A 230,686-nucleotide genomic window follows, 5' to 3' on the forward strand; every position below is an offset into this window, starting at 1 on the left:
GATTGTGACTATTCGTAACCCGAGTATTTTAGGCATGATTGAAACGATGGGGGCACCAATGATTGCCGCTATTCTGTTTATTCTACCTGTCGTGTCGATGAATATTGTTCCTGCGATGAAGAAGTTCAGCACGTCAAAGCCTGCTCAAATCTTCACCTTTATTTGTGGGCTGGCCTCTATTACTTCAGTTATTTATGGTGCATTTTCATAAAAACAAATAAAACTTTATAAGCAGAAAAGCCATGGCCTGTAAGGGTTGTGGCTTTTTTTATATCAATATGAAATAGGTTATAAGGATAGACATTAATGTAACTAATTTTTAATCTGAATAGCGTGATAATCACCCTCACCACATCTATCAATGTGAAATAATTTCAAGTACAAGTAGTTGCTCGATGTAGCGGCTTAGGTAATATCTAAGGTTATCACAGCATCATAATAACGTAATCACTACCTCTGGCTGTATCTATTCCAGTGTGTCGTAACAAGGATAACGAATGAAATTAGAAACATTATCGATTCACGCCGGTTGCTCTCCTGACCCTACCACTAAGTCCGTTGCCGTGCCAATCTACCAAACCACCTCTTATGCTTTTGATGACACTCAGCACGGTGCCGACCTCTTCGATTTAAAAGTTGCGGGTAATATTTACACGCGAATTATGAACCCAACGAATGATGTTCTAGAGCAACGAGTAGCTGCGCTTGAAGGTGGTGTCGCTGGCTTGGCCGTTGCTTCTGGTATGGCAGCAATTACTTATGCGATCCAAACCATCGCACAAGCAGGGGACAACATTGTTTCTGTTGCTAAATTGTATGGTGGAACTTATAACTTATTAGCTCATGCTCTACCGCGCTTAGGCATTGAAACACGTTTTGCGGAGCATGATGACTTAGCAGCACTTGAAGCGCTGATTGATAACAAGACTCGAGCCATATTCTGCGAGTCAATTTCAAACCCGGCTGGCTTTATTGTTGACATTGCGGCACTGGCTGAAGTTGCGCACCGCCATGGCGTGCCTTTGATTGTCGATAATACCGTGGCAACCCCTTATTTATGCCGTCCATTTGAACATGGGGCGGATATTGTGGTTCATTCATTGACCAAATATATCGGTGGGCATGGAACATCACTTGGCGGAATGGTTATTGATTCAGGTAAGTTCCCATGGACAGATTACCCAGACCGTTTTTCATTATTGATAGAACCAGATGTGGCTTATCATGGCGTAAGTTATACCGAACATTTTGGCGCAGCGGCCTTTATTGCGCGTTGCCGAGTTGCACCATTGCGCGGAACGGGGGCTGCATTATCACCGTTTAACGCATTCTTGATTTTACAAGGTTTAGAAACCCTCGCGCTCAGAATGGATAGACATACCGAAAATGCGCTAAAAGTGGCGAACTACCTCGAAAATCATCCACAAGTAGAGTGGGTGAAATATGCAGGTCTACCGAGTAACCCTGAACATGGTCTGGCGCAAAAGTATATGAATGGCAAGCCAGCAAGTATTATGTCGTTTGGTATTAAAGGTGGCCAAGAAGCTGGGGCGCGCTTTATTGATGCTTTGAAACTGATTGTGCGGTTGGTGAATATTGGTGATGCTAAATCACTTGCCTGCCACCCTGCATCAACGACACATCGTCAGCTTAATGATGCAGAGTTAGCGCAGGCAGGAGTTTCTCGGGATATGATCCGCTTATCAATTGGCATAGAACATATTGATGATATTCTAGCAGACCTTGAACAGGCGTTAGCTGCTGCCAAATAGTTTTACTTTGTATGAATAATAACCGGTTATGGTGAATGCCCTGACCGGTTTTTGTTTATAAGCTGCCGTACACTTTTTTGTATTAATGATTAATATTAAGAACGAATTAAATTTTCACCTTATTTTTAAAGACTGAACTATTTTTTATATATTCAGTCTTAATCTGCAATCCTTATCTTTTTTATCGATAAAATGGAGTTTCTATTTATTAATTGTTTATATACAGCGATATTTATACCAATCAACTTTTGACTTGTTTAAATGGGGTTTAATTGGCATAACGATAATAGCTACATAAAAGAGTGTGTTTGTTCAAACGAAATAAAATTATTAAATATCAATAAAAAGAATGGTTGAGATGAGATGATTATGGCAAACAATAGAATTGCCTACCTAAAATGGTGTCTGTTATTTGGTTTTGTTCTAGTAACCTATTTTTTACCGTTAAACGGTAGGTTATTGTGGCAACCGGATGAACTACGGTATGCAGAAATTAGTCGGGAATTGATTATTAGTTATAATTGGAGCGTTCCTGAGCTTTTAGATATCCGTTATTTTGAGAAACCTATTTTTGGTTATTGGGTCGGGGCTATTTTCCAAATGTTATTTGGTGAAAATAACATTTCGGTTCGCCTTGGCGTAGTATTTAGCACATTAGTCAGTGGGCTATTTGTTTATCTCAGTGCCAAAATGGCTTGGAAAAACTCACGGCTCGCTTTCAATGCCGTGTTTATTTACCTTTCCATGTTGATGGTTTTTACTATCGGCACCTACAATATTCTTGACCCCATCGTGACAGCCTTTATCACTATGGTGATTTTCTTTTTCCAATGGGGGTTAACGACAAAATACTTCTCTCATAAATTACTCGCTTTCATCATGATGGGAGTCGCCTGTGGGTTAGGGGTATTAACAAAAGGTTTTCTCGTTTTAGTGCTGCCAGTACTTGTTTGTTCCGTTGCCGCTATTTACTTTAAGCAATTCAAAGAAGTATTTGTTTTCTCGTTTGTTTCACTGTTCACTGCTTTTGTTGTGTGCTTACCTTGGGCTTTCGTTATTGCCAGTCGTGAACCTGATTTCTGGAATTATTTCTTCTGGGTTGAGCATATTCAACGTTTTATGGCAAATAATGCGCAAAATAAATCCCCATTTTGGTTTTATATTCCTATTTTGCTCGCCGCGGTATTACCTTGGCTAGGTTACCTTTTTGGTGCGCTGCGCCATGCATGGCAACAAAAAGGGTTACATATTTATTTTCTATTGTGGTTTATTGTGCCATTTGTTTTCTTCAGTATTACCAAAGGTAAATTACTGACCTATATTTTGCCTTGTATTGCACCTATTGCAGTTCTTATGGCTGCCTACATTGAAAAAATACTTGCTGAGAAAAAAACACGGCCTATCTGTTTGAATGCATTGATTAACACACTGATAGGTGGCGTTATTGCTGGGGGAATTATTGCTTCTGCTTATTACCCTAAACTGAGCGTGTTTCAGGCCGATGAAAGTGGAAAGTTATGGTTAGCCGCTGGCGCATTTATTTTTTGGTTATTGGTTGCGTTGCTTTCTTTCAAACAACGGTTTTGGTATTTAGCCGCAGTGTGTACGGTGGCAATTAGCTTAACGGTGGGGCATGTGATCCCATCGCGTATTGCCAGTAATAATACGCCACAAGAGGTGATTGCGAAGTATCATCACCAGTTAGCTGATAAATCTGTATTGTTAACCAATAATGTCGGGCTAGGCACCACATTGGCATGGGTACTTAAACGCAGTGATATTACGATGCTTCACCAAACTGGGGAATTAGGCTACGGGCTAAAATACCCAGATGCCGCTAATCGGTTTTATAGCTTAAAGCAGTTACCTGATTTATTAAAAAATTATCATTATAAAGATGTGGCGGTGGTCGTAGAAAATTCTCAGCGTGAATTGTTGGATGCATTACCGGGCAACCCAATTATTATTCGGGAAGGTAATCTTGTTTTAGCCTTTTATGAAGGCCAATAGGGACAGTACGTTAGGATATTCTTTGATAATAGCCGCCAAACCTAAAATGGTTTGGCGGCTATTCACATTAGCGCGTAGGCTTATTTAAAGTGCTCGAGTTCGACGCTGAATAGGATTTTTCCAGAGTTGCGGGGAGACCATGATAAATTAATAGCATGGCCATGCTATTGCTCATCGCATTCACTTCTACTTCGTTGACTGTACGGCTGTTACGTTGATGACGGCTAGTTAACGTATTTCTCATTGGGACGTCTCCTCAGTTTCTTTGATTAGGCGATTCGCTTCGGCAAGCTCATAGCGCCTTGGTGTTAGTGCGGTTGCACTGTGATTACGGGCTAGCAAGGTATAAATGGTTGGTAAAACAAACAGGGTAAATAATGTGCCAACTAACATACCAGTGACTATCACTAAGCCTAAGCCAAAGCGGCTATTTGCTCCTGCTCCAGTGGCGAATAGCAGAGGAACTAAGCCAATCACCATTGCTGCGGTTGTCATTAGTATTGGGCGTAAACGAATTTGTGCTGCTTTGAGAATGGCATGTCGTCTATCTAACCCTTCATTGGCTTGTAATTCATTGGCAAACTCAACCATCAATATTCCGTGTTTACTGATTAAGCCAATCAATGTGACTAAGCCGATTTGGGTGTAAATATTTAATGTTGCATAACCAAGTGCCAATGGAATTAACGCACCACAAATTGAAAGTGGGACAGTAATCAAGATAATCAATGGGTCGACTAAACTTTCATATTGTGCCGCTAAGACTAAGTAAATAATGATGAGCGCCGCCATAAAGGCAAAGGCGAGGGTGTTTCCTTCTTGTTTATATTGGCGCGAATCGGATTGCCAGTCATGGCTAAAACCTGCTGGTAGCTCATTGGCAATATTATCTAAATAAGCAACAGCTTGGCCTAATGTGACACCAGGAGCAGGTATTGCTTGGAAAATTGCCGCATTTTGCTGATTAAATTGCGTGAGTTTATTCGGTTCAACTTGGGTATTGATATCAACCACCGTTGACAGTGGGATCATAGTTCCCGCTTCCGATTTCACATAATGGCGTGAAAGGGCTTCCGGTGTTAAGCGTTGGCTACGAATACTTTGAGGGATCACATCATAAGAACGGCCATCCATCCCAAAGCGGTTAATATAGTTTTCCCCCACTAATAAGGTCAGTGATTCCCCGATATCTTGCATACGAATACCTAAGCTATTCGCTTTTGAACGGTTTATGCGGACTTCTACCACTGGGTTGTTGTAGTCGAGATCACTATCTACCACCATAAACAGACCGCTTTCACGTGCTTGTTGCTTGATCTCTTCCATGGTTTTATAGAGTACCGAATAATCTTGCGGACTTCTGAGAACCATTTGGATTGGCAAGCCACCCGTTGAACCTGGCAAGGCGGGTAACTGGAAAACGAAAATACTGTTCCCTTCGACATCACCGACGCGCCCTTGTAAGTCACCTTGGATCTCAGATGCGGCGCGGTCACGCTGCTCCCATGATGTCAAGTTAGTTCCCCCAAAGCTGGCGGAGGGGCCATCGGTTCCGTTAATAATCCAAGTACTTTCTGTTTCTGGCAACTCCATGAAAACATCATGTAATTTACGCGAAAAACGTTCTACATACTCGAGGTTAGCGTGTTGCGGAGATTTGATCGCCGTTAATACACTAGACTGGTCTTCCACAGGGGCTAATTCACGAGGAGCTGATTGATAAAGCAGTGGTAAGCTAATGAATACACCAACGGCAATAACACCTGTTAACCAACGGTTTTTCAAAGAGAAATTCAATACAATGGTATAGTAATGGGCTAAGGTAGAAAAGAAGGTTTCTGCCATACGTGCCATACGCCCTTCATTCTGTTTTGAGTTCAACATAAACGAGCTCATTACAGGGGAAAGGGTTAATGCCACAATACCCGAAACAATCACCGCCCCGGCTAACGTGAGTGCGAATTCTTTAAACAAAGCTCCCGTTAAACCTGACATCAGCCCTATTGGAGCATATACCGCTGCCAAGGTGATCGTCATCGCGATAACTGGGCCTGCCACTTCACGAGCACCAATTAAAGCCGCTAAAACTGGTGATTTCCCTTCTTCAATATGGCGATGGACGTTTTCGACCACAACGATAGCATCATCGACGACGAGACCAATTGCTAATACCATGGCCAGTAGCGTCAGTAAGTTAATACTAAACCCAAATGCCATCATGAGTGCGGCTGCACCTAACATAGATAGCGGAATAGCTAAAATTGGGATGATGACGCTGCGAATTGACCCTAAACACAGGTAAATAACCGCAATAACAATCAGTAGCGCCTCAACTAATGTGCTAATCACTTGGTCAATAGACGCTTTAATAAAGCGCGAAGTTTCAAATGCCATTTCCACCTTAACACCGGGTGGTAAGGTTTTGGTGATGTCAGGCATTAATTGATTCATGCCGTCAACGATTACCAAAGGGTTACCCGTTGGTGTGGCAAATAAACCAAGGTAAATAGCAGGCTCACCATTCATTAAACCACTGGTTTCTGTGGAAGCGGCTCCTAATTCAATGGTTCCCACATCTTTTAACCGTACTAATCCATTGCCGTCGTTGCGGATCACTAGATCACGAAACTCATCGACATTAGTGAGGTCGGTATTAACATAGACATTAGAAATCACGAACTCGCCTTTGACTTTACCGGGTGCCGCTTGGTAATTGTTTTGGCGAACTGCTTGTGCAACATCCGCAGCGGTTAGCCCTCGGCCAGCTAATTTATCGGCATCCAGCCATAAACGCATTGCTAATTGTTGGCCTCCGAAGACTTGAACTTTAGCGACACCATCAATTGAGGAATACATTGGTTCAATGACGCGAGAAATATAGTCTGTCAGGGCAGGAATGGATAAATTGGTGCTGGAAAAACCGATATAAGCAACCGCAGTAGATTCCCCAGAGGAAAGTTCAATCACAGGGTCATAAGCTTCTTTCGGTAATTTATAACGAACTTGGTTCACCTTCGCCATTACTTGTGCAAGGGCTTGAGTGGAGTCTCGGTTAAGTTCCATTCGTACGGTGACAAGGCTACTTCCTTGCACAGAGGAAGAAGACAGATAATCGACGCCTTCCACTGAGGAAACCGCTTGTGCGATGGGTTGTGTCACAAACCCTTGCATCAATTTAGCTGATGCGCCAGGGTATTGCGTAGTAATGGTGATCGTCGAGCTTTCAAGTTGTGGATATTGGCGAATAGGCAGTTTACTCAGCGCAAATAAACCAATTAATACAATCAGCGCACTGACCACGAGAGCCAGAACAGGTCGGCGAACAAAAATATCAGTAAATTTCATTACGCCTTCCTTATGAACCTTGAGCCGTATTAGTGACAGGTTCAGACAATGTATCTTGGGCAACAGGGGTGACAGCAGAGCCGTCGTTTAAGCGTAATTGCCCAGAAGTGACGACTTTATCGTTAGCACTTAAGCCGTGTTCTATTTCAATTTTGCCATCCCAACGTTGCCCCGTTTTTACGGACACCCGCTTGACGGTCATCGCATCCCCTTCACCTTGCGTAATAAATACGGTATCGCCATAGGCGGTATACGTAACAGCGGTTTCTGGGATTGTAATGACTTCATTACTGGCTTGGCGTACCACATTCACATTGGCGTACATCCCAGCTTTTAATGTGCCATCGCTATTTTCTAATGTGGCTTGCAGGGCGATAGTACGTGATTTACCAATGAGTGGGTCAATGGCCGTAATACGGGCTGGAAAAGTTTTATTGGGATAAGCATCAACTGTAATATCAACAATTTGGCCTTGATGCAGTTCCGGTGAGGCCTGTTCATCTAAGGAAAAGTTGAGCTTTAAGGTTTTGGTATCCACCAGGCTGGCAATGGCTTCCCCTGGGTTTAAATACTGTCCTTCATGGACTTGGCGAATACCTATCGTACCGTCGAATGGCGCTCGGATTGTCTTTTGCGCAATCAATGCTTGGGTTTGGCGGATCAGGCCATGGGCAATATCACGTTCAGCACGTGTACTGTCCACTTGAGCCTCTGCCACTAAATGTTGCGCAGATAATGAACGTGTTCTTTCATATAAGCGAGCCGCATTGCGCAACTGTGCTTGGTAACGTGATAAATCAGCTTGTTCAACGGCATCATTGAGTTGTACTAATAATTGGCCTTTTTTGACTTGCTGGCCAGATTCAAATGCAATTTTTGTTATACGGCCATTGGTTTCTGCCGCGACTAAGACTTGGCTGCCAGCTTCTAACTCACCTACACCGTAAAAAGTACGAGGCGCGGTATCTAAGCTAACAGGTGCCAATGCCACTTTCACGGGTGGATATTGGTATGCTGCTTGTTCGTCTTCTTCATTTTGCGCATAGGTCGAATAAATCGCGCTACCCGCCCCAACAGCGATCAAAACGGAACAAAGTGTCATTATTGTTTTTTTATTCATTAAATTTTCCTTCTATTTCTGCGTCTTTAACGCGAAATAAAGACCTCGAAAATGCCCTGCAATGGCGATAGCGATTAAGCCCCCAATAACAGCGATATGTTCAATTGTCCAAAACATGGCGATTTGAGCTTGTTCTCCCGTGTAGCTCCAAAAGGTGTGGACAACCACAATAGTGAGGAACAAAAACACGGCTAACGCGCCAGTTCCAAGCCATAAAAGACGGTTAAATAGCACAAGAACAGAGCCAATTAACATGACAGCAGCAGAAGCAATATTGAAAAACCAATCTGGGTGAAGACCTGCGGCACGCATTTCAGCCAGACTATTTTCATAATCAAAAACTTTGGCTAAACCAGATGAAATAAATAAAACCAAGACTAGTAAGCGAGCAATAACCCATAAGCTATTGCTTTCTAACATTTTGGTAATCACCGATGGCATAAACCTATCCCCTTTTAAAAAATAACCTCAATTGACAAACTAGCAGGGTGGCACTATAAAACCTTAAGTTAAGTTGAGGTCAAGCAAAGGTGAGCTAAAATGGCGGACAAAGACACAAAAACGATAAAACCTCAGAAGAACGAGGGGAAAAAAATTGATTTTACTCGGGCATTAACGGTGGGCGAAGTGGCAAAACGCTCGGGAGTGCCTGTTTCTACAGTCCATTTTTATGAATCAAAGGGGCTAATTCAAAGTACACGAACTCAAGGGAATCAGCGACGATTTCACTCTGTTGTACTTCGTTACATCGCCATTATTAAGGTTGCACAAAGTACGGGGATCCCACTACATGAAATTCAAGAGGCATTGGGGCGTTTTCCTGCAAATAGCGCGCTAACTTCGGAGCAATGGAAGGAGATGTCGACGCAATGGCGTAAATCTTTAGATAAGCGTATTCGGCAACTGACACGTTTACGTAATGAGTTGGATAACTGTATTGGTTGTGGTTGCTTATCACTCAGTGACTGTCCGCTGCGTAATCCTGATGATGTACTTGGTAGGAAAGGCCCTGGTGCCCGTATTTTAGAACGTCCATAATCTATTTTATTTATTTTTGCGATTAATCATACTTTTCATTATTTGGATAGCCACTGCCGAGAGTGGCTATTTGTCTAGTTATATCATCATCTTATTATTTAAATTACCGCACATAATGGATATTTCTTGCGCCCATCGGCTACCCCTTTTCAGCATATTTGCGTAACTATTCGTTATGTTAATTTTTTGTGAGCTCATTGTAACTAGATGAGAGAAAAAGAGGGTGACAAAGATGAAAGGCTTGAATAATAAGATTGCCATTGTGACTGGCGGAGCGACCAAAATTGGTGCAACCGTCGCGAAAGTATTGAGTGATTACGGTGTAAAAGTCACGATTTTTGATATTGATGCCGTGAATGGTGAAAAAGTCGCTCAAAGTGAGCCCAATATTGACTTTATTCCTGTTGATATCACAGATGACCAACAGCTTAAACAAGGTATTGACCGTGTTGCGCAGAAATATGGCCAACTCGATTTTTTAGTTAATCTGGCAGCCACTTATCTTGATGAAGGCCAGTTATCGACAAGGCAGGATTGGCTCACTGCGTTGAATATTAATGTAGTGAGTGCGGTGATGGCAGCGCAGTTTGCCAAAGCGCATTTCGTCAAGTCGGGTAAAGGTGCCATCGTCAACTTTACCAGCATTTCTTCTTCTGTCGCCCAAACAGGTCGTTGGCTCTACCCTGCATCTAAAGCCACCATGTTAGAGGTAACTCGCAGCCAAGCAATGGATTATGCGGCTGAAGGAATTCGTGTAAATTCCGTTTCCCCCGGGTGGACTTGGTCCCGAGTTATGGATGAAATCACAGGGGGAGACCGCCAAAAAACAGACCGTGTTGCTGCTGATTACCACTTATTAAAGCGCGTTGGTGACCCAGAAGAAGTCGCTCAAGTTGTCGCGTTCCTACTTTCTGATTTGGCCAGCTTTGTTACAGGTGCGGATTACGCTGTCGATGGCGGTTACTCCGCTATGGGGCCTGAACAGGCTAAACCGGCAATTCCCCGTCTTGCTGAATAAGACACCATTTTAACTATTTTGTAGAGGAAAATACTATGCGCCGTATTGCTATCGTCGGTGGTGGTCAAGCGGGTATGCCATTAGCTTTGGGTCTACTCAATAAAGGTTATGAAGTCACTGTTGCAACAAACCGCACTCCAGATGACGTTAAAAATGGCCGAGTGATGTCGAGCCAGTGCATGTTCGATATTTCACTGCAATTTGAACGCGATTTAGGTATTAATTTTTGGGAAGAACAGTGTCCGCCGGTTGAAGGAATTGGTTTTACGGTTCCTCATCCCGAAAAAGCGGGGGAAAAAGTCATTTCTTGGCGTTCACGTCTCGATAATTATGCCCAAGCTGTCGACCAACGTATCAAAATGCCTTACTGGATGGAGTTATTTGCAGCGCGTGGCGGTAATTTACGCATTGAAGATGTTGGTATTGCAGAACTGGAACGCTTAGCGCAAACACACGATTTAGTCGTATTAGCGGGTGGAAAAGGGGAAATTGTTAAACTGCTTGAGCGCGATGCCTCCCGCTCACCTTATGACAAACCACAACGGGCCTTGGCACTGACTTATGTGCATGGCATGTTACCAACGCCAGAGTATTCACAAGTTTCTTTCAACTTAATACCCGGTGTTGGTGAGTATTTTGTGTTCCCATCACTGACGAATAGTGGTGATTGCCATATTATGGTGTTTGAAGGGATCCCCGGTGGGCCTATGGATCAGTGGAATGAAGCGCGTACTCCACAGGAACATTTGGCTTACAGTAAAAAAATTCTCAATACCTATTTACCTTGGGAAGCAGAGCGTTGCCATCACGTTGAGTTAACTGATGAGAATGGCATTCTAGCCGGAAGATTTGCACCAACAGTGAGAAAACCGGTGTTAACTCTACCATCAGGCAACATTGTATTTGGTCTTGGCGATGCGTTAGTCACCAATGACCCACTAACGGGGCAAGGTTCAAATAATGCCACCAAGGCTTGTAAAGTCTATTATGACGCTATTTTAGCCCATGGTGACAAGCCTTACACTGCCGAGTGGATGAATGACACATTTGAGCAGTTCTGGAAGTATGGCCGCCATGTTGTGGAATGGACCAATTCCTTACTCGCCCCTCCTGAGCCCCATATTTTACACTTATTGGATGCAGCCCAGCAGTTGCCATCCTTAGCACATACCATCGCAAATGCCTTTAATTACCCGCCCGTATTATTCCCTTGGTGGAAAGATGAGGCTGCTTGTGAGGCGTATATTCAATCGCAAATGATGGAAGAAGCTCGAGCTTAATGGGAGATATCAGTATGTCTATGATTGCAGAGGATACACTCATGTGTGATAGGGAATGGGGCGATACCGAATTTGAATCAAAGATATTGCGTAATCTGTTGGGATGTTACCCAACAGGCGTGGCTATTGTTACCACCCGAACTGCAGATGGCCGTGATGTTGGGTTGACTATCAACTCGTTTGCATCGCTATCACTTGACCCACCGCTAGTGCTATGGAGCTTAGTGAACCATTCACCAAACTTATCCGTATTTCGTGATTGTGCTCATTTCACTATCAATATATTAGGTCACGGGCACCAAGAACTTGCAATGCGTTTTGCGAACCCGCGTATCGAAAATAAATTTGAAGATGTAGCAATTCACCTTACACCAGAAGGGATCCCTGCATTGCATGGTGCTATTGCCACATTGGTGTGCGAAAACCATAAGCAAGACACGATTGGTGACCACTTATTAATGGTGGGGCATGTTCGCCGTATCGGTAGTGAAGCGGGTAAACCGTTAGTGTTCCATGGCGGTAGTTTTACTGCATTACATGAAGCGCCTTAAGGAGGGAGTGACTATGAACCAGCAAATTTTAATGACATTCGCGACACAATTGCAGCAAGGGAACATCCAAGTTATCGACCTGACACAAACCTTATCGCCTTCATTTCCGGCACTGCAATTACCTGAACAATTTGGGCAAGTTTGGTCATTTAGCATGGAACAAATTTCTCGCTACGACGATAACGGCCCTGCATGGTATTGGAATAATTTTAGTTGCGGAGAACATACCGGCACGCATTTTGATGCACCAATTCACTGGATCAGTGGCAAAGACCAAATCAACAACACCGTTGATACTATTCCAGTGGAAAACTTTGTAGCGCCAGCCGTTGTGGTAGATGCCAGTGCGGAAGTGGCTCAAAACCCTGATTGGGTGTTAACTGTAGAGTTTTTGCAAAAATGGGAAGAAAAGCACGGCACAATTCCTAAAGCAGCTTGGGTACTTTTCAGAACGGATTGGTCGAAAAAGGCGAATGACCCGGTTGCCTATGTAAGTATGCGTGAAGATGGTGCACACACGCCCGGACCATCGCAAGAAGCGGTGGAATGGCTTATTCATCAGCGTGATGTCAAAGGGTTTGGTGTTGAAACCATCAATACAGATGCAGGGCAATCATACAGTTGGCCAGTACCTTACCCTTGCCATACTTTAATGCATGGTCACAATAAATATGGCCTGCAATGTTTAATGAACCTCGACAAACTGCCTGCGACAGGTGTCGTGATTGTTGCTGCGCCACTTAAAATTGAAGGTGGTTCTGGCAGCCCATTACGTGTACTCGCACTTGTGGGGTGAGGTATGACAGCAAGCTCAACTCCTCAAGTGATAGTCGTGGGCAGTGGAATGAATTCCTTGATGTGTGCAGCCTTGTTGGCAGTACGTGGAAAATCAGTCCTCGTTCTTGAGCGAAATGACCGCTTAGGGGGCTGTATCCGCACTGAGAATTTGTTTGAGGGCTATACCCATGATTTACTTTCTTGCTGGTACTCCTTATTTGTTGGTAGCCCTGGGTACCAAGAGCTCGAACCCTATTTAAAGCAGTATGGATTAGAATTTGCTCAATGTGATTATTCAACGGGGTTAGTGCAACCGGATGGTCAATCGATTGCGTTAAAACGGGATATTTCTGAAGCGGCTAAGCAACTCGACCAGTTGGCTCCGGGGGATGGCCTTGCATTTCGTAAGATGGCGGAACAGCTATTTACGCAAGATGCAGCGCTTACATTTGGCCTATTAGGGCAAAACCCATATAGCGCCAATATGCTGAAATTATTATTTTCAGAATGGCGAAAACGTGGAGTCGATGGCTTGCTTGATTTTGCAAAAGCAGGAATAGAAAGCTTTCGCCGTTGGTCAGAACGTGAATTACAGCACGACTTTAGCCGAGCTTTGATGGCGCCATGGGTATTACATACCGGACTTGGGCCGGATGAAGCCAGTTCTGCATTAATTGGGAAATTAACCTTTGCGGCGGTGGTGGCTGGCGGTATGCCAGTGGTGAAAGGCGGCAGTGCTCGTATCGTGGAGGCTTTTGCGAAGGTTATTGAAGCGCATGGTGGCCAGCTAAAAACGGGTATGAATGTTGAAAAAATCATCACTACAGGTGAGGGGAGAAATCAACGAGCAACAGGAGTGATGGCGAATGGGCAAATCATTGCTGCGTCTGAAAGCGTAGTTTGTAACGTTACCCCAACGCAGCTGTATGGGTCATTACTCGAAAATACTTCACTGCAAGTGAGGGAAAAAGCGAGAGGTTACCGTTATGGGCGTGCGGGTATGCAAATTCATTTTGCTTTAAGCGCCCCTCCCCCTTGGTGTAATCCTGAACTGTTAAATGTACCACTGGTTCATTTCACTGAAAGCATGGAGCAAGTGTGTTTATCGGTGACACAGGCAAATAATGGTTATTTACCAGATAAACCGACATTTGGTATTGGCCAACCTACCGCGCTCGATCCCAGTCGAGCCCCAGAAGGAGGGTGGATCTTATGGATCCAAATGCAAGAGTTGCCTCGAGTGTTAAAGGGGGATTCTGCTGGTGAAATTTCAGTACCGGATGACGGGGGTTGGGATGAGCAAGTGCGAGAGGCTGTTGCAGATCGAATTCAACAGCGTTTAGAGCTGGTAATGCCAGGCTTTTCTAATTTGATAGTGGGACGCAAGGCAATTTCTCCCGCCGACCTAGAAAATTATAACTGTAACCTTGTTGGTGGTGACCCTTATTCAGGAACTTGTTCACCTGATCAGTTCTTCTGGTTGCGGCCTTTTGCTGCGACTGGCCAGACGAAAACGCATCAAACCGCAGTCAAAAACCTTTTTCATATTGGCGCCTCAACCCACCCCGGTCCGGGTTTAGGTGGTGGTTCAGGTTACCTTGTTGCACAAAAATTAGCAGTCAAACGCAGGACATAATAAATCAGCAAAGGATTTGTGACTTAACAGGTAAAGCACACACAGTAAGCAACCCACTATGGCAGGAAACATGATGAAAAAAACAACAATCGGTAAGCTTGTAGCAGGTTCGTGTCTCAGCATACTTTCGTTTGGTGCGATTGCCACCGAAGGTGGCGGTTTAGGGGTATACCCCGATGGGCTAGAAAACTTTATGTCAGGTGCATTGCCACGGCAAGGGGTACATGTACTGGTGTATGGTGGAAATGCACATTATGACAGTATTCGCGATAACAAAGGCGATAAGATCCCTGTTCCGGGGTTTAGCGTCAATGTGAACGTACTCGCTCCTCGACTTATTTGGGTAACTGACCAAAAAGTCTTTGGTGGTGATCTGGCTTTTCATACGATTGTGCCACTATTGGATGTGACTGCAAAAGCGGCGGGGCAAAAAGATACCAGCCGCGGCCTCGGTGATATTACATTTGGCCCCGCATTAGGGTTTCATCCATCAGCCGATTTGCATTATGTGGTTGGGCTAGATGCGTATGCTCCAACAGGTAAATACAGCAAAACAGACCCATCAAGTTTAGGTAAGAATTATTGGGCGCTGCAACCAGTTTGGGCAATCAGTTATATTCCACCTGTTGGTGTAAATGCGGATTTGAAGATGATGTATGACTTTAACTTCCGCAATAACGATACGAAAACACGTTCAGGGCAAGCATTTCACGCTGATTATGCACTAGGTTGGGGGTTCGGCAATGGTTGGGTGGCAGGTATTGGGGGCTATGCATTTTGGCAAACGACAGATGATAGCGGATCAAATTCAGCTCAAGGAAAAGCTCGAGCCTATTCTATTGGGCCTTCAATTCGCTATGCTAACCCGCAAGGGTGGCTATTTACTGCTAAATGGGAAAAGGATTTTGAAGTCAGAAACCGTCCAGAAGGTTCCCAAATTTATTTGAAGGCATCGATACCTTTTTAAACACGTTTGTATATCAAAACCCCATATTGGTATTACATAACAATATGGGGGGGGGTATTTCTAAGAAAGTGATGATTGGGAATTTAGGCTTTTTTCATACTCTGACTTGGAGTTTCACCATAGCGTTGTTTGTAATCTGCACTAAAGCGACCCATATGGGCAAATCCCCAACGTAAAGCTACCCCAGTGACGCTAGTTGCTTCCCCTGAAAGGAGCTCTGCTCGAACACGTTCCATCCGTAAATCACGTAGATACTGCATTGGGCTGATATCTAAGAACTCTTTAAAACCAGCATATAAACTGCGTAAGCTGACGCCTGCAATATGAGCTAGCTGCTCAACAGTGATAGGTTCATGGGCGTGTGCTTCTAAATATTCTTGCACTCTGCGTACGTGACGAGGACGAATTGTTGACCTTCGCATGCCTGAGTCTTCGATATAATTATGGCCTTGGGTAGAAAGTAAAGTGACAGAAACCAATTGTTCAACTTGAGTCGTGATCAATTTATGTTGTAAGAGATCGGGCGCGCGAGTTGCGCATTCAATCAGGTAATTCATTAAAGTGCGCCATGCAATGCAAGATTGCCAAGCAAAACCCAACTCAAAAACTAACGGTTTATCTAAAGTATGCCCTAGTTGGCCTACTAAGGATCTTTCGAGTAAAGAACGGGAAATACGTAACATAAATTGATCGTTATCGCTATTCCAACGCATTATTGTTGATTCTTCAGGGCTAAGAAGTGAGGCCATCTGAGGAGTTGATTCAATACATTTTCCACCACTTTCGATGACTGCTGTACCTGATAGAGGCATTTGAACCAAAAAAAAGTCCTGTAGTTGCCCTGGAATAATGGAGACATCGGCACCATAGCGTAAGCGGCTTAGAGAAATATCCCCCATAGGAATATAGTGCATACGAGCATCAAGGCGTTGATGTGGATTAAGTAAGTTAAATTGATGTGGCTTCATGACTCGACCAACCATCGATTTAATCTCTTCAGGGTCAGCTGAGGTAAATAATAAACGCTCTGAAGAACAGAGCTGATTTTCAATCTGAGATGCAGATGAATGGGACCACGAGTTGCTCAACATCGGAGGTTCCTCCAAAATGATTTGCCAGCCCTGCTTTATAGAATAACCAAAATAGGGCCCGACTAATATTGCTTGTTATGTGTTTTTCTCAGTAAATTCAATTTATTATAATATTTTGCAATGACTTATTATATTAGGGAGGAATGCTTTCCATTTAAGTCAAATGAAGCCTTCCTTTTCGTTAACATTTTATTGACTATTTTTTAACTAGTCATGAGTTGAACATAACATAAACAAATTTTCTTACCTAGATAAAAACATGCAGAAACTATCCTGAAACTGCAAAAAAATAGAAACTATGCGGTTGTTGTGATAGCGATAACAATATAAAAAATAAAGTTATTTTTATTTCAATAACAGTAAAATATATATGATTTTTCATATTAAATTTTATGTTTACCTATCTTTTTCTTATTTAATTAATGTAATGCTCTAATTAATTATTTTATGGCGATGTTTTTTTCTGATTTGTTTGGTTTTGTGAGGCCTATTTTCTATTTAAACATGCTATTCAGTATTTTTTATTTATTTTATTGATCTTTTTTTTCTACGCTATTTGGCGGAAAAACTAATTTTCTAGTTGTTTTAACTCACTATTTGTCCCTTATCTGCAAGCCTTATCCACTCTCTGCATAAATCTAATTTACATGATTAATCATGGATTGACCTATTATTAACAAAAGATATACAAATAATAAACACAAAAAAGATAAAAACGTTCTGATGTTGATTGGTGAGGTTAAAATGGCTGAGCGATCGTTTGTACAAGAAGTTCAAAAATTACGGCAAGGGCAAGGTGAAACCTTCAGTGGTGAAGGGATCCTTGCTGTTACAAAAGCGCTATTAGAGTCGGGTGTATCTTATGTTGCGGGATATCAAGGTGCTCCTATCTCCCATTTGATGGATGTCCTTGCTGATGCACAAGATATTTTATCTGAATATGGTATTCGCTTTGAAAATAGCGCAAGTGAAGCAACTGCAGCGGCAACCTTAGCAGCCTCAGTTAATTATCCACTACGAGGAGCTGTGACTTTTAAAGCAACAGTGGGGACGAATGTCGCATCTGATGCTTTAGCTAACTTAGCTTCGGGTGGTGTGTTAGGTGGTGCTTTAATTATTGTTGGTGAAGACTATGGTGAGGGCTCTTCTATTATGCAAGAGCGTAGCCATGCTTTTGCGATGAAATCGCAGATGTGGTTGCTTGACCCTCGGCCCAATTTACCGTCTATCGTTCAAGCCGTGAAAGATGGTTTTGAGCTCTCTGAAGCCAGTAATACACCCGTTATGTTACAAATGCGTATTCGTTCTTGTCACGTTCACGGGCAATTTGTTTGCGCAGATAATCAGCGCCCTAAATTTACCGTCAAAGATGCGCTTGAGAACCCAACTCGAGACGTCAGTCGCATAGTATTACCCCCTGCTAGTTTCTTACATGAAAAAGAAAAAATTGAAGCTCGCTGGCCCGCTGCAATTAAATTTATTCAACAACATGAGTTAAATGAATTTTTTTCAGAAGACTCGGATGATGTTGGAATTGCGCTACAAGGCGGTTGTTACAACACGCTGATCCGCGCATTAAATCAGCTAGGGCTAGCGGATGTTTTTGGTAATAGCCAAATTCCTTTATATGTGATGAATGTGGCTTATCCATTGATTGACGATGAATTTGAACGCTTTTGTCGTCATAAAAAAGCCATTCTAGTTTTGGAAGAAGGCCAGCCAAATTTTGTTGAGCAAAATGTGGCGAATATTTTGCGTCAACGCAAGATTGATATTGCCCTACATGGTAAGGATATGCTGCCAATGGCGGGGGAATATAATACTGCAACAGTGCTTGCGGGTTTACGTTCGTTTTTTGAATGCTATGGAAAGATAGCTCCACAAGTCAAAGCGGCTGCAAAACAGATTCGTATTCCAACGATTAATATTGCCACTCAAAAATCTGAAGAATCTTTACCTGAATACGTGAATGCAGCAGAGCCAACATTAGATGAATCTGTCCATGCGCGCCCACCAGGGTTTTGCACAGGTTGCCCCGAAAGGCCTATTTTTACTGCGATGAAGTTGGTGGAGCGTGAATTAGGCGAACATCATGTGAGTGCGGATATCGGCTGTCATTTATTTTCTATTCTACCGCCCTTTAATTTGGGGAATACCACCATGGGCTATGGGCTAGGAGGCGCAGGGGCTGCAGCTTTGAATGCAAAGGCTGGGAAACGTGCGATTTCAGTGATGGGAGATGGTGGTTTCTGGCATAACGGTTTAACCAGTGGCATTGCCAATAGTGTTTTTAATCGCAGTGATAACTTAACTATTGTGGTTGATAACAGCTATACCTCTGCGACAGGTGGGCAAGATATTCTCTCGTCGACAGCGTTGAATCCAACCCGTAGTACTGGTCATGAAATTGAAAAAGCGGTGAAAGGGGTGGGTGTTAATTGGGTGAAAACCATTAAACACACTTATGACTTAAAAACCATGACAAATACGTTACGTGAAGCTTTAACAACCGATGAGCAAGGGCCCAAGGTTCTGATTGCACAAAGCGAATGCATGTTGAACAAACAACGCCGCGAAAAGAAAAAGGTGCGTAGTGATGTTGCCGCAGGCAAACGAGTGGTACGTGAGCGTTTTGGTGTTGACCCTGACACCTGTACGGGCGATCACTCTTGTATTCGTTTATCTGGTTGCCCGTCTTTATCAATTAAACCTAGCCAAGACCCACTAAGAACAGACCCGGTTGCAACAGTGATGGATAGCTGTGTCGGTTGTGGGCTATGTGGTGAAGTCTCTCACGCTGCTGTCTTGTGCCCTTCTTTTTTTAAAGCTCAAATTATTACTAACCCTAATGGCTGGGACAAATTGCGCCATCGTGTACGCGGTTGGTTTATTGGCTATTTACAGCGTCGTGACGCACGTCGTCGTGAACAATTTAGTTTCTAAGGGGGATGCATGAATTCTTTATCAACTGCATTACCATCAACAAAAGTCGCATTACAGCCGATTAAAATTGCCATTTTAGCCATGGGCGGCGAAGGCGGTGGAGTACTTGCCGACTGGGTTGTCAACCTAAGTGAAGAAAACGGTTATTTTGCTCAAACGACTTCAGTGCCTGGCGTGGCACAGCGCACGGGGGCAACAATTTATTATGTGGAATTATTCCCAGGTGCTGATAACCCACAAACGCCTTCTCCTGTATTAGCGCTTATGCCGATGCCCGGTGATGTTGATGTTGTTTTGGCCTCTGAATTAATGGAAGCAGGCAGAGCAGTACAGCGCGGCTTTGTTACCCCAGAGCGCACAACATTGATCAGTTCAACACACCGTGTTTACTCTATCGCGGAAAAATCAGCCATGGGTGATGGGCGAGTCGATAGCCAAGCATTAATTCGCCACACTGCGGCATCTGCGCGTCAGTTTATTCACTTTGATATGGCACAAGCAGCACAAGAAAGTGGCAGTGTGATTAGTGCTGTTTTATTTGGTGCGCTGTTTGGTTCCGGTGTTTTACCATTTAGCCGCGCACAATTTGAAGAAACGATTGTACGTGGGGGCGTTGGCGTAAAACCAAGTTTGCGAGCTTTTACATTAGGGGCAGAAAAAGCGACTAAACCCGAAGATGCATATCGGCCGGAGTCCACAAAGAACACCGTATATTCACCAAAAAATAAGCAGGTATCGCAACTATTAGCTCGTATCCAACATGAATTCTCTCCTCATGTGCAGTATCTCGTGACTGAAGGGACTCGCCGACTTATAGACTACCAAGACCCTGCCTATGCCACTTTATATTTGGATCGCCTCAATAACCTCTTTGCGCAAGATGGCGGGCAAGATGAGCGTTTGCAACGTGCGCTTGCGCGCCACTTAGCCCTTTGGATGTCCTATGAAGACACCATCCGAGTGGCTGACCTTAAAATTCGTGATAGCCGCTTTTCTCGCGTTCGCAATGAAGTACAGGCAAAAGATAATCAATTATTGGAGATCAATGAATTTATGCATCCAAGAATTGAAGAAATTTGCGAAACGCTTCCCAAAAATTTAGGTCGTTGGTTAATGCGTCCACATTGGTTACACAAAGCGCTTCGCAAAATGACCGAAAAGGGGCGCACGATCACTACCAGTTCTTTATTAGGTTTTTTACAGTTGTATCTATTAGCCGCATGGCGAAAAGGCCGACGTTCGACGTTACGTTATCAACTAGAAACGCAGCGCATTGAAAAGTGGTTAGCTGCTGTAATTAAAGCAGCGAAAGCTAACCCTGCACTTGCAACCGAAATTACCGAATGTCAACGCGTGGTTAAGGGGTATAGCGACACTCATGCGAGAGGGTTGCGTAATTTTAAAATCTTAATGGACATCGTTGCGCAGCAAGGGAACAAACTCGCCCCCATTAATTTACGTGAACTACGTGAAGCCGCATTGGCTGATGAACATGGGAAAGAATTGGAAAAATGCCGTCAACGTTTAGCGATGAATTAAGGATAACATCATGAGTTTACTGATATTTACTAAGCCACATAAAATTCATTTTTCGGAGTGTGACCCTGCAGGGATTGTGTTTTACCCCCAGTATTTCGTGATGTTTAACAATTTACTTGAACGTTGGGTTGATGAATTAGTCCCTCAAGGCTTTGCGGGTTACATCATGGAACAACGCTTTGGCTTGCCGACAGTACACCTAGAAGCGGAGTTCAAGGCCATTAGCAAAATGGGGGATAACGTGATGTTAGAGCTACATGTACAGCGTATTGGTCGCAAGTCTCTGACGTTACATCAACGCTGTGTCGGTGTTGATGGAGTACTGCGCATGCAAGTGACGCAAACTTATGTCACGACGTCATTAGAAACGCATCAAGCCATCCCCATTCCAGACGCCTTGTATCAGGCATTAACCGCTCAGCAACCAGTGTAAGTAAAGGAGAAGCTCCATGAATATTGTGTGTATTGGCGGTGGTCCCGCAGGGCTTTATTTCGGGTTGCTGATGAAACTACAGAACCCAAAGAACCGTGTAGTGGTGGTGGAACGTAATCGTCCTTATGACACTTTTGGCTGGGGAGTGGTATTTTCTGATGCCACGCTCAGTAATTTGCGCCAAGCGGACCCAGTTTCTGCCAAAACGATTTCTGCAGAATTTAGTCACTGGGATGATATCGATGTGCACTTTAAAGGTGTATGTAACCGCAGCGGTGGTCATGGGTTTATCGGCATTGGGCGTAAAAAATTACTCAATATATTACAAGACCGTTGTGTGGAATTGGGGGTGGAGCTGGTATTCGAAACCCAAGTAACGGATGACCAAGCGATTGCTCGTGAGTACCAAGCTGATTTGCTTATCGCTTCTGATGGCATTAATAGTACGGTGCGTACGCGTTATGAAAACGTATTTAAACCAGATATTGACCCACGTCGTTGCCGTTTTGTTTGGCTAGGTACAAAGAAGATTTTTGACGCCTTTACCTTCTTATTCGCCAAAAATGAGCATGGATGGTTTCAAGTTCATGCCTACCAATTTCAAGAAGGGTTATCGACCTTTATTGTGGAGACGACGGAAGAAACTTGGCTTAAAGCCGGTATTGACCAAATGTCTCAAGAGGATGGCATCGCTTATTGTGAAAAACTATTTGCGCCATGGCTTGATGGTGAAAAACTGATTGCTAACGCAGCGCATTTACGTGGTGCCGCAATTTGGATCCGCTTCCCTCGGGTCATTTGTGGAAATTGGGTGCATTGGACGCAGCCCACACAAGGTAAAGACGTTCCCGTAGTATTGATGGGAGATGCCGCTCATACCGCCCATTTCTCTATTGGCTCTGGAACTAAATTAGCACTAGAAGATGCTATCGAGCTGTGTGAAAGCTTGAAAACTTCAGGGGGTGATTTACGTAAAGGGCTTGAGCATTACCAGAAGGTTCGCAGTGTCGAAGTTCTGAAAATTCAGAATGCGGCACGCAATTCGACAGAATGGTTTGAAAATGTCTGTCGTTATGAAAATTTAGCTCCAGAGCAATTTGCCTACTCTCTCTTAACGCGTTCACAGCGTATATCTCATGAAAATTTGCGAGTGCGTGATGCTGTATGGTTGGAAAACTATGAGCAGTGGTTTGCGGAACAAACAGGTGTGACTTCAAAGGCAAAAGTGCCCCCTATGCTGACACCTTATCATGTACGAGGTATCACTCTTAATAACCGCGTGGTCGCGTCACCAACATTGTTGTATTGCGCTAATCAGGGTATACCCGATGATTTTCATTTGGTACACCTGGGAAGCCGCGCATTAGGCGGTGTGGGTCTAGTGATGACTGAAATGACGGCGATAGCTCCCGATGCCCGTGTGACAAAAGGCTGTGTCGGTATTTGGAATGACGAGCAAGTTACTGCTTGGCAACGTGTGACTGATTTTATTCATCAAAAAACGGATGCCAAAATTGGCATTCAATTAGGCCATGCAGGGCGTCGTGGTTCAACTCAGCGAGGGTGGGAGAAAGAAAATCACCCAATGGATGCAGATAACTGGCCGTTAGTTTCTGCTTCAGCGTTGCCTTATTTACCGAATATCTCACAAACTCCGGTAGAGCTATCCGAGGCACAAATGACTACGGTGATTGACCAATTTGTTGCTGCAGCAAAACGAGCAGAAACGGCTGGTTTTGACTGGCTTGAACTGCAAGCCGGGCACGGTTATCTACTGTCGAGCTTTATTTCTCCATTAACTAATCAGCGTACAGATAACTACGGTGGAACGTTAGAAAATCGCTTACGTTTTCCGTTAGCCATCATTAGTGCTGTGCGTCAGGTGTGGTCAAAACCTTTGAGTGTACGTATTTCATCGACGGATTGGGTGGATGGCGGGACTACGGTTGATGACGCGGTGGAAATTGGCCGTGCAATGAAGCAAGCGGGCGCAGATATGATTGACTGCTCTTCAGGTGAAGTGTCACCGCAACAGCAACCGGTCTATGGTCGGATGTACCAAACACCAATGGCAGACCGTATTCGTAATGAAGCTGGAATACCGGTTATTGCCGTAGGTGCTATTACTGATGCTGACCAAGTCAACAGCATTATTGCCGCTGGGCGGGCGGATTTATGTGCTTTATCTCGGCCATTACTTTCTGACCCTGCATGGGTCTTACATGAATGTGCGCGTTATGGGTGGGAAACTCGTTGGCCGGCACCGTATGAATATGGGCGTCAGCAACTCGTTCAATCCTTGAAGTCGCGTTAAAGGCTTTGGCAAACAAAGAGGAAAATAGCATGAGTACACACTCCCATGACCAATACCGAGAAAATGTGGCAGGGCGTGCCGATGTGGCAGATACCCCTGAGCTAGTGGCGTATTACCAAGAACTAGATGCGTTGAAGACAGGTGCATTATGGACGGTCGCAAACAAGATTGAACCGTGGCAACCCAAATCAAGCTCAGTTCCTGTGTTGTGGCGCTACCGTGATTTACGCGAACATGTGTTGCGCTCAGTTGAACTGGTGACCCCAGAAAAAGCGGGGCGTCGCGTGATCTATCTGAATAATCCCGGCCGCCAAGAAGTGGCTGCTGCAGTAGGTTGGCTATACTCAGGTTTACAAGTCATGCATCCGGGAGAAGCCGCTTCGGCTCATGCCCACTCATCCTCAGCATTGCGTTTTATTATGGAAGGGCGTGGGGCATATACCATTGTCGAAGGGCAAAAAATGATGCTAGAAGCCAACGACTTTGTACTGACGCCGAATGGGACATGGCATGAACACGGCGTTGCGGAAGATGGTTTACCTTGTATCTGGCAAGATGGATTGGATATCCCGTTAGTCAATGCCATGGAAGCTGGATTTTACAAAGTGCATCCTGACTTACATCAAGCACAAACACGACCTATCGATTACCCCGTTGGTATGTGGGGAGGAACCGCATTACGTCCTCACGATATCGGCTGGGATAAACCTTATTCACCATTATTTAAATACCAATGGGGGCCAACCTACGAGGCGTTGTGCCGTGCAGCGAAGGCAGCGGATGGCTCAGTATTTGATGATGTTTTGATGCACTACACTAACCCGCTCACAGGAGGACCTGTGATGCCAACCATTGGAGCGAGTATGCAATTACTGCGTCCGGGCTTTGTTGGTAAAGCTCATCGCCATACGGGAAGTTTTATTTATCAAGTAGCGAAAGGGCAAGGGTACTCCGTGATCAATGGGCAACGCTTTGATTGGCAAGAGCGTGATATTTTCTGTGTGCCATCGTGGATGTTCCATGAACATGTGAATACCTCACAAACCGAAGATGCTTGTTTGTTTTGCTTTAATGATTTACCCGTAATGCACTCTTTGGGGCTCTATTATGAAGAGGCTCTAGTAGAAAATGACGGTCACCAGAAAGTCGTTACCTAGGTGAGTATTATATTTCTTATTGATTAATATAAATAATTTTATTATTCCAATTTACGTGAAGAAGTGAGTGAGGCAATCACCTCATTCAAGGAGAAAGAAAATGCGCTTAATAACTTATCGTTCTGATGTGACCGCGGCAGCCCGTTTAGGAGCAGTTGTTAATCAACAAGTAGTGGATTTAGCCCTTCTGGCACAAGAGCAAGGGCTGTACTTGCCTGATAATATGTTGGACTTTATCGATTTAGGCCCACAAGGTGTGCGTGTTGGTACAGAACTTCTGAATACATATCAAGGGCAATTCCCAGCAGGGACTGCGTGGCCTGTACAAAATGTGAAAATTTTGGCGCCGATACCTCGCCCACGTAAAAATATTTTTGGTATTGGCTTAAACTATGTTGAACACGTGGCGGAATCCAGCCGTACATTAGACACCTCAAAAGATCTTCCAAAACAACCCGTTATCTTTTCTAAGCCCCCAACCACAGTGATTGGGCCGGGAGATGCCATTGAACATAACGCCAAAATTACCCAACAATTAGACTGGGAAGTGGAGTTGGCGGTGATTATTGGCACTCGTGCGAAAAGTGTCGCGGCAAAAGATGCTCTTAATTATGTGTTTGGCTACAGCTTGATGATTGATATGAGTGCGCGTGATTGCCGCCGTGCTGGGCAATGGATTTATTCTAAAGGGCAAGATACCTATGCACCATTTGGGCCATGCATTGTCACTGCTGATGAGATTCCAGATCCCCATACCTTAGATTTAAGCTTGAAGGTGAATGGTGTAACCAAACAATCCTCAAATACACGCCACATGCTATTTAATGTGAATACATTGATTGAAGATATTAGCCAAGGGATCACATTAGAACCAGGTGACATTATTGCAACAGGCACTCCTGAAGGGGTAGGGGCGGGAAGAACACCTCAAGAATGGGTCTGGCCGGGGGATGTGATTGAAGCATATGTTGAGAATATTGGTGAATTGCGCCATCCAGTTGTCGCCGTTTAAGGGGGAAGTATGCTTAATTTGCAGACGTTTAAAGCCGCTGCGGTACAAGCCGCTCCGGTGTTTCTCGATACCAATGCTACGGTAGATAAAGTTTGTCGTTTAATTGAAGAGGCGGCGGATAACGGAGCGAAATTGGTTGCATTTCCAGAGGTTTTTATTTCTGGTTACCCTTATTGGAGTTGGGTGATGAACCCGATAGATGGCAGTACATGGTTTGAAAAACTGTGCAAATCTGCCATTGAAGTCCCAGGGCCTGAAATACAAAAAATTGCTCAAGCTGCCGCACGCCACCACATCAATGTTGTAATTGGTGTGAATGAGCGGAACCCTAATGGAATCGCTACGTTATATAATACATTAGTGACGATTTCTGATGAAGGAAGAATTCTGGGACGCCATCGTAAATTAGTCCCAACATGGGCAGAAAAACTGACGTGGGCAAATGGAGATGCCTCTTCACTAAAAGTTCATCAAACCAGTATTGGGCCTCTTGGGGCATTGGCCTGTGGGGAAAACACCAATACATTGGCGCGTTTTGCTCTATTGGCGCAAGGCGAGTTAGTCCATATTGCGAGCTATATCGCCTTACCCGTTGCACCAAAAGACTATGACATGGCCGAAGCGATTCGTTTACGCGCATCTGCCCACTGTTTCGAAGGCAAAGTTTTTACGATTGTTTCCTGTTCGACAGTGTCAGAAGAGATTATGGATGCAATGTCTGCAACTCACCCAGAAGCACGTGAGATACTGGCTCGGCCAAATAGCGCTTTCTCAGGAATTATCGGGCCTGATGGACGAGTTATAGGCGAACCATTGGTTGACAAAGAAGGAATTGTTTACGGTGAAATTGATTTAAATCGCTGTATTCAACCACGACAAATGCATGATATTACAGGGCATTATAACCGTTTTGATATCTTTGATTTGCAGGTGAACCGCCGGCCATTAGCGGCAGCACGTTTTCACGGTAATGGGCAAGAAGATGAAGCTTTAAACGTATTTCCAGAATCAGGTGAGTCATTTGGGGAGAGAGAGATATGAGTTTAGCACGTACATATCGTATTGGGCAGATTGTCCCGTCATCAAATACCACAATGGAAACAGAAATTCCGGCTATATTACGGGCAAGAGAAGCTCTGTTTGCGGAGCGCTTTACCTTTCATTCAAGCCGTATGCGTATGCAAAAAGTTACCAAAGAGGAGCTGGCAAAAATGGACTCCGATAGTGACCGCTGCGCTATTGAATTGTCAGATGCTGCGGTTGATGTGCTGGGATATGCCTGTTTAGTTGCGATTATGAGCATGGGGAAAGGTTATCATCGCATTTCAGAAAAACGTTTGTTTCAACGTACGGTAGATAACGGCCATCCAGCACCTGTAGTGACTAGCGCTGGGGCATTAGTTGACGGCTTACATGTAATGGGCGCTAAAAAAGTGTCTATTTTAACGCCTTATATGAAGCCGTTGACGCAGTTAGTGATTGATTATATCGAAAGTGAAGGCATTGAAGTGGTAGATAGTATTTCATTGGAAATTCCAGATAATTTAGATGTGGGCCGGCAAAACCCATTAGCACCAGTGGAAATTACGAAAAAACTCAATACCCAAGTAGATGCAATTGTGGCTTCTGCATGTGTGCAAATGCCTTCGCTACCCTCAATACAATTAATTGAAGACCGAGTTGGTTTACCTGTACTGTCTTCTTCGGTGGCGACGACCTATATGATGTTAAAAAAGTTGGGTTTAGAAACTCATGTTGATGGGGTTGGTTCATTGCTAAGTGGAAAGTTTTAGCTGAATTATCGCCGACTTCTGCTACTCTTGAGGGGTTGTAATCAAATGCAATAATTCAAGATGTTATCAAGGGGAGCGAATGGCAAACTCAAAGGTTTTTGTTGATAATTATTTGCCTGCCCTATTGGGGCAGGCTTGGATGTTGGTTTCATCTGAGTTTCATGCCATTGTTGAAGAAAAAGGTTTGTCAATATTAGAGTGGAGAGTGTTATCCACACTAGCAGGTAATGGCTCAATGGGGATTACAGAGCTCTCACAAAAAACAGTCAGTAAACAACCGACAATTACTCGCGTACTACAACGGCTAGAACAGCAAGGGCACGTGGTTCGCCACAGTAACCATAATGGTAGTGATAAGCGCATAACACTTGTCAGTGTGACATCAAGTGGAATGTCACTAGTTGATGGTTTACTTATTGCAGCTCAGCAACACGAAGAAGTTGTTTTAGCTCCCTTGGGGCTACGTAAAAGTAAGATTCTTAAGAAAGTGCTACAAGAATTAATTGAGCGGCATAGTATAGAAAACACCAATACTGCAGATAAAAGCACTTCCGATAAAAATAATAAAAAAAAGCTAAAAAGAAAAAAATCAGGTAGCCTAAATTTATCTAAAGAAACAACAAAATAGTCGATTAATGATGGTTTAGTTCTATTTTTGATGGCAATACATAACTTATTATTGATATTGCGTTTAAATATTTATTTATCAAATAGATAAATAAGTTTCTTATGGGACATTTAAGTCAGTAGTAATTTTTGCAACCTGATGATAGATAGGCTATTTCTTAATTTTATTATTTTTGTATCGATTGATTAATTGCCACTTTACATTGATTCATTTTATCTATTTACTTCATAACTGATAATTAATGATTAGCTAAACATGGAGCAATCAATGTCAGTAGTGACACTTGTACTCGTTTTTTTATTAGCCGTTGTTGTGAGCGTTTTTGTTTCACGACTGCTCAAAGATATTATTCCATTACCCCTGATCCAGATAGCACTAGGGGCTGGCTTGTCTTTATACGGTTTTACAGTTGAATTTGAACCTCATCTATTTCTATTTTTATTTATTCCTCCTTTATTATTCCTTGATGGATGGCGTATTCCTAAAGAAGCCTTATTTCAAGAAATTAAACCGATCATGTCGCTAGCCATAGGTTTAGTGGTTGTAACAGTGATTGGTATGGGCTTCTTTATACATTGGTTAATCCCAGCCATTTCTTTAGCTGTTGCCTTTGCGTTAGCAGCCATTTTATCGCCAACGGATCCCGTTTCCGTGTCTGCCATGACCGTCAATTCCCCATTGCCATCTCGAATGGCGCATATTTTGGAAGGGGAGTCATTGTTGAATGATGCAACGGGTCTGGTGTGCTTTAGTTTTGCAGTGGTCGCTGCGTTAACAGGTACATTTTCCCTTGCTTCAGCGGCTGGGCAATTTGTATTAGTGGCATTTGGCGGAATTTTAATTGGTTTGCTGGTGGCTTGGGCAATTGGCTGGTTAAACCAACTGCTCGTTAAGCGTACTGGGGAAGAACCTGCAATTCAAATTATGATCAGCTTACTGATGCCATTTACGGCTTATTTATTAGCTGAACATTTGCATGTTTCCGGTATTTTAGCGGCAGTAGTTGCCGGTATTGCGATGCACTATGAAAAAATTGCAGGTCGCATGCAAGCGGCTACACGTATGCAAAGTAAAGCGGTGTGGGATACGGTACAAACTGCGTTGAATGGGATGATTTTCATCTTGTTAGGCGAACAGTTGCCGGGTATGTGGACAAATATGCCTGCTGTAGCAGAGGCCGCGGGTGCGAGCCATCCTTGGATGCTGTTTGTTTATGTGGCAATTATTACTGTGGCATTGGCAGTTTTACGGTTTAGCTGGGTGTGGATCTCGATGACTTTAACCGTCTTCCATAAACGCCGTCGCGGTAAAGAAGCAGATGTTATGCATATTCGTATGATGGCAGTAATGGCGACAGCGGGTGTGCGCGGAGCGATTACGTTAGCGGGTATTTTAACGTTACCTTTATTGATGCCAGATGGTTCATTATTCCCGAATCGTGACGTGGCTATTTTCTTAGCGATGGGGGTGATTTTATGCTCACTATTAATTGCCAGTATCGCACTGCCTATTTTAACGAAAGGGTTAGTACAAGATTTACCTTATGATAATGACGAAATTCGAGCGCGTTTAGCTTTAAATGAAGCCGCGATGGCACATTTACGTGAATTAATGAACCACCCATCGGATGATGTGGATGAAATTGCTATGCGTACTGAAGTTGGGGCGCAACTATTAGAAATTTATGGCAGACGACTCGATAATTCGGATGAAACTGAGTCAGATGTCTATGATTTACATAAGATGATTAATATGGAACGCGAAATGTCTAAGTCGGCGTTAAAAGCGAAACGCGACGCGTTATATCAAATGCGTAAAAGTAAAAATATCAATGAAAGGGTGTATCACCGTTTACGTGATGAACTTGATTTAAAAGAAGAGACACTGAATCACCATAAAAATGGTAAACATTAATTAGCGAAAACAAAAGACCTGAATTTATTCAGGTCTTTTGTTATTGTAATTCAACTGAATTTGACGGCTTGTATTGAGTTCTGATAGGTTGGTTACAATTCAATTTAGGAAATTTATATGTCACAGGTTGTAGCAAGCTTAAGCATTATTATTACCATCACATAGTGGTGGGGATAAGCTACATCCTAAACCCGCCAGATAAGGCGGGTTTTTTGTCCTTATCTGGTTAATTCTTCAGTAAGGAACTATTTATGAATTTAACAGAAGCATCTCCATTATTAAAAAAACAACCTCGTTTGTATTTTCTTTGTGGGAAAATCGCTTCTGGGAAATCGACATTAGCGAAACAACTGGCTAACCCCCCTCGTACTATTTTGCTCTGTGAAGATGAATGGCTTGCCGCCCTTTATCCTAATGAAATTAATGAATTGGCTCACTATGTCGAAAAAAGTGCTTTAGTAAAACAGGTATTGGAAGACCATATTAGGCAATTAATACAGGCTGGGAATAATATCGTGATGGATTTTCCTGCCAACACACCAATACAGCGTCAATGGTTAATGTCTTTGGCGCAATCATCTGATGTATCTTATGTATTTCATGTATTGCAGGTAAGTAATGATGAGTGTAAGGCAAGGCTTACTGCTCGTAATTTAGCAGGGGAAAACCCATTTCAAACATCTGAAACGCAGTTTGATTTAATTACGGCACATTTTTCTTATCCAACAAGTAGTGAACGGTTAATCTGTAAATTTTATCCATAAAGGTAACATATCTGAGTAATAAACTTATGGAGGAGACTTATTACTCAGATTTATGGTCACTTAGGTCGATACATTTTGAGGTTTTGCTGCTGTTCAATCCAATAGTAATCAGCAGGCCCACCAGCACGCAATAGTGGTTTCTGGCCAGCACAATCATATAAGCCATTATTCAAGGCTGATTCATCAATATGCACCATGACGACTTCTCCCATCACCATCCAAGTATCCAATAGTTGCCCATCCGCCCGTTTAAGTTGCTGATATTGTGTGACAACACATTCCATTGAAACGGGTGTTTGAGCGATACGAGGCGGTGAAACGAGTGTTGAAGGGAGGGGGGATAGCCCCGTTAATGCAAATTCGCTTTCACCATGTGCGAGTGTGGCACTACTCATATTTACGTGTTCACCGAGTGAAAGCGTGGCAAGGTTATAAACAAACTCCCCTGTTTCGATGGCATTAGTTACTGAATCTTTTTTACCAACACTCGAAAAGGCCAATATAGGTGGTGAATAATTGAAAATATTGAAAAAACTATAAGGAGCTAGATTGGTTCTACCTTTACTATCACAGGTTGATATCCAACCAATAGGTCTAGGACCAATGAGTGATGGGATAGGGTCATGGGGTAGCCCGTGACCCTGTTGTGGTTGGTAACTATAAAACTTTGCTATCATTTTGGAGTCCTTTTTAACATTACTTTAACGGATATTTGAACAAGGTGTTAGGTATTTAAATAATAAATGCTATTAATGCATAAAGAATGCAGTAAGTGGATATTTTATTTTTAATTTTTCTTATATTAACGTTTGAGGATATAACTTAATATAATAATATTAAATTAAATAGTAATTGATGATTATCTTTATTTTATTTATGAGTTTTAGTATTGACTTTATTGCTTAACTCTATTTTTGCGTAAATCCAGTGGATTGATTTATTTTAATTATAAGCTTTAATTTATTCTTTTAATTTCGTTATTTTCTGCATGTTAATATTTTTATATTTAATTAATTCGCCTTGCTATTATCTTGATTTATTTGTTTTTAACCTTTTGATTTTTAATATTTATTGTGTGTTCATCTAAGTTATATTACATGGGTTATATAATTTAATAGGAAATAGCTATCAAATTATATAAGTTCGATCGATACAAACGTATTTACAGAATTAATTAATAAACCTATATTTAAATTAAATTATTCTCTATTTTTATTAGATGTAAAAACAAACTGATTCTTAAGTTCGTAACGAGTCATTTAAAATTTCAAATGGAAGTTTTATTCATTGGAATTAATATGATAAAAATAAATGCGTTATTACGTCGGGATGTTGGGTTATTTTTAAGACAAGCCAGAATTGATAAATCATTAACAGGGTACCAACTAGCTAAAATACTAAAAATAAGTCAACAACAGGTTTCTCGTTATGAGAGAGGGGAAACCGGTATTAATGTTGAAGTATTAAATACTCTTTTGGGCGTATTAGAAAGAAATTGGTTAGAATTTTTTTTCAAAGTCCTAGTGAATCATTCGAATGAAATTGCAGATATAAGAATACAAAATGAATTTTTTAATCTCATCGAAAGATCACTTTTCTACTATTATGGAGAATCAAAAAAAAGATAATTTTCAATTGGGTATGTGGTTGGAGTAAAAAATCACTCACATGGCGATGCTTAGTTTTATGTCCTCTTTAATTGAATTAAATATCGAAATTAGATTTACGCTATTGAATATTTAATGGCGTATTTATTGTAGTTTAATTTTTTAATTGAAAGGAAAAATATATGCAATTTACCAAATTAAATATTGCACCCTATTTATCAAAATCATCTCGGTTATTTATTTTTACTGCATTAATAGCTGGTATTTTTTCAACAAATTCTGCTGCCGACAACACAGGTACAGTTGATTTCGAAGGTGTCGTTGTTAGTACTCCTTGTAATATAGCGCAATCCTCACTAAAGCAAGTTATTGATTTTGGACAGTTATCTCGTCGAGCATTGGAAAATGGTCGTGTGGCTGAGGTGAAATTTAATATTGAATTTACTGGGTGTGATTTCACTGACTTTGATATTGATACAGCTGGAAAACCTATTGCTGTTAAATCAATGGAATTAGTGTTTACAGGACAAAGCTATGCGGATGCAGCAAATACTTTACTTTCTACTTCTGCGGGTAATACCAACAATGTAGGAATTGGTATTGATGGATTTGAGTTTGGAAAAGCTAAAGATGTGCTTTCACGTATCATCAATAAAAAAGGAGATAACGTATTATCTTTCAAAGCGTTAGCAAAAGCTGTTGATACAACGAAAAGTGTATCGGAAGGTAAGTTCAGCGCAGTAACAAACTTTCGTATTACCTATCAATAACTAAATGGTTTAACCGCCAGAATTGACTGGTGGTTAAATATTGATTCGCTAGAGGGGGGGGCATGGTTAGTTATCAAAGGGTTATGAATATAATAGTCTTGTCGATAATGCTTATTTTTAGTATTCACTCATATGCAGACCCCAAAATTATTAAGCCCTACAACGTCAATGCAAGAACATTACTTAAAGGCAGTGTTATCGATGCGCCGTGTTCAATAACGTTGAAAAATCGCTATCAAACTATTGATTTTTCTTCTTTGGCTCTCGCTTTTTTGTCAAATAGCTTGCAAAGAGAAATGCATGATCAGCCTTTTATTATCGAGCTACAAGATTGTGGTAGTGCTTATTCAACCATTGACCTAAAAACATGGAAAATACGCTTTGTCGGCCAAAGCGCGCAATATATTGATGCTTTTACGCTACAAGGTGCTTCCGAAGGGCTAGGCGTATCGGTATTAGACAATTCAAAAATACGATTACAGCCTAATAAGGTTTATTCATTATCTGACAATGTGTTGTATCAAGATAAATCAGGATACAGCCTTTTCCTTCGCTATTTCTTACGTTTGGAATTAACCGGACAGCCGATTCAAGCGGGCCGTTATTACGGGCTGATCCGCTTTTTCATCGATTACCAATAACACGCACGAAGAATATGTTTTTATGAGCTTCATTTTGAAGATGAACTCTTATTGCATTTAATCTGGTATAGCTAGGATGGTATAGAGCATGGTGTTCAAAACTAACGAAAAATTGAAGCTAGCTTGGCTCATTGCTTTTCTGTTACCGAGTTTTATAGGATGGAAAGCATTTGCAACTGAATTTAATACAGATGTTTTAGATGCAGATGATATGCAAAATATTGATATGAGCCAGTTTTCGGTAGCAGGGTATACGCTACCGGGGGATTATGTTTTTACTCTTTTTGTTAATGGGCAACGTTTAGGGGCACCCCGTAATATCTCCGTTTATGAAAATAAGCCAATTGCAGGTGAATCAACCCAAGCGACACAAACTATTTGTATTCCTCCTGATATCCTTGAGTTAATTGGGTTAAAGCGTTCTGCGATGGAGAAAGTGACACTTTCTCATAGTGGAAAATGCCTCGATTTTTCTGCGCTATCAGGCGTTCAAACAGCCATAGAGCTCAGCACCTTATCGCTGAAAATGACTATTCCGCAAATATGGATGGAATATCGCGACCCTTACTGGGTTCCTGCTAATTTATGGGAAGAAGGAATAGGTGGCGCATTTATTGATTACAATGCGAATATTTCTGCAACCAAGGAAACGAATAGTAATCGGCAAATCTATTTATCAAGTAATGGAATCACAGGGGTAAATTGGGGGGCTTGGCGCCTACGTGGTGATTACAGTACATCTTATCAGAAGCAACGGGGGGATTATCCTCAAGAAAAACATAACTTTGATTTTACTCGTCTTTATGCATTTACTTCATTGAAAGATAGTGCCTCAATCTTTACGTTGGGAGAAAATTATTTTTATTCGGATATCTTTGAATCTTGGCAATATACTGGTTTTTCTTTAGAAAGTGATGACCGCATGCTACCGCCTAAATTAGTGGGGTATGCACCTGAAATTATTGGTGTTGCAAATACTAATGCGATTGTAATTGTTCGCAGCCAAGAACGCATTATTTCTGAAACGGCAGTGCCTCCTGGACCATTTCGTATTCAAACACTTGATAGTGGGATCCGTGGTGTATTAGATGTGACTGTACGTGAAGAAAATGGGGAGGAGAGCAAGTTTAGTCTTAGTACAGCCTCGTTACCTTATTTAACACGTCCCGGACGCGTTATTTATAAAGTCGCAATGGGAAAGACGCGTTATGACAATCGGCATTTGACAGGTGAGCCTGTTGTAAGTGGTGAATTATCATATGGTGTTTCAAATGCATGGTCATTATATGGAGGAACTCAACTTAATGGTTATTACCAAAGTGCAGCATTAGGGATCGGACGGGATCTTTTTTCAATAGGCGCGGTTTCTTTTGATATCACACAATCTTTTGCCGATTTTTCAGATAAAAGACGCCAAGGCCGCTCTTATCGCGTTAATTACGCAAAATCTTTCGATGAGCTACGCACAGATATTACCTTTGCAGGCTACCGTTTTGCCGACAAAGAATACCGAACACTAACGCAATTTATGGATGAAGAGAGAATAGGTTATGGTACTCAGGCAGCAAAAGAAAATTATCAATTATATTTAAATAAATATTTTGATGATTTTAATATTTCTCTTAATTATCAATATAGTACTTATTGGCAGCACGACTCACAAACGCAATACGGTTTATACATTAATGCGCCTTTAAATTTTCCTCTTCTGTCCCAGAATGCCGCAAATTTATCATTATCAGCAACTCGTACTGAACGGGACAATGGCAATGAAGAAGATGCAATTAATCTCTATCTCACAGTACCACTATTCCGCGGTCATAGCATCACATTTTCTGAACTCTACTCACGGTCAGCGGGTAATAATCAATTTAATCATCAGGTTGGCTATAGTGGTTATGGGGAACAAGATAATTACAATATCAATGTTGGTTATAACCACGGCCAACATATTGATAATCAAGTGAGTTTGAGTGGCTTTTATTCACGAGATATCTCTCAAGCAAGTACATCTATAAATGCGAGCTATGTGCCTGATCAATACCACAGCATTGGCGGGTCAATCAATGGCGGGCTTACATTAACCTCGAAAGGGGCGGCATTGCACCGATCAGCGCACGGTGATACACGACTTATGGTTGAAACCCCCGACGTGAGCGGTATTCCTCTCGATAATGGGGTGATTAAAACCAATGCATTTGGGTTGGCTGTTATTCCCAATGTGAATAGTTATCGAAAATCAACAGCTTCAATTAATACCAGCCAGTTACCCGATGATATCGAAAGCCTCGATCCCTCGACAGATATTACGTTAACCAAAGGTGCCATAGGCTATCGCAGCTTATCGGTGATGAAGGGGCATAAATTATTTGTTGTTTTTGCTTTGTCAGATGGAAAGCACCCACCTTTTGGCGCCAGTGTACGTAATAAAAATAACCAAGAAGTAGGGCTAGTGGGTGAAGGCGGTGTGACGTGGCTAGTGGGGGTATCACCTCAAGAAAAGTTGTCGTTGTATTGGAATAACCAGCCACAGTGCGAGTTATCTCTACCTGAAAAATTAAATGAGCTTACGGATTTGTTGTTGCTGCCATGCTCTTCAGCCAAAGCGGTCCGTTCAGTTTATTCATCATCAAGTAAATGATTGTGAGGCTAATTATGTGGAAGTTAGATATTTGTTATCAATGGATTGTGAGAGTACTGCTTGTCATACCTATATTATCATTTAATACCTACGCAGCAGTGACCCTGGATCGAACTCGGATTATTTTTCCTGGGGATGTGAAATCGATTAATATCAAGATAACTAATGATAACCCAGAAGAGGCGTATCTCGCACAAAGCTGGATTGAAGACCAACAAGGTAAGAAGCTAACAAAAGGAGCGTTATTGGCTACGCCGCCACTACAACGCGTAGAGCCGAATAGCCAAAGCTTAGTTCGCTTGAGTCTGACGCCTTTATTTAGTCAGTTACCGCAAGATAGGGAATCCGTATTTTATTTTAATTTGCGAGAAGTCCCGCCTAAATCTCATGATGCGAATACCTTACAAATTGCTTTGCAATCGCGAGTGAAGCTTTTTTATCGACCTCCGTCCATTTTAGCCAAGTCAGAAACAAACTGGGCACATAAGGTCACATTAATGAAAACGAATAAAGGGTATCAGCTCAATAATTCAACGCCTTTCAATTTGACGGTTATTGGCTTGGGTAATAACCAAAAACAGTCGGAACAAAGCCAATTTGAAGTGGTGATGGTGCCGCCTAAATCGACTCAAGAGTTTATTTCCCAGCCACTAACAAGACCTCATTTAACCTATATCAATGATTATGGCGGAAAACCGACTTTGGCTTTTCATTGCCAACAAGACGTTTGCACAGTGGTGGATGAACATTAGTTAGCTGAGGGGGATATACGCCTAGCATCAATAATAGAAGGAGTAATGCATTGATAAAGCATATGCTTATTGGTCTATTTTTCATCAGTGGCATGATAGGAGTGATGGCTTCAGCGAACGGACTTTTAAATCATACTGCGGTGAATGAATCACATTATGAAGATTTAAATAGTGGATGGTTAGAAGTGAGCGCTCGATTATTCAATTCGCCTTGCCACTTAAAAATATCAACCTCAGCGGTGATGTTGACTCAATGTGGTACAGGTGGTGCATTTTCTGCGGATAAAACGCAAACAACGCCCGCACAAATACGCTTCTATGATGTGCAGAATGGAAATGTTACGGCCATAGAGAAAATGAATTTATTAAACGGTAATAATTTTATTCACCCACCTGTTTCAATGCATAAATCGAATTTATTACGGTTGGAGGTGGTTTATGAGTAAGGCAATTTTACTTTTAAGTCTTGTACTTCCTATCTTTGGTTGGAGTAAGGAAAGCCTAGATGTGGAATTTAGTGGTATTTTAGTCAATAAAACCTGTCAGTTAGCGGCTGATTCCATCAATAAGCGGGTAAAAATTGAAAATATACGTTTGAAGTCGATTAATGACAATATTCCTAGTGATATCACACCATTTTTTATCACGATTGAAAAATGCAGCCAAGCCGACCTTAATAAGATGATTAAGATTACCTGGAAAAGCCCAAAACAAGTCACTGTAGAGGGAGGGAATTACCTTGGAACGGATGGAAGTAGTGGTGTACTGCTTGGTGTAGTTGATAAGCAAGGCGAGTTTGTTACTTGGGATAAATCGATTGAGGTAACACCTGTTACGGTTACAGGTGGAAGTCAGCAATTGGAATTTGGTGTATTTGTGCGTAAAAATCCGTTGAATGAAGCAAAAAAAGGGGTTTTCTCAAGCTCAGCGACTTTTTCATTGGAGTATGAGTAATGAATACAATCAATTGGTTATCTAAATTTGTTTTGTGTTTTTTATTCCTCCCATTTATGTCTAAGTCGGATGTTTTAATCGATGTGAGCGCGACGTTAGTCGACCCAGCCTGCCACCTGCGTAGCGAAGATAACAGTACACCGTTAAAAATCAATTTTGGGGTGATTAATATACCGCATAACTCTGATGATATTTCCCAATCCCATACATTTCCATTGTATTTAACTGGCTGTAATTGGAATAAATCACTCGGTATTATGATTAACCCCAAAAATAGTAACACTATGGTTTATCAAGGAAAAAGTATTTTATCCACTAGTACTGATGGCCTTGGCATTAATATCAATAATATAACTGGTGGTGTGGCTCATCCACTTGAAGTTAATCAAATTCAACAAATATTTCCAGAACAAATAGATGCCACTTTACAGCGAATTATTTTACAAGCTGAGCTCGTCAATACCCTACCAGCGAGCCAACTCCGTGCTGGAAAATTTAGTGCTATTGCCATGATTTCGGTCACTTACTATTAAGGCGGTAATATCGGTTATGTCTAATTTTCAAATCCTGTTTCAGGCGGTTTCTAGCTCTATGGTGAAAATACCATTTCCCTTATTTTTTAAGGGAGAGTTTTTTAAACAACCATCTAGCTTATCAATGTATTTTCTGGTGGCCATTCTTAGTTTGTATGGAATGAATGCTCATGCAGATTATGCATCTCGAATACAAAATTCCAATTCAGGTTATTCAATTCGGATCGATAGTAATAGTGTTATTGAACCCGTTGCACGAGTTGGTTCTGATGGCAAAAATTATTATCGTGTAGGAAACCCTATTGTTATTGATGGTAATAGTACTCAAGTGAGTGTGTCTGGCTTGGTTGATTGTGTTGGGAGACGATGGGGGAGCAGCAATACAAGAATTCATTCATCACAGGCATTTCATCGTTTGTTTATGTATGTAGCTTCTGCGGGAGTCACGATTGATGGAAAAACAGCCTACCGGATCAATAACAATTTAGTGATGACGGTGGAAACTCCGATAATGAATTGGATAAATATTGATGCAGGAATGTGCTCATATGCTTATGTGGGGCTTGTTAGGGCTGCCCAAGAGTTTACCAGTCAATTTCCAGTTACTATTACATTTTTTATTAATGAGCAAATTATTGATGGAAAACTGGTTATTCCTGCAATGGATTTAGCGGGCTATGTTCGCGCTTTTACTGAGCCTAAAGCAGTGCCACCCTTTGATAGCTGGCCTTTATCTGACTCAACCGTGCCAATGCGTCTTGCCGCTTCTCAGTTAAATGTGAAAGCAATGTGCTCCACGCAAACGAGCTCTGGGCAGGCTAGTACCGTCAATTTGCGACACGGTCAATTAAGTAGTATTCATTACGATAGCTTGGTGACGGAAAGTATCAGATACACGTGCAAATTTGCTGCCTTAACGAAGGTAAGGTTACGGTTAGACTATGTGACAGATGGCGACCCACAAAAGCGCTTGCCAATGAAAGATGCTTCAAATAGAACGATTTACAGTAAGTTAGACATTGTGGATGAACAAACCGGCGCGACAGGTACAGATATTCGTGTGGGAATTCATTCAAATCGCACTATTTATATTCGTAGTCGTATTCAAGGAAATAATGCAGACGCAGGAAGTTATCAAGGGTCTGCATGGTTAATTGCCACATTTGACTAAATTGAATTTTTGAATGGTTAGGTGTTATCCACTAATTCTCTGAATAAAACTGGATGGACTTTGCCCTAACCATTTTTTAAACATGGTCGAAAAAGACCCAACGCTGCTGTAGCCTAAATCAAATGCGACCTCAGTAATGGATTTACCTGCAGAAATATGGGTAATCGCACTTAATAAGCAAGCTTGCTGCCGCCAGTCAGAGAAAGATAACCCCGTTTGAGCACCAAAAAAACGGCTAAATGAGCGCTCACTTTTATGTAGTTTTGCCGCCCACTCCTGTGGTAATGAGGTGATTTGTGGCGCTTTTAGGAATTCCCGGCACAATTGGGCTAAATGTTCATCCCGTGGGATTGGGGCATAGAAAGGTAGGGGCTCTGCCTGCGCAATTTCATGCAAAATCAATTGGTACATCACACCATCACGGCCATTTAAATCATATTCAATTGGGGTATCAACTGCTTCAAGCAATAGCTGACGAAGTAAGGGGGAAACCCTGAGTACTTCACATTTGTTTCCCCTACGTGGAGCGGCTTTGGGCTCAATGTATAAGCTACGCGTACTGACATTCAACATGCGCGTTTCATGGGGCGTATTACAGGGGATCCAAACACCACTATCAGGCGGTATGACCCACTCGCCATCCGCGGTACTCACTTCAATCAAGCCTGTCGCACCATATAGAAACTGGGCACGGCGGTGAACGTGAGAATCAAGCAGCACATTTGGTAGGTAATCAGTGCCGATCGCTAAAACATCACGCGGAGTTGCATCGACAGTTTTCAGAGGAATATTTCGCATAGGAATTTTTCTTGGCTGAGATTCAAAAGTTATCATCTATTTTCTGAATATAGGCAATTTTTATTGATATAACCACATGTTTTCCGTGGTTGGCTGAAATTCCAATGTGTTTGGCAGGTTTTCGAAAGTTGATAAACAGGGAAATGTTTACCTTATCGCGGCAACCTAATGTATGCCAGAGGTAGAGTTATCATGGAAAATTATTACGATCAGGCGGGTAGTGAGAGTCTGATTGAACCCCTAACCCGTCGTCGGTTTATTCAAGGCAGCTCTGCGCTCATGGCTGTCCCATTTATTTCGACAAATACTGTTGCATCGACAGCAGAAAACCCGAATATCATTTCAACCACAACGCTGCAAAATGAAGGCGAGCGAGTGGTCTCCACCTGCAGTAGTTTTGACTGTGGTGGCAAATGTGATATTCGAGCACACGTTAAAGAAGGTGTGGTGACACGAATTAGTACCCGTCCAGATGCCGATTTAGACGAAGAGATGCCAATCATGCGTGCTTGCGTGCGTGGCCGCAGTTACCGGAAGTTCGTTTATCACCCAAATCGCCTGAAATACCCAATGAAAAGAGTGGGCAAACGAGGGGAAGGGCGCTTTGAGCGAATTAGCTGGGAAGAGGCGACAACCTTGATTGCAGACAACATGCAGCGAGTCAACGCCCAATATGGCCCTGCATCGCGCTTTGTTAGCCTCAGTACTGGGGTAACAGGGGGAATTTTCTCCGGTGCCAATATGTTGCGTCGGTTGTTTAATATCACGGGTGGTTTTTTAGAAAATTACCACTCAGTGAGCAATGGCAATACCATGGCGGTTACGCCTTATACCTATGGCACGTCAGCAAGTGGTAGCACGCTAGACACATTAGAAAATACGCCATTGGTGATCTTGTGGGGACATAACCCGAACGAAACCATTTTTGGTCACACGAATCATTATTTCCAAAAAATGAAAAAAAATGGCACCAAATTTATTGTTGTCGACCCACGTTACTCGGATACCGCGTCCTCATTAGCGGATCAGTGGATCCCCATTTTGCCGACAACAGATAATGCGATGATGGATGCCATGATGTATGTGATCATCAGCGAAGGGCTGCATGATCAATCCTTTATCGACAAATTCACTATTGGTTTTGATGAGCACCAGATGCCCGAAGGCATCCCTGAAAATGAGTCATTAGTGGCTTATTTAATGGGGAAAAAAGACGGTGTGGTGAAAACCCCAGAATGGGCAGAACCTATCACCAAAGTTCCCGCTGAAACCATTCGTCAACTGGCTCGCGAATATGCTAATACAAAACCGGCGGCCTTAATACAAGGTTGGGGGCCTCAACGTCACATCTGTGGTGAACGCTCCGCCAGAGGCGCCACGCTATTAGCCACAATTACCGGAAATGTAGGCGTAAAAGGGGGCTGGGCTGCGGGCTATGGCATGGCAGTAACCCCTGATTTACGTAAAACGTTAGCGGGCCCGAGCCTATTTGAAAACCCAGTTAAAGCGAAAATCAATATCACCAATTGGGTGCAAGCTTGTGAAAATAAAGACCTTGTGACGCCAAATAATGGTTTAAAAAATGCGGAAAAACTCGATACGGAAATCAAAATGATTTTTTCGTTGGCGGGTAACTATATGACTAACCAGAACCCCGATATTTTGCATGCTGCTAAAGTTCTGGAAGATGAAAGTAAAGTTGAGTTTATCGTTTACAGTGACTTATACATGACACCCAGCGCCAAGTATGCCGATATTTTATTGCCTGAAACCAGCTTCTTAGAACGCTGGAATGTGGGGGGAACATGGGGAACGGGCAACTACATTATTTTATCGGAAAAAGTCGTTGAACCTGAATTTGAGCGGCGTAGTGACTATGAGTGGTTGCGAGAGGTCGCTGAAAAACTCGGCGTTGGCGAGAAATTCAGTGAAGGTCGTACAGAAAAACAGTGGATCGAGCATTTAGTCAATGATGCCCATCAGAAACGCCCAGAAGATGGCATTCCAACTTTTGATGAGCTACTGGTTAAGCGCCGCCATTTGTTAAAACACAAACCGCATGTGGGCCATGTCGCCTTCGAAAAAAATATTAACGATATCGAGAATAACCCGTTTGAAACACCATCTGGAAAAATTGAGATTTTCTCTCAGCGTCTTTATGAACGCAATGATGTGGATATCCCTGCGTTATCCCATTATGTGCCTGCCATTGAAGGACCAGAAGATGAACTAGCTTCCCGCTATCCATTGCAATTAATCACTTGGAAAGGTCGTAATCGTGCCAATTCAACGCAATTTGCTAACCCGTGGCTACAAGAAGTGCAGCGCCAAGAGTTGTGGATCAACCCAATTGATGCCAAACGGCGAAATATCACGGATGGAGAGCGCGTCAAAGTGAATAACGACCGCGGTATCACCATGGTGCCCGTCAAAATCACCCAGCGGATTATGCCCGGTGTGGTGGCTTTACAAGCAGGAGCATGGTGGCAACCTGATGAAAATGGCGTTGACCAAGGTGGTTGCGCTAACGTTTTAACATCAGCCCGTAGCACAGCAATGGCACATGGAAATGCCCATCAAACCTTATTGGTGGAGGTAAGCAAAGCATGAGTAAATTTCACGTTTATCCCGCTGTAAGCAGCAAACAGCTTGGTTTTTATATTGATTCTGCACGTTGCTCAGGTTGTAAAGCCTGCCAAGTGGCGTGCAAAGATAAAAATAATCTCGATGTCGGGCGCAAATATCGTCGCGTATACGAAGTCGCTGGCGGTGAGTTTATTGAAAATGGTACGGGAGGACTGGTGAATAACGTCTTTGCTTATACGTTATCCATCTCATGTAACCACTGCGCCGACCCAATGTGTGTGAAAAACTGCCCGACAACGGCGATGCACAAGCGTGAAGGGGATGGCATCGTGATGGTCAATACAGACAAATGCGTAGGTTGTGGAACTTGCGCTTGGTCTTGCCCATATGGCGCACCGCAAATGAACCCTGAAACCAAACAAATGTCGAAATGTGATTTTTGCATCGACCTGCAACTAAAAGGGGAGCAACCCGTCTGCGTCGCCACATGCCCATTAGGGGCCATTCAGTTTGGCCCAATAGATGAACTCAGACAACGTTATGGCGAGCTGGCGGATGTCCGTGGGTTGCCAGACTCATCGATTACCCATCCCAATTTAGTGATCCACCCACATCTTGGGGCTGGTCGCACTCAAAACTCACAAGGAGAAGCCAAATGAATGAATGGCCATTATTGTTATTCACATTTTTAATGCAAACATCCATCGGGTTGAGTGTGATGTTAGCGCTTTTCGCAAAAAAATTATCAGCGGCTTTACCTCATAAAACGAATACACAATTTTTGCAGCAATACGTGTTTGTTGCCTGTGTATTTGCGGGGGTAGGTTTATTGTCTTCAATCACCCACTTAGGGGTTCCTTTGAATGCACCTAATTCTTTGTTGAATATCTTTTCATCGTGGCTAAGCCGTGAAGTGGTTTTCACTGCGACCTATTTTGCTTTTCTTGGGCTGACTTTTTTGTGGCTATGGTTCAAAAAGGAATTGTCATTTCTGCTGCTTGGTTTGGCTATCATTGCTGGGTTATGTGATGTGTATGCCATGGCTTCAATTTATCGTTATACATCAATGTTAACGTGGATGAATGATAATACTTATTTGATGTTCTACGGCACGATGTTAACTGCGGGAGCTGCTGGGTATTATTTATTAATCAATTTGTTATTGCGTTTTCATGCAGGATCGTCAGCGGCTCAAGTCTCAACGTGTGGGTTATGGGTGCTATGGGCGGTTATTGGCACTAGCTTATTAATCCGTTTAGTTTATCAGCCGATCTATGAAAATTACTTAGTTAGCACGAGTTATCATAATGAATCGATTACATTTCCTATCGACTCTATTCATGCCTACCAAAGGATTTGGTCGCTGCGTATCACTAGCTGGGTAGTTGGAATACTGGCGGTGATTTTATTGGGATATGGATTATTTCGTCATATGCGACAAACCGCGAGTGGGGTTATGACTTCGAGCAGCAAAGGGTATTTAGTGGTGGGTTTTGCGGCTGCTATAATTGCTGAATTTATGCTGCGTTACTGTTTCTATACTATTCATCTGTAAATAAATAACAGTTTATCGCTTAGGAAATTACCTTTTTTATGATCCATTTTTCACACTATGCAGCAGCGTTTAATATCTTAGGCACTTGCTATTTATTTTCTCCAAATGATGATGCAAGCCATTATGCGATAAGTTTCTTCAAGCTAAATGACTTTGCATCTCAGTGGCCTTGTAAAATCAGTACTCAGCTTAGCGAACGCATCTCGGCATCGCTAAGCATCGAAATAGCGACGCTGCATACTCAGTGGACAAATTTATTTATTGGGCCTGAAGCATTACCTGCTCCGCCATGGGGCTCGGTATACCTCGACCCTGAAGGCGTATTACAGGGCTCTTCGACACTGGCGCTGAGCGAGTTTTTACAACGAGAGCGTTTAAAAATTCAGACGCGTTATCCAGAGCCTTCTGACCATGTTGGTTTAATGTTATTTCAAGCGGCAGTTTTGGCTTCACAAGTCAGGGAGGCAGCATTAAAAGAATTGCTAAATGACCATTTGGGGAGTTGGTTACCCCAGTTTTCTCAGCAATTAAATCGAACAACATGTAGCCCGTTTTATAACGCATTAACGGAATTGTCACTGGTTACTGTAAGGTCATGTATATAATATTATTCAGTATATTTGACTGTTTAATAGTTAATTAAACGTAATATTTGAATGGATGAAAAGTTAACAAAATTTAATTAAATGAAAATTGATTTAGTTATAAGAAATGCAAATTAAAATGATTCTTACTTTACCTTTCTAAGCCATAATGCATTTTTAAGTCATACTACTTAATGATGTTTTTGGATATCCATAGGGGGTATAAAGTGGTCAATTTATTAAATCGTTTGTTGTCCCATGAAGATGCTGGCAGGTTGTTATTGCGTCTTTCCGTCGGTGGGCTCATGTTATTTCATGGTATGAGTAAATTAATGACAGGGGCGAGTGGTATTAAAGCGCTGCTAGCTTCTTATGGCTTACCTGAATTTATCGCTTATGGAACAATTTTAGGTGAAGTTGTTGCGCCTATTTTCATTATTTTAGGGATTTTAACTCGCCCATCTGCATTATTAGTTGCCTTCACTATGGTGATTGCATGGCTGATGATTGGGCTAGATAAAACATTCGTGCTTGATAAAACAGGTGCATGGGCGATTGAAAGTATTGTGTATTTCTTCTTGAGTGGTATCGCATTGGCATTTTTAGGTGCGGGTAAATATTCCATTATCAAAAACCCGAACTGGCGATAAATCCGTTTTTCTTTCGTGTTTGACATTGCCTTTGAAAAAAGACCATCAAAAATGTTCTGATGGTCTATTTTTTTGTCTAAAAAATGGTCGTTTTAAGATGAACGATATTTTTGAAATATTGGTAGTTTAAGCCATTTTAGCTATAATGGATATTCAAGCTACTTTATATTGTAGGTGATGTATGGAAACTATCTCAGCACAAGTTGCTAAAAATCAATTTGGTGATTTATTGATGAAAGTTCAACGTGCACCTGTTGAAATAAGCAAGCACGGTAAACGTGTTGCTGTTGTTATCTCTCCGGACGAATATGACCAGCTTATGCAATTAAAATTACAGAGCCTAAAAACGGTTTTGGCGGAGTCTATTGCACAAGCAGAACGCGGTGAATTTCATAGCATTGATGATGTATTTGCCCCGCTAACCATGGACGAACTTGAAAATAAGGCTTAAGGATGAGCGTTAGGTTTACTCATAAAGCAAGAGAGCATATCCGCTCAATCAAGCTTTATTCTATGCGTCGTTGGGGAGTTAATGTTGCCGAAGCTTATGCCAACTCATTACGAGTAACAATGACAGACATACTTGCCCGACAGCCATCCCTTGGTCGTGATCGTAGTGAAGATTTGTATTTGGGCGTCTTTAGCTTCCCTGTTGAAAGCCATATTATTTATTATCGAAAAGCGCTTGAAGGCATTGAAGTGCTGGCGGTATTACATCATACACAGGATCCAAACTCTCATTTATAAAAATCTAGGTGGCAATAAGCTTTATTGTTAATTATTTAATATTATTAAAGAAAAAGACCATCAAAAATGTTCTGATGGTCTTTTTCTTGAAAAAATTAGTTTACTCAATATATTTGCGAAGCGCTTTGCAGTGATCAAGTTCTCGTATTGAAAATTTGAAACATAGATTTAATATCACTATGGGGCATTGGTGTAAGGTTGCACGCCTATTTTTTAGGAGGTCCATGGTTCGAATCCTGGATGCCAAAACTGTTTAATATATTAAAACTGTTTTGGCATCAGGATTTTATATAGTCTATAGGGGAGGGAACATTGACTGAAATAAGACGCAGGGTAGACTCCCTTTATGTCTGTGACCCATCCTCGTATATAGGTAAAATAAGGGAATATCACCGACAAAACTTCGAGCAGGTTGGCAATGGATTGCGTCATGTAGAAGGGCAGTTAAGAAAAGCCATAGCGTCTTCAGCGTATCAGAATATACAAGACGATGTTTTAACATTCACTCGTTTGTATTCAATGCTATTATCCGTATGGTGTGAAGCTAGATTGCATGTGCTTATTTATGAAGAAAGTGTCTTTACAGAACATGAACGTAGCATTATATACAACCAAAATAGTTTGGAACAAAGATGGTTAACTGCTCTTGCAATAGCGGTTAAAAAGAATGCAAATATTCAGTTTGAAGAAGATGCTAATGAAGATAGCTTAGGAATTATCCTTTTTACGATATATGAGCGAATAAAAACATGGATTAGTGGGCATTTAGCGCCTGTGATTAGAAATCGAAATAAAGTTGCTCATGGTCAATGGTTAAAACCTTTTCAGAATACTCAAGATGAGTGGGTAAATTCAACGTCATTTACTATCTGTCCCCAATCAATTCAAGATTTTAAAAAAGATAGTATTCTTTTTACTAATGAAAAAATGAAATTGCTTAACATCATTTGTGGCGCAATTAATAGCATAGCTATTGGTAGTGAGCATAAAAAATTTAATGTCCAAAACTTTGATGATATTAATCGCCTAGTGAATAAGCAAATAGATAAAATAGAACATATTGATTATTTGGCGTTTGTAAAAAGAACTCAAAAATCTTACAAAGAACAATTTGATAAAGCTATTTCTCATTCCACTGGTTAACTTATAAGATATAGGCCTTATCATGTAAGATATAGCCTATATTCTAATACTTGAGCTTACCCTTTCACACACACGACTTGGCGTAGGGTATGAACAATTTCTACCAGTGATGATTGCGCAGCCATTACAGCATCGATGTCTTTGTACGCCATCGGTATTTCGTCAATCACATCACTATCTTTTCGGCACTCAACATGGGCGGTCGCCATTTTTTGGTCGCTGACTGAGAAACGTTTTTTGGCCTCTGTTCGGCTCATTACACGGCCTGCACCGTGGCTACAGGAGCAAAAACTTTCTTCGTCACCTAAACCGCGCACGATAAAACTTTTGGCTCCCATAGACCCTGGAATGATCCCCATTTGGCCCTTTCGAGCCGACACGGCACCTTTTCGGGTTACCAGTACCTCTTCACCAAAGTGCTGCTCTTTTTGCACATAGTTATGATGGCAATTTACGGCTTCTTGCTCTGTGATAAACGGTTTTGGAATTTCGCGTGATAGTGCTTCCAGAACGCGGTGCATCATCACTTCACGGTTATGGCGAGCAAAGTCCTGCGCCCAACCTACCGCTTCCATATAGTCATTAAAATGCACGCTTCCTTCTTCGAAATACGCGAGGTCTCTATCCGGCAAATTGGCGATATGCTGTTGCATATCTTTTTGCGCTAATGTGATAAACAGATTACCAATCGCGTTTCCTACACCACGTGACCCGCTATGTAGCATTACCCACACGCGGTCTTGTTCATCCAAACACAGTTCAATAAAGTGGTTTCCCGTTCCCAATGTTCCTAAGTGGTTGTAATGATTGGTTCCACGCAGTTTTGGGTACTTATCACAGATACGTTTGAACTCTTCATCCAAGTGTGCCCAGTGGGTATCGACAATATCTGGTGTACGATGCCATGCCCCTTTATCACGTCCATGTCGATGTGTAGTTCGACCGTGCGGAACCGCCGACTCAATAGCAAAACGGATGTTTTGTAAGCTATCCGGCAAATCCGATGCGGTTAAGGACGTTCGCACGGCAATCATTCCACAACCAATATCCACGCCGACTGCCGCAGGAATAATGGCCCCTTTGGTTGGTATCACACTTCCAATCGTCGAACCTTTCCCAACGTGTACATCAGGCATTACCGCAAGGTGCTTAAAAATAAACGGCATTTTAGCGGTGTTTTGTAGTTGTGTTACCGCTTTCGGGTCTACAGGCACGCCGTTGGTCCACATTTTTACAGGCACACCATTTTCTTGAATTAATTGATTAAAGTTATTGTTATTCATTGTTATTCCTTAATTTTTACCAATCCGTTTAATACTTGATCTAATCCACCGTAAACGGAAATTTGGTCGATTCGATGTGCGATACTTTCTAAGGTCTCAAGTTCTTTTAAACGCAATGCAACCGGGTTGTTTTCCATTACTTTTGCGGTATTTAACAGTGAACGAGTCGCGGCAGTTTCTTCGCGGCGGCGGATCACGTTAGCTTGTGCCGATTTTTCGGCTTCAACGACTTGGGATAAAATAGTGCGCATATCTCCCGGCAAAATGATGTCTTTTACACCGATACTGTCAATTTCTAGGCCAAATTCAACCACGCATTGCGCGACTTGAGCTAACATCAGCTCATCGACTAATTGTTTGTTTTCTAATAGTTCATCTAAGGTTCGAGTCCCCACAATTTCTCGTATTGAAAACTGCAATTCACGATATAAATGCTCTACAGGCTGACTCAATTTTGAGAACGCCAGTAAAATATCGTGATAGCGCCAGTTGGCGCACAGGTTGATGCGTAATGTGACTTTGTCTTTGGTTAAAATCTCTTGTCCGCTAATTTCTAATGATTGTAAACGGGTGTCTATTATCTCAACTTCCGGTTTGTGGTTGATTTTCCAATAACCGTAAGTTCCCGGTTGTAATAAATCTTGTATCTCACCATCAATTTTTAACATACCGACATGCCATGCAGGTACTTGGCTAATCAAGACCAACTCATTGCCTTTAATGCGTTTTTTACCCATCAGACGTGCAACGAATGCAGAGTCAATAACGCTATTTTCTAGCGACTGCGGCTCCACTTTTAAATTATTGCCATTTTTCCAATACAACCGACGGGTCGCTGGTGGCAATATTTCTGTCAAACTATTGTGCAAGTAAATAAAACCAATCTCGTCATCAGTCAAAGCGATGTCAATACAGTGGTCATCAACCCAATCAGGGTGAAATTGGCGTAAGTGGTCTGCCAGTTTTTCATCAATAGGTTCGTTATCAAGTGTGAACAATGACACAGTCAATCGATTGAACCAATCGTTTAAATGGTGCTCACCCGCAGTCAGTAATTGTTTAAAATCCCCATTTTTTGAGGTTAGTGCGATTTGTCCTTGAGCGATATTTATTTTTTTCATTATTTTTCCTTTTTCAATATTTATCCGGCACTGAAGAAAAAAGCGAAGTGGTGAGGGGAAAAGTAGAGTGCCAAAATTGGCTGTCTAAATTTCTGCTCATCACTCGGCAAAGCTCTCGAGTGGCGGTTTTAAGCTTAACTTCTGCTTAGTTTTATACAGTTGGATTTGTATTTTTTTCAGGAGTCGAACCTGATAGCTAGGCTATTACCAAGGTATCTTCCTGACGGCGGCATACAGACCATGTAGTGGCTAAGCCACCATGTCTGCACCGGTTGAACTTGCAGTTCATACAATTTCCGGCAGTGGATGAATATAGTATTGCCAGAAGCGTGCCAACTTTTTTAAAAATGAAATAAATATTTTTACTGCATTGAAAAATAAGTAAAAAATAATATTAAGAGAAAAGTGGGTAACATTGGCATGGTAAATGGATTATGCTATTTATTATCTTTTTATATCGTAACTTATAAATTTATATAAATATTATGAGCAAGAAACGTAAGGTTGTGATTGGTGTATTGGGCACAGTACTTGATAGAAGAGGCAAAAAAGCCAATCGCTGGACAAAATGGCGCCCAACGGTTGGTCTTTGCCAACAGCCTGATTTGGATATTGGTCGTTTTGAATTACTGCATCAGGTGAATGACTATGGCATGGCGCACCGGGTGAAAGAGGATATTGAACAAGCTTCTCCCAATACGGAAGTGGTACTGCATGAGGTGGATATTGCTGACCCGTGGGATTTTGAAGAGGTTTATACCTCATTACTGGATTTTTCTTCGCATTATCAATTTGATACTGATAATGAAGAGTATCTTGTACATATCACTACGGGTACCCATGTGGTGCAAATCTGTTGGTTTTTATTAACGGAAGCTCATTATTTACCAGCCAAATTAATTCAAACTTCACCGAGCCAAAAAGGGCGAGAAAAAGACCCTATCGGCATTCATACCGTGATTGACCTTGATTTAAGCCGTTATACCCATATCACCAGCCGTTTCCAAACAGAGCAGCAACAGCAGGTTTCGTTTTTAAAATCGGGTATTGCCACCCGCAACGCGGCATTTAATACCATGATTGAGCAAATCGAACGCGTCGCACTACGCTCTAAAGCCCCAATTTTACTCAATGGGCCAACGGGGGCGGGGAAGTCTTTCTTAGCTCGGCGAATTTATCAACTACGTGAAAGTCGCCACCAAGTTAAAGGGCGCTTTGTGGAAGTAAACTGCGCTACCTTGCGTGGTGATAACGCTATGTCAACGCTGTTTGGCCATGTAAAAGGGGCATTCACAGGGGCAATCAACCCAAGGCGTGGGTTACTGAAAGAAGCGGATGGCGGTATTTTATTTCTCGATGAAATTGCGGAACTTGGGCTAGATGAGCAAGCAATGCTATTGAAAGCCATCGAAGAAAAAAGCTTTTTCCCTTATGGTTCAGATGAAGAAATTCACAGTGATTTTCAATTAATTGCAGGGACTCACCGTAATTTGGCGCAGCAAGTGGAGGAGGGCAAATTTCGTGAAGACCTATTTGCCCGTATCAATATGTGGACGTTTGCGTTACCGGGCTTGCGTGACCGCCGTGAAGACATCGAACCGAATATTGATTATGAATTAGCCAAATTTTGCCAAGAGCAACAAAGCCAAATTCGTTTTGATAGCGAAGCTCGCAATGTGTATGTGAAGTTTGCCTGTTCCTCTCTGGCCCTGTGGCGTGGCAATTTTCGTGAGTTGGGTGCATCCATTAGCCGGATGGCAACGTTTGCCGAACGCGGGCGTATTACTAAAGCGGTGGCCGAAGAAGAAATTGGCCGTTTGCAAGCCCAATGGCAGTCAAAATCAACCAATACATTACCAAAGCAAATTGGTGAAATTGATTTATTCGACCAGCAACAGCTGGCAACAGTGCTGGAAGTTTGTCGCCGTTCATCTACCCTTTCCGAAGCGGGGCGTGAGCTGTTTGCCGTTTCGCGGCAACATAAAAAACAGCCCAATGATGCAGATAGGCTGCGAAAGTATCTCGCTAAATTTGGGTTGGATTGGGATGGAGTGAAGGCGGATTTAATATCATGAATCTTTGTAATAAAAAGCCCCCGTGAGGGGGCTGATAGGATAAAAATAACAAGAAGTTAAACCTAATGACAATTAATACACTTTAACACACAGAACCCCAAAGTTACCGGCAGTATGTCCGCTTCCTGAGTACTTATGTGTTGGTATATGGTAGATGGTCATGTACTTGGTTATTGTCCAAATCCAGCCGTTTTCTGCTATTTGGTCTAGTTTTATGTTGTCGTTAATGGTTTTCTCTGGCCACTGGGTGAATAGCGAGATTTTACTATATTTTATATCTTCTGGACTGGCTATCTTTTGAGAATTAGTACAATACCCCATTGCATCATTCAAGTTCAATTTCGCCCCTGTGCTAAACCACTTATTCATGTTAAAGGTATATACCATATTCTTGCTATTCATACGCTTAGGTTTTCCAGTGATAGTGACTTTTGCACTGCGGGGGCTTTCCGGCTGTGTCTTCATAGTCACAACACCTTTTTCATTAATAGTTAGCCAATTTTGGTTAACCTCCCACTTATAGTCAGAAGCAAAACCTAGTGAAGGTTCAATGGCAAATTGCGCTCCAGTAAACCCAGTAGAAGGGAATCGATCATCAACTTGATAGGTTTCTTCAACACCTAATCGTGTAATTGACATTTTGCCGTAATTGACAATTTGAGTATATTTATCGCTCCCCTTATAATTAATTGAATCGCTGAATAATTTAATTTGAGCAATTTCTGCATCAGGAGCATTCATGTGCTCAGCTGTATATGTTCCTGCCGATATTTCTGTCATATCCTTCGATACTCGTCTATGGGTTGTGCTTGATATGACTTCTAATTTTGGTTTTTTCCCTGTAATCAAATGACCATTATCATCTTTAAGTACTAACTTTATCTCAGTGTTTTTGATAGCAGTTGTACTTGTTTCATCGTTACTTACAGTGAATGTGCTTTTCCCTGAGGCAAATACAGGTGCACCAGCTTCAATAGTAATCCTTTCAGAATTACTATTAGCCTTACCTACAATCGCTGAGATTATGTACTCTCCAGGTTTTGTAAAATGGAATGTTCCTTTATACTGGCGAGTGAAAGTGTCTTTTGTGATATCCCACTTCTCTTTAATTTCTGATGATTTTTGAGATTTATTATGTATTGCAATATCGTTTTCATTAACAAACACGTCATTACCATACTTATCCTTGGCTTTTAGCTCAAATTTAACATTTTCACCGATGTTGATATTAGTTTTAGCAAGGTTCAATTCAACGGATGCAACGTAATCAGGGTGACTGAATGGGGTAACTGATATCTGTGTGGTATCAGAAACGGCATTCACTTTTGCTGTCAGAGCATGTTGTGCTGTTTGAGTCAGTGATACAGTGGCACTATATTCCCCTTTCTTCTGTGTGTTTTCTTGCCATGCCGTTATTAGCACTGAACTTGGTTTTTGAGTATTAGTTAAGTTGATATCTGTTTCTTTTAATCCAGTGACGCCATTGTAATATTGGTCAGTTAATGTGAATGTTAACTTGAACTCTTGCCCTGGCTGAGTAGTTAATTTCCCTGAACTATCAGCGGTTATTGAAGATGTCATACTGATCTTAGCCACATGTTTAACACCTTTCGGGCTGTCAACCGTGATAGTGGTATCTGAAGAGTGTCCATTAACCTTGGCGGTTAGTGGATGTGCTTTGGCCTTAGTTAGCGCTAAGCTGGATGTGTACTTACCCTCATTGCCTTCAACCCAAGCTATTGGTATTAATGTATTTAAATGTTCCAGTGTGATATCAGAAATATTAACCGCAACAACGCCATTACCGAATTTATCTTTTAAGCTGAGTTGAAGCTCGGCGTCAGCATTAATTGCCACTGTTTTTGGTGCATTTAACTCTACTTTCGCGACATTTTTGGCACCTTCTTGCGGTTTTACATCAATTTCGATATTTTTTACCTGTTTATTTATCTCAACCGATAATGTGTGCTTTTTAACTTTCTCTAGCGTGACCTGAGCCGTATAGACATTATCGTTTGATGGTGTTTTTACCCACGATGCGTTAGTGGTAATTGTGCTGTCGGTATTTTTGAACATAATGTCTTTTGTCATGATACCGGTCACTTCATTACCGTAGCTATCGAGCATGGTTAGGTTTAATGTGGTATTTTCACCTGCTTTAATTGAGGTGTTATTTACGGTTAATTTGATCTCCTTAACATTGTTACCCCCTTTTAATGCTGTCACCGTGATAGCTGGCGTGGACTTTGAGATACTATTCACTGTCGCTGTTAATGTATGTTTACCGACTTTGGTTAATGGCAAGGTAGCCTTATACACACCTACCGATGCCATATGCCAAGCAATATTGCCGCTATCGATAATTTCTGCGGTATGGCTATCTTTTAATGCAATATCAGCCCCATTGACGCCAGTAACTAAATTGCCATATTGGTCTTTCAGTTCTAACGTTAATTCAACTTTTTTACCTGCATCAAATGTATTTGTATTTGTGGTCATTTTTGCGGATTTCACCACATCTTTCCCACTTGGATAGGTTGCTTCTACGGTTTGTATACGGCTTGGTTGGTGATTTACAGTGGCTTTAAACCGGTACTCACCGATTGTGTCTAACCGCTGTTTGGTGGTATATACGCCATCTTGTGGATTCACCCATGTAACGTTGGTTAGTTTTCCATTATTTGTTAACTGAATATCTTTAGTATTGATATCAACAACACCATTATTAACGCTATCCGTTAAGGTTAATGTTAATTGCACTTCTTTACCCGCCTCAATAGTACCTTCATGGGTTTCAAGAGTGGTTTTATGGACATTATTTGCACCTTTAGCAGGGGTAACGGTTAACTCAAGCTTATCGCTTAGTAGTTTATCTACCACCACTTGAATAGATTGCTTACGTAGCTTGTTCATGGTGAGTTCTTGGGTATATAGCCCACCGCTTAGCTCTTTCCATGCAGAGGTTGAATGTAAATCAGTTAATAATTTCAATGAACTCGTCGCACCGGTTAGTTTGTTATCAAACTTATCTTTTAGCCCGACAGTTAGAGTGACTTTATCACCTGAGTTTACCATGTGATTTTTCGCGCTGTGGGTAATAGAAATTGTCTCTAATGAGCCTCGTAAGCCATCTTTATCATAAGAAATGATTGGGATTGCGATAGGAGGGTTGACAACCCACTCGGCAGTTTCTGTTTGTCCGTTGATTTCTACTTTGATTTTGTAACGGCCTGCTTTGGCGGCAGGGAGCTGAGCGGTATATTTATGTAATCCATTCTTTTCCATAAATATTATGTTTTGTTTTTGCCCATTAATTGTCACAGAGATATCGCTATTGCTGACATTTTTAACTGGGTTTTTATATTGGTCAGTTAAGCCAATAGATAGTGATGATGGTTGCCCTGCATCACTGTTGGCTATTGGTGAAATGGTAATTGTCTTCACGGCATTGTTACCTGATGGTGAATTGACAGTGACATTGGTTGTATCTGTAAATTGACCAATACTAGCTACCAGACGGTGTGTTCTAACGTCATGGAGCATGATGTTAGTGCTGTAGATACCTAAGCCATGGTTATCTTCATCCCAGACAGCGGATATTTTATTATTACTGTCAGTGAGTGTGATCGTATTATTATTGAGGTGAATAACAGGGTTGTTATCCCTATCAGTGACTTTTAACGATAACATGACGTTACCGCCTGCGGTAATGGTGCTTAAGTTTGTTGTTAGCTGAACCTTATTGATCTGGCTTTGGTTAGTCGATGGGTGGGCGTTAATCAATACATTTTTACTTTGTATTAGGTTAACCGTTGCTTTTAGGGAGTGAACTCCTGCAATTGCGACCGTTGTTGACGCAGTATAGGTTCCATTCCCTTTCGATAGCCAATTTAAACCTGTGAGGTTTTTCTTAATATGCGCATCATTTATGGTGATATCTTTAGCCGTGACCCCTTCAACGCCATTACCCCATTGGTCTGCTAATATTAGTGTCAGCTCTGTTTTACTGCCTACAGTCAGTTGATTTGTGCTGGCTTTGAGCTCAACAGTTTTCACTTGTGTTGGGTCAGTTAGTGCGCCGACATGAATCACGATTGGGGCGTTGGCTTGGTGATTAACTTGGCTAACAAAGGTGTTTTTCCCTTGTTGATGTAATGGGAGCGTGGTGGTGTAAATACCTGCCCCTTTCTCTAACCAGGCCAGCTTAGGAACAAGCACATGATTATGCTCTAATTGAATGTCGTTGGTTTGTACCTTTTCAACACCATTGCCATGACTATCAGTTAATGTTAATTGCAATTCGGCAGTTTCACCTACCCTAAACGTTTTGTTGGTCGCCTTTAATACCACATTGTTGACAGCAGATTTACCCTGCGGTGCCTTCACATCGATAACCTGTGATTGGCTAATGCCATTGGCTGTGACTTTTAAGGTGTCAGTGCCTAGCTTGCTTAATAATAAGTCAGCGGTATAAGTACCATCCGCATTGTCTTTCCATATGACAGAACCTGATTGTTGGTGAATGATAGCGAGACTGTTGCTGGAGACTTCTTTTAACCCATTACCAAAGGCATCTTTCAACATGATGGTGAGTGTGACTTTATTGCCAGCTTTGAGGTTAGCGGTTGGCGCAACGATAAACTGCACCTCATTGACGACTTTGTGTTGGCCTTTTTTCCCACCACCATCGCTAGCCGCAGCCGCAATTGGTGCAGGATTGCTAACATCAAATGGTTTTTTGTTTGATACAGCATTCGTTGTAGGGATAGACACCACAATATTGTGTTGACCGCTTTGTTGACCGGGTAATGTTCCAACGTAATTACCGCTAGGGGCTTGGCCCACTGACATGGAAAATGGCTTTTGCTGATCGATGATAACGGACAAACTGGTGATATTGGATACTGGGTGTCCATTTTTGTCAGTCAAAGAGACGATGACTGTACTATCAGCTCCTGCAGCTACCGGTAAAATGTGGATAACGTCCACGTTTTTGACCTCATTGGCCCCTTTACTGTTTATCACCTCAATATCGACAGTTTGGCTGCTAATGTTGTTTACAGTCGCTGTTAACGTATCTTTCCCAATTGTTTTTAAAGCCAAATCCGCGGTATAGGTGCCATTTTTGTTATCAACCCAAGTCACCTGACCTGTTTGGTTATGTGTTAATGTGATGTTTTTAACCTCAATACTGCTAAGAGAGTTATCAAACGCATCTTTCAAGGTTAGTGTCAGTTTCGTGGTATCACCTGATTTAAAGCTTGATTGGGTTGTCGCCAGTTCAACAGTACTAACCACACCCGCTTGGCCTTGGACACCGGAACCATCAGCTTTTGTTGCTTGAATCGCTTTGGCGGCAGTCACCTGCCAAGTTTGTTGCGCTTTTTGCTTATTGGCAGCCACTTTAACCAGATAGTTTCCTGTTTTTGCGCAGGTAAAGTGGCGATATAAGTGCCTTTATCTGTTTGAGAGCCAACAAATGTTAAGTTGAGTGGTTTATCATTAAGGGTGACTTTAATGTCATCTGCAATGTGTGTTACACCATGGCCATTGCCATCAACGGCTTGTACGCTCATGGCTCGCTCTGAACCGGCTGCCGATGGGGGGATAGCGGCCATGACCAGTTGATTAACTTGCTTGATATCGGTGGGATTTGTCACGGTGATATTTGCCGCTGAACTATTTATGCCATTAACGATGGCGGTGAATGCATCATTTCCCAATACTTTTAATGGTAAGGTCGTTGTGTATTGACCATTGTTATGATCGACCCAAGTCACATGACCAGTTTGTTTGTGCATTAGAGTGATGTGGTTACTAGAGACACCTTTTAGTGGGTTATTAAAACGGTCTTTTAAGGTAACTGTGAGTGGTAAATTGTCGCCTGATACGGCGCTTGTTGTCGCCGTTGTCAGTTCAACTTGGCTAACGACACCGCGCTGGCCTTTTTGCCCACTCCCATTTGGGCTTGCAGTGACCGTATCAGGTTTTGTCACTGTGAGTGTTTTTGCCGTGGATGGTTTATTATTGGCAGTGATAACGACACTATAAACCCCACTTTGTTGTCCCGGTAATTTCCCTGTGTAAATGCCATCCGTTTGTTGAGTAACGGCAATATTTAGTGGTTGTTGTTTCGCAATATTCACAGTGACCTCAGTGATCCCCATGACTGTGAGGCTGTTTATATCGGTCAATGATACTGCAAAGTGGCTTTCGGCACCGGCTTGCGGGCTGGCGATATTAACAATATCAACTTGATGGATACGGCCATTGCCAATCGCTTTTTCAACATTAATACCAACTGGCGCACTTTTTATCTGGTTAACTGTCGCTGCTAAATAATCTTTACCCAATGTCGTTAATAGTAAATCAGCGGCATAAGTGCCATTTTTGTTATCAACCCAAGTCACTTTACCGGTTTGGTTATGCGCTAATGTGATGTTTTTAACATCAATGTCGCTAAGAGGGTTATCAAACGCATCTTTCAAGGTTAGTGTCAGTTTCGTGGTATCACCTGATTTAAAGCTTGATTGGGTTGTCGCCAGTTCAACAGTACTAACCACACCCGCTTGGCCTTGGATACCTGAACCATCAGCTTTTGTTGCTTGAATCGCTTTGGCGGCAGTAACTTGCCAAGTTTGTTGCGTTTTTTGCTTGTTGGCCGTCACTTTAACCAGATAATTTCCTGTTTTTTGCGCAGGTAAAGTGGCGGTATAAGCCCCCTTATCCGTTTTCGATTCAACAAATATTAAGTTGAGTGGCTTGCCATTGAGGGTAACTTTGATGTCATCCGCAATGTGTGTCACACCATGGCCATTGGCATTAATAGCTTGTACGCTCACGGTTTGTTCTGAACCGGCTGCCGATGGGGCGATAGTGGCCATAACCAGTTGATTAACTTGCTTGATATCGGTGGGATTTGTCACGGAGATATTTGCCGATGAACTATTGATGCCATTAACGGTGGCGATGAATGCATCATTTCCCAATATCTTTAATGGTAAAGTAGCGGTGTATTGGCCATTGTTATGATCAGTCCAAGTCACATGACCGATTTGTTTGTGCATTAGAGTGATGTGGTTACTGGAGACGCCTTTTAGTGGGTTATTAAAACGGTCTTTTAAGGTCACCGTGAGTGGTAAATTGTCGCCTGATACGGCGCTTGTTGTTGCCATTTTCAGTTCAATCTGGCTAACGACACCGCACTGGCCTTTTTTCCCACCCCCATTTGGGCTTGCAGTGACCGTATCAGGTTTTGCCACGACGAAGGTTTTCTTGGCTGAATTTTGCTTATTGACGCTAGCAATCAGGTCGTAAGGACCACTTTGTTGCCCCGGTAATTTCCCCGTGTAGTGGCCATCTGCTTGTTGAGTGATGGCAATATTTAATGGTTGTTGTTTACCAATGGTGACCTCAAGGTTTTGGATACCGTCGATCGTGTTACCTTGAGCATCAGTTAATACAGCCGTGAAGGCACTTTCGGCTCCTGCGGTTGGATTGGTGATATCACTGATATCAATTTTATGGATAGCGTTATTGCCTAACTGCGGTTTGACATCAATAACCATGGTTGGGCTTTGTATATTATCTGCTGTGATAAATAAGTGATCTTGCCCCAATTGTGTTAAGACTAAGTTGGCGGTATAGGTTCCATCTTTTTGTGCTATCCAAGTGACGTTACCTGCTTGCTTATGGGTCAGTGATTGTGCGAGATCTACGCCCGTTAATGGGTTACCAAAGGCATCTTCCAATGTTACCGTGAGCGTTAACGTATCGCCAGATTTTAAGTTTTTGTTTGGTAAAACGGTAAGTTTTGCACGACTAACAATACCGCGGGTATTTGATTTACCCCCTGGATTACTGGCAATTGGAGAAGGAGCACTAACAGTTAAAGTTGATTCTGTGGATTTTATGCCACCAACAGTGACGATGACTTTATGGTCTCCTGATTTTTGGCCAGAAAGAGTACTGGTATAAGTCCCTTTGTTGACGGTTTCAGTGATCTTAAGCAACGCTTCAGCACCATCGATAGAGACGACAGCGTTATTATCAATTCCTGTAATAGGTTGGTCATTGGCATCAGTGATTAATAGTGTGATGGAACTCGTTTCACCCGCAGCGGGTTTAGCGATGTCTTTGATTTTAACTTGCTTGATTTGCGAGGTTCCAATAGCACTTCCCACGTTAATATTCAGTGGGGAAGTGGTTATTTTGTTCACTTTCACGGTTAAAGTGTCTCGCCCAATTTTGGTGAGAGGCAAAAGAGCCGTATAGTTGCCGTTGCGGAGGTCTATCCAAGTCACAGAGCGACTGCTAGGTTGTCGATGATTTAACTGAATACTCGCGCCACTGACGCCTTCAAGAGCGTTACCAAACCCATCTTTAAGGGTTACGGTTAATTGTAATAATTGGCCTGATTTCAGGTCATTAGCTGATGATGAGGCTAAAGCCACGGTATTAACGACACCACGTTGATTTTTTGTACCACTCCCATCTTTTTCTTTTACAGCGATGATCGCGGCAGTTTTAACTGTCCAAAGCTTTGATACGGTTTTATTGTTAGCTGTTGCTTTAACCGTATATTTACCCATGTTTTTTGCGGGTAATGTTCCTGTGTAAATACCGGCTTGGGTGAGTGATTCTGTTAAAATAATGGATGTTGACTGGCCGTCGATATTTGCTGTTATCATACTGCTAATCATGGTGACGGGGTGCTGATATCTATCGGTGACTTTCACTGTGATAGTTTGGTTTTCACCTGCTTCACTCGGGGAGATTGGCTCCAGCTCGATATTTGCAACTTTATTGATATCAGCTGTATTACTTACTGTAATGGAAATTAATTGTGACTTATAACCGTTAATAGATGCTAATAAATCATTAGAACCTGTTTGGGTTAATAGCAACGGAGTGGTGTAAGTGCCATTCCCATTATCTAACCACTTCAGCGAACTCGTTGTATATCCATCTAGAATGATATTACTGGTGTCGATGGCCGTTAACGGATTATTAAATGCATCAACGATGGTTACGGTAATAGCCAATTTGTCACCTGATTGCAGACGAGTAGTATCCCCTGTTGTCATGGTAATGTTATTGATAACGCCTCGTTCACCTCGATTACCCATTCCACTTGAGTTGTTCGAACGAATTGGGGCTGGTTTTTTCACCTCTAAAGTGTTTTTAGCGGAGCTTTGGCCGTTTACCGTGGCAGTAATTTTATGATCACCCGCTTGCAGCGCTGGCAGCGTGATTTCATAAATACCTGATTTCCCTTCTTTTACGGGCAGGGTGTGCTGGAAGCCATCAATCTCAATAACCATTTCGTGTTCACCGACCACCGGGTTGCCGTGGTTATCGGTTAATTGAACGGTCAATGTACTGGTTGAACCTGCGGTGGGTTTTTCTGTTTGAATGATGCCAATTTTACTGACTTTGTTTTTCCCTTTGGCTGGGTTAACTTGAATCGATTTGACGGCAGTTTTATGGACGTTAATTGATGTGGTTAAGTCTTTCGACCCCATTTCAGTTAATGTGAGAGTCGCGGTATAAGAACCATCGCCATTATCCGTCCAAACTGGCTTGCCGTTATATCCGTCAAGGGTAATGTTATTGGTATTCAGCTCGGTCAAGCCGTTACCAAAGGCATCGGTGATGTACACAGTGAGCTCAAGCTGGTCGCCAGATTGTAAGCTGTGGGTATCGCCTGTTGTCATGGCAATATTATCGACAACGCCTTTTTCTCCTTTGGTTCCTGTTCCGTCTGGTTTTTTCGACTTAATGGGTGTTGGAGTGTTAACGACTAAAGTTGTGTCAGTCGAGTTTTTACCATTCACATTTACGCTAATGCTGTGATTACCTGCTTGCAGTGCTGGCAATGTGACTTCATAACCACCTGATTTTCCTTCTTTTGCTGGAAGCTTATGAGGTTGTCCATCAATATTGACGGTAATTTCAATTTCACCGACCACTGGGTTACCATGTTTATCAGTGAATTCAATAGTTACAAGGCTATTTGCGCCGGCTGCTGGCTTTTCTGTTTTGGTGATTTTTACCTTATCAACGTGGGCTGTCCCTGAGGCGTTATTAACCTGAACTTCTGTGTGTGGGCTACGAGTACCATTGATGGAGGTAGTTAAATCATTGCTACCAACGTCGGTTAAGGTCAAGGTAGTGGTATAAGAGCCATCGCCATTATCTACCCAGTTTAAGGTATTTCCTTTGTGTTTACCGATATCGATGTTATCGGTATTTAAGCCAGCTAAGCCGTTACCAAAGGCATCAGTTACCGCTACCGTGATTTCAAGAGGATTACCCGACTCAAAACGGTGAGTGTGATCAAGTGTGATTGCTACTTTATCAATAACGCCTTTCTCACCTTGTTGACCCATACCGTTCGAACTGTTAGGAAAAATCGGTTTTGGCTGCTCAACCAGTAGGCTTTCTTTGATTGATGCAATGCCATTTACACTTGCATGAATATCATGTTTACCTGCTTGCAGCGCAGGCAGTGTGACTTCATATATACCCGGTTTTCCTTCTTTTGCGGGGAGAGTGTGTGGTTTGTTATCAATATTAACGATAAGCTCAGTTTCACCGACGACCGAGTTATCGTTTTTATCCATTAGTTGAACGGTCAGGATGCTACTTGAACCTGCGGCAGGTTTTTCTGTTTTGATGATCTTAACTTTGCTGACCTTATCTTTCCCTTTTGCATTGCTAACTTGGACTTGTTTTTGTGGGCTCTTAGAGCCATTAATGGAAACGGTGAGGTCATTATTGCCGACGTCGGTTAGTGGTATGATAGTGGTGTAAGAGCCATCACCGTTGTCAACCCATACCAAGGTATCGCCTTTGTGTTTACCAATATTGATATTATTGGTGTCTAGGCCTGATAAGCCGTTGTCAAAGGCATCAGTAATGGATACGACGACCTCAAGTTTATCGTCAGATTGCAGATGGCTAGCATCGCCTGTCGTGATAACGATATTATCGATAACACCTAATTCTCCTTTTGGCCCCGCACCACTTGGGCCTTTAGGTTTAACAGGTCGTGGTTTATCAACAATAAGCGGCTCTTTTGGTGATTCTTCCCCGTTAACGATAACAGAAACTATATGGTTGCCTGCAAGTTGGCCTGGAATAATGACGTCATATATACCTGGGGATGTTTCTGTTATCGGTAAAGTGTGTGGCTGACCATTTATATTGGCAATAGCTTCAGTTTCACCAACAACGTGATTGCCATGTTTGTCGGTTAACTCTATCGTCACAATACTATCTGTGCCTGCCGCTGGTTTTTCTGTTTTGGTGATTTTCACTTTATCAACGTGAATAGTTCCGCTGGCATTATTGACGAGAACGTCAATTTTCGGGCTAGTCGTGCCATTGATGGAAGCCGTTAAATCAGTGTTGCCGACTTTACTTAATGGCAAGGTAGTGGTGTAAGAACCATCGCCATTATCCGTCCATGCCAGCGTGTCACCTTTGTGCTTGCCGATATCAATATTATCGGTATTTAAGCCTGATAACCCATTACCAAAGGCATCGGTGATAGTCACTATAACATCAAGGGTATCCCCTGATTGTAAACCATGGGTTTTGCTTGGAGTGATGATAATGCTATCAATAACGCCTTTTTCCCCTTTTTGGCCTGTCCCGTTCGTATTGTTTGGTGAAATCGGTTTTGGCTGCTCAACAATCAATGTTTCCGGTGAGGATGTTTGCCCATCAACCGTGACGGTGATACTTGGCGAGCCCGTATGTTGCCCAGGTAATTTTCCGTTGTAGATCCCACTACCGGGACGGTTTTCAGTGATGGTAATTGGAGTTGGTTTTCCATCGATATTGACCGTCACCGTACCATCAGCTCCAGATACGGCATTGCCGTGCATATCGGTTAATGAAATGGTGATGTTGCTGCTTGTGCCCGCAGCGGCTTGTTCAAGGTCTATAATCGTGACATGGGCTAATTGGCCGAATACAAAATGGGTTTCTACCGTGACACTTTGCTCATTCAGTGCTGCTGTTATTTTGACCGGCCCTGCAACTTGGCTTTTTACCTCGACATCAGTATTGCCTTGTTCATCGGTTGGGCTCAACTGTTTGGCTGTTGCATTTTTTGCCTCAAGTTGCAGCACTGCTCCTTTAATGGGATGTGCATTATTATCAGTAACATGGAATTGAATTTTATTTTTAGATTTACCATCGGCAATCGCATTATCACTAAGAACATTGAAATGATTAATATGTGCTTGGTGCGTATCGGCAATAAAGAAAAAAGCGATATCAATAGGAGCGCCGCCATTTGGCACTGCTTGAACTCGGTGTTCCCCCGTGACCAGTGACGTGAATTGAATGGACGCTTCGCCTTTTATATTGGTGGTAACTTGATATTTCTGTTTATCAGTTGATTTTGCCGCCTGCATTTTTTTGAATAAATTGCTAAATGCCATTCTTGAAGAAGTGGCTTTTGGCGTGATGAGCTTTAGTTCTGCTGGGAGAATAAATGTCACTGTTGAGTCTGGCGCGATATTATTTAAACTATCTCTGGCCGTAATCGTTAATGTATTAATATCTTGGCCGTTAGCAACAGCATTTCCTTGCTTGATAACCTCATTTGGGTTAATTGATAATACGCCGGAGTTTGTAACTTCAACCAAAGTTGTGGCCTGTGGTGAAATATTTCCTTTGCTGTCAGAGGCTGTTACCGTGAATCGGTAAAGGTTGATTTTCTTCCTTTCTTGTTCGGTCATTGCCACTTTATAAGACGGCAATTTGACTCTTGTAGACGCACCGTCGAGGATTATTTCGCCCCCAGCGGCTAAAAATTCAGGTGCTTGTACGGCTAATTGATCTAACGGATATTTGGTATTGAGGGTATTAATTAAAGGTAATAATTCCCCTGTTTTCCCTTGGATTATTGAGGGTAATGATAGGGTTATCAGGGTGTTCTTTTGGTATTCTAGTACGATATTGTTATTACGATTCACAAAATCATAGCGACCGCCCATTAAACGACGAGCATCACCCACTTTACTTGGGTCAAGCTGTTCTGCGAGGCTCTTACCCATCGCCCAAGTGAACTGGACTTTGGCATTAGTTTCACTTAATCCACCACTGATTTTTTGTTCTGCGCTTAAAGTTACCAGTGAGAATGGAGTCCAGTTTATGCCAACCGTTGTGGCAAGAGGGTCTTTCTGGCGCTTATCTTTGCCAAATAGGGCGACATCGTCGCCAAAATACTGCTCAAATTTAAGGTTTCCGCCAATATTTGGGTAAGAAGGCAACCAGCCCTCAGCGTGTAAATCCCATCCATTAGCCGGGCGGGCATTGTAGTCATTCTTTAATTCAGGAGCGCTACGCCATGCTGATGTACGTAAATAAGTATTGGCACTCAGTTTTAAAAAATCTTGAGCGTACTCTGCCCCGAAACCTAGGCGAGAGTGGTAGCGAGATAAGTCGTGATCAAAAAAGGCATTGACGCCCATCATGCTCTCTGAGGTAAAGCGACGAACCCCAATACCATTATTGGTTTGTAATCGGCCATCAGTACGGTGAATGTTATGTTGGGTAAACAATAATAAATCTGTACTGTCATACCAAGGAATTAACCAATCTAATTGGGTATTTTTAATGGTTAATTTTTTATCTACGTCAACACTGAATTTGGCATTACCGGTTTTGGATAACCAACGATTTATCTCATCTGTTGCCGTATTTGTGGCTTTACTGCGAGCGAAGTCTTGTGCCATATCAGCAAGATCTGCCGCTTTTTTCTTACCAGAGATAAAACGCGCAGCACTTTGGCTATATTCAGCAACCAGTTTCTCTGTTTTATCATCATCGGTTAGTACGGGGTCACTTCCCAGAGTAGGTAGGTCATCAGGTGTGAGCGTTTTTGCATAGCTTGGCATAACCGGCATGACGGCTGATGACCATATTGCAGTAAAGAGGACAAAGCCATTTGAGATTTGATGTCTCAATGTTGGTTTTGTGGTTGACGTAGCGGGGTTCATTCAATTCATTCCTAGTTTCAATATTAACTTGGCTATTGTTGAATGCTTATAGTGGTAAGAGCTTGTGAATTAGTTTGACTTAAAAAGAAGCGGAATTTACAAGGTGGAAAAACGCGGAATGGGCGGCTTCTATTGATAGCCCTACAAAACAATTCTCTCGCTAATATGAAAACGTTTTTCTCGGTTGGGAATAGATCTTACTTGAATAAAAACAATTTATTAGATTAAAAAATTCGGTGTTTGATTGGTATAATAGTCAACCTAGTCACAATGCAATTAAGCCATAAACTAGGCTGGCGGAATGAAAAATACCCCTGTTAAGGGGCTAATTTTGACGCTGAAAGAATCGCTAAATTAAGTTTGTTTTATTATGGGCAATATTAGCTTATTTTTTGAAATAGTTGCCTTAGCAAACTTAACGGCGTGCGTGTAGGCCTATTTTGCTTATTTACTGGAGATCTGAAAAGAGTCCCAGTACTTGGGTGAATATTTATCGCAGATCCATCCCTTAGAAAGTTAACTTGTATTGTTCGACTATCGCCATTCAGGGTGGCAATGATATTTATAGAACCTTCGACTAAGCTGCTGATTTCTAATTCTGTATTTCCATATTCATCAGTCAACTTAATTGGTGAGATAATGGCATTTGCTGCTTCAAAGTGAACGTGTGCTCCTGCGATGCTTTGTCGGCTATTATTCACAATATGCAGTTTAATTTTGTTTTTACTGATCCCATCTGCCAATGCATTGTTTTGAATGATATCGACGCTACCAATAAATGACTGGCTAATATCGGATTTAAAGTTATATATTTCATTAATTTCTGTACCATGCTCAATATTTGCTTTTATTGCATAACTTCCTGATACCAAACTAGTAAATTGAATGGAAGCTTCACCTTTACTGTTAGCGATGATGCTATGGGATTGTTCAGAAACTGATTTTTCTGCCTGAGCCTTCCACATAAAATGATTAAGTAATGAATAATATCCCGTATTTTTTTGATTAATAGAATTAAGATTTGCAGGCAATGTGAAATTGACTTTCGCATTGGGTACTGGGTGGCCAAGAGTATCTTTAATTACTACAGTGAATATATTTGTATTTTTACCATCAGCGACAGCATTATTTCTTTTTGCGGTATTCTTATGGGTGATAGTGAGAGCGCCTGTGTTGGTAACTTCAATTAACGTTTCTGCTTGTGGGGAAACATTTCCGTTAATGTCATAAGCCGTCACGGTTAAGCGATAAAGATTGAGTTGTGAGTTTTTAAATGAATGATTGGCAATTTTATAAGACGGTAGTTTTACTGAACTTTCTCTGCCATTAAGGTGTATTTCCCCCCCAGCGGCTATCAATTCAGGGGCTTCTATCACTATTTTTTCTAGCGGGTATTTCGTGGTTAAATTGCGGATAATAGAAAGTTCTTCTCCTGTCATACCCTGAATAACTTTCGGTAATGATAATGAAATTAAGCTTTTCTTTTGGTATTCCAACACAATATTGTTATTACGGTTAATAAAATCATAGCGATTGGTGGAAATATGGCGAGTGGCCGCTACCGCCGAAGTATCAAGATGTTGCGCTAAGCTCCTTCCTAGCAACCAATTAAACGCCACTTTTGCATTTGTCTCATTTGTTCCACTATTGCCTATTTTATGTTCTGCATTTATTGCGAGCAGGGGAAATGGAGACCAATTGACGCCGACGGTAGCCGCCATTGGGTCTTTCTGGCGCTCATTTTTGCCAAATAAAGCGACGTCATCTCCGTAATATTGTTCCAGTTTTAGGTTTGCGCCTAAATTCGCATACGTGGGTAGCCAACCTTCAAGTTGAATATCCCAGCCGTTGGCGGGGCGTGCGTTATAATCATCGGCTAATTCGGATGCACTGCGCCAAGTCGATAGTCCCAAATAGCTATTCGCACTCATTCGAACGTAATCTTGAGCATATTCCACACCAAACCCTAAGCGCGAATGGTAATGGGATAAATCATGATCAAAGAAAGCATTTACCCCTATCATGCTATTTTGTTGGAAATGACGTAAACCAATACCGTTATTGGTCTGTAGCCGGCCATCAGTGCGGTGAATACTGTGCTGAGAAAATAACAACAAATCTTGTTGTTCATACCAAGGTATTAACCAATCTAATTGAGATGTCTTAATTGACAATTTTTTATCGAGATTAATATTTAGCCTGGCATTACCGGCTTTGGATAACCAATGTGTTATTTCATCCGTCGCCATATTTGCGGCTTTATGGCGAGCGTAATCTTGTGCCATATCTGCCAGATTTTTGGTGTTTTTTTCTTCAGAAGCAAAGTTTGCGGCATTTTGTCCATATTCCGCTAAAAAACGTTCAGTACTATCTTCAGGTTGGGTTCCTTCAAATTGAATGGCCTGACCACCGAGTGTCGGCAAATCGTCCAAATGAGGGATTTGGGCATAACTTGGTGCGACAGGCACAATAGCTATTGAGCACATAGCCGTAGAGAGTACCAAACGGTTCGGTAGCTTGGGTTTCAATTTTGACGAAGGGGCATTCATCGGACATATTCCTGATATCAATATTAACGTTACAATTGTCAGGGCTGATAGCAAGATGTGCTTGTGAATTTATTGGACTTAAAAGGAAGCGAAATTTTTACAGTGGACATTTTTGGAATGGTAGGTTTATTGCTTGATGAATCCTATTTTTTTAGACTCCCTCCGAGCCGGAGGGAGTACGCTAAAGGACGTGTTTAAGGCGTGACTAAAATAGTTATTGTCTGGCTTGGATGCCCATTGATTGAAGCTATAATGTCAAGGTTACCAGTGGCCGGTAATGTTAAGTAGGTAGAATAATCTCCATCACTGTCTTCATACCAGCCAAGGATATTAGTGTTATAGCGACCAAGATCGATATTTTTAGGGTTTATCCCCTCAAGTGTGTTACCAAAGGCATCGCTGAGTGTGACTGTGATAAGTACGTCATCGCCTATTTTCACGTTATTCGTGGTACTTGTTGTGATTTCGACTTTATCAATAACGCCAAGTTGGCCATGAGGGCCGCTGCCATCAGAGTTAATCGCATTAATTGTCAGTGGTGGATTCACCGTGAACGTATGCTGAGGTGACGTTTTTCCATGTAAAGAAGCGCTAATGGTGTAATCCCCGGACATTTGGCCTGCAAGTAACCCGCTATACTCACCTAAATTAACCGAACTCTCTTCAATCTCGACAGGAACTTGTTTATTGCCAATATTGACCATGATGATCCCATCAGCGCCAGAAACTGGATTGTTATTTTCATCGATTAGCTTGAGTACAATAGCTGTCTCTTTACCTGCATAGGTCGATTGAGTATTTAAGATCTCAATTTTTTTCAAGCTTCCACTAATAAAATAGACAGCAACGGTTTCACTGTGGCCATTTACGGTAGCGGTAATCTCACTGATACCACTTGTCATACTGGTGAGTGGCATCTCAATAATTCCTTTTTGATTTGTCACCCCTTGAGCGCTAATTTTTCCACGAGTCGCACTAAAATTGACTGTTTCTCCTGATATGGGGTTACCCTTTGAGTCAGTGATATAGGCTGAAACCATATTGGCTGTTTTACCATCAGCCAATGCTGCTGTTTGAACGACTCTCAAACTTTGTATTTGTGCTTGGCTAGTCGTTGCAGTATTCGTGCTGGTCACATCAATCAGTGTTTCACTTGTCGGTGATGCATTACCGTGAATATCATAGGCAATACCACTTAAGCGATAACGATTCAATTTCTCACGTTCTGAAGGTGTTGATGCCGTTTTATAAGTGGGTAATTTTACGGTAGCATTTTGACCCGATGAGCTAATAACACCACCGGCAGCGAGTAATTCAGGTGCATTCCAGACAATTTTTTTCAGTGGGTGTTGGGTTATCATCGATTGTACGAGCGGTAGCTCTTGTCCAGCTTTACCTTGAATTTTTGCCACGAGCTTCAATTGAATTTCAGTTTTCTTTTGATAATCAAGAACAATATTGTTATTGCGATTGACGAAATCAAGGCGGTTACCCGAAACACGTCGTGATTCACCGACTTTAGCAGGGTCAATTTGCTCAATAAAATTCTTATCAAATACCCAGTTAAATTGCACTTTGGCACTGGTATCTTGTAATCCGCTACTTATTTTGTGATCGGCGCTAAAGGTGACAAGAGTGAAAGGGGTCCAATTCATACCGATAGTCGCGGCAGCAGGGTCTTCTTGAAGTTTATTTTTCCCCATTAAAGCCACATTATGGCCGACATACTGTTCAAACTTAAGGCTACCTCCCAGTTGCGGGTAATCCGGTAGCCATCCTTGTGCTTGTACATCCCACCCACGAGCAGGACGCGCATCATAAGCGCGAGTTAGCTCAGATGAGCTGCGCCATGACGAAACGGGAAAATAGGTATTCGCGCTGAGTTTTAAGTAATCTTGCCAGTATTCAGCCCCAACGCCTAACCGGGAATGATAATGTGAAAGGTCATGATCAAAGAATGCATTGACACCCACGGTGCTCTGCTCGTTGAAATGACGCAAACCAATCCCATTATTGCTTTGCAACCGGCCATCTGTATTGTGGATACTGTGCTGGGTAAATAACAACATATTAGCTTGTTGATACCAAGGGATGAGCCAATCAAAATGACTGTTTTTAAGCGATAGTTGCTTATCAAAATTCAGGCTGACTTTCACATTACCCGCTTTTGAGAGCCAATGAGTAATTTCCTCTATTGCGGCGTTAGCTGCTTGATTACTGAGATAACTTTGTGCCATTTGTGAGATTTCATGGCTATTTTTTTGTTCTACAAGCCATGTTGCGGCTGTTTTACTGTATTGCGCTAAGTTACGTTCACCATCGTTACTTTCTAGTTTTGGGATAGGACTCCCTAAAAGCGGGAGTTCATCCGGTGTTAGCATTTTTGCATCGCTGGGCAATGTTGACATAATAGCTAATGAGCCGGTCGCCACCAATAAGGCCAAAGGTGCCGGAAATTTCTTTTTAGAGCAAAGCATTAAATATATTCCTAGATTAGATATTCACTTTTAGTATTGTGGAATATGCGGTGTAAAAAACACTTGGGAATTAATTGGACTAATACAGAAAAGGGATTTGTATATTGGAAGAAATTAGGAATAGCCGATTTTTATTTATAATTGGAACATATTGAATAATAGACGAATAAAATAAAGAAATTTTCAATTGGAAAAAATCTTACCATAATAAAAACAAAAGATTAGATGAGGTATTATGGAATTAACATTTCTAGGAACTAGTGCTGGCGTGCCGACAAAAGAGCGTAATGTCACCAGTATGATATTAAATTTAGTCGGTATCCGTAAAAGCTATTGGTTATTTGATTGTGGAGAAGGGACACAACATCGCATTTTAAATAGCCCATTTAAAACGCCAAAAATTGAGAAAATATTTATTACCCATTTACATGGCGACCATATTTTTGGTCTCCCCGGTTTGTTATGTAGCCGCTCAATGGGTGGGGCAACAGACCTACTGACTGTTTATGGTCCAAAAGGGTTAAAAAACTATATTGAAACGGTATTAGCCGTGAGTGTGTCTTATATGACATACCCGTTGGAAATCGTTGAAATTGAAGCTGGGCAGTTATTTGATGATGGGGAGTTAATTGTGACGGCTTATGCTCTTGACCACCGTGTTGAGTGCTACGGCTATCGTATTGAAGTACATCCAAAAAGTGGTGCATTAGACGCAGTCAAATTAGCCAATGACAATATTCCTCGCGGCCCTTGGATGCAAGCACTCAAAGCGGGTGAAACCATTGTTCTTGATGATGGGCGAGTCGTGAATGGGGCTGATTACCTTGGTGAGCCTATTCCCGGTAAAGTCGTTGCGATTTTTGGTGATACTCAACCGACAGAACAAGCACTGGAGCTTGCGAGAAATGCCGATGTGATGATCCATGAAACCACCTTAGAGGCTGAATTTGCTCAAAAAGCCAATGAGCGTGGCCACTCGACTACGGTACAAGCGGCTGAGCTAGCACGCGCGGCAGGGGTTAAGCGTTTTATCGCTACCCATATTAGTGGTCGCTACGTGAGCGAGGATATACCAAGATTGCTTGCAGAGTGCCAATCGGTGTTCCCTGCAACAGAAATCGCAGAAGACTATTTAACCGTGAAGATTTAATGTTAGCGGGCAAGATATTGTCCGCTAAACCTATTGGCGATTTTAATAAATCACTTTCACAAAGCCATTACGGCAATATGTTTCATATTCATCAGAAAGCTGCCTATTTGTGACTATCACATCAAATTGTGATAATTCCCCCATATTTGCGGTAGCGACTTCATCAAACAGGTTATAGGGAGCTAATAAAATCTTACGGATAGATTTTTCCATCGCTTTTTTCTTCATGGGTAAATCATCAAGATTATAGCAAGTTACGCCAAAATTCCCATGTACACCGGCCGCTGAAATAAAGGCTTTTTTCGGGTTGATTGAATCCAGTAATGAAGGGAGTGAAGGGTTGTAAAAAGAGTCACTTTTAGGGCGATACTCCCCGCCACACAGTAGCGCGGTCGCATTTTTTTTCTGGCTAAGGGCGAGAAAAACGTTATGAGAGTAACAAATACCAGTGAAATTAATCTCTTCGGGGATGAGTGAAATCAAGGTGGCCATTTCAATGCCATTATCAAAGAAGATCACATCATCTTCAGTTACCATGCTTGCTGCAAGATTAGGAATATATAATTCTTCAGTTTGATCTGGCGTAAAAACATCCGCATGCGGCTCTTGGGTAACTAAATTGGCAGGTTGGGTAACAGAAACAATATAGCCGCCAAGGAGCGACATTGGGATGGGGCCTTCGGTGTCAGCGCTTAGGTCTCGTCGAATAGTCATTTCTGAGACTTCGAGTATTCTAGCTGCTTCTTTTAAATGAATGCGTCCTGAGCGTTTTAAACATTCACTTAAACGGCGAAGGCGTTCTTTTTGTTTAGTTTCTATCACCCTACAATCCTTTTATGAGATACAAAATTGGCGCGGTTAGACCGCGCCCATTGACTTAATAGTCACTTGGTTTGGTGTTATTGCCTGTGACAATGGCAACACTCGCACTTGCACCTACACGGTTTGCACCCGCTTCAATCATTTTAATTGCTGTTTCGCGGTCACGTACACCACCGGAGGCTTTTACACCGACTTCATCGCCAACGACTTTACGCATCAGGGCGACATGGTGTTCAGTTGCACCCATTGTACTGAAACCTGTTGAAGTTTTCACAAAACCGACTTTAATTGTGCGGCAAATTTCACAAACTTGTGTAATTTCTTCATCAGTTAATAGGCAGTTTTCTAAAATAACTTTTAATGTTGCTTTACCGCAGGCTGCAAATACCGCTTCGATATCACGACGGACAAAGTCTAAGTCGCCACTTTTTAGCATGCCAATGTTGATAACCATATCGACTTCATCAGCGCCACGGCGGACAGCTTCTGCGGCTTCAAATGCTTTGGCTTCAGTTAAGCATGCCCCTAGTGGAAAGCCTACCACACAGCAAACTTTAACGTCGCTGTTTTTTAAAAGTTCGCTGGCTAAAGGAACATAACCTGTGTTCACACAGACAGATGCAAAATGGTGCTCTGCAGCTTCTGTACACAGTTTAATAATATCGCTGACAGTCGCATTCGCAGCAAGTAAAGTGTGATCAATATATTTTGCTAAGTCTTGCATTTTCAACTTTCCTATATAAATGTGGGATAGACAACAAAGAATGAGGAAATGTGGTAGATATAACACTTGATCATTCGTTATTCGAGATCCTAATCACAAATGATATTTTTGCAACATGATAATGTTACTATCATATCATTATGTGATTTATTTAACACGAGGGACATTATGGATATAGCAGTTATTGGTTCAAACATGGTTGATTTGATCACTTATATCGATCAAATGCCAAAAGAAGGCGAAACGTTAGAAGCGCCAGCTTTCAAAATTGGTTGCGGTGGTAAAGGTGCGAACCAAGCGGTTGCTGCTGCTAAGTTAAATTCAAAAGTGATCATGCTAACCAAAGTCGGTGATGATATTTTTGCAGATAATACGATCCGCAATCTAGAGTCTTATGGCATTAACACCCGTTATGTGGAAAAAGTACCTTGTACCTCAAGTGGTGTTGCGCCAATTTTTGTTAATCAAAATTCATCAAATAGTATTTTGATCGTCAAAGGGGCGAATAAGTTTTTATCCCCTGAAGATATCGATCGCGCAGCGGAAGATCTGAAAAAATGTAAATTGATCGTCCTGCAATTAGAAGTCCAGCTTGAGACGGTTTATCACGCAATTTCATTCGGTAATAAACATGGGATCCCTGTGTTACTTAATCCAGCGCCTGCACAGCGTACTCTCGATCTGGATTTTGCCTGCCGATGTGATTTTTTTGTCCCAAATGAAACTGAACTCGAAATTTTAACCAATATGCCAGTCGACACGATGGATAACATTCGTCGTGCTGCGCAGTCTTTACTGGATAAAGGGTTAAAAAACGTCATCGTGACATTAGGGGAAAAAGGGGCGTTATGGATGACCCGCGACAGCGAGTTACACATACCCGCAATTAAAGTGAATGCGATTGACACCAGTGGTGCAGGGGATGCCTTTATCGGCTGTTTCTCTCATTACTATGTCCATACGGGGAATATTGAAGAAGCACTGAAAAAAGCTGTGATGTTTTCGGCTTTCAGTGTAACAGGGAAAGGCACTCAATCTTCTTATCCAAGTGTTGAGCAATTTAATGAATTTGTGCAAATCAACACAGCTAATGAATAGCTAAATAATAATAGTCCAACGTAGCTATATACCCTTTGAATAATTAAGTGGTCATCAGAGCCGCATAGCCACTCATCGGGTATAAATTATAAAAATATAAGGGTTACTATGAACATTAAGAACATCACTCAGTTACCGGATGGCTACCTGAGTAAGACTCCTCTATTCCAATTTATCCTATTATCGTGTCTGTTCCCATTATGGGGATGTGCTGCAGCATTAAATGATATTTTAATCACACAGTTTAAAAGTGTCTTTGAACTCAGTAACTTCGCCTCTGCTTTAGTGCAAAGTGCATTCTATGGTGGTTATTTCTTAATCGCTATTCCAGCGTCGTTAGTGATCAAAAAAACCAGTTATAAATATGTCATTATGGTGGGGCTGATCCTATACATCGCGGGTTGCAGTATGTTCTTCCCTGCGTCTCATATGGCGACTTACACCATGTTCTTGGCTGCTATTTTCGCCATTGCGATTGGTTTAAGCTTCCTTGAAACCGCAGCGAATACTTACAGCTCAATGATAGGCCCTAAACAGTACGCCACATTGCGTTTAAATATTAGCCAAACTTTCTACCCAATTGGCGCAGCTGGTGGGATCTTACTGGGTAAATATCTGGTATTTTCCGAAGGAGAGAGTTTACAAAACCAAATGGCGGGAATGAATGCGGAACAAATCCATGAATTCCGTTTAGCCATGTTGGAAAATACCCTCGAACCTTACCGTTACATGATTATGGTATTGGTGGTGGTAATGATTTTATTCCTTATTACCAAGTTTCCTAAATGTAAAGTGGCAGAAACGCAAGATCATAAGCGTCCTACGGCGTTAGAAACTTTAAAATATTTAGCGAAAAATAGCCGGTTTAGAAAAGGAATTATCGCCCAATTTTTATATGTCGGTATGCAAGTGGCTGTGTGGTCATTTACCATTCGTCTCGCATTAGAGATGGGGGATATTAACGAACGCGATGCCTCAAACTTTATGGTGTATAGCTTTGCCTGTTTCTTTATTGGGAAGTTTATCGCCAATATTCTAATGACTCGCTTTAATGCAGAAAAAGTCCTAATTATCTACTCGGTGATTGGGGCGTTGTTCCTGATTTATGTTGCGTTTATTCCGAGTTTCACTGCGGTGTATGCAGCGGTCATGGTGAGTATTTTGTTTGGACCTTGCTGGGCAACCATTTATGCAGGTACTTTGGATACCGTTGATAATGAGCATACCGAAATGGCTGGGGCGGTCATTGTGATGGCGATTGTCGGTGCTGCGGTTGTTCCTGCCGTTCAAGGCTATGTCGCAGATATGCTGCACTCATTACAACTTTCATTCCTCGTTTCCATGCTGTGCTTCGTGTATGTCGGTATTTACTTCGTTGGTGAACGCCGCTTTAAAGCCAAACAAGCTGCAAAATAGTGCTCAAATTGGGTAGTGTGAGCTACCCAATTCCATTTATCTTATTAAACCGTGAGTATGAAAATGAATACATTGATACCTCTTCACAAAAGCTTATTTACGGAAAACCCGACGCTTATTTTAAAAAATAACCAATTTACTGCCACTGCATTTCGTTACCAAACTGGCGTGGAAGGGCTACGAATTGAAAATCAGCAAGGGTATTTAACGATTTTACCTTTTTTAGGACAAATGATTTGGGATGCACAATTTTGTGGCCAAAATCTGAAAATGGAAAATATGTTTTCAGCGCCAAAACTGGTTCCAACGGTAGTTGAAACCTACGGTTGCTTTGCATTCCATTCAGGTTTAATCAGTAATGGTTGCCCTTCTCCAGAAGATTCACATCCATTACATGGGGAAATGCCTTGTGCATCAATGGATAGCGCTTGGCTGGAACTGACAGGCGAAAGTTTGAAAGTTGTCGGCGAATATGAGTATGTGATGGGTTTTGGTCATCATTATCGTGCGACACCGTCAGTGCAATTAAACTCAGATAGTGCATTATTTGATATTCATATGTCAGTCACCAATTTAGCATCGGTGCCTATGCCTCTCCAATATATGTGCCATATGAATTATGCTTACGTGGAGAATGCAACATTGACACAAAATATCCCCGAAAATGCGATTAAATTGCGTGAATCAATACCAGGGCATGTTCAGCCAACTGAAAAATGGCTCGAATTTAATGAAGCGCTGAAATCTGGCAAAGTCACATTAAATCAGCTTAATCAGCCACAAATGTGTGACCCTGAAATTGTGTTTTTTATGGATGATCTTAGCCAATATACCGCAACGCCTGAGTTTAGAATGGTTTCACCCGCAGGAGATACGTTTGTAACGCGTTTTAAATCTAATGAGCTAAATTATGCAACTCGTTGGATTTTGTATAATGGTGACCAAAAAGTTGGCGCATTTGTACTCCCTGCAACTTGTCGTCCAGAAGGTTTCCTTGCGGCGAAAAATAACCAAACACTGATTTGGTTAGAGGCAGGGCAAACTCGTGAATTTACTGTCACTACTGGTGTTGAAAAGTAGTTTTTTACTTTAAAAAGGCAGCACATTGCTGCCTTTTACTCATATTGCTGACATTCTTCTTCTAAATCGCGTAGAAGCGCCGCGGCATCATAAACTAATGTTTTTTCCCCATCAGACTGCATCATCAATGCAACCTTAATATTTGCTTCATGCATATCAGGCAGAATTTCTGTCATCAGGTGTTTAAGGGTAAATAGCATTGGCGTAAAATTTGCCCATTCACCCGTTAAACACAACTCAACAAATGCTTTGGCAGGCCATAGGGGGAGAAAAAGACATTTTTCATCATTCCATGCGGTAACGAGATTTTTCCCATCACCGAGGCTCCATACCTGTTCCCAGTCAGCGATTTTACCGACAAAATAGTTATACTGTTGGTATGGTCTAAGCGCATGGACATTTTTTATTTCTTTATCATTTGGGGAAAATAGGTTGTTATTCATTATTGGATAATCTAAAAAGTACCTGATAATTATTGGGAAAATTATCTTTATAATTGTTATCTTAATAACAAGATAACGAAAAACAATACACAGTAAAACAAATAAAAATAAGATCTATCAGGTAAATTTTAGGGCGGTTAGAAATGATAGAAGCATTACTTGAAAAATATGCGATTGGTATGACCTTAATTGCGACTTTTCTCGCAACCTATTTAGCTTTTGAGATTGTACATAAACGCCGTAAGCATAAACATAAGCGCAAAAGTATTTTGATCAATGTGATTCAAACTGTTGTGCTGTGTGGCGTGGTTATTGTTATTGCTCAATATGTAGACATGGCCGCAAAAGATTTTGATTTAACCTTTATTTCCACTTCTCTGGTTAATTTTATTACCATCTCATTGATTGCATTGATTTTAATGCGAAAACTGTTCCAACTAGCGAACCGACTAGAAAAAGCACAGATTAAAAAAGGCAGTGACCCCACTTCGGCGCGTATTGTTGCCCGCGTGTTTAAAACAGCGATATTTGTCATTATGGTACTGCTGTTTGGCGAGCATTTTGGGATGAGCCTTTCTGGTTTGATGGCGTTTGGCGGGATTGGCGGTATTGCTATCGGTATGGCCGGTAAAGATATCCTGAGTAATTTTTTCTCTGGGTTAATGCTCTACTTTGACCGGCCCTTCAATATTGGCGATTGGGTCAGTTCACCGGATAGAAACATCGAAGGCACGGTAGTTGAAATCGGCTGGCGGATCACTAAAATTATTACGTTTGACCACCGTCCGCTATACATTCCCAACTCGGTTTTTTCTTCTATTAGTATGGAAAACCCGGGGCGCATGACTAACCGACGTATCAAAACTGAAATTGGTTTGCGTTACGAAGATTCAGACAAAATTGGAGCTATTGTCGATGATATCCGCACGATGTTACAACAAGATGTGAATATCGATACCAGCCAAACCTTATTAGTTTATTTCGATGCTTTTGCCGACTCTTCGTTAAATATTATGGTGTATTGCTTTACCAAAACAACGGTTTGGGCTGAATGGCTAGCCGCACAGCAAGCGGTGTATTTGAAGATCATTGAGATAGTTAAACGCCACGATGCTGACTTTGCATTCCCATCACAGACTTTGTATGTGGAAAAAAACAACTAACGTCCCATTACGGATAAATTGACCGATTAATTTGTGGTGTTCACAGGGTTAATTGGTTAATTTATCTTTTTATTATCTTTATGACGGCCTGAAGTATGGGGGAGTGGGGTGTGATGAGATAGAATTTTTATGCTATTAACCAGTGGCTTATAAAATATATTCGACTTTCCAAATCTTGCCCTCTTTTCTTACCATGCTAGTCATTTCAATTCCCTGATCTATCAAGTATATTGTCCGCCTCTTTTCCTCAGCTAACTAAGAGCCAGACTGCTATGAACAAAATCAATGTGGCATGTAGCCAGGGGGTCGCAATCTATTTCACTAATGAATTTCAGTGGGTAGATATTCGCGATGCACAGTTAAACAATATTGCCGCTGTCGTGCTATCTGAACAAGATGCCAACCAAGGGCTGTGGGAAAGAGTTGTTGAGAGTCAGCTGAGTATTCCGCTGTTTATCATTAGTGATAAACAGCTGCCAACCGATGAAAATTTACCGCCTTATTTGACGGCGCTATTAGCACCCGCCCCCGCTGCTCGTGAAGAAAATAGTCGTCAATTACTCGATGCTGCGAATCAATATCTTGAGCAGTTATTACCGCCATTTTTTGCTCGAATGATGGATTATGCTGCGGGTCATAATGTCACTTTTGCCTGCCCAGGGCACCAAGGCGGCCAATTTTTCCGTCGCCACCCAACAGGGGAGCAGTTTTATCAATTTTATGGTGAAAACCTGTTTCGTACCGATTTATGCAATGCCGATGTGGCAATGGGCGATTTATTGATCCACGAGGGCGCAGCGAAAGAGGCACAAAAATTTGCCGCGAAAGTTTTCAATGCGGACAAAACTTATTTTGTCTTAAATGGCACCTCATCATCCAACAAAGTCGTGCTAAATGCGCTATTAACACCGGGTGATTTAGTTTTGTTCGATCGTAATAATCATAAATCAAACCACCATGGGGCGCTGATACAGGCGGGGGCAACACCGGTCTACCTAGAAACGGCACGTAATCCTTTTGGCTTTATTGGCGGTATTGATGCGCACTGCTTCGATGAAAGTTATTTACGTGGGCTTATCCAAGAAGTGATGCCTGAAAAAGCACAAGCCCAACGGCCATTTCGCTTAGCGGTGATCCAACTTGGAACTTATGACGGTACTGTGTATAACGCAAGGCAAGTGGTTGATAAAATTGGACATTTGTGTGATTACATTTTATTTGATTCTGCGTGGGTGGGGTATGAACAATTTATTCCAATGATGCGCCAGTGCTCGCCATTGCTACTTGAATTAAATGAAAATGACCCCGGTATTATGGTGACTCAGTCAGTTCATAAACAACTGGCTGGTTTCTCACAAGCGTCACAAATCCATAAAAAAGATAACCACATCAAGGGGCAAGAGCGCTTTGTTTCACACAAAAAACTCAACAATGCTTTTATGATGCACGCTTCGACGAGCCCATTTTATCCCTTGTTTGCCTCTTTAGATGTCAATGCACGTATTCACCAAGGTGATGCAGGCAAAATGATGTGGATGGACTGCGTGAAAGTGGGGATTGAGGTAAGAAAATCGATACTTCAGCACTGCCGTTATTTTAAGCCTTTTGTCCCTGAAATCGTTGATGGCAAGTTATGGCACGAATACCCAACAGAGCAAATCGCTGCTGAACAACGCTTCTTTAACTTCATACCGCAAGAACGTTGGCATGCGTTTGATGGCTATGCACAGGACCAATACTTCGTTGACCCCTGCAAATTGATGCTAACGACGCCAGGTATTGATGTCGAAAGTGGAGAATATGACGCTTTTGGCGTGCCTGCGACGATTTTGGCGCATTTTTTACGTGAACACGGCGTGATCCCTGAAAAATGTGACTTAAATTCAATTTTATTTTTGTTAACACCCGCAGAAACCCGTGAAAAACTGGAACTGCTAGTATCCCATTTAGTCCGTTTCGAACAGTTACTGGATGAAGATGCGTTATTAGAAGATGTATTGCCTTCGGTTTATCAGCGTTATCAAGACCATTATCAGGGCTATACATTACGCCGTTTATGCCAAGAGATGCACCAACTCAGCGTTAATGACAATATTAAACAGCTGCAAAAAGAGATGTTCCGTAAAGCTCACTTTCCGGAAGTGAAAATGGCACCTCAACAAGCACATTTAGAGTTTATTCGTGGTAACTGTGAATTATTGCCATTAGATGAATTGGAAGGGCGTATTGCCGTTGAAGGGGCATTACCGTATCCACCGGGCGTATTATGTGTCGTACCTGGGGAAGTATGGTCGGGGCCAGTACTGCGTTATTTCAAAGCACTAGAAACGGGTATTAATGCATTACCGGGCTTTGCTCCTGAGTTACAAGGTGTGTATATTTCGAAAAATGAAGGTGAGAAAAAACGTGTCTATGCGCATGTTTTAAAATAAATTTCTAAGTATTCAGATATTAAGCATAGATTTTACCTTGCTAGCTGGTTAAATTGGGGTCAGTGCCATTTCTGACTCCAATTTTAATAAGGTAAGGTATGAGCAAAAAAATAATCCTCGATTGTGACCCCGGCCATGACGATGCTATCGCGTTATTACTGGCTTATGGTAACCCTGACATTGAATTATTGGCGGTAACAACCGTTGCTGGTAATCAAACCCTCGAAAAAGTCACTCATAATGCACTGGCTATCGCTGAAATGGCGAAGATTAGCGGTATTCCATTTGCTGCGGGCTCGGTACGCCCTTTAGTTCGGGAAATTGAAGTTGCGCCTGATATTCATGGGGAATCAGGGCTTGATGGGCCTGTATTACCGACACCAACATTGAAGCTTGATGAAAGACATGCAGTTTCACTGATTATCGAAACCATTATGTCTCACCCGCCTAAAACGGTGACTTTAGTTCCTACTGGCGCATTAACGAATATTGCGCTTGCTGCTCGTCTTGAGCCTCGCATTGTCGAACGAGTTAAAGAAGTGGTGCTGATGGGAGGGGGCTATCATGTTGGGAATTGGAGTGCGGTAGCTGAATTTAACATCAAAATTGACCCAGAAGCGGCTCATATTGTTTTCAATGAAAAATGGCCGTTAACCATGGTGGGCTTAGACCTTACCCATCAAGCGCTAGCAACTCCTGATGTAGTGAAACAAATTGCTGCGATTGGCAGTGATTGTTCACAATTTGTCATCGAACTACTGGATTTTTTTGGGAAAATGTACAAGCAAGCTCAAGGCTTTGATGCTCCGCCAGTACACGACCCTTGTGCGGTTGCTTATGTTATTGACCCTAACGTAATGACCACACAAAAAGTGCCTGTAAATATTGAACTGACTGGGACGCACACGTTAGGCATGACGGTGGCTGACTTCCGCCATCCTGCGCCTGAAAATTGCCATACTCAAGTTGCTGTTAAATTAGACCATCATAAATTTTGGCAGTTGATTATCAACGCATTAAAAAATATTGGGTAATAAATGGATAATGAAATAGAACAAATGCCTTATGAGGCATTAATTGAACGTAGCATGAATGCGTTACAGGCCAAAAACCAATTTCATTGTGATACATGGAAATTAGATGAAGCCGATTGGTCAGTGAACCAAGACGAAGGAACCATTATTTTTCATGCGCCTGACAATATAATGGTAACAGCGCCCGTTCAAATTGTTGGTACTTATGACCAAAGCCAAGGCAGTTGGATGTGGAGCTGGGCAAACAGTTCTATCGACAGCGCTTTAACACAAGATGCAATCGCGGTGAAAGCTTATGGCGAGCGGAAAGACAACGCATTATTAACCGCCCGCATTAGTCAAATCGAGGAGTATGAGGCATGGCAATTAACGGCATTGGCTTGCGAACTCAATAATCAGCAAGGGGTGTACCGTGGAATTGCGGGGCATACTTTGGTATTTATGACATTTGGTGAAGTTTCTCTTAAACAAATTTAGGTTGTATTGGTGCTTTATCTCTGGTTGATAAGGCATTTTAGCGCCTTTATTCCATAGCCTATCCGTTATACTCATTTTCTTTTTCAATGAGGAGCTTGGTCATGTTAGATATTGCACTCGAAGCTGCTAAATTAGTCAAAACCATGACAGTAGACGCTTTTGAAGGGGCGGGAAAGTTTGATTATAAACCCGATCGTTCCGTAGTTACGGAAACGGATACCCGAGTTGAAGAAGAAATTAGGGCATTCTTTGCACAAAAAACACCGAATATCGCTGTTTTAGGTGAGGAGTTTGGCTTTGTCGGTGAGCAGCAATTCAGCTCTGGTTGGGTAATTGACCCGATTGATGGTACGCGTGCATTTATTTATGGAGTGCCGTTATTTAGTACGTTAATTGCTTATGTGGAAAATGGGGAACCATTACTTAGTGTGATTAGTTTTCCCGCGATATCCACACTCTACTTTGCCTCACAAGGGGAAGGGTGCTGGGTGCAAACAGCTAGTCAGGCTCCAAGACAGCTTAAACTCGAAAGCCAATCGCCTAAATCATTATCAGAAGCAGTGGTAAGCGCATCAGGCATTCATAATAGTAATTATAATTCCCGAGAAGGGTCGCAAATTTATCATTTGGATGCGGTTGTGGGTCAAGCAAGGGATTTCATTTTTGCTAATGACGCTTATCAGCATGCCATGGTTGCCAGCGGTCGCATTCATGGTGCGATTGATACCATTATGAAACCTTGGGATAGTGCGGCACTTATTCCGTGTATCCGAGAGGCGGGCGGGGAAGTTTGTGCATTAAATGGGCAGCGTAAGCAAGCCATGTTTGCGGGAAGCTTGCTATCAGCCGCAACGCCAGAATTAGCGGAGCAAATTATTGAACTGATGAATAGTTGAAGATGAGAGCGTGAAGATAAGCCTCTTCACGCGATTTAGTTGATATAAATTAGCTAAAATCAAAATGCAAACGTAGTTTTTTGCAATGTAAACAACGGAATAAATAACCTTGAGCAGAGCTATCTTGATGGAGAATATTCGCGAGCTCTGAAATTGAAAAACCATAATCAGCGATATCATTTTCAAGGGAAACAAATTCATCGAGTCTATCTTTGATGTCATCCCAGTAAACATAGCCTATGAATTCACAAGGCTCTTGGCAGTGTGCGAGCCAAATTTCTTGTTGCCACCCTTGATAGCCCGGTGTTCGTTTAATTAGTTCATCAAACATTTCAGTAGGGTAGGGGTTTAGAGTATGTGAAAACTCGCCGTCCTCGTCATATTCGCAATCAATACCTTCAACACTGGCAGGGTCTTGAAACTCACCATCAAATTTTGCACTAGCAGAACCATCAGCAATACACCAAGGACACAAAGCATCAATATCCTCAGTAGAATAAAACGGGCTTTCATAATAAATATCAGTAGGTTGCTTACAACAATCACAGGTCACTGTTTTATCCGTCAGAAAAGCTTCTGTTTCAATAGGGTTCGGGTGGTACCTAAATGTAGGGAGTGTTCGGTTATTGAGTGGCATATACAGTTCCTATTAAAGGTTGCGCGAGAAGTAAACCAACTTTGGGAAAGCATACCATAAGGCTGCTTGATTATATCTTTCGGTTTTATTCCATGGTGAGTTTCAGATAATGCACTTCATTCAGTTAATTTGAATGAATTGAGCTATATTATTAGCTTTAACCTAAATAACATTGTCGATATGATGCCTTCATCGCAGACAACAAGGGTTGTCTCATCGAATAAAAAATGAAGGAATTAGACTATGAACATGTTAAAAACTTTGATGGCAGCTTCTGTATTATCTTTCGTCGCATTTGGCGCATCAGCAGCAACAATCACCGCAACAGGTGATACGCTAGCTTCAACAGAAGCGAAAATTGCAGCTAAAGCTAAAGCAGCGGGCGCAGATAGCTATACAATTACCAGTGCTCGTATGGGGAATTTTGTCACAATGAGCGCAGAAACTAAATAACGAATTGTATGAATTCATCTTGTTGAAATATTTTTGATGAAAAGTGGTGTTTTAGGCGCGATAAGCAGATTAAATACCACTTTTGTTTTATCTGAACCCACATAGAGTACTTTTCTAATCATTGAGGAGTCGTTGATATGAGTTTCAAATATAACCGCCTAGATAAAGATAATGCAGCTGTATTACTTGTTGACCATCAAACGGGTTTGTTATCGCTAGTTCGTGACCAAGACCCAGATAAATTCAAGAACAGCGTGTTAGCTCTGGCCGATTTGGCAAAGTATTTTAACTTACCAACTATTTTGACTACATCTTTTGAAGATGGTCCTAATGGCCCGTTAGTTCCTGAATTAAAAGAAACATTTCCTGATGCCCCTTTCATTGCTCGCCCTGGTCAAATCAACGCGTGGGATAACGAAGAGTTCGTTAAAGCTGTCAAAGCCACAGGTAAAAAACAGCTGATTATTGCCGGTGTTGTGACTGAAGTATGCGTGGCATTTCCTGCACTGTCTGCACTGGAAGAAGGCTATGAAGTTTTTGTGATCACTGATGCCTCAGGTACATTTAACCCGATTACACGTGATGCCGCGTGGGATAGAATGTCAAAAGCAGGTGCTCAATTGATGAGCTGGTTTGGTGCCGCTTGTGAATTACACCGTGATTGGCGTAATGATGTGGAAGGGTTAGGCACTTTGTTTTCAAACCATATCCCTGATTACCGTAACTTAATGACCAGCTATGCACTGCTTTCTGCGAAAAAATAGTGCGTAACTGGGTATTAAAATGACATAATTGGTTTAAAAATCCTCGATACGACATTGCTCATATCGGGGGTTATTTCGTTAAATTAACTGAGTTCCGCCGCTCATTTTCGTCATCATCGCACTTAATTCGCTCTATGTTATAATAGCCTGCTGTTTTTGCTTGGCTCCTTACTTTTGGGGGCTATCCATTTGATTTCAATACACAAGACCACCATGCATCAAAATACCTCAAAACAAGGCTACACCAACCTAAACCGATTTTCCGTTGCGCCGATGCTCGATTGGACAGATCGCCATTGCCGTTATTTTCATCGCTTATTAAGCAAAAACACCTTGCTGTATACCGAAATGGTCACAACAGGGGCGATTATTTACGGAAAAGGGGACTATCTTGCTTTTAGTGAGGAAGAGCATCCTGTTGCGTTACAGCTTGGTGGTAGCGATCCTGCCGCATTAGCGCAATGTGCCAAATTGGCACAAGAGCGTGGTTATGATGAAATTAACCTAAATGTAGGTTGCCCATCAGATCGCGTACAAAATGGGCGTTTTGGTGCTTGTTTAATGGGAGATGCACAGCTTGTTGCTGATTGTGTGAAAGCCATGCAAGACGTGGTTTCTATTCCTGTAACCGTAAAAACTCGTATTGGTATTGATGAGCAAGACAGCTACGCGTTTTTATGTGATTTTATTGAAACCGTTTCTGATAAAGGCGGTTGTGAAATGTTTATTATCCATGCACGTAAAGCATGGTTGTCCGGCCTTAGCCCAAAAGAAAATCGCGAAATCCCACCACTTGATTACCCGCGAGTTTATCAATTAAAACGTGATTTTCCTCATTTGACCATGGCGATTAATGGTGGAGTCAAAACGCTGGAAGAAGCAAAAGAGCATCTTCAACACCTAGATGGCGTCATGGTGGGGCGCGAAGCCTATCAAAACCCGTCTATTTTAACGGCGGTTGATAACCAATTGTTTGGTGAGTACTTTCCTGTCACTAATGGTGTTGACGCTGTTAGAGCGATGTACCCTTACATTGAAAAAGAGTTATCGAAAGGCGCTTATTTAGGCCATATGACCCGCCATATGTTAGGGATTTTCCAAGGTATCCCCGGCGCACGTCAGTGGCGTCGTCATTTAAGTGAAAATGCGCATAAAAAAGGGGCTGACTTAGTCGTTGTTGAGCAAGCTCTCGAGTTTGTGACGCGTGGCGAATAGCTATCATGTGGGGGAAAAAAGCGCCATTTGGCGCTTTTTGCATATTGAGTCGCTTATTATGGAACCAATAAACTCGAACCTTGGGTTTTTCTTGATTCGATAGTGAGGTGAGCTTTTTGTGCATCTTTTAAAGCAAAAATTTGTGATTGCGGCACATCTACATTCACTTTTCCGCTTAAAATCATATCAAATAAGGCATTACTAGCTTGGTCTAGCTCAGCACGGTTAGTCACATAGACACCAAGTGATGGGCGAGTGACGTATAATCCGCCTTTTTGGTTTAAAATTCCTAAGTTTACACCGGTAACAGGACCAGAAGCGTTACCAAAACTCACCATTAAGCCGCGACGCTTGAGCGAGTCTAAAGAAGCAAGCCATGTAGATTGACCCACAGAGTCATAAACAACATTCACTTTTTCGCCATGAGTGATTTCTTTAACGCGAGCTGCGATATCTTCGGTCTGGTAGTTGATGACTTCCCATGCTCCTGCCTCTTTTGCTCTTAATGCTTTATCTGCAGAACCCACAGTACCTATCATCTTAGCGCCCAGGGCGTTTGCCCATTGGCAAGCAATTAAGCCAACGCCACCGGCTGCCGCATGGAATAGAAAGACTTCATCGCGTTTTAATTGATAGGTTTGATGGAATAAGTAATAAACCGTCATACCTTTTAATGAGCTAGCAGCAGCTTGTTCAAAGGTGATGCCATCAGGAAGGTGTGCCACGGCACTTTCAGGGACATTATGGACTTCGCTATAAGCACCTAGAGGGCCTTGCGCATAAACGACACGGTCACCGGGCTTGAAACCTGTGACATGGGCACCAGTTTTCACAACAACACCTGCCGCCTCTGTACCAAGGCCACTTGGTAGCTTAGCAACAGGGTATAAACCGCTGCGAACATAGGTGTCGATAAAGTTAATCCCGATAGCACGGTTTTCTATTTGAATTTCATTATCTGCTGGGTTTGCTGGGGAATAATCTACTAAGTTAAGTACATCAGCGCCGCCATGTTGCGCGAATTCAATACGTTTTGCCATGACAATCTCCAATAAGGACTATTCATTTTAATTACAATAACAATCGTTTTATCATAACGCCATGTTTCAATCAGAAGAATTACAGGTTTGTGCTTTCAGTGATGTATTTATCCTGTGATTACTTTGCGTAAAGACGCAAAGAAAACCACAAAAAAATAAGATTGGCGTATACTAAGCGCAGATCGTTAATTATAGACTTGGATATTAATGTATGGCTAAAAAACCCTCATCAAATTTCAAAACGGATGCCCCACGAGACCACCAAATGGAAGGGTTAAAACTTCCACCACATTCTCTCGAAGCGGAGCAGTCTGTTTTAGGGGGGTTAATGTTAGATAACGAGCGCTGGGATACCGTTTCTGAACGTGTGACTCACGCTGATTTCTTTAGCCGACCCCATCGCACCATTTTCTCACAAATGCAATTTTTGCTTGAGCAAGGCAAACCCATTGACCTTATAACGTTATCGGAATCACTAGAACAACAGGGTGAATTGGATAGCGTGGGTGGCTTTGCTTATTTGGCTGAGCTATCTAAAAATACGCCAAGTGCAGCGAATATTAATGCTTATGCTGACATCGTCCGCGAACGTGCGATTGTTCGCGATATGATATCTGTCGCCAATGAAATTGCGGATGCAGGTTATGACCCACAAGGGCGTAGCAGTGAAGATCTCCTCGATTTAGCCGAAACCAAAGTATTCCAAATCGCCGAGTCAAGAGCGAATAAAGACGAAGGGCCAAAAGGTATTGAAGCCATTTTGTCTGAAACTGTTGAAAAAATTGAGCAACTTTACCAACAACCGCACGACGGCGTTACTGGGGTTTCAACAGGTTACCAAGACCTCGATAAAAAAACCGCAGGTTTACAAGGCTCTGATTTAATTATTGTTGCTGCACGTCCGTCAATGGGGAAAACCACCTTTGCGATGAACTTGTGCGAAAATGCGGCGATGACAGAAGAAAAACCGGTACTTATCTTCAGCTTAGAGATGCCCGGCAACCAAATTATGATGCGTATGTTGGCGTCACTATCTCGTGTCGACCAAACTCGCATTCGTACTGGGCAACTTGATGATGAGGATTGGGCGCGAATTTCAAGTACGATGGGCATTTTGATGGAAAAACGCAACATGTACATCGATGATTCGTCAGGTTTGACTCCCACAGAGGTACGTTCACGTGCGAGGCGTATTTATCGTGAACATGGTGGTTTAAGTTTGATCATGATTGACTACCTCCAATTGATGCGAGTTCCTGCTCTTTCTGACAACCGTACGTTAGAAATTGCCGAAATTTCACGTTCACTTAAGGCGCTAGCGAAAGAATTAAATGTACCTGTGGTGGCTCTGTCGCAGTTAAACCGTAGTCTTGAGCAACGTGCCGATAAGCGCCCTGTTAACTCGGATTTACGTGAATCAGGGTCTATCGAGCAGGATGCGGACTTAATCATGTTTATCTACCGTGATGAGGTTTATCACGATAATAGTGAGCTCAAAGGGGTTGCGGAAATCATTCTCGGTAAACAACGTAATGGGCCGATTGGTACGGTGCGGTTGACGTTTAATGGGCAGTGGTCGCGTTTCGATAATTATGCAGGGCCAGCTTATAATGATGAGGACTAAATCCTCATCATAAATACTCGTCATATTTTGCGCTGTCACGGTGTTGGCTGCACTCGGCTACGCGAGTCATATACTTATGTATGCTTCTTGGATTAGCTCAATCGCCGCCTAGCGACAATGCAAACTATTTAGAGTATTAAAGTTAAACTAGTTTGAATAATTTTTTCTTTATACAGAAACAAGATCGAATGGAAATTGATATTTTTTAGCGTATAACAAATAGAGAATATATTGGGCTGCCAAAGGGCAGCTTAATTTTTAGCGGGTTTAGAGAAAAAGAACGAGGAAACAATGAAAGCGGCAACCGCATTGATAAACCGCCGCGCTCTGCGACACAACTTGCAACGGGTGAAAGAAATTGCACCAAATAGCCAGATGATTGCAGTTGTCAAAGCAAACGCTTATGGTCATGGGTTAGTAGGGGTTGGTCAGGCAGTAGAAGAGCTGGTGGATGGCTTTGGTGTGGCAAGACTCAATGAGGCGCTACTATTACGGCAGCACGGTGTGATAAAACCGATTGTTTTACTTGAAGGTTTTTTTGAACAATCTGACTTGTTGTTAATGGCAGAACACCAGATTGACACCGTGATCCACTGTATAGAACAGCTTGAAATGCTAGAAGCTACCAAATTACCCTATCCTCTTAAAGTTTGGATGAAACTGGATACAGGTATGCACCGCCTTGGCATACTTCCTAAAGATGCCGAAGGCTTTTATCAACGTTTACAACGCTGCCAGCAAGTTCAGCTCCCTATCAATATTGTTAGTCATTTTTGCCAAGCGGATGCCCCCCATTTACCGACAACTGAAAAACAAATTGCCTGCTTTAAACAGTTTATTGACGGTAAAGAGGGTGAGAAATCCATTGCCGCCTCCGCAGGAATTTTACTTTGGCCAGAAGCTCACTATGACTGGGTTCGTCCAGGGATCATGATGTATGGCGCTTCGCCACAAGAAGGGAAAAGTGCAGAAGACTTCGGTTTGCTTCCTGTGATGACACTAAAATCAACATTAATTGCGGTTAGGGAACATGCGGCAGGACAATGTGTAGGTTATGGTGAAACATGGTGTAGTGGCAAAGACACACTGCTTGGTGTTGTTGCAATCGGCTATGGTGATGGTTATCCACGTAACGTACCTTCAGGCACGCCGGTGTTAATTAATGGGCGAAAAGTGCCTATTGTTGGGCGAATTTCCATGGATATGACAGTGGTGGATTTGGGACTAAATGCCGATGATAAAGTGGGGGATGACGTTATTTTGTGGGGAAATCAACTACCGGTTGAAGAAATTGCCACACAAACAGGCATTATCAACTATGAGTTACTGACGAAGTTAACCTCTAGAGTTGCAATGGAATATGTAGACGAATAGCCAGCAAAGGGTTATTTTCAGATAACAACGTAAAAATGGCGCTAAATATGGCAAATCATCGCTTGGTTTATTTAGCGTAAAATAATGATTAGGAGATGTCCTGTGTTCGAACATGTTGATGCTTATCCGGGCGACCCAATTCTGTCGTTAATGGATGAATTTAATAAAGACTCTCGTGAAAATAAAATTAATTTGAGTATCGGTCTTTACTATGATGGTGACGGGAAAACCCCTGAACTGGCGACAGTCGGTACGGCAAAAGCGGCGTTAAGTAAACTGCCAGCAAGCGCATCACTGTATTTGCCTATGGAAGGTTTGAAAGATTACCGTACTGAATTACAAAAATTAGTATTTGGTGAGGATTGCCCGCTAATTGCACAGGAACGTATCGCTACCGTCCAAACGATTGGTGGTTCTGGTGCGTTAAAAATTGGTGCTGATTTTTTACATCAATATTATCCCGATTCCGAAGTGTGGTGCAGTGACCCAACTTGGGAAAACCATGCCTCTATTTTTTCAGGTGCGGGAACAAAAGTGCATTACTACCCGTACTTTGATGAAAAAACCAAAGGTGTTAAATTTGATGAGATGCTAGCGACATTCAAACAATTGCCTGCTAATAGCATCATCCTAATGCACCCGTGCTGTCATAACCCAACAGGCTCCGACCTGACTCCTGCACAATGGGATGAAGTCACTAAGGTAGCATTAGAACGCAAATTGATCCCATTTTTAGATATTGCTTATCAAGGTTTTGCAGAAGGCATTAATGAAGATGCTTATGCTATCCGAGCGATGGTTAAAGCTGGCTTACCCGTGTTTGTCAGTAACTCATTTTCTAAAATCTTTGGTATCTACGGTGAACGTGCAGGTGGGCTTTCTGTGATCTGTGAAAACCAAGATGAACGTGACCGTGTGTTAGGCCAGTTAAAAGCGGGTGTTCGCCGTTTATATTCTAGCCCGCCATCTAATGGTGCAAAAATTGTTGCTACGGTATTAACCAACAGCGCTGAAAAAGCCAAATGGTTAGCGGAAGTGGAAGAGATGCGCTTACGTATTTTAGACATGCGTACGGTATTGGTCGATGAGCTAAAAAAAGCATTACCAAATCAAAATTTCGATCACTTATTAAAGCAGCGCGGCATGTTCAGCTACACTGGTTTTTCTAAAGAGCAAGTGGCTCGCCTGAAAGACGAATTTGCGGTTTACTTGGTTGGAACTGGCCGTGTTTGTATGGCAGGTGTCAATCGCCATAATGTTAAACGCATTGTTGAAGCATTTGCTGCCGTTAGCCAATAATTCTTAGCTATCGTAATAATTATCAGGGAACAAAATGCTCCCTGATAATCTTCTTACTTATTTTTAATGGCCTTTCTACTTAATAGCCGCGTTCTAAAATCGTTTTTAAGAACCGTGCGGTGTGAGATTTTTCACACTCAGCCACTTCTTCTGGTGTGCCTGCAATTAAGATTTCACCGCCGCCACTACCCCCTTCAGGGCCTAAATCGACAATCCAGTCCGCTGTCTTAATGACATCAAGGTTGTGCTCAATCACCACAATGGTGTTTCCTTGGTCACGAAGCTGATGTAAAACGACTAAGAGCTGTTGAATATCAGCAAAGTGCAGGCCAGTTGTTGGTTCATCCAAAATATAGATAGTTTGCCCTGTACCGCGTTTAGATAACTCTTTAGCTAATTTCACACGCTGTGCTTCACCACCAGAGAGCGTCGTCGCTGATTGACCGAGGCGGATATAGGATAAACCAACGTCCATCAGCGTTTGTAACTTGCGGGCAAGGGCAGGTACGGCATCAAAAAATTCACGAGACTCTTCGATGGTCATATCCAGCACTTCATGGATATTTTTACCTTTATATTTAATTTCTAGCGTTTCGCGGTTATAGCGTTTGCCTTTACATTGGTCACAAGGGACATACACATCAGGCAAGAAGTGCATTTCAACCTTAATAACCCCATCACCTTGGCAAGCTTCACAACGACCGCCTTTAACGTTAAAGCTAAAACGCCCTGGGTTATAACCACGAGTCCGAGACTCAGGCACACCAGCAAATAGTTCACGCACAGGTGTAAACACACCAGTATAGGTGGCAGGGTTCGAACGTGGTGTACGGCCTATTGGGCTCTGGTCAATATCAATGACTTTGTCAAAGTGCTCTAAACCTTCTACATCTAAATAAGGGGCAGGGGTGATGGTTGTCGCCCCATTTAATTGGCGTTGAGCAATAGGGAATAGCGTATCGTTTATCAGTGTTGATTTACCTGAACCAGACACGCCAGTGATGCAGGTAAATAACCCAACAGGGACTTTTAACGTCACATTTTTCAGGTTATTACCCTTTGCCCCAAACACCGTCAGCATTTTATCTTTATTAATTGGAACGCGTTTCTGCGGGATATCAATTCTGCGCTCACCACTTAAAAATTTACCAGTGAGTGAATCAGGGTTTGCGACAATATCTTCCAGTGTTCCTTGGGCAACAATTTGCCCACCATGCACCCCAGCACCCGGGCCGATATCAATCACATGATCTGCGGCGCGGATCGCGTCTTCGTCATGTTCAACGACGATCACGGTATTTCCTAGATCACGCAGGTGGATCAAGGTTTCAAGTAAGCGGTCATTATCACGTTGGTGTAAGCCAATTGAAGGTTCATCAAGGACATACATCACACCGACTAAACCTGCTCCAATTTGGCTTGCTAAACGAATGCGTTGTGCTTCGCCACCAGACAAGGTGTCAGCAGAGCGTGAAAGTGTCAGATAATTAAGCCCAACATTGACGAGAAATTTCAGGCGATCGCCAATTTCTTTTAAAACTTTTTCTGCGATTTGAGCGCGCTGGCCTGTGAGTTTTAGATTTTGGAAAAATTCCATTGCGTGGCCAATGCTGTAATCTGCGATTTCGGGCAATGTTGTATTTTCAACAAATACAAAGCGCGCCTCTTTACGTAAGCGCGTCCCATGGCAAGAGACACATGGACGGTTGCTGATATATTTCGCTAATTCTTCACGGACAGCCGTTGATTCTGTTTCTTTATAACGGCGTTCCATATTATTGAGCACGCCTTCAAAAGGGTGCCGGCGCACAGTGATGTCGCCACGGTCATTACGGTATTTAAACTCAATCGTTTCTTTGCCTGAACCATATAAAATAATTTTTTGAATGGCAGGACTCAGAGTGTCATAAGGCGCTTCCACATCAAATTTATAATGCTCAGCTAATGACATCAGCATTTGGAAATAGTAAAAATTACGGCGATCCCAACCCCGAATTGCACCACCTGCGAGTGAGATTTCAGTATTTTGAATGACTCTTTCGGGATCAAAAAACTGCTGAACACCTAAGCCGTCACAGCTTGGACAGGCCCCAGCAGGGTTGTTAAAAGAAAATAGGCGAGGTTCAAGTTCCACCATACTGTAGCCGCAAACAGAGCAGGCAAAATTGGCAGAAAAAACCAGTTCTTCTGCATTCGCATCATCCATATCCGCGACAATTGCGGTACCGCCAGAGAGTTCTAGTGCAGTTTCAAAGGATTCGGCTAAACGCTGAGCGATGTCATCACGAATTTTAAAACGATCGACAATGACTTCAATCGTATGTTTTTTCTGTAATTCGAGCTTTGGTGGATCGGATAGATCGCAAACTTCCCCATCAATTCGGGCACGGATATAGCCTTGGCTGGCTAAGTTATCGAGTAACTTAACGTGCTCCCCTTTACGTTCTTTAACGACAGGAGCAAGTAGCATCATTCGGCGATCGGTGGGTTGAGCCAGAACATTATCGACCATCTGGCTAACAGTTTGAGCCGCAAGCGGTATGTCGTGATCAGGGCAGCGAGGTTCACCAACACGTGCAAATAATAGCCGCAGATAGTCATGAATTTCTGTGATGGTTCCGACCGTCGAACGTGGGTTATGTGAAGTGGATTTTTGTTCAATCGAAATTGCAGGGGATAACCCTTCAATATGATCGACATCCGGTTTCTCCATTAAAGAAAGAAACTGGCGAGCATAAGCAGATAAAGATTCAACATAACGGCGCTGACCCTCTGCATACAGGGTATCAAAAGCTAAAGATGATTTCCCTGAACCAGATAACCCAGTAATAACAATGAGTTTGTCGCGAGGGATGATGAGATTGATGTTTTTCAGATTATGCGTGCGTGCGCCGCGGACTTCGATATTATCCATTTACCACTTCCCGGATGATTTGATATTGAACAATCGCAAGAGACTATTATCACATATTTATGGCTGAATGGATATACAGTATTTCCTATTCGTCATATTTCAAACCGTGGCGTTGTTGGCTGCTCTCAGCTACGCAGGTCACATACTTTTGTATGCTCCCCGCGATACCTTCGCTTGCCGCCTAGCCACAGCTTGAACTATTTAGAATAGGTTCTGCTCGTCATATTTCAAACAGTGGCGGTGTTGGCTGCTCTCAGCTACGCAGGTCACATACTTTTGTATGCTCCCCGCGATACCTTCGCTTGCCGCCTAGCCACAGCTTGAACTATTTAGAATAGGTTCTGCTCGTCATATTTCAAACAGTGGCGGTGTTGGCTGCTCTCAGCTACGCAGGTCACATACTTTTGTATGCTCCCCGCGATACCTTCGCTTGCCGCCTAGCCACAGCTTGAACTATTTAGAGTAAGATTTTAATGGTGAAACAGAAAAGTAGAAAAACAGAAAAACAGAAAAACAGAAAAACAGAAAAACAGAAAAACAGAAAAACAGCGATCTGAATTTATCGAAAAGATAGATGCGGTGTGTATTATTTTGTGTCTATACTGACAAAAGCACTATGGAATTTCACTAAAAGCTGGAAAGCGTTTCGCAAATTAACAAGCTTAATTTCAAATATTGGTGCAAATCAGCTCTGTCGTGGTAAACTTCACGGCTAATCCAGAGATTAAAATTCAATGCATCAGGAGTAATAAATGGCCAGCAGAGGCGTAAATAAAGTAATTCTTATCGGTAACCTAGGACAAGATCCAGAAATCCGTTATATGCCTAACGGCGGAGCTGTGGCAAACCTGACTCTGGCAACTTCTGAAAGTTGGCGTGACAAGCAAACCGGTGAGATGCGTGAAAAAACCGAATGGCACCGCGTGGTTATTTTCGGCAAATTAGCGGAAGTGGCAGGTGAATACCTGAAAAAAGGTTCACAAGTCTATATAGAAGGTTCTCTGCAAACACGTAAATGGCAAGACCAAAGTGGTCAAGACCGTTACACGACAGAAGTGGTTGTGAATATCGGCGGCTCAATGCAAATGCTAGGTGGCCGTGGCGGTGATGCAGCATCACAAGGTCAAGGCAGCCAAGGCGGTTGGGGCCAACCTCAACAGCCGCAAGCAGCACAGCAATTTAGTGGTGGCGGAGCTCCAGCCGCACGCTCATCAGCGCCTGCTCCACAGACTAATGAACCACCAATGGATTTCGATGACGATATTCCGTTCTAATTTATTTGCTGATTAGAATGCACAAAAAATAAAGGCTTCCTTGTGAAGCCTTTATTTTTTAATAAAGATAAATGTATAAAATTATATATCCAAAAAATTATTATTTTTTTATTAAGATAGTAAAGTAAATATAAAACTGAAACCTTAAGGTTTTATTAATTTTAAATTAAGGTTTTCTTAACTAAATGGGAAATAATAAAGCCCCAGTGGTTAACTTACATGGGGCTTTGTATTGGTAGTGTTATTAAAAAAGGAAATATAAATTTTATTTTCATATTAGCGTATCAAGCTACTTTAGGTTCCAGTAGTAATGGGTCATTTTGACTTTCACCCGATAGGCGATAGATTGACGGTGACGTACCTAAATAAGCTCTAAATCGCTTTGCAAAAGATTGTTGGGAGTCGAATTGGTATTTTAATGCAATATCAATAACTTGAAGCTCGGTGGAACATAGGTCTTTAGCAGCTTCACAAATTCTCCTTCGGCGAATATATTCACCTAAAGGCATACCTACGACTTTTCTAAATACTCTTTGTAAATGCCATTTTGTATATCCTGATCTGAGTGCGATATCATCGAGTAATAAACGACTGGTTAAGTTCATTTCAATCCAAACTAATATTTCATTAACAACTGTAGATTGAAATTCTGTGTATTTCCCATTACAGGGAACAGGGATTTCTTTATACATAATATCTTCCTATTAGTTACTTTTTAATCTTATCCGTCATTAAGTCAATAGCCAATAAATAAATGGTAAACAAAACCGAATACAGTTTGTTAATTTGTAAAATAGACAAAACACCGATTTTTAATTAGTTTATAGCCAGTAGAGTTTATCTTAAGGAGATATATTCATAATGATATCGATTAGCAACAGATGAAACTATTACGCCCTTTGAATATAAAAACACGGTACTATGGTAAAGCTCTTCATTGGTTGCTGGGGATATATTTCTTTAGCTTCCAGAAACTAATTAAAATTATGGCTGAGATGACGACAGATAGGGTATTCATCGTCTGCCAACCGAATGTGAAGAAAAGAACCCCTGCTCCTAAGCTACCTATTCCACCGAAGAAATAGATAAGAAAATCGGTCATTCCCTGCACTTTAGCGCGTTCATGAGCTTCATAGGTATGTGGTAATAGGTTAGTAGTGCTGATTAAAATTAAATTCCAGGCGACACCGACAAAAATACCCGCCAACAAATAATTGTAAAAATGGTTACCTAGCAGGTTCATAGTCGCTGATAAAATTAACAATATGATACCGCAGAAAATAATGCGTTTTGTCCCTAAATGATGAATTAATGTTCCAGTGAAAAATGACGGTGCAAACATACCTAATACATGGAATTGAAATACAATTGCAATAGAGGAAAAGGCGAAATCATGTTGTTTCATAGATAACGGTATCGAGGCAAAGGTGAAAACCACAATGGCATATCCAACCGCGCTAACAATGGCGATTAATTTTAAAATAGGTTGTGAATACAATGCACTGTAGTCGCGTTTGACTAACACTTCATCCGATGGCGTTTTCACTATTTTCTTTAATGGCACAATTAATAATAGAATAAATGCGATTACATAAATGGCGGCTAACGTGATGAACGGCCCTGCAAACGGGTATTCTGTAAAAAATCGTTGGGTGCTAATAGCTAATGTTGGGCTGATTAAGGCTGCGGCAATGCCTCCACTCATAACTAGGCCAATGGCTTTTGCTCGTAAAGAAATGGGGGCTTCTTCAATTGCGGCAAAACGGAATTGTTGTGCAGTACCAATAGCAATCCCAGTGAAAAACAACCCGATGGAAAAATACACTAAATAACTTTCTATCACACCAAGAATAGAGAAGCCTGCACCGATTAACCCACCGATGTTACCAATAATAAAGCCCACCCTTCTCGAATATTTTTGCATTAAAAATGCGATCGGAATAGTTGCTAAGATTAAGCCAACGTACTGACTTACCAGTGGAATAGTTGCATAAGTTGGGTTGGTAGCCAATTTTTCGCCAATAACTACTGCTACAGAAAGGACAATCGCATTTCCTGTGATAAATAATGCAAGTGTGATAGTTAACCACCAAACGGATTTTGGCATATATCCCTCTGTATATTAATTAAAAATCAATTGGTTATATTTCTTACATTGAGGGAATAATCCCTCTGAATGGAACAAAGGATACAACTTAAAGTTGACTTTAAGTCAAGGTCTGCGATGGTATTTTAAGTAGTGATTAATGCTATATTTTTTTATTTTAATGGATAGTATCGCTGCTGGTGCGAGATGTGATGAGTGTCGCAATTACTATTCCTTTGGGATAAAACAAGAAAAAATGATTGTCATGCTGGGAAATTTATGTTCTTTTAATAAAAGAAACTGAAAAACAATAATCAATAAATTAGACAGACTAAACAGGAAGAACCCGTGAACATGACGACTAATCACTTAAACCTACTACTAACCGCGCCACGTGCCGCGGTGGTCGTGCGTGTGGTGGTGGTCGTGGGCTTAGCGCCGTAACGGGTACAAATCAACGCAGATTTAGAAACCCCGCCGGCGCAAACCGAGCGGGGTTTTTTATCACCTCTCGCTCGGATCCGCAGGCTAGCAAAGGATAATTATGATGAGCGAATCGGGCACCACAACATCACATAAAACCCGCTTTACGGGTGCGGAATTAATCGTACATTTACTGGAAAAACACGGTATTACTATCGTTTCAGGCATTCCAGGTGGAGCGGCTTTACCTTTTTATGACGCATTAGGTCAAAGCCAGAGAATCCGCCACATACTGGCACGTCATGAGCAAGGCGCAGGTTTTATAGCTCAGGGAATTGCTCGTACCACGGGAAAAGCCGCGGTTTGTATCTCTTCAAGTGGCCCTGGTGCGACAAACTTAGTGACCGCTATCGCAGATGCAAAGCTGGACTCTATCCCGCTGGTTTGTATTACTGCTCAAGTTTCTTCATCAATGATTGGTACAGATGCTTTCCAAGAAGTTGATACCTATGGTATTTCGATTCCAGTAACGAAACATAACTATTTGGTTCGTAATATCAATGAATTGCCACAAGTGATTTGTGATGCTTTTCGTATTGCAGAGTCAGGTCGCCCTGGACCTGTTTGGATTGATATTCCAAAAGATGTGCAAACTGCCACAATTGAACTAACTGAAATACCAGAAGTATTACCGAAAGATAAAGCCCCCGCATTTGACATGGAAAAAGTGCTACAAGCGGCTGAAATGATTAATAACGCGAAACGTCCAGTACTGTATTTTGGTGGTGGGGTAATTAGCTCCGATTCCACAGAAACGGCGATTGCATTTGCGGAAAAAGCAACGTTACCGACAACCATGACACTAATGGCACTTGGTACTATCCCGATGCGAAACCCCTTATATTTAGGGATGTTAGGTATGCATGCTGCCGCAAGTACTAACATGATTATGGAAGAATCGGATTTGTTAATTGTGATTGGCGCGCGTTTTGATGATAGAGCGATAGGGAAAGCTGAGAAATTTTGCCCTAACGCAAAAATTATCCATGTAGATATCGATAAAGCAGAAATTAGCAAAATTAAGCGCCCAGATATCGCCATTCATGCTGATGCGGGTCAAATATTGGAATTGTTATTGCCTTTAGTTGAACGTAATGAGCGCACAGAATGGATGGCGCAAGTTAATCAATTAAAAGAGAAATATCCATTGAATTTTAGCGAGGCTGATAACCCGTTAAACCATTATGGTTTAGTTTTGTCTACGGCACGTGCAGCAGGCGAAGATGCGATTGTGACAACGGATGTTGGTCAGCACCAAATGTGGGCAGCCCAAGCTTATCCTCTGTCTCGCCCACGTCAATGGCTGACATCAGGTGGGTTAGGTACCATGGGTTTTGGTCTGCCTGCCGCCATTGGTGCTGCGCTGGCAAAGCCCGAAAAAACCATTGTGTGTTTTTCCGGTGATGGTAGTTTGATGATGAATATTCAGGAATTGGCCACCGCAGCGGAACACCAATTGAATATCAAAATTATTTTAATGAATAACCAAGCGTTAGGGATGGTACATCAACAACAAGATTTATTTTTTGAAAACCGCATATTTGCTGCAGCTTATCCGTATCAAACCGATTTTATCAAGATTGCGGCAGGGTTTGGTTTGCAAACTTGCGATTTAAATAATGAAGCAGATCCAGAAATGGCATTAGAGGCGATAATGAATACCAAAGGTCCATGTTTGATCCATGCCTTGATTGATGTGAATCAGAAGGTATATCCAATGGTTCCACCAGGTGCAGCTAACATTGATATGATTGGAGCGTAATTATGGTATTTGAACATCATCCGATTGCTTTAGAGCTAATTGTTCGTAATCACCCAGGTGTAATGTCACATATTTGTGGTTTATTTGCACGCAGAGCATTTAATGTTGATGGCATTCTATGTATGCCGATTAAAGATAAAGATGAAAGCCGTATATGGCTATTAGTACAAAAAGATGAGCGTTTGCCGCAAATGATTAACCAAGTTGAAAAATTAGAAGATGTTCGGGAAGTACGCTTTAGTGATGATTTGCGTCTTTTCGAAACAATGCAAAATTATTTGCAGTAATTCTGAGGTAAATTTTATGACCTAGTAGCCCATACCAACAGTATGGGCTATTTTCTTTTATGTTTAATCATAGAGATAATTAGGGTTTCCTAAAACGAACAAATATGGTATAAAATCAGCTACTGAATAATGATTCTCTGAATGTATTGCAGGTTTGTATTTGGCAATATGAATAATAAACAGGTATAAAATTATGCAAAACAATATCTATTTGTCGGACACTTATCAGTATGAAATTAAAACCTCCATACTGGCACAAGGGCATGATGATGAGGGGCATTGGATAGCTTTAAAAGATAACATTTTTCACCCACAAGGCGGCGGACAACCCATGGATACAGCATGGGTGAATGATATACCTGTTCGTATTAAGAAACAATCGGGTGGGCTAATTGTAGGATACATACCTGAAGGTGTTACTTTTAGCCAAGAAAATAATGTGGTTGCAAGGGTGGACAAAGAAAAACGTCAGCGCTACGCTGCTCTTCATACCGCCGGTCATTTGTTGAATTGGGAATTGCGTCGTTTTGGCTGGCTTGCACAAAAAGGCCATCATTTTCCTGATGAATCTCGAGTGGAATTTAGCATGATGGAAGGGGATGTTACTCCTTTTGATGAACTCGATAGCCAATATATTGAAGATATTGTTAACCAAAGCATTCGTAGTGGACGCTCCGTTGCAATAAAGCAAAAGGATGATTTACGGATCAGTTATATCGACCAAACTGAAGAAATGCCTTGTGGTGGAACACATGTTTCTTCGCTAGATAATATTCAGCATTTTTCAATTAAGTCGATGAAATTTAAAAAGGGGACACTGCGCATTAGTTATGATGCACAACATGCCGTAATTTAAACGCTATCACTAAGATGGGAGTAGGTCATAACAACAGTTGCTTGAAGTTCTCCTTCCATACAGAGATAACTATGTGGGAAATCACCACTGAAAGCATAAAAGTCCCCCGCCTCTAAGACGATATTTTGGTCGTTATGCAGTCGTAACATGAGGGATCCAGAATTCACCATAATGTGTTCATGGGTTCCACTCATATGGGCGGGGCTATTGATGATAGCGCCTCTCTTCATGGTTAATTGCCAAATTTCAGAGATATTTCCCATGCTAATGCGAAATTTAAACTGTTGTGAATACTCTTTTTCGCTGGGAGTAGCTTTGAGGAAATAGGGATAAGCCTCATGTTGCCGAGTAAACAGGTCGCTAAGTGGAAAGCGTAGGGCAATAGCAATCGACTCTAATGTATCAATACGTGGGTTTGAGTCACCGGACTCCAGCTTGGATAAAGCCGCTTTCGATATTCCTGATATACGCGATAGTTCGTTTAGCGAAAGGTCTCTTGCTTGCCTCAGTAAGCGAATTTTTTGCCCGATTTTTATATTAATTTTTTTATCCACAATGTGTCTTTACCTGAATTTTAATTTATTGTGCTAATTCTGTATTACTCAGAGAAGCAAATTATACACGCTTAATTGTATATTGTATTTAAAGCGGCTATTTTGTTTTTTGATATAGATTTGAAATTTAAAACCCTACAAAAATAAAACTATTTTCTGTATTTGAAAGAAACTATAGTGAGGATGTTAAAAAACGTCTGGAGTTTAGGTCATGCCGTTTGAATTATTATCACCAGAAATGGCGATTTGTTTCTCAACACTGCTTTTTGCTTATTTGGTTTTTGGCATGGCGGGCTTTGGTTCAGCCCTGATTGCAACACCAATATTAGCCATGTATTTGCCGTTAAACATGATTGTTCCAATTCTTGCGCTAATAGATCTAACCGCGGCAGTTTTAAATTTACTTAAAGATGGTAAAAATGCAGATTATCAGGAAATTAAATGGATAATTCCACTAATGATAGTGGGGAGTTTAGTGGGTGCTGCGATTTTATTAAAAACGCGTCCCGATATACTCGTATTATTACTTGGGTTATTTGTTGTTGGTTATGTATTACATGCTTTCTTTTCTAAAAAATCAAAATCACCTTTTTCAAAAGCGTTGGTTATCCCATTTAGTTTAGTGGGTGGTGTTTTTAGTGCTTTATTTGGTAGTGGTGGTTTTATCTATGCCATGTATTTATCTAGCCGAATTGAAGACAAACAACGTTTTCGTATCACTCAAATGACGTTAATTGGCTTTAGCACGCTGACTCGAGTAGTGATATTTTTAGTTATGGGTGTGTATCTCAACCTAGATATTTTATTGATTGCTTTAGCATTTTCCCCTGCCATGTTAATTGGTACATGGGCTGGTCGGCATATAACATTAAAAATTTCACGTGAAAGTTTTTTAAAAGTTATTAATGTCATAATTTTATTATCAGGTATTGTGCTGTTTTATCGATATTTTTTCGTTCTTTAAGTATTTAGAATATTAAAAATAGTTTTATAAAGATAAATAGCAGAATATATGAGTCGTGTTACAATCACCACGAACATTATTAGTTTTACTAGTAATGATGCGGTTTTTTATTTTTCATAATAATCTATTTTATGGAGTTAAAATCTGTTTTTTTGCTAAAAAGAAACGGGTTAATTTCAACATGAGCTCTGATAATCAGCGTTTACAAAATTTTCGTCGTTCCCCATCTTTTGCTATTTTTACCATCACCATGAGTATTGCTGTCATTGGTATCGTTATTGGGCTAAGTATTCCAATGGTGGCTCTTAGACTAAATAATTATGGTTTCAATGAGTTGTATATAGGCATTATTTCGGCGGCTCCTGCATTAGGTATGTTTTTAATTGCCCCTGTAGTTCAACGTATTGTGCGTTGGTCAGGTAAGCGAAAGGCAATGCTATTGGCAACCCTCGTTTCTGCCATTAGCTTATTGCCATTATTGAGCACGTTACCACTTTGGCTGTTATTTCCATTACGGTTAGTTACGGGGCTAGCGAGTGGCGTGATGATTTGTTTGGGAGAAACGTGGATTAATGAATTATCCCCTGAAAATAAACGGGGTCGGATTTTAGCAATCTATACCACTGTCTTCACAGTAAGTCAGCTACTTGGGCCTTCATTCATTGCTTATTATGGTGTGGAAGATAAATCGCCTTTATTGATTTGTACGTTGATCCATTTAATCTCTGTAGTGCTATTTATTTTAATGGATCAAAAAGTCGGAGACCGTTTAGCTGAAAATGCCGCGAAATCTAATTTTTCAATTATTCAATTTGTAAAAATTGCACCGGGTATTTGTGGTGGAATTTTATTTTTTGCTTTTTTTGACGGAACTATTTTATCGATGTTCCCAATTTATGGCATGGGAATGGGGCATACAGAGGCGGTTGCTGCATTAATGATTAGCGCCATCCTTGCTGGCGATGCCATTATGCAGTTACCTTTTGGTTGGCTTGCCGACCATATGAATAGAGAAAAACTGTACCGAATTTGCGGCATTATCACACTCGCAGCTAGCTTATTATTACCCTTCCTTATTACTCAACCTTATCTAATTTGGGTGCTGCTATTTATCTTAGGGGCGACGGCAGGGGCAATTTATACGATTGCTTTGGTACAAATCGGCCAATATTTCAAAGGGAATGAATTGATCATCGCTAATGCAGCGGCGGCCATGCTATGGGGAATTGGTAATTTATCAGGACCATTACTGGCGGGAGTGGCGACTTCAATCTCACCAGTGGGCTTACCGGTGCTATTGGTTCTATCTGTGGCAGTATTTTTATGGTTCACACGAGAAAAATATAGCGCTCAAATGGTTGAACAAGTCAGCCCATAAAGCGCATTTGTGGTGCTCTACTTAAGTTAGCGAGCACCATAAATACTTACTCAATAACTTTATACACAACAAGGTTTTCTCGGAATTCATCTGGCCGATGATTGTGCCAGAATAATTCCATGCCTTGCGGTGCAGGTTGGATTGTTTTCGAGAGTACAATTAACCAGCGGCATTGTTCAGGTTTTTCAAAGCGGTCTTGGCGTTGGTGTAATACGCCAGTGTAATAGTAGAGCATCGGTGCTTCAGACTCGCCAATATTATCAGAAGCCATACAATCGTTTTTTGTAAACTGGCCTGCTAAATGCTGGTTTAAATCGACAAAAACTCCTTCGAAACCTTTTGCGTAGTCTATCCACCCCAAAAATAAGGTTAAAATTATCCCCCAAACGGCACATAGGCCTAATAACCAATTTTTCATCATGTGAAAGGCCGGTGAAATAAAGTTTGGAATAATTTTATTGCGTAAAAACCACACTAATGTAATCAACAGACCACTGATAAATGCAATGGAAGAAAAGGGCATTTGGTAGCTCATGGGAAGCCAGCGGCTAAATGGCGCTAGCCATTCTTGTTGATGACCAGCCAAGGTGATGAAATAGCAGAGCCATAAAAACAGAATGAGTACAGACCATAAAACAGCCGCAAAGCGAGCGATACCATTAAGAATTTTTTCAGGGAAACTAAGTAGTGTTTGGGTTCCTAAAATGGCCATGGGTGCAATAAAAGGCAGTAAATATAGCGCGCGACCAGAAGCTGATATCTGTAGGAAAACAACGCCTAATAAAGGAAATAGTGCTAACAGAAATTCGTTTGAATTAAATAAACGCTTAATTGGGTGCCTTAGAAAATAAGCGACAGCTAGTAAACCGGAAGGAAAGGCAAATAAGGAAACCGCTGCAGGGATCCGCGTTAGGTTAGCTTTTGCGCCTAATTTCTCAACAGAAAAACCAAAGAAACGGCCGATATTGTTTTCCCAAAACCACACGAGAAATAAATCAGGATGCTGAAGATACAGTTGGATAGGCCAAGGTAAAATGGCGATAAGCGCGATTAACCCCGCCGTTAAACTGTATAGCCAAAACCGCTTAGTTCGGCATTGAGTAAGAAAAATGGGAGATAAAAATAGACAAATCCAGAGAACGCCAGGAATGAAAACGCCTTTTGACAACATGGTGACGATGGTTCCAATAGACAACCAAAGTGTAGACATGTGCATTTTTTGTTGTTGTATCAGCCCCAATAACCCATACAAGCCAATAGTTGTTCCTGCCATTAGTGCAACGTCGGTAAACATATCATGGCTATGCCTGATAATACCGGGAGCACAGGCATACAGTGCAAAAGCGACCCAAATCCGAGTATCAGTGAAGTCTGTGGCTTGGAAAAAGCGACGCGCCAAAAGGATAAAAAATGAAAAATTGATAACCGAAAAAATTAAGCTTGCACTACGGGCTGCATCATAAAGTGGCATAAAGCTTGAAAATAAATGAGAGGAAATCGCAGCAACCCAATAATAAAGCGGGGGTTTTTCCATAAATGGTTCACCCGCATTTGTGGGAACTAACCATTTACCAGTTTCATACATAGTTTGAATAATACCAAAACTATAATTTTCATCTTGCTTCCAAGGGCTATGACTATATATTCCCGGTAATAAATACAGAGCAAGAAAACTAATGAAAAGTAGTAAAATACTCCGCTGTAATATGATTAATGGTGCATTCTTATTTGACATTTTAATACGTTTTATGTGTTTTTTACTTGATTAAATTGAAACTATAACTGCGATTGATAATAATTGAGTTTATATACTTAAATATATATTTACTCAGCGAATGATGTTTTTTTTAATGAAAAACAATAGGAAATGGATTTTTAGCCACATTTTTAACAGACGCATATTACCACCAGTAAATAAGTTTTTAGCTATTGGTTTTGTAAGCAAATATTCTTGGATTGTATCAAAGAAATAACCTTCCTCTTTAAACAGACATTATATGAAAGGTATTTAGCTATTTTTACGTAAAATAAATGTAACTAAAAAGAATCATTATTTGAAAATAATGTTCATTGCTTAAAAGCCTGTATATTTGGGAGTAAAAAAGAACAAACGGGTAAGAAACGCTAAAAATGCTTGATCATTCCCCCTGTTTAGAATGATAATTGCTCCCCTCACGATACGTTTTATTCTATTTTAAAAGCCAAACGATTGCGCAACTGTTTTTATTGGGTTTTTTTCTCAGTTAGTTTATTTTTTCTTAAAAACGTAATCGTTTACGTCAACGTATAGGTTAGTTGTTAGCAGTATTTGAGAATCTTCGTTTTCCATTAACAGCAGAGGTATACCATGTCAGGCCAACAGGCTTCATCCAGTTGCAAATTGGATTCATTTTTCAAGATAACAGCGCGCGGCTCTTCAGTTCGCCGTGAAATCATTGCAGGATTAACCACATTCTTAGCGATGGTTTATTCTGTCATCGTTGTACCTGGCATGTTAGGGCAAGCAGGGTTCCCTCCAACTGCGGTCTTTATTGCAACCTGCTTAGTGGCTGGTTTTGGTTCTTTATTGATGGGGTTATGGGCCAATCTACCAATGGCGATTGGCTGTGCTATTTCACTGACTGCATTTACCGCATTTAGTTTGGTATTAGGGCAGCAAATTAGTATTCCTGTGGCATTAGGTGCCGTATTTTTAATGGGGTGTTTGTTCACCATCATTTCTGTTACAGGTATTCGTAGTTGGATATTACGCAATATGCCAATGGGTATTGCACATGGTACAGGTATTGGTATCGGTTTATTTTTACTGTTAATCGCTGCTAATGGAGTGGGTTTAGTGATCAAAAACCCAAATGCAGGCCTGCCTGTTGCTCTTGGTGAATTTACGTCTTTCCCTGTTTTGATGTCACTCATTGGTTTAGCGGTTATTTTTGGTTTAGAAAAACGTCGTGTTCCGGGTGGTGTACTCCTCGTTATTATTGCAATTTCAATTATTGGTTTAATTTTTGATCCCGCAGTGAAATATCAAGGTTTCTTCAAGTTGCCTTCATTGGGGGATGACGGGCTTTCATTGGTTTTCAATATGGATATCATGGGCGCATTACAGCCAATGGTATTGCCAAGCTTACTTGCATTAGTCATGACGGCGGTTTTTGATGCGACAGGCACTATTCGTGCGGTGGCGGGGCAAGCCAATTTATTGGATAAAGACGGCCAAATTATTGATGGTGGTAAAGCGTTAACCGCAGACTCCGTGAGCAGTATCTTTGCGGGTGCGATTGGTGCATCTCCTGCGGCGGTATATATTGAATCTGCAGCAGGTACCGCCGCTGGTGGTCGCACAGGTTTAACCGCCGTGGTTGTCGGCGTACTGTTCTTACTTATTCTCTTTTTATCGCCGCTATCTTATTTGGTGCCTGCCTATGCAACAGCTCCAGCATTGATGTATGTTGGGCTTTTAATGTTAAGTAATGTCTCTAAGCTTGATTTCGATGATTTTGTGGATTCAATGTCTGGCTTATTGTGTGCCGTATTCATTGTTCTGACTTGTAATATCGTCACGGGGATCATGTTAGGCTTTGCTGCTTTGGTTATCGGCCGCATTTGCGCAGGCGAATGGCGCAAATTGAATATTGGTACTGTGATTATTGCTGTACTTTTAGTGGTATTTTACGCTTCAGGTCTGGCAATCTAAAGTGGATTATTTCAAAAAGGTGGCTAGTGTTGCCACCTTTTTAACTTATTGTATTAATTAATCGTAAAGTCTCAATTTTTTCCCCGAAAATGGATGGCTAGGGATAAAATAGAGAGAAGGCGGTTAATCGAGTGGATGTGCATGATTTCCACTGGTTACTGGCTTAGTCTTAATTATCATGGTCTGGACGGTGCTATCTCTTACTATGCGGCGGCAGGCAAAATTTTAGGTTCTAGTCGCTAGGTTAATTCAGTAAGGGCAACATGGAAATTTTCTTTACTATTCTTATTTTGATTTTAGCTGTCTCTGTTTCAGGGGTAGCCGCTAAAATTCTTCCTATTCGTATTCCTCTTCCTCTCATTCAAATTGCTATCGGTGCGCTGTTGGCTTGGCCTCAATTCGGCCTGCATGTCACCTTTGACCCAGAACTTTTTATGGTTCTGTTAATCCCACCTTTGTTGTTTGTTGATGGGTGGAAAACCCCAACACGCGAGTTCTTTCAAAATGGTCGAGAAATTTTTATTTTAGTGTTGGTTCTCGTGCTGGTTACAGTGATTGGGATTGGTTATTTAATTTACTGGTTGATGCCAGGTATTCCATTGATTGCTGCGTTTGCTCTAGCGGCTGTGCTATCTCCAACTGATGCCGTTGCGTTATCTTCAATTGTTGGAAAAGGGCGTATCCCTAAACGGATGATGAGTGTGCTAGAAGGGGAGGCATTGATGAATGATGCCTCTGGTCTGGTTGCATTAAAATTTGCGGTAGCAATTGCCATGGGAACCATGGTGTTTAGTGCTTCTGGCGTTACCATTGAATTTTTCAAAGTTGCGGTTGGCGGGCTACTCGCAGGTATTATCGTGACTTGGCTGTACAGCAAATCGTTACGTTTAATGAGCCGTTGGAGTGGTGATGACCCAGCAACCCAAATTGTGTTTATGTTATTGCTACCATTTGCTTCATACATGATAGCGGAACATATTGGTTTTTCAGGTATCTTAGCCGCCGTTGCGGCGGGTATGACCATCACAAAATCGGGGGTTATCCGTAACGCTCCATTAGCGATGAGGCTACGTGCTGATAGCGTTTGGTCGATGCTTGAATTTGTCTTTAACGGGTTGGTTTTCATCATGTTAGGGCTTCAATTGCCCGGTATCTGGGAAACGTCTGTTATCCAAGCAGATCTCGACCCAAGCGTAGAAACGTGGATGCTATTTGCCGCGGTGGCAATTATCTATTTTGCTTTACTGTTATTGCGTTTTTGTTGGCTATGGCTGATGAAAAGGTTTAGCCGTTTATTCTTAAAGAAAAGACCACTGCAATTTGCGAACTATACCGTACGTGAGCTTTGGCTAGCCTCTTTTGCAGGGGTACGCGGGGCGATTACCTTAGCGGGTGTGCTCTCTATTCCGTTATTTTTAACGGATGGCTCGCCATTCCCTGCTCGTTACCAGCTCGTGTTTATTGCCGCGGGAGTTATCTTATTTTCCATTTTTGCAGGTGTGGTCGCTTTACCGCTTCTGCTGCGTAATTTTAAAGTGGGAGATAAAGAAGCGGATGCCAATGAAATTCGCATGGCAAAAGCCGCGATGGCGGAAGTGGCGATTGTCAGTTTAAATAAAATGCAGGAACGTTTATCTGCTGACGTTGATGAAAAACTCGATTCAGAAGATATCAGTGAAGTCGCTTCCCGCGTGACGGGTTATTTAAGGCGACGTACCGCAGGACAAGATGAAATTGACCATAATTTGCTGGTTGAAGACCTTGAACGGCGTTTCCGTTTAACGGCATTACGCGCAGAACGTGGTGAGCTTTATCACTTGCGCGCAACCAAGAAAATCAGTAATGAAACGCTACAAACGTTACTGGTTGACTTGGATTTATTAGAAGCCGTCTTGATCGAAAAAGAGCATTAAAACCAAAAAGCGAGTATTCTAGCCAACATTCTTAAGTTTGGGGCGAAATACAGCATTATGTGGTTACTTGTTATCACGACGCTGCTTTGGGCAGCGTCGTTTAGTCTTATCGGCGAATACCTTGCGGGTCAAGTAGATAGTTGGTTTTCAGTGTTAGTGCGGGTTGCACTGGCTTCGCTGGTTTTTTTACCTTTCCTACGTTGGCGCCAATTTAGCGCTAAAGTGATTGCGCTCTATATGCTAGTGGGCGCTTGCCAACTAGGTATCATGTACCTGTTTGTCTTCCATGCTTATCAATACCTTACTGTTGCTGAATTTTTGCTTTTTACGGTATTAACGCCGCTATATGTCACGTTAATTTATGACTTATTAGAACGGCAAAAGCTGCGTAAAGGCTATTTGTTTAGCTCACTATTAGCGGTCATCGGTGCTGCAATTATTCGTTATGACCACTTGAGTGAATCTTTTTGGTTAGGTTTACTTTTTGTGCAGTTAGCAAATATCTTTTTTGCGATTGGGCAGGTGGGGTATAAACGTCTGATGGAGGTGCATCCGATCCCTCAACATCAGGCTTTCTCATGGTTTTACCTTGGTGCAACGCTAATTGCATTACTTGGATGGCTGCTATTTGGTAATAAATCGATGATGCCGACAACGACTCTCCAGTGGGGCGTCTTACTGTGGTTGGGTATTGCAGCTTCAGGCATTGGCTACTTTATGTGGAACTATGGCGCAACCAAAGTGGATGCCGGAACCCTTGCTATTATGAATAACATGATGGTTCCAGCGGGGTTATTAGTGAATTTTGCTATCTGGCAACAACATCCGGATTGGCTGAGTTTTACCATAGGATCGAGCCTGATAGTTGCTTCTCTTTGGGTGCATAAGCGTTGGATCCTTTCGCGGCCTTCACATAAGACAAATTCTCCACGGCGTGGTCCGTCGTCGTCTCAGTAAACGCTTCAATAGCTGGCTGGCGCTGTTCTCCTTCACGGCAAGCTGCATACAGCCGGCTCCATAAACCGCTACCCAAGGTTTTGGTTTTTACTAGCCCTTGTTTTTCAAATGAATCAACCGCCCAGTGAGGTAGTGCGGCAATGCCCATTTTGGCTGCAACCATTTGGATTAAAATTAATGTGTTATCGACATTTTTCACATTAGGAGACACGCCCGCAGGTTGCAGAAAATGGCGCCAAACATCGAAGCGATCCCGTTGTACAGGGTAGATAAGCAGTGTTTCATCTGCCAAATCATGGGGCTCAATATGCGGCCTTTTGGCTAACGGGTGGTCATTCGCTACAATCAATTTCACTTCATAATCAAACATTGGCGTATAGTGGATGCCTTGATCTGGCAAAATGTCAGAGGTCATCACAATATCCAATTCCCTTGACAGTAATTCAGGTTGAGGGTCGAACGTCACCCCTGACTTAAAATCTACGCTGACTTGTGGCCAAGTTTGTCTGAATTGTTGTAATGCAGGGGTTAACCACTGAATGCAGCTATGGCATTCAATCGCGATGCGTAATGCACAAACCCCAGGCTCATTACATACTCGAATAGCATCTTTCACCAATGGCAGAACCTGTTGCGCCAATTGTAATAAGACTTCCCCTTGTGGCGTAAAGCGCAATGGCTGGCTTTTACGAACAAATAACCGGAAACCTAGCCGATGCTCTAAATCACTAAACTGATGTGATAAAGCAGATTGTGTCTGGTGCAAGTGAGTTGCTGTTGCCGCTAATGAACCGTATTGGCTGAGCGCTTGCAATGTTTTTAAATGTTTTAGTTCGATCATGAGAAACCTTCACGGTGACAATGAAAAATTTGCGCTTGTGCTTTATACAGTACCTGTTGATTATGGATGTGTAAACATCTAGACGGCTAAATATTTTAAGGGGTCAATATGTCTGTTATAAATCATACACTTGGTTTTCCACGTGTCGGTCTAAAAAGAGAGCTAAAACGTGCACAAGAAGATTATTGGGCAGGCAAGATTGACCAAGCCGCTCTATTAGAAACTGGTTATCAACTACGTGCACGTCATTGGCAGCAACAAAAAGAGGCGGGTGTTGAGTTATTACCCGTTGGTGATTTCGCTTGGTATGACCAAGTGCTGACAACCAGTTTGTTATTAGGCAATGTGCCGCTACGCCATCAAAATGAAGATGGTTCGATTGATTTAGATACCTTATTTCGTGTAGCCCGCGGTCGCGCACCAACGGGCAAACCCGCTCCAGCAGGTGAGATGACGAAGTGGTTCAATACTAACTACCACTATATCGTGCCTGAATTTCAAAAAGGGCAACAATTTTCTCTGTCTTGGACACAACTGTTTGACGAAGTCGATGAGGCATTAGTATTAGGCCATAATGTGAAACCGGTTATCATTGGCCCTATAACCTACCTTTGGTTAGGTAAAGTGAAAGGGGAACCATTTGACCGCTTATCATTATTGAATGAATTATTACCTGTTTATCAGGAGATCTTGTCGCGCTTAGCAGAAAAAGGTCTTGAGTGGGTGCAAATTGATGAGCCTGCATTAGTGTTAGATTTACCAGATCAATGGCAGCAAGCTTATCAGCAGGCTTACCAAGCGCTATCAGGCCAAATAAAAATACTGCTAACCACCTATTTCGATGGTATTAGTCACCATGTAGACTTGATTAAGCAACTCCCTGTGCAAGGTCTACATGTTGATGTGGTTGCAGGTGCTGATAATATTGAAAAACTACATCAAATACTGCCAGCAGACTGGGTATTATCACTAGGAATTATTAATGGTCGTAACGTATGGAAGGCTGACTTAGGGGAAAAATTCTTACAGGTGAAGCCGCTCTTAGGTCAGCGTGATATATGGGTAGGAACGTCATGTTCATTACTGCACAGCCCAATTGACTTAAATGATGAGACGCGTTTAGATGCCGAAGTAAAAAGCTGGTTTGCTTTCGCTATCCAAAAATGCGAAGAACTTGCTCTGTTAACAAAAGCGTTAAATCAGCCAACAGACAGCCATATTGCTGAATTAGATACATACAGCGCACCTATTCGAGCGCGTAGAACATCAGCTCGTGTGAATAATGCATCAGTGGCTCAGCGTTTGGCGGCAATCAGCGAAGGGGATACAGAACGTTATAGCCCCTATCCACAGCGAGCAGCGCGCCAACGTCAACGCTTTAACTTACCATTATGGCCAACAACCACGATTGGCTCATTTCCTCAAACAAGTGAAATCAGAACATTACGTTTAGACTTCAAAAAAGGGAATGTGGATAAAACCTACTATCGCACCAATATTAGTGAACATATTAAGCAAGCCATTAAAGAACAAGAAATTTTAGATATCGATGTCCTTGTGCATGGTGAAGCTGAACGTAATGACATGGTGGAATACTTTGGTGAGCACTTTGATGGCTATGTATTTACCCAAAATGGTTGGGTTCAAAGCTATGGTTCACGTTGCGTTAAACCGCCAGTGATTATTGGTGATATTAGTCGCCCAGAAGCCATTACGGTGGAGTGGGCAAAATATGCTCAATCTTTAACGGAGAAACCTGTCAAAGGGATGTTAACTGGCCCTGTCACTATTCTATGTTGGTCATTCCCACGTGAAGATGTTAGCCGTGAAACGATAGCGAAACAAATTGCGCTAGCGTTACGTGATGAAGTGGACGACTTACAAAAAGCGGGTATCGGTATTATTCAAATCGATGAGCCTGCACTGCGTGAAGGGTTACCATTGCGTCGAGACGAGTGGGCAGCTTACCTCAAATGGGCGGTTGATGCTTTCAAGCTCAGTGCTGCGATTGCGGATGACGACACGCAAATTCACACCCATATGTGCTATTGCGAATTCAATGACATCATGGATTCCATTGCGGCATTGGATGCCGACGTGATTACGATTGAAACATCACGTTCAGATATGGATTTGTTAGATGCATTCGAAGATTTTGATTATCCAAATGAAATTGGACCCGGTGTTTATGATATTCACTCACCAAATGTACCGAATGTGGAATGGATTGTTGCGCTATTAAGAAAGGCGGCGAAGCGTGTTCCGGTTGAGCGCTTATGGGTTAACCCAGATTGCGGCTTGAAAACTCGTGGCTGGCCAGAAACTCGCCAAGCATTAGCTAACATGGTTGAAGCAGCGAAACAGCTCAGAAATGATCAGTAAAATGGCGATTAGTTAGTGTGTCAAAAAGGCAGGTTTTCCCTGCCTTTTTAGAAAGTATTAACCAAATAATTTAGATTTCAGTAAGTTCATACCGATAGAAGCCAAATCGAGGTTTTCTGGGACTTCGCCATTTGGTGTGGCGCTATCAACCAACTGAGGAAGATATTTAGCAATCATTTCTGAGGTTGCTTGAGGCTCTAAGCCAACCTGTTGAGCTAATTCTTGGATATTTGCATTTCCAAAAACTTGCATTAATTGGCTGGCATCGATAGGTAAATTATTTCCTTCACTGATCCACGATGCAATAACACCGCCTAAGTCTTGCTCGTTAAATTTTTCGATAACACCTTGAAGGCCACCTTGCTCCTCAACCCAGTTTATTACTGATTGAAATTGTTGCATTTTATCGCCTGCAACCATACCCATCATTTGCTCAAATAACCCCATGTTATCTCCTAGGCAATCCGCCAATTTATGCTCTCATCCATAGTATGGAGCATTATTCAAAAAATTGTAGTCGGCTATTTTCAGCAATTTGAGTTTTAGGTCAATAGAAATGATGCATTGAATATAGCCCAGTAAAAAAAACACGGTTTGGCATTTGTGAATTAAACGTGAATAAACATAATGTGCATCACATTTTTTATCACATTATCCTGTGAAAGTGTGTTTGAGGTGCGGTGTTTTTTATTTTGTTTTAATTCAACTAATTATGCTTTATTTGTTGGTTTTTTATATTATCTCAAATGTGATATTAGTCATGTGTTTGTGAATTTTATTGTGTGAAAATTCACAACAGTCACGAAGATTAACAACATCAGGGGTCATTATGGGAAATTTCGTTAATAAAATTGGCGTGATTGGCCTAGGTTCTATGGGGATGGGGATCGCACAATCTCTTATAAAAAATAACATTCCCACCTATGGATTTGATTTAAACCAAGATGCATGCAAAAGCCTATTTAATGCAGGAGCAATTGCAGTGGGGCAAAATGCAGCGGAATTTGCCCATGAAATTGATGCTTTGTTGCTGGTAGTGGTTAATGGTCGTCAAGTTGAAGCCATTTTGTTTTCGGGTGAACAGCCTTTAGTTGAACAATTACGCCCCGGCACAGTTATTGTGCTGCACAGTACCTTGGCTGCGGAACAAACTAAAAATATCGCTCAGCGACTTGCTGTATATCAATTACCCCTTGTAGATGCGCCTATTTCAGGTGGCTCAATTAAAGCCGCTGAAGGGAAGTTGACCATCATGGCTTCAGGTGAACCAGCTCTATTTGAGCAGCTTTCACCCGTATTTAACGCTATTTCTGAGCGCTTGTATCGAGTAGGGAATGAAGTTGGCTTAGGTTCAACCGTCAAAACGATTCACCAGTTATTAGCTGGGGTACACATTGCTGTTGCGGCAGAAAGTATGGCTTTAGCCGCCAAAGCGGGTATTGAGCTTGACGTGATGTACGACATTGTCACTCATGCAGCTGGAAATTCATGGATGTTTGAAAACCGTATGCAACATGTCTTAGACGGTGATTATACGCCAAAATCCTCAGTAGATATTTTTGTCAAAGATTTAGGGCTAGTGATGGAAACAGGGAAAGCATTAAATTTCCCGCTGCCACTTGCTTCAACAGCCCATCAAATGTTTATTTCAGCGAGCAATGAAGGCTTTGGTCAGCAGGATGACAGCGCGGTGATCAAAACATTTAAAGGTATTACTTTACCGGAGAAAAAAGCATGACAGTGAAGTTAGGGGTAATAGCGGATGATTTTACCGGTGCGACAGATATTGCAGGCTTTATGGTGCAAAACGGTTGGAAGGTTGTTCAGCTATTGAATGAACCCAATGAGAGCACACCAGTACCACAAGATGTTGATGCGATAGTGATTAGTTTAAAAAGCCGCTCTTGTCCTGTCGATGAAGCCGTCAGTGCATCGACCAATGCAGGTAATTGGCTGAAACAAAAAGCGCATTGCCAGCAAATTTTCTTTAAATATTGTTCGACGTTTGATTCAACCGAAAAAGGCAATATTGGCCCCGTTACGGATGCATTAATGGCGCAACTGGGTACAAACTTAGCATTAGTTTGCCCCGCGCTACCCGTTAACGGTAGAACGGTGATTCATGGACATTTATTTGTGAATGGCCAGCTACTTAATGAAAGTGGCATGCAGCACCATCCTGTAACGCCAATGACCGACGCAAATTTATTGCGTGTGATGGAAAAACAATCAAAAGGTCAAGCCGGTCTAATCAAACTTGAAGATATTCAAAAAGGCAGTGAGGTTGTTAGCCAAAAACTGACCGAGTTAGCCCAACAAGGTGTGAGTTACGCGGTTGTTGATAGCTTAACAATGGATGATTTGCTCCCTATCGCACAAGCGGTTAAAGCGATGCCATTGTTGACAGGGGGTTCCGGTCTCGGTGCTGCACTGGCCAATGTGGATAGCCAATGTCCATGGGGCGGTACAACGCAACGAGGTGAAAAGCCAACAGGGAAAAACAGGAAAACAGTTGTTTTATCGGGAAGTTGCTCGGTAATGACTAACAAACAAGTTCAGGCTTATCAGCAAGTTGCTCCTGCAAAAATGTTGGATGTGGGTGAGTGTTTAAATAACCCTGAGTATGCCAAAACATTGGCAGATTGGGTGCAAGCACAGCAACTAACGGGTTTGGCGCCAATGCTTTATGCCACTCAATCACCTGAATTACTGAAAAAAACACAAGAGAAATACGGTGCTGCGGAGTCGAGTTTCGCGGTCGAGAAGGTATTTGGTGAGGTCGTCGCGCTGTTGCAAGCGAAAGGGTATGACACCTTTATTATTGCGGGTGGTGAAACCTCCGGAAAAGTGGTTCAAAGCCTTGGGACAGAACAATTAAGTATTGGCTCACCAATCGCCCCAGGTGTGCCATGGGTACAGGACTTAGCAAGCGGTAACTGGTTGGCGCTGAAATCAGGTAATTTCGGCCAAGAAAATTTCTTCCAGTTTGCACAGGAGATGTTTAATGAGTGATGAAAAGGCGCTGCGCCAAGAGTTAGTCGATTGGGCTAAATCAATGTTTAACCGCGGATACAGTAGCGGTGGTGCAGGAAATATTAGTGCTCGGTTACCTGATGGTTCGATTATTGTGACACCGACAAACTCCAGTTTTGGTGATTTAGACCCTAACAAACTGAGTAAACTCGATGCACAAGGCAATTGGATTGGGGGAGATAAACCGACAAAAGAAGTTTCTATGCATATGGCGATGTATTTGCAACGCCCTGATTGCCAAGCAGTTGTTCACCTTCACTCACCTTGGTTAACGGCGTTGTCTTGCTTACCGGGGTTAGATACAACAAATTGTTTACCTCCCATCACACCTTATTATGTGATGCGAGTGGGGAAATTACCATTGATTGAATACTTGCCACCGGGGGATGACCGAATTGGTGAGGAAATTGCAAAATTAGCACCGACACATAATGCGGTATTGCTATCAAATCATGGTCCGGTCGTGGGTGGCAAAACGTTAAGACAAGCTTTCTTCAATGCAGAAGAGTTAGAAGATACAGCTCGCTTATATATCACATTACGCCCACATGGCTTTACAACATTAACGCAAGAGCAAGTTGAACAGCTCGAAAGTCGTTATCCACAAAAGTAGCGAGGCGAAAATGGCTAAATTTGCTGCAAATTTAAGCATGATGTTTACCGAAGTGCCTTTTATACAGCGCTTTGAACGTGCTGCAAATGCGGGGTTCAAAGGTGTCGAATACCTCTTCCCTTATGAAGAAGATGCCGATGTCATTGCGGGGGAGCTGAGTAAACACCATCTAACACAAGCTCTGTTTAATATGCCAGCGGGAAATTGGGCACAAGGGGAGCGTGGTATGGCTTCGATCCCAGGTCGTGAGAAAGAATTTGCCGAAGGCGTACAAACGGCCTTGAAATACGCAAAAGCCTTAGGCTGTAAACAAGTTCATGCGATGGCGGGGAAAGTGAATGAAAACTATACACTTGAACAGCAAACTGCATGCTATATCAAAAATATTCAATATGCGGCGGATGTGATGGCTGAGCACGGTATTCGTGTGCTTATCGAACCCATCAATACCCGCGATATGCCCGGATACTTTTTGACGACACAAAAACAAGCTGAAGCATTACTACCTGAAATTGCTCGTGAAAATGTATTTATCCAGTTGGATTTATATCACTGCCAAATTATGGAAGGTGATTTATTGAAAACAATTGAACGTTTATGGGGTAAATTTAGTCACATTCAGATAGCGTCAGTTCCTTATCGTCATGAACCGGATAGCGGTGAAGTCAATTACCCATGGATTTTTAAGCAGTTGGATGAAATGGGGTATGAAGGCTGGTTAGGATGTGAATACCATCCTGCAGGCCGCACCGAAGATGGATTAGGCTGGCTTAAACAAGCAAATTCATAATTAGGAGAACCTATGCTCCCTTCTGAGCGTCGTGATTTTATTTACCGTTACGTGCATGAACATCAAACCGTATCGATCAGTGACTTGGTTGAGCTAATGAATGTCTCTCATATGACAGTGCGACGTGATATTCGGATGTTAGAAGAAGAAGGGAAGGTACTCAGTATTAGTGGTGGCGTTAAGTTAAATGATGTGCTGCGCCAAGAGTTACCTTGGAGTGAAAAAGCGCGGTTACATCATCGCCATAAGCGTGAAATTGGCCAGTTTGCCAGCTCACTAGTTGAAGATGGGCAAGTGGTTTATCTCGATGCGGGAACAACTACCTTTGAGATAGCACGCGTACTCGGCGAGCGTTTCAACTTAACGATTGTCACTAATGATTTTTCGATTATGCAGTACTTAATGAATAAGTCGCAGCTAAACCTATACCACACCGGGGGATTGGTGGATAAACGTAACCATTCTAGTGTAGGGAATACGGCTGCGATGATGCTGAAAACCCTCAATGTTGATATTGCTTTTATCAGCACCAGTTCATGGGATTTGCAGCACGGGGTTTCTACCCCGCATGAGGAAAAGGTTCAGATAAAACAAACGCTATTGGATGTTGCTCGCCGTTGTGTGCTGGTTTCAGACAGTAGTAAGTTCGGCAAATATGGCATGTTTCGTGTTTGCCCATTGAATCAATTGCACGACATCATTTGCGATGACCAATTACCAACTGATGTGGTGCAGCGGATAACAGAACAAAACATAAAACTTCATTTAATCAAGACATAAAACATAAATAATCTTACCTAAAACTGCATAGCCAGTTAAAAGGCTATAGCAAGGAGAATTACAATGAAAGTTATTATTACTGGTGGCGCAGGCTTTCTGGGCCAGCAGCTAGCCGCTGCTTTGCTTAAAAATAGCCAGGGTTTAAAATTTGACCACCTTGTTTTAGCCGATATTCAATGCCCTACATCACCGGTTGAAGATGCCAGAGTCAGTAGCGTCGCGTTAGATTTAACGCAAGCAGGGGCGGCTGATAAACTGATTGATGCACAAACCGATGTGGTTTTCCACCTTGCAGCTATCGTAAGTAGCCACGCTGAAAGTGATTTTGACTTGGGTATGAAGGTTAACTTTGAAGCCACTCGTCAATTATTGGAAGTCGCTCGTGCCAAGAACCCTGCAATCAAATTTATGTTCACCAGCTCCCTCGCTGTGTTTGGTGGTGAGCTACCTGATGTCATCACAGACTTGTGTGTCGTTAACCCACAATCGTCCTATGGTGCTCAAAAAGCTATGTGTGAATTGATGGTGAATGACTATTCACGTAAAGGCTTTGTTGATGGCCGTGTGATGCGTTTACCAACCATTAGTATTCGTCCGGGTGTGCCAAATAAAGCCGCCTCTTCATTCGCAAGTGGCATTATTCGTGAGCCATTAAATGGGGTTGAAAGTGTTTGTCCTGTCTCCCCTGACCTCGCGTTATGGTTATCTAGCCCTGAAACTGTGATTAACAACTTTATTCATGCGGTCAGTATCCCTGCTGAAAAATTTGGTAAATCACGCACTGTGAACCTGCCAGGTATCACCGTTACCGTCCAAGGTATGATCGATGCTCTGCGTGATGTTGCAGGCCAAGAAGCTGTGGATCTTATTCGCTTTGAGCCTGATGAAGCCATTAACCGTATTGTGGCGAGCTGGCCGGGCAAATTTGATATCAGCCGTGCATTGGATCTCGGTTTTCGTGCAGATGGCTCGTTTGGTGATGCGATCCGTTCGTTTATCACCCACCACGGTTCTTCTAAGTAGGAGATAGCCTATGTCCTATATTCCTGTTATTGGCCTCGCAGTGGCCATATTTGTCCTGATCTTCTTAGTATTACGAACGCGTGTTCATGCGTTATTAGCAATGCTAATTGCCGCAGCAATCGCGGGTATATCCGGTGGTTTGACTGCAGCAGAAACGGTGACAGTCATCACAAAAGGCTTTGGGTCAACACTCGGTAGCATCGGTATTGTTATTGGACTCGGGGTAATGATGGGAAGGGTGCTGGAAGTTTCAGGTGCTGCTGAACAGATAGCTTATAGCTTTATCAAATGGCTAGGTAAAAAACGCGAAGAATGGGCGTTAGCAATTACCGGCTATATTGTCAGTATTCCTATCTTCGTTGATTCTGCTTTTGTGATTTTATACCCATTGGCAAAAGCATTAGCCAAAAATGGTAAACGTAGCATACTGACTTTAGGCGTTGCACTCGCGGGTGGGTTAGTGGTGACACACCACACCGTTCCACCAACACCTGGGCCTTTAGGCGTGGCAGGGATCTTTGGTGTCGATGTTGGCGCAATGATCCTGGCAGGAATGAGCCTCGCTATTCCTTGTGTTATCGGTATTGTTCTTTACGCAAAATGGTTAGGGACTAAATACCCTGAATTTATGCCAGATGAAACGGGTAGTGAAGACCTGAAAGAAGTTCACGCTCGTTATATGGAAGAAAAAGCGAATAAACCATTACCAAGCCTGTTCTTATCGCTTTTACCGATTATTACGCCTATTTTGTTAATTTTCATAAATGCAATCAATGGGTTAATGCTAAAAACGGAATCTTTCCAAGGCATGGAAAGCAATTGGTACTTCCAAACGTTTCAATTTTTAGGTGCACCGATTATCGCATTATCAATTAGTGTGTTGATCTCTGTTTACACATTAATGCCAAAAGCAACAAAAGAAGAAGTCATCGACCGTATGGAAGAGGGCTTGCAAGCTGCCGGTATCATCCTACTTGTAACGGGGGCTGGTGGTGCATTAGGTGCAGTACTGCGTGATAGTGGCACAGGAAATATTCTTGCAGAACACGTGGCAAATCTGCCGATTACACCTGTATTGATTCCGTTTATCATCGCAACGTTGGTTCGTTTGATTCAAGGTTCGGGTACAGTAGCAATGATTACTGCAGCATCTATTTCTGCACCAATTATTAGCCAAATACCTGATATTAACTTATTGGTCGCGGCGCAAGCGGCAACCATGGGGTCTCTGTTCTTCGGTTACTTCAACGATAGCCTGTATTGGGTGGTGAACAGAATGATGGGAATTAAGGACGTTAAACAACAAATCATTGTTTGGTCTATTCCGACCACCATTGCGTGGGCGATAGGTCTAGTTGGTGTCCTCATTCTTGATGTAATTCTCTAACATAGCGTTATCAGTTTTAGTTCTGCCAAATAATCAAAGCGCCCAGTCATTTGGGCGCTTTTTTCGTTATGTCAAACTTTCATCTATACTGATGACAATGGATGTTAAAGAGAAATAAAGCTAATGAATATATGTGATTCAAATCACTAAATGATGAAATCAAGCTTTTATTACTTTCATTAAAGGTGACGGCCATCACTAAAAATTTATCGTTTTCTCGTTATATTACAAATAACGATTAATCAGTATCGACTGATTTAATGATGCCATTGTGTAAAGGAGTTTGAAATGTCCGACGTTTTCCACTTAGGTTTAAAGAAAAGTGACTTACAGGGTGCGACCGTAGCGATTGTTCCTGGGGATCCTAACCGTGTTGAAAAAATTGCACGTCTGATGGATAACCCTGTACACCTTGCGTCATTACGTGAATACACCTCTTGGCGTGGTGAACTTGACGGAAAAGCCGTCATTGTTTGTTCAACGGGTATTGGTGGTCCATCAACCTCGATTGCCGTAGAAGAACTGGCACAACTTGGTATCCGTACTTTCTTACGTATTGGTACAACAGGTGCAATTCAAGAAGATATCAATGTCGGTGATGTGTTAGTCACTACGGGAGCTGTACGTTTAGATGGTGCTAGCCAACACTTTGCACCATTAGAATACCCTGCAGTTGCTGATTTTAACTGCACCAATGCGCTTTATGCTGCTGCGAAAGACGCGGGCGCAACCGTTCATGTCGGTATCACTGCATCATCAGATACCTTCTACCCAGGTCAAGAACGCTATGATACCTATACCGGCCGTGTAATGCGTCACTTCAGAGGGTCGATGAAAGAGTGGCAAGACATGGGCGTGATGAACTATGAAATGGAGTCAGCGACATTACTGACCATGTGTTCAAGTAGTAAAGGCTTGCGTGCAGGTATGGTGGCTGGTGTTATTGTAAATCGTACCCAGCAAGAAATTCCAAATGAAGCGTTACTGAAGAAAACGGAAGGTAACGTGTTAAGCATTGTGGTTGAAGCCGCTCGCCGCTTACTGTAGTTCGTGATTTACTGGCTCGCTTACTTGAATTTCACTCGGTTGTGGACGAAAAGTAGGCGGGCTTAGTCCTTTTATCTATTTTTCATCTCTCTTTATTTCCTCTATAGATTTAGCCATTATTCATTAGTTTTCAGGAAATATTCTGATCCTCTTATTTGCTAGATCTGTTATTGTCATAAAAACAATTATCAATATTATGTGCCCTTAAATTATTCAGGTTACATTTGTTTTATTGTTAACTGGAATGAAAGCTATAGGGCGAAAAGGAATTATTATGTCAACAACACCTTATCTTCATCCTTCTGTTTTGCCTTTAAAAGGCGGTATTAACTTCCGCGATCTCGGTGGTAAAAAACTCGCTAATGGTGGAAAAATTAAGCCTGGAGTCCTGTTCCGTTCTGGTGCGTTAGACCGATTAACACAGGAAGACGAAGCGGTTTTGCGTTCACAAAATCTTTTCCAAATCATTGATTATCGTGATGAAGCTGAAATCTTAGATAAGCCTGATGTCATTTGGCAAGGCGCGCATTATATTCATGCTCCAGCGAATCCCTTAGCTAAAGAAGTCACCGCAAATTTAGATAAATTAACGCCAGAAATATTGGAACAGTTCGATCCACAAGCCTTTATGTTTCGTTTATATGAACTATTACCTCTGAACAATCCTGCTTATCACCAATTGGTCAATTTACTCAAGCAGCCAGAAAAAGGCGGGATCGTGCAACATTGTGCAGTAGGAAAAGACCGCACAGGGGTCGGTTCTGCACTCGTATTATTTGCGTTAGGTGCAGATTTAGACACAGTAATGGAAGATTATTTACTGACTAATGAAACACTTGCACCATACCGTAAACACTTACTCGAAGAGCACGCAAAAACGATGGACGAAAATATCGTGAAAAAATTTGAGTATGTCTATTCAGTACGTGAAGACTTCTTGAGAACAGCTCTAAACAGTATTGAAAGAGAGTATGGCAATGTAGAACAATGGTTAGAAAAAGATTTTGGCCTAGGGAAACAGCAACGAGAAGCACTACAAAGTCAATTTTTGGACTAAGTCGTACTAACTGAAACATGAGTTGTGGATGAGCCATTTTTCTATATCCACAACTCGGTTTTTCCAAAGGTGTTTTTGCTTTGTTTAACTTTGATTTACTACTTTTTCGCTACAGTATTCTGATTATCCCCTAATGAAAGGAACTGACCGTGACACTCAATGAAATTGTCACCATAGTGACGGACTTTACACGCGAACATGAAGTATGGGCGCTTCCTATTATTTTCTTTTTGGCGTTTGGGGAGTCTCTGGCATTTCTGTCACTTTTGTTACCTGCAACGGTTATTTTACTCGGGCTTGGCGCTTTGATTGGTGAAAGTAATATTACTTTCTGGCCAATATGGTTAGCGGCTGCACTCGGTGCTTTCTTTGGGGACTGGCTCTCTTATTGGATTGGTTATCATTACAAAGAAAATGTACGTCATATGTGGCCAATTTCTCGAAACCCGCAAATGATTGATAAAGGGCAGCGTTTCTTTGACCGTTGGGGTATCTGGGGAATTTTCTTTGGGCGCTTCTTCGGGCCTTTACGAGCCATTGTTCCCTTGGTTGCTGGGATTTGCGCAATGCCACAACGGCATTTCCAGCTCGCCAATATCGCCTCTGCGATGATTTGGGCATTTGGTATTTTAGCGCCAGGGGCGCTGGGCCTAAAGTGGTTCGCAAGTTGGATAGGCTAAGCTTGCGAAGCGCTTCGCAAAATTTTCTTCAATGGCTAAATTACCTCTGGACACTTATACAGTATCCCATTACCTTACACTAGACTTTGTAAAGTAAGGATTTAACCGTGGATACCTCTCTTTTATATGCTGTCATTGGTGTGCTGAGTGGCGTTTTAGTTGGTGGTTTAGCAACTTGGTTCTCTATTGCCCAAAAAATTGCGCAAAAAGATCAGGAACTGCAGCAACTCAATCGTCAACTTGCAGCGAGTGACGAAAAAAATATTCATCTTGCGCAATGGAAAGAGGAATATGACAGGCTAGATCAAGAACTGCGTACTCAAAGGGATATCAATCGAGAGCAAGAAGCGGAACTTCGCGAGGTCATCACCCGTTTTGAGCAAAACCAGTTAGCAAATGAAGAGAAACAACGCATTTTACAAAATAGTGAACAACGGCTGACAGCGCAATTCGAAAACCTAGCAAATCGTATTTTTGAGCAAAATGAGCGGCGTGCATCTGAGCAACAACAGAAAAGCCTATTGGCGATGTTGTCACCTTTTCGTGAGCAATTAGATGGTTTTCGTCAGCAAGTTCAGCAAAGTTTTGGTGAAGAGGCCAAAGAACGCCACACTTTAACCTATGAGATTAGGCAATTACAGCAACTCAACAATCAAATGACCAAAGAAGCTGTTAACCTGACACGCGCTCTGAAAGGAGATAACAAAATTCAAGGGAACTGGGGAGAAACCATTCTGACTCGGATCCTAGAAGTCTCAGGTTTACGTGAAGGAAGTGAATTTGAAACCCAAGTTAGTATCAACACAAGTTATAATAGCCGCTATCAACCAGATGTGATTATTCATCTTCCTGAAGGTAAAGATGTAGTCGTTGATGCCAAAATGTCGCTGGTTTCTTATGAACATTACTTCAATAGCGAAGATCCACATGAACAGCAACAAGCACTAAAAAACCATGTGGCATCTATTCGCAACCATATGCGTATGTTGAGCCGTAAGGATTACCATCAGTTACCGGGAATTCGTTCATTGGACTACGTTTTAATGTTTATCCCTATTGAACCTGCTTATTTACTGGCTTTGAAAGAGGCTCCCGAGTTACTTGATGAAGGAATTAAACAGAATATTATGTTAGTTTGTCCTTCAACATTGTTAGTCGCAGTGAGAACGATTAACAATATGTGGCGATATGAACGCCAAGGGCAAAATGCTCAGGAAATAGCAAATAGAGCAGCGAAAATGTATGACAAGCTGCGCTTGTTTGTGGATGATATGCAAGTTTTAGGCACCAGTCTTGATAAAGCGAATAATACTTACCTATCGGCGATGAAACGCCTTGCCGAAGGACGTGGAAATTTAATTAGCCAAGCGGAAAGTTTTAAAGAGCTCGGAGTCGAAATTAAGCAGCCTATCGAGCCTCAATTAGTTGAGCGGTCTGATACGTCTAATTGTGCGGAATCTTAGACTTCTGATAGGGTTTTGGCTCAAAGACTGTTACACTTCCTACAAAAGTTTGAATGATAAGCAGGCATAAGAGAAATGACTGAACCAACTAAAGAAACCATTGATTTCGGTTTCCGTACTGTCGGCAAAGAAGATAAAGCTGGCCTAGTAGCGAATGTTTTTCACTCAGTAGCATCAAAATATGACTTAATGAATGATTTGATGTCATTTGGTATCCATCGTATTTGGAAACGTTTTACTATTGAAGCGAGCGGAGTACGTCGTAATCAGCGAGTACTTGACTTGGCTGGTGGAACGGGTGACTTAACCGCTAAATTTTCACGTTTAGTGGGTGAAAAAGGCGAAGTCATACTCGCAGACATTAATGACTCAATGCTAAAAATGGGGCGTGAGAAATTACGTGACCTAGGTATTGTCGGTAATGTTAATTATGTACAAGCCAATGCGGAAGAACTGCCATTCCCTGATAACTATTTTGATTGTATTACAATCTCTTTTGGCCTGCGTAATGTCACCGACAAAGATAAAGCGCTACGCTCTATGTTCCGAGTGCTAAAACCAGGTGGGCGTTTATTGGTACTAGAGTTCTCAAAACCAATTATTGAGCCTTTGAATAAAGCTTATGATGCTTATTCATTCCATATACTCCCTCGTATTGGTCAGGCGATCGTTAATGATCCAGATAGCTATCGTTATTTAGCTGAGTCAATCCGCATGCATCCAAACCAAGAAACACTAAAAGGTATGATGGAAAATGCAGGTTTTGAACAGGTGTCGTACACCAATATGACAGGTGGAATTGTCGCATTGCACAAAGGGTTTAAATTCTAAGATGGAAGCACCATCAACACATACCGAAAATCAAAATACAGTTTTGTATTCTTTGATAACAGCATTGATGGAAACCTCTCTTAACCACGTGTTGTTTAAAGAAAAAGTTCTACAGCCTGCTAGAATGCGTTTGGCTGGTAAAGTTATGGCGATTGAACTTAAAGAACTGAATAAAACGTTAACACTTGTTTTTGCTGAAAATCATGTTGATGTGTTAAGCCAGTGGGTTGAGCCTGCGGACTGTACCATTAAAACATCCATCTTTACGCTTGTTAAATTGAAAGACAAACAGCAATTATCTCAACTTATCAATCGTGGTGATATCGTGATTGAAGGGGAGATGCAAATTGTGCAGCACTGGTCTTCTTTACTCGATTTAGCAATTTGGAATCCTGCTCACTATCTATCACCGTATATCGGTGATGTTGCAGCTGAAGGGCTTAGTAAATTACTGAATAAAGGTGCGTGCCTTGCATCTCATTTAGTAAAACAGCAAAAAACGTATATCAAAGACGCAATAATTGAAGAGTGGAAAATGGCTCCTAGCCAACTTGAACTTGCTCATTTTAGTGATGGAGTCGAGCAAGTAGAAAATTCATTGAGTGCGCTTGAACAACGGTTAAGCCAGTTGGAGGAGAAGAATGACACCCGGTGAAATAAAACGACTTTACTTCATTATTCGGGTTTTTCTCTCTTACGGATTAGACGAGTTAATCCCCAAAATTAAACTAACGTTACCATTACGAATCGGGCGCTTAGGCTTATTTTGGATTAAAAATAAGCATAAAGATAAAGCATTGGGCGAAAGGCTTCGTCTTGCTTTGCAAGAACTTGGGCCTGTTTGGATTAAATTTGGCCAAATGTTATCGACTCGTCGAGATCTTTTCCCTCCTGCGATCGCAGATCAACTTTCGCTATTGCAAGACAAAGTGGCGAGTTTCGATGGCAAACTGGCGCGAAGCTATATTGAAGAGTCTCTCGAAGGGCCACTAGAACAGTGGTTTGATGACTTTGATGAGCAAGCTTTAGCGTCTGCGTCCATTGCTCAGGTTCATACCGCAATATTAAAAGAAAATGGCAAAGATGTTGTCATCAAGGTGATTCGTCCTGATATTTTGCCAATTATTAAAGCTGACATTAAATTAATGTACCGCATTGCAAATTGGGTTCCTTTGTTGCCAGATGGGCGACGATTAAGACCAAAAGAAGTCGTGCGTGAATATGAAAAAACATTGATTGACGAGCTGAATTTGCTCCGTGAATCAGCAAATGCCATTCAGCTTCGTCGTAACTTTGAAAATAGTGCAATGCTGTATGTACCAGAGGTCTATCCAGATTATTGCCGTGAAAACGTGATGGTCATGGAGCGTATCTACGGGATCCCAGTTTCCGATATTGCTGCGCTTAAAGCGCAGGGGACCAATATGAAACTGCTGGCAGAGCGCGGTGTTAAAGTCTTCTTTACACAGGTTTTCCGTGACAGTTTTTTCCATGCAGATATGCATCCAGGCAATATCTTTGTGAGTTACGATCATCCAGAAGATCCTCAGTACATAGGGATAGACTGTGGAATAGTCGGTTCATTAAACAAAGAAGACAAACGCTATTTGGCGGAAAACTTTATTGCTTTTTTTAATCGTGATTACCGCAAAGTTGCAGAGTTGCACGTTGACTCGGGCTGGGTTCCTTCAGACACAAATGTAGAAGACTTTGAGTTTGCTATCCGTACCGTATGTGAGCCTATTTTTGAGAAACCATTGGCTGAAATTTCATTTGGGCAAGTATTATTAAATTTATTTAATACAGCACGCCGTTTCAATATGGAAGTTCAGCCACAGTTAGTCTTATTACAAAAAACACTGCTGTATGTAGAAGGGCTAGGACGGCAGCTTTATCCCCAACTTGATCTCTGGAAAACAGCAAAGCCCTTCCTTGAAGACTGGGTTCATAGCCAAGTAGGGATACCTGCAATTACCCAAGCATTAAAAGAAAAGGCACCTTATTGGGCAGAAAAAATGCCTGAAATTCCTGATTTGATTTATGGTGCTTTGAGACAGCATAAATATTTACAATCGAATATTGACCAACTAACGCAGCAACTGAAAAGTCAGCGTAATAAACAACGAAAATCTCAGTACCTTTTAGGTATCGGTGCCACATTTATACTCTGTGGAAGTTTATTCCTTATTTCTAATCTCACACCGTTTGGAGTTGTGTTTATGGTTGCAGGAGCGCTGTCTTGGTTGTTTGGTTGGAGTAAAACCGGCGGTAATTAAGTAAACTTTGTTTTGCGACAAGTTTATAAGGCTGTGAACATTTCCGTATTTTGTGTTGGTTGTATATAATAGATCTCATAACATTGATCCCAAAACTATATAGAGGTATTAACAATGGAATCAACTTTCGCAATGGCTGCTTTCGGTAGTCCTTGGCAGCTCATTATCATTGCTTTACTTATTATTTTAATTTTCGGCACCAAAAAATTGCGTTCTTTAGGCTCAGACTTGGGTGAATCACTCAAAGGCTTTAAAAAAGCAATGAACGATGACGAAAAAGCAAAAGCAGAACAAGAAAAGCAAGATGCTGACTTCGCACCTAAAAATATTACTGAACAACAGGCTGCTGAGAAGAAAGAAAGCCCAGTTGAGAGCAAAAATAAAGAGCAGGGTTAAACCGTGTTTGACATAGGTTTTAGTGAACTGTTGCTTATTGCAGTTATTGGTCTCGTTGTATTAGGCCCTGAGCGGTTACCAGTGGCAGTGAGGACTGTCGCTGGGTGGATCCGTGCGATGCGTTCTATGGCTGCAAATGTACAAAATGAGTTAACGCAAGAGTTAAAATTGCAGGAGCTACAGGACACGCTGAAAAAGGTTGAAGAAAAGGCTAATTTAGAAGCACTTTCTCCTGAACTTAAGCAGTCCATGGAAGAATTGCGTACAGCTGCACAATCGCTTAAAAGCGGCTACCAAGAGACAACCAATGATATTGAAACAGAGTTAAATAAAGCAAAAGAGATCACTGACAGTTACGATAGTGCTGTAAAGGAAGCGAAAGATAATACTCAGCAACCTGAAGAGTCTGATCCAAACCCTGAACATGCAGCTAAAATGGCTGCCGTTGTTGAGGATGAAAAAACGGAAGATTCAACAGCTGTAAAAACAGTAGGATCACTCGAAGCTAATGTAAAAAACTCTAATCAAACTGAAAGTGAAAAATAACACATGGCTGTAAATGATACACAACCACTTATTAGCCACCTCATTGAACTTCGTAAACGGCTGCTAAACTGTTTAATTACCGTATTAATTGTTTTTGCTGCCCTTGCTTATTTTTCAAATGATATCTATCGGCTGGTAGCAGCCCCTTTGATTGATAAGCTGCCAGTAGGTTCGCAAATGAGTGCGACAGATGTGGCGTCAACATTTTTTACCCCAATTAAATTGACAATGATGGTATCGGTTTTTGTATCGATTCCCGTTATTCTCTATCAAATTTGGGCTTTCATTGCGCCTGCCTTATACAAGCATGAACGCAAACTCATGTTGCCTTTGCTTGTCTCAAGTAGCTTCTTGTTTTATTTGGGAATGGCATTTGCCTACTTCGTTGTTTTTCCGCTCGCATTTGGTTTCTTTGTTAAAACAACCCCTGATAGCGTCAACTTTATTCCAGATATCAGTAAATACCTTAGTTTTGTCATGACATTATTCATGGCTTTCGGTGCCGCATTTGAAGTACCTATTGCAATTATTTTACTGTGTTGGACTGGCGTGACTACACCAGAATCACTGAAACGTAAACGTCCTTATATTTTAGTCGGGGCATTTATCGTTGGGATGTTTTTAACACCGCCGGATGTACTCTCTCAAACTTTACTTGCTGTTCCAATGTATTTGCTTTTTGAACTTGGTGTCCTGTTATCTAATTTCTATGTTGGTAAAGGCAGAAATCGGCAAGAAGGGGCAGAGGAAGAAGAAAAAGAAGAGTCCTGATTTGCACTAAATAGCGGTTATTTGAAATGTAAAATGATGAAAAGCCCTCTAGATAGGGCTTTTTTATTGCTTGAACGCTTGAAATATTTAATCTGTATTTTTTTTAAATTGTGTATTATCAAGCACTTTAGGTACACTTTTATTTAAAATATTCAGTAAAAGAATAGAGCGATACTCACCATTAGGCTCATCAAAAATAGCTTGTACACCCGCAAAAATACCCTCCGTAATGGTAACCTGATCACCATGCTTTGGCATATCTGGTGCAACGGTATGACTAATGGGAGCTTGTTGTAACAGCTCAATAATTTTTTCGGGGACTTCTACTGGCAATTGGCCAAAACGAATAAAATGGCTTACCCCTCTTGTTGATTGGATTGTTGTTGTATGAATTTCATTGTGATCAAATTTCACAAATAAGTAATTTGGGAACAGCGCTTCTTGCACAGTCATTCTTTTCCCTCTAACCACTTTTTCCATTTCGGTCATGGGGGTCATACAAATAACATTCTGTCGGTTTAAATGCTCCAGAGCACGCTCAATTTGGCCTCGTTTGCAATAAAGCAAATACCATTTTTCCATTTTTTGAATTCCATCTGACAAAACTATGTTTATGATAACAAATTACGACATAACAATGTGACTAATGAATAATGGCACCATATTATTGATACACTTAGGTCTATATTAATCAATATATTCTTATGATAACTGTAGTGCAAAAACTAAATCAGTAGGAGACATAATGGATATCTTTTTGTTGAGTAACGGTAAGCTACCAGGCAACCCTGTATGGCTTAGCTACGCCTTACCTCGAATCAAAGAAATGATTGTTCGTAAAAACATAAAGTCAGCAGTTTTGGTTCCTTATGCGGTTCTTCGAGGTTCACATGATGAGAGAGCTGAACAACTTTCGGAAGCGTTGGGAATAAAAGTCACGACTATTGAGCACTTTTCTAGCCCTGTAGAAGCGATTGAGCAAGCTGAATGTATTCTTGTCAGTGGCGGTAATACTTGGTGGCTGAATAAATGCCTACATGAAAATGGGCTGATCGTTGCTATTCAACGTGCGGTTCGTGAGCGTGGTGTACCTTATATCGGCTGGAGCGCGGGATGTAATGTAGCGACGCCAAGTATTCGTACTACGAATGATATGCCTGTTAGCAATGCTGCTATTATGCCTTCTCTAGGGTTATTTCCATTACAAATTAACCCCCACTATATTGATGCCCATATTTCTGGCCATATGGGCGAAACTCGTGATGAGCGATTACAAGAGTTTTGTGTGATTAATCCTCATGAAGTTGTTGTTGCACTCAGGGAGGGAAGTGGGTTACAAATTAAAGGTAATGAGCTTCACTATTTCAGCGGAAAAGATGAAGGTTTTAAACTATTTCAGCATAATAAAACATTTTCAGAACAATTTAATACAGTACTATTAGAAAAATTAGTGCCTTTTGATTGCCAGTAAAATGGTATACTAAGCCAGAAAAAGATTGATTTTAAAGTGTTTTAGGCAGTAACTTGTAACCTTGGCCGGACGTCTTATAATGAGACTCCCTCTGTAACAGTAAAAGAAGATAATGAAATACCGTGACCTTAGAGATTTCATCTCGCAACTTGAAAAACAAGGCGAGTTAAAACGTATTACAATGGAAGTCGACCCCTATTTGGAAATGACTGAAATTGCAGATCGCACACTAAGAGCAGGGGGACCGGCCCTATTATTTGAAAATCCCAAAGGTTATAACATGCCTGTCTTATGTAACCTGTTTGGCACAACTAAACGTGTTGCAATGGGAATGGGGCAAGAGGACATAAAAGCCTTACATGATGTAGGAAAATTACTTGCCTTCCTAAAAGAACCTGATCCTCCAAAAGGTTTCCGTGACCTCTTTGATAAGCTTCCAAAATTTAAACAAGTTCTGAATATGCCAGCTAAACGGTTAAGTTCGGCTGCCTGTCAGGAACAAATTTGGGCCGGTGAAGACGTCGATCTGACAAAGATCCCTGTTATGCATTGTTGGCCAGAAGATGCAGCGCCTTTAATTACATGGGGGCTGACAGTCACTAAAGGTCCTCATAAAGAAAGGCAAAATTTAGGTATTTATCGTCAGCAAGTTCTTGGAAAAAATAAAGTCATTATGCGTTGGCTATCCCATCGCGGTGGTGCTTTGGATTTTCAAGAATGGTGCCAAGCTCATCCAGGCGAAAAATTTCCTGTTGCTGTCGCACTTGGCGCAGACCCCGCAACCATTTTAGGCGCGGTCACACCAGTCCCGGACACATTATCAGAATATGCTTTTGCGGGGTTACTGCGCGGTAATAAGACTGAGGTTGTTAAATGCATATCGAATGACCTCGAAGTTCCCGCAGGCGCCGAAATTATTTTAGAAGGGTATATTGAGCCGGGCGAAATGGCCCCTGAAGGCCCTTATGGTGACCATACTGGTTACTATAATGAAATCGATACTTTCCCTGTATTTACCGTGACTCATGTGACTCAACGCCGCGATGCAATTTATCACTCAACTTATACAGGAAGACCACCCGATGAGCCTGCAGTATTAGGCGAAGCGTTAAACGAGGTCCTTGTCCCTATTCTTCAAAAGCAATTTCCTGAAATTGTTGATTTTTATCTTCCACCAGAAGGATGTTCATACCGTCTTGCTGTAGTGACAATGAAAAAACAATATGCAGGACATGCCAAAAGGGTCATGATGGGGGTCTGGTCATACCTGCGCCAATTCATGTACACTAAATTTGTTATTGTTTGTGATGATGATATTAATGCACGAGACTGGAAAGATGTTATCTGGGCAATTACCACACGAATGGACCCAGCTCGTGACACGGTGATGATGGAAAACACACCCATAGATTATCTCGACTTCGCTTCTCCTGTCTCAGGATTAGGTTCAAAAATGGGGCTTGATGCTACCAATAAATGGCCAGGTGAGACAGATCGTGAGTGGGGGCGTCCTATCGTAATGACAGAGAGCGTTAAATCTCGCATTGATGATATTTGGGAACAATTAAATATTTTTGATAAAAAATAAGAGGGAAACCATGGCAACTTTAAGCTGTAAAGTAACATCTGTTGAATCTATCACGGATACGGTTTATCGGGTGATTTTGTTGCCAGATGGTCCTTTTCATTTTAAAGCAGGCCAATATTTGATGGTCGTGATGGATGAGCGTGACAAACGACCATTCTCAATGGCTTCTACCCCAAATAATAAAGAAACGATTGAATTACATATTGGTGCTTCTGAGATTAATTTATACGCAATGGCTGTAATGGATCGAATTTTGGATCAAAAACGTATAAATATTGACATTCCTCACGGTAAAGCTTGGTTTCGGGAAAATAGCAGTAACGCAATGATTTTAATTGCAGGTGGAACAGGTTTTTCCTATACCCACTCTGTATTGCTAGCGGCATTAGCTGAAAACCCAAATCGTGACATAACTTTCTATTGGGGCGGTCGTCAATTGGAGCACTTATATGATCTTGGTGAACTACAGGCGCTTAGTGAAAGTTATCCTAATTTAAAGATCACCCCTGTTGTAGAACAGCCAGATGAACTATGGCGAGGAAGGACAGGAACGGTTCTTAGTGCAGTGCTTGAGGATTTTGGTGACTTATCAAGCCATGATATCTATATTGCAGGTCGTTTTGAAATGGCCAAAATAGCCAGAGAACGGTTTTGTAATGAACGCGGAGCTAAATCGGAGCAGTTATTTGGTGATGCTTACGAATTCATTTAACCCGTCCTAGTTCAAATTGTAGGGGTGTTGTCTTCGCTCATTCGCCCTAGTCACATACTTGTGTATGCTCCTAGGGTCTTATTCACTTGCCGCCTACCTACAATCCGAACTATGAGGGTTAAACTTGTTGTAGGTTTTGCATGAAAACCACATAAGTTCAAATTGTAGGGGGGTTGTCTTCGCTCATTCGCCCTAGTCACATACTTGTGTATGCTCCTAGGGTCTTATTCACTTGCCGCCTACCTACAATCCGAACTATGAGGGTTAAACTTGTTGTAGGTTTTGCATGAAAACCACATAAGTTCAAATTGTAGGGGTGTTGTCTTCGCTCATTCGCCCTAGTCACATACTTGTGTATGCTCCTAGGATCTTATTCACTTGCCGCCTACCTACAATCCGAACTATGAGGGTTAAACTTGTTGTAGGTTTTGCGTGAAAACAGGCTAGTTCAAGTTGTAGGGGGTTGGCTTCATTCATTCGCCCTAGTCACATACTTGTGTATGCTCCTAGGGTCTTATTCACTTGCCGCCTACCTACAATCCGAACTATGAGGGTTAAACTTGTTGTAGGTTTTGCGTGAAAACAGGCTAGTTCAAGTTGTAGGGGGTTGGCTTCATTCATTCGCCCTAGTCACATACTTGTGTATGCTCCTAGGGTCTTATTCACTTGCCGCCTACCTACAATCCGAACTATGAGGGTTAAACTTGTTGTAGGTTTTGCATGAAAACCACATGAGTCCAAATTATAGGGGTGATGGCTTCGCTCATTAGCCCTAGCCACAGGCTTTTGTAGGCACCTATAAGGGGTATTTACTGGCAGCTTATCGATAGTCTCAATATACTTGTTGTCGCTATTGTCGCTATTTAGGCAAAAGGGTAAAAAAAACCCGCCCCTGACTAGGCGGGAACATCGACAAATACAATGTTTGCGAAAACTAAAAATAAACTGTTAAACACGCTCAATAATTGTAGCAATACCTTGGCCGAACCCGATGCACATCGTAGCTAAACCAAATTGTTTATCGTTTTGTTCTAATTGATTAAGCAATGCGGTTGAAATCCTTGCCCCTGAACACCCCAAAGGATGCCCCAGCGCAATCGCTCCCCCGCAGAGGTTTACTTTATCATCTAATTGATTTTCTGATAGATTCAAGCCTTTTAGGCATGCGATAGATTGCGCGGCGAAAGCTTCATTTAATTCAATAATATCAATATCATTTAAAGTTAGCCCTGCACGTTTCAAAGCCAGTTCACTTGCTGGCACTGGCCCAAACCCCATGATTGATGGGTCGCAGCCAACAACAGCCATCGCACGTATTTTAGCTCGAGGCTTAATGCCTTGCTGAGTGGCATAACTTTCGCTGGTCAGTAACATCGCAGCTGCACCGTCAGAAAGAGCTGATGAATTACCTGCAGTTACCGTTCCACTAACAGGGTCGAAAGCGGGGCGAAGAGCGGCTAAACCTTGGAGATTTGCATCAAAACGAATCACTTCATCATAATTGACTGAAATGAGGTTACCAGTGGCATCATGGCCACTAATTGGGACGATTTCGTTATTGAATTTCCCTTTTTCCGTCGCTAAGGCAGCAAGTTGGTGAGACCTTAATGCAAACGCATCTTGCTCTTCTCGGCTAATCTTATACATTTTGGCAAGCATTTCAGCGGTTAGACCCATAGCGCCTGCGGCTTTAGCAACGTGCAAAGTCAGCTTAGGGTTGAAATCTATACCATGAGTCATTGGTACGTGACCCATATGCTCCACTCCACCAATGAGTACTGATTTAGCATCACCAGTCATAATTAACCGGCTTGCATCGTGTATTGCTTGCATTGATGAACCACAAAGGCGGTTTACTGTAACTGCAGGAACGGTATGAGGAATATCCGTGAGCAATGCTGCATTTTTAGCAATATTAAACCCTTGCTCCAGTGTTTGCTGAACACAACCCCAGATAATGTCATCCAATTCTTTTTTACTTGCGTTTGGATTACGTTCAAAAATTGCATTCATGAGGTGTGCAGAAAGGTCTTCAGCTCTAACATGGCGAAATACCCCACCTTTTGAACGGCCCATTGGTGTACGTATTCCATCAATAATGACGACATTTTCCATAAAATTAACCTCTCGCAACTTTTTTGACATCAATCGCCACGACAGGTGGCTGTGGGTAATATCTTGCATTGGTAGCCGCTTTTTCTTTTAAGCCACTAGGTGCGTGATATAGCGGGCTTAAGTGCTGCAAAGATTCCGTCGTTTTCAAGTAAGACTGGCTACCTAAGGTATCTAAATAGCAGAACACTCCGCCTCTAAATGGCGGGAAACCTAAACCATAGACCAAAGCAATATCTGCATCTGAAGGGCTTTGAATAATACCTTCCTCTAAGCAACGAACCACTTCGTTAATCATGGGAGCCATCATTCGAGCAATAATTTCTTCTTTGGTGAATGAGCGCTTTGTTGGACAAATAGTAGCTAGTAGTTCATCAGTCCTAGGGTCATCAACTTTTTTCGGTTTCCCTTTTTTATCTTTTTCATATTGATAAAACCCTTGGCCATTTTTTTGGCCAAAACGTTGTTGTTCATACATCACATCAATGGCATTTTTGCCTTTTTTTCCCATACGTTCAGGAAAACCTTGAGCCATAACTTGTTCTGCATGAAAAGCAGTATCAATACCAACCACATCAAGAAGATAAGCAGGCCCCATTGGCCAGCCAAACTCTTTTTCCATGACTTTATCTATTTCTCTAAAGTCAGCCCCATCTTGTAACAGTAAGTTAAAGCCAGCAAAGTAAGGAAAAAGTACTCGGTTAACAAAGAAGCCAGGGCAGTCATTGACAACAATAGGGGTTTTCCCCATTTTATTGGCGTAGGCAACAACCTTAGCAACAGTGTTATCAGAAGTTTGTTCTCCGCGAATAATTTCGACTAATGGCATTCGATGCACAGGGTTAAAAAAGTGCATTCCGCAGAAATTTTCTGGGCGCTTTAGTGATTTAGCGAGGGTTGAAATTGGAATAGTTGATGTATTTGAAGCCAGTATAGTTTCACTTGTTACTAAGGACTCAACTTCAGATAATACAGCAGCTTTGACTTTAGGGCTCTCAACAACGGCTTCAACGACGATTTGGCTATCTTCTATGCCATTGTAAGATAATGAAGGATGAATAGATGATAAGGTCGCCGCCATTTTTACAGCTGTAATTTTTCCACGCTCAAATTGGTTATTTAATAGCTTTTGTGCCTCTTCAATCCCTAATTCTAATGACTTAACATTAATATCTTTCATTAAAACAGGTACGCCTTTGCTGGCAGACTGATAAGCAATGCCTCCGCCCATAATTCCTGCGCCTAATACGGTGGCATGTGTTGGAATCTCAATACGTTGTGCGATCTTTTTACTATTTGACTTAACTTGTTGGTCATTTAGAAAAATACTCACTAACGCATGTGCAACATCACTATGCGCTAGAGGAACAAATGCGGCTGTTTCATGCTTCAGGGCCTCATCGCGGGTACAATTTGCTGCCTTTTCTATTGTATTCACAGCCGCCATAGGGGCTGGATAGTGTTTGCCTGCAACCTTATACACCATTCCCTTAGCGACATTGAAACTCATCGTTTGCTCAATAGGTTTCAATTGCAGAGGGCTAAGTTTAGGTTGGCGTTTTTGCTGCCAATTGAAGGCTCCGGTGATTGCAGATTCAATGAGTTGTAGCGCTGATTGTGCGAGAGCTTCTGTATTAACAACGGCATCAATAAGGCCAAGTTTTAAAGCTTGAGAGGCATCGATATCTTTACCCGCAGTAATAATTTCTAATGCGCTATCCAAACCAATTAATCGAGGTAGCCGAACAGACCCACCAAAGCCAGGCATGATCCCAAGTTTCGTTTCAGGAAGCCCAATTCGGGCATCAGGGGAGGCGATACGAAAATCAGTGGATAAAACACATTCACAACCACCACCTAGTGCATAGCCATTAATGGCGCAAATCGTTGGAACAGGCAGGTCTTCAATACGATTAAATATACTGTTAGCGTAGTGTAACCAATCACTTAGTGTTTCTTTTGATGCTTCAAAGAGTGACAGAAACTCTTTGATATCAGCGCCAACAATAAAAGCGGGTTTATCAGAACGGAAAATTACACCTTGCAGCTCGGTTTGTTGCTCAAGAACAGACACGGCTTCATCAAGTGAAGCAACGGTGTGGGTATCCAATTTATTAATTGGCCCTGGTGAATTAAAAACCAGTTCTGCAATCCCTTGTTTCAACCATTGAATATAAATAGTGTCACTTTGATAAAGCATTCTGCTCTCCTCTACGTGGTAATGTTATCTGGTACGACCAGATGGGTTGAGTGTGACTAGAATGTTAATTAATTGCAAACTTTTAATAACAAAAATGGAAGGTTGGTCACAGCAATTAAGTGAAATAATTAATGTTTTAGATGATAAATTCATTATATATCAATTGATTATTATGAGTTTGCAACAGAGTGCATATCCGTTAATAACAGAACGTGATAAGCTTAATTTTTCTAATTAATGCTGAAAGGTTGAAGGAAATGGAAAAACTGACTGCACTCTACGCTGAACACATTAAAATGTTACAAAACAGAACTCAGAAAGTTTTACAGCGCAGCGAATTAGATGCCATATTGATTCATTCAGGTGAACCGCTACGCATCTTTCTTGATGATAGCGACTATCCGTTTAAAGTTAACCCTCATTTTAAAGCGTGGGTACCTGTCACCGATGTTCCACATTCATGGTTATTAGTTGATGGCGTAAATAAACCTAAGCTATGGTTTTATTCCCCTGTTGACTATTGGCATAGTGTTGAGTCATTACCGAACAGTTTTTGGACTAAAGATATTGAATTAATCCATTTAAAAAATGCGGATGACATCAAAACGTTTCTTGCTAATATTTCAAAAGAAAATGTTGCTTACATAGGCTCATCAGCAGAAAGAGCCGAGTCTTTAGGGATTTCTCTGCATAATATTAATCCCAAATCGGTTTTAGATTACTATCATTATCATCGCTCTTATAAGACAGATTATGAACTTTACTGCATGCGTGAAGCTCAAAAAATGGCCGTAAATGGGCACATTGCGGCTCTGGAGGCGTTCCGTGCAGGTATGAGCGAATTTGATATTAATGTCAGTTACTTACAATCTACCGGTCATCGAGATACCAATGTGCCTTATGGTAACATTGTTGCGCTGAATGAAAATGCGGCGGTATTACATTACACAAAACTACAGCAAACTGTGCCGAACGAATTACGCAGTTTTCTTATTGATGCAGGCGCTGAATATAATGGCTATGCTGCTGATATTACGAGAACTTATGCGGCGAAAGGTAAAGACGAATTTGCTGAATTGGTTGCAGATGTCAACACAGAGCAGCTTGCTTTAATTGATACGATTAAGGCAGGTGTCCGCTATACTGATTATCACGTGGATATGCATCATAGGATTGCTAAGATACTGATTAAAAATGATATTGTTAAAGGTATTAGCGAAGAGTCGATGGTGGAAAGTGGCTTAACAACGCCATTTTTACCTCATGGTTTAGGCCATCCACTTGGGTTACAAGTTCATGATGCTGCAGGTTTTATGCAAGATGATAGTGGTACTCATCTCGCAGCTCCTAAAATGTATCCATTCTTGCGTTGTACTCGTGTTTTAGAACCTAAAATGGTGTTAACTATTGAGCCTGGGCTCTACTTCATTGAATCTCTATTATCTGAATGGAGAAATGGGGAGTTTAGCCAGCACTTTAATTGGGATAAAATCGAGTTCTTCAAACCTTACGGTGGTATTCGTATTGAAGATAATATTGTGATCCACGCAAATCGTATTGAAAATATGACTCGAGACTTACATTTACGTTAATGAAACCTTATTTAATACCGGCTGAAACTATTTCTTTTACAGAAGAGATCAAAAAAAGCCAATTTATTACGTATTTAGCTCATACAGATGGTATTGAAGCGGCAAAAGATTATATTCAATCAATTAAAACTCAATACCCAGATGCCCGGCACCATTGCTGGGCATTTGTTGCTGGTCGGCCTGATGATTCACAAAAGTTAGGGTTCTCTGATGACGGGGAACCGACAGGAACAGCAGGAAAGCCCATTATGGCGCAACTATTAGGTAGCAACCTAGGGGAGGTTACCTGTGTCGTCGTGCGTTATTTTGGTGGAATAAAGCTAGGGACGGGGGGGCTCGTTAAAGCCTATGGAAATGGTGCCCAGCAAGCATTAAAAATATTACCCACAAAGACAAAAGTACCACAAAAAATCTTTAACTTAGAGTGTGACTATTCATTGATTAATGCAATTGAACAACTGCTTGTTCAAGTGAATGGCACGGTTTTGCACAGTGATTATAATGAAACTGTCTCTTTACAAATTGCAATTCCTGCTACTCTTGAGCAGGAGGTCAATGATAAATTACGCGATGTAAGTCGTGGAGCCTTAACGCTCACGCCAGAATCGGAATAGTAAACAGTTTTATCAAGGAACCTGCCGAATGCATTTTCGTGCAATAACCCGTATAGTCGGGCTGCTTGTCATCATCTTTTCTTTTACCATGGTTATTCCTGGTATTGTTGCGCTAATTTATCGTGATGGTGCAGGGCGAGCTTTTAGCCAGACTTTTGTCACTGCTTTGCTAATTGGCCTTTTTTTGTGGCTACCAACCCGTAATAGTCGGCACGAACTTAAAGCAAAAGAAGGTTTTCTTATTGTTGTTTTATTTTGGACTGTGCTGGGAAGCGTTGGGGCATTGCCGTTTATTTTTTCGGAAAAGCCCAATCTTTCGGTAACTGATGCTTTTTTTGAATCTTTTTCAGGCTTGACTACAACTGGTGCGACAACGCTAACAGGGCTTGATTCCTTGCCCAAAGCTATTTTGTTTTATCGGCAAATGCTTCAATGGCTTGGGGGGATGGGGATAATTGTACTCGCTGTTGCAATCTTACCGCTTTTGGGCGTTGGGGGAATGCAGCTATACCGCGCAGAAATGCCGGGTCCTTTGAAAGACAATAAAATGCGCCCTCGTATTGCAGAGACGGCAAAAACATTATGGCTTATCTATGTACTACTCACAATTGCTTGTGCGGTGGCTTTATGGATAGCCGGAATGGATGTTTTTGATGCCATTTCTCACAGCTTTTCAACCATTGCTATCGGTGGGTTTTCAACTCATGATGCCAGTATTGGTTATTTCAACAGCCCTGCGATTAACACTATTATTGGTATTTTCCTGATTATCTCTGGTTGTAACTTCGGTTTGCACTTTGCAGTATTAACTGGACGTAGTTTAGGGATTTATTGGCGCGATCCTGAATTTAGAATGTTCATAAGTTTCCAATTTGTCTTAGTGGTCATTTGTACTTTAGTGCTTATGTTTCATTCTGTTTATAGTAGTTTTGGTCAAACGCTTGACCAAGCCTTCTTCCAAGTTGTTTCAATGGCAACGACGGCTGGTTTTACAACGGATAGCTTTTCGGGATGGCCTCTTTTTTTACCTATGCTGCTATTGTGCGCCGCATTCGTTGGTGGATGTGCAGGCTCGACAGGTGGTGGGTTAAAAGTTATTCGTATATTGTTACTTTTCTTACAAGGCTCGCGTGAGTTAAAGCGCCTAGTTCACCCAAATGCAGTCTACACAATCAAACTGGGGCAAAGAGCATTACCAGAAAGAATAATTGAAGCCGTTTGGGGGTTCTTTTCTGCCTATGCACTTGTTTTTGTTGTTAGCTTATTATTGCTGATCGCAACAGGTGTTGATGAGTTTTCTGCGTTCTCAGCAATAGCGACCACACTCAATAACTTGGGACCAGGTCTTGGGACTGTCGCAGATAACTTCACATCAATGAATCCAGCTGGGAAATGGATTCTAGTGGTGACTATGTTATTTGGGCGCTTAGAGGTTTTCACTTTATTAGTGTTACTGACTCCCACTTTTTGGCGTGAATAGTCGAGCGCAACTAATAAATAATATTACCTATATAGAAATGATAATAATCTAGGAACAATAATGAGCTATTTACTTTTACATTCCAGTACGGATGGGCAAACTAAAAAAATTATTTTAAAAATAGCAGAACAACTGAGGAATTCAGGTCGTGAATGCGATATTCGTGATTTAAATACTGACCAACAGCTTAATTTATCAGGTTACGATAAAGTATTGGTAGGAGCATCCATTCGTTATGGGCATTTCAATAAAAAACTACAACGTTTTGTGACCTCCCATCAAAATCAATTGAACTCAATGAAAACAGGTTTTTTTGCTGTAAATTTGACGGCAAGAAAAGAAGGTAAGAATACAGTAGAAACTAACGCATATACGCGGAAGTTTTTAGAAGCGTGCCCTTGGAAGCCAACATTGAAATCTGTTTTTGCCGGAGCACTGTTTTACCCTCGTTATACATGGTTTGATAGAATGATGATCCGCCTAATTATGAAAATGACAGATGGCCCAACCGACCCAAAAACAGAAGTTGAATATACTAATTGGGAAAAGGTAGCCGAATTCGCAACTGAATTTGATAGTTTGTAGGTCGTAATTTCAACAAAATGTAGTTATTTTATGTTTTTTGTTTAATAAAGCATCGCTTGGTAAAATAAATCAAAAAAACACTTGCGAGAATTTTTCGACTCCCTATAATGCGCATCCGTTGTCACGACAAACCGGTTAGAAGAAATCTTCATAACCCAGTGATAACAGAGGTGAGAAAGAAAAAGTTGAAAATAAATGCTTGACTTTCTAAATAAAAAACGTATTATACGACACCTCGCGACAACGACCTGATTCACGAAATCCAGTTCAAAAATCGAAAGATTCAGTCGCAACGCTCTTTAACAATTTATCAGACAATCTGTGTGGGCACTCACAGGACACTATCAAAAAAATATTTGATTTTAAGTCTTGAAGAGTGACTAACACGTTAATTCATATATATGAAATAAGGTAGTAACGCTTATTTTGGAAGGATAACGCGAAGGCGAGCAGAGATAACCCGAGACAGTACTTAGGTACGGCGAGGGGGAAGCGATGCGAAGCCGACAAAGTTAGCCGAACAAAAGAACGTTACGGTCAGTAAGACATTCTTTGAGCATCAAGCTACTTTTAATTGAAGAGTTTGATCATGGCTCAGATTGAACGCTGGCGGCAGGCCTAACACATGCAAGTCGAGCGGTAACAGGGGAAGCTTGCTTCTCGCTGACGAGCGGCGGACGGGTGAGTAATGTATGGGGATCTGCCCGATAGAGGGGGATAACTACTGGAAACGGTAGCTAATACCGCATAATCTCTAAGGAGCAAAGCAGGGGAACTTCGGTCCTTGCGCTATCGGATGAACCCATATGGGATTAGCTAGTAGGTGAGGTAATGGCTCACCTAGGCGACGATCCCTAGCTGGTCTGAGAGGATGATCAGCCACACTGGGACTGAGACACGGCCCAGACTCCTACGGGAGGCAGCAGTGGGGAATATTGCACAATGGGCGCAAGCCTGATGCAGCCATGCCGCGTGTATGAAGAAGGCCCTAGGGTTGTAAAGTACTTTCAGTCGGGAGGAAGGCGTTGATGCTAATATCATCAACGATTGACGTTACCGACAGAAGAAGCACCGGCTAACTCCGTGCCAGCAGCCGCGGTAATACGGAGGGTGCAAGCGTTAATCGGAATTACTGGGCGTAAAGCGCACGCAGGCGGTTGATTAAGTTAGATGTGAAATCCCCGGGCTTAACCTGGGAATGGCATCTAAGACTGGTCAGCTAGAGTCTTGTAGAGGGGGGTAGAATTCCATGTGTAGCGGTGAAATGCGTAGAGATGTGGAGGAATACCGGTGGCGAAGGCGGCCCCCTGGACAAAGACTGACGCTCAGGTGCGAAAGCGTGGGGAGCAAACAGGATTAGATACCCTGGTAGTCCACGCTGTAAACGATGTCGATTTGAAGGTTGTTCCCTAGAGGAGTGGCTTTCGGAGCTAACGCGTTAAATCGACCGCCTGGGGAGTACGGCCGCAAGGTTAAAACTCAAATGAATTGACGGGGGCCCGCACAAGCGGTGGAGCATGTGGTTTAATTCGATGCAACGCGAAGAACCTTACCTACTCTTGACATCCAGAGAATTTAGCAGAGATGCTTTAGTGCCTTCGGGAACTCTGAGACAGGTGCTGCATGGCTGTCGTCAGCTCGTGTTGTGAAATGTTGGGTTAAGTCCCGCAACGAGCGCAACCCTTATCCTTTGTTGCCAGCGACTCGGTCGGGAACTCAAAGGAGACTGCCGGTGATAAACCGGAGGAAGGTGGGGATGACGTCAAGTCATCATGGCCCTTACGAGTAGGGCTACACACGTGCTACAATGGCGTATACAAAGAGAAGCGACCTCGCGAGAGCAAGCGGAACTCATAAAGTACGTCGTAGTCCGGATTGGAGTCTGCAACTCGACTCCATGAAGTCGGAATCGCTAGTAATCGTAGATCAGAATGCTACGGTGAATACGTTCCCGGGCCTTGTACACACCGCCCGTCACACCATGGGAGTGGGTTGCAAAAGAAGTAGGTAGCTTAACCTTCGGGAGGGCGCTTACCACTTTGTGATTCATGACTGGGGTGAAGTCGTAACAAGGTAACCGTAGGGGAACCTGCGGTTGGATCACCTCCTTACCATTGAAGTGTTTTTGTGAAGTGCTCACACAGATTGTCTGATAGAAAGTAGAGCAATAGGCTATACGTGGGAGACTTATTCGAGAGAATAGGACTTACATGAAAGCACAAAAGTTTTTGTGATTTTCGTGTCCCCTTCGTCTAGAGGCCTAGGACACCGCCCTTTCACGGCGGTAACAGGGGTTCGAATCCCCTAGGGGACGCCAATTGCGCCGATATCGAGTGAAAGACGATGTCCCCAATAATGATTAAGCCAATTATATTGTAGTTGGTTTAACAATTATGCTCTTTAACAATCTGGAACAAGCTGAAAATTGAAAACAACGCACATTGTTTATCGCTTAAACAATGTGAGAGTCTCTCAAAAATCTCAACTTGAATAGTGTACTTTAAACTATCGAGTCGACGAGCGACATGAGTTCAAGGCAGCCCGCGCACAGCAAGCGCTGCGTACTTAACGTACGTGAGCATTGCGCGCACGGACTAACGCCGAAATCATGAAGCACAGTCACTCGTTGTAAGAAGACACCTTCGGGTTGTGAGGTTAAGCGACTAAGCGTACACGGTGGATGCCTAGGCAATCAGAGGCGATGAAGGACGTGCTAATCTGCGATAAGCGTCGGTAAGGTGATATGAACCGTTACAACCGACGATTTCCGAATGGGGAAACCCAGTGCAATTCGTTGCACTATCGTTTGATGAATACATAGTCAAACGAAGCGAACCGGGGGAACTGAAACATCTCAGTACCCCGAGGAAAAGAAATCAACCGAGATTCCCCTAGTAGCGGCGAGCGAACGGGGAGCAGCCCAGAGTCTTAATCAGCATTAGCATCAGGAGAACGGTCTGGAAAGTCCGGCAGTAAAGGGTGATAGCCCCGTATCCGAAGGTGTTAGTGTTGTGAACTCGACGAGTAGGGCGGGACACGTGTTATCCTGTCTGAATATGGGGGGACCATCCTCCAAGGCTAAATACTCCTGATTGACCGATAGTGAACCAGTACCGTGAGGGAAAGGCGAAAAGAACCCCGGCGAGGGGAGTGAAATAGAACCTGAAACCGTGTACGTACAAGCAGTGGGAGCCTTGATTTATCAGGGTGACTGCGTACCTTTTGTATAATGGGTCAGCGACTTATATTCTGTAGCAAGGTTAACCGAATAGGGGAGCCGTAGGGAAACCGAGTCTTAACTGGGCGAATGAGTTGCAGGGTATAGACCCGAAACCCGGTGATCTAGCCATGGGCAGGTTGAAGGTTGGGTAACACTAACTGGAGGACCGAACCGACTAATGTTGAAAAATTAGCGGATGACTTGTGGCTGGGGGTGAAAGGCCAATCAAACCGGGAGATAGCTGGTTCTCCCCGAAAGCTATTTAGGTAGCGCCTCGTGAACTCATCTTCGGGGGTAGAGCACTGTTTCGACTAGGGGGTCATCCCGACTTACCAACTCGATGCAAACTACGAATACCGAAGAATGTTATCACGGGAGACACACGGCGGGTGCTAACGTTCGTCGTGAAGAGGGAAACAACCCAGACCGCCAGCTAAGGTCCCAAAGTCATAGTTAAGTGGGAAACGAAGTGGGAAGGCTCAGACAGCCAGGATGTTGGCTTAGAAGCAGCCATCATTTAAAGAAAGCGTAATAGCTCACTGGTCGAGTCGGCCTGCGCGGAAGATGTAACGGGGCTAAACTATGCACCGAAGCTGCGGCAGCGATATTTAGATATTGTTGGGTAGGGGAGCGTTCTGTAAGCCTGTGAAGGTGTGCTGTGAGGCATGCTGGAGGTATCAGAAGTGCGAATGCTGACATAAGTAACGATAATGCGGGTGAAAAACCCGCACGCCGGAAGACCAAGGGTTCCTGTCCAACGTTAATCGGGGCAGGGTGAGTCGACCCCTAAGGCGAGGCAGAAATGCGTAGTCGATGGGAAACGGGTTAATATTCCCGTACTGGTGATAATTGCGATGGGGGGACGGAGAAGGCTAGGCTATCCGGGCGACGGTTGTCCCGGTTTAAGGATGTAGGCAGGTGAATTAGGCAAATCCGGTTCACTATATGCTGAGGTCCGACGACGAGTCACTACGGTGATGAAGTAGCTCATGCCCCGCTTCCAGGAAAAGCCTCTAAGCTCTAGATTATCATTAATCGTACCCCAAACCGACACAGGTGGTCAGGTAGAGAATACTCAGGCGCTTGAGAGAACTCGGGTGAAGGAACTAGGCAAAATGGTGCCGTAACTTCGGGAGAAGGCACGCTGGCATTAGGTGAAGTGATTTACTCATGGAGCTGAAGCCAGTCGCAGATACCAGCTGGCTGCAACTGTTTATTAAAAACACAGCACTGTGCAAACACGAAAGTGGACGTATACGGTGTGACGCCTGCCCGGTGCTGGAAGGTTAATTGATGGGGTTATCCGTAAGGAGAAGCTCTTGATCGAAGCCCCAGTAAACGGCGGCCGTAACTATAACGGTCCTAAGGTAGCGAAATTCCTTGTCGGGTAAGTTCCGACCTGCACGAATGGCGTAATGATGGCCAGGCTGTCTCCACCCGAGACTCAGTGAAATTGAACTCGCTGTGAAGATGCAGTGTACCCGCGGCAAGACGGAAAGACCCCGTGAACCTTTACTATAGCTTGACACTGAACATTGAGCCTTGATGTGTAGGATAGGTGGGAGGCTTTGAAGTGTGGACGCCAGTCTGCATGGAGCCAACCTTGAAATACCACCCTTTAATGTTTGATGTTCTAACGTTGCCCCATTATCTGGGGTGCGGACAGTGTTGGTGGGTAGTTTGACTGGGGCGGTCTCCTCCCAAAGAGTAACGGAGGAGCACGAAGGTTGGCTAAGCATGGTCGGACATCATGCGGTTAGTGCAAAGGCATAAGCCAGCTTGACTGCGAGAGTGACGGCTCGAGCAGGTACGAAAGTAGGTCTTAGTGATCCGGTGGTTCTGAATGGAAGGGCCATCGCTCAACGGATAAAAGGTACTCCGGGGATAACAGGCTGATACCGCCCAAGAGTTCATATCGACGGCGGTGTTTGGCACCTCGATGTCGGCTCATCACATCCTGGGGCTGAAGTAGGTCCCAAGGGTACGGCTGTTCGCCGTTTAAAGTGGTACGCGAGCTGGGTTTAGAACGTCGTGAGACAGTTCGGTCCCTATCTGCCGTGGGCGTTGGAAGATTGAAAGGGGCTGCTCCTAGTACGAGAGGACCGGAGTGGACGCACCACTGGTGTTCGGGTTGTCATGCCAATGGCATTGCCCGGTAGCTAAGTGCGGAAGAGATAACCGCTGAAAGCATCTAAGCGGGAAACTTGCCTTGAGATGAGTCTTCCCTGACTCTTTAAGGGTCCTAAAGGAACGTTTAAGACTAAGACGTTGATAGGTTGGGTGTGTAAGCGTAGCGATACGTTGAGCTAACCAATACTAATGAACCGTGAGGCTTAACCTGACAACACCGAAGGTGTTTTAGAGAGATAGAGTTGTTTTCGAGAAGTGAGAAGCCGGAAGGTGAAGGACACAGCAGCTTGTTCAAGATTGAAGTTTAGGTTTAGCAAATACCGAAAGTGTGTTGAGCTAAACGTGAACAAACAGAATTTGTCTGGCGGCAATAGCGCGGTGGTCCCACCTGACCCCATGCCGAACTCAGCAGTGAAACGCCGTAGCGCCGATGGTAGTGTGGGGTCTCCCCATGTGAGAGTAGGGAACTGCCAGACATTAAATTAGTGAGAAAGCCACCCATTGGGTGGCTTTTTTGCGTTTGGAGAAAAAAAGAAAAACAGTGGGTGTTGAGATTAGGAGGGGGGCCTAAGCTTTAGTTCCTCAGTTCCTTAATGCTTTACTCCCTAATTTTAATTCCTTTTTTATCGCTTACTTTCTCATTAGACGATGTATTACACGTCTCTTCATCTTTTTTAGCTACTCTTGGGGCTCCCCTCTATCTATCACCATCATTAATGAGAGTGTGTGATGCAAAGTAGTGAGTAACAGCTCACTAGTGATGGGGAGTTGGACGTTTAAATACATAGCATTGTATATCATAGAATAGGTAATTTATTGTTAATGTATTGAAATGGGGAATGTCTCTAGCAGATATAAAGTAGTGAGTAACAGCTCACTAGTGACGGGGAGTTGGACGTTTAAATACATAACATTGTATACCATAGAATAGGTAATTTATTGCTAATGTATTGAAATGGGGAATGTATTTAGCAGATATAAAGTAGTGAGTAACAACTCATTTGGTATGGTAATTAAACGATATCTGGTAGTAGAATCAAAAAATATAGTGAACAAGGTTGTAGTGAATTTTATATGATTACTTATTATATAAATAGAATAATATAAGGGAAGTTTACTGATAAATAGAATGTATTTGATAAATTAAAGGGAAGAATAATATTTATTATTGAGGATGGTAAAATATTAAATATTAACAAATTTATCATGCTTCTACCCTGAAATTAAACTAGTGCTATTATTAATTAATGATATTAAGAATAATTAATTAAATTATTTCTCATCTATAATGTGTTTTTTATAATATTTCTAGGTTTAGATAAATATTTTTATAATTAAAGTGCAAGGTTAGAAAATTAAGTTATAAATAAAAATATGATAAAACATATTTATTTGAAATCTAATAAAGGAAATTCTTCCAATATTTTTTTAAACCACGGTGTGAAAACTTCAGGATTAAGAAGGATCTCTTGTTTTAATTGAGTAATATTTACCCACCTTATAGATGAGACTTCTTCTCTATTTGGTTGGATATTCTTGTTATAATGTCCAATAAAGATATGGTCATATTCATGTTCAATTAATCCTCCCTGAACATCAGCTTTATAAATTAAGGAACCTATATGCGTTAATGAAGTGACAAAGCCTAGCTCCTCTTGAAGTCTACGTTCAGCGGCTTTCTGAGTATCTTCATTAGGTTTAGGATGACTACAGCAAGAATTTGCCCATTGCCCAGCTGAATGATATTTATGAAGAGCTCGTTGCTGAATTAGTAGCTCATTTTGCTCATTAAAAATAAATACTGAAAATGCTCGGTGCAGATGACCGAGTTGATGCGCCAATAATTTAGACATAACACCAATAGGTTCATCATGTTCATTTACTAAAATTAATTCATCTTCCATTTATATTATTTTCCTTCATAAAAATGATTTCAGTAGTTTAGTATAATTAAAAATATAAGTTTGCATATTAGAGCTATTTACTAATGAATATAATTATTTTTTACTCGCAGCTATCATAAGGTTATATAGCTGCGAGTATAAAATTATTTTTGTTGTAAAACCCAAACTGCAGCTTCGACCCTTGATTTTAAATTGAGTTTTTTAAGTAAATGTTTAACATGTACTTTTACTGTGCTTTCTGCAATATCTAGTTTACGAGCTATCATTTTATTTGATAAACCCTGAGAGATCAGTTCTAAAATATCGGCTTCTCTTGGTGTCAATGAAGCAATATTATTGTCATCCTGTGTGGTGTTATCTCTTAGTGATTCAGCAAGTACAGATGCTAATGTTGGGCTGACAACTAACTTACCGCTTGCTGCTTCTTTAAGGGCTACGATAAGCTCTTCAGGTTCCATATCTTTTAGTAAATAACCATCTGCACCTCTTTTTAGTGCATTGACTAAATCATCACTATAGTTAGAAACGGTAAAAAGAATAATTCTACCTGACAGCTCTCGCTTCCTAAGTTCATCAAGAGTTTCAAAACCATTCATGCCTGGCATGTTGAGATCCAGTAAGATAAGGTCAGGATCTTGCTCTTCAGCGATTTGGATACCTGTTTTACCATCTCCCGCTTCACCGATAACTTGTAATGAAGGTTCCAAACTAATCAATTGTTTGACTCCATTTCTTAGCATCGGATGATCATCAATAAGTAGAATAGTTGATTTTTCGTTCACTATATTTGTATTTTCCATAGATGATTTTTCCGGTATGTTAAGCGTCAGATAAAGGGAAGGTAACTTTTACCTCTGTTCCACCTTGAGGCCTAGGTGTAATACAACAGTTGCCATTAAGGCTTAATGCTCTTTCTCTCATAATAATAAGCCCATAATGATTAAGTTTATCAGTATTTGACGTGATCCCTGTACCATCGTCAGTAATTATAATAGTCACAATACCATCATACTGGTTTAATGAAACCTCAGCCCATTTTGCATTAGCATGTTTTAAAATATTGGTTAATGCCTCTCGGACTATTTGTATAATATGAATAGATTGATGCGGTGAAATACTTTTTGCGGGTAGGTCGTAATTTAAGTCTATTTTATACCCCATACGTTCGCTAAATTCATTAATGGTACTTTCTAATGAGGGGAGCAGACCTGGCTCCGTTAATTTAAGCCTAAATGTGGTTAATAGCTCTCTCAATTGACTATATGCGGTATTAATCTCGCTGCGCATTTCCGTTAACAACTGTTGTGGCTTTTCTGGTAATGGTTCAGATTGTAATTGCAGGTAACTAATTTGCATCTTCAAGCAAGATAGAGACTGGGCGATAGAGTCATGGAGTTCTCTGGCAATAGCAGAACGTTCATCCATGATAAGCAACTGTTGCTGTTGTTCTATTTGGTGTTCCATTGCTAACATGCCAGAAATTTGTTTTGCTAAAACAGAAACGAGATTGTTTTGTTCATCTGAAAGTATTTGATTATCTTCAATCTCACCAATAATAATGCCATAACGATGCATATTGTCTGATAAATCCCATTGCAAGCTAAGAGGTTTCTCGGTTTTGACTTGTTGTTTTAGTTGCTTTGTCTTCGCTTCAGATAACCCGGTTGAATGGCAGCATATTTCATGAAAATATGCTTCATTGCTTTCTTCATACAACCGTAAACTCAGATTTTTGAGTATGGTAATGTTTTCTAGTTCAATAAGAACTTTTTGTAATCGCAAGTAGAGGGGATCCGAGGAATGAAGGATTTGGTTTGATTGATATAAATAAGATAACACCTTATTTTTTGTGATTAAGTCTGCAGTTTTTTCTGCGACTCTTTCTTCAAGCTGATGATAACTTAGCGCTAATTCATCTGACATCTGGTTCAGAGTTTCTCCTAGCGCATTTAATTCATCTTGCCTATTATTTTTAGGGTAGCGTTGGCTAAAATCTTTTCGTCCAATCGCATTGACCATTGATAATAATTTAACCCATGGGTAATAAATTTTTTTTCTCAGGTGCCAGATAGTTCCCATCAGTAATAAGAATACTAAACTGATAAAAATCAGTTGTGTCATGGCAACATAAGCAATCTTTCTTTCCGTTTTCTCATCAATGTTATGAACTAATTCATCTAGTTTACTTACAAATGATATAACTTCGTATCTTGCATCATTAGGGGCATTTGCTTCCATTAATGAGGGTTTCAAGATATGTAGCCAGTAATTGTAGAGTTCATCAAATTGAAGCGTTAAATTTTCGATCTTTACAACTTGAGTCAGTTCTGGACTGATGAGGTCAGATTCTAATGCATCGAGATAACGCTGATTCTGGGTATTTAAAGGGACTAGAGAAAGTAATCTGTAGCTCTGCATTCGTAGTGAACCTGATTTATTTATTGCATGAGCATTACCTTGCACACTTATAATCATTCGATTGGAAATCGTCATCCCAATAATTCCTAAGATCGCAATAAGTAGCATTAGGCCGATCACTTGGTTAATGATTGAAAATCGACGATACAGCGTGGGCATGTGTCACTTCCTTAAAAAGTCGTGCTAGTGAACTTAAAATGCATACTTCTAGTATTGTTCATAAAGGTTTGAATATTAAATATACTACTTTGGTAGTAATTTTTGGGATTTATAACAGAATAGTAAATAGAAAATAAAATTCTCCGTTGAGTTTTATTGTGTTATTTATTGATATATAAGATTAAATTTTATTTTGCTGTGAGTGAATTTACGTATTATAGCGTAAATTAAAGATGAGTTTCTTTTGATTTAGATCAGTTTAAATATCGAAGTAAATCAATATGTAAACTAATATACATCGAAAGTATTTTTGATAATCATATCAATGATAGAAAGAAGGGCAGCCCTAATGGATAGAGCTACCTTTTTGTTTTAAGCTTTTTTTAATTTTTTGAATAGTGAGATTATCGCAACAAGGATTAGACCTGTTACTAGTCCAAAAAATAAATTAATTATAGTTGGTAGGATAAACTGCATAGTACTACCAATGATCGGTGTTAAGGTTGCAGTAAACGATATTTCGGTAATCCATTCTGAAATATAGCTGATACCGTGGGTTAGAATACCACCACCGACCATAAACATCGCGGCAGTCCCTACAACAGATAATGTTTTCATCAGATAAGGAGTAGCATAAATTAATGAATTACCACATTTTTTTAATAAAGAAGAGGTTTTCTTCTGTAAATAAAAGCCTAAGTCATCTAATTTGACAATCCCTGCAACTAAGCCATATACACCGATAGTCATTACGATAGCAATGATAGAGAGTACGGCCACTTGGTTAATAAAAGTGGTAGTGGAAACAATGCCTAGTGTGATAGCAATGATTTCGGCTGATAAAACAAAATCAGTACGAATAGCCCCTTTGATTTTTTTACTTTCAAATTCCTTAAGTTGTTCTTCTGATAACTGTAACTGGTTTTGGGAAACAGTATTTTTTACGTTAGAATGCAAGAGCTTATGAGTTATTTTTTCTGCGCCTTCAAAACAAAGGTAGGCCCCACCAATCATAAGTAGTGGTGTGATGGCCCAAGGAAGAAAGGCACTGATTAATAACGCTAAAGGAACAAGTATTAATTTATTAATAAATGACCCTTTAGCAACGGACCAAACAACAGGGATCTCCCTATCTGCACGAACACCTGTGACTTGCTGGGCGTTTAGCGCGAGGTCATCACCTAAAACCCCAGAGGTTTTTTTGGCAGCCATTTTCGTCATGACGGAAACATCGTCTAGTACAGCGGCAATATCATCAAGTAATGTGAGTAAGCTACTTCCAGCCACAAGGGTATCCTCAATATTTTTTAAGGTGTCATTAATGTTTATTAGGTCAGTTAATGGATAATTAGTTCACTACAACATAAGCCATATTTACAAATAAGATAATCCCACTGCAGTTGAAAAGTCTGAATTTTTAATTATTAAATTTTTATGACAATGGAACCAATATGATTTTTTCGTTTCTAAACTATTAATTTTAGTAAAATAACATACAGTTATTTACTATCTTACTTTATGTTTGGCTTAATTATTTAGTTTTAAATAATTTTTAATAGATTGGTATAGGGTTATAATACATGTCTTCTCAGCCAGTTTTGAGTATTGTCGTTGCTGTATATAACGGTGAAAAATTTTTACCTCAGTTCTTTGATAGCTTAATCGCACAAAAATTAGAAAATTGGGAACTGATTGTTGTAAATGATGGCTCTAAAGATAAAAGTGAAGACATCATTAACTCTTATGCAGATAAATTTGTACATTTGAAAGTGCTTTATCAAGAAAACCAAGGTGTCTCAGTTGCTCGCAATACAGGGATGGTTGAGGCCACCGGGAAATACATTACATTCCCTGATATTGATGATGAGATTAGTTCACAAATGTATGGGCGCTTATTAGAAATCGCATTATCAAATAATCTCGATGTTGCAACCTGTAATGGGACTTATGTTTACACTAATGGTGATGCCCCAAAGGCAATTTTTCCACCGAATAAAGTCCCGTCAACTGGTGTCATTTCAGGCCCTGAATGGCTTGAAATTGGCTTAAGCTCTCGCAAGTTTTTGCATGTAACTTGGCTGAATTTATATCGTTTAGACATGTTGCGCGAACACAAGTTTTTCTTTGAACCCAAATTACATCACCAAGATATTCCTTGGACAACAGAAGTGTTGCTCGTGGCAAAGCGCGTGCAATTTATCAATGAACAATACTATCGATATTTAATCCATAACCAATCTGTTTCTCACTCATTGAGTGGTGATGAACGTTCAGTCCGTAAGATAAAAACCTATTTGAAAATTATTGATATGCTGTTAAATATTTACCAGCGTTACCCTGAACAAGTTAAACAAGCACCGGCTTGTTTATGGCAGGTAGGAAAAGAAGGCTTAGGGGTGATCCAAGCGCTATTAGCCATCAAATCACCAGATGTACAGAAGGAAATGGTACAACTATTTTTTGATAAAGGTTATTGGCAAATTGTGTGGGCGCATGCAACTACAGTAAAATTAAAATGGCGATTAATTAGACGTTACACAAAACTAAAAGAAATTATCAAATCATAATTTACTGAAAAGGTAGCTATTTTTATAGACTACCTTTTTTGTTTCTATTTTGCTAATTGCTTTAGAGAAGCAATAAACATATCCCATAACTTTGGGTTATCTAACTTTGTAGCGACTTGCGTGTGGCAATCTGCTTTAGCGGGGTGGCGAAAGTCAGTCACCGTCATACCCGTTGTTAAAGCACCTTGCAGTTCGATATCAATCGGAGCTTTAATCGTTTCCATTATGGATGGGTCGATAACATAAGCAACAGCACATAGGTCGTGGACAGGGGCATGGTTAGTATAGCCATTACGTCTGCGGTAACCTGCAGTGTAGTAATTTAGGGATTCAACAACAAAATCACTTACAGGTGTGTTTAACACTGCAATTGCTTCCATTATTTGGTCGTCTGGCCTTGCTTGATGTGTAAGGTCTAACCCAATCATAGTGATAGGCCAAGTTTCATTAAACACAATATGAGCAGCCTCAGGGTCTATAAGGATATTGAATTCAGCGACTGCAGTTCGATTGCCTGTATGGTAGCCTCCTCCCATTAAAACAACTTCTTTTACTAATTCTACAATTTCAGGTGCTTTTCTCACTGCCAAAGCAATATTTGTTAGCCCCCCAATAGGAACGAGAGTAATTGTTTTAGGCGGATGTGATTTGAGTGTATCAATAATTAGGTCAACAGCATGGCGCTGATCAATAGGGAGCTTGGGCTCGGGGAGATGAGTACCGTCAAGGCCTGTTGTACCATGAACTTCTGGCGCAGTCTGTATTGTTCTCACTAGTGGCCTAGAGCAACCTGCGGCGATAGGGATATCATTTGCACTAACGAATTCCATAATTGCGCGTGCGTTATGAGTAACTTTATCTAACGTTTGGTTTCCGACGACTGTAGTTACCGCAAGTAACTCTATATTTGAATTGCCTAATGCTAAGAAAATTGCCATTGCATCATCGTGGCCGGGGTCACAATCGATAATAATTTTATTGTTAGACATTATTTCTCCATTTATTAGGTTATTTACGTTTAATTGACATAATATATGGGTATATTTATTTTTATGTGATGTAAGTTCTATTTTTATGAATGCTAATGTAATGAAATTATTCATTGGAGGTACTAATGGAGAGTGATGTGATTAACATATTAATAACAATCGTGTTGAGTTTATAAAGATAATGTGTTCTTTATGTAGTTTTAAGCAATATAAATGAAACCGCCCAGATGGTTTTATTAACGACTTAATGATTGAGGAGGCAGAATGGAGAACTATCTAGAAAGATTACCTGATGTTATTGATTCTGTTGCAACTAATCAGTTTTATCCTAATTTATTATCATGGTTGTCTTCACTTATTGCATTCGATAATGCGATTGTTTACTCCTTTGAAAAAGGAGCTCCACCTCGATTTCTTTCCAAAGTAGAGCGCCGTAATAGCGATAGTATTAACAGAATCTATCAACGAGGTGCTTATTTAATGGACCCATTCTACCAAGAAATCCAAAAAGGCGGGGCTTCTAAAGTATTAACACTAAAAGAACTCGCACCTAAAGGATTTTATCATACAGACTATTATCTCAATTTTTATCGTAAAACAGGGTGGTGTGATGAGGCAGGGTTGCTGTTAGATATTTCAACTAATAGGCAGTTAGGTATTTTTTTTGGTAATGAAGATAGGCCTTTTTTCTCGGAAAAATATACGCAAGCGCCACTTAAAGACGCCTTCGATATCATTCGTAGTATGGTCAAACTTCATAAAGATGTTTCTCCTTCTTCGGTGTCGAATCACCACCAAAATACAGACATGCAAACACGATTTGGGTTAACACCGAGAGAGTGTGAAGTTGTCGAATTAATCTTAGCGGGCAAAGGTTCACCACAAATTGCACAGGCACTTTTCATTAGTTTAGGGAAAGTGAAAAATCACCGTAAGAATATCTATCAAAAATTAAGTATTAATTCACAGGTTGAATTGTTTAACTTATTAATTAATAGGTTAAGCTAAGTATAATATGCTTTTATATTTATTTTAACCTAATGATTTAAAAGTGTTTTATGGCTGTTATCTTTTTTATTGCTGCGTTATTTTTTTGTTTTTGTCTAGATGACCTTAATAAACTAAAATTCAATTAATAATCATCATTATTAATATGGTAATAGTTGTATAACTAATTGTTTATAATCTTATATTTTTTTGATTTTATAAATTTTATTATAATTTAAATATTCTACTTGCATCACAATTGTTAACTTTATGTTTCGAATGTCCCTAAAGGGATATGTAATTGTTAATGCAAGGTTAAGATAATCAGGTTATCGAAAGATACTAAACAGGGTATCCATAATGAATAACCAAGTAGAATCATTAACTTACTATGCTGCGACTAAGAAATATGACTTACGTTTTCCTACATTAAAGGAAGATCTTGATGTTGACGTCGTGATTATTGGTGGCGGCTTTTCTGGGATCCATACCGCACTTGAGTTGTGTGAGAAAGGGATTACCAATATCGCTATTTTGGAAGGACGGCATCTTGGCTACGGTGGCTCAGGGCGTAATGGCGGCCAAGTGATGGCGGGTATTGGTCATGATATCGATGCAATTAAAAAATATGTCGGGCCAGAGGGTTTAGAAACAATTTTTAAACTCAGTAATATGGGCGCAGGGATCATGCGTGATCGCATCGCTAAATATGATATTGATGCAGACTTTTGCCGTGGTTATGCATACTTAGGAAGCAATAAGCGCCAAGAAAAGACCTTGCGTAGTTGGCTAAAAGATTTCAAGTCTGTCGATCCTGAGGAAGAAATTGAATTTTACAGTGGCTCAGAACTAAAACAGATTATTGGTTCTGATGCTTATACCTGTGGTATCAAACACATGGGCGGTGGGCATGTACATTCATTGAACTTATTGTTAGGTGAAGCGAAAGCGGTTAGTGAAATATATGGCGCTAAAATATTTGAGAATAGCCAAGTATTAAATGTTGAGTATGGTAATACCATCAAGGTTAGAACTGCGATGGGAACGGTCAAAGCACAAAAAATGCTGTGGGCTTGTGATTCATTTTTAAATGGCCTTGAGCCGACGATTTACCCTAAGACCATTAATACTTATGCATATCAATTAATGACGGAAGAGTTGCCTGATGAATTGATCGAGCAAATTAGCCCAATCCGTGGTGCTTATAGTGATATTCGTCCAGTTATTGATTACTACCGAGTGACGAATGAAAATCGCCTCTTATTCGGCAGTTCAACGCATTTTCTTGAATACATTCCATCTGACCTTAAAGCATGGAATCGTAACCTAATGCTAAAAGTCTTTCCCTATCTCAAAGATGTCAAAATTGAATTAGCTTGGGGTGGACCAATGGCATGTAGTGCAAATTTATTTCCACAAATTGGTTCATTACCACAACATAAAAATGTGTTTTATGCGCAGGGCTATTCAGGTTTTGGTGTTACGCCTAGCCAGATTGTGTGCAAAGTTCTGGCTGAAGGGATGGTAGAAGGTTCTCATCGTTATGACTTAATGAGTTCTATCCCGCACGCCAATATTATTGGTAAAGATAGCATGCGTAATGTGATTGTTTCACTGGCAAAAATAATGCATCAAACATCCGGTTATTGGCAAGGTCGCCGTTAATTCGTTATCCGCCTAACTAGTTTATTTAAATCGATTAAAGGTAAAAAATTATGATTAGTCCATTACTGTTAAACAAACCACTGCCAGAACTATTAAATATTGGTAGCGTGACAAATTTAGGTTCTGTGGTTGTTGAAGGCGATCCTCAAGCGAGTGTTGCGATGATCCACGGTGAACCAACGGATAATCTAACCTGTGGTATTTTTGCTTGCACTAAAGGTAAGTTCAAAATGGTGTATCCATTTGATGAAATGGCGACAGTCCATGAAGGTTCGGTGAAGTTAACGGATGTGAAAACCGGTGTGACGGTTGAATACCATAAAGGCGATACATGGTTTGCTGCTAAAGGTACCGAAGTTTTATGGGAAATTGATACACCACGCTTCGTAAAACATTACCTAGCTTGTGTAAATGCCTAATTAGTTTCTATTGAGTGGAGTGATAACAATGAGTGAGTTAACCCTATTACCAGAAGTCAGCGAGTTCTTGAAGCGTCAACACGGCCATTTTATCAACGGGTTACCGGTTTCTGGCAAGGGCGATACTTTTTTTGATGTTGTTAACCCTGCCACTGAACAGGTTATTGCTAAAGTAAAAGAAGGGACTTTAGCAGAAGTTGATGCCGCAATGGATGCGGCTCATACCGCATTTAAAGGGGTTTGGGCAAATACCACACCAATGGAAAGAGGGAATTGCTTAAACCGCCTTGCTGACCTACTTGAAAAACACCTTGAAGAATTAGCCCAGCTAGAGACGTTATGTTCAGGTAAAACCATTCAATTATCTCGTTTTCTTGAAGTGGGCTCATCTGCCCAGTTCTTGCGTTATTTTGCCGGTTGGGCGACAAAAATCAGTGGAGAGACATTGAATGTCTCATTGCCTTCTTTTAATGGTGAGAAATATTCTGCATTTACTCAGCGTGAACCCGTTGGCGTTGTCGCCGGTATCATTCCTTGGAATTTTTCGATCATGATTTCCATTTGGAAATTAGCCGCCGCTTTAACATGCGGTTGCACGATTGTGTTGAAACCAAGTGAATTTACCCCGCTAACTATGCTAAGGGTGGTGGAATTAGCGAAAGAGGCAGGGGTACCTGACGGTGTAATTAATATCGTGAATGGTGGTGGTCGTGAAGTTGGGCCTGCACTGATTCATCATCCACTTTGTTCTAAAGTGACATTTACGGGTTCAGTACCAACAGGTCTGGCGGTAGGGCGCTCAGCGATGGAAGGTAAATTAACCCGAGTCACACTTGAACTTGGTGGGAAAAACGGCGCTGCATTCTTAGCTGACCTACCGGTTGAAAAAATTGTTAATGGGATTATTGAAGCGGGATATCTAAACCAAGGGCAAATTTGTGCGGCTGCTGAGCGGTTCTATATTCCCTCTAAATTGATGGATGAAGTATTAGCGGAACTAAAAACACGTTTGTCTGCGATGAAAGTGGGTTCTCCATTAGATGAAACAACCGAAATGGGGCCGCTGGCAAATAAAGCGCACTATGAAAAAATCTTAGGTCTGTTTGAAAAAGCTCGCCAAGATGGCAGTGAAATTATTTATGGTGGTCAGCCCATTGCAGGTGCTGGGTATTTTGTGCCTCCAACCATTATTCGTGCTAATAGCCCAAATGATGTATTGATGAAAGAGGAAACATTTGGGCCAATAGGGACTTTCTTAAGCTACGATGATGAAGAAGAACTTATTGAGATGATGAATAGCACTCCATTTGGTTTAGCTGCGAGTTTATGGACAAATGATCTCAGTAAAGCGATGCGTATGATTTCGCGCATTGAAGCGGGAACCGTATGGGTGAATATGCATACCTTCCTTGACCCAGCAGTCCCATTTGGTGGTGTTAAATCATCGGGTATTGGCCGTGAATTTGGTAGCGCCTTTATTGAGTATTACACAGAGTTAAAATCTGTCATGGTGCGTTATTAGTGTTCGATTTATATTTAATTAATCAACATTTCCCGGCCATCGTGCCGGGTTTTTTGTATTTCAATACAGGGAAAGTAAAAGCGTGAGTTATGAAGAAGGTGGATAATGATTAATTGTCGAGAAAGCGATGAAAATAGATGCCGTAGGTGGTCGTTAAACAAATTAGAGCTTTTCTTGGCGAATGATAAACCCTGATGATACAAGCTCGGTTCGGTTTGTCACATTCGCTTTAGTGAAGATATTGCGTAAGTGGGTCTTCACTGTTGATAGTGAAACTCCCAATAATAATGCAATTCGCTTATTACTTGCGCCTTCCCGTACTAAATGGATGATTTCTTGTTCTTTAGGGGTATAAGACACTAGCGAGTCGGGTAATACATCGAATGTCATTAGTTCAGCGACAGGCAAGATAGCATTTAATCGCATGATTTCTTGCTGGCTAAATGGGCTGTCTCGCAGCACCGAAATCCCCGCAATAATTTTATTTTTACGGCGAATAAATATTTCTGCCATATCAGCCATGTTATTTGGCTGCATAAAATCATGGAAAAAAGCCTGATTTTGCTGGTGTATTTCAGAATCCATTCTCACTAAGCGTAAGTCATCACTGCGAAAATGGTCAGGGTGCAAAGGGTCTAATTGGTGAAAATAAGTGAGATATTCTTCGTGCATTTTTGCTGAGATCCCATGAAGAACGTAGTTATCTGGCTGGCAATGATCATTCACGAGGTAATACACCAATGCGGAAACCGGAATAATATGAGCAATGGTATTTAGGCAGCAATCAATTAATGTTTGTTGATGAGGCTCGAATAATGGTGAAGTCATCATATTCCCTTGGGTATTAATCGAATTATTATCATGCCTCTTAATGCGGTTAACATAAAATAAACATATTAATAACGTGAAGTTGATAACAGTATTTAAAACTGATGAAAACCCCATAAATATTGATTTGGTGCTTTTTGGTATCTTTAGGGAGTTTTTTATTAATATATTAATGAGTGATTTATTTGCTACATATTGATATTACTTTGATTATTTTTTTTGCCCGTCAAAATATGGGTACTTTTCGCGAGTTGTATTTTATTTCCCCTCTCTCTAGGTATCGTTCTTTAGGACGATAGCAGCCTGTTTAGGCTTATTTCTATAGTGGATATGTAGTTACTTTGTTTTTACAAAAAATTCACATTCATGGCTGGGTAGAGAGTGAGAGGGATGTAAAATGAATTTATCCTCAAAATTGTCGACACATTTAGAAAAAGGGAAAGTTGGCTTTCCGACCACATTGGCGAGTTCTGCCGGCTTGATTATGGCTAGCCCCGTTATTTTAACCGTTACGAGTGGATTCGGTATTGGTGGTGATACATTCGCCCTAGCGGTGTTATTCAGCTTCATTATGATGCAAGCTCAGCTAACCACATTTTCGGAGGCTGCGGCTATTCTACCAACTTCAGGGTCGGTATATGACTATATATCGTGTGGAATGGGGCGTTTTTGGGCGATAACTGGCGCACTTTCGGCTTATTTGATTGTGCATGTGTTTGCAGGAACTGCCGAAACGATCCTTTCAGGAATTATGGCGCTCGTTAACTTTGAGCATCTCAATACTGTCCTAGAGACCAGTAATTCATCTTGGATGGTCGGCGTGGGATTAGTTGTCACGTTTGGGATTTTAAATGCATTTGGTATTGAGGCCTTTGGTAAGGTCGAGGTTGTACTGACATTCGCCATGTGGTCTACGTTAGTGATTTTTAGTGTGAGCGGTTTGATGTTGCCGTTTCATGTCGATATGGATGGCTGGTTTGGTCAGCCACTTAATATGGATCCAACTCTCATCCTTAGTTTTGTGGGGATGGCAATGTTTATGTTTGTTGGTTGTGAACTTGTTACTCCAATGGCGCCTGAAATTAAAAATTCTGCCAAGGTGATCCCTCGCGCGATGACCACGGGTTTATTCTGCGTCGCACTCTGTATGGTGTTATTCGGTGCAGCTCTAGCGAACCAAGTGGAAAATGTGGTCGTTGACCCACAAACAGGCACACGCTTACTTGAAACACCGATGGCAATCCCTGCATTCGCCGAAATTGTCATGGGTGAGTTTGGGAAGTATTGGATAGGTGTCGCATTATTATTGGCTGGTGGAGCAACCATTAATACGTTAATGGCAGCGGTTCCGCGTATTCTTTATGGAATGGCGCTTGATGGGGCATTACCACGTATTTTTGCTTATTTGCATCCGCGTTTCAAAACCCCAGTATTTGGTATTTTAGTCGCTGTGATGATCCCATGTTTGCACGCTTTTGCTATTCAAGGTGACCTTGACCGTATCATTCCATTGGTACTGGCGGCGGTGTGTTCTTGGGGGACGGCTTACTTGTTGGTAACGATTTCAGTGGTGTTATTGCGTATTCGTCGACCTGACTTACATCGTGCCTATCGTTCGCCTTTTTTCCCTATACCGCAAATTATTTCGAGTGTCGGAATTATTTTAGCTATTGTGTATATCACTCCTCCTGGCATGAATAAGTCGGATGTCTATATTCCCTTTGCCATTATGTTAGGTTTAACAGCAGGATATGCATTAATTTGGACTGTTTTCGTACAGAAAGTTAACCCATTTAAACCTGTAGATGTTGAATCCGTTTTATCGAATTCCTTTGCTGATGAAGAAATGGAAGGAGGCCAACTTGAGCCATTACGTAACCTCGCCTAAACCATCTTTGTGGGAAAGAATCGGTAAGCTCACTCAGCAACGTTTGCCTGCCGGATATCAAACAGGATTGACACTTAACCGTGTTGAAAAGGACATGGCACCTTATCCATGTGAATGGGGAGCACCCGGAGTGCTCCTTGTACAGCCTGAGCCTGAGCTAACCATTGAGGTAACTGAGCGACCAAGAAAATTGTTTCTCGCTTTTATCGTATATAGCCGCTTTGCGGTATCTGGTCAGTGTGCTGATAATATCAATGCAACAATTGAAGTAAAAACCCGTGGGAGTATAAAGAAAAAACATATCCATTTTGTATCGAAACAAATGGATGGTCATAAAGTTATCGAGTGGTTGAATGAATACCCCGTTATTCGGCAAACATTAGAAGAGCTGGAATTTAATCATTGCAAGATAGAGTTTAGCGGTGGTCGTTGGCGTTGTGAAATTGAGCCTTATACGGCATCAGAAATGGTGAGCCGCATCCCAGCGACTCGTCGTTATTTAAGATTAATACAAAAACAACGTTATTATTTATTGAGTGCGCTGCAGTTAATTAACCAACTGGTGGAAAAACGTGCTGTGAGCCATTGAGTTTAAAAGAGTTTTTTGATAGTAATAATTATTATCAATTGACTCGCTGGAATTTGATGTGAAATCTTTGCCTCTTTTAGGTTGTATGTTGTTGTCATCTGCTGCAATGGCAACGCATTCTGACTGCATACGTTTATCTGAGCTTTCCTTTGCTGAAGGGGTGCATGATAGCGAAGGTCATAGTTGCTTATCTTTTGAAGTATCACAGCAAGATTTTATAAAACAACGTGGTGAAGGTCTTTCCAAGGTCCTGTTATTGGATTCCAATAAGCAGCCAGTGCGTGCATTGCAAGAGTATGGTTCAGTACAAGAGCCCCATAGCGCGGATTATGTAGTATCAGAAAATGGGGTTTATTATCTAGCGTTGAATGGTGAGCCGGGTAAACCTTGGCAATTAAAGTTTGACATCAGCCAGTACCAGCCTTTAGCCATTAAAAAAGATAATGAACCTATTAGCCCGATGCTACAAAGTTTGCTTGATGAACATTATCAAAATGGTGATACAAGCGCATTTTGGCAAGCTGTCGCCGCGCAAGGAACCCCCCTGGTTGAGGCGTTTTCAAATCGACAAAAACGCGTGACATTTCTTTGGCGTGGCGCGAAAGCAAATGCCTATATTCTAGGGGCGCCGTCAGGTAATCACGAAAGAATGGCCCACTTGGCGGGAACGGATATTTGGTATCGTTCTTTTATCATTCCTAATGATACGTTATCACAATATAAAATTGCACCGGATATACCTTCTGTGCCTGAGGGCGGCTTTGCTCAACGTAAAGCGATTTTAGTCACAGCGCAGTCTGATCCTTATAATTCTCATGTTATTCCTTCGCAACGCGTAGATAAATATAACCGTTTTTCGTTGTTATCATTGGTACCGAACATACGCCAATGTCACTTCCCTGATGTAGAAAACAGGCAGATTAAAGGCCGTTTAGAGACATTTACGTTGACGAGCCAGGTATTAAAAAACGAAAGAAAAATAACGGTTTATCAGCCTAATATACCAATGGAAACACCGGCGTTATTGTTGCTATTGGATGGGCAAATTTACCTGCAAAACTATCAAATGGAGAAATTTTTTGATAAGTGGATGAATCAGGGGAGTTTTCCAGCTATGAATATTATATTTGTTGATAGCATAAATTCAGAGCGTCGTGGGGATGAGCTTCCCCCTAATGATGTCTTTCCTAAGTTGCTGGCGGATGAGCTCATGCCTCAATTAGCACAAATGGGAATTCAAGCATCTGCAAGCCATACGATTATTGCGGGTTCCAGTTATGGTGGGATTGGCGCGACATGGAATGCATTACAACATCCTGAAATCTTCGGTAATGTTATCAGTATGTCAGGATCTTATTGGTGGGCTCCGAAGGATAAAGACCCTGAATGGTTGATTCGTGAAATCGAAATGATGCCAACACAACCGATCCGTTTTTTCCTTGAGGCTGGCCTTTTTGAACAACGTGGTAGTTGGGGGGGAATTATTCAAAACCACTATCGGTTATTCGATGTTCTAAAACATAAAGGTTATCAAGTTGATGCCATTGAACTCCCTAGCGGGCACGACTACGTTTCTTGGTGTGAAACGCTTTATGAGGGAACAAACCAACTTGCGTCACAATGGTAAATAGCCCTAACGCTCATTCACAAAAAGCAGCTTATATTTAGCTGCTTTTTTACATTTATGACTAACGTCTTCATTTCGCCATAAAAGCGTCATTCAACTGTCATCTGGCTCCTTTAGCATGCCTGTCATTATTTGAAATACACATTTTCTCTTTTCATTATTGATTGGCAAGGAAACAGTTATGACTGGTAATTTTATGAAATCCCTTTTAGCTGTCACGGTAAGTACTTTAATTTTAGGAAGTGCAGTCCCTGCCTACGCGGCTGATAAAAATGATGCGGTGTCAGAAAACCGTGCGGCACAAGGTGATATCACAAAATTTGGTGGTGCGCGTCGTTTAGCGACAGAGCAAACTGATATCATGAAAGCGGCACTTCACAATGGCCAAGCCAAAAATGTGATTCTATTTATTGGTGATGGTATGGGTGACTCAGAGATAACCGTTGCCCGTAACTATGCAGAAGGTGCTTCAGGGTTCTTTAAAGGAATCGATGCCTTGCCAATTACAGGCCAATATACCCATTATGCGTTAGATAAGAAAACCCAAAAACCAGACTATGTGACTGACTCTGCAGCGTCTGCCACGGCGTGGTCTTCTGGTGTAAAAACCTACAATGGCGCATTAGGGATTGATGTATTTGGCAACGATCATGAGACATTAATTGAGATAGCTAAACGTAATGGTAAAGCGACGGGTAACGTCACAACCTCTGAGATTCAAGACGCTACGCCAGCTGCACAGTTTTCGCATGTGAGTGCTCGTAAATGTTATGGCCCTGAGGAAACAGCAGAAAAATGTGCGGCTAACGCGCTAGAAAATGGCGGTCGTGGTTCAATTTCAGAGCAACTGTTGGTAACTCGCCCAGATGTCACCCTTGGTGGTGGCGCTAAGAGCTTCAAGCAAGAAGCAAAGGCGGGTGACTACAAAGGTAAAACGTTGGAGCAACAGGCGATTGAGCGTGGGTATAATATTGTGCGTGACGCTAAGTCATTAGACAGCATTACTGTTGCAAATCAAGATAAACCTGTTCTGGGCTTATTCCATGATGGCAACATGACTGTTGCATGGGAAGGCCCGAAAGCAGTTCATTACGGTAATATCAACAATGCGCCATTGGAATGTAAACCGAATGCGAAGTTAGACCCTAATGCACCAACATTGGCTCAAATGACGAAAAAAGCGATTGAGCTGTTAGAAGTCAATCCAAATGGTTTCTTTTTGCAGGTTGAAAGTGCCTCTATCGATAAGCAAGACCATAAAGCAAACCCATGTGGCCAAATTGGTGAAACTGTTGCTCTCGACCAAGCAGTACAAGTCGGCTTAGATTTCGCTAAAAAACATGGTGATACATTAGTTATCGTGACTGCTGACCATTCACATTCAAGCCAAATTATTCCAGAAGGAACAAAATCAACGGGCTTAACGCAAGCGTTGATTACTAAAGACGGCTCTGTGATGGTGGTAAATTACGGTAACTCTGAAGAAGATGATTCTCAAGAGCACACCGGTGCTCAGTTACGTGTGGCGGCTTATGGCCCACATGCGGCAAATGTAATGGGTCTAACTGACCAAACTGATTTGTTCTTTACCATGCGCGATGCAATGGGATTGAAGCAATAAACCAACCCTGTAGTGAAAATTCTCCGCAATAGGATGTTGCGGGGGATTTTTTTATTTTCTAGTATATTTTCTCCTTATTTTTCAACCGTTCCTCAATAAACTTACTAAATATTTGCACTTCTTTTTTTATCCGTTATCTTGAGAAATTGAATCATCTGATAACAATAAATGTGCTTCTTCATAGGCACAAATAATGAGAATGGCATAATGAGAGAAGTTCGCGAACTACAACGAGATGAAATCCCATCTGTTTGGTCTATCGATCGCACTGAATTAATTGAAAACCTTTATCTGTATCAAAATGGCGAATTGGTGCTATCCAAACAACGGTTTGATATGAAAGGTTGGCCAGAAGGTGAACCTGAAGCCTATACCCCTCATTTGTTGGAAAGTTATGACCAAGGAGCGATATTTCTTGGGGTTTTTGAGCAGGGCAAGCTAATTGCTGCCGCAAGTTTAGATAATGTGTGGCGCGGCGAACAAAAAAATTTACTGCAATTGTCTTTCCTGCATGTGAGCCACTCACATCGTGGTAAAGGTTTAGCAGGGATGTTATTCCAACAATGCGCTGAAATGGCGATACAAAAAGGAGCAAAAGGCTTATATATTTCTGCGACACCTTCAGAAAATACGGTGCACTTTTATCAACATCTCGGTTGTTCCTTAATTGCCCAGCCTGACCCTGAATTATTTGCATTGGAGCCCGAAGATATTCATTTTATTTATCTATTTTCGTAAGTTTGTATTTTGTAAAATAAGTGTTAATTTATAGCGTGGTGAAATAAAAAAGCATTGAAATTTACTAGAAACTAGATATGATTGATAATCATTATCATTTAAGGGTGTTGAGGTCACTATGCCAACTAGCATATCAAAAACCACAGGTTTAAGGCGAATAGGTGCTGGCCTTTGGGGTGTTTTTGCTGTGATATTGCTGAGCATTGCTTATATACTCAATAATATGGGCTTAGATAATCTAAAAATCATTATGATTACCATGATGGTAGCAACCGCTGGGATGCTATTTAATCGCGGTTCTCGTCGTTTATTGATTGTCCCCGCAGTTATTTCACTCGCATGTTTTATGATGGCCTTTGTTCTACAAAGTTAGTTCTATAATCAGTAAGTAACAGAACAAAATAGAGAATTAGGGCAGCGCTAGTCGTACAAGGAAGGTCAAAATGGGCAGGGTGTTATAAACAATGACTGACCAGTGGTGCGAAAGGGGGGACTTGAACCCCCACGTCCGAAGGACACTAACACCTGAAGCTAGCGCGTCTACCAATTCCGCCACCCTCGCAATACCTAACTAAACTTTGATTCATCAATGCTTCTAACCAGCAATAATGTGGTGCGGATTTTAGGCTAATTTCGACGAACGTCAATAATTTTTTTATGTAGTATTTTTGATTGATGAAAAAATGGCCGGTAAGGGTTCACCCGCCATTAAGTCGTATGAAAAATTGTGCTTTAGTCTAATTTATTCGCGAATAAACTAACGCTTAACCGCTTGGTAAACTTTGAATTTTCCCGTTTTGGCAAGTACTTCATGGCTACCAAATGCTTTATCGAGTAAATCAGGGTACGGTAAGAAAGCATTCGCGACGATCCGCAAACGGCCACCTTTTTTCAGGTATTTAGGGGCTTGGTAAATCATATTTTCAACCGCACGATAACTGGTGTTTAGACCATCATGGAATGGAGGGTTAGAAATAATCCAATCAAATTTATCGTTAATATCTGAGTAAGCATCACTTGCGATGATTTCGCCGGCCAGTTTGTTTGCCTCAAGAGTGGATGCAGCGGAATCGAGCGCAGACGCACTCACATCACTTAAGGTGAGTTTTAGCTCTGGGTTTTGCGAGCCGAGAACTGCGGCGATCACCCCATTACCACAAGCTAGATCAAGCAGATCGCCGCTCATTGGATCAGTTAGCGTTGATAACAGTAGATCACTACCGATATCAAGCTCATTATGGCTAAATACCCCTGGCAGTGCGTTAATTTTAACATTATCAATCTGATAATGACGCCACCAGCGAGCAATATCAAAGGTTGTCGGTTGTTCTAATTCACCATAGTACAAGCCACAGCGGCGTGCTGAGTCAATTTTTTGTAAGCTAGCGATCCCTTCCATAATGGATTCGGCGCTTTTAACACCACTACGGTTTTCGCCAACGATAAAAATTTGGCTACCCGCAGCGAGGTGAGTACAGAGGTCATCGAGTTGGAAACAGGCTTCTTGCTTGTTTTTTTGCCAAAAATAAATGAGAGTATCGCAAGGCTGGATAAATTCCGCGGGTGTTGTGGCAGCGAATAACGCCATATCGCCCATTAACGGTTGTAAGCGTTGCCAGTGATGATATTGGTTGGTGATGACACGAACACTAGCTGCTTCTAAGGTTGCAGCGAGTTCATCCTGAATGTCACCAGCCAAAATGACATGACGATCTGTAAAATGTTCGAGATGGCGTTGAATAACTTCGCTGGCAGGTGTCAGTAATGACATATTCTGTCAATCTCCTAAAATAATAAAAAAACCGATGACCATCTTACCAAAGATAAGAGAAATAGCATTGCTCTGTTGGCGCTATTAATCCCCTTTGATAAGATGTGGTTGTAAAATTGCGACTGGAAAATCAAATGACACGACGTGACAGGCTTTTAGAACAAATGGGGATCACTCAATGGATGGTGAGAAATCCTGCCGTGTTACGTGGTGAACGTGGTGTAAGGATCCCAGCGTCGACTAAGCTTATTATTATTACTGATGAGAACCTTGATTTAAATAGCCAATTGCTAAAAGATGTTTTTCTTTCCATGAATATTGCACAGGACGATGTGGTTTGTGTCAATTCAGAGCAATTAGGTTTAATCCCAACACCAATAATAACACCATGTTGGGTATTAGGTGATGAAATCCAGCCTGAAGGTTCAAAAGTCATGTTTACTTCACCTGTTTTGTCTGAGCTAAGTACAAGCTATAGCGCTAAACGGGCACTATGGAAACAAATTTATCAATATGATGAAAATTTCAACACTAAAGCAATCTGATCTCGCAACCGCCTACTTAATTGAGAAGTTAAGCCATGATTTTCCATGGACTGAGCGAGTTTTTTATGGGAACCAAGGGGAAAAGTACCATAACATAAAAATATCCGTTAATAATCAGATTATTGGTTATGCAATAACACAGTGTGTTCTTGATGAAGCGACTTTGTTTAATATTGCCATACACCCTGATTACCAAGGGAAAGGCTATGGCCGTTTGTTGCTAGAACAGCTCATCGAAGAACTTGTAAAGAAAGGCATTCTCACGTTATGGCTAGAAGTGAGGGAATCAAATGCATCTGCTTTGCATCTATACGATAAGCTAGGTTTTCACCAAGTGACGGTACGTAAAGATTACTACCCTGCTAAAAAAGGCCGAGAAGATGCTTTAGTACTTGCTTTGACTCTATTTTCTGATGAATAAATTTAAGTAACGAATAATTTATTATTAATATAATTAAAACCCCAATATGTGTCATAACATATTGGGGTTTTTGTGCTTTTATGGACGACTATTTTTCAATTTCAGGAAGAATAGGTTTATTAATTAGTTGGATATTATCTTTTAACTCTTTTTTTGCCGCAGCTTGTGCGTTAACTTCTTCATTGAGGCCTTTATAGGTGGAATAACACATAATTAGCATCATGATGGATAACGGTACAGCCATGGCGACCAGTGCAGATTGCAAACCGGATAATCCGCCGGTCATAATTAGTACGATCGCGATTGCTGCAATAATGATACCCCAAATGGTTTTAGTGACATGAGATGGATTTGGGTTCCCATTTTCACTGACCATTCCCAGTACAAATACCGCCGAGTTAGCTGATGTGATAAAGAAAATCAGTACCAAGGCAATAGCTAAGACACTAATAAATGTCGATGCAGGGAAATAATCTAAGAACTTAAACAGTGCAGATGTGACATCGGTTTTTACAGCATCAGCCAGTGCTGTTTGGCCTAGATTTTGAATAAGATGGATTGCTGACCCACCCATGACTGCAAACCAAGCAAAAGCACTTAATACAGGAATAAATACTGCGCTAATCATAAATTCTTTGATTGTTCTTCCTTTCGATATACGAGCCACAAAGCTGCCAACTAGCGGTGCCCATGCTATCCACCAACCAAAGTAAAACAGTGTCCAGTTAGCAATCCAAGTACCGTCATTATAGGGTTCAGTACGAAATGACATACTGACAAAATTTTGGACGTAATCACCAATACCTTGGAATAAAACTTTTAAGATAGTTTGGGTTGGGCCAGATAGAAAGATAAATGCCATCAATCCTAGAGCAAGTATGATATTTAAGTTTGATAGGTGTTTTATTGCCCCTTGTAGCCCGGAAATTGTCGAAGCAACATAAACAACAGTAATGATAGCAATCAAACCAATTTGTACATAAATACTAATGGGCAATCCCCATAAGTAATTCATACCACTGTTAACTTGTAGTGTACCAAAGCCTAATGATGTGGCGATACCAATAACGACCGATAACATCACCAATATATTGATCCATTTCCCGACAGAGCCGTAGATCCGATCCCCAATTAAGGGATAGAAAACAGAACTAAGTGACGACGGGAGCTTTTTCCTAAATTGGAAATAGCCCAAAGCCACACCGACGAGTGCATAACACGCCCATGCGGAAACCCCCCAGTGTAGATAGACATATTGCATGGCTGCTTTGGCCGACTGTTCTGTTGAACCTTGACCAACTGGTGGGCTGATATAATAGGAAACAGGCTCTGCCACTCCCCAGAACATCAAACTGATACCAATTGAGGCACTGAATAACATCGCAATCCAAGTGACTGTGCTGTATTCCGGCTTATCATTGTCATCACCAAGACGTATGTGACCAAATTTGGAAAATCCAAGAAACATACAAAAGCTGAAAAAGATAAAAACGGAACCTAGGATAAACCAACCTAGATTGTTATAGATAAAACTTAAGGCGGAATTTGAAAAAGCTTCCAGTTTATCAGGAATAAATGCCCCAAAACTGATTAACGCCAGACTAAAGGCTAGCGACACGTAAAATACGGATTTTTTGTGATTCATCATACCTCTTCTCCAGTTGCTCACTTATTTTTTTCTTTTATGAGAGTTGGCTTGCAGGGAATACTCGTTTTGTTTTTAAGGGTACTTTTTTGTTAAATGCTACTTTTGGTTTACAGAGAATAGCCATGCAAAGATTACGTAGTCAACAAGTAATTAACTAATTATTAACAGTTAAAATAATTACAATCTATGTAATGCATTGTTATTTATTAAATAAATCTTTTTGACTAAATTTTTATCAATATTTCATTTGATCATTAATGCGATCTGCATTAACATTCCTGAAAAACGTGTTAACTATAAGTTTACATAAGTGAGGGCAATTATGAGCAATGCAGCTAAAGTCATTTCGATTAATGATCACCTTGATATTGATAACGCATGGACAATCCCTGCTCGTTATTACACGTCTAATGATGTTTTTGAGTATGAAAAAGAAAAAATATTTGCTAATTCATGGGTTTGTGTCGCTCATGTTAGTGAGGTAAAAGAAAAAAATTCGTATATCACTCGTGAGCTCATTGGCGAAAGCCTCGTGATTGTTCGTGGTCGTGATGATGTATTGCGTGGTTTTTATAATGTCTGCCCGCACCGTGGACACCAGTTGATCAGCGGTGAAAGTGGTAAAGTCAAAAATGTGATTACTTGCCCTTACCATGCGTGGGCATTCAAGTTAGATGGTCAACTAGCACATGCGACCAATTGTGAGAATGTGAACAATTTTGAAGCAGATGCAATGTCATTGAGTAGCTTCCATGTTATTGAACATGCAGGGTTTATCTATGTAAATATGACAGTTGGTGAACCACAACCTATTGAAGAGCAGCTTCCAGGCTTAGCCGAAAAAATGCAAGAAGCTTGTGGAGTCATTAGCGATTTAAAATTGGCAGCGCGTTTTGTTAGCCATACTCCTGCTAATTGGAAAACTATCGTTGATAACTATATTGAATGTTATCACTGCCCAACCAATCATGTGAGTTTCGCCAGTTCCGTGGATGTCAACGTATACGAACACCAATTATTGGATAATTGGACTGTTCAAATTGGCAAGGCAAAACCCTCTGAATCCTCCTATCAGTTTGATGAATCTGTTTTAGACCCACGTTTCTTCGGTTTTTGGATTTGGCCAAGCACCATGTTCAATATGCCTCCAGGCGGGGATTTCATGACGGTAATTTATGAGTTTCCAGTGAACGCAGGGGAAACCTTGCAGCACTATGATATTTATTTCCTCAATGAAGAACTGACTGAATATCAGAAAAACTTAGTTGAATGGTATCGTACCGTATTCCGCCCAGAAGATCTGCGCTTGGTAGAAAGTGTACAAAAAGGATTACGCTCACGGGGTTATCGTGGCCAAGGCCGCATTATGGCAGATAGGCAACGTAGCGGGATCAGCGAGCACGGCGTTGCCCATTTCCATAAAATCGTCGCTGGTGCGCACACTGAGTAATCATGTTATTTATTATAAAAATAAAAGGAGAAGTCACAAATGCATCATTTAACTCACCCTGCACTATTTCGTCAGTTATGTTACATCAATGGGCAATGGGTTGATTCAGATAAAAAAATCCCTGTGACTAATCCTGTTGACCAATCTGTGCTGGGAACAATTCCCAGCCTGTCTGCAACACAAGTGGATGAGGCGATTGAATATGCTCATTCTGCAATGGAAGGTTGGAGTAAGCTGACTGCTAAAGCGCGTTCTATCATTCTACGCCGCTGGTTTGAGCTGATTGAAGCCCATGTTGATGATCTTGGGCGTTTAATGACGCTCGAGCAAGGTAAGCCACTGAATGAGGCAAAAGGTGAAATTCGCTATGCGGCTTCTTTTATCGAATGGTTTGCGGAGGAGGGGAAACGTGTTTATGGGGAAACCATCCCTCAAACGGTGGGAAGTAACCGTCTTTCGACAATCAAGCAGCCGATCGGCGTTTGTAGTGCGATTACGCCATGGAATTTTCCCGCAGCGATGATCACTCGTAAAGCGGCTCCAGCACTGGCTGCGGGTTGTAGTATTATCATCAAGCCAGCGACTGAAACGCCTTTTACGGCACTTGCCCTCGCTCAGTTGGCTGATGAAGCGGGCATTCCCGCAGGGATATTCAATATCATTACTGGGGACTCTCGTGTTCTAGGCGAACGTCTAACTAAACATGAGCTTATTAGTAAGTTTTCATTCACCGGTTCAACGCAAGTTGGCCGAGTATTGTCTGAGCAGTGTGCATCGACAATTAAAAAAACATCACTCGAACTGGGGGGAAATGCGCCTTTTATTGTTTTTGATGATGCAGATATTGATAAAGCGGTAAAAAGTGCGGTGCAAGCGAAGTTTCGTAATGGCGGGCAAACCTGTGTTTGTGTGAACCGTTTTTATCTTCAAGATACTATTTTCGATGAATTTCAGACCAAGTTCGTTGCAGAAGTCGCCAAATTGCAAGTCGGTAATGGCCTTAAAGCGGGAATTGATATTGGGCCTATGATAACGACACGTGCTATTGATGGTATGAATGAGCTATTACAGGATGCACTAGCGAAAGGTGCACGCCAATTAACCTTAGGTAATGAAGTAGCGGAGTATGGCAATTTCTTTAATCCAAAAGTCCTTGTTGATGTTGATGACTCAATGAAGATTGTTCATGAGGAAATTTTTGGCCCCATTGCAACATTGATTCGTTTTAGTGATGAAAATGAAGTGATTACTCGCGCCAATAATACGATTTATGGCTTAGCGGCTTATTTCTTTTCTCGTGATGTGAGTCGTGTATATCGTGTAGCTGAAAAACTACAAAGTGGCATGGTCGGTATCAATACAGGCTTAATTTCTAATGAAGTTGCTCCCTTTGGTGGAGTGAAACAATCAGGTTTAGGAAAAGAAGGCTCTCGATATGGTATTGAGGATTATTTAAGTACTAAGTATCTGTGTTTAGATATTGAATGATGAGAGGGGCACTGTGATGAACCAACAAAAAATTGCAGTCAATGTCAGTCGAATTGAGCAAATTAGCCCAAATATTAAAATGTTCGAGTTTGTTGCACAAGAGGGCACGCTAATGCCTTTTAGCGCAGGCAGTCACATTACCGTTCATATGGGCGAGCAGGCTGGTTTGCAACGTGCATATTCGTTAATCAGCGACCCGCAGCAGTGTGGCAGTTATTGTATTTCTGTCTTGCGTGATGAAAACTCGAAAGGCGGTTCTGCATTTATGCATGAGCAGCTATCGCCAGGGGATAGCTTGTATCTGTCCCCAGCACAGAATTTTTTCTCGTTAGCACCGGATAACCAATGTAAGCATATTTTGATCGCCGGTGGGATTGGGATCACGCCTTTTCTCTCTTATCTCTATGAATTAGAAGAAAATGGAATGGATTTTGAACTTCATTACTGTTTTCGTGATAGTACAACGGCGGCATTTCTTGAACATTTACAACAGCGTATTGGCTCGCGTTTATTTCTTTATGACGGTAGCCAAGGGCAGCGAATGTCTGTCGAACAGTTAGTTAAAGCACAAGGAAGTAATAGCCATCTGTATGTATGTGGCCCTCAATCATTAATTAATGAGGTGATTGAAAAGGGTCATCAGCACCTGGGTGAATCACAGGTTCATTTTGAAAATTTTGGCGAAGTTGCCAGCGAAGGGGATTCATTTGAAGTCTATTTCCAACGCTCAGGCTTTAGTTTGGAAGTCGGTAAAGATGAGTCTATTTTGCAGGTAATCGAAGCAGATAAGCGCATTAACGTGGAATGTTTATGCCGTAATGGGGTTTGTGGAACCTGCGAAACGGCAATACTTGAGGGAGAGGCTGATCATCGTGACCACTACCTCGATGATGATGAAAAAGCTGAGCAGAAAACGATGATGTTGTGCGTTTCGCGAGCTAAATCTAAACGATTAGTCCTTGATTTATAATCAAAGTTGCCCCGCTTAGGCCATAAGTGGGGCAAAATACCTGTTTTAAATATCTTTTAATTCAAACATTAAAAAAGGCTGTTTTTCATCATTAAAGTGTTGATAAGCCGTAATTTGCTTGTCTTGAAATACGATTTGACCACGCCCTGTACGAAATACTTCATCTAACCATGGCTTATGGTTGATCACTAATTGATATAATAAACGTTGTAGTTCAAGGTAATCTATTTCAGTCGATTGATTGTGTAAGTTGCTGGCTAATATTTCTCCTGCTTTATCTGTAAATACGACTAAATGATTGAAATGAGATAATAATACATCAAAATAGCATTTGATTTTACGTAGGCGTAGTTCGGTATTCTTACGTTCGGTGTTGTCTAAACTGATCCCAACCAGCTTTGTCACTTTGCCATTAGGGCCTCTGACTCCTGTTGCTCGGGATGTGATCCAACGGTAATCGCCTTCCCAGTTAATTTTAAAATCCATTTCATGGGCACCGCCTTCACGAATAATTTTGGAATATCCATTAACCAATTTTTCTTTGGAGTCATGGCTCATTAAAGCCCAGAAATCTTCATTACTGGTGATTTTGATACCATAAACGGCTTCAACGTTGTCCGAGTAGTTCAATTCCCCAGTTAATAAGTCCCACTCCCAAGTCACGATATCTGCGGATTCTTGAAGATGGACTTCGTTGATGTTGCGCATGACGCCTGAATTGCTAACAGTGACTTGGTTATTGGTATACTCACCGTATTTCAACCATATCTTGTCGACATCCAATAACGTGGCGAGCTTTTCAAGATTATCTTCATCAATCATGCCGCCTTTCGTCCATTTGTTAACCGCCGTTCGGGAAACACCAAGGGCTTCAGCGGCTTTTAATTGACTCATTTTTTTCTGTTTTAGCAATTTCAACAAACGTTCTTTGAATGTCTCTGTTTCTGTCATCAATTCATGTTTACCTTATAACTTATGGAGTTAACTAAAAACCATGTGATAAGTGAGTAGCAAGGTATTGCTCTAGATTTTCGATAAAGACTCTAAGATTAGCACTCGTTCGGAGACTTCTCGAATATACAGCATAAACATCTGCAGTTTGATGCCATTGCGGTAACACTCGTACTAATTGGCCTGACTGTAACTCAGGCTGCACACTCCATTGGGAGCGCAATAGGATCCCTTCACCACTTAAGCACCATTGCTTGGCGACTTCACCATTATTGACGGTTAATTTGCTATTGGGAGTGACCGTCATACTTTCTTGCTGGTATTCAAGCTTCCATACTGCGGGGGCTTGGTTACGTTCTTTAATCGCAATACAAAAGTGCTTTTGTTCCAGTTCTTGTGGGTATTTTGGGTAGCCGTGTGTTGCTAAGTAGGTTGGAGAAGCGCACAGAATACGCTGGTTCCGTGCAATTCGCCTAGCAATAAATTGCTCAGCTATCGTACCGCCAATACAGATATCAACGTCAATGTTTTCACTAATAATATCGACAGACTTATCGGTCAAAGTGAGATCAATGCCTAATAAAGGATGACTCCCCCGTAATGTGAGTATAAACGGGTTAATATAAGTACTGCCAAACCCTGTGCTACAACTGATACGTAGATTGCCGCGGATCTCTTCGCGACAGGCGTTGAGTTGTTGTTGCATCTGTTCCAATTCAGCTAGCATCACTTCACTGCTACGTAAAATAATTTGCCCTTCGTGAGTCAGCTTAATTGAGCGAGCCGTTCTAAAAAATAAAGTTTGTCCTAAATTTTCTTCTAGCAACTTAATGCGTTTAGAAACATAAGCTGGGGATACCAACAGCTGTGATGCAGCTTGAGAGAAACTCATCAAACGGGCAACCGTGACAAAAACGCGGATATCCTCTAACGAAGGAAGCTTGTTCATAGTTTGTAAACCTAAGGATTACACTTCATATCTATACTTTATCACAGCAACCCCTAAACTGGAGAACAAACAGACATAATTCATTTATCAGAGGTTTTCACAATGTCACAATTTAACATAGCGGTTATTCCTGGTGATGGTATTGGTACCGAAGTGATCCCTGAAGGATTAAAAGTATTAGCAGCGGCAGCCAATAAACACAATGTAAAACTTAACTTTACCCATTTTGATTGGTCGTGTGAAACCTATCACCGTACAGGGCGTATGATGCCTGAAGATGGTTTAGAACAATTAAAGAAATTTGATGCGATTTTCCTCGGTGCGGTAGGGTTCCCTGGTGTTCCTGATCATATTTCATTATGGGGGCTGCTATTACCCATCCGCCGCGCTTTTAACCAATATGTTAACTTACGCCCTGTACGCTTATTTGATGGCATTAAATGCCCATTAGCAGACAAAAAACCGGGAGATATTGATTTTTATGTCGTGCGTGAAAACGTTGAGGGGGAATACTCTGCGATTGGCGGCATTCAGTACGAAGGTACGGATGAAGAAATGGTACTGCAACAAAGCGTTTTTACCCGTAAAGGTACCGACCGTATCTTAAAATATGCTTTCGATTTGGCGCAGTCACGTGAGAAAAAACATTTAAGTTCAGCGACGAAATCCAATGGGCTATTTCATTCAATGCCTTATTGGGATAGCCGTGTAGCCGAAATGGCGAAGCAATACCCAGATATCAAAGTTGACCAATTTCATATTGATATCTTTGCTGCAAACTTAGTGAGAATGCCAGAGTTCTACGATGTGATTGTAGGGTCAAATCTATTTGGCGATATTTTGTCTGATTTAGGGCCTGCTTGTACGGGAACTATTGCGATTGCGCCATCGGCCAATATTAACCCAGAAAAACAATTCCCATCGATGTTTGAGCCTGTTCACGGGTCAGCACCTGATATCGCAGGACAAAATATTGCCAACCCGATTGGTACGATTTGGGCAGCCGCCATGATGATGCAGCATTTGGGATGTCCCGAGATGCATGATTCTATCATGTCCGCAGTAGAAACAGCGATTAAACAACGTCAACATTTGACTCGCGATATGGGAGGCAATGCTAGTACACAGGCGCTAGGGGATGAAATTACCCGTTTAGTCAGTGCCTAAAGGCGGTATTTATTGAGCCAATTTAGTGAGCCATCGGGGGACTGTTTTGCCTGTTCCTCGATGCTTTGATTGTTAATACCCCCAAGATCTGCGAAAATATCCGCCAATTTTGATTAACAAGACGGATTTGCGACGCCAAGAGCCACATTGAGCCTCTTCGAATGCTTATACAAATCTGTATATAAACGAAAAGAACGGTTAAATGACAGATCAGAACTTTCTCCATGAAGTTAGCACACGCAGAACGTTTGCTATCATATCCCACCCCGATGCGGGTAAAACCACAATCACTGAAAAAGTGTTATTGTTCGGGCATGCTATTCAACGTGCAGGTACGGTAAAAGGCCGTGGCTCTAATCAACACGCTAAATCTGACTGGATGGAAATGGAAAAGCAGCGTGGTATTTCGATTACTACCTCTGTCATGCAGTTTCCTTATAATGATTGTCTTGTTAACTTACTGGATACCCCAGGGCACGAAGACTTCTCCGAAGATACTTACCGTACATTAACGGCGGTTGACTGCTGCTTGATGGTGATTGACTCCGGTAAAGGGGTTGAAGACCGGACACGTAAGCTGATGGAAGTTACCCGTCTACGTGATACTCCAATCTTAACTTTCATGAATAAATTGGACCGTGATATTCGTGATCCAATGGAATTAATGGATGAAGTGGAAAATGAGCTGAAAATTGCTTGTTGTCCAATCACATGGCCTATCGGTTGCGGTAAACTATTCAAGGGTGTTTATCATTTATTACGTGATGAAACAATCCTATACCAAACAGGCCAAGGGCATACGATTCAAGAAGTCCGTATAATTAAAGGGTTAAACAACCCCGATCTCGATGCCGCTGTTGGTGAGGAACTAGCCGCGCAGTTACGCGATGAGCTGGAATTGGTTCAAGGGGCATCCCATGAATTTGACCATGATGCATTTTTGCAGGGTGAATTAACCCCTGTCTTTTTCGGCACTGCATTAGGTAACTTTGGTGTTGACCATATGTTAGATGGCTTAGTTGAATGGGCTCCACAGCCGCAGCCACGCCAAACAGATTTACGCCAAGTGAATGCGACAGAAGAAAAATTCACCGGTTTCGTATTTAAAATTCAAGCGAATATGGACCCGAAACACCGTGACCGCGTTGCATTTATGCGTATTGTTTCAGGTACTTATGAAAAAGGCATGAAACTACGCCAAGTGCGTATCAAAAAAGATGTGGTTATTTCTGATGCTTTAACCTTTATGGCGGGGGATCGCTCTCAGGTCGAAAACGCCTATGCAGGGGACATCATTGGGTTACATAACCATGGTACGATTCAAATCGGTGATACCTTCACACAAGGTGAAGAGCTCAAATTTACGGGTATTCCTAACTTTGCCCCTGAATTATTCCGCCGTATTCGCTTACGTGATCCGCTAAAACAAAAACAACTGTTAAAAGGCCTCGTTCAGTTATCTGAAGAGGGTGCAGTACAGGTGTTCCGCCCGTTAACTAACAATGATTTAATTGTTGGTGCGGTAGGTGTGCTGCAGTTTGACGTGGTGGTTTCACGTTTAAAAAGCGAATATAACGTTGAAGCTATTTATGAAGCCGTTAACGTTTCTACTGCGCGTTGGGTTGAGTGTGATGATGCGAAGAAATTCGAAGAGTTTAAACGCAAAAATGAGCAAAACTTAGCCCTTGATGGTGGCGACAACTTGTCTTATATCGCACCGACTATGGTGAATTTGAACCTGACTAGTGAACGTTACCCTGACGTTAAATTCCGCAAAACACGCGAACACTAATTGTGTTTATGACCCACGACTAGCATAGTTAGTGGGTCATCTTATTTCGAACTTCATTTAAAGCAACTTTCCCTGTTTTTTTATGCTTATCATCAAGAATATTCTGTCTTTATCACCTTTCTCTTTATTTTTTATGTTTTTTTACTTAGGCTATATTATTCGTTGTCCATTGCAGTGAAAGGAAGGTTTTTATGAAAAAAGCAAAACTATTGAGTTTGTTAGGAGTTATTGGGTTGAGCTGGGCGCTCGCGGCTTGTAGCTCATCATCAGATAGCGCTTTGAAAAAACAAGCCTCAGAAACCTGGGACAGTGCATCTAAGACCGTTGAAATGGCAGGTAAAGATACTGGGAATGCCATTTCGAGTGGCGCTAAAAACACCGGTGACTACATTGATGACTCCGCGATTACGGCGGATGTAAAAGGAAAATTACTGGGTACGAAAGGTATTTCGAGTAACAGCGTATCAGTAAAAACAGTCAATGGTGTTGTTTACTTATCAGGCTTTGTTAAATCAGCCGATCAAATTGATAAAATTACCCAAGTGGCATCGCAAGTCAATGGGGTAAAATCAGTACAAAATGGTTTAGTCATCGCTAACTAATCAGTAAATAAATGTCTCAATAGCTCATATTGCTGAATATTTATTGTACAATGCGGATAGAATGGGCTTTCAAAGGGAAGCTCATTCTGTTTTTGAGCTATTTAAAGTGAACTTCTGTCATTCAGAGGCATTATGGGAAAACACGTTTCAGTTACACTCGGCACGATTGAGCCGCTTGCATTCTTTGATAATATCAACTCGGGAAAAACTGCCCTGATTTGTGAAGGTGGCGGTCAACGAGGAATTTTTACTGCGGGTGTACTGGATGAGTTTCTTATCTCTGATTTCAACCCTTTTGACCTGATGATAGGCACTTCAGCTGGGGCTCAAAATCTTTCTGCGTATATTTGTGGGCAAGCAGGTTATGCACGCCGTGTGATCACGCGTTATACGACTAATTCGGCATTTTTCAATCCACTGCGCTTTATCCGCGGCGGTCATCTGATTGATTTAGATTGGCTCGTCGACACCACAGCAAAAGAATTCCCATTACGTATACAAGCAGGGCTCGATTTATTAAATTCAGGCCGTGAATTCTATATGGGAGCAAGCCGCAGTGATGATTTTTCCGCTGCTTTTCTAAAGCCTGACGCAGACAACTGGCTCGATATTATTCGTGCATCCAGCGCTATTCCGGGCTTTTATCGTGAAGGTGTCGAATTTGATGGCACGCTTTACCAAGATGGTGGCATTAGTGCTGCTATCCCAGTTGAAGAGGCATACCGCCGCGGTGCAGAGACTATTGTGGTGATCCGTACCGTTCCTTCCCAAATGTATTTTACCCCTGAATGGGTGAAAAGAATGACTCGGTGGCTGGAAGGGGATAAAAATGGCCTACAACGTATGGCCGCGATGCTAAAAGTTCATCTGAAAAGCTACCGTAGAACACAAGAATTTATTGAAAACCCACCAAAAGATGTACAGGTCTTTGAGATTTATCCACCTGTTCCACTGAAAAGTAGTGCGCTGGGTAGTAAGGTATCTTCGCTTAATCAAGATTACCATACGGGGCGCCGGTGTGGTCGCTATTTTATTGCAGCGCTGGGTGATGCCTTTGACCACAACACAAATCGCTTTAGCCATACTTTGGCACAGAAAATTGAGTCTAACCCATTAGATATTCAGCTTGAGCCACAAGTACCGAATGAGCTCATTCCTGAATTGGCGGCGGAGCCTGTTACCTCAATGCCTTTGGCCGCAATATCCGCAAATGAAAATCGTGATGGCTAAACGTCAATTTATTGATACTCATTGTCATTTTGATTTCCCACCTTTTAGTGATTCCTTCACTGAAAGTTTGCAGCTTGCTCAACAAAGTGGGGTGAGTGATATTATCATTCCTACAGTGAGTATGGATAATTTTGCACGAGTTTGGCAACTGGCACAGCAGTACCCGCAGTTGCATGCCGCTATGGGGTTTCATCCGTTATATTTGAGTCAGTTTCAAGAGCAACATATTGATATATTGACTGATTATCTAGCTAAAAAGAATAAAAAGTGTGTGGCGATAGGAGAGATTGGGCTTGACCTCTATATGCAAAACCCGCAATTTGAGAGCCAGCAAGTGGTGTTGTCCGCACAATTAAAGTTAGCGAAACAGTTTGATTTACCAGTTATTTTACATTCACGTAAAAGCCATGACCCATTAGCTGTGATGCTACGTCGTTTTGATGTCCCAGCTCGTGGCGTTGTGCATGGTTTTGCCGGCAGTCTATCTCAAGCCCAAGCCTTTGTTAAACTTGGCTATTATATTGGTGTTGGTGGCACAATTACTTATGACAGAACGAATAAAACTCGCCATGTGATGTCGCAACTCCCTTTGACTTCATTATTATTCGAAACGGATGCCCCTGATATGCCAGTTTCAGGTTTTCAAGGCGAACCAAATCGTCCTGAACGTATTGAGTGGGTTTTTCGTTCATTATGTGAGCTTCGCCACGAATCCCCCGCAGAAATAGCCCAACAACTTTACAACAATAGTTTGTCGTTATTTAATCTCACCAAGTAAAACCGCATACAGAATCATAAATAATATTTATATAATTTCACTAATTGGCTATTAAAATCTATTCGGTTTTTATTGTGCTTAATTGGGACTTTAGTGCCTTTCCAGATTAAACTGAATGGATTTTGTGACTTTTGTCACATTATGTGAATTTTTGTTGTTTATTGCAGTCTGTATTTGTGATGAGTATTGCGGGTTATTGGTGATGACTAGGTATAATCATCAAATTAAGAGTCAAGGTGACTTACACGTTTCCTTATATATCAACCTAAAATAAAGTGAACAGGGATCCTTCCATGCAGCTCATTATGAGTATTATCGGAATGGCGGTACTTATCGCGATAGCTATTCTATTTTCCAGCAATCGCCGAGCAATTAGACTACGCACAGTTGGCGGCGCATTTTTAATTCAATTAGCCATTGGTGCATTTGTTCTTTATGTTCCAGCGGGGCGTAGTGTGCTCCAAGGGATGTCTGACGCGGTTTCTAAAGTTATTGGATATGGTCAAGATGGGATGAGCTTCATCTTTGGCGGCCTTGTTTCCGATAAAATGTTTGAACTGTTTGGTGGCGGTGGCTTTATTTTCGCTTTCCGCGTTTTACCAATTATTGTTTTCTTCTCATCATTAATTGCTGTCCTTTATTATTTAGGGATCATGCAGTTAGTGATTAAAGTTCTTGGTGGTGGTCTGCAAAAAATATTGGGAACCTCAAGAACAGAATCGTTATCTGCAACAGCAAATATCTTTGTTGGGCAAACGGAAGCACCATTGGTTGTTCGCCCTTATATTGCAACAATGACGACATCAGAGCTGTTTGCCATTATGTGTGGTGGTTTAGCTTCTGTAGCAGGTTCAGTTTTAGCGGGCTACGCCCAAATGGGTGTACCAATGGAATACCTGATTGCTGCCTCCTTTATGGCCGCTCCAGGTGGTTTATTATTCGCCAAACTGATGGTTCCAGAAACAGAAGATGTAAAAGATAGGGTTGATGCGACAGATTTAGTCGCTGAAGATGAACGCCCTGCCAATATTATTGATGCGGCCGCTTCTGGTGCGTCATCAGGGATGCAACTAGCGCTGAACGTGGGGGCAATGTTATTGGCCTTTATTGCTTTGATTGCATTGATCAATGGCATCTTAGGTGGTATTGGTGGCTGGTTTGATTATCCACAATTATCACTGGAATTATTATTAGGTTGGTTATTCGCTCCGATTGCCTTCTTAATTGGTGTGCCGTGGAGTGAAGCGACAGTTGCTGGTTCTTTCATCGGTCAAAAAATTGTTGTGAACGAATTTGTTGCATTCATGAACTTCGGTGAATACATGAAAGCGGATGCTGAAGTACTGGCGGCAGGTAAACAAGTGCTTTCCGACCATACTAAAGCGATTATTTCGTTTGCATTATGTGGTTTTGCTAACCTTTCATCCGTCGCTATCTTACTCGGTGGTTTAGGCGGAATGGCGCCAAATCGCCGTGGTGATGTCGCTCGTTTAGGTATGAAAGCGGTTATGGCTGGTACCCTGTCTAACTTAATGAGTGCAACCATTGCTGGCTTTTTCTTGACGTTAGGCGCAGCAGCCGTGATTTAATTTATATTTGCTATCAGCTAATCCAATTAAACGGAAGGGGATTAATCCTTCCGTTTTCATTTTGATTCGTTATATTCTTTTATGACTTTTTATATCAATCGTAAATTTTCAACTATTCTTAACTTAGTCAATCAATGATAAAGAAAATATTGAAAAAGCCATTTGAGAGAAGAATTGATGGCGATAGATGGTATAATTTGATCTATATCACATTTTTTATTTTAATAATGTAACATTCAGTCGATTAATGTGATTTGTAGCACATAAAATGGCATCATTCCATGGTCAAATAGGCATTAGTAAGCTGCTATGGAACTGCTAGTTCTCAGAGTCTAGGACTCTAGGGCATGATGCGGTGAGAAGGATCTCAGCTGCTCAGTTCGGAAAGAATCCGACTAGCATCTTTAAGGAACCAAGCCCGCTCGCCAACAAAGAACGTGTCGTTCTGAAGAATTAACAACGTTGGAGAGTTATATGACTGATTTAAAAGCGGCCGCACAACGCGCGCTGTCACTTATGGATTTAACCACTTTAAATGATGACGATACTGATGCGAAAGTCATCGCACTGTGTCATCAGGCGAAAAGCCCAGCAGGCAATACCGCTGCAATCTGTATTTACCCTCGTTTTATTCCCATTGCACGTAAAACATTACGTGAGCAAGGCACTCCAGATGTGCGTATTGCAACGGTTACGAATTTCCCACACGGTAACGATGATATTGATATCGCATTAGCTGAAACCAAAGCAGCGATTGCTTACGGTGCGGATGAAGTTGATGTTGTTTTCCCTTATCGTGCGCTGATTGCGGGTAATGAACAAATTGGTTTTGATTTAGTGAAAGCCTGTAAAGAAGCTTGTGCGGCTGCGAATGTGTTGCTGAAAGTAATCATTGAGACAGGTGAGTTAAAAGATGCAGCACTAATCCGTAAGGCTTCTGAAATTTCAATTAAAGCGGGCGCTGATTTTATTAAAACCTCGACAGGTAAAGTACCTGTTAATGCAACATTAGAAAGCGCGGAAATCATGATGCAAGTGATCCGTGATATGGGCGTTGAAAAAACAGTCGGCTTTAAACCTGCTGGTGGTGTACGTACCGCAGAAGAAGCAGCAGAATACTTAGCGTTAGCGGGACGAATTTTAGGTGACAATTGGGCAGATAGCCGCCATTTCCGTTTTGGTGCTTCTAGCCTATTAGCAAATTTATTAAATACGCTAGGTTTTGACGTTAAAAAATCAAGCAGCAGTTATTAATTTTCGCAATATTGTTAGCCGATAAATTCGACTTTAAAGGAGAATATTGTGTTTCTGGCACAAGAAATTATCCGTAAAAAACGTGATGGTAAGCCATTAAGCGAAGAAGAAATTCGTTTCTTTATCAATGGTGTTCGCGATAACTCAGTTTCAGAAGGTCAAATTGCTGCATTGGCAATGACTATCTATTTTAATGATATGACCATGCCTGAGCGCGTTGCATTAACGTTAGCAATGCGTGATTCAGGAACCGTTCTGAACTGGAAATCACTCAACCTCAATGGCCCATTAGTTGATAAACACTCAACTGGCGGCGTGGGTGATGTGACTTCACTGATGCTTGGCCCTATGGTCGCTGCTTGTGGCGGTTATGTACCGATGATCTCAGGCCGTGGTTTAGGCCACACTGGTGGCACGTTAGACAAGCTTGAAGCGATCCCTAATTTCGATATCTTCCCGGATGACGTTCGTTTCCGCGACATTATCAAAGATGTCGGGGTGGCAATTATTGGGCAAACTAATTCATTAGCACCTGCTGATAAACGTTTCTATGCGACCCGTGATATTACAGCGACAGTGGATTCAATTCCGCTAATTACCGCTTCAATCTTAGGTAAAAAATTGGCTGAAGGCCTTGATGCTCTGGTGATGGACGTTAAAGTCGGCTCAGGCGCATTTATGCCAACTTATGAGAAGTCAGAAGAGTTGGCTGAGTCAATTGTGAAGGTCGCTAATGGGGCGGGTTGTAAAACTACGGCATTATTGACTGATATGAATGAAGTGCTAGCTTCCAGCGCAGGTAACGCAGTTGAAGTTCGTGAAGCGGTTCAATTCTTAACGGGTGAATACCGTAACCCACGTCTTTATGAAGTCACCATGGCGTTATGTGTAGAAATGCTGGTATCTGGTTCATTAGCAGCAAACCGCGAAGAAGCACGCCAAAAATTACAGGCAGTATTAGACAATGGTAAAGCGGCAGAAGTGTTTGGCCGTATGGTAGCAGCTCAAAAAGGGCCTGCTGATTTTGTTGAAAATTACAACAAATACCTGCCGACTGCGGTACTGAGCAAAGCCGTTTATGCACCAAAAGATGGCATTATCACGCAAATGGATACACGTGCGCTGGGAATGTCCGTAGTGACGTTAGGCGGTGGTCGCCGTAAAGCGACAGACCCAATTGATTATAGCGTTGGTTTGAGTGATATCGCTGCGTTAGGCGCCAAAGTGGATACCCAAACGCCACTGGCAATTATCCATGCAAATAGTGAAAAAGCGTGGGAAGAAGCGGCGAAAGAAGTGCGTGAAGCGATGGTGATTGGAGACAAATCTCCTGAAACAACACCAATGGTTTATCGCCAAATCAGCGAGTAATACAAATAGATTTTAGTGGTATATCGTTTTAAAAATACCGCAGGAGAAAAATATGAAACGCACATTTATTATGGTTTTGGATTCCTTTGGGATCGGTGCAGCACATGATGCACATAAATTTGGTGATGAAGGTTCCAATACATTGGGTCACATCGCAGATGCTTGCGCCCGTGGCGAAGCGGATATTGGTCGTAAAGGGCCTCTGCATTTACCTAATTTAACAAAATTAGGTTTAGGTAAAGCAGGAGAAGAATCAAGCGGTTCATTCCCTGCAGGTCTTGACCCTAATGCAGAAATTATTGGTGCGTATGGTTATGCGAGCGAAATTTCTTCAGGCAAAGATACGCCATCAGGCCACTGGGAAATCGCAGGTGTTCCTGTGTTATTCGATTGGGGATATTTTTCTGATGAAGAAAATAGTTTCCCTCAAGAGTTACTGGATACGTTAGTTGAGAAAGCGAATTTACCGGGTTACTTAGGTAACTGCCACTCATCAGGTACGGTTATTTTGGATCAACTGGGTGAAGAGCATATGAAAACCGGGAAACCGATTTTCTATACCTCAGCTGACTCCGTATTCCAAATCGCTTGTCACGAAGAAACTTATGGCTTAGACAAACTGTATGAGCTGTGTGAGATAGCGCGTGAAGAGTTAACCAAAGGCGGTTATAACATTGGCCGTGTTATCGCGCGTCCATTTGTTGGCGACAAAGCGGGTAACTTCACACGTACAGGTAACCGTCATGACTTAGCGGTAGAGCCACCAGCACCAACCGTATTGAAAAAATTAGTTGATGAAAAACAAGGTGAAGTTGTTTCTATCGGTAAAATTGCGGATATTTACGCTCATGTCGGTATCACCAAGAAAATTAAAGCCACTGGTATCGATGCGCTATTCGATGCAACGGTAGAAGAAATGAAACTAGCGGGCGACAACACCATCGTTTTCACTAACTTTGTGGACTTTGACTCTGCATACGGCCACCGCCGTGATGTGGCAGGTTATGCAGCAGCATTAGAGTTATTTGACCGTCGTTTACCAGAGCTGATGAAGCTGGTTAAAGAAGATGACATTCTGATCTTAACCGCAGACCACGGTTGTGACCCAACTTGGCCAGGTACAGACCATACCCGTGAGCACATCCCAGTGTTGATTTATGGTCCAAAAGTGAAACCAGGTTCATTAGGCCACCGTGAAACTTTTGCAGATATCGGCCAGACAGTCGCGAAATACTTTGATCTGTCGCCGATGGGTTATGGTAAACCAATGCTCTAACACCCATTACCCGTCATACTTTGAGCTGTAGCGGTGTTGGCTGCATAAAACCACCCTAATCACATACTGATGTATGCTCATAGGGATGATTTTCTTTGCCGCCTAGCTACAACTCAAATTATTTAGGGTAATGGCGGGGAATTAAAGGTAATGGGCAAGCTATTGAAGGGTAATCGGCTAACAGTAGTTCGTTGGCTGCGATTCAAATTGCTTAGGCCAGTAAGATACAGATTATTAATAATAAGGTGGGAAGCCACCTTATTCATTTGAAAATATTTAATCGTTTAAAGGGAAATAATCATGGCAACTCCACATATTAATGCAGAAATGGGTGATTTCGCTGATGTCGTTCTGATGCCAGGCGACCCATTACGTGCAAAATACATCGCTGAAACCTTCCTTCAGGATGTTCGCCAAGTCAATAATGTGCGTGGCATGTTAGGTTTTACAGGGACTTATAAAGGTCGTAAAATTTCTGTTATGGGTCACGGTATGGGGATCCCTTCATGCTCCATTTATGCGAAAGAACTGATCACTGATTTTGGTGTAAAAGTGATTATTCGTGTTGGTTCATGTGGCGCAGTAATGGATGACGTCAAATTGCGTGATGTTGTGATTGGTATGGGTGCTTGTACTGATTCACGTGTTAACCGTCAACGTTTTAAAGAAAATGATTTTGCAGCGATTGCAGACTATGACTTAGTCCATAATGCGGTTGAAGCGGCAAAAGCAAGAAACGTGAATGTGCGTGTGGGTAACTTGTTCTCAGCAGACCTATTTTACTCACCAGATCCTGATATGTTCAAAGTGATGGAAAAATACGGCATCCTAGGTGTTGAAATGGAAGCTGCGGGTATTTATGGTGTTGCCGCTGAGTTTGGTGCACGTGCATTAACGATTTGTACCGTTTCAGACCATATCAAAACTGGCGAACAAACAACGTCAGAAGAACGTCAAACCACGTTTAATGAGATGATTGAAATTGCACTGGACTCCGTGCTGTTAGGCGACAAATAGTCGTTAGACGTTTTCATTATGCGCTAAAATGCCACCTATTGTGTGGCATTTTTTTATCGCTATTTTTTGATCCTACTCATCATCACCGCATCAACATATTGCCCATCACGAAATGCATAATCTTTCATGCGGCCTTCTAGTTCAAAACCAAACTTTTCATACAGCCCGACGCCACTACCATTTGCGGCGAATACTTCTAGTTCTATGCGATGGACATTCAGCCAGTTGTCACAGTAATCCACCATCACTTGCATCAGTTGTGAGCCAATACCTTTGCCTTGGTGGGCTTCACTGACGGTAATACCGAAAGTCGCAACATGGCGACGGCGTATTTGGCTGGGTTGATGGATAACGAGTAACCCGACAACGACATCATCAATAGTGGCCACAAACTGTGTGACTAGCGGGTCATTAGTACTTAGGCGAGCTTCCCACGTATTTGTTGTTGGGTATGGCAGTTGTAAAGTATTCGCATACGCGGAATAGTCAGCGTGCATTTGGGTGATTGCAGGCACATCGTCCAGTGTTGCTCTGCGGATGGTTACGTTGTTCACATCGAGTCTCTTTATCGTTATTTATTATAAGAATATTAATCACATTAAAACGATGACCTGTCAATCGATAGTCATCAACGTCATGAAAGGCATTACAAATTGAGTGACTAAAAATAGACAAAATCGCTATCTGATATCACAACATAATAAATAGATATACGATTTTGGCTATATAGCGTTCAGTAATTTATTCAGAGGAATTATTATGCTTGAATCAATGGGTAGGAAAAACATTTTAGTTAGCTTAACAGCGAGCAAGGAGCATATAAAAAATGCCCCAAAAAAAATTAAAAAATATGTTACTAAGCAAATAAAAAATATTAAGCAGACTCGAACGTTATCGCCTATAAATCTAAGAGGAAAGAATAAAAATAATATTGATGAGATTAAATATGCAGAGGCCCCTCTTCACGGTGTATTGAAAGGTAGTAATCTACCCCAAGTTGGACTTGAAAGAAACGAATATAGAATAAGAGTCATTGAGAAGCCGGAATGGCCACCATTAATGGAAGCGATTGCCATTCCAAATGAAATGGAAAAAAGCTTCTATAGCTTATTGAAAAATAATAAAGTAGATGAGAGAGATGTTGATTTAATTAAAGAAATAATTAGCGAAATGAAAAAAATGAAATCATCGGATGACATTGTTATTAAACTTTATGATTTTTATGAGCTTTTTTTAGGTAAAGAATATGTTACAAATAAATTTATTGTTAACTATTTAGAAGAACCAATGGGGATAGCTAAAGATACGCAACGTACTAATTTAGAATCTTTTCCTCCGCTACCATCACAGGCAACTATAACAATACCAGAACCGATTGATGTTGCTGATGAGTTATATAAGGAATTAACTAAAACCATTTCTAAAATGAGTAGATTAAAGGATGTTCCCGATGAACTATTTATTCACTTTAAAGATAATATTTTAAAATTGAAGGAAAATGAGAAACCAGAGATATTTATTAAAAAACTAAATTCCCTATTCGAATATGGATTTGATATCTTATCACAGGCAACGTTAGGTAGAATTGAGAGTAATCTTGCTGATTATATAAAAATAGATACTGAAATAGTCAAGCCTATCCATATATTCGATGATATCAAAATGAAACCTAAAAGCTTACGGGAGCGATTATTAAATGCTATTGAATGGAAATTATTTTTCTTTATAAAAAAAGCAAAAGAAGTTTATTTAGAGATGAAAAAATTTTTTCGTTTTTGAATAGCAATAATGATAGTTCGGGATAGAAAAGCCAACAATATATTGTTGGCTTTCTAACCTTGATTTAGTAATTAAGGCGTCATCATAAATACTTTTGAATTTCGCCCTAAATATTGACGAGCTAAACGATTAATATCTTCAACTGTAAGTTGGTGAATAATATCTAGCTGTTGGTTTAAACGCTGGTATTGTCCATCATCGGCGGCAATTTGCGCCAGCGCTTCAGTCCAGTAACTTGAACTATCCGTCACTTGTGAGTTTTCCGTTAGCCAAATATTTTTCGCTTCGGTTAACTCTTTTTCACTTATACCTGTTTGACGAATTTGGCCTATTGTTTTTTGGGCGATTTGCGTCATTTCTTCAGCGCGTTCAGGTGAGGTGGTGAAATTTAACCGAGCAAGGTAATAAGGTTGCGGTTTCTTCGCTAACATCTGTGAAAAACCTAATGCATAAATTCCGCTAGCTTTCTCTCGTAATTCACCGCGCAAGCGCTGGCTAACAATGGTATCGATTAATTGAATCGCTAAGCTGTCTTGTTGGTTCCACACCGCAGGTGAAGCAAATTGAATGCTGACCATGCTTTTATCACTGCTGCTGATGGGATACGTTTTATTAAAGCTGGCCATTTTTGGCATGATCCCTTGGTCGCGGGATACCAGCTTTTGGTTACTTTGTGGTAATGATGCAACCCATTGCTCTAACAGGGGTTTTAGCTCACGGCTATTCATTGCACCTGTAATGACCAGTGTCATATCTGCTGTTGAGGTGAGTAATTGACGGTTGGCTTGTTGTAACTGCTGAGCCGTAAATTGTTGCCAGCTACCCTGTGGATTGATCACTAAAAATTCACCATGGGTATAGCTTTCTTGATTGATATTATCAAGGAACGTGCGTTCTACGGGGGTCTTGGATAAATTTAATGCAAAGGATTGTTTTTGTTGCTCTAACTTTTCACCACTAAATTGCGGCGCTGTTAGCTTCAGGTTGAGTAGCTGTAGCGCTGTTTCAAGGTTATCAACAGGGGTTTTCCCACGAAAACCATGCGTGAGCAATTCGCTGTATGGGCGAACGCTAATTTGGTTTTGCTTTGCCAGCAGAGCCAGATCGCGAGCGCTGTAGTTTCCATAACCGCTGCTTTCCGGTAGTTTTAACGCCCAGTCGGTTAAACCTGCCGTTTGCAGCGTTTCTAACGAGCGGCCGCCCGGTAATTGCAAGTTAAATTGAATGTCATCTTTCAGGTTTTTATCTGTTTTAACAATTACCTGAATGCCATTACTTAGTGTCCAGTGTTCCGTTTTTTCAACGGGGAGCTTAGATTGCTCAACAATACTACCTTTTATGGATTGAGGTAATTGCAATTGAATTGCTTTGGAGCGCAGTGTAAATGGCCCCGGTGTGCTTTGGCGTATTTTAAGCCATTGTTGATTAAATGCTGATTTATCCATTGTCGCGGCATCTGTATCCGGTCCAATTAATGCTAAACGCGGGGAGGCGGTTTGTAGGAATTTAGCGACATGTTGTTGTAAATCCTGCGGTTTGACAGACTTTATCAATTGGTAGCTGTTATCTAACTGCTGGCGCTTATTCCACATCGGCATGTCGTATTCAAGTGCCGTAGTGAGTTGCCCCGCTAAATATTCATTGCTATAACGTTGTTCTGAAGCGGCTTGCAGGCTAAATTTTTTCAGCATGGCTTGCTTTGCAGAATCAAGTTCTTCTTGGGTAACTGGCTCAGTAGCAAGGCGTTGTAGCTCTGTAAATAAAATCTCAGTCGCACCTTGGTAATCATTACCTTTCGGGTGGATGATCATCAACTGTTGTAAGCGCTGGTTATCTAACATTGCTCCTTGTTCATTGATGCTAATCGACGGCAAAATGCCGTTATCCACCATAACGGAGAAACGTTGGTTTAAAATGGCCAACCAGAGGTTATCCAGTAAATCTTCCGACTGCCCTAAACGGGTATTTAGCGGTGCGCTAACATCCTTTTGTAAGGCAAATTGCACATAACGCGCCCCTTGCTCTTTATCAAATACACCTTGCACTAACATATTGGTTGAATGGGTAAATTGTTTCCATTGCGGGTTATCTTCTGCCACTTTTTTGGGTTTAGGGAGCGCAAATAAATTATCAACCTGATTGCGTACTGATGAACTATTGAAATCACCAATAATTAATAGTGACATTCGCTGAGGCTGATACCATGTTTGATAATAGTCTTTCGCTTGCTCAATCGGAGCATTGCGTACCACATCTAATGAGCCAATTGGGTTGCGATCGACGTAACGGCTACCGTGGTAGCGTAATTTTTCTAAGCTGTCATTGATGCGATAGCCCATCCCTTGGCGTAAGCGCCACTCTTCGACAATTACAGGGCGCTCTTTTTCAAAGGCTTCTTGGTCAAAGGTCATATTTGACGCCCAATCGGCCATCACTTGTAAGCCTGTGGCGACTTGTGCTGTCGTGGCTTCGGGGAGTGATAATTTATATAGCGTGGAATTTAAACTCGTAATGGCATTCACATGGCTACCGAGTTTAAGCCCTTGGTGTTCCAGCTGTTTGAACCCCGTGGTTCCCGGAAAATGTTTGGTGCCTTTAAACGCCATATGTTCAGTAAAGTGTGCGAGGCCAAGCTGCTGTTCATTTTCTTGTAATGAGCCGCTACTGACCAATAAACGCAGTTCAACTCCGGGTTGATTACGTTGCAGAAGGTAAACTTGTAGCCCATTGTCGAGTTGATAGTGTTGAAGGTCACCGCGCACAGGTAACAGTGAGGTTGAATTTTGGCTCACCGATGTACTGCCTGCGCAGCCACCGAGCAGAATGCTTATTAATGTGGCGAAGGTAATTTTATGAAGCATATTCAGGCGTTCCTGTATTTAAGGATTTTTCACTCGCAGGTTCAACGAGCAATATTTGTTGTTCCGCAAATTGAGCAACGAAGCTTTGATGGCTAACCAAAACAATGGCGCTGTCATGTAACTCAGCTTTCAATAGAGCGAGGAGTTCTAATGCGCTGTTTTCATCAAGGGCGGAGGTGGTTTCATCCAATAAAAGCAGTTTTGGTCGGTTGAGCAATAAACGCGCAAACATAATGCGCTGCTGTTCTCCACCAGATAGGCGGTTGTTCCAATCGGTTTCGAGTGCTAATTGATGATGCAGTTTTTCCAAACCGACTAACATCAATGCATATTGAAAATCTTGCTGGCTAAATTGGGATGCCGCTTTGGGATAAGCTAATAAGCTATCAAGCCGACTAATTGGTAAATAGAGACGCTGTGGGATCCACATGACTTTTTCTGTTCGGCTGATAGTACCGTTAAAGAAAGGCCAATGCCCACTTAGCGTGCGTAATAAGGTGGATTTACCAACACCAGAACGGCCACTAATCAAGGTTAATTCGCCTTGTTTGGCGGTTATATTCACGGAATTAATTAAGCAGCGGTTGTCTGCGGTAGAAACGGATAATTTAGCCACCAGAGGTAGCGATTTTTCGTCGATAGTAACCACCGCTTTGTTATCGTTTTCCAATAAAACCACAAAGTTATATAAACGAGAGACCGTCGCTTGCCATGCGGCAATTTCTTTATAGGCAAAAATAAACCAACCGAGTGAAGTCGCAACACTGGTAAAGGCTTGGCGCAATTGCATTAAGCCACCTAACATGATTTCACCCGCAAGGAATTTAGGCAGTGCGAGTAATACAGGCGCTAAAGCGGTAACTTGTTGGTAACCCACTGTATAAAAAGATAAATTTCTTTCACAGCGAATAAGGCGGTTCCAGTTGCTGATAATTTCACCAAAGCGACCCATCAGTTCTTTTCTATCTTGAGTTTCACCGCGTTGCCCTGCGATGGCATCACCGTGTTGGCGGCAATTAATTAGCGAGCTACGGTAATCCGCTTCGCGGCGCTGCTTATCCATATGCAAACGGCGTAGCGGAAAACCTATCCATTGGGTAAGTGCAATACCAATAAGGGTATAAATAATACAAGCCCAGAACATATACCCGGGGATGGTCCAGTCGCTATCGGCAAAATTAAACGACAGGCTACCGGAAAGCGTCCAAAGAATGGCGGCAAATGAAATCAGCGTTAGCATTGAGTGGAGGAATGTCACCACTAAATTTAATGTTGATTCAATCAGTAAACGGATATCTTCAGCGATACGTTGGTCTGGGTTATCGGGTTCTTGAGACGTTAATCTTAAGAGGTAATGTTTGCTGTTGGGCGATAACCAACGGCGGAGTACTTGCTCAGTCATGCCTTTGCGCCAGCGGATAATCAGCATTTGTTTTAGGTAATTACCCATAACGACGACAAAAATCAGCCCACTAACTAAGATCACAAAGTACTGCAACAGTCCATATAGGGCTTGGCCGTCGAGTTTTTGTAGGGCGTTATAAAAGTCGCCGTTCCACATGTTCATTTTGACGTTGAACCACACCGAGGACAAGGTGAGCCCGAGTGAGGCAAACAGCAGTATCCAGCACAAAAGGGCAGCACGCTGCCCCCAAAAAGGTTTAACTAAATAGAAAAATTGTTTCAGTGTCTTCATGACGTTTTATTCATTTGTTGTTTTAATTGCTTAACGAGTTTTATTGCTCACATTGCTGGGAATTACAGGTCGTAATTGACTTGTAACCAGAACTGACGGCCCGGGTCGTAAGAGTTAATAACTCGGTTATCGAACATAAATCGGTCAGTAATGTTTTTATTATTCAATACGTTATTTACTTCTACAGAGAAACCGAAACCGTAGGCGAAATCAGGCTTCCAGCCTAGGCGAGTATCCCACGTATATTTACTAGCAAATTTTTGTTTGCTGTATTTACGAATTTGTCCCACTTCAGGATCGGTATAATAGTCATTGTCATAACGAACGGCTTGGTCACGAGCACCCCACCATTGCAGACGGTTATACCAAGTGACATCGTAATCATCCCAAACACTGGTTAGCTCTAAATTAAGTTTAATGGGGGAGTTGAAACTAGTAGATGGTAGCTTGGATGCATCGATCACTTTGCCGTCATACCAAACTTTGTTGAGGTTAACTTTATTGGCTGGGTCGAATGAATTATAGCCTGAATCTTTTGGCGTATTACTTTCACTTTGCTGCCAAGTAAAGGAGGCATTCATCACGTGAGAGGCTTGTGCCCATTCCCACGGTTGACTATTTTTTACGGATAATGTCACTGTATCGTGAGAACTACGACCACCATTATCATACATACGAATGCTACGTTTATTGGCATCCGTTGAATTGTATTTAGTACGAGTTCTGACTTCGTCATAACCTTCACGGTGTACATATTGTAGACGCCATGTGGTTGACATTACTTCTTGTTGTAAGGCAAGCGTTAACTCATCGTTATAGGGGGTTTTAAGTGAATCAACACCCTCATAATCACGTTCATCAGTCCATTCATTGGTGTTAGGATCAATTCCACAGAACATATAACAGTTTTGCATTCCTGCATTTTGAGCACCATACAACGCATAGGTAAGCATTGAGCGGCCGTAGTAGCGGTTAGCCCCTGCAATTAGTAAGGTTTCATTATTACCAAAAACATCATAAGTCCCAGTGATACGAGGGGCGATATTGGTACGATTAACGAAATCATCACGGTCAAGGCGAATCCCTGGGCGTAGGTTTAATTTGCCATACTGTAAATTGTCATCTAAAAAAATTGCATAGCTGGTGTAATCAGCCGAGTGTGTACCAGATTGGAAGCGAGTGATATGATCGGCGGAACCAATCCATTGAATATTGTCTGCTGTGCCGATGAAACGATAGCGATAGTAATCTTTATCGCGCTTATAAGTCCCCTTGGTATAAGAAACCTCAGAACCTAATGTGGGTTGGTGTGTAATACCGAAACCATCTTCCATTGGGTTGAAACGCATTATGGCTTTAGCAGTATGAATATTTTGTTTTGTTGTTAAGTCACCTTGCCCGCCACTACGCAGTGATTGAGGATTTTTCCAATAGCTGTAGTCTAGAAGTTCAACATAATCTTGTTGGTCGTTTTTTCTATCATCTTCTAATGTTTGGGTGCTGGCAGTTAGCTCTAATTTACCGATGTCATAATCATGTTTGAATACACCCGTAAATCCAAGTCCATCATGGGTACTGTCATAGCCTGAATTTAAGACAGAGCTAGCAAATAAATAACTGTTATATTTAGCATAATTGATAGATAGATCTAATGAGCTATGCGGCGATAAATCCGCTGAATATTTTAGGAAAAAATTATCCGAATCTCTTTTTTGTTTACGAGTTCCTTCAGGCGAATAAATCTCTTCCAATTCCCCTGAACTATTCAATGTAACGCCTGTTCCTCCGGTCGCTGTCATCGGAATAGTCGAACTACGACGTGAAGCGGAGAAAACTAATCCTGAATTTTCACTCACTCCTAATTCAAACCAGCCACCAAAGTCATTTTTATCATAGCGGTTTTGGAAACGAGCAGGATTTGCCGTATCATTTTTGGTAGTATCAATCCCTTGAGATGAATCGTGGAACAAATTATTCCAACCGGAACGGGTTAAGCGGTAATAGGCGTGAGCGCTATTTTCCCCTTGCCAGCGACGGCTATTGACTTCCACCGTTCCCCCCGTAAATCCGCCAAATTCGACTGGAATGTTATTGTCATACACTGTCATGCTGTCGATAAGGCGGCTATCGATATAGATCCCTTGGTCGCTACTGCTCAGGCGGGTTGAAGTTTCACCGAGACCGTTGTCTGCAGGGTCAAAATCGTTGTTAAAGCTTACGCCATCAAGGCGATAGGCGTTTTGGTAGCTGCTTGATCCGTGAATAGAAATACGGGAAGGTTTGATTTCCCCTTGGTTCATTGAGTTGCTGTCATTATTGGCAAATTGGACAGCAGGGTTAGTTTTCATCAAATCCGTAATATTGCCATCACCCGTATTTCTTTGGCTAATTTCTTCAGACGTCACGTATTGCGGTGCTGATATCACATCTGTCGCGGGGTGGTTCTGAACAACGCCAGAGACTTGGGTTTCTGGTAATACCAATGTGCCTTGGCTTAAATTTTGCTGACGAATAACGAAAACACCATTTTCATTGATTAACTCTAATCCGCTACCGATGAGTATTTTTTGTAATGCGGTTTGTGCGGAGTAGTTGCCAGACAATGCAGGTGCGCGTAAGCCACTTAATTGGCCTTTATCATAGAGCAATTGGATTTGCCCTTGGCGGCTAATTTCAGCCACTGAGGTCGCCAGTGATTGTTCTGGTAATGAAAAATTCATTTCTTGCGCGAAGGCAACTTGACAAGTAATAGCACTACTGACCGCCACAGCAAGGGCGAGCGGCCTTAATCGGCGTTGAGTAAACTGAATAGACATGGATATCCCTTATTCTTAAGCTGCACAAAAAGTGTGCGAAAATAGGTCAGCAAAATGATGACTAATTAAGAAGAGGGTGAAATGAGAATTATCCTCACCTGCAAATGAAAATATTTTTTATTTATTTTTTTTGTTTTGGATAATCAATACGTTATTTTTGTCTCGATAGACGACTTGTACCGGAAGTAATGAAGGAAGGGCTTGAAAAAACTGTTCTGGCTGATGGGTATTGATGCGACCTGAGATTTTACTCTTCGCTAATTGAGAGGGAGAAAGCTCGATATTTATCGATGAATAGTTTTTAAGTTCATCGAGGACTTCTGAAAGTGGTTTATCGACAAAAATTAATTCACCAAAACGCCAACGAGCCACATCTAGCGGGTTGATGTGTTGGCGAGCGATTGGGCTGTTCGGCGATTGACTGACTGCACTGTCACCAGCAAGTAGGAAAACGGGTTGTTTGCTTGCGGCATCTTCAAAGCTGACAATGCCTTGGCTGACATTCACAGCAACTTGCTGAGCCACTTTGTTAACTTCAAATTCGGTTCCTACCACTTGAATACGCCGGTTATCAGCTTGAATTATAAAAGGCCGATAGGGGTTGGATTTGACTTTAAAATAAACATTTCCCTGTTCCAGATACAGGTTACGTATTGGAGTTTCATAGGCAACATGAATCCGGGTATTGCGGTTAAGAAACAGCTGGGAACCATCAGGTAAAGTAACTTCTTTAGGCGTATCCGTTGCCACTAAGGTCATATTATTGAGCAACATCGAAGGTAAGTGGCTGTATGGCAAAAACAAAATAGCCGCAATAAAAAATGCTGCTAAGGTATTGCCCAAAGGGCGCCATAAGCGAAAAAAAGGGCGTTTTTCCTTGGGAAGTATTGTGCTAGCAGGGCGCGGCATGTGATCAAAATCGCGCCATAGTCCAGCAATGGCATCATACGCTTTTGCATGTTCAGGTGATGCAGCAATCCATTGTTTGAATTGCTCTGTTTCAAGGGCGCTGATACGTTGGCTGTGCATGCGGGTAAACCACAGCGCAGCTTCTTCATCAATGCGTCTTTCATCATCTGATGTTTGCAAAGAGTCGTGTGTCATTACGAATTATTGCCCTGATTATCAAGGTGTTTTTTACAGTGAACAAGCGCCGCCGCAATATGTTTTTCCACCATACTGATTGAAATTTCCATTCGCTCAGCAATCTCGCTTTGAGATAAGCCATCAAAACGATACAGCAAAAATGCTTCTCGTCGACGGGGGGGTAACGTTTCAAGCGCTTCGCTCAGCCGTTGGATGCGTTGCTGATGTTCCAAGATTTCACTGGGGTCAGCTTGGCTCTGTTCAAAATGTGGCTCATGAGTAACATCATCAATGGATGTTTCTGATTTAGTTTGGCGCTGGTTACGTCGCCAATGGTCAATCAAAACATGATTCGCAATTTTAAACAGATAAGCGCGGCTCTCTTTTACAGGCGTTTGTTCTTTACGGTTTAGCCATAGTGTAAACACATCCTGTGATAAATCATCAGCATCGTTGCTGTTATCTAGCCGATTGCGGAAAAAGCGCACAAGTTGGCTATATGTTGACTGATACGCACCGCTAATTTTACGGGCAAGAGATTTATCAATAGTCATTTTACTGGTGTTAATGTCATAAAAGAGCACAGTTGTGCTGATTAATAATCTGCTCAGATTACTTTATTATTTAAATCAATAATTTATTTTAATAATTGTGTTTTTACTAATAATAATGAATATCATTTTTGTTTGTATTATGCCTATAATCTGCAAAAAATAAAGTCGTGAGGCAGAATATGAGCAGTATGACGGGCCAGTTAGAGCGCCCGATTTTCCGTCCACTAGGCGGTTTGGTTTTAAGTTGTCTTTTCCATGGAACACTGGCAATCATTTTTATTGGATGGTTTACCTCTTCAATTCCTAAGACCGGGGTATTACCACCAGCAATCTCGTTGCAGCTGGGTGTTTATCAGCTTGAACAGCAGGCTGAGCCTGAAATCAATCATGCCCCTAAACAACACATGACGACGCGTGAGGAATCATTACCTGAAGTGGTTGAAAAGGTGGATAAATTACCTGAAACTGCGATCGTAGATAATGGCACATTGACGAAAGTCAGTGAGAAAAAACGACCACCAAAAAAGACAATTCCACAAGAGAAAAAAGTGATCGACGAAGCACCTGTAACTACGCAGGAGTCGATGGTGACTTCCGCCCCTGCATCAGGGAGTGAATCCAGTAGCAGTGCGAATTTCTCCAGTAATGCGTCTGCGGCAGTGAGTGGGCACCAAGGCTGGCAAAGTGAGGTTCATCAGCGGATAGCCAAGACCAAACGCTATCCACGTGCAGCGTTGCGTTACCGCTCAACTGGGGTCTCTCATATAAAAGTGGTTTTGGATAGTCGGGGTGAAGTGATTGCCGCCAGCTTATTGAATTCATCCGGTACGAAAATATTGGATAAAGAAGCGTTGGCGACAATTTCACGTGCTGCGCCTTTTCCTACCCCGCCAGAAACATTGTTGGTAGATGGCCGGGTCGAGTTTATTGCGCCAATCGTGTTCGATACAACGTCTATTTAAATTCAACTCAATAGCCCTTTTTAGGGCTATTTATCAGGTGAATTTGGTCTGTTTTTTGGGGTCGGTCGCTTAGGGCGATAAGGACGAGGTTCTTTTTTTCGTTTTAAACGCGCTGGCTTAGCGGCTGGCGTTCCTTTGCTCTCTTGCTTGCCATCTTCATTACTGTCGTCATCTCCATTATCATCTTGATTTTCCTCTGTATTAACGACGAGCGGAGGGGCTTGCTTGTGGCCTTTCTTTTTCTTTAAACGCAGTAATGTATTTGCTAAAACGAAGCCAATACATAAGGCAAGTAGAATAAAAATTCGTAATACATTGGTGCTGTTATCCGCTTGTTGAATTTCAGCGGCAAGGAGCTCCGTATCAATGGTTAAACGCAAATAGCCTTTCGGCTCTTTTGTGCCTTGGATGGGAACGACAAGCTGGTATTGAAAGTTTTGTAATGAGGAGTTGTCATCGATGGCCAGCCGTTCTTTCACCGTTGTCGGCTCACCGACTTGAGTGATTAGTGTGCCACTGGCAGTATAGATACTGGCATCTAAAATATACCTATCTTTCACTACGTTATTTAAATTGGCATTAATTCGCTCTAAATTAAAATCTTTACTGCCGGGAACAATATAATCAGATAAGCTGAAAGCAACTTGCTCAGCAAGAACATAAGTCAATTGTTTAAATTGCTCAATTCTGCCTTGGTTTTGGCTATTTCCTAAATAAGAAATACCATGCATAAGTAAAGTTACCAGCGCAACGCAGATAACGATAATGACTGTTTTGTGGAGCCTAAAGGTAAGTTTCATTGCTTTATTGGTGCTCTCGACTTATTTTGAGTATAAAGATGCCGTTATACTTTAGCTAATATGGGGTTATCTTCAGTTTTAACAGTAAATACATAAGGTCACAAAGCCTTAAAATTTAGTATAGTGGCTTCGTTCGGCTGCTCGCAACTTATCATTATAAAAAAGTTACACTCTAAATAATTCGAGTTGTATGTAGGCGACAAACGAAGATAGTCCGATGAGCATACATAAGTATGTGATTCGGCTAGCTGAGCGTAGTCAACAACCAGACAACTTGAAGTATGACGAGTATATCGATTACAGGAGCTAATTTTCATGTCAACGAGCTTGACCTATTGTTATCTACCCGACGAAATCCAAAAATGGCCAGGGTTGCCATTGTCATTAAGTGGTGAAGAAGTGATGCCATTGGATTATCGTGCTGGGGACAGTGGGTGGTTACTATATGGCCGCGGCTTAGATAAAGCGCGGATCAGTAATTTCCAACAGCGATTAGGGATCGCTATCGTAATTGTCTCTTCGTGGCGTATTGATGACTACCAAGTGGTTAGAATCGCTGGGAGTATTACACCTCGAATTAAAAAACTCGCTGACGAATGTTTATTAGATGTCGTGCCATTAGGGCAAATTCCACGTTTGCGCTCACCGGGTCTATTACTGATGGATATGGACTCGACAGCGATTCAAATTGAATGTATCGATGAAATTGCTCGCTTAGCAGGGGTAGGGGAGCAGGTTGCTGAAGTGACCGAGCGAGCTATGCTAGGGGAACTCGATTTTACGGAAAGTTTACGAGCACGCGTTAGCTTACTTGAAGGTGCCGACGCCGCTATTCTTGACCAAGTGATGGAAACATTACCTTTAATGCCAGGTTTAACGAACCTTGTGCGTAAGTTACAAGCGATGAATTGGCACATTGCGATAGCCTCCGGCGGTTTTACTTTCTTTGCGGATAATTTACGCCAACGGCTAAAATTGGTAGCTGCAGTTGCTAACCAGCTAGAAGTGAAAAACGGTAAGTTAACAGGCAAAGTCAAAGGCCCAATTGTAGATGCTAAATATAAAGCGCAAACCTTGATCAAACTGGCGGAAAAACTGGAAATTCCCATTGAGCAAACTGTTGCCATTGGTGACGGGGCAAATGACCTGAAAATGATCCGTAAAGCAGGGCTGGGTATTGCGTATCATGCGAAACCAAAGGTATATGCAAGGGCGAAGGTTGCGATTCGTCATGCAGATCTGATGGGGGTGATGTGTGTGTTGAGTGGTGGCCTCAAACACGAAGAACGCTAATATTCGTCATGGATTGCGCTGTAGCTGTGTTGGCCGCGCTCGCTAACCCTAGTCACATACTTGCGTATGCTCCTAGGGCTTAGCTTTACTTGCCGCCTTGCTACAACACCATCCATTTTGAAGATTAAGCCAAATTAGTATTCAAAATTTTAAGATCATTTTGAGTGCTGTGGTTCGTCGGTTGTAATACAGAATAATTTTAAGAGGAGTTTGCTGTGGCAAAAGGGGTTAAAAGGGCGTTTGTCTGTAATGATTGCGGGGCGGACTATCCGCGTTGGCAAGGGCAGTGTAGTGCTTGCCATGCATGGAATACGATTACGGAAATGCGTCTGGCCTCAACAAGCTCTTCATCACGTACTGACCGCTTAACGGGGTATGCAGGGAATGCGGCTGGGGTAAGTAAGGTTCAGAAGCTATCTGAAATTAGCCTCGAAGAATTGCCTCGTTTTACTACAGGGTTTAAAGAGTTTGATCGCGTGCTCGGTGGGGGAGTCGTACCGGGCAGTGCCATCCTCATTGGGGGGAACCCGGGAGCCGGTAAAAGTACCTTATTGCTGCAAACCATGTGCTTATTGTCACGTGAAATGAAAACCCTGTACGTCACAGGGGAAGAATCACTTCAACAAGTGGCGATGCGAGCACACCGTTTAGGGCTACCGACTGACTCACTCAATATGCTGTCAGAAACCAGTATTGAGCAAATTTGCTTAACCGCAGAGCAAGAACAACCCAAACTGATGGTGATTGACTCCATCCAAGTGATGCATATGGCAGATATTCAATCCTCTCCGGGCAGTGTGGCACAAGTCAGGGAAACCGCGGCTTACCTTACCCGTTTTGCGAAAACCCGTGGCGTTGCCATTATTATGGTTGGCCACGTCACTAAAGATGGCTCATTAGCAGGACCTAAAGTCCTCGAACACTGTATTGACTGTTCTATCATGCTAGATGGCGATGCGGATAACCGCTTTCGTACCTTACGTAGCCATAAAAACCGCTTTGGGGCAGTCAATGAGTTAGGCGTATTTGCCATGACAGAACAAGGGCTTAAAGAGGTCAGTAATCCTTCTGCAATTTTCCTAAGTCGTGGTGACGAAATTACCTCAGGTAGCTCCGTGATGGTAGTATGGGAAGGGACAAGGCCGCTGCTGGTGGAGATCCAAGCGCTAGTAGACCATTCGATGATGTCTAACCCACGGCGTGTTGCGGTCGGGCTTGAACAAAACCGTTTGGCCATTTTATTGGCAGTATTACACCGTCATGGTGGCTTGCAAATGTCAGATCAAGACGTTTTTGTCAACGTCGTGGGTGGGGTAAAAGTAACTGAAACCAGTGCGGATTTAGCACTATTACTTTCTTTGGTTTCGAGTTTTCGTGACCGCCCATTACCTAGAGATCTGGTGGTCTTTGGTGAGGTGGGGCTTGCAGGGGAAATTCGCCCAGTTCCAAGTGGTCAGGAACGTATCTCTGAAGCAGCAAAACATGGTTTTAAGCGTGCTATTGTGCCCCATGCGAATATGCCAAAGAAATCACCGCCAGATATGAAAGTGTATGGCGTGAAAAAGTTAGCGGACGCATTAAGTATTTTGGATGAACTATAAGCTTTTAATCTAGGGTAAAAGGAAAATACATGGCTGAATTTGACTATCTTAAAAACGCAATCAAACGAGCGGGTTACACGCTCCAGCAAGTTGCGGATGCGACAGATATGACCAAAGGCTATCTCAGCCAGTTGATTAACGACAAAATTAAAAGCCCCAGCGCACAAAAAATCGCGGCATTGCATCGTTTTCTAGGCCTTGAGTACCCTATTCAGCAAAAAACGATTGGCGTGGTGTTTGGCAAATTTTATCCATTACATACTGGGCATATTTATTTGATTCAACGGGCATGTAGCCAAGTCGATGAGCTCCACGTCATTCTCTGCCATGATGAACCCCGTGATAAAGACTTGTTTGTTAACAGTTCTATGTCTCAACAACCCACAGTAAGCGACCGTTTACGCTGGTTATTACAAACTTTTAAATATCAAAAGAATATTCATATTCACTCATTTGATGAAAATGGCATAGAGCCATATCCACACGGTTGGGAAGTGTGGAGTGATGGAATGAAAGGCTTTTTGAAAAAGCATAATATTAATCCAAGTTTTATCTATTCAGGGGAAGTGAATGACGTGCCGCGGTATAAAAAATATTTAGGTATCGAAACCATCTTGATTGACCCTGAGCGCACATTTATGAATATCAGTGGTAACCAAATTCGCCAAGCGCCATTTCGTTATTGGGAATATATTCCAACAGAAGTGAAACCCTTCTTTGTGCGTAAAGTCGCCATTCTTGGTGGTGAGTCAAGTGGTAAATCGACGTTAGTCAATAAGTTAGCCAATATTTTCAATACATCCAGTGCATGGGAATATGGCCGAGACTATGTGTTTAGCCACTTAGGTGGTGATGAGATGGCATTGCAATATTCTGACTACGACAAAATCGCATTAGGACACGCGCAATATATTGATTTCGCAGTGAAATATGCTAATAAAGTGGCATTTATTGATACTGACTTTGTCACGACTCAAGCCTTTTGTTTGCGTTATGAAGGTAAAGAGCATCCATTTGTTCAGGCATTGATAGACGAATACCGATTCGATTTAGTCATAGTTTTAGAGAATAATACCCCTTGGGTGGCAGATGGTTTAAGAAGCTTGGGGAGTGATAAAGACCGGAAAGCGTTCCAAGGCTTACTTATTGAAATGCTTAAGAAAAACAATATTGAATTTGTGCGTGTAGAATCCTCAGATTATGACACACGTTTCTTGGAGTGCGTCACCCTTGTTCAGCAGTTACTGATGTTGGATGACTTATAAATAAAGTCACCCAATAAAAAACGGCATCTAATGATGCCGTTCAGACTACTGACAAACATATTATGTTTGGCGGCAAGTCGAATAGGTTTTGAAAATAAACTAGGAAAATCAATTTATTGATTTTCGGCTGATAACACAAAGCGGGAAAAACCACGCTTTTATCCCGCTTTGTCAGCAACCTCAACGGCATCTAATGACGATGCCGTTTTGATTCTATCTATATGATATCGATCCCTTAAATAATTTGAATTATAGGTAGGCGGCAAGAGAGTGAGTCCCTAGGAGCATACACCAGTATGTGACTAGGGCTCACGAAAGCAGCCAACACCGCTATAATTCTAAATTATGACAGGGATTATTTGGTCATACGCTTATACTTCATACGATGTGGCTGCAACGCTTCCGCGCCTAACGTCCGTTTTTTGTAATCTTCATATTCAGAGAAGTTACCTTCGAAGAACGTAATATTACCTTCGTCTTGGTAATCAATAATATGGGTTGCAATACGGTCAAGGAACCAACGGTCATGGGAAATAACCATGGCACAGCCCGGGAACTCTAACAGGGCGTTTTCCAGCGCACGTAAAGTTTCAACGTCGAGGTCGTTGGTTGGTTCATCGAGTAACAGGACGTTACCGCCCACTTGCAGTAGTTTGGCTAAATGTAAACGGCCACGTTCACCACCAGATAACTCACCCACACGTTTACCTTGGTCAACGCCTTTAAAGTTAAAGCGACCCACATAAGCGCGGCTTGGAATTTCAAAGTTACCAATACGCATGATGTCTTGGCCGTTAGAAATTTCTTCCCAGACAGTTTTGCTGTCGTCCATCGCATCTCGGAACTGGTCAACAGAGGCAATTTTCACGGTATCACCTAACGTGATTGAGCCGGAGTCCGGTTGCTCTTGGCCTGAAATCATACGGAACAGCGTTGATTTACCTGCACCGTTAGGGCCGATAATTCCCACAATTGCCCCTTTCGGGATTGAGAAATTCAGGTTATCAATCAGAACGCGATCACCATAAGATTTACTTAGGTTTTCAACCTCGATAACTTTATCCCCTAAACGCGGCCCAGGTGGAATAAATAGCTCGCTGGTTTCATTACGTTTTTGATATTCAACGCTATTGAGCTCTTCAAAGCGAGCCAAACGCGCCTTACCTTTAGCCTGACGGCCTTTTGGATTTTGGCGGATCCACTCAAGCTCTTTCTCGATAGATTTACGACGAGCGGCTTCTGTGGAGGCTTCTTGCGCCAAACGTTCATCTTTTTGCTCAAGCCAAGAAGAGTAGTTACCTTCCCAAGGAATACCTTCACCACGGTCAAGTTCGAGGATCCAACCCGCGACGTTATCTAAGAAGTAACGGTCATGCGTGATAGCCACAACAGTACCTTCGTAGTCGTGTAAGAAACGCTCTAACCAGGCAACAGACTCGGCATCCAAGTGGTTGGTTGGCTCATCGAGCAGCAACATATCGGGTTTTTCGAGTAGTAAGCGGCAAATGGCGACACGACGACGTTCACCCCCAGAAAGGTTTTCAATTTTAGCATCCCAAGCTGGCAGGCGCAGTGCATCCGCCGCTCGCTCTAATTGGTTGTCTAAATTATGACCATCTTGTGCGGAGATAATGGCTTCTAACTCGCCTTGCTCTTTCGCGAGTTTATCGAAATCTGCCCCTTCTTCCGCGTAAGCTGCATAAACTTCGTCTAAGCGTGTTAATGCATTTTTCACTTCGCTAACCGCTTCTTCAACAGCTTCGCGTACGGTGTGCTCAAGGTTTAGCTTCGGTTCTTGCGGAAGATAGCCGATTTTCAGACCCGGTTGTGGACGTGCTTCACCTTCGATATCGGTATCAATACCCGCCATAATACGCAGTAACGTTGATTTACCGGCACCGTTAAGACCTAAAACACCGATCTTAGCCCCCGGAAAGAAGCTCAGAGAGATATTTTTTAAAATATGACGTTTCGGTGGAACAATTTTTCCAACCCGATACATACTGTAGACGTATTGAGCCAATTTATTTACCTTTTGATTTGTAAAGGGAATTTTAGTTTTTTAGTCTATTTTTGCTTTAACAAGCTTAGGCTGAAAAGCATTTAATAAACAGCTATATAATTTTCTAGAACTATACCTGAACATCAGAAGATCATCCATCCCTCTCAGTGATACAAGCTTGATGACTTCCTATTATCAATTTGTGGGTGTATAGTGTGTCTATACGCTATACAAAAAGTTGGCCATGATAAAAAGTTTTAAACATAAAGGAATTGAACACTTTTTTAAAATGGGCATTACGTCTGGTATTCAATCGAAGCACATAACAAAGTTACGGGTACAACTGACTGCGCTCAATGTTGCTAAAAAACCACAAGATATGTCTGCACCAAGTTGGAATCTCCATCAATTAAAACGGGGAGATTTGCAGCATCATTGGGCAATATCAGTGAATGGAAACTGGCGACTCACATTTAAACTTGAGGGTGAAGATGCCATTCTCGTTGATTATCAAGATTATCATTAAGTAAGGTGAACATAATGAGCAAAATGCATAATCCAGTACATCCGGGTATCGTTTTACGTGAATATTTAGAGGGTATTTCAGTCACTGAAGCTGCAAAAACATTGGAGGTAACACGTACAACTCTCTCGCGTATTCTCAACGGTAATAGCGGTATTTCGGCAGATATGGCGATACGATTAGAAATGGCACTCGGAACCAGTGCTGAAATGTGGGTTGAGATGCAAGCCCAGTATGAACTTTGGCAAGCTTCTTTGGAAAAACGCCCCGCCATTAAACCTTTATTTCCGCGGAGGGAAGGTTGTAAGTCATTCATGGACTGAATGGTACGTAAAAGACTGTAAAGTCGAAAAATTCAAGAACTCTCTGCTGTTACTAAATAAAAACTTTCGGTAGCATTAACATTATTGATATATGTTTAATATACCTATAATCCTTCAAGTCGCAGCGCTTTTCGTTGAGGTATAAGTGACTACGCTCAGCTAGCCGAGTCGCATAGTTTATCTATGCCCCTGTCTATCTTCGCTTGTCGCTTGCCTGCAACTCGAATTATTTGGGGTATATATAGGTTAAGGTCTTTCCTGTATTTTGACTTTAGTTTAGCGATGGAGCGAGTGAATATGAAAGGTTGGTTAGCGGCAGTACCTGTGACAATGTTGCTGGTTTCCAGCGCAGTATGGGCGGATTCCTTACAGGCACAACGGGAGCGTTATCAGGCAATTAAGGTTGCATGGGATGCCAATAAAATGGATGAAGTCGAGCGCTTGCTGCCGACCTTGCATGATTATCCACTTTACCCTTATCTCGCTTATCGTGAGTTAACTCAAGACTTGGATATTATCTCGCCACGACAAGTTCAGGAGTTTATTAATACCTACCCAACCTTGCCTGTCGCTAAAAATCTCAAAACACGCTTTGTCAACGAACTAGCTCGCCGCCAAGAGTGGAAATCGCTGCTTGAATTTAGCCCTGAGGCGCCAAAACCTGCCGAAGCCCAATGTAATTTTTATTTTGCTAATTGGGCTGTGGGAAATAAACAAGTTGCTTGGCAAGGGGCAGAAAAAGCTTGGTTAAATGGCCGTTCAATGCCGAGTGCTTGTGATAAATTATTTAACGAATGGGAAAAAGCGGGTTATTTAACCCCTGAGATGACCCTTGAGCGTATTAATTTAGCCATAAAAGAGGGCAATACATCGATTGCTAGTTATTTAGCAAAACGCTTACCAACCAGTTATAAAACGATTGGTGATGCGCTAGTGAAATTACAAAATGACCCAGCCTCAGTCGTGACATTCGCTAAAACGATGACGCCAACGGATTTTACTCGCCAAGCCACCATCGCGGCCTTTAGCCGTTATGCGCGCCAATCTCCTGATGCGGCTCGTACAGTACTTAATAGCATAAGTTCTGCACAAAAAATGAATATGGCAGAAAAGCAGTTACTTAAAGACAGTATTGCTTGGCAATATATGGGTGATGTGACCCCTGAACAGGCCCAATGGCGTGATGAGACCATTCAAGAAAGCAATTCATCGTCATTGAAAGAGCGTCGTGTTCGTTTAGCATTAGGGGCTGGCGATAAGAAAGGTGTCGCTTCATGGTTAAATCGCTTGCCAGCGGAAGTGAAAAATAAAGAAGAATGGCAATATTGGCAGGCCATCACGTTAATTGATGCAGGTAAAAAAGCAGAAGGTGAGACGTTACTTCGCCAATTAACTGAAAAACGCGGTTTCTACCCAATGGTTGCAGCACAAGTCTTAGAAGTAGATTACCCTGTATATGTTAAAACGGCTGTTAAACCAGACTCAAGCGTCAGTCAACTCCCAGAAGTTCAGCGTGTTAGAGAGTTAATGTATTGGGAGCTAGACAACCTTGCTCGTTCTGAATGGGTGAGTTTAGTGGCATCGCTACCTGCCAACCAGCAAGAGCAATTAGCGCGTTATGCGTTTGATAATAAATGGGCTGATCTCAGCGTGCAGGCGACTATCACTGCTAAACTTTGGGATCACCTAGAAGAACGTTTCCCATTAGCGTGGGATAAAGAATTCAATTTATATACCAAATCGAAAGATATTCAAAAGAGCTATGCAATGGCAATCGCTCGCCAAGAAAGTGCGTGGAATCCACAAGCTCGCTCACCTGTCGGAGCGACAGGTTTGATGCAATTGATGCCAGCAACAGCAAAACATACCGCGCAAAAACAAGGTATTAACTACGTAAATGCTAGTCAATTAACTAATCCTACGACCAATATTGAGCTGGGAACAGCATATTTGGAAGATGTTTATCAGCAGTTTGGTAATAACCGCATTTTAGCCAGTGCGGCTTATAATGCAGGCCCATCCCGTGTGACTCGTTGGTTAGGTAACAGTGGTGGGCGTATTGATGCGGTCGCGTTTGTTGAAAGCATCCCGTTCTCAGAAACCCGCGGTTATGTGAAAAATGTTCTATCGTATGATTTATTTTATCGACATTTTATGGGGCAGAAGAATAGTAAGGTGTTGCTTTCGAATGAATGGAATATGAAATACTAAAAATACTCTTCATATTTCGAATTGTAGGGGTGTTGGCTACGTTTGCTAACCCTAGTCACATACTTGTGTATGCTCCTAGGGCTTAGCATCACTTGCCGCCTACCTACAATCCGAACTATTTTGAGTATTCATATTTTTTATATTTCGATTTATAGGGGCTTCGTATGTTAGCTTTAGTTGCATACAGGTGTATGCTCCCCGAGCTATCCTCGCTGGTCGCCTAGTCACAACTCAAACTATTTAGCGTATTAATGCAGTAATTAAATGAAATTTGGTTGCTTTTTGTGTTATTGAAGCTTGAGACGCGTTTGGTTGATGATTTCTAATAAGAGTGTGTTATTATTTGTACTAGTTAAATAGTATGGGTGGATAAACGATGACAGCAAATCAACAACATGACCCGGCGCTGACTGCCGATGAGAACGCTGACTGGCTGCGCTTTGTGAATTTATTACAATTGGCATTTGAACAAGATATTCATCTGCCAGTTCTTCAGTTATTACTCACACCAGATGAGCGTACAGCGTTAGCGACTCGCGTTAAAATTGTACAAGAACTGATGCGCGGTGAAATGAGCCAAAGAGAACTGAAAAATGAGCTAGGAGTGGGAATAGCAACTATTACTCGGGGTTCGAATAGTTTGAAATCAGCTCCTATTTCTGTAAAGGAGTGGTTAGAGCAGCAACTTCTCTAAAATACGCGTCATATTTTGCGCTGTGGCGTTGTTGGCTGCATTCGGTTACCCGAATCGCATACTTGTGTATGCTGCTGCTCTTTTGCCGCTTTTTTCCCACAATCCGAGCTATTTAGAATATAAAGGGTATTTATATTTTAGATAAATAGGCATAAAAAAAGTATGGTTTCCCATACTTTAGTGTGAAAAGAGTGGTGTTTAATCGCACATGCAATTTTAATTATTTTAAGTATAATTAATCTTCTACTTGGTTTAGCTCTTTATAAATTTCATGCTTAATGGGAACTAAGGCCAATATCAAGGCTTGTTGGTAAACACTAGTGCGAGTTAATACCCCATCAGTGAAAAAACCAATGGCACCACCTTGTTGTTTGATATTATCGATGCCTGTTAAAAAGGCCATTTCATCACCGAGTTCGCGGCCTTCACGAATACCCGCCAGAATTTTTTCTGGGATCATAATACTGGCAGAGCGAGACTCACCGCGTATTTGCTTATGTTCAATCACTATCCAAGCAAATGTCATATCGTCTTCGATACCCGCTTCAATGCCAACCCAAAAATCCGCTTCGGGGCGAACTTGCCTAGAGGCCATAACGCGTTGTCTAGCCCCAGTACGGGTTTCATTATTACCGATAGGTTGCTGTGGAACACTGCTATCGACATTAATATCTTCAATTTGATAACTGCCAGCCCCAAAAACAGCATCGAAAGCAAGATGGATCGCTTTAATTTTGGCAGGATTAGTCGTTGCAGCTATAACTTGGTACATTAATTATTTTCCTTTGAACACATACTTCGAAAAGTAATAACGGAACACATCTATGTTACAGGTTTATCTTGTTCGCCATGGCGAAACTGAATGGAATTTAGCTCGTCGCATCCAGGGACAATCCGATAGCCCTCTGACCGCCACTGGACGACTGCAAGCAAGGCAGGTGGCTGAGAGGATAAAGTCAGAAGGCATTACCCATATTATCACTAGTGATATGGGACGCACACTGGAAACTGCACAAATAATTGCAAGTGTATGCGGGTGTGAAATTACCACAGAACCGCGTCTACGTGAACTAAATATGGGCGTTCTTGAGCAAAGAGCAATAGAGTCGTTAACGCCAGAGGAAGAACAGTGGCGTAAAAGCTTAATTGATGGCACTCGTGGAGGACGAATTCCAGAGGGTGAATCGATGGAGGAGCTGTATACACGCATGTTTGCAGCACTAAATAGTTGTTTAGATTTGCCTGAAGGGAGTCGCCCACTGATTGTTAGTCACGGCATTGCGTTAAGTACGTTAATTAGCCGTATTATGGGGGTTCCTGCCTATTCAGAACGCCGCTTACGTTTACGTAATTGTTCACTATCTCGTGTTGATTACCAAAACAGCCCATGGCTTGCGAATGGTTGGATAGTTGAAACAGCCGGTGAGGTTACACACTTATCGCAGCCAGCTCTCGATGAGCAACAAGGTTAACTATTTAGAAAAAGGAGTTTCAACAAACTGAAACTCCTCTGCTTTAGGGGGTTGCGGTCGAATCTGTTTTGATTGGTACATAATAATCAAAGGTATCGATGTGTGTCTTGGGGTCATCATTTTCTGGGGTGATATGACGTAAATCGATGTTTTTTAATCGATAATGTTCGATATCATAACCTGGTCGACGCGTTAAATTCAGCTTAGGTAAATATACGCCATAAATTTGGTACAAAAACTCTTGTAATGCATCTCGAGTTGGCGTCCCATTGAACGAAAATTTAACATAATGGCCACTTGGTAGCGTTAAACTCGTGTACTGGTCAGTGTTAAAACTCGCATCCTCAGGTTTTACCGCAGTGGTATAGAATACCGTTTGTTCATCTTCTTTTTCTGGATTATGAATGGCATGGTGCAAGCCAAAAACTTCAGACGCAATAGTCGTCGTATTATCCAAATAGTAGTGCCAAAATGTTTGGCGCATTTGGGAACAAGCGGTCGACCACTCTTCTAGCGCATAAGAGCAACTTTGTTCCAAGCCAACCAGCTCTTGTGCTGGCATTTGTAGGAATTCATGTTCAATATTGGTGTGATTATCTAAAATAATCGGTGGACAAATACCTGCAGCGCACCATTCTTCACTCCGACGATAAAACGCTGGAGTTAGGTTAAATTGCTTTTTAAAGGCTCGAGTAAAAGTTTGTTGCGAATCAAATCGATACTGCAGAGCAATATCAAGAATTGGTCGGCTTGTTAGCCGCAATGCAACCGCTGCCCGAGAAAGCCTTCTAGCTCGAATATAAGCCCCAATCGCTTGGTCTGTCACCTCTTTGAACATTCTTTGTAAATGCCACTTAGAGTAGCCCGCTTTTGCGGCAACATTATCTAGCGAGAGTGGTTTATCCAGATTGTCATCTATCCAGCGAAGCAAGTCGCGAATAATATTAGTTTGATCCATGTATATCCCCAGCCAATGCGACTTATAGAACAGATATAATCTATCAATGAATTGCTATTCTATATCAAGTTATCTTTTTCGTTTATAGTAAATGAGTTGTATTTGATAATTAGTTAAGAAAGTGAATAATAAATCTTGTGCCACTACGAGGTTTTATCGATTTTTAGTTGAATAGGAAATTCAGTATGCGTCGTTCCAGATTAAAAAATATCGTACTTGCAGCATTATTATCAGCGTTGCCGAGCATCACATTTGCTGAAGAAATCGGTTCAGTCGATACTGTTTTTAAAATTTTCGGCCCTGATCATAAAATTGTTGTTGAAGCATTTGATGACCCTGATGTTGACAATGTGACTTGTTATTTAAGTCGTTCAAAAACAGGGGGGATCAAAGGGGGTTTAGGTTTAGCAGAAGACACCTCTGATGCTGCCATTTCATGTCAGCAAGTTGGGCCGATCGAGTTAAATGACCGTGTCAAACGCAAACCGACGAAAGGGCAAGTTGTCTTTCAAAAACGAACGTCTTTAGTCTTCAAAAAATTACAGGTTGTACGCTTTTACGATCCAAAACGTAATGCATTAATTTATTTGACTTATTCAGATAAGATGATCGACGGCTCACCAAAAAATGCGTTAAGTGCAGTACCGATTATGCCTTGGTGATTAATTTAGATGATAAAAAACCGGCTATTTAGCCGGTTTTTTGAATATCAATTCAAAATTGATTATTCGTCTAAATCACCGCAAAAGCGATAGCCTTCACCGTGGATGGTTGCAATGATTTCTGGCGTATCAGGTGTTGATTCAAAATGTTTACGAATACGACGGATCGTTACGTCAACAGTTCTATCATGTGGTTTCAATTCACGGCCTGTCATTTTCTTCAGCAGGTCTGCGCGAGTCTGAATTTTTCCTGGGTTTTCACAGAAATGTAGCATCGCACGGAATTCACTACGTGGTAATTTGTAGTGTTCACCAGCAGGGCTGACTAATGAACGGCTGTTGATGTCTAATTCCCAACCATTAAACTTATAGCTTTCCACTAAACGACGTTCTTCCGTACCACCCGCTAAATTCATAGTACGAGACAGTAGGTTGCGCGCACGAATAGTCAGTTCACGTGGGTTAAATGGTTTAGTGATATAGTCATCAGCACCAATTTCAAGGCCAAGGATTTTATCGACTTCGTTATCACGTCCTGTTAAGAACATTAACGCAATGCTTTCTTGTTCACGAAGTTCGCGAGCAAGTAGTAAACCGTTTTTACCTGGTAAATTAATATCCATGATGACTAAATTGATGTCATGCTCAGAGAGAACATTATTCATCTCTTCGCCATCAGTTGCCTCATGAACCACATAGCCTTCCGCTTCAAATATGCTTTTAAGCGTATTGCGTGTGACAATTTCATCTTCAACAATCAAAATGTGTGGGGTCTGCATAGTTGCTACCTAAAGTATTAAAATAAAAATACTGAACTCACAAGCCGTTTCCAGTTAGGTGGTTATTGATATTTTTCTCTGGAAAAACACGTTTATGAGTATAAATTTGTTTTGAAATTCAATAGTGCCATTATGTTACCATCTTGGGCAAAAGACTTTAACAACAAGCCAAAATATAAGCACTTTCCCAATATTGTACTGTTAACAGCAATATAACAGCTAATACTGCATTTACCACCTAAAAAACTAACTTTTGTTGATACATATCAAAATCAATTGTAGCACGTTAACAAAAATTGTTAGGTAGATAATTATATAAATTAATGCAGTGTTTAGGAATCAGATAGCGTCTAAAAAAGGGGAATAGTTGATGCCCAAGGGGGCTTCGGCTGGGTATTAATGAATATAGTCTTCAATGGGTTAAATATACCATCATAAATAATGTTTAATTTGTGACCTACCTCCAATTTTGAAATGTTATTTTGCTACAAAAAAAGGTGAAAAATTTATCTTGTTAGAGATAACAGGATGTAAATATTTAGTCTGTAATTTTTTGTTTCATTTAATTAGGAAAAATACTTATTTTATTTTGATGTGACTATTTTTTAACAATTCCATAGCATCTGTTTGTAATTTAAACGAATGAAAAAGTCATGAGACTAAGTATTAATACGCACCTGTGTAATCTGTTGATATTGGCGCTCATATATTGATGAACATGGGGTAAATGATAAGAAATATAGCTGCTAAATGCATCAATTAAGCTGGTCGTTGTTGCTCATCTTCTCATCTTGATTCTCTTCACAGGAAATTACTGAAGGCTATCTCTATTGCCTATTTAATAGTCATTTTGGTTTTTCATTGAGTAAAAAATTATTAATCTTTAAATCTTTGTTATCTTGGTTTTTAACACTGCATTTGATGTAATGAGTGTCTTTTTGTGAATGAGTTTTTCGTGCTGGCAGATAATTTATCGAATAAAAAAAGGGAGATAAAAGGGATGTTTTGCAAATAAATTTGACAAAATATACCAATTGCTTTAACCGTATAGAGAGAAACTTAAAGAATCTAAGAGACAGACAGAATCTATGCGTAATATCAGCCTGACTATTATTATTACCACCACCACCGTAACCACAGGAAACGGGGCGGGCTGACGCATCCAAAAAATAAAAATGAAAAAGCCCGCATACTTAACCGATGCGGGCTTTTTTTTGGTGTTAATTCAGGAGAGAAATACCATGCGTGTGCTTAAATTTGGCGGTACTTCGGTTGCAAATGACGAACGAGTACTGAATGTTGCTGACATCGCTGAAAGTAAACTAGCAGATGGACAAGTGGCTTTGGTGCTATCTGCACCAGCAAAAATCACAAACCATCTGGTTGCTATGATTGAAAAAACGGTTGCAGGACAAGATGTCATCACGCATGTTAATGATGCTGAAATGATTTTTGCTAACCTTTTAAAAGGATTAAAAGAAAAACAACCTGGTTTTGAATATGATCGGTTAAAAAAACTGACAGAACAAGAATTCGCACAAATCAAACAAGTACTGCATGGTATTACTCTTCTCGGGCAATGTCCGGACAGCATTAACGCATCAATTATCTGCCGTGGTGAAAAGCTCTCTATCGCCATTATGGAATCAGTGCTAAAAGCACGCGGCCATAATGTGACGGTTATTAACCCAGTTGAGAGTTTACTTGCGAAAGGTCATTATCTTGAATCTACGGTTGATATAAATGAGTCAACTAAACGTATTGCCGATTTAAATATACCGAAAGATCATTTTGTCTTAATGGCAGGTTTCACAGCGGGTAATGAAAAAGGTGAATTAGTAGTATTAGGCCGTAATGGGTCTGATTATTCTGCTGCGGTTTTAGCGGCCTGCTTACGTGCTGATTGTTGTGAAATTTGGACTGATGTTGATGGGGTCTATACTTGTGACCCGCGTTTGGTGCCTGATGCGCGTTTGTTAAAAGGCATGTCATACCAAGAGGCCATGGAGTTATCCTACTTCGGAGCCAAAGTTCTTCACCCTCGTACCATCGCCCCAATTGCTCAATTCCAAATCCCTTGCCTGATAAAAAATACCACTAATTTAAGCGCTCCAGGTACTTTAATTGGTGATGGGCAAACCGATGAGAGCACGCCAGTGAAAGGAATCACCAACCTGAATAACATGGCGATGATCAACGTATCCGGCCCCGGAATGAAGGGGATGGTGGGGATGGCTGCTCGCATTTTCTCCGTCATGTCTCGCAAAGGGATCTCTGTCGTTCTGATCACACAGTCTTCATCGGAATACAGTATTAGTTTTTGTGTTCCGCAAAATGAGTTATTGAGAGCTCGCGCTGCACTGGAAGAAGAATTTTACTTAGAGCTGAAAGATGGCGTACTTGATCCACTGGATGTGATGGAGCAGTTAGCGATTATTTCAGTTGTGGGGGATGGAATGCGCACTTTGAAGGGCATTTCGGCGCGTTTCTTCTCGGCTTTAACTCGCGGTAACATCAATATTGTCGCTATCGCACAGGGGTCTTCTGAACGTTCTATTTCTGCCGTTATTGCCAATGAGTCTGCCACAACAGCGGTACGCTTATGTCACCAAATGCTATTTAATGCAGAGCAAGTTATCGAAGCCTTTATCATCGGTGTGGGTGGTGTTGGTAATGCATTAATTGAACAAATTCACCGCCAGCAACAATGGTTAAAACAAAAGCATATTGATCTGCGTGTATGTGGTATTGCAAATTCACGCGCAATGTTAACGGATATGCAAGGGATTGATTTAGATAACTGGAAAGCGGAGCTAGCGGAAGCGAAAGAGCCATTTAGTTTAAGCCGTTTAATTCGCTTAGAACGTGAATACCATTTCTTGAACCCTGTCATTATTGATTGCACATCAAATCAGGAAATCGCAGAGCAGTATGTCAATTTCTTGAAAGACGGCTTTAATGTGGTTACACCGAATAAAAAAGCCAATACATTATCGATGGATTACTACCATCAATTACGTGCGGCAAGTGAAACCTCGAAACGTAAATTCCTCTATGACACTAACGTAGGTGCAGGGTTGCCAGTTATTGAAAACCTACAAAACTTACTAAATGCAGGGGATGAACTGGTTCACTTTAGCGGAATTTTATCAGGATCTTTATCATTCATTTTTGGTAAATTAGACGAAGGTATGTCTTTATCAGAAGCCACAACACTTGCGAAAGAAAAAGGTTTCACAGAACCAGATCCTCGTGATGATTTATCAGGTATGGATGTTGCGCGTAAATTATTAATTTTAGCGCGTGAAGCGGGTTATCATTTAGAATTGCAAGATATTGAAATTGAACCTGTTTTACCTTCGGACTTTGATAGCAGTGGCCCTGTTTCTGAGTTTATGGCACGTTTGCCACAACTGGACGAGCAATTTGCACAGCGTATAAAAGCCGCAGAAGCGGAAGAAAAAGTGTTACGCTATGTTGGGCTGATTGAAGAAGGGCGCTGCCAAGTGAAAATCGTCGCTGTTGATGGTAATGACCCACTCTTCAAGGTTAAAAATGGTGAAAATGCACTGGCTTTCTATACACGCTATTACCAACCAATTCCTTTAGTATTAAGAGGTTATGGCGCAGGTAATGATGTTACTGCTGCTGGTGTATTTGCGGATATGCTGCGTACCCTTTCATGGAAATTGGGAGTTTAATAAGTGATTAAAGTTTATGCACCGGCTTCAATTGGTAATGTGAGCGTCGGGTTTGATGTCCTTGGGGCAGCTGTTTCGCCTGCTGACGGTTCACTATTAGGTGATTGTGTAACAATTGAAGCTGCGGATACTTTTTCCCTGACGAATCAAGGAAAATTCGTTGCTAAGCTGCCGAAAAAAAATGAACACAATATTGTTTACCAGTGCTGGCAGTTGTTTTGTGAGCGCCTTGGTAGGCCATTAAATGTCGCGATGACGCTTGAAAAAAATATGCCAATTGGTTCAGGGCTCGGTTCTAGCGCCTGTTCTGTTGTCGCTGCACTGATGGCGCTTAACGAATTTGCAGAGAAACCATTCGATGATACTCAACTGCTTGGCATGATGGGGGAGCTCGAAGGGCGTATTTCAGGAAGTGTGCACTATGATAACGTCGCACCGTGTTTTTTAGGTGGTTTGCAGCTGATTATCGAACAAAATGGCATTATTTCTCAGCCTGTACCTGCATTTGAAAATTGGTATTGGGTTATGGCTTACCCTGGAATTAAGGTATCGACAGCAGAAGCGCGAGCGATCCTGCCTGATAGCTACCCACGCCACGATATAGTAAACCATGGTCGATACTTATCAGGGTTTATTCATGCATGCCATACAAACCAGCCGTTACTTGCCGCAACGATGATCCAAGATGTTGTCGCAGAGCCTTATCGTACACAATTATTACCCGGTTTTGCGGCAGCACGTCAAAATGCAAAAGAAATCGGTGCATTGGCTTGTGGTATCTCTGGCTCAGGGCCAACATTGTTTGCTATTTGCGATGAGAAAAATATCGCTGAAAAAATGGCGAGCTACTTGCAACAACATTATATTCAGAATGATGAAGGCTTTGTGCATATCTGCCGTTTGGATCTGGCCGGGGCAAGGACAATAGGGTAAATAATGAAACTGTATAATTTAAAAGATAACAATGAACAAGTAAGTTTTGCACAAGCGGTTAAGCAGGGGTTAGGTAAGCAACAAGGTTTATTTTTTCCTCAAGACTTACCTGAGTTTACAGCGGCTGAAATCGACGAATTATTAAAATTAGATTTCGTCACACGTAGCAGCCGAATTTTAAGTGCCTTTATTGGTGATGAAATTCCACAAGAAGAATTAGCTGCACGTGTTAAAACCGCGTTTGCTTTTCCTGCGCCAGTTTCTAAGGTTGAAGATGATGTAGCAACGTTGGAGTTATATCATGGGCCAACACTCGCATTTAAAGACTTCGGTGGCAGATTTATGGCTCAGGCATTGGGCCAAGTAGCTGGTGAGCAGCCGGTGACCATTTTGACTGCCACTTCTGGGGATACAGGAGCCGCGGTTGCACACGCATTCTATCGTCTTAATAACGTGCAAGTTGTTATTCTCTATCCAGAAGGAAAAATTAGCCCGCTGCAAGAGAAACTCTTCTGCACGCTGGGTGAAAATATTCATACGGTTGCGATTAAAGATGACTTCGATGCATGCCAGGCATTAGTAAAACAATCATTTGATGATGAAGAGCTGAAAAAGGCGTTGTATTTAAACTCGGCGAACTCGATCAATATCAGTCGTTTGTTAGCTCAAATTTGTTATTACTTCGAAGCCGTCGCGCAGATCCCAGCAGAAAAACGTGATCAATTAGTGATCTCGGTTCCGAGTGGTAATTTTGGTGACCTTACGGCAGGTTTATTAGCTAAATCAATGGGCCTACCGGTTAAACGCTTTATTGCAGCAACTAACGTAAATGACACTGTGCCGCGTTACCTTGTTGATGGACAATGGAAACCAAAGCAAACTGTGGCAACATTATCGAACGCCATGGATGTTAGCCAGCCAAACAACTGGCCTCGTATTGAAGAGTTATTCCGCCGTAAAGGTTGGTCCCTTGATGAATTAGGCCATGGAGCGGTGAGTGACGACGTGACTAAAGAGACAGTACGTGAATTAGATAAAAAAGGGTATTTATCTGAGCCACATGCTGCGGTTGCTTATCGTGTGCTTCGTGACCAGTTGCAAGAAGGTGAATACGGGCTGTTTTTAGGCACGGCACACCCAGCTAAGTTTAAAGAAAGTGTTGAAGAAATTCTTAATAAGGCAATACCTTTACCGAAAGAGTTAGCAGAGCGTGCGGAACTACCACTCCTCTCACACTTTTTACCATCTGACTTTGCACAATTACGCGCATTTTTAATGAAATTAGCACCTAAGCAATAAAAATTGCAAGTGTACGAAAAACGGAAGCGAAAGCTTCCGTTTTTATTGGTAATACCATCTTTTATAAAGATAATTATATGGTTTCATATTGCCACATCACTTATTCACTTCTAACGGATTTATTTGTCACATTGAGCTAATGCTAATACCATCGTGCCCATCTTTACCGCCATCAGGTCCACCGCGTCCTCCTTTTCCTCCTTGGCTACCATTGCCCCCATTGCCACCATTACCACTACCAGAGCCGTTGCCCCCATTACCTCCGTTACCGCCATTAGTTCCACCATGTCCCCCATTTCCCCCATTGCCATTTACAGTTCCATTCCCGCCGTTCCCACCACTACCACCACCATCTCCATCACCGCCATTTCCGCCATCACCTCCAGTTACACTGCCATTACCGCCATTTCCTCCATTGCCATTACTGCCTTTTTCTGCGTTTCCGCCATTGCTACCATTATCGTTATTTGATCCTGTTCCGCCATTCCCTCCATTTTGGCCATCACCACCGTGTCCACCATGACCACCATGACCACCATGACCACCGTTACCACCATGGCCACCTTGACTATCATTTCCAGCGTGACCCGAATTTCCGTTTTGTCCATAACTTACAAAGCTAAACATTTTAGAATAGTAATATTGGCCATGGAGTATCGAACATACTTTATTATTAATTTCATTTATATTGAGTTCATTTTTTAATAAACAATTAGATGGGGTATTAAATAAGGAGTGAGAGTATGCTGAAAATGAAATAGAACTAATTAATAAGACGCCAAGTGAAATGTAATTTTTATACATGATAAATTCCTCTGTTCCCCCCTCATCGAGTGAGGAGGGAAATATTTAGTGACGAGATATATTATCTACCGTTGCCGCCATTACCGCCGTTACCACCATGGCCGCCATTCCCTCCATTACCACCATTTCCTCCATTACCACCATGGCCGCCATTCCCTCCATTTCCTCCATGGTTTTGTTCATAAATAGTAGAATAAGTCGAAGTATTGTCAGAATGTTTTTCTTGGAAAGAAGTTGCAGATGCTAGAATTGGGAATAATAAAGATACTATGACAATAGATGCTTTATACATATAAAATCCTCGATTAAAAGTTTAAATTGAAGTGAACTGCAAGGAAATTGTAATTCATGATTTTGAATAAGTAATTAATATTTTCATCTAAGAGTGAAATTAAATTTATTCCACTGTTAATATAAAATAACATTATTTATTTTTTTGTGCATATTTTAAATGATTTAATAATAATGAATTATTTGAGATAATTAATTAATAATTTGCTAGGCAATGTTTTGTTTTAAAATTAATTATCATAAGATTAGGGTTTTATGGGGTAGGATAGTAAAGTGGAATATATTAAAATACAATTCCACTTTACCATTGATTTTAACAGCATATAGGCCTGTGTTTCCTAATGTAGTATATTAAAAGGATATAAGGCTATATATTATGAAGGGAATTTACCTTAAGCTTTGTTTGATGTCTTCTGAATTTTATTTGATGTTCAGCCAAACATCATCATCATCTCCGTTATAGGCTACGTTTACGTCTATATCTAGGATAGGTGGCTCTGGTGGGAAAGGAAGAATAGGAGTAGCGAAAGAGAGAGTTGGAAATAATAAAAATGCAAATATGATTGATTTTTTAAACATATAATCACCTTTTAAAGTTAGTATTGAAATGAACTGCTTAGAAATAATAACTTATTTTTCTTGATGTTCAATAAATATTCAATCAATTTAGTAATAAAAAATGAAATTGGTCAAATAAAATCTATTCGTTGTGTCTATAACTAAATTTTATTTTTTTAATTTAAAACCATATTAATATTTATTTAATAATATGGTTTTAAAGTTATAATTAATTATTTTTTGAATATCCTATTATTTTACTTTGTATAGAAGCAGATGAACTATTTTTATGAAAGTTTAACATGGTGACGGCTTTTTCATTTTCATTCATATCGGAAAATGGTTTTGCAACTTTTACCATCGATTTTTTATAGTTAGGTGATTGGTTTTGGTGGCTACTGATCATATTCTGCATTGCTGGGGAGGTACTATTTTGAGTAAAATTCAATGCGGTAGCAGCTTGAGTATGTCTATCTAATTGAAGAAATGATTGGGTTGAGTTGATATTATCGTTGACTGAAATACCCGCCTTACTCAAGTGGTCATTAATCGATTTTTGATTAGAATACGATGTATTATTCTCAGTGAAATTTAATGCATTCGCTGCATTATAATGTATTTCTTTTTCTGTTTGAGCGGTTGCTACATGTGTTGTTACAGTTACAAGTGTTAAAGCAAAAATAATTTTTTTCATTACAAATCCTTATTAAGTTAGATAATTTATCTTGTAACTATAATAAGGCTTTATTTCTGTCTGAATACTGACAACAAGATGACAAAATTGCCATTTATGGTAGATATTTAATTTGGTTCCTTAGGTAAAAATACAGTAAAACGTGTTGAAAAATCATCTGATGTTACAGTGATTCTTCCCTTATGCGCTAATATGATTGATTTGACGATAGCCAACCCAATTCCGCTCCCTTCATTTTTTCTTTGTCTTGATTTATCTACTCGATAAAATCTGTCAAAGAGTTTTGCTAAATGTTCTTCTGGTATTTTCATGCCGGGATTGCTGATAATTAATTCAATACCATTTTTTACATTCGAAATATTAATACTGACAGAATCCCCCTTTGGGGTATAGCGGATAGCATTTGATATTAAGTTAGTAATTGCTCTTCTTAACATATCTTTATCGGCCATAATAGGGTCTGTATCACCAATTAGCTTAAGCTTTATTTCATTCTCTTCCGCGAGATATTCAAAATAATCAAATATGAGCTCTATTTCAGTTTTAATATTAATAACTTTTTTCTCAGGGATAAGCCTATTATCATCTGCTTGAGCAAGAAAAAGCATATCAGAGATCATTCGTGATAGACGGTTATATTCTTCTAAATTAGAATATAACACTTCAACGAGTTCTTCTTTACTGCGATTTTTACTCAAAGATATTTGGGTTTCAGTCATTAAATTAGTGATAGGTGTACGCATTTCATGAGCTATATCTGCTGAGAAATTCGTTTGTCTTACGAAAACATCTTCAATTTTGACTAACATCTGATTAAATGATTTTGTTAATTGTTTTAATTCATTAGGTACAGAATCAGGGTCTAAACGCACACTTAAGTTTTCGGAAGTGACATTTTTGATTTCATCGCTCACATCTTTAAGGGGTTTTAATCCTTTAATTACAAGGAAATAAACGACAAGAATAGTAAATAAGCACAATATAATAGCGCTGACAATTAAATTATTTATTAATGAACTCAGATAATCATGATGAAAATTTAATGATAATGCAGTAACCAACCGATATTGTTTAGGTTCTGAAGGAGGACCCACCTGAATAAGACTTTCTGATAGGCGATAATCTCTAAGCTCTACGTCTTGGTTATTTTTATCAGGGTCATAATTTTTTAAGTGCGTAATAAGTTTATCTGTTGCATTGGGAGATGCTAATGTATTTTCTTCATTATCAATGAGATAAATACTAATATCTTGATGCTCATTAATAATGGCTTTAATTCGTGCGTATTGCTCACTTTGTGGATCTGTATTGTCATTTAATAAGCTTCGGATCGTTAAATTCAACTGGTTAAGTGTATATTCATCTTGCTGCTTAAAATGCAACATAACCGAGTTGATCATGATCGAGCTAAATAATAGTAAGGCGAGGGAGAGAGTAATACTGATCAAAACAATAAGGCGAATTGAAATAGAGACAGGAGATCGAAACAACTTAATCATTTTCAGGGATCTCAAGTAAATAGCCCATTCCTCTGATAGTATGGATTAACTTAGGTTCATAGTGTTGGTCTATTTTAGCTCTTAATCTTTTAACTGCCACATCAATCACATTGGTATCACTATCAAAATTCATATCCCAAACTTTTGAGGCGATAAGAGAACGAGAGAGCACTTCGCCTTGGTGAAGAATAAAAAATTCCAATAATGAAAATTCTTTACTGGTTAGTATGATCTTGTCGTTTTCACGCGTCACACGTCGTTTGATTAGATCAACATGTAAATTAGCAATGGTAAATTGTGTTTTCTGGATGCTGTTGTTGCCTCTACGTAATAAAGTTCTTACTCGGGCAAGTAGCTCAGAAAAATCAAATGGTTTAATAAGATAATCGTCAGCACCTAACTCTAGCCCTTTGACTCGATGTTCAACATTACCTAAGGCTGTAAGCATGAGGATGGGCGTATTTTTTCCTGTATTACGTAAATTTTTAGCAATTTCCCAACCGTTAATATCTGGCAACATCACATCAAGAATAATTAAATCATAGTTTTCAGTTATCGCCATATGCAGGCCTGTAATGCCATTTTCGATCGCATCAACAATAAACCCGGACTCACTTAAACCTTTAGATAAGTATTCTCTCGTTTTATGTTCATCTTCAACAATAAGTAGTTTCATCTCAGGCCCGGCTGTCAGGAAAACAATGTAGTTATTCTAAGCATTACGGCAATGAAATGTAAAATGACAAATTTGTCATTTTCATGTCATGAATCTAACAGGAGGTCTTTTTTATTATAGTGACAATTTTAATCACTAGAGGCATGGCTATACCATGTATTCCCCTAAAATATTAATAATAGCTTATGCCCTAATTTTAACTGGTTGTGTTTCGCTCGCCCCTGAATATCAACGCCCTAATCTGAATTTGCCTCATCAATTCAGTGGCAATGTTCCTGATATAGTAATGGGGGATAAAACAGAATTAGTCATTCCGAGTTGGTCTCAATTTATTCAAGACCCACAAATGAAAAACGTGATAGAAATTGCGCTTGAGAAAAACAGCGATTTATATCTTGCGGCCTTAGATGTAGAAGAAGCTCGTGTACGCTTCGGGCTAGCGGGAGCAGAAAAATACCCTCAAGTTAGTTCATCGATGAGTGGCGATTATGGCCAATCATTAGAGTCTGGGTCATCCTTCAATAAGAAATACAGTGCAGGCATTGATATCAGCTATGAACTGGATTTTTTTGGGCGTATTAAAAATTTATCTGATGCCGATAAAGCAAAGTTTATCGCTTCTCAAGAGATGAAGCGTGCGACACAAATTATTACAATCAAAACGGTAGCAGAAGCGTATTTAGATGTGGTGTATAACCAGAAATTATTATTAATTGCACAAGAGACGAAGCAAAGCTACCTCAATAGTCAATCGATTGTAATGCAAAAAGTCGCAGCAGGAAAAGCAGGGATATCAGACCTAGAACAAGCTAAAGGGCAAGTACAGTCTATCTCTATTAATATCGAAAAAATTGAAAGTGAAATTGCAAAAAATGAAAATTTACTGAATTTTTTGACAAATGACTACGCAACAAAAATAAATTCAGGTCTAGGACGCTACGAGCCAAACTATCCTTTAATTACGGCACCTCCAGATATTCCCTCTGAGATATTACTAAAACGCCCAGATATTATGGCAACAGAGCAAAACATTATTTCTGAGAATGCCAATATAGGTGTCGCAAGGGCCGCTTTCTTTCCTTCTATTTCCTTTAATACAGGAATAGAAAACAGTAATGATTCTTTAACAGGGTTATTTGATTCCTCAAATGGTATTTGGAATTTTATTCCTAAAATTACGCTACCTATTTTTACTGGTGGTACAAATAGCCGAAATTTAGAATTAGCAAATATTAGAAAAAACAAAGCTATAGCTAGTTATGAAAAAAGTATTCAGGTCGCATTTCGTGAAGTAAAAGATACCCTAGTACTCAAATCGAGCTTAGAAAAACAGCTTATATCTCAAGAGCAATATGTCAAAACGCTGCAAAACGTCTTAATACAGAAACAAGCAAGTTATCGATATGGCGGTTTAAGCTATCTCGATGTGCTTGAAGCACAGCGTAGCTTATTTACCGAACAACAAAATTTATTGATGTTGAAAATAGAACAGCAGAAGAATGAAATAAATTTATTCTCTGCATTAGGTGGCGGATTAATAAAATCATGAGGGTAATAATGAGAAAATTAAATACGGTATTTTTTGCAATTTCAATGGCGATGTTAACAGCAACTAGTTATGCAAATGCTGCGGAACATAACCACTCTATTTATCCAGAAAAAGCGGCGGAACCAACAATTAACACTGAAGGAAAGCTAATCTCGATTGACAAAGATAATAAAAAATTAACGATAAATCATAAAGAAATAGAAAGCATTGGTTGGCCACCAATGACGATGCGTTTTACCTATGAAGATGAAAATATGATCAACGGTTTACAAGAAAATGATGAATTGAAATTTTCATTTGTACAACAAGGTAATCTTTCAATGTTGAAATCCGTCGAAAAAATAAACTAAATAGGTAGAGAGATGTTATGTCATTAGTTAACCTGACCAAATTGCTATTGGTAATTATTTTATCGAGCGTTATTTCAATTTTATTTTACCGTTATTTTTTCGTTATAGAAAATAATAGCCAATCAGTTGAAAAACAAGAACGCACCGTATTGTATTGGTATGACC

General features: G+C 41.5%; 188 protein-coding genes, 2 tRNA genes, 3 rRNA genes and 1 other annotated feature (2 of these 194 cut by a window edge). Of the genes, 137 read left to right on the plus strand and 56 right to left on the minus strand.

The genetic code is table 11. The features are described 5' to 3' along the window. The 3 genes from P3L44_RS02225 to arnT all read left to right on the plus strand — a co-directional run. On the plus strand, positions 1–211 hold the end of the coding sequence (locus P3L44_RS02225; RefSeq protein WP_410480052.1) for an aromatic amino acid transport family protein. Its footprint begins 1,049 nt before the window's first position; only the last 211 of its 1,260 coding nucleotides appear in the window; its start codon lies off the left edge, out of view; it ends in the stop codon at positions 209–211. Positions 212–497: 286 nt separating this feature from the next. Beyond that, the gene (locus P3L44_RS02230) at positions 498–1,772 is read left to right on the plus strand and encodes a bifunctional O-acetylhomoserine aminocarboxypropyltransferase/cysteine synthase (RefSeq protein WP_272661986.1); all 1,275 of its coding nucleotides are present in this window, start codon (positions 498–500) and stop codon (positions 1,770–1,772) included. Positions 1,773–2,135: 363 nt separating this feature from the next. Then, positions 2,136–3,782 carry a lipid IV(A) 4-amino-4-deoxy-L-arabinosyltransferase gene (gene arnT, locus P3L44_RS02235; RefSeq protein WP_316928259.1) on the plus strand — a complete coding sequence of 549 codons (1,647 nt, stop codon included), beginning with the start codon at positions 2,136–2,138 and terminating at the stop codon, positions 3,780–3,782. 67 nt (positions 3,783–3,849) lie between these two features. Here the strand turns inward: arnT and P3L44_RS02240 are convergent, their stop codons facing one another. From P3L44_RS02240 to P3L44_RS02255, 4 genes are read right to left on the minus strand one after another with little or no spacing between them, the layout of a single operon-like run. Beyond that, on the minus strand, positions 3,850–4,026 hold the full coding sequence (locus P3L44_RS02240) for a hypothetical protein (RefSeq protein WP_180359543.1): 177 nt from the start codon (positions 4,024–4,026) through the stop codon (positions 3,850–3,852). Beyond that, positions 4,023–7,127 (minus strand): MexW/MexI family multidrug efflux RND transporter permease subunit, encoded by a 3,105-nt coding sequence (locus P3L44_RS02245; RefSeq protein WP_004261131.1) that lies wholly within the window; start codon positions 7,125–7,127, stop codon positions 4,023–4,025. Before P3L44_RS02245 ends, P3L44_RS02240 begins: the two co-directional genes overlap by 4 nt. A gap of 10 nt (positions 7,128–7,137) precedes the next feature. After that, a complete protein-coding gene (locus P3L44_RS02250; protein ID WP_140172599.1) occupies positions 7,138–8,247 on the minus strand; it encodes an efflux RND transporter periplasmic adaptor subunit in 1,110 nt (369 codons plus the stop codon). A 12-nt stretch (positions 8,248–8,259) separates the two neighbouring features. Continuing rightward, positions 8,260–8,688: a DoxX family protein gene (locus P3L44_RS02255; RefSeq protein WP_272661984.1), complete on the minus strand. Its 429-nt coding sequence runs from the start codon at positions 8,686–8,688 to the stop codon at positions 8,260–8,262. A gap of 99 nt (positions 8,689–8,787) precedes the next feature. Here P3L44_RS02255 and soxR point away from each other — a divergent pair, with 99 nt between their 5' ends. From soxR to P3L44_RS02290, 7 genes are all read left to right on the plus strand, one after another. Then, a complete protein-coding gene (gene soxR / locus P3L44_RS02260; protein ID WP_004261125.1) occupies positions 8,788–9,285 on the plus strand; it encodes a redox-sensitive transcriptional activator SoxR in 498 nt (165 codons plus the stop codon). Positions 9,286–9,517: 232 nt separating this feature from the next. Then, a complete protein-coding gene (locus tag P3L44_RS02265; protein ID WP_125892958.1) occupies positions 9,518–10,303 on the plus strand; it encodes an SDR family oxidoreductase in 786 nt (261 codons plus the stop codon). A gap of 35 nt (positions 10,304–10,338) precedes the next feature. Then, positions 10,339–11,583 (plus strand): styrene monooxygenase/indole monooxygenase family protein, encoded by a 1,245-nt coding sequence (locus P3L44_RS02270; protein WP_272661983.1) that lies wholly within the window; start codon positions 10,339–10,341, stop codon positions 11,581–11,583. Positions 11,584–11,597: 14 nt separating this feature from the next. Further along, positions 11,598–12,134 (plus strand): flavin reductase family protein, encoded by a 537-nt coding sequence (locus P3L44_RS02275; protein ID WP_227528888.1) that lies wholly within the window; start codon positions 11,598–11,600, stop codon positions 12,132–12,134. A gap of 13 nt (positions 12,135–12,147) precedes the next feature. Then, a complete protein-coding gene (locus P3L44_RS02280; RefSeq protein ID WP_140172601.1) occupies positions 12,148–12,930 on the plus strand; it encodes a cyclase family protein in 783 nt (260 codons plus the stop codon). Positions 12,931–12,933: 3 nt separating this feature from the next. Then, positions 12,934–14,547 carry a phytoene desaturase family protein gene (locus P3L44_RS02285; protein WP_096864573.1) on the plus strand — a complete coding sequence of 538 codons (1,614 nt, stop codon included), beginning with the start codon at positions 12,934–12,936 and terminating at the stop codon, positions 14,545–14,547. A 73-nt stretch (positions 14,548–14,620) separates the two neighbouring features. Continuing rightward, complete coding sequence (locus P3L44_RS02290) at positions 14,621–15,514, plus strand: transporter (RefSeq protein WP_233618411.1); 894 nt, start codon at positions 14,621–14,623, stop codon at positions 15,512–15,514. Positions 15,515–15,597: 83 nt separating this feature from the next. Here P3L44_RS02290 and P3L44_RS02295 read toward each other — a convergent pair whose 3' ends face one another. Further along, on the minus strand, positions 15,598–16,605 hold the full coding sequence (locus P3L44_RS02295; RefSeq protein WP_036958341.1) for an AraC family transcriptional regulator: 1,008 nt from the start codon (positions 16,603–16,605) through the stop codon (positions 15,598–15,600). A gap of 744 nt (positions 16,606–17,349) precedes the next feature. On the opposite strand from P3L44_RS02295, the gene P3L44_RS02300 reads away from it, so the two are divergent. The 11 genes from P3L44_RS02300 to P3L44_RS02350 all read left to right on the plus strand — a co-directional run bounded on the left by P3L44_RS02300 (position 17,350) and on the right by P3L44_RS02350 (position 31,102). After that, positions 17,350–19,548 (plus strand): indolepyruvate ferredoxin oxidoreductase subunit alpha, encoded by a 2,199-nt coding sequence (locus P3L44_RS02300; RefSeq protein ID WP_094961459.1) that lies wholly within the window; start codon positions 17,350–17,352, stop codon positions 19,546–19,548. A 9-nt stretch (positions 19,549–19,557) separates the two neighbouring features. Beyond that, positions 19,558–21,087, plus strand: coding sequence for an indolepyruvate oxidoreductase subunit beta family protein (locus P3L44_RS02305; protein ID WP_140172604.1), 1,530 nt, complete (start codon positions 19,558–19,560; stop codon positions 21,085–21,087). 10 nt (positions 21,088–21,097) lie between these two features. Further along, positions 21,098–21,520: an acyl-CoA thioesterase gene (locus P3L44_RS02310; protein ID WP_094961443.1), complete on the plus strand. Its 423-nt coding sequence runs from the start codon at positions 21,098–21,100 to the stop codon at positions 21,518–21,520. Positions 21,521–21,536: 16 nt separating this feature from the next. Continuing rightward, positions 21,537–23,834 (plus strand): bifunctional salicylyl-CoA 5-hydroxylase/oxidoreductase, encoded by a 2,298-nt coding sequence (locus P3L44_RS02315; protein WP_272661982.1) that lies wholly within the window; start codon positions 21,537–21,539, stop codon positions 23,832–23,834. Between the two features lie 29 nt (positions 23,835–23,863). Next, entirely contained in the window at positions 23,864–24,991 is a 1,128-nt protein-coding gene (locus P3L44_RS02320) for a cupin domain-containing protein (protein WP_004261095.1), read from the plus strand. 100 nt (positions 24,992–25,091) lie between these two features. After that, on the plus strand, positions 25,092–26,003 hold the full coding sequence (locus P3L44_RS02325) for a fumarylacetoacetate hydrolase family protein (protein ID WP_140172606.1): 912 nt from the start codon (positions 25,092–25,094) through the stop codon (positions 26,001–26,003). A 9-nt stretch (positions 26,004–26,012) separates the two neighbouring features. Further along, positions 26,013–27,044, plus strand: coding sequence for a carbon-nitrogen hydrolase family protein (locus tag P3L44_RS02330; RefSeq protein ID WP_272661981.1), 1,032 nt, complete (start codon positions 26,013–26,015; stop codon positions 27,042–27,044). Further along, positions 27,041–27,796, plus strand: coding sequence for an Asp/Glu racemase (locus P3L44_RS02335; protein ID WP_272661980.1), 756 nt, complete (start codon positions 27,041–27,043; stop codon positions 27,794–27,796). The genes P3L44_RS02330 and P3L44_RS02335 overlap by 4 nt, the downstream gene beginning before the upstream one ends. Positions 27,797–27,875: 79 nt before the next feature. Next, positions 27,876–28,424 carry a MarR family winged helix-turn-helix transcriptional regulator gene (locus P3L44_RS02340; protein WP_272661979.1) on the plus strand — a complete coding sequence of 183 codons (549 nt, stop codon included), beginning with the start codon at positions 27,876–27,878 and terminating at the stop codon, positions 28,422–28,424. Positions 28,425–28,691: 267 nt separating this feature from the next. After that, complete coding sequence (locus P3L44_RS02345; protein ID WP_094961437.1) at positions 28,692–30,338, plus strand: Na+/H+ antiporter; 1,647 nt, start codon at positions 28,692–28,694, stop codon at positions 30,336–30,338. Between the two features lie 251 nt (positions 30,339–30,589). Then, positions 30,590–31,102 (plus strand): AAA family ATPase, encoded by a 513-nt coding sequence (locus P3L44_RS02350; RefSeq protein ID WP_272661978.1) that lies wholly within the window; start codon positions 30,590–30,592, stop codon positions 31,100–31,102. A 56-nt stretch (positions 31,103–31,158) separates the two neighbouring features. Here the strand turns inward: P3L44_RS02350 and P3L44_RS02355 are convergent, their stop codons facing one another. Next, positions 31,159–31,779: a flavin reductase family protein gene (locus P3L44_RS02355; protein WP_272661977.1), complete on the minus strand. Its 621-nt coding sequence runs from the start codon at positions 31,777–31,779 to the stop codon at positions 31,159–31,161. A 621-nt stretch (positions 31,780–32,400) separates the two neighbouring features. Here P3L44_RS02355 and P3L44_RS02360 point away from each other — a divergent pair. The 9 genes from P3L44_RS02360 (at position 32,401) to P3L44_RS02400 (ending at position 40,171) form a co-directional block, all read left to right on the plus strand. Beyond that, the gene (locus P3L44_RS02360; RefSeq protein WP_227528889.1) at positions 32,401–32,730 is read left to right on the plus strand and encodes a helix-turn-helix domain-containing protein; all 330 of its coding nucleotides are present in this window, start codon (positions 32,401–32,403) and stop codon (positions 32,728–32,730) included. Positions 32,731–32,891: 161 nt separating this feature from the next. Beyond that, positions 32,892–33,479: a fimbrial protein gene (locus tag P3L44_RS02365; RefSeq protein WP_004261070.1), complete on the plus strand. Its 588-nt coding sequence runs from the start codon at positions 32,892–32,894 to the stop codon at positions 33,477–33,479. Between the two features lie 62 nt (positions 33,480–33,541). Next, a complete protein-coding gene (locus P3L44_RS02370) occupies positions 33,542–34,120 on the plus strand; it encodes a fimbrial protein (RefSeq protein ID WP_004261065.1) in 579 nt (192 codons plus the stop codon). Positions 34,121–34,208: 88 nt separating this feature from the next. After that, positions 34,209–36,761: a fimbria/pilus outer membrane usher protein gene (locus P3L44_RS02375; protein ID WP_140172613.1), complete on the plus strand. Its 2,553-nt coding sequence runs from the start codon at positions 34,209–34,211 to the stop codon at positions 36,759–36,761. Positions 36,762–36,775: 14 nt separating this feature from the next. Next, positions 36,776–37,513, plus strand: a complete 738-nt coding sequence (locus tag P3L44_RS02380; protein WP_226617120.1) for a molecular chaperone — start codon at positions 36,776–36,778, stop codon at positions 37,511–37,513. 50 nt (positions 37,514–37,563) lie between these two features. Continuing rightward, on the plus strand, positions 37,564–37,959 hold the full coding sequence (locus tag P3L44_RS02385) for a fimbrial protein (protein ID WP_140172615.1): 396 nt from the start codon (positions 37,564–37,566) through the stop codon (positions 37,957–37,959). Further along, the gene (locus P3L44_RS02390; RefSeq protein WP_140172616.1) at positions 37,952–38,467 is read left to right on the plus strand and encodes a fimbrial protein; all 516 of its coding nucleotides are present in this window, start codon (positions 37,952–37,954) and stop codon (positions 38,465–38,467) included. Before P3L44_RS02385 ends, P3L44_RS02390 begins: the two co-directional genes overlap by 8 nt. Beyond that, positions 38,467–39,000 (plus strand): fimbrial protein, encoded by a 534-nt coding sequence (locus tag P3L44_RS02395; protein ID WP_004261024.1) that lies wholly within the window; start codon positions 38,467–38,469, stop codon positions 38,998–39,000. The genes P3L44_RS02390 and P3L44_RS02395 overlap by 1 nt, the downstream gene beginning before the upstream one ends. Before the next feature lie 16 nt (positions 39,001–39,016). Beyond that, positions 39,017–40,171: an adhesin gene (locus P3L44_RS02400; protein ID WP_140172617.1), complete on the plus strand. Its 1,155-nt coding sequence runs from the start codon at positions 39,017–39,019 to the stop codon at positions 40,169–40,171. A 24-nt stretch (positions 40,172–40,195) separates the two neighbouring features. Here P3L44_RS02400 and P3L44_RS02405 read toward each other — a convergent pair whose 3' ends face one another. Next, on the minus strand, positions 40,196–40,969 hold the full coding sequence (locus P3L44_RS02405; RefSeq protein WP_136134398.1) for an AraC family transcriptional regulator: 774 nt from the start codon (positions 40,967–40,969) through the stop codon (positions 40,196–40,198). A 192-nt stretch (positions 40,970–41,161) separates the two neighbouring features. Here P3L44_RS02405 and P3L44_RS02410 point away from each other — a divergent pair, with 192 nt between their 5' ends. From P3L44_RS02410 to P3L44_RS02445, 8 genes are all read left to right on the plus strand, one after another. Further along, positions 41,162–43,579: a DMSO/selenate family reductase complex A subunit gene (locus P3L44_RS02410; protein ID WP_272661976.1), complete on the plus strand. Its 2,418-nt coding sequence runs from the start codon at positions 41,162–41,164 to the stop codon at positions 43,577–43,579. Beyond that, on the plus strand, positions 43,576–44,214 hold the full coding sequence (locus P3L44_RS02415; protein WP_004261008.1) for a DMSO/selenate family reductase complex B subunit: 639 nt from the start codon (positions 43,576–43,578) through the stop codon (positions 44,212–44,214). Before P3L44_RS02410 ends, P3L44_RS02415 begins: the two co-directional genes overlap by 4 nt. Further along, entirely contained in the window at positions 44,211–45,110 is a 900-nt protein-coding gene (locus P3L44_RS02420; protein ID WP_140172619.1) for a dimethyl sulfoxide reductase anchor subunit family protein, read from the plus strand. Before P3L44_RS02415 ends, P3L44_RS02420 begins: the two co-directional genes overlap by 4 nt. Positions 45,111–45,148: 38 nt before the next feature. Further along, the gene (locus P3L44_RS02425; protein ID WP_140172620.1) at positions 45,149–45,715 is read left to right on the plus strand and encodes a molecular chaperone TorD family protein; all 567 of its coding nucleotides are present in this window, start codon (positions 45,149–45,151) and stop codon (positions 45,713–45,715) included. A gap of 173 nt (positions 45,716–45,888) precedes the next feature. Beyond that, entirely contained in the window at positions 45,889–46,344 is a 456-nt protein-coding gene (locus tag P3L44_RS02430; RefSeq protein ID WP_004260983.1) for a DoxX family protein, read from the plus strand. A 181-nt stretch (positions 46,345–46,525) separates the two neighbouring features. Next, positions 46,526–46,795 (plus strand): type II toxin-antitoxin system Phd/YefM family antitoxin, encoded by a 270-nt coding sequence (locus P3L44_RS02435; RefSeq protein ID WP_110592491.1) that lies wholly within the window; start codon positions 46,526–46,528, stop codon positions 46,793–46,795. A gap of 2 nt (positions 46,796–46,797) precedes the next feature. Then, positions 46,798–47,091 (plus strand): type II toxin-antitoxin system RelE/ParE family toxin, encoded by a 294-nt coding sequence (locus P3L44_RS02440; protein WP_110592490.1) that lies wholly within the window; start codon positions 46,798–46,800, stop codon positions 47,089–47,091. A gap of 312 nt (positions 47,092–47,403) precedes the next feature. Beyond that, the gene (locus P3L44_RS02445) at positions 47,404–48,234 is read left to right on the plus strand and encodes a hypothetical protein (protein WP_140172621.1); all 831 of its coding nucleotides are present in this window, start codon (positions 47,404–47,406) and stop codon (positions 48,232–48,234) included. A 56-nt stretch (positions 48,235–48,290) separates the two neighbouring features. Here P3L44_RS02445 and P3L44_RS02450 read toward each other — a convergent pair whose 3' ends face one another. Continuing rightward, on the minus strand, positions 48,291–49,517 hold the full coding sequence (locus tag P3L44_RS02450; RefSeq protein ID WP_004260976.1) for an RtcB family protein: 1,227 nt from the start codon (positions 49,515–49,517) through the stop codon (positions 48,291–48,293). A 2-nt stretch (positions 49,518–49,519) separates the two neighbouring features. Next, on the minus strand, positions 49,520–50,638 hold the full coding sequence (locus tag P3L44_RS02455) for a slipin family protein (protein WP_272661975.1): 1,119 nt from the start codon (positions 50,636–50,638) through the stop codon (positions 49,520–49,522). Positions 50,639–51,123: 485 nt separating this feature from the next. Between P3L44_RS02455 and rtcR the strand changes: the two genes are divergently transcribed. Then, positions 51,124–52,713, plus strand: coding sequence for an RNA repair transcriptional activator RtcR (gene rtcR / locus P3L44_RS02460; protein WP_140172623.1), 1,590 nt, complete (start codon positions 51,124–51,126; stop codon positions 52,711–52,713). Between the two features lie 72 nt (positions 52,714–52,785). On the opposite strand, the gene P3L44_RS02465 is transcribed toward rtcR, so the two are convergent. The 4 genes from P3L44_RS02465 to P3L44_RS02480 all read right to left on the minus strand — a co-directional run bounded on the left by P3L44_RS02465 (position 52,786) and on the right by P3L44_RS02480 (position 71,757). Next, positions 52,786–58,116 carry an invasin domain 3-containing protein gene (locus P3L44_RS02465; protein ID WP_272661974.1) on the minus strand — a complete coding sequence of 1,777 codons (5,331 nt, stop codon included), beginning with the start codon at positions 58,114–58,116 and terminating at the stop codon, positions 52,786–52,788. After that, positions 58,074–66,731: an invasin domain 3-containing protein gene (locus P3L44_RS02470; protein ID WP_272661972.1), complete on the minus strand. Its 8,658-nt coding sequence runs from the start codon at positions 66,729–66,731 to the stop codon at positions 58,074–58,076. The genes P3L44_RS02465 and P3L44_RS02470 overlap by 43 nt, the downstream gene beginning before the upstream one ends. Positions 66,732–67,111: 380 nt before the next feature. Beyond that, complete coding sequence (locus P3L44_RS02475) at positions 67,112–69,280, minus strand: inverse autotransporter beta domain-containing protein (protein ID WP_272661970.1); 2,169 nt, start codon at positions 69,278–69,280, stop codon at positions 67,112–67,114. A gap of 194 nt (positions 69,281–69,474) precedes the next feature. Next, positions 69,475–71,757: an inverse autotransporter beta domain-containing protein gene (locus P3L44_RS02480; protein ID WP_209102657.1), complete on the minus strand. Its 2,283-nt coding sequence runs from the start codon at positions 71,755–71,757 to the stop codon at positions 69,475–69,477. Positions 71,758–71,992: 235 nt separating this feature from the next. On the opposite strand from P3L44_RS02480, the gene rnz reads away from it, so the two are divergent. Next, positions 71,993–72,907, plus strand: coding sequence for a ribonuclease Z (gene rnz, locus P3L44_RS02485; RefSeq protein WP_272661968.1), 915 nt, complete (start codon positions 71,993–71,995; stop codon positions 72,905–72,907). Between the two features lie 42 nt (positions 72,908–72,949). On the opposite strand, the gene deoR is transcribed toward rnz, so the two are convergent. Then, on the minus strand, positions 72,950–73,729 hold the full coding sequence (gene deoR / locus P3L44_RS02490) for a DNA-binding transcriptional repressor DeoR (RefSeq protein ID WP_125892869.1): 780 nt from the start codon (positions 73,727–73,729) through the stop codon (positions 72,950–72,952). Between the two features lie 55 nt (positions 73,730–73,784). Further along, the gene (gene deoC, locus P3L44_RS02495) at positions 73,785–74,453 is read right to left on the minus strand and encodes a deoxyribose-phosphate aldolase (protein WP_272661966.1); all 669 of its coding nucleotides are present in this window, start codon (positions 74,451–74,453) and stop codon (positions 73,785–73,787) included. Positions 74,454–74,621: 168 nt separating this feature from the next. Here deoC (P3L44_RS02495) and rbsK point away from each other — a divergent pair, with 168 nt between their 5' ends. The 3 genes from rbsK to P3L44_RS02510 all read left to right on the plus strand — a co-directional run bounded on the left by rbsK (position 74,622) and on the right by P3L44_RS02510 (position 78,047). After that, entirely contained in the window at positions 74,622–75,551 is a 930-nt protein-coding gene (gene rbsK / locus P3L44_RS02500; RefSeq protein WP_102139120.1) for a ribokinase, read from the plus strand. A 108-nt stretch (positions 75,552–75,659) separates the two neighbouring features. Further along, positions 75,660–76,967, plus strand: a complete 1,308-nt coding sequence (gene fucP, locus P3L44_RS02505; RefSeq protein ID WP_272661965.1) for an L-fucose:H+ symporter permease — start codon at positions 75,660–75,662, stop codon at positions 76,965–76,967. A gap of 63 nt (positions 76,968–77,030) precedes the next feature. Beyond that, positions 77,031–78,047 (plus strand): aldose 1-epimerase family protein, encoded by a 1,017-nt coding sequence (locus P3L44_RS02510; protein ID WP_180359545.1) that lies wholly within the window; start codon positions 77,031–77,033, stop codon positions 78,045–78,047. 35 nt (positions 78,048–78,082) lie between these two features. On the opposite strand, the gene P3L44_RS02515 is transcribed toward P3L44_RS02510, so the two are convergent. After that, positions 78,083–78,490, minus strand: coding sequence for a DUF2750 domain-containing protein (locus P3L44_RS02515; RefSeq protein WP_094961411.1), 408 nt, complete (start codon positions 78,488–78,490; stop codon positions 78,083–78,085). A 143-nt stretch (positions 78,491–78,633) separates the two neighbouring features. On the opposite strand from P3L44_RS02515, the gene P3L44_RS02520 reads away from it, so the two are divergent. From P3L44_RS02520 to P3L44_RS02540, 5 genes are all read left to right on the plus strand, one after another. Further along, the gene (locus P3L44_RS02520) at positions 78,634–79,653 is read left to right on the plus strand and encodes a mechanosensitive ion channel family protein (protein WP_272661963.1); all 1,020 of its coding nucleotides are present in this window, start codon (positions 78,634–78,636) and stop codon (positions 79,651–79,653) included. Between the two features lie 272 nt (positions 79,654–79,925). Beyond that, the gene (locus P3L44_RS02525; protein ID WP_272661962.1) at positions 79,926–82,085 is read left to right on the plus strand and encodes an ornithine decarboxylase; all 2,160 of its coding nucleotides are present in this window, start codon (positions 79,926–79,928) and stop codon (positions 82,083–82,085) included. 98 nt (positions 82,086–82,183) lie between these two features. Then, positions 82,184–83,119, plus strand: a complete 936-nt coding sequence (locus tag P3L44_RS02530; RefSeq protein ID WP_140172632.1) for a nucleoside hydrolase — start codon at positions 82,184–82,186, stop codon at positions 83,117–83,119. 3 nt (positions 83,120–83,122) lie between these two features. Next, on the plus strand, positions 83,123–83,596 hold the full coding sequence (locus tag P3L44_RS02535) for a DUF6882 domain-containing protein (RefSeq protein ID WP_140172633.1): 474 nt from the start codon (positions 83,123–83,125) through the stop codon (positions 83,594–83,596). Positions 83,597–83,697: 101 nt separating this feature from the next. Beyond that, positions 83,698–84,492: an inositol monophosphatase family protein gene (locus P3L44_RS02540; RefSeq protein WP_140172634.1), complete on the plus strand. Its 795-nt coding sequence runs from the start codon at positions 83,698–83,700 to the stop codon at positions 84,490–84,492. 49 nt (positions 84,493–84,541) lie between these two features. On the opposite strand, the gene cbrC is transcribed toward P3L44_RS02540, so the two are convergent. Next, the gene (cbrC, locus tag P3L44_RS02545) at positions 84,542–85,129 is read right to left on the minus strand and encodes a PF03691 family colicin E2 tolerance protein CbrC (protein ID WP_096864603.1); all 588 of its coding nucleotides are present in this window, start codon (positions 85,127–85,129) and stop codon (positions 84,542–84,544) included. Between the two features lie 243 nt (positions 85,130–85,372). Here cbrC and P3L44_RS02550 point away from each other — a divergent pair, with 243 nt between their 5' ends. The 3 genes from P3L44_RS02550 (at position 85,373) to dusA (ending at position 87,561) form a co-directional block, all read left to right on the plus strand. Next, positions 85,373–85,582 carry a YdgH/BhsA/McbA-like domain containing protein gene (locus tag P3L44_RS02550; protein WP_004260921.1) on the plus strand — a complete coding sequence of 70 codons (210 nt, stop codon included), beginning with the start codon at positions 85,373–85,375 and terminating at the stop codon, positions 85,580–85,582. 137 nt (positions 85,583–85,719) lie between these two features. After that, positions 85,720–86,346, plus strand: coding sequence for an isochorismate family cysteine hydrolase YcaC (gene ycaC, locus P3L44_RS02555; protein ID WP_004260919.1), 627 nt, complete (start codon positions 85,720–85,722; stop codon positions 86,344–86,346). Between the two features lie 213 nt (positions 86,347–86,559). Beyond that, positions 86,560–87,561, plus strand: a complete 1,002-nt coding sequence (dusA, locus tag P3L44_RS02560; protein ID WP_140172635.1) for a tRNA dihydrouridine(20/20a) synthase DusA — start codon at positions 86,560–86,562, stop codon at positions 87,559–87,561. 56 nt (positions 87,562–87,617) lie between these two features. Here the strand turns inward: dusA and P3L44_RS02565 are convergent, their stop codons facing one another. Further along, on the minus strand, positions 87,618–88,601 hold the full coding sequence (locus P3L44_RS02565; protein ID WP_272661960.1) for a quinone oxidoreductase: 984 nt from the start codon (positions 88,599–88,601) through the stop codon (positions 87,618–87,620). 211 nt (positions 88,602–88,812) lie between these two features. Between P3L44_RS02565 and dnaB the strand changes: the two genes are divergently transcribed. From dnaB to P3L44_RS02580, 3 genes are all read left to right on the plus strand, one after another. Then, positions 88,813–90,225: a replicative DNA helicase gene (dnaB, locus tag P3L44_RS02570; protein WP_004260904.1), complete on the plus strand. Its 1,413-nt coding sequence runs from the start codon at positions 88,813–88,815 to the stop codon at positions 90,223–90,225. 291 nt (positions 90,226–90,516) lie between these two features. Beyond that, on the plus strand, positions 90,517–91,599 hold the full coding sequence (gene alr / locus P3L44_RS02575; protein ID WP_140172637.1) for an alanine racemase: 1,083 nt from the start codon (positions 90,517–90,519) through the stop codon (positions 91,597–91,599). A gap of 102 nt (positions 91,600–91,701) precedes the next feature. Next, positions 91,702–92,898, plus strand: coding sequence for an aromatic amino acid transaminase (locus P3L44_RS02580; RefSeq protein ID WP_272661959.1), 1,197 nt, complete (start codon positions 91,702–91,704; stop codon positions 92,896–92,898). Positions 92,899–92,977: 79 nt separating this feature from the next. Here P3L44_RS02580 and uvrA read toward each other — a convergent pair whose 3' ends face one another. Next, positions 92,978–95,812, minus strand: a complete 2,835-nt coding sequence (uvrA, locus tag P3L44_RS02585) for an excinuclease ABC subunit UvrA (RefSeq protein ID WP_004260897.1) — start codon at positions 95,810–95,812, stop codon at positions 92,978–92,980. A gap of 752 nt (positions 95,813–96,564) precedes the next feature. Between uvrA and P3L44_RS02590 the strand changes: the two genes are divergently transcribed. Next, entirely contained in the window at positions 96,565–97,086 is a 522-nt protein-coding gene (locus tag P3L44_RS02590; protein WP_140172640.1) for a single-stranded DNA-binding protein, read from the plus strand. Between the two features lie 284 nt (positions 97,087–97,370). Here the strand turns inward: P3L44_RS02590 and P3L44_RS02595 are convergent, their stop codons facing one another. Beyond that, entirely contained in the window at positions 97,371–97,778 is a 408-nt protein-coding gene (locus P3L44_RS02595) for a helix-turn-helix domain-containing protein (RefSeq protein WP_004260890.1), read from the minus strand. Positions 97,779–98,020: 242 nt separating this feature from the next. Continuing rightward, entirely contained in the window at positions 98,021–99,193 is a 1,173-nt protein-coding gene (locus P3L44_RS02600) for an MFS transporter (protein ID WP_272661956.1), read from the minus strand. A 333-nt stretch (positions 99,194–99,526) separates the two neighbouring features. On the opposite strand from P3L44_RS02600, the gene ivbL reads away from it, so the two are divergent. From ivbL to P3L44_RS02620, 4 genes are all read left to right on the plus strand, one after another. Further along, positions 99,527–99,616, plus strand: coding sequence for an ilvB operon leader peptide IvbL (ivbL, locus tag P3L44_RS02605; protein ID WP_109912586.1), 90 nt, complete (start codon positions 99,527–99,529; stop codon positions 99,614–99,616). A 103-nt stretch (positions 99,617–99,719) separates the two neighbouring features. Beyond that, positions 99,720–101,417, plus strand: a complete 1,698-nt coding sequence (gene ilvB / locus P3L44_RS02610) for an acetolactate synthase large subunit (protein WP_272661958.1) — start codon at positions 99,720–99,722, stop codon at positions 101,415–101,417. A gap of 2 nt (positions 101,418–101,419) precedes the next feature. After that, positions 101,420–101,704 (plus strand): acetolactate synthase small subunit, encoded by a 285-nt coding sequence (ilvN, locus tag P3L44_RS02615; RefSeq protein ID WP_004914949.1) that lies wholly within the window; start codon positions 101,420–101,422, stop codon positions 101,702–101,704. A gap of 193 nt (positions 101,705–101,897) precedes the next feature. After that, positions 101,898–102,560 carry a hypothetical protein gene (locus P3L44_RS02620; RefSeq protein ID WP_272661954.1) on the plus strand — a complete coding sequence of 221 codons (663 nt, stop codon included), beginning with the start codon at positions 101,898–101,900 and terminating at the stop codon, positions 102,558–102,560. On the opposite strand, the gene P3L44_RS02625 is transcribed toward P3L44_RS02620, so the two are convergent. Then, the gene (locus tag P3L44_RS02625) at positions 102,557–103,114 is read right to left on the minus strand and encodes a helix-turn-helix domain-containing protein (protein ID WP_004260872.1); all 558 of its coding nucleotides are present in this window, start codon (positions 103,112–103,114) and stop codon (positions 102,557–102,559) included. The two genes, P3L44_RS02620 and P3L44_RS02625, sit on opposite strands and share 4 nt — an antisense overlap. A gap of 211 nt (positions 103,115–103,325) precedes the next feature. Here P3L44_RS02625 and P3L44_RS02630 point away from each other — a divergent pair, with 211 nt between their 5' ends. Together P3L44_RS02630 and P3L44_RS02635 are read left to right on the plus strand one after the other, a co-directional pair. Next, complete coding sequence (locus P3L44_RS02630) at positions 103,326–104,078, plus strand: sulfite exporter TauE/SafE family protein (protein WP_140172644.1); 753 nt, start codon at positions 103,326–103,328, stop codon at positions 104,076–104,078. Between the two features lie 94 nt (positions 104,079–104,172). Continuing rightward, positions 104,173–105,456, plus strand: coding sequence for an MFS transporter (locus P3L44_RS02635; protein WP_140172661.1), 1,284 nt, complete (start codon positions 104,173–104,175; stop codon positions 105,454–105,456). A gap of 46 nt (positions 105,457–105,502) precedes the next feature. Here P3L44_RS02635 and P3L44_RS02640 read toward each other — a convergent pair whose 3' ends face one another. Then, positions 105,503–107,191, minus strand: a complete 1,689-nt coding sequence (locus tag P3L44_RS02640) for an ArnT family glycosyltransferase (RefSeq protein ID WP_272661952.1) — start codon at positions 107,189–107,191, stop codon at positions 105,503–105,505. 612 nt (positions 107,192–107,803) lie between these two features. Here P3L44_RS02640 and P3L44_RS02645 point away from each other — a divergent pair. From P3L44_RS02645 to P3L44_RS02655, 3 genes are all read left to right on the plus strand, one after another. After that, positions 107,804–109,150, plus strand: a complete 1,347-nt coding sequence (locus P3L44_RS02645; RefSeq protein WP_004260863.1) for an NCS2 family permease — start codon at positions 107,804–107,806, stop codon at positions 109,148–109,150. A gap of 263 nt (positions 109,151–109,413) precedes the next feature. Further along, positions 109,414–111,063, plus strand: a complete 1,650-nt coding sequence (locus P3L44_RS02650) for a Na+/H+ antiporter (RefSeq protein ID WP_004260862.1) — start codon at positions 109,414–109,416, stop codon at positions 111,061–111,063. Positions 111,064–111,120: 57 nt separating this feature from the next. Beyond that, positions 111,121–112,020 carry a carboxylate/amino acid/amine transporter gene (locus tag P3L44_RS02655; RefSeq protein WP_140172646.1) on the plus strand — a complete coding sequence of 300 codons (900 nt, stop codon included), beginning with the start codon at positions 111,121–111,123 and terminating at the stop codon, positions 112,018–112,020. Here the strand turns inward: P3L44_RS02655 and metR are convergent. After that, positions 111,905–112,861: an HTH-type transcriptional regulator MetR gene (metR, locus tag P3L44_RS02660; protein ID WP_004260859.1), complete on the minus strand. Its 957-nt coding sequence runs from the start codon at positions 112,859–112,861 to the stop codon at positions 111,905–111,907. The genes P3L44_RS02655 and metR overlap by 116 nt on opposite strands. 108 nt (positions 112,862–112,969) lie before the next feature. On the opposite strand from metR, the gene metE reads away from it, so the two are divergent. After that, on the plus strand, positions 112,970–115,243 hold the full coding sequence (metE, locus tag P3L44_RS02665; protein ID WP_272661951.1) for a 5-methyltetrahydropteroyltriglutamate--homocysteine S-methyltransferase: 2,274 nt from the start codon (positions 112,970–112,972) through the stop codon (positions 115,241–115,243). A gap of 57 nt (positions 115,244–115,300) precedes the next feature. On the opposite strand, the gene P3L44_RS02670 is transcribed toward metE, so the two are convergent. Then, positions 115,301–115,690: a YidB family protein gene (locus P3L44_RS02670; RefSeq protein ID WP_140172648.1), complete on the minus strand. Its 390-nt coding sequence runs from the start codon at positions 115,688–115,690 to the stop codon at positions 115,301–115,303. A 382-nt stretch (positions 115,691–116,072) separates the two neighbouring features. Between P3L44_RS02670 and ltnD the strand changes: the two genes are divergently transcribed. From ltnD to tatC, 17 genes are all read left to right on the plus strand, one after another. After that, on the plus strand, positions 116,073–116,981 hold the full coding sequence (gene ltnD / locus P3L44_RS02675) for an L-threonate dehydrogenase (protein ID WP_004914916.1): 909 nt from the start codon (positions 116,073–116,075) through the stop codon (positions 116,979–116,981). Beyond that, positions 116,978–118,255: a 3-oxo-tetronate kinase gene (gene otnK, locus P3L44_RS02680; protein WP_004914914.1), complete on the plus strand. Its 1,278-nt coding sequence runs from the start codon at positions 116,978–116,980 to the stop codon at positions 118,253–118,255. The genes ltnD and otnK overlap by 4 nt, the downstream gene beginning before the upstream one ends. Then, a complete protein-coding gene (locus tag P3L44_RS02685) occupies positions 118,248–118,889 on the plus strand; it encodes an aldolase (RefSeq protein WP_110592465.1) in 642 nt (213 codons plus the stop codon). The genes otnK and P3L44_RS02685 overlap by 8 nt, the downstream gene beginning before the upstream one ends. 10 nt (positions 118,890–118,899) lie before the next feature. Continuing rightward, positions 118,900–119,679: a 2-oxo-tetronate isomerase gene (gene otnI / locus P3L44_RS02690; RefSeq protein ID WP_004260839.1), complete on the plus strand. Its 780-nt coding sequence runs from the start codon at positions 118,900–118,902 to the stop codon at positions 119,677–119,679. A 12-nt stretch (positions 119,680–119,691) separates the two neighbouring features. Next, the gene (locus P3L44_RS02695; protein ID WP_004260836.1) at positions 119,692–120,459 is read left to right on the plus strand and encodes a DeoR/GlpR family DNA-binding transcription regulator; all 768 of its coding nucleotides are present in this window, start codon (positions 119,692–119,694) and stop codon (positions 120,457–120,459) included. 63 nt (positions 120,460–120,522) lie between these two features. Further along, on the plus strand, positions 120,523–121,482 hold the full coding sequence (denD, locus tag P3L44_RS02700; protein WP_140172650.1) for a D-erythronate dehydrogenase: 960 nt from the start codon (positions 120,523–120,525) through the stop codon (positions 121,480–121,482). Positions 121,483–121,492: 10 nt separating this feature from the next. Then, on the plus strand, positions 121,493–122,869 hold the full coding sequence (locus P3L44_RS02705) for a GntP family permease (protein ID WP_140172651.1): 1,377 nt from the start codon (positions 121,493–121,495) through the stop codon (positions 122,867–122,869). A gap of 288 nt (positions 122,870–123,157) precedes the next feature. Beyond that, entirely contained in the window at positions 123,158–123,916 is a 759-nt protein-coding gene (udp, locus tag P3L44_RS02710; protein ID WP_272661950.1) for a uridine phosphorylase, read from the plus strand. A gap of 274 nt (positions 123,917–124,190) precedes the next feature. Next, complete coding sequence (locus tag P3L44_RS02715) at positions 124,191–124,973, plus strand: tyrosine-protein phosphatase (protein WP_272661949.1); 783 nt, start codon at positions 124,191–124,193, stop codon at positions 124,971–124,973. A gap of 149 nt (positions 124,974–125,122) precedes the next feature. After that, positions 125,123–125,653: a DedA family protein gene (locus tag P3L44_RS02720; protein WP_140172653.1), complete on the plus strand. Its 531-nt coding sequence runs from the start codon at positions 125,123–125,125 to the stop codon at positions 125,651–125,653. Between the two features lie 107 nt (positions 125,654–125,760). Further along, a complete protein-coding gene (gene rmuC, locus P3L44_RS02725; RefSeq protein ID WP_140172654.1) occupies positions 125,761–127,116 on the plus strand; it encodes a DNA recombination protein RmuC in 1,356 nt (451 codons plus the stop codon). Between the two features lie 75 nt (positions 127,117–127,191). After that, the gene (gene ubiE, locus P3L44_RS02730; RefSeq protein WP_102139083.1) at positions 127,192–127,947 is read left to right on the plus strand and encodes a bifunctional demethylmenaquinone methyltransferase/2-methoxy-6-polyprenyl-1,4-benzoquinol methylase UbiE; all 756 of its coding nucleotides are present in this window, start codon (positions 127,192–127,194) and stop codon (positions 127,945–127,947) included. A 1-nt stretch (position 127,948) separates the two neighbouring features. Further along, entirely contained in the window at positions 127,949–128,602 is a 654-nt protein-coding gene (locus P3L44_RS02735) for an SCP2 domain-containing protein (RefSeq protein ID WP_272661948.1), read from the plus strand. After that, the gene (gene ubiB / locus P3L44_RS02740; protein WP_272661947.1) at positions 128,589–130,223 is read left to right on the plus strand and encodes a ubiquinone biosynthesis regulatory protein kinase UbiB; all 1,635 of its coding nucleotides are present in this window, start codon (positions 128,589–128,591) and stop codon (positions 130,221–130,223) included. The genes P3L44_RS02735 and ubiB overlap by 14 nt, the downstream gene beginning before the upstream one ends. Before the next feature lie 114 nt (positions 130,224–130,337). After that, complete coding sequence (tatA, locus tag P3L44_RS02745; RefSeq protein WP_125892776.1) at positions 130,338–130,619, plus strand: twin-arginine translocase TatA/TatE family subunit; 282 nt, start codon at positions 130,338–130,340, stop codon at positions 130,617–130,619. A gap of 3 nt (positions 130,620–130,622) precedes the next feature. After that, positions 130,623–131,165: a Sec-independent protein translocase protein TatB gene (tatB, locus tag P3L44_RS02750; RefSeq protein ID WP_125892774.1), complete on the plus strand. Its 543-nt coding sequence runs from the start codon at positions 130,623–130,625 to the stop codon at positions 131,163–131,165. A gap of 3 nt (positions 131,166–131,168) precedes the next feature. Further along, complete coding sequence (gene tatC, locus P3L44_RS02755) at positions 131,169–131,936, plus strand: Sec-independent protein translocase subunit TatC (protein WP_004260806.1); 768 nt, start codon at positions 131,169–131,171, stop codon at positions 131,934–131,936. A gap of 87 nt (positions 131,937–132,023) precedes the next feature. Here the strand turns inward: tatC and rfaH are convergent, their stop codons facing one another. Continuing rightward, entirely contained in the window at positions 132,024–132,518 is a 495-nt protein-coding gene (gene rfaH / locus P3L44_RS02760; protein ID WP_125892772.1) for a transcription/translation regulatory transformer protein RfaH, read from the minus strand. 163 nt (positions 132,519–132,681) lie between these two features. Between rfaH and pepE the strand changes: the two genes are divergently transcribed. The 3 genes from pepE to fre all read left to right on the plus strand — a co-directional run bounded on the left by pepE (position 132,682) and on the right by fre (position 135,707). Continuing rightward, positions 132,682–133,407: a dipeptidase PepE gene (pepE, locus tag P3L44_RS02765; protein ID WP_125892770.1), complete on the plus strand. Its 726-nt coding sequence runs from the start codon at positions 132,682–132,684 to the stop codon at positions 133,405–133,407. Positions 133,408–133,519: 112 nt separating this feature from the next. Continuing rightward, entirely contained in the window at positions 133,520–134,995 is a 1,476-nt protein-coding gene (ubiD, locus tag P3L44_RS02770) for a 4-hydroxy-3-polyprenylbenzoate decarboxylase (RefSeq protein ID WP_125892768.1), read from the plus strand. 10 nt (positions 134,996–135,005) lie between these two features. Then, positions 135,006–135,707 (plus strand): NAD(P)H-flavin reductase, encoded by a 702-nt coding sequence (gene fre, locus P3L44_RS02775; protein ID WP_140172658.1) that lies wholly within the window; start codon positions 135,006–135,008, stop codon positions 135,705–135,707. Positions 135,708–136,655: 948 nt separating this feature from the next. Here fre and fadA read toward each other — a convergent pair. Both fadA and fadB read right to left on the minus strand, forming a co-directional pair. Continuing rightward, positions 136,656–137,822, minus strand: coding sequence for an acetyl-CoA C-acyltransferase FadA (fadA, locus tag P3L44_RS02780; RefSeq protein WP_140172990.1), 1,167 nt, complete (start codon positions 137,820–137,822; stop codon positions 136,656–136,658). Between the two features lie 4 nt (positions 137,823–137,826). Further along, positions 137,827–140,019 carry a fatty acid oxidation complex subunit alpha FadB gene (gene fadB, locus P3L44_RS02785; protein ID WP_272661946.1) on the minus strand — a complete coding sequence of 731 codons (2,193 nt, stop codon included), beginning with the start codon at positions 140,017–140,019 and terminating at the stop codon, positions 137,827–137,829. Between the two features lie 257 nt (positions 140,020–140,276). Here fadB and pepQ point away from each other — a divergent pair, with 257 nt between their 5' ends. From pepQ to rrf, 8 genes are all read left to right on the plus strand, one after another. Beyond that, complete coding sequence (gene pepQ / locus P3L44_RS02790) at positions 140,277–141,611, plus strand: Xaa-Pro dipeptidase (RefSeq protein ID WP_272661945.1); 1,335 nt, start codon at positions 140,277–140,279, stop codon at positions 141,609–141,611. After that, positions 141,611–142,225, plus strand: coding sequence for an IMPACT family protein (locus P3L44_RS02795; protein WP_094961383.1), 615 nt, complete (start codon positions 141,611–141,613; stop codon positions 142,223–142,225). The genes pepQ and P3L44_RS02795 overlap by 1 nt, the downstream gene beginning before the upstream one ends. Before the next feature lie 28 nt (positions 142,226–142,253). Continuing rightward, positions 142,254–143,705 (plus strand): Trk system potassium transporter TrkH, encoded by a 1,452-nt coding sequence (gene trkH, locus P3L44_RS02800; RefSeq protein WP_140172987.1) that lies wholly within the window; start codon positions 142,254–142,256, stop codon positions 143,703–143,705. A 60-nt stretch (positions 143,706–143,765) separates the two neighbouring features. Then, positions 143,766–144,290 (plus strand): menaquinone-dependent protoporphyrinogen IX dehydrogenase, encoded by a 525-nt coding sequence (gene hemG / locus P3L44_RS02805; protein ID WP_004260786.1) that lies wholly within the window; start codon positions 143,766–143,768, stop codon positions 144,288–144,290. Positions 144,291–144,861: 571 nt separating this feature from the next. Next, a 16S ribosomal RNA gene (locus P3L44_RS02810) occupies positions 144,862–146,401 on the plus strand. A 130-nt stretch (positions 146,402–146,531) separates the two neighbouring features. Continuing rightward, positions 146,532–146,607: transfer RNA gene (locus P3L44_RS02815), tRNA-Glu, on the plus strand. A gap of 336 nt (positions 146,608–146,943) precedes the next feature. After that, positions 146,944–149,851: ribosomal RNA gene (locus tag P3L44_RS02820) — 23S ribosomal RNA — on the plus strand. Positions 149,852–150,000: 149 nt separating this feature from the next. After that, positions 150,001–150,116 (plus strand): 5S ribosomal RNA (rrf, locus tag P3L44_RS02825). The 16S, 23S and 5S rRNA genes sit together here with 1 tRNA gene alongside, the layout of an rRNA operon. A 912-nt stretch (positions 150,117–151,028) precedes the next feature. Here the strand turns inward: rrf and idi are convergent. From idi to P3L44_RS02845, 4 genes are all read right to left on the minus strand, one after another. After that, a complete protein-coding gene (gene idi, locus P3L44_RS02830) occupies positions 151,029–151,544 on the minus strand; it encodes an isopentenyl-diphosphate Delta-isomerase (RefSeq protein ID WP_140172034.1) in 516 nt (171 codons plus the stop codon). A gap of 143 nt (positions 151,545–151,687) precedes the next feature. Beyond that, positions 151,688–152,344, minus strand: coding sequence for a two-component system response regulator NarL (narL, locus tag P3L44_RS02835; RefSeq protein ID WP_004905790.1), 657 nt, complete (start codon positions 152,342–152,344; stop codon positions 151,688–151,690). Positions 152,345–152,363: 19 nt separating this feature from the next. Next, positions 152,364–154,121 (minus strand): nitrate/nitrite two-component system sensor histidine kinase NarX, encoded by a 1,758-nt coding sequence (gene narX / locus P3L44_RS02840; protein ID WP_272661703.1) that lies wholly within the window; start codon positions 154,119–154,121, stop codon positions 152,364–152,366. 372 nt (positions 154,122–154,493) lie between these two features. After that, entirely contained in the window at positions 154,494–155,408 is a 915-nt protein-coding gene (locus tag P3L44_RS02845) for a DUF808 domain-containing protein (protein ID WP_140172036.1), read from the minus strand. A gap of 293 nt (positions 155,409–155,701) precedes the next feature. Between P3L44_RS02845 and P3L44_RS02850 the strand changes: the two genes are divergently transcribed. Next, a complete protein-coding gene (locus P3L44_RS02850; RefSeq protein ID WP_272661702.1) occupies positions 155,702–156,688 on the plus strand; it encodes a glycosyltransferase in 987 nt (328 codons plus the stop codon). Between the two features lie 44 nt (positions 156,689–156,732). Here P3L44_RS02850 and P3L44_RS02855 read toward each other — a convergent pair whose 3' ends face one another. Next, positions 156,733–157,677: a nucleoside hydrolase gene (locus P3L44_RS02855; protein WP_272661701.1), complete on the minus strand. Its 945-nt coding sequence runs from the start codon at positions 157,675–157,677 to the stop codon at positions 156,733–156,735. Between the two features lie 264 nt (positions 157,678–157,941). Between P3L44_RS02855 and P3L44_RS02860 the strand changes: the two genes are divergently transcribed. The 4 genes from P3L44_RS02860 (at position 157,942) to P3L44_RS02875 (ending at position 162,270) form a co-directional block, all read left to right on the plus strand. Next, complete coding sequence (locus tag P3L44_RS02860) at positions 157,942–158,685, plus strand: helix-turn-helix transcriptional regulator (RefSeq protein WP_272661700.1); 744 nt, start codon at positions 157,942–157,944, stop codon at positions 158,683–158,685. Positions 158,686–159,024: 339 nt separating this feature from the next. Beyond that, positions 159,025–160,329 (plus strand): NAD(P)/FAD-dependent oxidoreductase, encoded by a 1,305-nt coding sequence (locus P3L44_RS02865; RefSeq protein ID WP_004905784.1) that lies wholly within the window; start codon positions 159,025–159,027, stop codon positions 160,327–160,329. A gap of 50 nt (positions 160,330–160,379) precedes the next feature. Then, positions 160,380–160,748, plus strand: a complete 369-nt coding sequence (locus P3L44_RS02870) for a cupin domain-containing protein (RefSeq protein WP_096865186.1) — start codon at positions 160,380–160,382, stop codon at positions 160,746–160,748. Between the two features lie 28 nt (positions 160,749–160,776). Then, positions 160,777–162,270 carry an aldehyde dehydrogenase family protein gene (locus tag P3L44_RS02875; protein ID WP_094962714.1) on the plus strand — a complete coding sequence of 498 codons (1,494 nt, stop codon included), beginning with the start codon at positions 160,777–160,779 and terminating at the stop codon, positions 162,268–162,270. A 162-nt stretch (positions 162,271–162,432) separates the two neighbouring features. Here P3L44_RS02875 and P3L44_RS02880 read toward each other — a convergent pair whose 3' ends face one another. Further along, positions 162,433–163,098, minus strand: coding sequence for a helix-turn-helix transcriptional regulator (locus P3L44_RS02880; RefSeq protein WP_140172043.1), 666 nt, complete (start codon positions 163,096–163,098; stop codon positions 162,433–162,435). 397 nt (positions 163,099–163,495) lie between these two features. Here P3L44_RS02880 and P3L44_RS02885 point away from each other — a divergent pair, with 397 nt between their 5' ends. From P3L44_RS02885 to P3L44_RS02910, 6 genes are all read left to right on the plus strand, one after another. Further along, entirely contained in the window at positions 163,496–164,986 is a 1,491-nt protein-coding gene (locus P3L44_RS02885; RefSeq protein WP_140172044.1) for an APC family permease, read from the plus strand. Then, a complete protein-coding gene (locus P3L44_RS02890; RefSeq protein ID WP_227528895.1) occupies positions 164,961–165,575 on the plus strand; it encodes a DUF3156 family protein in 615 nt (204 codons plus the stop codon). Before P3L44_RS02885 ends, P3L44_RS02890 begins: the two co-directional genes overlap by 26 nt. Positions 165,576–165,633: 58 nt before the next feature. Next, on the plus strand, positions 165,634–167,202 hold the full coding sequence (locus P3L44_RS02895; RefSeq protein ID WP_227528896.1) for an alpha/beta hydrolase-fold protein: 1,569 nt from the start codon (positions 165,634–165,636) through the stop codon (positions 167,200–167,202). Between the two features lie 181 nt (positions 167,203–167,383). Beyond that, positions 167,384–168,823, plus strand: coding sequence for an alkaline phosphatase (phoA, locus tag P3L44_RS02900; RefSeq protein ID WP_004914820.1), 1,440 nt, complete (start codon positions 167,384–167,386; stop codon positions 168,821–168,823). A 207-nt stretch (positions 168,824–169,030) separates the two neighbouring features. Further along, positions 169,031–169,561 (plus strand): GNAT family N-acetyltransferase, encoded by a 531-nt coding sequence (locus tag P3L44_RS02905; protein WP_272661699.1) that lies wholly within the window; start codon positions 169,031–169,033, stop codon positions 169,559–169,561. Between the two features lie 118 nt (positions 169,562–169,679). Beyond that, the gene (locus tag P3L44_RS02910; protein ID WP_115166586.1) at positions 169,680–169,934 is read left to right on the plus strand and encodes a DUF1435 family protein; all 255 of its coding nucleotides are present in this window, start codon (positions 169,680–169,682) and stop codon (positions 169,932–169,934) included. Positions 169,935–170,037: 103 nt separating this feature from the next. Here P3L44_RS02910 and P3L44_RS02915 read toward each other — a convergent pair. Next, positions 170,038–170,123: transfer RNA gene (locus P3L44_RS02915), tRNA-Leu, on the minus strand. A 195-nt stretch (positions 170,124–170,318) separates the two neighbouring features. Further along, complete coding sequence (gene rsmC, locus P3L44_RS02920) at positions 170,319–171,332, minus strand: 16S rRNA (guanine(1207)-N(2))-methyltransferase RsmC (protein WP_140172048.1); 1,014 nt, start codon at positions 171,330–171,332, stop codon at positions 170,319–170,321. Between the two features lie 134 nt (positions 171,333–171,466). Here rsmC and P3L44_RS02925 point away from each other — a divergent pair, with 134 nt between their 5' ends. Together P3L44_RS02925 and rimI are read left to right on the plus strand one after the other, a co-directional pair. Next, positions 171,467–171,877, plus strand: a complete 411-nt coding sequence (locus tag P3L44_RS02925) for a DNA polymerase III subunit psi (RefSeq protein WP_140172049.1) — start codon at positions 171,467–171,469, stop codon at positions 171,875–171,877. Continuing rightward, positions 171,846–172,298: a ribosomal protein S18-alanine N-acetyltransferase gene (gene rimI / locus P3L44_RS02930; protein WP_112307780.1), complete on the plus strand. Its 453-nt coding sequence runs from the start codon at positions 171,846–171,848 to the stop codon at positions 172,296–172,298. The genes P3L44_RS02925 and rimI overlap by 32 nt, the downstream gene beginning before the upstream one ends. A gap of 88 nt (positions 172,299–172,386) precedes the next feature. Here the strand turns inward: rimI and P3L44_RS02935 are convergent, their stop codons facing one another. Further along, on the minus strand, positions 172,387–173,946 hold the full coding sequence (locus tag P3L44_RS02935; RefSeq protein WP_272661698.1) for a BCCT family transporter: 1,560 nt from the start codon (positions 173,944–173,946) through the stop codon (positions 172,387–172,389). Positions 173,947–174,268: 322 nt separating this feature from the next. Here P3L44_RS02935 and P3L44_RS02940 point away from each other — a divergent pair, with 322 nt between their 5' ends. From P3L44_RS02940 to P3L44_RS02950, 3 genes are read left to right on the plus strand one after another with little or no spacing between them, the layout of a single operon-like run. Beyond that, complete coding sequence (locus P3L44_RS02940; protein WP_196725612.1) at positions 174,269–175,396, plus strand: aromatic ring-hydroxylating oxygenase subunit alpha; 1,128 nt, start codon at positions 174,269–174,271, stop codon at positions 175,394–175,396. A 39-nt stretch (positions 175,397–175,435) separates the two neighbouring features. Continuing rightward, complete coding sequence (locus tag P3L44_RS02945; RefSeq protein ID WP_272661697.1) at positions 175,436–176,884, plus strand: NAD-dependent succinate-semialdehyde dehydrogenase; 1,449 nt, start codon at positions 175,436–175,438, stop codon at positions 176,882–176,884. A gap of 16 nt (positions 176,885–176,900) precedes the next feature. After that, positions 176,901–177,854, plus strand: coding sequence for a PDR/VanB family oxidoreductase (locus P3L44_RS02950; protein WP_272661696.1), 954 nt, complete (start codon positions 176,901–176,903; stop codon positions 177,852–177,854). Between the two features lie 45 nt (positions 177,855–177,899). Here P3L44_RS02950 and P3L44_RS02955 read toward each other — a convergent pair whose 3' ends face one another. Both P3L44_RS02955 and P3L44_RS02960 read right to left on the minus strand, forming a co-directional pair. Next, the gene (locus P3L44_RS02955; protein ID WP_004905746.1) at positions 177,900–178,805 is read right to left on the minus strand and encodes a helix-turn-helix domain-containing protein; all 906 of its coding nucleotides are present in this window, start codon (positions 178,803–178,805) and stop codon (positions 177,900–177,902) included. Between the two features lie 34 nt (positions 178,806–178,839). Beyond that, complete coding sequence (locus P3L44_RS02960; RefSeq protein WP_004905744.1) at positions 178,840–179,754, minus strand: LysR family transcriptional regulator; 915 nt, start codon at positions 179,752–179,754, stop codon at positions 178,840–178,842. A 102-nt stretch (positions 179,755–179,856) separates the two neighbouring features. Here P3L44_RS02960 and P3L44_RS02965 point away from each other — a divergent pair, with 102 nt between their 5' ends. From P3L44_RS02965 to deoD, 10 genes are all read left to right on the plus strand, one after another. Next, positions 179,857–180,921, plus strand: coding sequence for a tartrate dehydrogenase (locus P3L44_RS02965; protein WP_140172052.1), 1,065 nt, complete (start codon positions 179,857–179,859; stop codon positions 180,919–180,921). A 202-nt stretch (positions 180,922–181,123) separates the two neighbouring features. Beyond that, positions 181,124–182,713: a peptide chain release factor 3 gene (gene prfC / locus P3L44_RS02970; protein ID WP_004914793.1), complete on the plus strand. Its 1,590-nt coding sequence runs from the start codon at positions 181,124–181,126 to the stop codon at positions 182,711–182,713. Between the two features lie 191 nt (positions 182,714–182,904). Further along, positions 182,905–183,315: a BON domain-containing protein gene (locus tag P3L44_RS02975; RefSeq protein ID WP_004905738.1), complete on the plus strand. Its 411-nt coding sequence runs from the start codon at positions 182,905–182,907 to the stop codon at positions 183,313–183,315. Positions 183,316–183,447: 132 nt separating this feature from the next. Next, positions 183,448–184,545 carry a patatin family protein gene (locus P3L44_RS02980; protein ID WP_004905737.1) on the plus strand — a complete coding sequence of 366 codons (1,098 nt, stop codon included), beginning with the start codon at positions 183,448–183,450 and terminating at the stop codon, positions 184,543–184,545. Further along, complete coding sequence (locus tag P3L44_RS02985; RefSeq protein WP_272661695.1) at positions 184,538–185,323, plus strand: TatD family hydrolase; 786 nt, start codon at positions 184,538–184,540, stop codon at positions 185,321–185,323. The genes P3L44_RS02980 and P3L44_RS02985 overlap by 8 nt, the downstream gene beginning before the upstream one ends. A gap of 305 nt (positions 185,324–185,628) precedes the next feature. Continuing rightward, entirely contained in the window at positions 185,629–186,912 is a 1,284-nt protein-coding gene (locus tag P3L44_RS02990) for a NupC/NupG family nucleoside CNT transporter (RefSeq protein ID WP_180359527.1), read from the plus strand. Between the two features lie 474 nt (positions 186,913–187,386). Then, entirely contained in the window at positions 187,387–188,166 is a 780-nt protein-coding gene (gene deoC, locus P3L44_RS02995; RefSeq protein ID WP_140172055.1) for a deoxyribose-phosphate aldolase, read from the plus strand. A gap of 48 nt (positions 188,167–188,214) precedes the next feature. Continuing rightward, a complete protein-coding gene (deoA, locus tag P3L44_RS03000; RefSeq protein WP_004905729.1) occupies positions 188,215–189,537 on the plus strand; it encodes a thymidine phosphorylase in 1,323 nt (440 codons plus the stop codon). A gap of 52 nt (positions 189,538–189,589) precedes the next feature. Then, positions 189,590–190,813, plus strand: a complete 1,224-nt coding sequence (deoB, locus tag P3L44_RS03005) for a phosphopentomutase (protein ID WP_140172056.1) — start codon at positions 189,590–189,592, stop codon at positions 190,811–190,813. A gap of 300 nt (positions 190,814–191,113) precedes the next feature. Beyond that, positions 191,114–191,830 (plus strand): purine-nucleoside phosphorylase, encoded by a 717-nt coding sequence (gene deoD, locus P3L44_RS03010; protein ID WP_004914779.1) that lies wholly within the window; start codon positions 191,114–191,116, stop codon positions 191,828–191,830. 59 nt (positions 191,831–191,889) lie between these two features. Here the strand turns inward: deoD and P3L44_RS03015 are convergent, their stop codons facing one another. Next, entirely contained in the window at positions 191,890–192,384 is a 495-nt protein-coding gene (locus P3L44_RS03015; RefSeq protein ID WP_272661694.1) for a GNAT family N-acetyltransferase, read from the minus strand. A gap of 205 nt (positions 192,385–192,589) precedes the next feature. Here P3L44_RS03015 and P3L44_RS03020 point away from each other — a divergent pair, with 205 nt between their 5' ends. Further along, positions 192,590–193,609: a hypothetical protein gene (locus P3L44_RS03020; protein ID WP_004914771.1), complete on the plus strand. Its 1,020-nt coding sequence runs from the start codon at positions 192,590–192,592 to the stop codon at positions 193,607–193,609. A 71-nt stretch (positions 193,610–193,680) separates the two neighbouring features. Here P3L44_RS03020 and P3L44_RS03025 read toward each other — a convergent pair whose 3' ends face one another. The 5 genes from P3L44_RS03025 to P3L44_RS03045 form a co-directional block, all read right to left on the minus strand. Further along, a complete protein-coding gene (locus tag P3L44_RS03025; RefSeq protein ID WP_272661693.1) occupies positions 193,681–196,470 on the minus strand; it encodes a M16 family metallopeptidase in 2,790 nt (929 codons plus the stop codon). Further along, positions 196,460–198,166, minus strand: a complete 1,707-nt coding sequence (locus tag P3L44_RS03030; RefSeq protein WP_272661692.1) for an ABC transporter ATP-binding protein/permease — start codon at positions 198,164–198,166, stop codon at positions 196,460–196,462. Before P3L44_RS03030 ends, P3L44_RS03025 begins: the two co-directional genes overlap by 11 nt. A gap of 62 nt (positions 198,167–198,228) precedes the next feature. Then, positions 198,229–200,982 carry a secretin and TonB N-terminal domain-containing protein gene (locus P3L44_RS03035; RefSeq protein WP_272661691.1) on the minus strand — a complete coding sequence of 918 codons (2,754 nt, stop codon included), beginning with the start codon at positions 200,980–200,982 and terminating at the stop codon, positions 198,229–198,231. A 117-nt stretch (positions 200,983–201,099) separates the two neighbouring features. Next, positions 201,100–202,086 (minus strand): FecR family protein, encoded by a 987-nt coding sequence (locus P3L44_RS03040; RefSeq protein ID WP_272661690.1) that lies wholly within the window; start codon positions 202,084–202,086, stop codon positions 201,100–201,102. Beyond that, positions 202,086–202,622, minus strand: coding sequence for an RNA polymerase sigma factor (locus P3L44_RS03045; protein ID WP_096864546.1), 537 nt, complete (start codon positions 202,620–202,622; stop codon positions 202,086–202,088). Before P3L44_RS03045 ends, P3L44_RS03040 begins: the two co-directional genes overlap by 1 nt. Positions 202,623–202,801: 179 nt before the next feature. Between P3L44_RS03045 and P3L44_RS03050 the strand changes: the two genes are divergently transcribed. After that, the gene (locus tag P3L44_RS03050) at positions 202,802–203,584 is read left to right on the plus strand and encodes an energy transducer TonB (protein ID WP_036958564.1); all 783 of its coding nucleotides are present in this window, start codon (positions 202,802–202,804) and stop codon (positions 203,582–203,584) included. A 26-nt stretch (positions 203,585–203,610) separates the two neighbouring features. Here the strand turns inward: P3L44_RS03050 and P3L44_RS03055 are convergent, their stop codons facing one another. Then, complete coding sequence (locus tag P3L44_RS03055; RefSeq protein ID WP_140172065.1) at positions 203,611–204,384, minus strand: AhpA/YtjB family protein; 774 nt, start codon at positions 204,382–204,384, stop codon at positions 203,611–203,613. Positions 204,385–204,699: 315 nt separating this feature from the next. Between P3L44_RS03055 and serB the strand changes: the two genes are divergently transcribed. The 3 genes from serB (at position 204,700) to nadR (ending at position 208,543) form a co-directional block, all read left to right on the plus strand. Further along, positions 204,700–205,677: a phosphoserine phosphatase gene (gene serB / locus P3L44_RS03060; RefSeq protein WP_094962739.1), complete on the plus strand. Its 978-nt coding sequence runs from the start codon at positions 204,700–204,702 to the stop codon at positions 205,675–205,677. Between the two features lie 215 nt (positions 205,678–205,892). Beyond that, positions 205,893–207,278, plus strand: coding sequence for a DNA repair protein RadA (radA, locus tag P3L44_RS03065; RefSeq protein ID WP_140172066.1), 1,386 nt, complete (start codon positions 205,893–205,895; stop codon positions 207,276–207,278). Positions 207,279–207,307: 29 nt separating this feature from the next. Further along, positions 207,308–208,543 carry a multifunctional transcriptional regulator/nicotinamide-nucleotide adenylyltransferase/ribosylnicotinamide kinase NadR gene (gene nadR / locus P3L44_RS03070; protein WP_094962742.1) on the plus strand — a complete coding sequence of 412 codons (1,236 nt, stop codon included), beginning with the start codon at positions 207,308–207,310 and terminating at the stop codon, positions 208,541–208,543. Positions 208,544–208,898: 355 nt separating this feature from the next. Here the strand turns inward: nadR and ettA are convergent, their stop codons facing one another. After that, the gene (ettA, locus tag P3L44_RS03075; RefSeq protein WP_004914750.1) at positions 208,899–210,566 is read right to left on the minus strand and encodes an energy-dependent translational throttle protein EttA; all 1,668 of its coding nucleotides are present in this window, start codon (positions 210,564–210,566) and stop codon (positions 208,899–208,901) included. Positions 210,567–210,789: 223 nt separating this feature from the next. Here ettA and P3L44_RS03080 point away from each other — a divergent pair, with 223 nt between their 5' ends. The 4 genes from P3L44_RS03080 (at position 210,790) to trpR (ending at position 214,296) form a co-directional block, all read left to right on the plus strand. After that, complete coding sequence (locus tag P3L44_RS03080; RefSeq protein WP_272661689.1) at positions 210,790–211,071, plus strand: type II toxin-antitoxin system RelE/ParE family toxin; 282 nt, start codon at positions 210,790–210,792, stop codon at positions 211,069–211,071. A 14-nt stretch (positions 211,072–211,085) separates the two neighbouring features. After that, a complete protein-coding gene (locus P3L44_RS03085; RefSeq protein ID WP_272661688.1) occupies positions 211,086–211,391 on the plus strand; it encodes a HigA family addiction module antitoxin in 306 nt (101 codons plus the stop codon). 297 nt (positions 211,392–211,688) lie between these two features. Next, positions 211,689–213,602: a murein transglycosylase gene (gene sltY, locus P3L44_RS03090; protein WP_180359516.1), complete on the plus strand. Its 1,914-nt coding sequence runs from the start codon at positions 211,689–211,691 to the stop codon at positions 213,600–213,602. A 376-nt stretch (positions 213,603–213,978) separates the two neighbouring features. Beyond that, positions 213,979–214,296, plus strand: a complete 318-nt coding sequence (trpR, locus tag P3L44_RS03095; RefSeq protein ID WP_004905694.1) for a trp operon repressor — start codon at positions 213,979–213,981, stop codon at positions 214,294–214,296. 235 nt (positions 214,297–214,531) lie between these two features. On the opposite strand, the gene yjjX is transcribed toward trpR, so the two are convergent. After that, on the minus strand, positions 214,532–215,068 hold the full coding sequence (gene yjjX / locus P3L44_RS03100) for an inosine/xanthosine triphosphatase (RefSeq protein WP_004914743.1): 537 nt from the start codon (positions 215,066–215,068) through the stop codon (positions 214,532–214,534). A gap of 52 nt (positions 215,069–215,120) precedes the next feature. Between yjjX and gpmB the strand changes: the two genes are divergently transcribed. After that, positions 215,121–215,768: a 2,3-diphosphoglycerate-dependent phosphoglycerate mutase GpmB gene (gpmB, locus tag P3L44_RS03105; RefSeq protein WP_102138956.1), complete on the plus strand. Its 648-nt coding sequence runs from the start codon at positions 215,121–215,123 to the stop codon at positions 215,766–215,768. Between the two features lie 43 nt (positions 215,769–215,811). Here the strand turns inward: gpmB and robA are convergent, their stop codons facing one another. Then, complete coding sequence (gene robA, locus P3L44_RS03110; protein ID WP_140172067.1) at positions 215,812–216,726, minus strand: MDR efflux pump AcrAB transcriptional activator RobA; 915 nt, start codon at positions 216,724–216,726, stop codon at positions 215,812–215,814. Positions 216,727–216,911: 185 nt separating this feature from the next. On the opposite strand from robA, the gene creA reads away from it, so the two are divergent. Continuing rightward, a complete protein-coding gene (creA, locus tag P3L44_RS03115) occupies positions 216,912–217,388 on the plus strand; it encodes a protein CreA (protein ID WP_004905686.1) in 477 nt (158 codons plus the stop codon). A 62-nt stretch (positions 217,389–217,450) separates the two neighbouring features. Here the strand turns inward: creA and arcA are convergent, their stop codons facing one another. Then, positions 217,451–218,167, minus strand: a complete 717-nt coding sequence (arcA, locus tag P3L44_RS03120) for a two-component system response regulator ArcA (RefSeq protein WP_004905684.1) — start codon at positions 218,165–218,167, stop codon at positions 217,451–217,453. A gap of 1,088 nt (positions 218,168–219,255) precedes the next feature. Between arcA and thrL the strand changes: the two genes are divergently transcribed. The 4 genes from thrL (at position 219,256) to thrC (ending at position 224,100) form a co-directional block, all read left to right on the plus strand. Further along, the gene (gene thrL / locus P3L44_RS22085; protein WP_071548816.1) at positions 219,256–219,324 is read left to right on the plus strand and encodes a thr operon leader peptide; all 69 of its coding nucleotides are present in this window, start codon (positions 219,256–219,258) and stop codon (positions 219,322–219,324) included. After that, positions 219,263–219,384 (plus strand) — a sequence feature (Thr leader region). (Overlaps the previous gene by 62 nt.) A gap of 24 nt (positions 219,385–219,408) precedes the next feature. Continuing rightward, positions 219,409–221,868, plus strand: coding sequence for a bifunctional aspartate kinase/homoserine dehydrogenase I (thrA, locus tag P3L44_RS03125; RefSeq protein ID WP_272661705.1), 2,460 nt, complete (start codon positions 219,409–219,411; stop codon positions 221,866–221,868). A gap of 3 nt (positions 221,869–221,871) precedes the next feature. Next, positions 221,872–222,801: a homoserine kinase gene (gene thrB, locus P3L44_RS03130; protein ID WP_272661687.1), complete on the plus strand. Its 930-nt coding sequence runs from the start codon at positions 221,872–221,874 to the stop codon at positions 222,799–222,801. A 3-nt stretch (positions 222,802–222,804) separates the two neighbouring features. Continuing rightward, complete coding sequence (gene thrC, locus P3L44_RS03135) at positions 222,805–224,100, plus strand: threonine synthase (protein ID WP_272661686.1); 1,296 nt, start codon at positions 222,805–222,807, stop codon at positions 224,098–224,100. 126 nt (positions 224,101–224,226) lie between these two features. Here thrC and P3L44_RS03140 read toward each other — a convergent pair whose 3' ends face one another. From P3L44_RS03140 to P3L44_RS03165, 6 genes are all read right to left on the minus strand, one after another. Continuing rightward, on the minus strand, positions 224,227–224,904 hold the full coding sequence (locus tag P3L44_RS03140) for a hypothetical protein (protein ID WP_272661685.1): 678 nt from the start codon (positions 224,902–224,904) through the stop codon (positions 224,227–224,229). Between the two features lie 61 nt (positions 224,905–224,965). Next, positions 224,966–225,196 carry a hypothetical protein gene (locus P3L44_RS03145; protein WP_036958562.1) on the minus strand — a complete coding sequence of 77 codons (231 nt, stop codon included), beginning with the start codon at positions 225,194–225,196 and terminating at the stop codon, positions 224,966–224,968. A gap of 419 nt (positions 225,197–225,615) precedes the next feature. Beyond that, positions 225,616–225,774 (minus strand): hypothetical protein, encoded by a 159-nt coding sequence (locus P3L44_RS03150; protein WP_164564571.1) that lies wholly within the window; start codon positions 225,772–225,774, stop codon positions 225,616–225,618. A 208-nt stretch (positions 225,775–225,982) separates the two neighbouring features. Further along, positions 225,983–226,447: a hypothetical protein gene (locus P3L44_RS03155; RefSeq protein WP_094961922.1), complete on the minus strand. Its 465-nt coding sequence runs from the start codon at positions 226,445–226,447 to the stop codon at positions 225,983–225,985. A 107-nt stretch (positions 226,448–226,554) separates the two neighbouring features. Further along, positions 226,555–227,946 carry a Cu(+)/Ag(+) sensor histidine kinase gene (locus P3L44_RS03160; protein WP_272661684.1) on the minus strand — a complete coding sequence of 464 codons (1,392 nt, stop codon included), beginning with the start codon at positions 227,944–227,946 and terminating at the stop codon, positions 226,555–226,557. Further along, the gene (locus tag P3L44_RS03165; protein WP_140172070.1) at positions 227,939–228,622 is read right to left on the minus strand and encodes a heavy metal response regulator transcription factor; all 684 of its coding nucleotides are present in this window, start codon (positions 228,620–228,622) and stop codon (positions 227,939–227,941) included. Before P3L44_RS03165 ends, P3L44_RS03160 begins: the two co-directional genes overlap by 8 nt. Before the next feature lie 154 nt (positions 228,623–228,776). On the opposite strand from P3L44_RS03165, the gene P3L44_RS03170 reads away from it, so the two are divergent. The 3 genes in view from P3L44_RS03170 to P3L44_RS03180 are tightly spaced (at most 17 nt apart) and all read left to right on the plus strand, a layout consistent with a single transcriptional unit that may run on beyond the window. Continuing rightward, complete coding sequence (locus tag P3L44_RS03170; protein ID WP_140172071.1) at positions 228,777–230,171, plus strand: efflux transporter outer membrane subunit; 1,395 nt, start codon at positions 228,777–228,779, stop codon at positions 230,169–230,171. A gap of 8 nt (positions 230,172–230,179) precedes the next feature. Next, positions 230,180–230,521 carry a copper-binding protein gene (locus P3L44_RS03175; RefSeq protein WP_227528898.1) on the plus strand — a complete coding sequence of 114 codons (342 nt, stop codon included), beginning with the start codon at positions 230,180–230,182 and terminating at the stop codon, positions 230,519–230,521. A gap of 17 nt (positions 230,522–230,538) precedes the next feature. Beyond that, on the plus strand, positions 230,539–230,686 hold the beginning of the coding sequence (locus P3L44_RS03180) for an efflux RND transporter periplasmic adaptor subunit (RefSeq protein WP_164454978.1). It continues 1,121 nt past the right edge of the window; 148 of the gene's 1,269 nt are visible here — the first part of the coding sequence; the start codon lies at positions 230,539–230,541; the stop codon falls past the right edge of the window.

Origin of the sequence: Providencia sp. PROV175, assembly GCF_032707045.1 — a bacterium.
Classification (GTDB): Bacteria; Pseudomonadota; Gammaproteobacteria; order Enterobacterales; family Enterobacteriaceae; genus Providencia; species Providencia hangzhouensis.

Excerpts from the sequence above, each read along its gene's own strand:
- P3L44_RS02230 (WP_272661986.1), top strand. The coding sequence starts at position 498 with ATGAAATTAGAAACATTATCGATTCACGCCGGTTGCTCTCCTGACCCT.
- arnT (WP_316928259.1), top strand. The coding sequence starts at position 2,136 with ATGATTATGGCAAACAATAGAATTGCCTACCTAAAATGGTGTCTGTTA.
- P3L44_RS02240 (WP_180359543.1), bottom strand. The coding sequence starts at position 4,026 with ATGAGAAATACGTTAACTAGCCGTCATCAACGTAACAGCCGTACAGTC.
- P3L44_RS02245 (WP_004261131.1), bottom strand. The coding sequence starts at position 7,127 with ATGAAATTTACTGATATTTTTGTTCGCCGACCTGTTCTGGCTCTCGTG.
- P3L44_RS02250 (WP_140172599.1), bottom strand. The coding sequence starts at position 8,247 with ATGAATAAAAAAACAATAATGACACTTTGTTCCGTTTTGATCGCTGTT.
- P3L44_RS02255 (WP_272661984.1), bottom strand. The coding sequence starts at position 8,688 with ATGCCATCGGTGATTACCAAAATGTTAGAAAGCAATAGCTTATGGGTT.
- soxR (WP_004261125.1), top strand. The coding sequence starts at position 8,788 with ATGGCGGACAAAGACACAAAAACGATAAAACCTCAGAAGAACGAGGGG.
- P3L44_RS02265 (WP_125892958.1), top strand. The coding sequence starts at position 9,518 with ATGAAAGGCTTGAATAATAAGATTGCCATTGTGACTGGCGGAGCGACC.
- P3L44_RS02270 (WP_272661983.1), top strand. The coding sequence starts at position 10,339 with ATGCGCCGTATTGCTATCGTCGGTGGTGGTCAAGCGGGTATGCCATTA.
- P3L44_RS02275 (WP_227528888.1), top strand. The coding sequence starts at position 11,598 with ATGTCTATGATTGCAGAGGATACACTCATGTGTGATAGGGAATGGGGC.
- P3L44_RS02280 (WP_140172601.1), top strand. The coding sequence starts at position 12,148 with ATGAACCAGCAAATTTTAATGACATTCGCGACACAATTGCAGCAAGGG.
- P3L44_RS02285 (WP_096864573.1), top strand. The coding sequence starts at position 12,934 with ATGACAGCAAGCTCAACTCCTCAAGTGATAGTCGTGGGCAGTGGAATG.
- P3L44_RS02290 (WP_233618411.1), top strand. The coding sequence starts at position 14,621 with ATGAAAAAAACAACAATCGGTAAGCTTGTAGCAGGTTCGTGTCTCAGC.
- P3L44_RS02295 (WP_036958341.1), bottom strand. The coding sequence starts at position 16,605 with ATGTTGAGCAACTCGTGGTCCCATTCATCTGCATCTCAGATTGAAAAT.
- P3L44_RS02300 (WP_094961459.1), top strand. The coding sequence starts at position 17,350 with ATGGCTGAGCGATCGTTTGTACAAGAAGTTCAAAAATTACGGCAAGGG.
- P3L44_RS02305 (WP_140172604.1), top strand. The coding sequence starts at position 19,558 with ATGAATTCTTTATCAACTGCATTACCATCAACAAAAGTCGCATTACAG.
- P3L44_RS02310 (WP_094961443.1), top strand. The coding sequence starts at position 21,098 with ATGAGTTTACTGATATTTACTAAGCCACATAAAATTCATTTTTCGGAG.
- P3L44_RS02315 (WP_272661982.1), top strand. The coding sequence starts at position 21,537 with ATGAATATTGTGTGTATTGGCGGTGGTCCCGCAGGGCTTTATTTCGGG.
- P3L44_RS02320 (WP_004261095.1), top strand. The coding sequence starts at position 23,864 with ATGAGTACACACTCCCATGACCAATACCGAGAAAATGTGGCAGGGCGT.
- P3L44_RS02325 (WP_140172606.1), top strand. The coding sequence starts at position 25,092 with ATGCGCTTAATAACTTATCGTTCTGATGTGACCGCGGCAGCCCGTTTA.
- P3L44_RS02330 (WP_272661981.1), top strand. The coding sequence starts at position 26,013 with ATGCTTAATTTGCAGACGTTTAAAGCCGCTGCGGTACAAGCCGCTCCG.
- P3L44_RS02335 (WP_272661980.1), top strand. The coding sequence starts at position 27,041 with ATGAGTTTAGCACGTACATATCGTATTGGGCAGATTGTCCCGTCATCA.
- P3L44_RS02340 (WP_272661979.1), top strand. The coding sequence starts at position 27,876 with ATGGCAAACTCAAAGGTTTTTGTTGATAATTATTTGCCTGCCCTATTG.
- P3L44_RS02345 (WP_094961437.1), top strand. The coding sequence starts at position 28,692 with ATGTCAGTAGTGACACTTGTACTCGTTTTTTTATTAGCCGTTGTTGTG.
- P3L44_RS02350 (WP_272661978.1), top strand. The coding sequence starts at position 30,590 with ATGAATTTAACAGAAGCATCTCCATTATTAAAAAAACAACCTCGTTTG.
- P3L44_RS02355 (WP_272661977.1), bottom strand. The coding sequence starts at position 31,779 with ATGATAGCAAAGTTTTATAGTTACCAACCACAACAGGGTCACGGGCTA.
- P3L44_RS02360 (WP_227528889.1), top strand. The coding sequence starts at position 32,401 with ATGATAAAAATAAATGCGTTATTACGTCGGGATGTTGGGTTATTTTTA.
- P3L44_RS02365 (WP_004261070.1), top strand. The coding sequence starts at position 32,892 with ATGCAATTTACCAAATTAAATATTGCACCCTATTTATCAAAATCATCT.
- P3L44_RS02370 (WP_004261065.1), top strand. The coding sequence starts at position 33,542 with ATGGTTAGTTATCAAAGGGTTATGAATATAATAGTCTTGTCGATAATG.
- P3L44_RS02375 (WP_140172613.1), top strand. The coding sequence starts at position 34,209 with ATGGTGTTCAAAACTAACGAAAAATTGAAGCTAGCTTGGCTCATTGCT.
- P3L44_RS02380 (WP_226617120.1), top strand. The coding sequence starts at position 36,776 with ATGTGGAAGTTAGATATTTGTTATCAATGGATTGTGAGAGTACTGCTT.
- P3L44_RS02390 (WP_140172616.1), top strand. The coding sequence starts at position 37,952 with ATGAGTAAGGCAATTTTACTTTTAAGTCTTGTACTTCCTATCTTTGGT.
- P3L44_RS02395 (WP_004261024.1), top strand. The coding sequence starts at position 38,467 with ATGAATACAATCAATTGGTTATCTAAATTTGTTTTGTGTTTTTTATTC.
- P3L44_RS02400 (WP_140172617.1), top strand. The coding sequence starts at position 39,017 with ATGTCTAATTTTCAAATCCTGTTTCAGGCGGTTTCTAGCTCTATGGTG.
- P3L44_RS02405 (WP_136134398.1), bottom strand. The coding sequence starts at position 40,969 with ATGCGAAATATTCCTCTGAAAACTGTCGATGCAACTCCGCGTGATGTT.
- P3L44_RS02410 (WP_272661976.1), top strand. The coding sequence starts at position 41,162 with ATGGAAAATTATTACGATCAGGCGGGTAGTGAGAGTCTGATTGAACCC.
- P3L44_RS02415 (WP_004261008.1), top strand. The coding sequence starts at position 43,576 with ATGAGTAAATTTCACGTTTATCCCGCTGTAAGCAGCAAACAGCTTGGT.
- P3L44_RS02420 (WP_140172619.1), top strand. The coding sequence starts at position 44,211 with ATGAATGAATGGCCATTATTGTTATTCACATTTTTAATGCAAACATCC.
- P3L44_RS02425 (WP_140172620.1), top strand. The coding sequence starts at position 45,149 with ATGATCCATTTTTCACACTATGCAGCAGCGTTTAATATCTTAGGCACT.
- P3L44_RS02430 (WP_004260983.1), top strand. The coding sequence starts at position 45,889 with ATGATGTTTTTGGATATCCATAGGGGGTATAAAGTGGTCAATTTATTA.
- P3L44_RS02435 (WP_110592491.1), top strand. The coding sequence starts at position 46,526 with ATGGAAACTATCTCAGCACAAGTTGCTAAAAATCAATTTGGTGATTTA.
- P3L44_RS02440 (WP_110592490.1), top strand. The coding sequence starts at position 46,798 with ATGAGCGTTAGGTTTACTCATAAAGCAAGAGAGCATATCCGCTCAATC.
- P3L44_RS02450 (WP_004260976.1), bottom strand. The coding sequence starts at position 49,517 with ATGAATAACAATAACTTTAATCAATTAATTCAAGAAAATGGTGTGCCT.
- P3L44_RS02455 (WP_272661975.1), bottom strand. The coding sequence starts at position 50,638 with ATGAAAAAAATAAATATCGCTCAAGGACAAATCGCACTAACCTCAAAA.
- rtcR (WP_140172623.1), top strand. The coding sequence starts at position 51,124 with ATGAGCAAGAAACGTAAGGTTGTGATTGGTGTATTGGGCACAGTACTT.
- P3L44_RS02470 (WP_272661972.1), bottom strand. The coding sequence starts at position 66,731 with ATGAACCCCGCTACGTCAACCACAAAACCAACATTGAGACATCAAATC.
- P3L44_RS02475 (WP_272661970.1), bottom strand. The coding sequence starts at position 69,280 with ATGAATGCCCCTTCGTCAAAATTGAAACCCAAGCTACCGAACCGTTTG.
- P3L44_RS02480 (WP_209102657.1), bottom strand. The coding sequence starts at position 71,757 with ATGCTTTGCTCTAAAAAGAAATTTCCGGCACCTTTGGCCTTATTGGTG.
- rnz (WP_272661968.1), top strand. The coding sequence starts at position 71,993 with ATGGAATTAACATTTCTAGGAACTAGTGCTGGCGTGCCGACAAAAGAG.
- deoC (WP_272661966.1), bottom strand. The coding sequence starts at position 74,453 with ATGCAAGACTTAGCAAAATATATTGATCACACTTTACTTGCTGCGAAT.
- rbsK (WP_102139120.1), top strand. The coding sequence starts at position 74,622 with ATGGATATAGCAGTTATTGGTTCAAACATGGTTGATTTGATCACTTAT.
- fucP (WP_272661965.1), top strand. The coding sequence starts at position 75,660 with ATGAACATTAAGAACATCACTCAGTTACCGGATGGCTACCTGAGTAAG.
- P3L44_RS02510 (WP_180359545.1), top strand. The coding sequence starts at position 77,031 with ATGAATACATTGATACCTCTTCACAAAAGCTTATTTACGGAAAACCCG.
- P3L44_RS02515 (WP_094961411.1), bottom strand. The coding sequence starts at position 78,490 with ATGAATAACAACCTATTTTCCCCAAATGATAAAGAAATAAAAAATGTC.
- P3L44_RS02520 (WP_272661963.1), top strand. The coding sequence starts at position 78,634 with ATGATAGAAGCATTACTTGAAAAATATGCGATTGGTATGACCTTAATT.
- P3L44_RS02525 (WP_272661962.1), top strand. The coding sequence starts at position 79,926 with ATGAACAAAATCAATGTGGCATGTAGCCAGGGGGTCGCAATCTATTTC.
- P3L44_RS02530 (WP_140172632.1), top strand. The coding sequence starts at position 82,184 with ATGAGCAAAAAAATAATCCTCGATTGTGACCCCGGCCATGACGATGCT.
- P3L44_RS02535 (WP_140172633.1), top strand. The coding sequence starts at position 83,123 with ATGGATAATGAAATAGAACAAATGCCTTATGAGGCATTAATTGAACGT.
- P3L44_RS02540 (WP_140172634.1), top strand. The coding sequence starts at position 83,698 with ATGTTAGATATTGCACTCGAAGCTGCTAAATTAGTCAAAACCATGACA.
- cbrC (WP_096864603.1), bottom strand. The coding sequence starts at position 85,129 with ATGCCACTCAATAACCGAACACTCCCTACATTTAGGTACCACCCGAAC.
- P3L44_RS02550 (WP_004260921.1), top strand. The coding sequence starts at position 85,373 with ATGAACATGTTAAAAACTTTGATGGCAGCTTCTGTATTATCTTTCGTC.
- ycaC (WP_004260919.1), top strand. The coding sequence starts at position 85,720 with ATGAGTTTCAAATATAACCGCCTAGATAAAGATAATGCAGCTGTATTA.
- dusA (WP_140172635.1), top strand. The coding sequence starts at position 86,560 with ATGCATCAAAATACCTCAAAACAAGGCTACACCAACCTAAACCGATTT.
- P3L44_RS02565 (WP_272661960.1), bottom strand. The coding sequence starts at position 88,601 with ATGGCAAAACGTATTGAATTCGCGCAACATGGCGGCGCTGATGTACTT.
- dnaB (WP_004260904.1), top strand. The coding sequence starts at position 88,813 with ATGGCTAAAAAACCCTCATCAAATTTCAAAACGGATGCCCCACGAGAC.
- alr (WP_140172637.1), top strand. The coding sequence starts at position 90,517 with ATGAAAGCGGCAACCGCATTGATAAACCGCCGCGCTCTGCGACACAAC.
- uvrA (WP_004260897.1), bottom strand. The coding sequence starts at position 95,812 with ATGGATAATATCGAAGTCCGCGGCGCACGCACGCATAATCTGAAAAAC.
- P3L44_RS02590 (WP_140172640.1), top strand. The coding sequence starts at position 96,565 with ATGGCCAGCAGAGGCGTAAATAAAGTAATTCTTATCGGTAACCTAGGA.
- P3L44_RS02595 (WP_004260890.1), bottom strand. The coding sequence starts at position 97,778 with ATGTATAAAGAAATCCCTGTTCCCTGTAATGGGAAATACACAGAATTT.
- P3L44_RS02600 (WP_272661956.1), bottom strand. The coding sequence starts at position 99,193 with ATGCCAAAATCCGTTTGGTGGTTAACTATCACACTTGCATTATTTATC.
- ivbL (WP_109912586.1), top strand. The coding sequence starts at position 99,527 with ATGACGACTAATCACTTAAACCTACTACTAACCGCGCCACGTGCCGCG.
- ilvB (WP_272661958.1), top strand. The coding sequence starts at position 99,720 with ATGAGCGAATCGGGCACCACAACATCACATAAAACCCGCTTTACGGGT.
- ilvN (WP_004914949.1), top strand. The coding sequence starts at position 101,420 with ATGGTATTTGAACATCATCCGATTGCTTTAGAGCTAATTGTTCGTAAT.
- P3L44_RS02620 (WP_272661954.1), top strand. The coding sequence starts at position 101,898 with ATGCAAAACAATATCTATTTGTCGGACACTTATCAGTATGAAATTAAA.
- P3L44_RS02630 (WP_140172644.1), top strand. The coding sequence starts at position 103,326 with ATGCCGTTTGAATTATTATCACCAGAAATGGCGATTTGTTTCTCAACA.
- P3L44_RS02635 (WP_140172661.1), top strand. The coding sequence starts at position 104,173 with ATGATGCGGTTTTTTATTTTTCATAATAATCTATTTTATGGAGTTAAA.
- P3L44_RS02640 (WP_272661952.1), bottom strand. The coding sequence starts at position 107,191 with ATGTCAAATAAGAATGCACCATTAATCATATTACAGCGGAGTATTTTA.
- P3L44_RS02645 (WP_004260863.1), top strand. The coding sequence starts at position 107,804 with ATGTCAGGCCAACAGGCTTCATCCAGTTGCAAATTGGATTCATTTTTC.
- P3L44_RS02650 (WP_004260862.1), top strand. The coding sequence starts at position 109,414 with ATGGAAATTTTCTTTACTATTCTTATTTTGATTTTAGCTGTCTCTGTT.
- P3L44_RS02655 (WP_140172646.1), top strand. The coding sequence starts at position 111,121 with ATGTGGTTACTTGTTATCACGACGCTGCTTTGGGCAGCGTCGTTTAGT.
- metR (WP_004260859.1), bottom strand. The coding sequence starts at position 112,861 with ATGATCGAACTAAAACATTTAAAAACATTGCAAGCGCTCAGCCAATAC.
- metE (WP_272661951.1), top strand. The coding sequence starts at position 112,970 with ATGTCTGTTATAAATCATACACTTGGTTTTCCACGTGTCGGTCTAAAA.
- P3L44_RS02670 (WP_140172648.1), bottom strand. The coding sequence starts at position 115,690 with ATGGGGTTATTTGAGCAAATGATGGGTATGGTTGCAGGCGATAAAATG.
- ltnD (WP_004914916.1), top strand. The coding sequence starts at position 116,073 with ATGGGAAATTTCGTTAATAAAATTGGCGTGATTGGCCTAGGTTCTATG.
- otnK (WP_004914914.1), top strand. The coding sequence starts at position 116,978 with ATGACAGTGAAGTTAGGGGTAATAGCGGATGATTTTACCGGTGCGACA.
- P3L44_RS02685 (WP_110592465.1), top strand. The coding sequence starts at position 118,248 with ATGAGTGATGAAAAGGCGCTGCGCCAAGAGTTAGTCGATTGGGCTAAA.
- otnI (WP_004260839.1), top strand. The coding sequence starts at position 118,900 with ATGGCTAAATTTGCTGCAAATTTAAGCATGATGTTTACCGAAGTGCCT.
- P3L44_RS02695 (WP_004260836.1), top strand. The coding sequence starts at position 119,692 with ATGCTCCCTTCTGAGCGTCGTGATTTTATTTACCGTTACGTGCATGAA.
- denD (WP_140172650.1), top strand. The coding sequence starts at position 120,523 with ATGAAAGTTATTATTACTGGTGGCGCAGGCTTTCTGGGCCAGCAGCTA.
- P3L44_RS02705 (WP_140172651.1), top strand. The coding sequence starts at position 121,493 with ATGTCCTATATTCCTGTTATTGGCCTCGCAGTGGCCATATTTGTCCTG.
- udp (WP_272661950.1), top strand. The coding sequence starts at position 123,158 with ATGTCCGACGTTTTCCACTTAGGTTTAAAGAAAAGTGACTTACAGGGT.
- P3L44_RS02715 (WP_272661949.1), top strand. The coding sequence starts at position 124,191 with ATGTCAACAACACCTTATCTTCATCCTTCTGTTTTGCCTTTAAAAGGC.
- ubiE (WP_102139083.1), top strand. The coding sequence starts at position 127,192 with ATGACTGAACCAACTAAAGAAACCATTGATTTCGGTTTCCGTACTGTC.
- P3L44_RS02735 (WP_272661948.1), top strand. The coding sequence starts at position 127,949 with ATGGAAGCACCATCAACACATACCGAAAATCAAAATACAGTTTTGTAT.
- ubiB (WP_272661947.1), top strand. The coding sequence starts at position 128,589 with ATGACACCCGGTGAAATAAAACGACTTTACTTCATTATTCGGGTTTTT.
- tatA (WP_125892776.1), top strand. The coding sequence starts at position 130,338 with ATGGAATCAACTTTCGCAATGGCTGCTTTCGGTAGTCCTTGGCAGCTC.
- tatC (WP_004260806.1), top strand. The coding sequence starts at position 131,169 with ATGGCTGTAAATGATACACAACCACTTATTAGCCACCTCATTGAACTT.
- rfaH (WP_125892772.1), bottom strand. The coding sequence starts at position 132,518 with ATGGAAAAATGGTATTTGCTTTATTGCAAACGAGGCCAAATTGAGCGT.
- pepE (WP_125892770.1), top strand. The coding sequence starts at position 132,682 with ATGGATATCTTTTTGTTGAGTAACGGTAAGCTACCAGGCAACCCTGTA.
- ubiD (WP_125892768.1), top strand. The coding sequence starts at position 133,520 with ATGAAATACCGTGACCTTAGAGATTTCATCTCGCAACTTGAAAAACAA.
- fre (WP_140172658.1), top strand. The coding sequence starts at position 135,006 with ATGGCAACTTTAAGCTGTAAAGTAACATCTGTTGAATCTATCACGGAT.
- fadA (WP_140172990.1), bottom strand. The coding sequence starts at position 137,822 with ATGGAAAATGTCGTCATTATTGATGGAATACGTACACCAATGGGCCGT.
- fadB (WP_272661946.1), bottom strand. The coding sequence starts at position 140,019 with ATGCTTTATCAAAGTGACACTATTTATATTCAATGGTTGAAACAAGGG.
- pepQ (WP_272661945.1), top strand. The coding sequence starts at position 140,277 with ATGGAAAAACTGACTGCACTCTACGCTGAACACATTAAAATGTTACAA.
- P3L44_RS02795 (WP_094961383.1), top strand. The coding sequence starts at position 141,611 with ATGAAACCTTATTTAATACCGGCTGAAACTATTTCTTTTACAGAAGAG.
- trkH (WP_140172987.1), top strand. The coding sequence starts at position 142,254 with ATGCATTTTCGTGCAATAACCCGTATAGTCGGGCTGCTTGTCATCATC.
- hemG (WP_004260786.1), top strand. The coding sequence starts at position 143,766 with ATGAGCTATTTACTTTTACATTCCAGTACGGATGGGCAAACTAAAAAA.
- idi (WP_140172034.1), bottom strand. The coding sequence starts at position 151,544 with ATGGAAGATGAATTAATTTTAGTAAATGAACATGATGAACCTATTGGT.
- narL (WP_004905790.1), bottom strand. The coding sequence starts at position 152,344 with ATGGAAAATACAAATATAGTGAACGAAAAATCAACTATTCTACTTATT.
- narX (WP_272661703.1), bottom strand. The coding sequence starts at position 154,121 with ATGCCCACGCTGTATCGTCGATTTTCAATCATTAACCAAGTGATCGGC.
- P3L44_RS02850 (WP_272661702.1), top strand. The coding sequence starts at position 155,702 with ATGTCTTCTCAGCCAGTTTTGAGTATTGTCGTTGCTGTATATAACGGT.
- P3L44_RS02855 (WP_272661701.1), bottom strand. The coding sequence starts at position 157,677 with ATGTCTAACAATAAAATTATTATCGATTGTGACCCCGGCCACGATGAT.
- P3L44_RS02860 (WP_272661700.1), top strand. The coding sequence starts at position 157,942 with ATGGAGAACTATCTAGAAAGATTACCTGATGTTATTGATTCTGTTGCA.
- P3L44_RS02865 (WP_004905784.1), top strand. The coding sequence starts at position 159,025 with ATGAATAACCAAGTAGAATCATTAACTTACTATGCTGCGACTAAGAAA.
- P3L44_RS02870 (WP_096865186.1), top strand. The coding sequence starts at position 160,380 with ATGATTAGTCCATTACTGTTAAACAAACCACTGCCAGAACTATTAAAT.
- P3L44_RS02875 (WP_094962714.1), top strand. The coding sequence starts at position 160,777 with ATGAGTGAGTTAACCCTATTACCAGAAGTCAGCGAGTTCTTGAAGCGT.
- P3L44_RS02880 (WP_140172043.1), bottom strand. The coding sequence starts at position 163,098 with ATGACTTCACCATTATTCGAGCCTCATCAACAAACATTAATTGATTGC.
- P3L44_RS02885 (WP_140172044.1), top strand. The coding sequence starts at position 163,496 with ATGAATTTATCCTCAAAATTGTCGACACATTTAGAAAAAGGGAAAGTT.
- phoA (WP_004914820.1), top strand. The coding sequence starts at position 167,384 with ATGACTGGTAATTTTATGAAATCCCTTTTAGCTGTCACGGTAAGTACT.
- P3L44_RS02905 (WP_272661699.1), top strand. The coding sequence starts at position 169,031 with ATGAGAGAAGTTCGCGAACTACAACGAGATGAAATCCCATCTGTTTGG.
- P3L44_RS02910 (WP_115166586.1), top strand. The coding sequence starts at position 169,680 with ATGCCAACTAGCATATCAAAAACCACAGGTTTAAGGCGAATAGGTGCT.
- rsmC (WP_140172048.1), bottom strand. The coding sequence starts at position 171,332 with ATGTCATTACTGACACCTGCCAGCGAAGTTATTCAACGCCATCTCGAA.
- P3L44_RS02925 (WP_140172049.1), top strand. The coding sequence starts at position 171,467 with ATGACACGACGTGACAGGCTTTTAGAACAAATGGGGATCACTCAATGG.
- rimI (WP_112307780.1), top strand. The coding sequence starts at position 171,846 with ATGATGAAAATTTCAACACTAAAGCAATCTGATCTCGCAACCGCCTAC.
- P3L44_RS02935 (WP_272661698.1), bottom strand. The coding sequence starts at position 173,946 with ATGATGAATCACAAAAAATCCGTATTTTACGTGTCGCTAGCCTTTAGT.
- P3L44_RS02940 (WP_196725612.1), top strand. The coding sequence starts at position 174,269 with ATGAGCAATGCAGCTAAAGTCATTTCGATTAATGATCACCTTGATATT.
- P3L44_RS02945 (WP_272661697.1), top strand. The coding sequence starts at position 175,436 with ATGCATCATTTAACTCACCCTGCACTATTTCGTCAGTTATGTTACATC.
- P3L44_RS02950 (WP_272661696.1), top strand. The coding sequence starts at position 176,901 with ATGAACCAACAAAAAATTGCAGTCAATGTCAGTCGAATTGAGCAAATT.
- P3L44_RS02955 (WP_004905746.1), bottom strand. The coding sequence starts at position 178,805 with ATGACAGAAACAGAGACATTCAAAGAACGTTTGTTGAAATTGCTAAAA.
- P3L44_RS02960 (WP_004905744.1), bottom strand. The coding sequence starts at position 179,754 with ATGAACAAGCTTCCTTCGTTAGAGGATATCCGCGTTTTTGTCACGGTT.
- P3L44_RS02965 (WP_140172052.1), top strand. The coding sequence starts at position 179,857 with ATGTCACAATTTAACATAGCGGTTATTCCTGGTGATGGTATTGGTACC.
- prfC (WP_004914793.1), top strand. The coding sequence starts at position 181,124 with ATGACAGATCAGAACTTTCTCCATGAAGTTAGCACACGCAGAACGTTT.
- P3L44_RS02975 (WP_004905738.1), top strand. The coding sequence starts at position 182,905 with ATGAAAAAAGCAAAACTATTGAGTTTGTTAGGAGTTATTGGGTTGAGC.
- P3L44_RS02980 (WP_004905737.1), top strand. The coding sequence starts at position 183,448 with ATGGGAAAACACGTTTCAGTTACACTCGGCACGATTGAGCCGCTTGCA.
- P3L44_RS02985 (WP_272661695.1), top strand. The coding sequence starts at position 184,538 with ATGGCTAAACGTCAATTTATTGATACTCATTGTCATTTTGATTTCCCA.
- P3L44_RS02990 (WP_180359527.1), top strand. The coding sequence starts at position 185,629 with ATGAGTATTATCGGAATGGCGGTACTTATCGCGATAGCTATTCTATTT.
- deoC (WP_140172055.1), top strand. The coding sequence starts at position 187,387 with ATGACTGATTTAAAAGCGGCCGCACAACGCGCGCTGTCACTTATGGAT.
- deoB (WP_140172056.1), top strand. The coding sequence starts at position 189,590 with ATGAAACGCACATTTATTATGGTTTTGGATTCCTTTGGGATCGGTGCA.
- deoD (WP_004914779.1), top strand. The coding sequence starts at position 191,114 with ATGGCAACTCCACATATTAATGCAGAAATGGGTGATTTCGCTGATGTC.
- P3L44_RS03020 (WP_004914771.1), top strand. The coding sequence starts at position 192,590 with ATGCTTGAATCAATGGGTAGGAAAAACATTTTAGTTAGCTTAACAGCG.
- P3L44_RS03025 (WP_272661693.1), bottom strand. The coding sequence starts at position 196,470 with ATGCTTCATAAAATTACCTTCGCCACATTAATAAGCATTCTGCTCGGT.
- P3L44_RS03030 (WP_272661692.1), bottom strand. The coding sequence starts at position 198,166 with ATGAAGACACTGAAACAATTTTTCTATTTAGTTAAACCTTTTTGGGGG.
- P3L44_RS03035 (WP_272661691.1), bottom strand. The coding sequence starts at position 200,982 with ATGTCTATTCAGTTTACTCAACGCCGATTAAGGCCGCTCGCCCTTGCT.
- P3L44_RS03040 (WP_272661690.1), bottom strand. The coding sequence starts at position 202,086 with ATGACACACGACTCTTTGCAAACATCAGATGATGAAAGACGCATTGAT.
- P3L44_RS03045 (WP_096864546.1), bottom strand. The coding sequence starts at position 202,622 with ATGACTATTGATAAATCTCTTGCCCGTAAAATTAGCGGTGCGTATCAG.
- P3L44_RS03050 (WP_036958564.1), top strand. The coding sequence starts at position 202,802 with ATGAGCAGTATGACGGGCCAGTTAGAGCGCCCGATTTTCCGTCCACTA.
- P3L44_RS03055 (WP_140172065.1), bottom strand. The coding sequence starts at position 204,384 with ATGAAACTTACCTTTAGGCTCCACAAAACAGTCATTATCGTTATCTGC.
- serB (WP_094962739.1), top strand. The coding sequence starts at position 204,700 with ATGTCAACGAGCTTGACCTATTGTTATCTACCCGACGAAATCCAAAAA.
- nadR (WP_094962742.1), top strand. The coding sequence starts at position 207,308 with ATGGCTGAATTTGACTATCTTAAAAACGCAATCAAACGAGCGGGTTAC.
- P3L44_RS03080 (WP_272661689.1), top strand. The coding sequence starts at position 210,790 with ATGATAAAAAGTTTTAAACATAAAGGAATTGAACACTTTTTTAAAATG.
- P3L44_RS03085 (WP_272661688.1), top strand. The coding sequence starts at position 211,086 with ATGAGCAAAATGCATAATCCAGTACATCCGGGTATCGTTTTACGTGAA.
- sltY (WP_180359516.1), top strand. The coding sequence starts at position 211,689 with ATGAAAGGTTGGTTAGCGGCAGTACCTGTGACAATGTTGCTGGTTTCC.
- trpR (WP_004905694.1), top strand. The coding sequence starts at position 213,979 with ATGACAGCAAATCAACAACATGACCCGGCGCTGACTGCCGATGAGAAC.
- yjjX (WP_004914743.1), bottom strand. The coding sequence starts at position 215,068 with ATGTACCAAGTTATAGCTGCAACGACTAATCCTGCCAAAATTAAAGCG.
- gpmB (WP_102138956.1), top strand. The coding sequence starts at position 215,121 with ATGTTACAGGTTTATCTTGTTCGCCATGGCGAAACTGAATGGAATTTA.
- robA (WP_140172067.1), bottom strand. The coding sequence starts at position 216,726 with ATGGATCAAACTAATATTATTCGCGACTTGCTTCGCTGGATAGATGAC.
- creA (WP_004905686.1), top strand. The coding sequence starts at position 216,912 with ATGCGTCGTTCCAGATTAAAAAATATCGTACTTGCAGCATTATTATCA.
- arcA (WP_004905684.1), bottom strand. The coding sequence starts at position 218,167 with ATGCAGACCCCACACATTTTGATTGTTGAAGATGAAATTGTCACACGC.
- thrA (WP_272661705.1), top strand. The coding sequence starts at position 219,409 with ATGCGTGTGCTTAAATTTGGCGGTACTTCGGTTGCAAATGACGAACGA.
- thrC (WP_272661686.1), top strand. The coding sequence starts at position 222,805 with ATGAAACTGTATAATTTAAAAGATAACAATGAACAAGTAAGTTTTGCA.
- P3L44_RS03140 (WP_272661685.1), bottom strand. The coding sequence starts at position 224,904 with ATGTATAAAAATTACATTTCACTTGGCGTCTTATTAATTAGTTCTATT.
- P3L44_RS03145 (WP_036958562.1), bottom strand. The coding sequence starts at position 225,196 with ATGTATAAAGCATCTATTGTCATAGTATCTTTATTATTCCCAATTCTA.
- P3L44_RS03150 (WP_164564571.1), bottom strand. The coding sequence starts at position 225,774 with ATGTTTAAAAAATCAATCATATTTGCATTTTTATTATTTCCAACTCTC.
- P3L44_RS03155 (WP_094961922.1), bottom strand. The coding sequence starts at position 226,447 with ATGAAAAAAATTATTTTTGCTTTAACACTTGTAACTGTAACAACACAT.
- P3L44_RS03160 (WP_272661684.1), bottom strand. The coding sequence starts at position 227,946 with ATGATTAAGTTGTTTCGATCTCCTGTCTCTATTTCAATTCGCCTTATT.
- P3L44_RS03165 (WP_140172070.1), bottom strand. The coding sequence starts at position 228,622 with ATGAAACTACTTATTGTTGAAGATGAACATAAAACGAGAGAATACTTA.
- P3L44_RS03170 (WP_140172071.1), top strand. The coding sequence starts at position 228,777 with ATGTATTCCCCTAAAATATTAATAATAGCTTATGCCCTAATTTTAACT.
- P3L44_RS03175 (WP_227528898.1), top strand. The coding sequence starts at position 230,180 with ATGAGAAAATTAAATACGGTATTTTTTGCAATTTCAATGGCGATGTTA.